188 protein-coding genes, 4 tRNA genes and 2 pseudogenes (1 of these 194 only partly in view) are annotated in these 214076 nt (G+C 74.0%); 78 read left to right on the top strand and 116 right to left on the bottom strand.

The window, feature by feature from the left end:
• The 5 genes from H505_RS0111950 to H505_RS0111970 all read right to left on the bottom strand — a co-directional run.
• Positions 1-793: the start of a sensor histidine kinase gene (locus H505_RS0111950; RefSeq protein WP_051300576.1), read on the bottom strand. Its footprint begins 1202 nt before the window's first position; 793 of the gene's 1995 nt are visible here — the first part of the coding sequence; its start codon is at positions 791-793; its stop codon lies beyond the left edge, outside the window.
• A 161-nt stretch (positions 794-954) separates the two neighbouring features.
• The gene (locus tag H505_RS0111955) at positions 955-2154 is read right to left on the bottom strand and encodes a C40 family peptidase (protein ID WP_026402178.1); all 1200 of its coding nucleotides are present in this window, start codon (positions 2152-2154) and stop codon (positions 955-957) included.
• A gap of 215 nt (positions 2155-2369) precedes the next feature.
• The gene (locus tag H505_RS0111960; RefSeq protein WP_026402179.1) at positions 2370-4355 is read right to left on the bottom strand and encodes a thioredoxin domain-containing protein; all 1986 of its coding nucleotides are present in this window, start codon (positions 4353-4355) and stop codon (positions 2370-2372) included.
• Positions 4356-4386: 31 nt separating this feature from the next.
• Positions 4387-5748, bottom strand: a complete 1362-nt coding sequence (locus tag H505_RS0111965; RefSeq protein WP_026402180.1) for a dihydrolipoyl dehydrogenase family protein — start codon at positions 5746-5748, stop codon at positions 4387-4389.
• 37 nt (positions 5749-5785) lie between these two features.
• Entirely contained in the window at positions 5786-6718 is a 933-nt protein-coding gene (locus tag H505_RS0111970; RefSeq protein ID WP_026402181.1) for a ribonuclease Z, read from the bottom strand.
• 88 nt (positions 6719-6806) lie between these two features.
• Here H505_RS0111970 and H505_RS0111975 point away from each other — a divergent pair, with 88 nt between their 5' ends.
• Positions 6807-7283 (top strand): pyridoxamine 5'-phosphate oxidase family protein, encoded by a 477-nt coding sequence (locus tag H505_RS0111975; protein ID WP_026402182.1) that lies wholly within the window; start codon positions 6807-6809, stop codon positions 7281-7283.
• A 26-nt stretch (positions 7284-7309) separates the two neighbouring features.
• Here the strand turns inward: H505_RS0111975 and H505_RS0111980 are convergent, their stop codons facing one another.
• From H505_RS0111980 to mca, 3 genes are read right to left on the bottom strand one after another with little or no spacing between them, the layout of a single operon-like run.
• The gene (locus H505_RS0111980) at positions 7310-8128 is read right to left on the bottom strand and encodes a tetratricopeptide repeat protein (RefSeq protein WP_026402183.1); all 819 of its coding nucleotides are present in this window, start codon (positions 8126-8128) and stop codon (positions 7310-7312) included.
• Positions 8129-8170: 42 nt separating this feature from the next.
• Positions 8171-8395 (bottom strand): hypothetical protein, encoded by a 225-nt coding sequence (locus H505_RS41380; protein ID WP_034517670.1) that lies wholly within the window; start codon positions 8393-8395, stop codon positions 8171-8173.
• Entirely contained in the window at positions 8395-9249 is an 855-nt protein-coding gene (gene mca, locus H505_RS0111990; RefSeq protein ID WP_026402184.1) for a mycothiol conjugate amidase Mca, read from the bottom strand. The genes H505_RS41380 and mca overlap by 1 nt, the downstream gene beginning before the upstream one ends.
• 187 nt (positions 9250-9436) lie before the next feature.
• Here mca and H505_RS48880 point away from each other — a divergent pair, with 187 nt between their 5' ends.
• Both H505_RS48880 and greA read left to right on the top strand, forming a co-directional pair.
• Positions 9437-9850, top strand: coding sequence for a DUF4307 domain-containing protein (locus H505_RS48880; RefSeq protein WP_051300577.1), 414 nt, complete (start codon positions 9437-9439; stop codon positions 9848-9850).
• A gap of 305 nt (positions 9851-10155) precedes the next feature.
• Positions 10156-10659, top strand: a complete 504-nt coding sequence (gene greA, locus H505_RS0112000; RefSeq protein ID WP_026402186.1) for a transcription elongation factor GreA — start codon at positions 10156-10158, stop codon at positions 10657-10659.
• A 116-nt stretch (positions 10660-10775) separates the two neighbouring features.
• Here the strand turns inward: greA and H505_RS41385 are convergent, their stop codons facing one another.
• Entirely contained in the window at positions 10776-11291 is a 516-nt protein-coding gene (locus H505_RS41385) for an Lrp/AsnC family transcriptional regulator (protein WP_051300578.1), read from the bottom strand.
• Between the two features lie 137 nt (positions 11292-11428).
• Here H505_RS41385 and hppD point away from each other — a divergent pair, with 137 nt between their 5' ends.
• The 5 genes from hppD to H505_RS0112030 all read left to right on the top strand — a co-directional run bounded on the left by hppD (position 11429) and on the right by H505_RS0112030 (position 17780).
• Complete coding sequence (gene hppD / locus H505_RS0112010; protein ID WP_051300579.1) at positions 11429-12520, top strand: 4-hydroxyphenylpyruvate dioxygenase; 1092 nt, start codon at positions 11429-11431, stop codon at positions 12518-12520.
• A 108-nt stretch (positions 12521-12628) separates the two neighbouring features.
• Positions 12629-13486 carry an RDD family protein gene (locus H505_RS0112015; protein WP_026402188.1) on the top strand — a complete coding sequence of 286 codons (858 nt, stop codon included), beginning with the start codon at positions 12629-12631 and terminating at the stop codon, positions 13484-13486.
• A gap of 103 nt (positions 13487-13589) precedes the next feature.
• Complete coding sequence (locus tag H505_RS47550; RefSeq protein ID WP_157432972.1) at positions 13590-14558, top strand: RDD family protein; 969 nt, start codon at positions 13590-13592, stop codon at positions 14556-14558.
• A gap of 67 nt (positions 14559-14625) precedes the next feature.
• Positions 14626-16206 carry a M1 family metallopeptidase gene (locus H505_RS0112025; RefSeq protein WP_051300607.1) on the top strand — a complete coding sequence of 527 codons (1581 nt, stop codon included), beginning with the start codon at positions 14626-14628 and terminating at the stop codon, positions 16204-16206.
• A gap of 152 nt (positions 16207-16358) precedes the next feature.
• The gene (locus H505_RS0112030) at positions 16359-17780 is read left to right on the top strand and encodes a M1 family metallopeptidase (RefSeq protein ID WP_026402190.1); all 1422 of its coding nucleotides are present in this window, start codon (positions 16359-16361) and stop codon (positions 17778-17780) included.
• A gap of 1 nt (position 17781) precedes the next feature.
• Here the strand turns inward: H505_RS0112030 and ilvA are convergent, their stop codons facing one another.
• From ilvA to H505_RS0112045, 3 genes are read right to left on the bottom strand one after another with little or no spacing between them, the layout of a single operon-like run.
• Positions 17782-18990, bottom strand: coding sequence for a threonine ammonia-lyase (gene ilvA, locus H505_RS0112035; RefSeq protein ID WP_026402191.1), 1209 nt, complete (start codon positions 18988-18990; stop codon positions 17782-17784).
• 30 nt (positions 18991-19020) lie between these two features.
• A complete protein-coding gene (locus H505_RS0112040; protein ID WP_026402192.1) occupies positions 19021-19986 on the bottom strand; it encodes an ROK family protein in 966 nt (321 codons plus the stop codon).
• Positions 19983-21146, bottom strand: a complete 1164-nt coding sequence (locus H505_RS0112045; RefSeq protein ID WP_026402193.1) for an FIST signal transduction protein — start codon at positions 21144-21146, stop codon at positions 19983-19985. The genes H505_RS0112040 and H505_RS0112045 overlap by 4 nt, the downstream gene beginning before the upstream one ends.
• Before the next feature lie 359 nt (positions 21147-21505).
• Between H505_RS0112045 and H505_RS0112050 the strand changes: the two genes are divergently transcribed.
• Genes H505_RS0112050 through H505_RS0112060 form a run of 3 tightly spaced genes read left to right on the top strand, consistent with a single transcriptional unit; the run spans position 21506 to position 25608 of the window.
• Entirely contained in the window at positions 21506-22915 is a 1410-nt protein-coding gene (locus H505_RS0112050; protein WP_026402194.1) for a sigma 54-interacting transcriptional regulator, read from the top strand.
• Between the two features lie 51 nt (positions 22916-22966).
• Positions 22967-25027 carry a vWA domain-containing protein gene (locus H505_RS0112055; RefSeq protein ID WP_026402195.1) on the top strand — a complete coding sequence of 687 codons (2061 nt, stop codon included), beginning with the start codon at positions 22967-22969 and terminating at the stop codon, positions 25025-25027.
• Between the two features lie 26 nt (positions 25028-25053).
• Positions 25054-25608, top strand: a complete 555-nt coding sequence (locus H505_RS0112060; protein WP_026402196.1) for a hypothetical protein — start codon at positions 25054-25056, stop codon at positions 25606-25608.
• Between the two features lie 25 nt (positions 25609-25633).
• Here the strand turns inward: H505_RS0112060 and H505_RS41395 are convergent, their stop codons facing one another.
• Positions 25634-26803 carry an alpha/beta hydrolase gene (locus tag H505_RS41395; RefSeq protein ID WP_245592490.1) on the bottom strand — a complete coding sequence of 390 codons (1170 nt, stop codon included), beginning with the start codon at positions 26801-26803 and terminating at the stop codon, positions 25634-25636.
• A gap of 73 nt (positions 26804-26876) precedes the next feature.
• Complete coding sequence (locus H505_RS0112070; protein ID WP_026402197.1) at positions 26877-28034, bottom strand: cystathionine gamma-synthase; 1158 nt, start codon at positions 28032-28034, stop codon at positions 26877-26879.
• A gap of 158 nt (positions 28035-28192) precedes the next feature.
• Here H505_RS0112070 and H505_RS0112075 point away from each other — a divergent pair, with 158 nt between their 5' ends.
• Positions 28193-30352 carry an MMPL family transporter gene (locus H505_RS0112075; protein WP_026402198.1) on the top strand — a complete coding sequence of 720 codons (2160 nt, stop codon included), beginning with the start codon at positions 28193-28195 and terminating at the stop codon, positions 30350-30352.
• 137 nt (positions 30353-30489) lie between these two features.
• Here H505_RS0112075 and H505_RS0112080 read toward each other — a convergent pair whose 3' ends face one another.
• Positions 30490-31896: a cystathionine beta-synthase gene (locus tag H505_RS0112080; RefSeq protein WP_026402199.1), complete on the bottom strand. Its 1407-nt coding sequence runs from the start codon at positions 31894-31896 to the stop codon at positions 30490-30492.
• Between the two features lie 185 nt (positions 31897-32081).
• Between H505_RS0112080 and H505_RS41400 the strand changes: the two genes are divergently transcribed.
• From H505_RS41400 to H505_RS0112095, 3 genes are all read left to right on the top strand, one after another.
• Positions 32082-33131, top strand: coding sequence for an SGNH/GDSL hydrolase family protein (locus tag H505_RS41400; RefSeq protein ID WP_034517673.1), 1050 nt, complete (start codon positions 32082-32084; stop codon positions 33129-33131).
• 205 nt (positions 33132-33336) lie between these two features.
• Positions 33337-34557: an acetyl-CoA C-acetyltransferase gene (locus H505_RS0112090; RefSeq protein ID WP_026402200.1), complete on the top strand. Its 1221-nt coding sequence runs from the start codon at positions 33337-33339 to the stop codon at positions 34555-34557.
• A 202-nt stretch (positions 34558-34759) separates the two neighbouring features.
• Positions 34760-34987, top strand: a complete 228-nt coding sequence (locus tag H505_RS0112095; protein WP_026402201.1) for a DUF4287 domain-containing protein — start codon at positions 34760-34762, stop codon at positions 34985-34987.
• Positions 34988-35169: 182 nt separating this feature from the next.
• On the opposite strand, the gene H505_RS0112100 is transcribed toward H505_RS0112095, so the two are convergent.
• The 4 genes from H505_RS0112100 to H505_RS0112115 all read right to left on the bottom strand — a co-directional run bounded on the left by H505_RS0112100 (position 35170) and on the right by H505_RS0112115 (position 38723).
• Positions 35170-36021 (bottom strand): Bax inhibitor-1/YccA family protein, encoded by an 852-nt coding sequence (locus tag H505_RS0112100; RefSeq protein ID WP_026402202.1) that lies wholly within the window; start codon positions 36019-36021, stop codon positions 35170-35172.
• 158 nt (positions 36022-36179) lie between these two features.
• Positions 36180-36252, bottom strand: a tRNA-Leu gene (locus H505_RS0112105).
• A gap of 143 nt (positions 36253-36395) precedes the next feature.
• Positions 36396-37769, bottom strand: coding sequence for an NAD(P)/FAD-dependent oxidoreductase (locus H505_RS0112110; RefSeq protein WP_034517675.1), 1374 nt, complete (start codon positions 37767-37769; stop codon positions 36396-36398).
• 132 nt (positions 37770-37901) lie between these two features.
• The gene (locus H505_RS0112115; protein WP_026402204.1) at positions 37902-38723 is read right to left on the bottom strand and encodes a uracil-DNA glycosylase; all 822 of its coding nucleotides are present in this window, start codon (positions 38721-38723) and stop codon (positions 37902-37904) included.
• 192 nt (positions 38724-38915) lie between these two features.
• Here H505_RS0112115 and H505_RS47555 point away from each other — a divergent pair, with 192 nt between their 5' ends.
• Positions 38916-39713, top strand: coding sequence for a DUF2510 domain-containing protein (locus H505_RS47555; protein WP_026402205.1), 798 nt, complete (start codon positions 38916-38918; stop codon positions 39711-39713).
• Positions 39714-39720: 7 nt separating this feature from the next.
• Here the strand turns inward: H505_RS47555 and H505_RS0112125 are convergent, their stop codons facing one another.
• From H505_RS0112125 to eno, 4 genes are read right to left on the bottom strand one after another with little or no spacing between them, the layout of a single operon-like run.
• Complete coding sequence (locus H505_RS0112125; protein ID WP_026402206.1) at positions 39721-40650, bottom strand: Ppx/GppA phosphatase family protein; 930 nt, start codon at positions 40648-40650, stop codon at positions 39721-39723.
• A complete protein-coding gene (locus H505_RS0112130; protein WP_034517678.1) occupies positions 40647-41243 on the bottom strand; it encodes a DUF501 domain-containing protein in 597 nt (198 codons plus the stop codon). The genes H505_RS0112125 and H505_RS0112130 overlap by 4 nt, the downstream gene beginning before the upstream one ends.
• 55 nt (positions 41244-41298) lie before the next feature.
• A complete protein-coding gene (locus tag H505_RS0112135) occupies positions 41299-41739 on the bottom strand; it encodes an FtsB family cell division protein (protein ID WP_084550158.1) in 441 nt (146 codons plus the stop codon).
• 11 nt (positions 41740-41750) lie between these two features.
• On the bottom strand, positions 41751-43034 hold the full coding sequence (eno, locus tag H505_RS0112140; RefSeq protein ID WP_026402209.1) for a phosphopyruvate hydratase: 1284 nt from the start codon (positions 43032-43034) through the stop codon (positions 41751-41753).
• Positions 43035-43231: 197 nt separating this feature from the next.
• Between eno and H505_RS0112145 the strand changes: the two genes are divergently transcribed.
• Complete coding sequence (locus H505_RS0112145) at positions 43232-44686, top strand: sensor histidine kinase (protein ID WP_245592491.1); 1455 nt, start codon at positions 43232-43234, stop codon at positions 44684-44686.
• 46 nt (positions 44687-44732) lie between these two features.
• On the opposite strand, the gene H505_RS0112150 is transcribed toward H505_RS0112145, so the two are convergent.
• From H505_RS0112150 to mfd, 6 genes are all read right to left on the bottom strand, one after another.
• Positions 44733-44930, bottom strand: coding sequence for a hypothetical protein (locus H505_RS0112150; RefSeq protein ID WP_026402211.1), 198 nt, complete (start codon positions 44928-44930; stop codon positions 44733-44735).
• A gap of 43 nt (positions 44931-44973) precedes the next feature.
• A complete protein-coding gene (locus H505_RS0112155; RefSeq protein ID WP_026402212.1) occupies positions 44974-45933 on the bottom strand; it encodes an NADP-dependent oxidoreductase in 960 nt (319 codons plus the stop codon).
• An 85-nt stretch (positions 45934-46018) separates the two neighbouring features.
• On the bottom strand, positions 46019-48457 hold the full coding sequence (locus H505_RS41410; RefSeq protein ID WP_245592492.1) for a penicillin-binding protein: 2439 nt from the start codon (positions 48455-48457) through the stop codon (positions 46019-46021).
• A gap of 133 nt (positions 48458-48590) precedes the next feature.
• Complete coding sequence (locus tag H505_RS0112165) at positions 48591-49586, bottom strand: nucleoside triphosphate pyrophosphohydrolase (protein WP_026402213.1); 996 nt, start codon at positions 49584-49586, stop codon at positions 48591-48593.
• Positions 49583-50281, bottom strand: a complete 699-nt coding sequence (locus H505_RS0112170) for a hypothetical protein (RefSeq protein ID WP_026402214.1) — start codon at positions 50279-50281, stop codon at positions 49583-49585. Before H505_RS0112170 ends, H505_RS0112165 begins: the two co-directional genes overlap by 4 nt.
• Before the next feature lie 41 nt (positions 50282-50322).
• The gene (gene mfd, locus H505_RS0112175) at positions 50323-53928 is read right to left on the bottom strand and encodes a transcription-repair coupling factor (RefSeq protein ID WP_026402215.1); all 3606 of its coding nucleotides are present in this window, start codon (positions 53926-53928) and stop codon (positions 50323-50325) included.
• Between the two features lie 213 nt (positions 53929-54141).
• Here mfd and H505_RS0112180 point away from each other — a divergent pair, with 213 nt between their 5' ends.
• The 6 genes from H505_RS0112180 (at position 54142) to H505_RS47560 (ending at position 61444) form a co-directional block, all read left to right on the top strand.
• On the top strand, positions 54142-54939 hold the full coding sequence (locus H505_RS0112180; RefSeq protein ID WP_026402216.1) for a class I SAM-dependent methyltransferase: 798 nt from the start codon (positions 54142-54144) through the stop codon (positions 54937-54939).
• A gap of 118 nt (positions 54940-55057) precedes the next feature.
• Positions 55058-56524: an adenylyl-sulfate kinase gene (cysC, locus tag H505_RS0112185; RefSeq protein ID WP_026402217.1), complete on the top strand. Its 1467-nt coding sequence runs from the start codon at positions 55058-55060 to the stop codon at positions 56522-56524.
• Between the two features lie 154 nt (positions 56525-56678).
• Positions 56679-57623, top strand: coding sequence for a sulfite exporter TauE/SafE family protein (locus H505_RS41415; protein ID WP_084550159.1), 945 nt, complete (start codon positions 56679-56681; stop codon positions 57621-57623).
• Positions 57592-58374 carry a WecB/TagA/CpsF family glycosyltransferase gene (locus H505_RS0112195; protein WP_026402218.1) on the top strand — a complete coding sequence of 261 codons (783 nt, stop codon included), beginning with the start codon at positions 57592-57594 and terminating at the stop codon, positions 58372-58374. Before H505_RS41415 ends, H505_RS0112195 begins: the two co-directional genes overlap by 32 nt.
• Before the next feature lie 93 nt (positions 58375-58467).
• Positions 58468-59730 (top strand): delta-60 repeat domain-containing protein, encoded by a 1263-nt coding sequence (locus tag H505_RS0112200; RefSeq protein WP_026402219.1) that lies wholly within the window; start codon positions 58468-58470, stop codon positions 59728-59730.
• A gap of 25 nt (positions 59731-59755) precedes the next feature.
• Complete coding sequence (locus tag H505_RS47560) at positions 59756-61444, top strand: CBM96 family carbohydrate-binding protein (RefSeq protein WP_051300582.1); 1689 nt, start codon at positions 59756-59758, stop codon at positions 61442-61444.
• Between the two features lie 199 nt (positions 61445-61643).
• Here H505_RS47560 and H505_RS41425 read toward each other — a convergent pair whose 3' ends face one another.
• Positions 61644-64421 carry a PKD domain-containing protein gene (locus H505_RS41425; RefSeq protein ID WP_034517680.1) on the bottom strand — a complete coding sequence of 926 codons (2778 nt, stop codon included), beginning with the start codon at positions 64419-64421 and terminating at the stop codon, positions 61644-61646.
• Between the two features lie 268 nt (positions 64422-64689).
• Between H505_RS41425 and H505_RS0112215 the strand changes: the two genes are divergently transcribed.
• From H505_RS0112215 to H505_RS52355, 8 genes are all read left to right on the top strand, one after another.
• Positions 64690-66129 (top strand): hypothetical protein, encoded by a 1440-nt coding sequence (locus H505_RS0112215; protein ID WP_233617397.1) that lies wholly within the window; start codon positions 64690-64692, stop codon positions 66127-66129.
• Positions 66126-67325, top strand: a complete 1200-nt coding sequence (locus tag H505_RS0112220; RefSeq protein WP_026402221.1) for a phosphotransferase — start codon at positions 66126-66128, stop codon at positions 67323-67325. The genes H505_RS0112215 and H505_RS0112220 overlap by 4 nt, the downstream gene beginning before the upstream one ends.
• Positions 67322-68200: a sulfotransferase gene (locus H505_RS0112225; RefSeq protein ID WP_026402222.1), complete on the top strand. Its 879-nt coding sequence runs from the start codon at positions 67322-67324 to the stop codon at positions 68198-68200. Before H505_RS0112220 ends, H505_RS0112225 begins: the two co-directional genes overlap by 4 nt.
• Positions 68197-69630, top strand: a complete 1434-nt coding sequence (locus H505_RS0112230) for a hypothetical protein (protein WP_157432973.1) — start codon at positions 68197-68199, stop codon at positions 69628-69630. The genes H505_RS0112225 and H505_RS0112230 overlap by 4 nt, the downstream gene beginning before the upstream one ends.
• Before the next feature lie 86 nt (positions 69631-69716).
• On the top strand, positions 69717-71861 hold the full coding sequence (locus tag H505_RS0112235; protein ID WP_026402224.1) for a Wzz/FepE/Etk N-terminal domain-containing protein: 2145 nt from the start codon (positions 69717-69719) through the stop codon (positions 71859-71861).
• Between the two features lie 6 nt (positions 71862-71867).
• Positions 71868-73562, top strand: a complete 1695-nt coding sequence (locus H505_RS41430; protein ID WP_064743605.1) for an oligosaccharide flippase family protein — start codon at positions 71868-71870, stop codon at positions 73560-73562.
• A complete protein-coding gene (locus H505_RS0112245) occupies positions 73559-74869 on the top strand; it encodes an RCC1-like domain-containing protein (RefSeq protein WP_026402225.1) in 1311 nt (436 codons plus the stop codon). The genes H505_RS41430 and H505_RS0112245 overlap by 4 nt, the downstream gene beginning before the upstream one ends.
• The gene (locus tag H505_RS52355) at positions 74866-76113 is read left to right on the top strand and encodes a glycosyl hydrolase (RefSeq protein ID WP_026402226.1); all 1248 of its coding nucleotides are present in this window, start codon (positions 74866-74868) and stop codon (positions 76111-76113) included. Before H505_RS0112245 ends, H505_RS52355 begins: the two co-directional genes overlap by 4 nt.
• A 799-nt stretch (positions 76114-76912) precedes the next feature.
• Here H505_RS52355 and H505_RS0112260 read toward each other — a convergent pair.
• The 13 genes from H505_RS0112260 to H505_RS41440 form a co-directional block, all read right to left on the bottom strand.
• Positions 76913-77878, bottom strand: a complete 966-nt coding sequence (locus H505_RS0112260) for a sulfotransferase (protein WP_211238461.1) — start codon at positions 77876-77878, stop codon at positions 76913-76915.
• Between the two features lie 147 nt (positions 77879-78025).
• The gene (locus tag H505_RS0112265; RefSeq protein WP_034517682.1) at positions 78026-78934 is read right to left on the bottom strand and encodes a glycosyltransferase family 2 protein; all 909 of its coding nucleotides are present in this window, start codon (positions 78932-78934) and stop codon (positions 78026-78028) included.
• 94 nt (positions 78935-79028) lie between these two features.
• Positions 79029-80291: a sulfate adenylyltransferase subunit 1 gene (locus H505_RS0112270; RefSeq protein ID WP_026402230.1), complete on the bottom strand. Its 1263-nt coding sequence runs from the start codon at positions 80289-80291 to the stop codon at positions 79029-79031.
• A gap of 77 nt (positions 80292-80368) precedes the next feature.
• The gene (gene cysD / locus H505_RS0112275) at positions 80369-81286 is read right to left on the bottom strand and encodes a sulfate adenylyltransferase subunit CysD (protein WP_026402231.1); all 918 of its coding nucleotides are present in this window, start codon (positions 81284-81286) and stop codon (positions 80369-80371) included.
• Positions 81287-81381: 95 nt separating this feature from the next.
• The gene (locus tag H505_RS0112280) at positions 81382-82350 is read right to left on the bottom strand and encodes an inositol monophosphatase family protein (protein WP_051300584.1); all 969 of its coding nucleotides are present in this window, start codon (positions 82348-82350) and stop codon (positions 81382-81384) included.
• Between the two features lie 80 nt (positions 82351-82430).
• Entirely contained in the window at positions 82431-83906 is a 1476-nt protein-coding gene (locus H505_RS0112285; protein ID WP_026402233.1) for a sugar transferase, read from the bottom strand.
• Between the two features lie 140 nt (positions 83907-84046).
• A complete protein-coding gene (gene pth, locus H505_RS0112290) occupies positions 84047-84658 on the bottom strand; it encodes an aminoacyl-tRNA hydrolase (protein ID WP_051300585.1) in 612 nt (203 codons plus the stop codon).
• Between the two features lie 117 nt (positions 84659-84775).
• Positions 84776-85402: a 50S ribosomal protein L25/general stress protein Ctc gene (locus H505_RS0112295; RefSeq protein ID WP_026402235.1), complete on the bottom strand. Its 627-nt coding sequence runs from the start codon at positions 85400-85402 to the stop codon at positions 84776-84778.
• 302 nt (positions 85403-85704) lie between these two features.
• Entirely contained in the window at positions 85705-86685 is a 981-nt protein-coding gene (locus H505_RS0112300; protein WP_026402236.1) for a ribose-phosphate diphosphokinase, read from the bottom strand.
• Positions 86686-86832: 147 nt separating this feature from the next.
• Positions 86833-88266, bottom strand: a complete 1434-nt coding sequence (gene glmU / locus H505_RS0112305; protein WP_026402237.1) for a bifunctional UDP-N-acetylglucosamine diphosphorylase/glucosamine-1-phosphate N-acetyltransferase GlmU — start codon at positions 88264-88266, stop codon at positions 86833-86835.
• Between the two features lie 159 nt (positions 88267-88425).
• Positions 88426-88497 (bottom strand) — tRNA-Gln (locus tag H505_RS0112310).
• 174 nt (positions 88498-88671) lie between these two features.
• Positions 88672-89433, bottom strand: a complete 762-nt coding sequence (locus tag H505_RS41435) for a helix-turn-helix domain-containing protein (RefSeq protein WP_051300586.1) — start codon at positions 89431-89433, stop codon at positions 88672-88674.
• A 56-nt stretch (positions 89434-89489) separates the two neighbouring features.
• A complete protein-coding gene (locus H505_RS41440) occupies positions 89490-90428 on the bottom strand; it encodes an ADP-ribosylglycohydrolase family protein (protein ID WP_034517686.1) in 939 nt (312 codons plus the stop codon).
• A gap of 157 nt (positions 90429-90585) precedes the next feature.
• Here H505_RS41440 and H505_RS0112325 point away from each other — a divergent pair, with 157 nt between their 5' ends.
• Positions 90586-91539, top strand: coding sequence for an acyl-CoA desaturase (locus tag H505_RS0112325; protein ID WP_026402238.1), 954 nt, complete (start codon positions 90586-90588; stop codon positions 91537-91539).
• A gap of 53 nt (positions 91540-91592) precedes the next feature.
• Entirely contained in the window at positions 91593-92312 is a 720-nt protein-coding gene (locus H505_RS41445) for a TetR/AcrR family transcriptional regulator (protein ID WP_051300587.1), read from the top strand.
• 192 nt (positions 92313-92504) lie between these two features.
• Here H505_RS41445 and H505_RS0112335 read toward each other — a convergent pair whose 3' ends face one another.
• A complete protein-coding gene (locus H505_RS0112335) occupies positions 92505-93290 on the bottom strand; it encodes a trans-aconitate 2-methyltransferase (RefSeq protein ID WP_034517688.1) in 786 nt (261 codons plus the stop codon).
• Positions 93291-93476: 186 nt separating this feature from the next.
• Between H505_RS0112335 and H505_RS0112340 the strand changes: the two genes are divergently transcribed.
• A complete protein-coding gene (locus H505_RS0112340) occupies positions 93477-93974 on the top strand; it encodes a MarR family winged helix-turn-helix transcriptional regulator (protein ID WP_026402240.1) in 498 nt (165 codons plus the stop codon).
• Here the strand turns inward: H505_RS0112340 and H505_RS0112345 are convergent.
• The 7 genes and pseudogenes from H505_RS0112345 to rsmA all read right to left on the bottom strand — a co-directional run.
• The gene (locus tag H505_RS0112345) at positions 93971-95092 is read right to left on the bottom strand and encodes an amidase (RefSeq protein WP_026402241.1); all 1122 of its coding nucleotides are present in this window, start codon (positions 95090-95092) and stop codon (positions 93971-93973) included. The two genes, H505_RS0112340 and H505_RS0112345, sit on opposite strands and share 4 nt — an antisense overlap.
• A gap of 16 nt (positions 95093-95108) precedes the next feature.
• Positions 95109-96896, bottom strand: a complete 1788-nt coding sequence (locus tag H505_RS0112350; protein ID WP_026402242.1) for an ABC-F family ATP-binding cassette domain-containing protein — start codon at positions 96894-96896, stop codon at positions 95109-95111.
• A gap of 51 nt (positions 96897-96947) precedes the next feature.
• Positions 96948-97337, bottom strand: a complete 390-nt coding sequence (locus tag H505_RS50575; protein WP_051300588.1) for a hypothetical protein — start codon at positions 97335-97337, stop codon at positions 96948-96950.
• Positions 97338-97388: 51 nt separating this feature from the next.
• A complete protein-coding gene (locus H505_RS49800) occupies positions 97389-97577 on the bottom strand; it encodes a hypothetical protein (RefSeq protein WP_157432975.1) in 189 nt (62 codons plus the stop codon).
• A 96-nt stretch (positions 97578-97673) separates the two neighbouring features.
• On the bottom strand, positions 97674-98594 hold the full coding sequence (locus H505_RS0112365; RefSeq protein ID WP_026402243.1) for a 4-(cytidine 5'-diphospho)-2-C-methyl-D-erythritol kinase: 921 nt from the start codon (positions 98592-98594) through the stop codon (positions 97674-97676).
• A gap of 61 nt (positions 98595-98655) precedes the next feature.
• Positions 98656-99729, bottom strand: a complete 1074-nt coding sequence (locus tag H505_RS0112370; protein ID WP_026402244.1) for a glycoside hydrolase family 26 protein — start codon at positions 99727-99729, stop codon at positions 98656-98658.
• Between the two features lie 121 nt (positions 99730-99850).
• Positions 99851-100699, bottom strand: a pseudogene (rsmA, locus tag H505_RS41455) (16S rRNA (adenine(1518)-N(6)/adenine(1519)-N(6))-dimethyltransferase RsmA); the annotation flags it as partial.
• Between the two features lie 91 nt (positions 100700-100790).
• On the opposite strand from rsmA, the gene H505_RS0112380 reads away from it, so the two are divergent.
• The 5 genes from H505_RS0112380 (at position 100791) to H505_RS0112405 (ending at position 105515) form a co-directional block, all read left to right on the top strand.
• Positions 100791-101297: a hypothetical protein gene (locus H505_RS0112380; protein ID WP_026402245.1), complete on the top strand. Its 507-nt coding sequence runs from the start codon at positions 100791-100793 to the stop codon at positions 101295-101297.
• Between the two features lie 214 nt (positions 101298-101511).
• Positions 101512-102474, top strand: a complete 963-nt coding sequence (locus H505_RS0112390) for a hypothetical protein (protein ID WP_026402246.1) — start codon at positions 101512-101514, stop codon at positions 102472-102474.
• 12 nt (positions 102475-102486) lie between these two features.
• Positions 102487-103485: a hypothetical protein gene (locus tag H505_RS0112395; protein ID WP_026402247.1), complete on the top strand. Its 999-nt coding sequence runs from the start codon at positions 102487-102489 to the stop codon at positions 103483-103485.
• Between the two features lies 1 nt (position 103486).
• The gene (locus H505_RS0112400; RefSeq protein ID WP_026402248.1) at positions 103487-104476 is read left to right on the top strand and encodes a hypothetical protein; all 990 of its coding nucleotides are present in this window, start codon (positions 103487-103489) and stop codon (positions 104474-104476) included.
• 49 nt (positions 104477-104525) lie between these two features.
• Positions 104526-105515, top strand: coding sequence for a hypothetical protein (locus H505_RS0112405; protein ID WP_026402249.1), 990 nt, complete (start codon positions 104526-104528; stop codon positions 105513-105515).
• Between the two features lie 6 nt (positions 105516-105521).
• Here the strand turns inward: H505_RS0112405 and H505_RS0112410 are convergent, their stop codons facing one another.
• Positions 105522-106340, bottom strand: a complete 819-nt coding sequence (locus H505_RS0112410) for a TatD family hydrolase (protein ID WP_026402250.1) — start codon at positions 106338-106340, stop codon at positions 105522-105524.
• Positions 106337-108130, bottom strand: coding sequence for a methionine--tRNA ligase (gene metG / locus H505_RS0112415; RefSeq protein WP_026402251.1), 1794 nt, complete (start codon positions 108128-108130; stop codon positions 106337-106339). Before metG ends, H505_RS0112410 begins: the two co-directional genes overlap by 4 nt.
• Before the next feature lie 121 nt (positions 108131-108251).
• On the opposite strand from metG, the gene H505_RS0112420 reads away from it, so the two are divergent.
• Positions 108252-109853 (top strand): glycosyltransferase family 39 protein, encoded by a 1602-nt coding sequence (locus H505_RS0112420; protein WP_026402252.1) that lies wholly within the window; start codon positions 108252-108254, stop codon positions 109851-109853.
• A gap of 36 nt (positions 109854-109889) precedes the next feature.
• Here H505_RS0112420 and H505_RS41460 read toward each other — a convergent pair whose 3' ends face one another.
• Positions 109890-111695, bottom strand: a complete 1806-nt coding sequence (locus H505_RS41460) for a hypothetical protein (RefSeq protein ID WP_051300589.1) — start codon at positions 111693-111695, stop codon at positions 109890-109892.
• A gap of 201 nt (positions 111696-111896) precedes the next feature.
• Positions 111897-113219, bottom strand: a complete 1323-nt coding sequence (locus tag H505_RS0112430) for a glycosyltransferase family 2 protein (protein WP_026402253.1) — start codon at positions 113217-113219, stop codon at positions 111897-111899.
• A gap of 311 nt (positions 113220-113530) precedes the next feature.
• Here H505_RS0112430 and H505_RS41465 point away from each other — a divergent pair, with 311 nt between their 5' ends.
• Positions 113531-115342, top strand: a complete 1812-nt coding sequence (locus H505_RS41465; RefSeq protein WP_245592493.1) for a hypothetical protein — start codon at positions 113531-113533, stop codon at positions 115340-115342.
• A 6-nt stretch (positions 115343-115348) separates the two neighbouring features.
• Here the strand turns inward: H505_RS41465 and H505_RS41470 are convergent, their stop codons facing one another.
• A complete protein-coding gene (locus tag H505_RS41470; protein WP_125614211.1) occupies positions 115349-115696 on the bottom strand; it encodes a hypothetical protein in 348 nt (115 codons plus the stop codon).
• Positions 115697-115773: 77 nt separating this feature from the next.
• Positions 115774-116622, bottom strand: a complete 849-nt coding sequence (rsmI, locus tag H505_RS0112445) for a 16S rRNA (cytidine(1402)-2'-O)-methyltransferase (protein WP_026402254.1) — start codon at positions 116620-116622, stop codon at positions 115774-115776.
• A gap of 74 nt (positions 116623-116696) precedes the next feature.
• Between rsmI and H505_RS0112450 the strand changes: the two genes are divergently transcribed.
• Positions 116697-118394 (top strand): dolichyl-phosphate-mannose--protein mannosyltransferase, encoded by a 1698-nt coding sequence (locus H505_RS0112450; RefSeq protein WP_026402255.1) that lies wholly within the window; start codon positions 116697-116699, stop codon positions 118392-118394.
• Here H505_RS0112450 and H505_RS41475 read toward each other — a convergent pair.
• A complete protein-coding gene (locus H505_RS41475) occupies positions 118391-119593 on the bottom strand; it encodes an MFS transporter (RefSeq protein WP_034517693.1) in 1203 nt (400 codons plus the stop codon). The genes H505_RS0112450 and H505_RS41475 overlap by 4 nt on opposite strands.
• A 141-nt stretch (positions 119594-119734) precedes the next feature.
• Between H505_RS41475 and H505_RS47570 the strand changes: the two genes are divergently transcribed.
• Positions 119735-120205, top strand: coding sequence for a hypothetical protein (locus tag H505_RS47570; RefSeq protein WP_051300591.1), 471 nt, complete (start codon positions 119735-119737; stop codon positions 120203-120205).
• Positions 120206-120210: 5 nt separating this feature from the next.
• Here the strand turns inward: H505_RS47570 and H505_RS0112465 are convergent, their stop codons facing one another.
• Complete coding sequence (locus H505_RS0112465; RefSeq protein ID WP_026402256.1) at positions 120211-120906, bottom strand: LppU/SCO3897 family protein; 696 nt, start codon at positions 120904-120906, stop codon at positions 120211-120213.
• A 298-nt stretch (positions 120907-121204) separates the two neighbouring features.
• On the opposite strand from H505_RS0112465, the gene H505_RS0112470 reads away from it, so the two are divergent.
• Both H505_RS0112470 and bla read left to right on the top strand, forming a co-directional pair.
• Complete coding sequence (locus H505_RS0112470; RefSeq protein ID WP_026402257.1) at positions 121205-122218, top strand: LacI family DNA-binding transcriptional regulator; 1014 nt, start codon at positions 121205-121207, stop codon at positions 122216-122218.
• A gap of 75 nt (positions 122219-122293) precedes the next feature.
• Entirely contained in the window at positions 122294-123271 is a 978-nt protein-coding gene (gene bla / locus H505_RS0112475) for a class A beta-lactamase (RefSeq protein WP_026402258.1), read from the top strand.
• Here the strand turns inward: bla and H505_RS0112480 are convergent.
• On the bottom strand, positions 123268-124935 hold the full coding sequence (locus tag H505_RS0112480; RefSeq protein WP_026402259.1) for a penicillin-binding transpeptidase domain-containing protein: 1668 nt from the start codon (positions 124933-124935) through the stop codon (positions 123268-123270). The two genes, bla and H505_RS0112480, sit on opposite strands and share 4 nt — an antisense overlap.
• Positions 124936-125071: 136 nt before the next feature.
• Here H505_RS0112480 and H505_RS0112485 point away from each other — a divergent pair, with 136 nt between their 5' ends.
• From H505_RS0112485 to H505_RS0112505, 5 genes are all read left to right on the top strand, one after another.
• The gene (locus tag H505_RS0112485) at positions 125072-126040 is read left to right on the top strand and encodes a LysR family transcriptional regulator (RefSeq protein WP_026402260.1); all 969 of its coding nucleotides are present in this window, start codon (positions 125072-125074) and stop codon (positions 126038-126040) included.
• A complete protein-coding gene (locus tag H505_RS0112490; protein WP_245592494.1) occupies positions 126037-126954 on the top strand; it encodes a serine hydrolase in 918 nt (305 codons plus the stop codon). The genes H505_RS0112485 and H505_RS0112490 overlap by 4 nt, the downstream gene beginning before the upstream one ends.
• Before the next feature lie 164 nt (positions 126955-127118).
• Complete coding sequence (locus H505_RS47575; protein WP_051300592.1) at positions 127119-129794, top strand: AAA family ATPase; 2676 nt, start codon at positions 127119-127121, stop codon at positions 129792-129794.
• A 578-nt stretch (positions 129795-130372) separates the two neighbouring features.
• Complete coding sequence (locus H505_RS0112500; RefSeq protein WP_026402262.1) at positions 130373-132718, top strand: phosphoketolase family protein; 2346 nt, start codon at positions 130373-130375, stop codon at positions 132716-132718.
• Positions 132700-133785, top strand: a complete 1086-nt coding sequence (locus H505_RS0112505) for an acetate/propionate family kinase (protein ID WP_245592495.1) — start codon at positions 132700-132702, stop codon at positions 133783-133785. The genes H505_RS0112500 and H505_RS0112505 overlap by 19 nt, the downstream gene beginning before the upstream one ends.
• On the opposite strand, the gene H505_RS0112510 is transcribed toward H505_RS0112505, so the two are convergent.
• The 6 genes from H505_RS0112510 to H505_RS0112535 all read right to left on the bottom strand — a co-directional run bounded on the left by H505_RS0112510 (position 133782) and on the right by H505_RS0112535 (position 138827).
• Complete coding sequence (locus H505_RS0112510) at positions 133782-134231, bottom strand: HIT family protein (RefSeq protein WP_026402264.1); 450 nt, start codon at positions 134229-134231, stop codon at positions 133782-133784. The genes H505_RS0112505 and H505_RS0112510 overlap by 4 nt on opposite strands.
• Positions 134232-134295: 64 nt before the next feature.
• Positions 134296-135096, bottom strand: coding sequence for a hypothetical protein (locus H505_RS0112515; RefSeq protein ID WP_125614232.1), 801 nt, complete (start codon positions 135094-135096; stop codon positions 134296-134298).
• A 34-nt stretch (positions 135097-135130) separates the two neighbouring features.
• Positions 135131-135895 carry a hypothetical protein gene (locus H505_RS47580; RefSeq protein ID WP_125614235.1) on the bottom strand — a complete coding sequence of 255 codons (765 nt, stop codon included), beginning with the start codon at positions 135893-135895 and terminating at the stop codon, positions 135131-135133.
• A 160-nt stretch (positions 135896-136055) separates the two neighbouring features.
• Positions 136056-136745 (bottom strand): hypothetical protein, encoded by a 690-nt coding sequence (locus tag H505_RS0112525; RefSeq protein ID WP_026402267.1) that lies wholly within the window; start codon positions 136743-136745, stop codon positions 136056-136058.
• A gap of 332 nt (positions 136746-137077) precedes the next feature.
• Entirely contained in the window at positions 137078-137743 is a 666-nt protein-coding gene (locus tag H505_RS0112530; protein ID WP_051300593.1) for a TetR/AcrR family transcriptional regulator, read from the bottom strand.
• A gap of 70 nt (positions 137744-137813) precedes the next feature.
• Positions 137814-138827: a sulfotransferase family protein gene (locus tag H505_RS0112535; protein WP_026402269.1), complete on the bottom strand. Its 1014-nt coding sequence runs from the start codon at positions 138825-138827 to the stop codon at positions 137814-137816.
• A gap of 405 nt (positions 138828-139232) precedes the next feature.
• Here H505_RS0112535 and H505_RS0112545 point away from each other — a divergent pair, with 405 nt between their 5' ends.
• From H505_RS0112545 to H505_RS41495, 3 genes are all read left to right on the top strand, one after another.
• Positions 139233-139889, top strand: coding sequence for a hypothetical protein (locus H505_RS0112545; RefSeq protein WP_026402270.1), 657 nt, complete (start codon positions 139233-139235; stop codon positions 139887-139889).
• A 46-nt stretch (positions 139890-139935) separates the two neighbouring features.
• Positions 139936-141957, top strand: a complete 2022-nt coding sequence (locus tag H505_RS0112550; RefSeq protein WP_026402271.1) for a flotillin family protein — start codon at positions 139936-139938, stop codon at positions 141955-141957.
• A gap of 86 nt (positions 141958-142043) precedes the next feature.
• Positions 142044-147053 carry a DNA repair ATPase gene (locus tag H505_RS41495; protein WP_064743606.1) on the top strand — a complete coding sequence of 1670 codons (5010 nt, stop codon included), beginning with the start codon at positions 142044-142046 and terminating at the stop codon, positions 147051-147053.
• Here the strand turns inward: H505_RS41495 and H505_RS48885 are convergent.
• The 3 genes and pseudogenes from H505_RS48885 to H505_RS0112570 form a co-directional block, all read right to left on the bottom strand.
• Positions 146990-147727, bottom strand: a pseudogene (locus H505_RS48885) (SAM-dependent methyltransferase); the annotation flags it as partial. The gene H505_RS41495 and the pseudogene H505_RS48885 overlap by 64 nt on opposite strands.
• Positions 147728-147776: 49 nt before the next feature.
• Complete coding sequence (locus tag H505_RS0112565; protein WP_026402272.1) at positions 147777-148535, bottom strand: MerR family transcriptional regulator; 759 nt, start codon at positions 148533-148535, stop codon at positions 147777-147779.
• A 12-nt stretch (positions 148536-148547) separates the two neighbouring features.
• Positions 148548-149015 (bottom strand): DUF6194 family protein, encoded by a 468-nt coding sequence (locus H505_RS0112570; RefSeq protein ID WP_026402273.1) that lies wholly within the window; start codon positions 149013-149015, stop codon positions 148548-148550.
• A 96-nt stretch (positions 149016-149111) separates the two neighbouring features.
• Here H505_RS0112570 and H505_RS0112575 point away from each other — a divergent pair, with 96 nt between their 5' ends.
• Entirely contained in the window at positions 149112-149777 is a 666-nt protein-coding gene (locus H505_RS0112575; RefSeq protein WP_245592496.1) for a MerR family transcriptional regulator, read from the top strand.
• Here H505_RS0112575 and H505_RS0112580 read toward each other — a convergent pair.
• The 3 genes from H505_RS0112580 to H505_RS0112590 form a co-directional block, all read right to left on the bottom strand.
• Positions 149767-150228 carry a glyoxalase gene (locus tag H505_RS0112580; RefSeq protein WP_026402275.1) on the bottom strand — a complete coding sequence of 154 codons (462 nt, stop codon included), beginning with the start codon at positions 150226-150228 and terminating at the stop codon, positions 149767-149769. The genes H505_RS0112575 and H505_RS0112580 overlap by 11 nt on opposite strands.
• A gap of 170 nt (positions 150229-150398) precedes the next feature.
• Positions 150399-150893 carry an SRPBCC family protein gene (locus H505_RS0112585; RefSeq protein WP_026402276.1) on the bottom strand — a complete coding sequence of 165 codons (495 nt, stop codon included), beginning with the start codon at positions 150891-150893 and terminating at the stop codon, positions 150399-150401.
• Positions 150890-151264: an ArsR/SmtB family transcription factor gene (locus tag H505_RS0112590; protein WP_026402277.1), complete on the bottom strand. Its 375-nt coding sequence runs from the start codon at positions 151262-151264 to the stop codon at positions 150890-150892. The genes H505_RS0112585 and H505_RS0112590 overlap by 4 nt, the downstream gene beginning before the upstream one ends.
• Positions 151265-151773: 509 nt before the next feature.
• Here H505_RS0112590 and H505_RS41500 point away from each other — a divergent pair.
• From H505_RS41500 to H505_RS0112615, 5 genes are read left to right on the top strand one after another with little or no spacing between them, the layout of a single operon-like run.
• Entirely contained in the window at positions 151774-152736 is a 963-nt protein-coding gene (locus H505_RS41500; RefSeq protein ID WP_051300594.1) for a sensor histidine kinase, read from the top strand.
• Entirely contained in the window at positions 152733-153173 is a 441-nt protein-coding gene (locus H505_RS0112600; protein ID WP_026402278.1) for a roadblock/LC7 domain-containing protein, read from the top strand. Before H505_RS41500 ends, H505_RS0112600 begins: the two co-directional genes overlap by 4 nt.
• A 43-nt stretch (positions 153174-153216) precedes the next feature.
• Positions 153217-153558, top strand: a complete 342-nt coding sequence (locus tag H505_RS0112605; protein WP_026402279.1) for a DUF742 domain-containing protein — start codon at positions 153217-153219, stop codon at positions 153556-153558.
• Positions 153536-154153 (top strand): GTP-binding protein, encoded by a 618-nt coding sequence (locus H505_RS0112610; protein WP_084550162.1) that lies wholly within the window; start codon positions 153536-153538, stop codon positions 154151-154153. The genes H505_RS0112605 and H505_RS0112610 overlap by 23 nt, the downstream gene beginning before the upstream one ends.
• A gap of 49 nt (positions 154154-154202) precedes the next feature.
• The gene (locus H505_RS0112615; RefSeq protein ID WP_026402281.1) at positions 154203-155429 is read left to right on the top strand and encodes a styrene monooxygenase/indole monooxygenase family protein; all 1227 of its coding nucleotides are present in this window, start codon (positions 154203-154205) and stop codon (positions 155427-155429) included.
• Here the strand turns inward: H505_RS0112615 and H505_RS0112620 are convergent, their stop codons facing one another.
• Positions 155430-156329 carry a LysR family transcriptional regulator gene (locus H505_RS0112620; RefSeq protein ID WP_026402282.1) on the bottom strand — a complete coding sequence of 300 codons (900 nt, stop codon included), beginning with the start codon at positions 156327-156329 and terminating at the stop codon, positions 155430-155432.
• A 61-nt stretch (positions 156330-156390) separates the two neighbouring features.
• Here H505_RS0112620 and H505_RS0112625 point away from each other — a divergent pair, with 61 nt between their 5' ends.
• Both H505_RS0112625 and H505_RS0112630 read left to right on the top strand, forming a co-directional pair.
• Positions 156391-156747: a DoxX family protein gene (locus tag H505_RS0112625; RefSeq protein WP_051300595.1), complete on the top strand. Its 357-nt coding sequence runs from the start codon at positions 156391-156393 to the stop codon at positions 156745-156747.
• A 68-nt stretch (positions 156748-156815) separates the two neighbouring features.
• Positions 156816-158030 (top strand): serpin family protein, encoded by a 1215-nt coding sequence (locus H505_RS0112630; RefSeq protein ID WP_026402284.1) that lies wholly within the window; start codon positions 156816-156818, stop codon positions 158028-158030.
• Between the two features lie 54 nt (positions 158031-158084).
• Here the strand turns inward: H505_RS0112630 and H505_RS0112635 are convergent, their stop codons facing one another.
• Positions 158085-158525 (bottom strand): MarR family winged helix-turn-helix transcriptional regulator, encoded by a 441-nt coding sequence (locus H505_RS0112635; RefSeq protein WP_026402285.1) that lies wholly within the window; start codon positions 158523-158525, stop codon positions 158085-158087.
• Positions 158526-158616: 91 nt separating this feature from the next.
• On the opposite strand from H505_RS0112635, the gene H505_RS0112640 reads away from it, so the two are divergent.
• Positions 158617-159087 carry an SgcJ/EcaC family oxidoreductase gene (locus H505_RS0112640; RefSeq protein WP_051300596.1) on the top strand — a complete coding sequence of 157 codons (471 nt, stop codon included), beginning with the start codon at positions 158617-158619 and terminating at the stop codon, positions 159085-159087.
• Between the two features lie 14 nt (positions 159088-159101).
• Here H505_RS0112640 and H505_RS0112645 read toward each other — a convergent pair whose 3' ends face one another.
• The 3 genes from H505_RS0112645 to H505_RS0112655 all read right to left on the bottom strand — a co-directional run bounded on the left by H505_RS0112645 (position 159102) and on the right by H505_RS0112655 (position 162428).
• Positions 159102-159635, bottom strand: a complete 534-nt coding sequence (locus H505_RS0112645) for a hypothetical protein (RefSeq protein WP_026402287.1) — start codon at positions 159633-159635, stop codon at positions 159102-159104.
• Positions 159636-159677: 42 nt separating this feature from the next.
• Complete coding sequence (locus tag H505_RS0112650; protein WP_026402288.1) at positions 159678-160169, bottom strand: DUF892 family protein; 492 nt, start codon at positions 160167-160169, stop codon at positions 159678-159680.
• Between the two features lie 111 nt (positions 160170-160280).
• Complete coding sequence (locus H505_RS0112655) at positions 160281-162428, bottom strand: acyl-CoA dehydrogenase family protein (RefSeq protein ID WP_026402289.1); 2148 nt, start codon at positions 162426-162428, stop codon at positions 160281-160283.
• Positions 162429-162586: 158 nt separating this feature from the next.
• Between H505_RS0112655 and H505_RS0112660 the strand changes: the two genes are divergently transcribed.
• Together H505_RS0112660 and H505_RS0112665 are read left to right on the top strand one after the other, a co-directional pair.
• Positions 162587-163231, top strand: coding sequence for a TetR/AcrR family transcriptional regulator (locus H505_RS0112660; RefSeq protein WP_034517697.1), 645 nt, complete (start codon positions 162587-162589; stop codon positions 163229-163231).
• A gap of 32 nt (positions 163232-163263) precedes the next feature.
• Positions 163264-164838: an MDR family MFS transporter gene (locus H505_RS0112665; RefSeq protein WP_026402291.1), complete on the top strand. Its 1575-nt coding sequence runs from the start codon at positions 163264-163266 to the stop codon at positions 164836-164838.
• A gap of 46 nt (positions 164839-164884) precedes the next feature.
• On the opposite strand, the gene H505_RS0112670 is transcribed toward H505_RS0112665, so the two are convergent.
• The 8 genes from H505_RS0112670 to galU form a co-directional block, all read right to left on the bottom strand.
• Positions 164885-165400 (bottom strand): SRPBCC domain-containing protein, encoded by a 516-nt coding sequence (locus H505_RS0112670; RefSeq protein ID WP_034517699.1) that lies wholly within the window; start codon positions 165398-165400, stop codon positions 164885-164887.
• Positions 165401-165751: 351 nt separating this feature from the next.
• Positions 165752-165828 (bottom strand) — tRNA-Ala (locus tag H505_RS0112675).
• 50 nt (positions 165829-165878) lie between these two features.
• Entirely contained in the window at positions 165879-166358 is a 480-nt protein-coding gene (gene sepX / locus H505_RS0112680) for a divisome protein SepX/GlpR (RefSeq protein WP_026402293.1), read from the bottom strand.
• A 201-nt stretch (positions 166359-166559) separates the two neighbouring features.
• Positions 166560-167177 (bottom strand): GNAT family N-acetyltransferase, encoded by a 618-nt coding sequence (locus H505_RS0112685; RefSeq protein WP_026402294.1) that lies wholly within the window; start codon positions 167175-167177, stop codon positions 166560-166562.
• Positions 167178-167219: 42 nt separating this feature from the next.
• The gene (locus H505_RS0112690) at positions 167220-167693 is read right to left on the bottom strand and encodes a MogA/MoaB family molybdenum cofactor biosynthesis protein (RefSeq protein WP_034517784.1); all 474 of its coding nucleotides are present in this window, start codon (positions 167691-167693) and stop codon (positions 167220-167222) included.
• The gene (gene moaC, locus H505_RS0112695; protein ID WP_034517702.1) at positions 167690-168157 is read right to left on the bottom strand and encodes a cyclic pyranopterin monophosphate synthase MoaC; all 468 of its coding nucleotides are present in this window, start codon (positions 168155-168157) and stop codon (positions 167690-167692) included. The genes H505_RS0112690 and moaC overlap by 4 nt, the downstream gene beginning before the upstream one ends.
• Positions 168154-169353: a molybdotransferase-like divisome protein Glp gene (gene glp, locus H505_RS0112700; RefSeq protein ID WP_026402296.1), complete on the bottom strand. Its 1200-nt coding sequence runs from the start codon at positions 169351-169353 to the stop codon at positions 168154-168156. Before glp ends, moaC begins: the two co-directional genes overlap by 4 nt.
• 21 nt (positions 169354-169374) lie before the next feature.
• Entirely contained in the window at positions 169375-170301 is a 927-nt protein-coding gene (gene galU, locus H505_RS0112705; protein ID WP_026402297.1) for a UTP--glucose-1-phosphate uridylyltransferase GalU, read from the bottom strand.
• A gap of 33 nt (positions 170302-170334) precedes the next feature.
• Here galU and H505_RS0112710 point away from each other — a divergent pair, with 33 nt between their 5' ends.
• The 8 genes from H505_RS0112710 to mscL all read left to right on the top strand — a co-directional run bounded on the left by H505_RS0112710 (position 170335) and on the right by mscL (position 179181).
• Positions 170335-170916: a 5-formyltetrahydrofolate cyclo-ligase gene (locus H505_RS0112710; RefSeq protein ID WP_026402298.1), complete on the top strand. Its 582-nt coding sequence runs from the start codon at positions 170335-170337 to the stop codon at positions 170914-170916.
• Positions 170917-171056: 140 nt separating this feature from the next.
• Entirely contained in the window at positions 171057-172046 is a 990-nt protein-coding gene (locus H505_RS0112715; protein ID WP_026402299.1) for an NAD(P)-dependent oxidoreductase, read from the top strand.
• 106 nt (positions 172047-172152) lie between these two features.
• Positions 172153-173637, top strand: coding sequence for a potassium/proton antiporter (locus H505_RS0112720; protein WP_026402300.1), 1485 nt, complete (start codon positions 172153-172155; stop codon positions 173635-173637).
• A gap of 139 nt (positions 173638-173776) precedes the next feature.
• On the top strand, positions 173777-174124 hold the full coding sequence (locus tag H505_RS48890; protein ID WP_034517704.1) for an FmdB family zinc ribbon protein: 348 nt from the start codon (positions 173777-173779) through the stop codon (positions 174122-174124).
• Positions 174125-174733: 609 nt separating this feature from the next.
• Positions 174734-176854, top strand: coding sequence for an MMPL family transporter (locus tag H505_RS0112730; RefSeq protein WP_026402301.1), 2121 nt, complete (start codon positions 174734-174736; stop codon positions 176852-176854).
• A gap of 92 nt (positions 176855-176946) precedes the next feature.
• Complete coding sequence (locus tag H505_RS0112735) at positions 176947-177753, top strand: S-methyl-5'-thioadenosine phosphorylase (RefSeq protein WP_026402302.1); 807 nt, start codon at positions 176947-176949, stop codon at positions 177751-177753.
• 92 nt (positions 177754-177845) lie between these two features.
• On the top strand, positions 177846-178538 hold the full coding sequence (locus H505_RS0112740) for an SAF domain-containing protein (protein WP_026402303.1): 693 nt from the start codon (positions 177846-177848) through the stop codon (positions 178536-178538).
• A gap of 232 nt (positions 178539-178770) precedes the next feature.
• Positions 178771-179181, top strand: coding sequence for a large conductance mechanosensitive channel protein MscL (gene mscL / locus H505_RS0112745; protein WP_026402304.1), 411 nt, complete (start codon positions 178771-178773; stop codon positions 179179-179181).
• 2 nt (positions 179182-179183) lie between these two features.
• On the opposite strand, the gene H505_RS41510 is transcribed toward mscL, so the two are convergent.
• On the bottom strand, positions 179184-180218 hold the full coding sequence (locus tag H505_RS41510) for a D-alanyl-D-alanine carboxypeptidase family protein (RefSeq protein WP_034517708.1): 1035 nt from the start codon (positions 180216-180218) through the stop codon (positions 179184-179186).
• A gap of 100 nt (positions 180219-180318) precedes the next feature.
• Positions 180319-180732, bottom strand: coding sequence for a hypothetical protein (locus H505_RS0112755; RefSeq protein WP_157432977.1), 414 nt, complete (start codon positions 180730-180732; stop codon positions 180319-180321).
• A 198-nt stretch (positions 180733-180930) separates the two neighbouring features.
• On the opposite strand from H505_RS0112755, the gene H505_RS0112760 reads away from it, so the two are divergent.
• Positions 180931-181006: transfer RNA gene (locus H505_RS0112760), tRNA-Arg, on the top strand.
• Positions 181007-181012: 6 nt separating this feature from the next.
• Here the strand turns inward: H505_RS0112760 and H505_RS0112765 are convergent.
• Positions 181013-181393: a winged helix-turn-helix transcriptional regulator gene (locus H505_RS0112765; protein WP_026402306.1), complete on the bottom strand. Its 381-nt coding sequence runs from the start codon at positions 181391-181393 to the stop codon at positions 181013-181015.
• 111 nt (positions 181394-181504) lie between these two features.
• Between H505_RS0112765 and H505_RS0112770 the strand changes: the two genes are divergently transcribed.
• Positions 181505-182371 (top strand): NAD(P)-dependent oxidoreductase, encoded by an 867-nt coding sequence (locus tag H505_RS0112770; RefSeq protein WP_026402307.1) that lies wholly within the window; start codon positions 181505-181507, stop codon positions 182369-182371.
• 48 nt (positions 182372-182419) lie between these two features.
• Here H505_RS0112770 and H505_RS0112775 read toward each other — a convergent pair whose 3' ends face one another.
• From H505_RS0112775 to H505_RS0112840, 14 genes are all read right to left on the bottom strand, one after another.
• Entirely contained in the window at positions 182420-183997 is a 1578-nt protein-coding gene (locus tag H505_RS0112775; protein ID WP_026402308.1) for a sialidase family protein, read from the bottom strand.
• Positions 183998-184099: 102 nt separating this feature from the next.
• Positions 184100-185203 carry an alanine racemase gene (locus tag H505_RS41515; RefSeq protein ID WP_051300599.1) on the bottom strand — a complete coding sequence of 368 codons (1104 nt, stop codon included), beginning with the start codon at positions 185201-185203 and terminating at the stop codon, positions 184100-184102.
• Positions 185200-186027 (bottom strand): amidohydrolase family protein, encoded by an 828-nt coding sequence (locus tag H505_RS50580; RefSeq protein ID WP_034517710.1) that lies wholly within the window; start codon positions 186025-186027, stop codon positions 185200-185202. Before H505_RS50580 ends, H505_RS41515 begins: the two co-directional genes overlap by 4 nt.
• Positions 186024-186896 (bottom strand): IclR family transcriptional regulator, encoded by an 873-nt coding sequence (locus tag H505_RS0112790; protein ID WP_084550164.1) that lies wholly within the window; start codon positions 186894-186896, stop codon positions 186024-186026. Before H505_RS0112790 ends, H505_RS50580 begins: the two co-directional genes overlap by 4 nt.
• A gap of 17 nt (positions 186897-186913) precedes the next feature.
• Positions 186914-188524 (bottom strand): N-acyl-D-amino-acid deacylase family protein, encoded by a 1611-nt coding sequence (locus H505_RS0112795; RefSeq protein WP_026402310.1) that lies wholly within the window; start codon positions 188522-188524, stop codon positions 186914-186916.
• Positions 188521-188985, bottom strand: coding sequence for a RidA family protein (locus H505_RS0112800; RefSeq protein ID WP_034517712.1), 465 nt, complete (start codon positions 188983-188985; stop codon positions 188521-188523). The genes H505_RS0112795 and H505_RS0112800 overlap by 4 nt, the downstream gene beginning before the upstream one ends.
• On the bottom strand, positions 188982-190007 hold the full coding sequence (locus H505_RS41525; protein WP_051300600.1) for an ABC transporter ATP-binding protein: 1026 nt from the start codon (positions 190005-190007) through the stop codon (positions 188982-188984). Before H505_RS41525 ends, H505_RS0112800 begins: the two co-directional genes overlap by 4 nt.
• Entirely contained in the window at positions 190000-190995 is a 996-nt protein-coding gene (locus H505_RS0112810) for an ABC transporter ATP-binding protein (protein WP_026402312.1), read from the bottom strand. The genes H505_RS41525 and H505_RS0112810 overlap by 8 nt, the downstream gene beginning before the upstream one ends.
• On the bottom strand, positions 190992-191897 hold the full coding sequence (locus tag H505_RS0112815; RefSeq protein WP_064743612.1) for an ABC transporter permease: 906 nt from the start codon (positions 191895-191897) through the stop codon (positions 190992-190994). Before H505_RS0112815 ends, H505_RS0112810 begins: the two co-directional genes overlap by 4 nt.
• Positions 191894-192853 carry an ABC transporter permease gene (locus H505_RS0112820; RefSeq protein WP_026402314.1) on the bottom strand — a complete coding sequence of 320 codons (960 nt, stop codon included), beginning with the start codon at positions 192851-192853 and terminating at the stop codon, positions 191894-191896. The genes H505_RS0112815 and H505_RS0112820 overlap by 4 nt, the downstream gene beginning before the upstream one ends.
• Positions 192854-192950: 97 nt before the next feature.
• A complete protein-coding gene (locus tag H505_RS0112825) occupies positions 192951-194561 on the bottom strand; it encodes an ABC transporter substrate-binding protein (protein ID WP_026402315.1) in 1611 nt (536 codons plus the stop codon).
• Positions 194562-194673: 112 nt separating this feature from the next.
• The gene (locus H505_RS0112830; protein WP_026402316.1) at positions 194674-195528 is read right to left on the bottom strand and encodes a fumarylacetoacetate hydrolase family protein; all 855 of its coding nucleotides are present in this window, start codon (positions 195526-195528) and stop codon (positions 194674-194676) included.
• Positions 195529-195531: 3 nt separating this feature from the next.
• Positions 195532-196455, bottom strand: a complete 924-nt coding sequence (locus H505_RS0112835; protein ID WP_157432980.1) for a Gfo/Idh/MocA family protein — start codon at positions 196453-196455, stop codon at positions 195532-195534.
• 26 nt (positions 196456-196481) lie between these two features.
• Entirely contained in the window at positions 196482-197504 is a 1023-nt protein-coding gene (locus H505_RS0112840; RefSeq protein WP_084550165.1) for a Gfo/Idh/MocA family protein, read from the bottom strand.
• Positions 197505-197685: 181 nt separating this feature from the next.
• On the opposite strand from H505_RS0112840, the gene H505_RS0112845 reads away from it, so the two are divergent.
• The gene (locus H505_RS0112845; RefSeq protein ID WP_051300601.1) at positions 197686-199020 is read left to right on the top strand and encodes an aspartate aminotransferase family protein; all 1335 of its coding nucleotides are present in this window, start codon (positions 197686-197688) and stop codon (positions 199018-199020) included.
• A 78-nt stretch (positions 199021-199098) separates the two neighbouring features.
• Here H505_RS0112845 and H505_RS0112850 read toward each other — a convergent pair whose 3' ends face one another.
• The 8 genes from H505_RS0112850 to H505_RS41535 all read right to left on the bottom strand — a co-directional run bounded on the left by H505_RS0112850 (position 199099) and on the right by H505_RS41535 (position 206893).
• Entirely contained in the window at positions 199099-200346 is a 1248-nt protein-coding gene (locus tag H505_RS0112850; RefSeq protein WP_026402320.1) for an endonuclease/exonuclease/phosphatase family protein, read from the bottom strand.
• A 47-nt stretch (positions 200347-200393) separates the two neighbouring features.
• Positions 200394-200657 carry an esterase-like activity of phytase family protein gene (locus H505_RS0112855; protein WP_026402321.1) on the bottom strand — a complete coding sequence of 88 codons (264 nt, stop codon included), beginning with the start codon at positions 200655-200657 and terminating at the stop codon, positions 200394-200396.
• A gap of 175 nt (positions 200658-200832) precedes the next feature.
• Positions 200833-201159, bottom strand: a complete 327-nt coding sequence (mnhG, locus tag H505_RS0112860) for a monovalent cation/H(+) antiporter subunit G (RefSeq protein ID WP_026402322.1) — start codon at positions 201157-201159, stop codon at positions 200833-200835.
• Positions 201156-201422, bottom strand: a complete 267-nt coding sequence (locus H505_RS0112865) for an MrpF/PhaF family protein (RefSeq protein WP_026402323.1) — start codon at positions 201420-201422, stop codon at positions 201156-201158. The genes mnhG and H505_RS0112865 overlap by 4 nt, the downstream gene beginning before the upstream one ends.
• Positions 201419-201943 (bottom strand): Na+/H+ antiporter subunit E, encoded by a 525-nt coding sequence (locus H505_RS0112870; protein WP_026402324.1) that lies wholly within the window; start codon positions 201941-201943, stop codon positions 201419-201421. Before H505_RS0112870 ends, H505_RS0112865 begins: the two co-directional genes overlap by 4 nt.
• Entirely contained in the window at positions 201940-203454 is a 1515-nt protein-coding gene (locus H505_RS0112875) for a Na+/H+ antiporter subunit D (RefSeq protein WP_026402325.1), read from the bottom strand. The genes H505_RS0112870 and H505_RS0112875 overlap by 4 nt, the downstream gene beginning before the upstream one ends.
• Positions 203451-203987, bottom strand: coding sequence for a Na(+)/H(+) antiporter subunit C (locus tag H505_RS41530; protein WP_084550167.1), 537 nt, complete (start codon positions 203985-203987; stop codon positions 203451-203453). The genes H505_RS0112875 and H505_RS41530 overlap by 4 nt, the downstream gene beginning before the upstream one ends.
• Positions 203984-206893, bottom strand: coding sequence for a Na+/H+ antiporter subunit A (locus tag H505_RS41535; protein ID WP_034517714.1), 2910 nt, complete (start codon positions 206891-206893; stop codon positions 203984-203986). Before H505_RS41535 ends, H505_RS41530 begins: the two co-directional genes overlap by 4 nt.
• 277 nt (positions 206894-207170) lie before the next feature.
• On the opposite strand from H505_RS41535, the gene H505_RS0112890 reads away from it, so the two are divergent.
• A complete protein-coding gene (locus H505_RS0112890) occupies positions 207171-207962 on the top strand; it encodes an SAM-dependent methyltransferase (protein ID WP_051300611.1) in 792 nt (263 codons plus the stop codon).
• Positions 207963-208102: 140 nt separating this feature from the next.
• Here H505_RS0112890 and H505_RS0112895 read toward each other — a convergent pair whose 3' ends face one another.
• Together H505_RS0112895 and H505_RS0112900 are read right to left on the bottom strand one after the other, a co-directional pair.
• On the bottom strand, positions 208103-209113 hold the full coding sequence (locus tag H505_RS0112895; protein WP_026402327.1) for a CU044_5270 family protein: 1011 nt from the start codon (positions 209111-209113) through the stop codon (positions 208103-208105).
• A gap of 1 nt (position 209114) precedes the next feature.
• The gene (locus H505_RS0112900) at positions 209115-209663 is read right to left on the bottom strand and encodes an RNA polymerase sigma factor (RefSeq protein ID WP_026402328.1); all 549 of its coding nucleotides are present in this window, start codon (positions 209661-209663) and stop codon (positions 209115-209117) included.
• Between the two features lie 107 nt (positions 209664-209770).
• On the opposite strand from H505_RS0112900, the gene H505_RS0112905 reads away from it, so the two are divergent.
• Positions 209771-210151, top strand: a complete 381-nt coding sequence (locus H505_RS0112905) for a YchJ family protein (protein WP_026402329.1) — start codon at positions 209771-209773, stop codon at positions 210149-210151.
• A 20-nt stretch (positions 210152-210171) separates the two neighbouring features.
• Here H505_RS0112905 and H505_RS0112910 read toward each other — a convergent pair whose 3' ends face one another.
• A complete protein-coding gene (locus tag H505_RS0112910; RefSeq protein ID WP_026402330.1) occupies positions 210172-210552 on the bottom strand; it encodes a winged helix-turn-helix transcriptional regulator in 381 nt (126 codons plus the stop codon).
• 81 nt (positions 210553-210633) lie between these two features.
• Between H505_RS0112910 and H505_RS0112915 the strand changes: the two genes are divergently transcribed.
• The gene (locus tag H505_RS0112915; RefSeq protein ID WP_026402331.1) at positions 210634-211044 is read left to right on the top strand and encodes a RidA family protein; all 411 of its coding nucleotides are present in this window, start codon (positions 210634-210636) and stop codon (positions 211042-211044) included.
• On the opposite strand, the gene H505_RS41540 is transcribed toward H505_RS0112915, so the two are convergent.
• The 3 genes from H505_RS41540 to H505_RS50585 all read right to left on the bottom strand — a co-directional run.
• Positions 210987-211778 (bottom strand): ABC transporter ATP-binding protein, encoded by a 792-nt coding sequence (locus H505_RS41540; protein WP_051300602.1) that lies wholly within the window; start codon positions 211776-211778, stop codon positions 210987-210989. The genes H505_RS0112915 and H505_RS41540 overlap by 58 nt on opposite strands.
• Positions 211771-212718: an ABC transporter ATP-binding protein gene (locus H505_RS0112925; RefSeq protein ID WP_026402332.1), complete on the bottom strand. Its 948-nt coding sequence runs from the start codon at positions 212716-212718 to the stop codon at positions 211771-211773. The genes H505_RS41540 and H505_RS0112925 overlap by 8 nt, the downstream gene beginning before the upstream one ends.
• Positions 212715-214076 (bottom strand): FtsX-like permease family protein (locus H505_RS50585; protein ID WP_026402333.1); only part of this gene is annotated, 1362 nt, incomplete at its 5' end. The genes H505_RS0112925 and H505_RS50585, both read right to left, overlap by 4 nt.

A 214076-nucleotide genomic window follows, 5' to 3' on the forward strand; every position in this document is an offset into this window, starting at 1 on the left:
TGACCGCCTCGCGCAGGACGAGCGCCAGCAGCGCCCCGGCGGGCCCGAGGGGCTCGCGGTGGCCGCTGCGCACGTCCGTCCGGACGCCCGCCGCCTCGAGCAGCGCGCGCGCCGCCGCCGCCTCGGGGGCGAGGGACATGCTCCGGAAGTCGGCCGCCGCCGCGCGCGCGTCGTTGAGCGCCCGCCGGGCGACCGGGAGGACGGCGTCGATCTCGGCGGGCCGGTCGAGCGCCCGGCGGCTGCCCTCGGTGACGGCCGCCAGCCCCTCCCCGAGGCCCCGGTTCAGTTCCGCCGCGATCCGCAGCCGCTCCCGCTCGATCGCCGCCATCGTGAGCGGCAGCCGCGCCGCCGCCGTGTCGTCCACGCGCTCCGCCAGCCGGACGAGGCCGTAGACGACGAGGCCCATCAGCCCGATGGTGATCGCGGCGTCGGCGGGCGCCCCGCCCCGGGCGGCCTCGATCGCCGCGCCGGTCGCCACGACCGGGACGGCGAGCGCGCGGCCGCGCGACAGCAGCAGGGTCCCGGTCGGGAAGCCGAGGAGGCCCGCGGACGCGCCGCACGCGACCGCCCCGTACGCGAGCGCCGCCTGGGCGGCGGCCGTCGCGGCCGTCCGGGGGCCGCGCGGCCGTGCGAGGCGGGCCAGCGCGGCGGCGAGCACGCCGAGGACCAGGACGGCCGCGGCCGCCGCCGCGACCGGTCCGCCGGTGCGCGACGGCGCCGCGAGGACGTGGACGCCGGCGAAGGCGGCCATGACGGCACCGGCGATGAGCCGTGCGCGCCCGCTCTCGGACACCGGTTTCCTCCCGAAACGCCCCTGCCGGAGCAGTCTCCCACCCCCGCCTCCTGACGGTCAGGTGGGGAAGGAGCGGAAGAACGCGCTCGGCGGATCGCCCTCCGTGTCCGCGGCTTCTTGCGCTCCCGCAGCGGCGTTCCTCGGCCGCCCGCCGTGGCCCGTCAGCCGATGCTGGCGGCGATCTGGTCCGCGACCTGCTTGGCGCGCTGCGGGTTCACCCGCACGGCGCCCTTCATGTTCTTCGTGTAGACGTTCTGCACCTGGACGACCGTGCCCCGCCGCGGCGCGGCGATCATCTTGCCCTCGCCGATGTACAGCGCGATGTGCGAGATGTAGCCCGGGGCGGTCGGGTCGTTCGCCCAGATGAGCATGTCGCCCGGCTCGGCCTTCTCGTAGGGGACGACCCAGCCGGCGCGGGCCTGGTCGGCGGCGACGCGCGGCAGCGTGATGCCCGCGCGGGCGAACGCGTACTGCATCAGCCCGGAGCAGTCGTAGCCGCCCTCGGCCTCGGACTCGCCGCCCCACACGTACGGCCAGCCGCGCCGGCTCGCCGCCGCCTCGATGACCGTCCGCACCTGCCCGGCCGTCATCACCCGGCCGTTGGACTCCGGCACCGACCCGGCGGACGGCGTCTCCAGCTCGGGCGTGACCGGGACGGCCTTGGCGCCCTTCGGCAGCCCCTTCTTCAGCTTCTTGATGAACGCCTTCGGGTCGGCCTTCGGCACGCTGATCAGCATCGCGTTGCCCGTCGGCACGCCGAGCCGCTCCGCGGCCTCGTGCGTGATGACCGCGTCGACGTCGGGGATGCCCATCGTCGCGTACGCGCCGACCCGCATCGTCTGCTGCACCTTCGCGCCGCCGACCGGGACCCGGCTCCCGAGCCGCACCCCGCCGTCGTTGCCCATCGTGAACGAGATCGCGACGTCGCCGCCCGCGATGTTGCGCCACAGGTCGTCCGACTTCGCCGTCGGCTCGGGCGTGTAGGCGCGGAACGTGGACGGGTTCACGCCGAGCACCCCGACGCGTTCGCCCGCGACCACGCCCTGGACGGCGTCGACGACCTCGACGCCCTGCACGCCCTTGGCGGCGCGCACCTTCTGCACCAGCGCCGGCGCCAGCGTGGCCGGCGCCGCCACCAGCACGTGCGGCTCGAGCCGCTTCCCGAGCGGCGCGACCGCCTCGGGGGACACGTCGTCGAAGCTGCCCGCGGCGGCGACGTAGTCCGCGCGGGCGGGCGCCGCGGGCGCCGGGCCGGCGGCGGGCCCGCCCCGCACCAGCAGCACCGTGACGTTCGCGCCCAGCGTCGCCGCGACCGAAACGCCGATGATCGTCGGTAGCACCCGGCGGTTCGGCTTTCGCACTGGCACGCTCCTCGTCGGTCGGGCTCCGGGCTCGGACCCGGACTGGGCCGTGCCCGCACGGGCGGAGGCCCGCACGGCGTCCGCCGTCCGGATACCCGGCCCCGCGCCGAGCACCCTCGTCCGTCTTCCCCCATCGGGTAAGCCCCCGATAGTGCTACCAATAGGTAACACCACGGCAGCAGGAGATCAACGCCACATTCCCACAAAGTGGACGGTTACTTCAATTGGCCACGGAGTTCGCGTTTCAGGGCGTCTGTGGACGTTACGGGGAGGCGGCAGACGAACCCGCGGCACACGTACGCGGCCGGTGCGCCGTCGACCGGGAGGCGGCCCTCCAGCAGCGGCACCCCGTCCTGGCCCGGCTCCCCCACGCTCACGACCGCGCCCGGCGCGACCGCCAGCAGCGCGGTGCGGTGCAGGGCGCGGGTGCGCGGGTCGTCCCGGCCGCCGATCACCGCGATCTCCACCGGGCCCGTGGCGAGGGCCTCGGCCACCGCCAGGCCCCAGCCCGCGAAGCGGGCGTGCCGCGCGGCGAGCGCCGCCGCCGGGGCCAGCGCCTGCTCCGCCGCCTCCCGGTGCCGGTCCGAGCCGGTCAGCGCGGCGAACGACAGCAGCGCGCCCGCCGCCGCGAACTGCCCGGACGGCGCCGCGTTGTCGGTCGGGTCCTGCGGGCGCCGGAACAGCCGCTCCGCATCGTCCGCGGTGTCGTAGAAGCCGCCCTCGCCGTCGGTGAACCGCTCCAGCACGGTGTGCAGCAGCTCCCCCGCCAGCCGCATCCGGCCGGGGTCGCCGGTGACGGCGTGCAGCGCGAGGAGGCCCTCGGCGACGTCGGCGTAGTCCTCCAGGACGCCCGCGTTCGCGCCCGCCGCACCGTCCCGGGACGTCCGCGCGAGGCGCCCGTCGCGCTCGTGCACCGCGACGAGGAGCGCGGCGATCTCCTCGGCGGACCTGACCAGATCCGGCCGGTCGAACATCGCCCCGCACTCGGCGAGCGCCGCGACCGCGAGGCCGTTCCACGCCGCGACGACCTTGTCGTCGCGCGCCGGGGGGACCCGCCGCGAGCGCGCCTCCAGCAGCGCCGTCCGGACGCGCCCGTACCGCTCGGGGTCGTCGGGGTCGGCGAGGAGCTGCAGGACGGACGTGCCGTGCTCGAACGTCCCCGTCACCTCGAACAGGCCCTCGGCGTACGCGCCGTCGTCGTCGCCGAGGACCTCGCGGAGCTGCGCGGGCGTCCACACGTAGTACTTGCCCTCGACGCCCTCGCTGTCGGCGTCCAGCGCGGACGCGAGGCCGCCCTCGGGGGTCCGCAGGTCGCGCAGCATCCAGTCGCACGTCTCCAGCGCGATCCGCCGCGCGAACGACGACCCCGTCAGCCGCCACCAGTGCGCGTACACCCGGGCGAGGAGGGCGTTGTCGTACAGCATCTTCTCGAAGTGCGGGACGACCCACGCCGCGTCCACCGAGTACCGCGCGAACCCGCCGCCGAGCTGGTCGTACATGCCGCCGCGGGCCATCGCCTCCAGGGTGTGCCCGGCCATCGCGAGGGCTTGCGCGTCGCCCGTCCGGGCGTGGTGGCGCAGCAGGAACTCCAGCGCCATCGACGGCGGGAACTTCGGCGCCCCGCCGAACCCGCCGCGGGCCGCGTCGTAGGACGACGCGAGCACCTGCACGGCGTGCGCGAGCCGCTCGCCGTCCGGGGCCTCGCCGCCGCCGAGCCCGGGACCGCCGGAGCTCAGCGCCTCCACGACCTTCTGCCCCTGCCCGGCGACCTCGTCGCGCTGCTCCGTCCACGCCTTGTGGACGGCCTGCAGCAGCGACCGGAACTGGGGGCGGGGGAAGTAGGTCCCGCAGTAGAACGGGTGGCCGTCCGGGGTCATGAACACCGTCATCGGCCAGCCGCCCTGGCCGGTCATGGCCTGCGTGGCCTCCATGTAGACGGCGTCGACGTCGGGCCGTTCCTCGCGGTCCACCTTTACGTTGACGAACAGCTCGTTCATCATCCGCGCCGTCTCTGCGTCCTCGAAGGACTGGTGGGCCATCACGTGGCACCAGTGGCACGCGGCGTAACCGACGGAGAGGAGAATCGGCACGTCGCGCTCTCGGGCCTCGGCGAAGGCGCCGTCGGACCACTCCCACCAGTCCACCGGGTTGTCGGCGTGCTGCAGCAGGTACGGGCTGGTCGCGTCCTTGAGCCGGTTCATGCCCCCGATCCTGCCCGATCCGGGCGCCGCCTCACCCTTCCCGGAGGGCCGCCACGGCGGACTCGATGGCGCGGTGGAAGGTCGGATAGGCGTAGATCATCTCCCGCAGGGCGGTGACCTTGGCCTCCGTGTGGACGGCGACGGCGAGGGCCCCGAGGATCTCCCCGCCGGCCGGGCCCGCGGCGGTGGCGCCGACGAGCACGCCCCACTCGGTGCTCTCCACCAGCTTGATGAAGCCGTCGTTGCCCGACTTGTGGATGAACCCCCGCGACGAGGCCGACAGCTCGACCGTCCCGGTGCGGACCGGCAGGTTCTGGTCCCGCGCCTGCGCCTCCGTCAGCCCCACCGCGCCGATCTCCGGCTCGGTGAACGTGACCCGCGGCACCGCCCGGTACGACGCCGGGGAGCCCTCCTCGCCGAGGATGTCGCGCACCGCGATCGCCGCCTGGTACATCGACACGTGCGTGAACTGGCCCTTGCCGGTGATGTCGCCGACCGCCCACACCCCGTCGGCCGCCCGCATGTTGCCGTCCACCGGCACGGCGCGGGCGTCCTCGTCCAGGCCGACGTGCTCCAGGCCGAGCCCCCGCAGGTTCGGGCGCCGGCCGGTCGCGACGAGCAGCCGGTCCGCGACGATGGCCCCGCCGTCCGCGTGCAGGGTGAACTCGTGCCCGTCATAGGCGACGCGGTCGGTGCGCAGCCCGGTGCGGACGCCGATGCCCTCCCGCTCGAACACCCGCCGGACGAGCTCGCTCGACTCGGGCTCCTCGCGGGCCAGCAGCCGGTCCTCGGCCTGCACCACCGTCACCCGCGTCCCGAACCGGGAGAACGCCTGCGCCAGCTCCACCCCGACGACCCCGCCGCCGAGGACGACCATCGACGCGGGCGCCTCCGTGGCCTGCACGGCCTCCCGGTTCGTCCAGTACGGGGTGCCGTCCAGCCCCTCGATCGACGGCGACGCGGGCGACGTGCCGGTGTTGAGCAGGATGCCGCGCCGCGCCCGGAACGTCCGCCCGTCGACCGCCACCTCCCGGGGCGCGGTGATCCGCCCGCGGCCCCGGACCAGCTCGACGCCCTTCCCGGTGAGCCGGTCGGCCGCGACCGTGTCGTCCCACGAGTCCGTCGCCTCGTCCCGGATCCTGGCCGCGACGGGCGTCCAGTCCGGCCGGACGGCCGCGTCGCCCGCCATCCCCGGGATCCGCTCGCCCTCCGCCACCAGGCCAGCGGCCCGCACCATCATCTTGGTCGGGATGCACGCGTAGTACGGGCATTCGCCGCCGACCAGCCGCGACTCCACCGCGACCACCGACAGGCCCGCCTCGGCGAGCCGCCCCGCCGCGTCCTCGCCGCCCGGCCCGAGCCCGATGACGACGACGTCCACTTCCTCGGTCATGATCGCCATCCTGCCCCGGATCCGGGGGTGTCACCCGTCAGGTGCGGCGCCGCGGCATCGCGATCCGGTCGAGATCGCGCACCAGCGCGATCTCCCCGTCGAACACGGCCGCCGCCTCGTCCCGGAACCGGTGCTCCTCGTCGGGCCGGTACCGCTCGGAGAAGTGCGTGAGCACCAGCAGGCGCACCCCCGCGTCCGCCGCGACCTTCCCGGCCTGCGCCGCCGTCAGGTGGCCGTATTCGGCCGCGAGCCCCGCGTCCGCGTCGAGGAACGTCGACTCGATGACGAGCATGTCCGCGCCGTCGGCCAGTTCGCCGACCCCGTCGCACATCCGGGTGTCCATCACGAACGCGAACTTCTGCCCGCGGCGCCGCACGCTGCACTCCTCGAGCGTCACCACGGACCCGTCGGCCCCGGTCACCCGCCCGTCCTCCTGCAACCGCCGCACGTCCGGGCCCCGGACGCCCCGCGCGGCCAGGCGCTCCGGGAGCATCGTCACCCCGTCGGGCTCCGCCAGCCGGTAGCCGTACGCCTCGACAGGGTGCGACAGCCGCCGCGCGACGAGCGTGAACGGCGCGTCCCCGACGTCGAGCGCCGTGCGGTCGCCCGACACCGGGCGCTCGACGACGACGTCGGTGTCCCGGAACACCGACGCGTGCCGCAGCCGCTCCCAGTACCGCGCGCCGCTCGCGGGGAACGCCGCGCGCACCGGGTGCTCGACGCCGTCCCGCGCGATCCGCTGCACGACCCCCGGCACCCCGAGGCAGTGGTCCCCGTGGAAGTGCGTCACGCAGATCCACGTGACGTCGTGCGCCGACAGGCCCGCGCGCGTCATCTGCCGCTGCGTGCCCTCCCCGGGGTCGAACAGCAGGCCGTGCCCGTCCCAGCGCAGCAGGTAGCCGTTGTGGTTGCGGGCCTTCGTCGGCACCGCGCTGGCGGAACCCAGCACGGTCAGGTCGCGTGCGGACATCTGTCCATGGTGCCGCCCCGATCCGCCGGTAAGCACCCGGTTATCCTGGCGGCCCGTCTTCAGCGCCGTCTACAGAGGGAGCCGTCACATGGCCGGTGGCAAGCGCGACAGGATCAGGATGACGCCGGACGAGGTCGCCTCGTACCTCGCCGAAAGCTTCAAGGTGCAGGTCGCCACGCTCAACAAGGACGGCAGCCCGCACCTGGTCACGATGTTCTACGCGCTCCTCGACGGCAAGATCGCCTTCACGACCTACAAGTCGTCGCAGAAGGTCGTGAACCTGCGCCGCAACCCGGCGATGACGTGCCTCGTCGAGGACGGCGTCGAGTACAGCGAGCTGCGCGGCGTCCAGCTGAACGGGCGGGGCCTCGTCATCGAGGACCGCGACGAGCTCCTCAAGGTCGGCCGCGTCGTCGGGTCCCGCATGGCGGGGCTGCCCGTCCCCGCCATCGGCGAGCCCATCGACCCCGCGATCGAGGCGGGCATCGAGCAGGCGATGTCGAAGCGCGTCCTCATCGTGATGGACCCCGAGGACGTCGTGAGCTGGGACCACCGCAAGGCGTGACCTCGCCGGGCCTCCGCCGGACGCCGTCAGCGCGGCGGGGGCCCGCCGGGGGTTCGCCCCTCCCGGGCCGCGCGCTCGGCGGCTTCGCGGGCGGCGGTTTCGGCGGTCCCGTCGCCGCGGCGGCGGGCCGCCTCGGCGAGGTGGGCGTACGCGTCGGCCTCCAGGTCGGGGGCGTCCAGCGTGCGCACGGCGTCGAGGGCCTGGCCGAAGAAGTTCACCGCCGCCACCGGGCGGCCGGCGTGCAGGTACGCCTCGCCGAGGCCGAGGAGGGCGCGGCCCCGGTCGTACTCGTCGGGGTCCGGCAGGGCCGCGAACTCCTCGGGCAGCGGGCCGAGCAGTTCGATGGCGCGGTCGACGGCGCCGGCGGCGGTCAGCGCGCGGCCCAGGTGGTGGCGGGCCAGCAGGACGGTGCGGCGGTCGCCGCCGTGCTCGGCGTCCCGCAGCGCCTCCTCCAGGGTCTCGACGGCCTCGGCGCGGCGCTCGCGGTCGAGCAGCGCGAGGCCGTGCTCCTCGAGGCCGGTGCCGGGCGCGGACGCGAGGTAGTGGTCGAGGACGCGGCGGAGCGCGGCGTCGCGCTCGCCGGGGTCGTCCTCGGCCGCGGCGTGCTCGGCGGCCCGGACCCGGACCGGGCCGGGCAGCGTGTAGCGGCCGCCGCCGGCGTCGACGGCCAGCCCGTGGTCGGCGAGCGCCCGGAGCTGGGCGAGCGTCTCGTCCTCGGGCCGGTCGGCCAGGACGGCCGCGGCCGGGAGCCCGATGCCGTCGGCGGGCTGCAGGGCGAGCAGCCGCAGCAGCCGGGCGGCCGCCGGCTCCAGCTCCCGGTAGGAGTCCTCGAAGTTCGCGCGCACGTCGAGGGTCCTCCCCGGACGCGCCGCACTCCAACCCGTCCGCTACTCGGCCGGCTTCGCGCCTCCGGCGGCGGCCTGGCGGCGCTCCCACGCCTCCTGCTTCAGGTCGGCCTCGCGGGGCGCGTTGATGTTGCGCAGCCGCTTGTTCATGGACCGGATGAGGAAGAACAGGGCGACAAAGAACGCGATGAAGAACGCGAAGCCGAGCACACCCGGGGAGACCGTGGTGTCGTTCAGGGGATAGTCATCGGCGAGGACTGGAAGCACTACAGACACACCCTCTCCCGGATGCCGGCGAACAGGTCGTCCTCCGGCAGCTCGGTGTCGACCAGGGACCTGGCCAAATGGTAGTCCTCGGTGGGCCATGCCTCGCGCTGGACGTCCAGCGGGACGACGAACCAGAACCCGTTCGGGTCGATCTGGGTGGCGTGCGCGAGCAGCGCCTTGTCGCGGGTCTCGAAGTGGTCGGCGCAGGGCACGCGGGTCGTGACGTCCCACAGCTGCGGGCGCTCGTCGAAGCGCTCCATCCAGTCGTGGTACGGCGATTCGAGCCCCCGCTCGAGCATCGCCGTATGCAGGGCGACGATCCGCTCCTTGTTGAACGTCATGTGGTAGTAGAGCTTGAGCGGCTGCCACGGGTCGCCCTCGCCCGGGTACCGGTCGGGGTCGCCCGCCGCGTCGAACGCCTCCGCCGAGATCTCGTAGGTCTTGACGTGGTCGGGGTGGGGGTAGCCGCCCTTCTCGTCGTAGGTCAGCAGCACGTGCGGCCGGAACTCCCGGACGGCCCGGACGAGCGGCGCCGCGGCCTTCTCCAGCGGTTCGAGCGCGAAGCAGCCCTCCGGCAGGGGCGGCGGCGGGTCGCCCTCGGGGAAGCCGGAGTCGACGAAGCCGAGCCAGCGCTGCCGGACGCCGAGGATCTCGCGGGCCCGCGCCATCTCCTCGTTGCGGACCCGGCCGATGTCGGCCTTGACCTCCGGCCGGTCCATCGCGGGGTTCAGGATGTCGCCGCGCTCGCCGCCGGTGCAGGTGACCACCAGCACCTCGACGCCCTCGGAGACGTAGCGCGCCATCGTCGCCGCCCCCTTGCTGGACTCGTCGTCGGGATGGGCGTGCACCGCCATCAGCCGCAGCGGCTCGTTCCCGCCGGACGGGCGGTCGAGCGTCGTACCGTCGATGACCTCGGACACCTGGGGATCTCCCTCTCAGCGAACACGGCGGGCCGTGAAAAGCGGCCCCGGTTCGGAGCACGCGCCACGACAGACGAGAATTGTCCCTGACAACGTCGCACCCCGCACGGAGATTCCCGCCATGACCACGAGCGTGTCCGACGCCGCAGCGCCCGCCGAGGAACCGACCGACCGGGCGAGGACCGTCCGGGGACGGATCGGCCTGGTGGTGATCGGCGTGCTGGTGGTGCTCGCCGCCGGCGGCTTCGGGATCATCGCGGGGTTCGCCGGTTCGACGACCCCGGGCGTCGCGTCGCAGACGGTCGCCTACGACATCACCGAGAACACCGTGAAGATCAGCTATTCGGTGGCGAAGCCGGAGGGCGACCCCGTGCGGTGCACGATCGACGCGTTCGACACCGACTTCAACATTCTCGCGGAGAAGACGATCCTGGTGCCCGCCGGAAAGTCCGGCGCGACGGGGACCGAGACGCTGCGGACGCCGCGGGAGGCGACCGGCGCGCGCATTCACCAGTGCGCCAAGACGACCGGATGAGCGCAGGCCGGGCGGACGTCCGTGGAACCGGCGGGCCCGGCGGGCGCTGAGGACCGGCGACCGGCCGGCGCATGGACGCGTCCGGCCGGGGCATGGGGATCGCGGCGGCGAAACGGCCCGGCGCACCCGTGCGAATACCGCGGCCGATGCCGAACCGTGATTGGCGGATTGCCGACGACGAGTTCAGGGAACCTTTACCCGCACACACCGGATAGGCTAGAGGTTTCACCCGGCCGCACTTCATGTCGATGACGCTCTCCCACCGGTGGGCGAGCGAGGATCGAACCATGTGATGAGGAGTACCCGTGACCGAGACCCGCGCTGACAAGGACGTCACCTGGCTGACCCAGGAGGCGTACGACCGGCTCAAGACGGAGCTGGACCACCTGTCGGGCCCGGGCCGCATCGAGATCGCTCAGAAGATCGAGGCGGCGCGGGAGGAAGGCGACCTGCGCGAGAACGGCGGCTACCACGCGGCCAAGGAGGAGCAAGGCAAGATCGAGGGCCGGATCCTCCAGCTCCAGGCCATTCTGGAGAACGCCCGCGTCGGCGAGGCGCCGCGCACCGAGGGCCTCGTCGGCCCCGGCATGACCGTCACGGTCACGTTCGAAGGCGACGACGAGGAGGTCACCTTCCTGCTGGCGTCCCGCGAGGAGGTCGGCGCCCCCATCGACGTGTACTCCCCCAACTCCCCGCTCGGCTCCGCGATCAACGGCAAGAAGGTCGGCGAGAAGGCCACCTACACGCTGCCGAACGGCCGGAACATGACCGTCGAGATCCTCGACGCCACCCCGTACGGCGCCGCCTGAGCGGCCACCCACCGCCGGGAGAACGCAGTTCGGCCCGTCGTCCCCGTTTCCGGGGCGGCGGGCCGCTCGCGTTCCCGGCCCTTCCCGGCCCTTCCCGGCGGAGCCGGACGGGCGCGTCAGCGGGGCGGCCGGGGCCGCGCCCCTCCCGCGCGCTCCGCCTGCGGGCGTCCGGACGCGGCGCGGACCAGCGGCAGCGTCCGGTACGGCACCTGGGTGACGAGCGAGATGACGGACGACGCCCGCTCGACGCCCGCGACCTCCACGATCGCGTCGATGACGCGCTGCAGGTCGGTGTTGCTGCGCGCGACGACGCGGCACAGCATGTCGCCCGGCCCGGTGATGGTGTGGGCCTCGATCACCTCGGGCACCTGGGCGAGGCGCGCGGCGACCGGGTCGTGGCCGCCGCCCTGCCGGAGCTGGAGGGTGACGAACGCCGTGACGCCGTACCCGAGCGCGGCCGCGTCGATCTCGGGGCCGAACCCGGCGATCACGCCGTCGCGGATGAGCCGGTCGAGCCGGGCCTGGACGGTCCCGCGCGCGACGCCGAGGCGGCGGGACGCCTCGAGCACCCCGATCCGCGGCTCGGCGGTGAACAGCTCGATCACCCGGCCGTCCAGGTCGTCGATCGGCACGGCGCCCTCCCGGGGTGGTTGTGGTCGTGGTCACATTGCACAGATAGTCCGACCGGTCTGCCGCATCACTCTACAGATTGCCCAGTGATCTGAGAGTCTCTTGCGCACCTTGTAGGCGACTATGGACATTGGGTGGCATGGATGAGTTTCCGGTCAAGGGCATGGACGCCGTCGTCTTCGCCGTCGGCAACGCCAAGCAGACGGCGCACTACTACTCGACCGCCTTCGGGATGCGCCGCGTGGCCTACCGGGGCCCGGAGAACGGCAGCCCGGACGAGGCGGTGCACGTGCTGGAGTCGGGCGGCGCCCGGTTCGTCTTCCGGGGGCCGGTGAAGGCCGGCACCGACATCGGCCGGCACGTCGCCGAGCACGGCGACGGCGTGGTCGACCTGGCGATCGAGGTCCCCGACGTCGAGGCGGCCTACCGGCACGCGCTCGCCCGGGGCGCGACCGGGATCGAGGAGCCGCACGTCCTGGAGGACGAGCACGGCAAGGTGACGATCGCCGCGATCCGCACCTACGGCGAGACCCGCCACTCGCTGGTCGACCGCTCGAACTACACCGGCCCCTACCTGCCGGGCTTCGCCGCCGCCGGTCCGATCGTCGAGCCGCCGGAGAAGCGGTACTTCCAGGCGATCGACCACTGCGTCGGCAACGTCGAGCGCATGGACGAGTGGGCCGAGTTCTACCACCGGGTCATGGGCTTCACCGACATGGCGGAGTTCATCGGCGACGACATCGCCACCGAGTACTCGGCGCTGATGTCGAAGGTCGTCGCGGACGGCACCCGCAAGGTGAAGTTCCCGCTGAACGAGCCCGCCGAGAGCAAGAAGAAGTCGCAGATCGACGAGTACCTGGAGTTCTACGGCGGGCCGGGCGTCCAGCACATCGCGCTCGCCACGAACGACATCCTGGCCGCCGTCGACCAGATGAGGGCGGCGGGCGTCGAGTTCCTCGACACCCCCGACTCCTACTACGAGGACGCCGAGCTGCGGGAGCGCATCGGCGAGGTGCGGGTCCCGGTCGAGGAGCTGCAGAAGCGGCGCATCCTGGTCGACCGCGACGAGGACGGCTACCTGCTGCAGATCTTCACCAAGCCGGTGCAGGACCGCCCCACGGTGTTCTTCGAGCTGATCGAGCGGCACGGCTCGCTCGGGTTCGGCAAGGGCAACTTCAAGGCGCTGTTCGAGGCGATCGAGCGCGAGCAGGAGCGCCGCGGCAACCTCTGACGGCGCTCGGCCCCGGACGCGCCGGACCGGGTCCGGTCGTGTCCGGGGCCGGACGGCCGCTCGCGCGGCGGTGCCCGGGACGTCCGGAAACGGGCACACTGTGTGCCCATGAGCGAACCGCCACAGAACCCCGGCCCCGGCGACGACGACCGGGCGGGCCCGGACGCCTCCGCGCCCGACCTCTCGAAGAACCCCGACGCCGCCGCGGCGCCCGCGCCCGAGGCTCCGGCCGACGACCGTCCGCCGCCCTACCAGGGGGTCTACGGCGCGGGCCCGGGTCAGCAGGGGTTCGCGGCGCCCGGCCCGCCCCCGCAGCACCCGGGGCAGCAGCCCTACGGCGTCCCGCCGCAGGGCCGGCCGGGCTACGGGCAGCCCGGCTACGGGCCTCCGGGATACGGGCCGCCGCCCGGCCACATGGCGCCCGAGGACATGCTGGCCGGGCGCTGGGCCCGGCTCGGCGCGGCCGTCCTCGACAGCCTGATCCTCGGTGTCCTCATGGTCCCGATCATGCTGGCGGCCATCCGCTGGGACCGGTTCACCGAGATCGTCGAGTCCGGCGAGCCGATCACGGACCCGATGGAGGTCTACAACATCCCGGTGCTGCTCACCGGATACGTGATCGTCTTCGTCGTCGGCTTCGCCTACTACACGATCACGCAGGCGAAATGGGGCCAGACGCTCGGCAAGCGGGCCTGCGGGATCCGGCTGGTGAGCGCCGCCGACCATTCCGCGGTGCGCTGGGGGCAGGTCGCGGGCCGCCAGGCGTTCGTGTACGGCATCTCGATCGTCACGGTCGTCCTGAACTTCACGGTGCCCGCCGCCGCTTTCCCCGTCAGCGTCCTCGCCACGCTGGACAACGCGTTCATCCTGTGGGACCGGCAGCGCCAGTCGCTCCACGACAAGGTCGCCGGAACGGTCGTCGTGAAGGTGACGCCGTGGACGGCCGACCCGTACAAGAAGTCATGACGCCGGGACCTTCCGGACAACCTTTGCTCAGCCGCCGGTAAACATTCCTGCGCCCCGGACGCGGCCACGTTTGGAGGGGGGCGCCTCGGCCCAGGTCAACGTCATGACGCATCGGCCGAACGACCCCGGCTCCGGGGGAGAACCGGAGGACTGGCCGCCGCCCGAGCAGCGGCCGCAGGGGCAGGGGCACGGACCCCCGCCCGAGCAGCCCGGCGAGCCCGGCCCCGACCGGCCCGACCGGCCCGACCAGCCGGGGCAGCCGGGGCAGGGGCAGCCCGGGTACGGGCAACCGGGGTACGGGCAACCCGGCTATGGGCAGGGACAGGGGCAGTACGGCCAACCCGGATACGGCCGACCCGGCTATGGGCAGCCGGGCTACGGGCAGGAGCAGTACGGCCAGGGCGGGTACGGGCAACCGGGGTACGGGGAGCAGGGGTACGGGGGGCAGGGGTACGGGGAGCAGGGGTACGGGGAGCAGGGGTACGGGGAGCAGCCTCCGCCGTACCCGGGGTCCTACGGCGGCGGCCCGTCCGGCGGTCAGCAGTACGGCGGGCTTCCCGGATACGGCGGCGGGCCGAACGAGTACATCGACCCGGCGGCCGGGCTGGCGAGCCGGTGGGCGCGGCTCGGGGCGGGCATCGTCGACCTCGTCGTCCTGTCGATCATCTCCGGGCTGATCTCGCTGCCGTTCGTCAACTGGGACACCGTCGTCGACCCCGAGCCCGGCGAGTACGCCTACAACGGCATGCAGGTGTGGACGAACCTGATCGCCATCATCGTGGGCTTCCTCTACTTCTGGCTCATGCACGCCAAGTGGGGGCAGACGCTCGGGAAGATGCTCCTGCGGATCCGGGTGGTGCGGGAGGAGGACGGCGGGCCGATCGCGACGAGCCAGGCGGCGGCGCGGTCGGCGTTCTACAGCGTGCTCGGGGGGATCTGCGGTTGCATCGGGTTCATCGACGTCCTGTGGATCCTGTGGGACCGGCGCAGGCAGGCGCTGCACGACAAGATCGCCCGGACGGTCGTGGTCAAGGCCGATCCGCGGGCGCCGAACCCCTACGCCATGCGCTGACGGCGGTTCCGCCGGGTATCCGAGTTGCCGGGCGCGTCCCCGTCCGGGCAGGCTTGACGGCGTGAACATGGCCGGACACGACCGCAGCCCCCGTCGTCCAGGCGCGCGCGCCGCACTCCGGGGCGTCGCGGGGGTGGCCGCCCTGGCCGCCGCCGGGACGCTGACCGCGTGCCAGCTCCCGGGCGGGGACGCCCCCGAGCGGGCGCCGGGCGCCGCCGCGACCGGCCCGGCGGGGCCCACCAGCGCCGGGGACCCGTACGTCCCGGGCGACGGGAACGGCGGGTACGACGTCCAGCACTACGGGCTGAAGCTGACGATCATGCCGGACGCCGCCGAGCAGCTGTCCGGGACCGCGACGATCACCGCGAAGGCGACCGCGCGGCTCGCCCGGTTCAACCTCGACCTCACCGACCTGAAGGTCGCGGAGGTCACGGTGAACGGCGCGCCCGCGCGGACGCAGCGGGCCCAGGGCGAGCTGGAAATCACGCCGGCCGAGCCGCTGGAGAAGGGCGCGGAGTTCACCGCGGTCGTCGCGTACTCGGGGACGCCGGAGCCGGTGAACGACCCGGTCCTCGGCACCTACGGGTGGATCCGCACGCCCGACGGCGTGTTCGTCGCGTGCCAGCCGAGCGGCGCGCAGACCTGGTTCCCGAGCAACGACCACCCGTCCGACAAGGCCCTGTTCGACTTCGAGATCACCGTGCCGGCGGGCCTGACGGCGGTCGCGAACGGGACCCCCGAGTCGCTGCCGGGCGGCGGGTCCCCCGGCGGCGGGACGCCCGGCGCGCCGCAGGAGCCGGACCCCGGGACCCCCGGGACCCCCGGCGGGACGCCCGGCGAGCCCGGCGGCGCGCCGGGACCGGCGGTCAGCCCGATCGGCGCGCGCGCCACCACGACCTCGAAGTGGCACGTCGCGAACCCGATGGCGACCTACCTGGCGACGGTGACGGTCGGCGAGTTCGCGTTCCGCAACGGCACCACCGCGTCGGGCGTCCCGGTGATCTCCGCCGCCGACCCGTCCTCGTCGACGAGCCTGGACGGCTTCCACCGCGAGAACATCCGGGTCACCGAGGAGTTCTCGAAGCTGTTCGGGCCGTACCCGTTCGCGTCGTCGGGCGGGATCGTCGACAACGCGGCCGTCGGGTTCGCGCTGGAGACGCAGACCCGGCCGGTGTACGGGTCGTACGGCGTGACGCCGACGCTCATCGCGCACGAGCTGGCGCACCAGTGGTTCGGCGACAGCGTCAGCGTCACGCGGTGGAAGGACATCTGGCTGAACGAGGGCTTCGCGTCCTACGCGGAGTGGATCTGGGGCGAGCGGTCCGGCGGCCCGGCGCCGCAGGAGCAGTTCGACCGGCTGTACGAGACCGGCGGGGACGAGCTGTGGGACGTCCCGCCCGGCGACCCCGGCCGCAAGGACATGTTCCACCGGTCCGTGTACGACCGGGGCGCGATGACGCTGCACGCGCTGCGCACCGAGGTCGGCGACGCGGCGTTCTTCGAGATCCTCAAGACGTGGACGAAGGAGAAAAAGAACACGAACGCCACGACGCCGCAGTTCGTCGAGACGGCGGAGCGGGTCTCCGGGAAGCGGCTCGACTCCCTCTTCCGGGCGTGGCTCTACGAGCGCGGCCGCCCGCCGCGCTGACCCGGCGGACGCCCTCCGGGCGCCCGCCCTTGACCCGACCTTGGCCTTTCCCGGCCGTGATGATCGCAAGATGAGATCGTCCCGCGCTTGATCCGGCGCCCCGGCGAGGAAATTCTTGATCGCGACAGAGGCGTCGAAGGAAGGCGAGGTCCATGAGCAGAGCGCACAGAGCCGTGACGGCGGTGGCGCTGGGCGCCGCGGCGGCGGTCCTGGTGACGGCGGCGCCCGCGGGCGCGGCCGCCCGGTTCACCCCCGGCGCGCCCGGCGCGGGCGACCCGTACTTCCCCGACATGGGCAACGGCGGCTACGACGTCCGGCACTACGACGTGCGGCTGGAGTACGACCCGAAGACCAAGGGGATCGAGGCGGTCGCCCGGATCCGGGCGAAGGCCACGCAGAACCTGTCCCGGTTCAACCTCGACTTCCTCGGCCCGCTGAAGATCTCCTCGCTGAAGGTGGACGGGCGGAAGGCGAGGTTCGCGCGGACCGGCGCGCAGGAACTCGAGATCACCCCGGACCGGGGCCTGCGGCGCAACCGGGCCTTCACGGTGACGGTCGCGTACGCGGGCGTCCCGCAGACGGTCGACGACCCGGCGCTCGGCACGTCCGGCTGGATCCCCACGACGGACGGCGCGGTGATGGTGAACCAGCCGTTCGGCGCCGCGACGGTCTACCCGGTGAACGACCACCCGACCGACAAGGCGACCTACACCTTCACGCTGACGGCGCCGAAGGGCCTCACGACCCTGTCGAACGGCGACCTGCGCGGCGTCTGGACGAGCCGCGGGAAGACCACGACCCGCTGGGACATGCGCGCGCCGATGGCGAGCGAGCTGTCGATGATCGCCATCGGGCGGTACGACGTGCTCAAGGGCCGCACGGACCGGGGCGTCCCGAACCTGACGGCGACCGACGAGCGGCAGGGCGTCTCGCCGGAGAACGCGAAGAAGTTCCACGAGCTGACCGGTGACGTCCTCGACTTCCAGTCGGCGATGTACGGGCGGTACCCGTTCCGGTCGACCGGCGGGATCGTCGTCAAGGGCGGCTTCGGGTACGCGCTGGAGACGCAGGGACGGCCCGTGTACGACCTCGGGCACCGTCCGGGCGCGATCCCGAGCGCCGGGCTCGTCGCGCACGAGCAGGCCCACCAGTGGTTCGGCGACTCGGTGACGCCGGAGCGCTGGGCCGACATCTGGATGAACGAGGGCCTCGCGACGTACTCCGAGTGGCTGTACGCGGAGAAGTTCGAGGGCAAGCCCGTCCAGGCGTCGTTCGACGAGGTGTACGCCGCCCCCGCCGACGACGGCCTGTGGACGCCGGTCGTGTCCGACCCGGGCCGCGACAACATCTTCCACGGCGCCGTGTACGACCGGGGCGCGATGGCCGTCCACATGCTGCGCGCGGAGATCGGCGACCGCGACTTCTTCCGGTTCCTGAAGGCGTGGCCGTCCGCCTACGAGGGCCGCAACGCCTCCACCGAGGACTTCGTCCGGTTCGCCGAGCGGGTCTCCGGCGAGGACCTCGGCGCGTGGGCGAAGACCTGGCTGTACTCGCCGGGCAAGCCCGCGCTGTAGGTCAGCTCAGCGTGAGGGTGTAGCCCTTCTCGCGGAGGCGGCCGATCACGTCCTCGGAATGGTCGGCGCCGCGCGTCTCCAGGTGCATGAGGACCTCGGCCTCCTCCACGTGGAGACGCGCGGCCATCCGCTCGTGCATCACGTCCAGCACGTTGACGCCCAGCTCCGCCAGCTCGCCCAGCAGCGTCACCAGGGCGCCGGGACGGTCCTTGAGGCGGCACCGCACGACCAGGTAGCGGCCCGCGCCGGCGAGGCCGTGCCGCAGCACCTTCGACAGCAGCAGCGGGTCGATGTTGCCGCCCGACAGCAGCACCACCACCGGCGTCCGGACGGCGTAGGAGTGTTCGAGCAGCGCCGCGACGCCCGCCGCCCCGGCGGGTTCCACGACCTGCTTCGCCCGCTCCAGGCACAGCAGCAGCGCCTGCGAGATCGACTCCTCCGACACGGTCACGACCGCGTCGACCAGCTCGGTGAACAGCTCGTAGGTGAGGTCGCCCGGACGGCCCACGGCGATGCCGTCCGCCATCGTCGCCTGCGTCTCGATCCGCATGGGGCGCCCGGCGGCCAGCGACGGCGGGAACGCCGCCGCGCGCTTCGCCTGCGCCCCCACCACCTTGACGTCCTTCTCGACGCCCTTGATGGCGGCGGCGACGCCCGCCATCAGCCCGCCGCCGCCGACCGGCCCGACGACCGTCCGGACGTCCGGGCACTGCTCCAGGATCTCCAGGCCGATCGTGGCCTGGCCGGCGACGACGTCCTGGTGGTCGAACGGGTGGATCAGGATCGCGCCCTGCTCCTTGGCGTAGGTGTCGGCCGCGACGAGGCAGTCGTCCACGGTCGGGCCCGGGAAGATCACCTCGGCGCCGTAGCCGCGGGTCGCCGCGACCTTCGGCAGCGGCGCCCCCGCCGGCATGAACACCGTCGCCCGGCAGCCGAGGATGGACGCCGCGAGCGCCACGCCCTGCGCGTGGTTGCCCGCGCTGGCCGCGACGACGCCGCGGGCCCGCTCGGCGTCGCTGAGCCGCGCGATCCGCACGAACGCCCCGCGGATCTTGAACGAGCCGGTGCGCTGCACGTTCTCGCACTTCAGCAGCACCGGGCCGCCGATCGCCTCGGACAGCGCCCGGGACCGGATCAGCGGCGTCGGGACGATCACGTCGGTGAGCAGATCCCGGGCGGCGCGGACGTCGTCGAGGGTCACGGGAGCCATGCGCCGATCTTCCCACGGCCCGGTAACGGCTCAGTCCGCGTTCCAGTAACGGCCGGGAGCGAAGATCAGCGCGGCGGCGCCGATGAGGCCCGCGGGCTGCCCGAGCGCCGCCGGGACGATCTCCAGGCGGCGCGCGAACTCCATCCGGGCGTGCGCGTCGAACGCCTCCCGCAGCGGGTCGAACAGCAGCGGCCCCGCCTGCGAGACCCCGCCGCCGATCGCCACGACCTCCAGGTCGCACAGGTGCGTCGCGGACGCGATCGCGATGCCGAGGGCCCGCCCGGCGCGCCGCATCGCCGCGACCGCGACCGGCTCGCCGTCCCGCGCGTCCGCGGCCAGCTCGACGCCGGTCCCGCCGGGCTCGTCCGCCCGCCAGCCGTGCTCGCGGGCCCACGCCACGAGGCCGGGGCCCCGCGCGACCGCCTCCAGGCACCCGCGGCCGCCGCAGCCGCACCGCGGCCCGTCCGGGTCGACGACCACGTGCCCGACGTGCCCGGCGTTGCCGCTGGCGCCGTCGACGAGCCGCCCGCCGAGGACGAGCCCGCCGCCGACGCCCGTGGACACCACCATGCCCAGCACGTTCGCGCGGCCGCGGCCCGCGCCGCGCCAGTGCTCCCCGATCGCGACGCAGATCGCGTCGTTGTGCACCCGGACGGGCAGGCCCGGGTGCCGCTCGCGGAGCCGCCCGCGCAGCGGGAACCCCCGCCACGCGGGGATGTTCAGCGGCGACACCTCCGCCGCGGGCCACGTCATCGGGCCGCCGCAGCCCACCCCGACGCCCGCGAGGTCGGGCGCGCCGCCCTCCGCGACGACCTTGTCGAGGAGCGCGTCGAGCGCCCGCCACAGGTCCTCGGCGTCGCGGTCCGGCGCGTTCGGCGTCGGGGCCCGGTCGTAGGCGACGATGCGCCCGCTCTCCTCGACGAGCGCCGCGGCGAGCTTCGTCCCGCCGATGTCGATCGCGAGGACCGGACGGGTCGCGGGAGCGGTGTCGGTCACGCGTGGTCCCCCGCGCGGCCGAACGCCAGGATCGACGCCGTGAACCCGTGCACGTGGTTGCGCCCCGACACCGGCCCGATCTCCCCGGCCGCGAAGAACCCGCCGACGCCCGCCGGCCCGAACGCGCGGTCCAGCACCTTCGCGTCGTGGTCGGAGTCGGCGAACATCGCCTTCCCGCGCCCGTTGCAGGAGAACAGCAGCGCGCCCTCGACCGGCGCCATGTCGAACCGCTCCAGCAGCGCCGCGAGGTCCTCCTCGGCGGCGCCCGCGTCCCGCACCTGGAACCGGACCGTGCGGCCCACGTCGACGACGTCCCCGATCGCGATCGCGCCGTTCTCGGTGTCGGCCCCGACGACGCCGCGCACGAGGAAGTCGCCGTGCTCGTGCTCGTCGGCGTACTCGTCCATCGCGACACCGATCAGCAGTCCGCGTCCCGCCATCTCCTGCTCGTCCTCGGGCAGCCCGATGACGATCTCCTCGAGCTTCTCCAGCGCCGGGGTGCCCGCCAGCTCGTAGAGGACGTTCTCCTCGGCGCGGGTCACGACCATGTCGGGCCCGATCGGCCGCGCCCCCTGGCTGACCAGCGTCGCCGCCGCCACCGACCCGCCGATCACCACGCCGACGGCCCCGTCGGAGTGGACCTCGCCGTCGACGAACAGCCGCACCGTCCCCGGCCCGGTGCCCTCCGCGAGCCCGCCGACCAGCGGCAGCCCCGGCAGGGCGTCGTCCGAACGCTCGACGAACGCGTCCACGGGGAAGCTGTAGGGGTCGGTGAGCAGCACGCCCACCACGTCGTCGTCCTGCCCCTCGGGCATCCCGACGACGATCAACCGGTCGTCGGACCGCAGCGTCTCGAGGCGGAACGGGTCGATCCGCGCGCCGGGCAGCACCGCCGCCCACGCGCTCACCGCGCCCGTCTCCTCCACCCCGCGCCCGGCGCCGATGACCCCGGCGCCGCTGCACCCGATCATCACCGCGGGCCCCGCGGCCAGCGCCGCCCCGTGCGCCGCCGCCTCGATCTCGTCCGGATCGTCCCCGCTGATGAACACGCAGACCAGGTCGGGCGCAGCGCTCAGCGGCGCGAGCGCCTCCTCCACCGCCGTCACGGCGGCACTGGACAGATCCGGGCCGACAGCCAGCCCGTCACCGAATCGAGCCATGGCGCCGCCTCCTCGTGTATCGGGCTCGGTTCACCCTTCCAGTCTCCCCCCGAACGGGGGTGTTAGCCCAGCGGGCCGACCCCCTGGAACCCCCGGCACGGGGACGACGATCCTCGCGTGCTGTCTCGAAGCCCCCCGGCGCTCCGCGCGACGCGTGGCCCGGTTCAGGGCCTCTCCCTCGGGGACGATCACGCAAGCCGCCGTAAACCGCCGCCTCGAGAAAACCGGGCGTCGCGACGTTGGACACCGATCCCACGGGGCCGCCGGACACGAGGGCCTGCACGGCACACCACGCGGCCCCTTGCACCCGGGAAAGTTTGGGGGGTCGCCCCCCCGATCCATGACGTAGTGTCGATCTCGTGCGTGCATCCACACCCCGCGAGACCACGGTGGGCGAGCTGCGCAACAGCGGTCACGTCCAGCGTTCGGTGAAGGCCGAGATCCGGCACAACCTGCTCGACCGCCTGAGATCGGGCGAGCCGCGGTTCCCCGGAATCCTCGGATTCGACGAGACCGTCCTCCCCCACCTGGAACGGGCGCTGCTCGCCGGGCACGACCTGGTGCTGCTGGGCGAGCGCGGGCAGGGCAAGACGCGGCTGATCCGCACCCTGGCCGGCCTGCTGGACGAGTGGACGCCGGTCGTCGCCGGGTGCGAGATCAACGACCATCCGTACGCGCCGGTGTGCGTGCGCTGCCGCAGGCTCGCCGAGGAGCTCGGGGACGGGCTGCCGGTGGCGTGGAAGCACCGGGACGAGCGGTACGGGGAGAAGCTCGCGACGCCCGACACCAGCGTCGGCGACCTCATCGGCGACGTCGACCCGATCAAGGTCGCCGAGGGCCGGACGCTCGGCGACCCCGAGACCGTGCACTTCGGGCTCGTCCCGCGGACGAACCGGGGTGTCTTCTCCATCAACGAGCTGCCCGACCTCGCCGAGCGGATCCAGGTCGCGCTGCTCAACGTGCTCGAGGAGCGCGACGTCCAGATCCGCGGCTACGCGCTGCGGCTGCCGCTGGACGTCCTGCTCGTCGCGAGCGCCAACCCCGAGGACTACACCAACCGCGGCCGGATCATCACGCCGCTGAAGGACCGGTTCGGCGCGGAGATCCGCACCCACTACCCGCTGGAGCTGGACGCCGAGCTGGAGCTCATCCGGCAGGAGTCCGACTTCGCCGACCTCGGCGGGGTGCCCGCCGAGGTGCCCGACCACCTGGTCGAGGTGATCGGCCGGTTCACCCGGCTGGTCCGCGAGTCGACGGCGGTCGACGCGCGGTCCGGCGTGTCGGCGCGGTTCGCGCTGGCGGGCGCCGAGACGGTCGCGGCGGGCGCGGTGCGGCGGGCGGCGCTGACCGGCGAGGAGCGCGCGGTCGCGCGGGTGTGCGACCTGCCCGCGGTCGTGCCCGCGCTGCTCGGCAAGGTGGAGTTCGAGGTCAGCGAGGAGGGCCGCGAGCAGGAGGTGCTGGAGCACCTGCTGCGGCGGGCCGTCGCCGAGACCTACCGGCGGACGCTCGGCGCCGCCGACCTGAGCGGGCTGTTGGACAAGTTCGACGCGGGCGACAGCGTGGAGTCGGGCGAGCTGGTGCCGGCGTCGGAGCTGCTGCGCCGCGTCGGGCAGATCCCGGGCCTGGCGCGGATGATGGAGCGGCTCGGCATGTCCGGGGACTCCCCCGGGCAGGCGGCGGCCGCGCTGGAGTTCGCCCTGGAGGGGCTGTTCCTCACCCGGCGGCTGTCGAAGGACGCCGCCGACGGGACGTCCACCTACCGCACCTGAGGCACCTGAGGCACCTACCGCACCTGAGGGCCACCGATTGGGGGCGCGACTGTGAGCCGATACCGGTACGGCGCGTACGAGGACGGGCCCGACCCGCTGGCCCCGCCCTACGACGTCCGCGGCGCCCTCGACGCCGTGGGCGACGCGGTCCTGGACGGGACGCGGGCGGGCGACGCACTGCGCGACCTGCTGCGCCGCGGGCTGCCGGGCCGCGACGGGCGCGGGCTGGACGACCTGCTCCGCGAGGTCCGGGAGCGGCGGCGCGCGCTGCGCGACCGGGGCCGGCTGGACGGCACCCTGGAGCAGGCGCGGGCGCTGCTCGACACCGCCGTCGGGCAGGAGCGCGCCGAGCTGTTCCCCGACCCGAGCGACGACGCGCGGCTGCGCGAGGCCGAGCTGGACACGCTGCCGGACGACACGTCGCAGGCCGTGCGGCGGCTGGCGAACTACGAGTGGGCGTCGGACGCGGCGCGGGCGACGTTCGAGAAGCTGAAGGACCTGCTGCGCAGCGAGGTGCTCGACGCGCAGTTCCAGGGGATGAAGCAGGCCCTGCAGAGCCAGGACCCCGCGCAGATGCAGCGCGTCAAGGACATGATGGCCGCGCTGAACGGGATGCTCGAGAAGGACGCCCGGGGCGAGCACACCCAGGAGGACTTCGACCGCTTCATGGACGAGTACGGGGAGTTCTTCCCCGACCGTCCGGAGAACCTCGAGGAGCTGGTGGACGCGCTGGCCCGGCGCGCCGCCGCGATGGACCGGCTGATGGCGTCGCTCAGCCCCGAGCAGCGGGCGGAGCTGGCCGGGCTGATGGACGAGGTCATGAAGGACGCGGGCCTCGCGATGGAGATGACGCGGCTGGGCGACGCGCTGCGCACCCGCCGCCCCGACCTCGGCTGGGGCGGCGCCGAGCCGATGACCGGCGACGACCCGCTGGGCATGGGCGACGCGACGTCCGCGCTGGCGGAACTCGCCGACCTCGCCGAGCTGGAGGCCGCGCTGGGGCAGGAGTACCCGGGCGCGCGGCTGGACGACATCGACGAGGACGCCGTGCGGCGCGCGCTGGGCCGCCGCGCCGTCGACGACCTGCAGGCGCTCCGGCGGATCGAGGCGGAGCTGGAGCGGCAGGGCTACCTGCGCCGCAACCGCGGCAAGCTCGAACTGACGCCGAAGGCGGTGCGGCGGCTCGGCGAGACGGCGCTGCGGCGGGTGTTCGCGCAGCTCGCGTCGGGCCGGTCCGGCGACCACGACCAGCGCGACGCCGGGCAGGCGGGCGAGCTGACCGGGTCGAGCCGCCCGTGGCGGTTCGGGGACGAGCAGCCCCTCGACGTCGTCCGGACGGTGAGCAACGCGGTGCGGCGCGGCGCGATGGCCGGGCCGGTCGCGCGGGTCGCCGAGCCCGCGCCCGCCGAGCCGTCCGCGAACGGTTCGCGCGCGGACGTCCTGCCCGGCGGCGGTGCGGGCGGCGGCGGGGTGCCGGGGCCGCGGCCCGTCCGGCTGGGCGTGGACGACTTCGAGGTCCACGAGACGGAACGGCGCACGGGCGCGGCCGTCTGCCTGCTGGTCGACCTGTCGTACTCGATGGTGCTGCGCGGGACGTGGGCGGCGGCGAAGCAGACGACGCTCGCCCTGCACACGCTCGTGACGAGCAAGTTCCCGCAGGACGCCATCCAGATCATCGGCTTCTCGAACTACGCGCGGACCCTGCACCCGACGGAGATGGCGGGGCTCGACTGGGACATGGTGCAGGGCACGAACCTGCACCACGCGCTGATGATCGCGGGCCGCCACCTGGACCGGCACCCCGACTTCGAGCCGATCGTGCTCGTGGTGACCGACGGGGAGCCGACCGCGCACCTGCGTCCGGACGGGCGCTCGCTGTTCGACTACCCGCCGTCCACCGAGACGCTGGTGCTGACGCTCGCGGAGGTCGACAAGATGACGCGGCGCGGTGCGGGGATGAACTTCTTCATGCTGGCCGACGACCGGCGGCTGGTGTCGTTCGTGGAGGAGGTCGCGCGCCGCAACGGCGGCCGCGTCTTCGCGCCGGACGCGCAGCGGCTCGGCGAGTACGTGGTGAGCGACTACCTGCGGGTGCGGCGAGGCCGCAGGTAGCGCCCGCGGGGGCTAGGGTCGGCGTCATGTCGACTTCCGACCACCTGCTGCTGATCCTGCACATCGGCTTCGCGATCTTCACGCTGGGGCCGCTGACCGCCGCGACGATGTCCACGCCGCGCTACATCCGCAAGGGCAACACGTCGGTCGTGCGGTACCTGAACCGGACCACGCAGATCTACGGCGTGGCGTGCCTGGGCATCTTCCTGTTCGGGATGCTCCTGGGATCCGGGCAGTTCGACCAGATGTGGCTGTCGGCGTCCATGACGCTGTTCATCGTCGCGCTGGTGCTGCTGCTGATCGTGGACCGCGACCAGCGGCGGGCGGTGCACCTGCTGGAGACGGCGGGCGCCGCGGCCGTCCCGGCCGGCCCGTCCGCGCCCGCCGCGGGTGAGACCGCCGGCGGCGCGGAGCGGCCGGAGGACGCGAAGGCCGACGACGCGAAGGCCGCGGACGCGAAGGCCGCCGCCGCGTCGGGGGCGGACGTCGCGCAGGTGGAGCGCGGCCGGATCGCGGCGCTGTCGGGGGTCATCGCGCTGATCTGGCTGGTGATCCTGGTGCTGATGGTGTGGAACGGCTGACCGGAGCGCGGCCCCGGCGGCGCGGTCAGTCGTCGGTGGCGCGCTGGGTCGGGAGGGCGCTGGGGAGATCGGCCGGGGAGTCGTGCTCGCCGCCCTCGTCGTCCTCCCGGCCGGTGCCGCCGCCGGGCGCCGCGGGGGCGAGGCGCTTCCCGAGCCACTCGGTGATCATCGGGTAGGTGTCGGGGTGGTTCAGCAGCGCCGCGGCGTGCGCGGACCCCTCGACCGTCTTGATGGTCGCCTCGATCCCGGCGGCGCGCAGCGCGGTCGCCAGGCCGCGGCTCTCGGTGACCGGCACGAACTCGGCCGTCCCGTGCATGAGCAGCATCGGGACGTCCTCGCCGCCGACGTGGCTCGCGGACTTGCTGTCCTCGAGCAGCTTCCAGCAGCGCGACCCGGCGGCGGCGTCGGCCGGGTCGCAGCCGAGCAGGTCGGTGACGGCGCGGCGCAGCTTGCGCTGCTGGTAGTTCGCGGTGGCCGCGCCGCCGTCGGTGTAGGCGAGCTCCGGGTCGTTCGGCGGCGACAGCGCGATCACGCCGCGGACCCGCTCGCCGCCGTCGCCGTACGTGCCGAGCTGGGTGGCGAGGTGCCCGCCGGAGGACGAGCCGATCACCACGACGCGCTCGGGGTCGGCGTTCCAGCGGGCGGCGTTGGTCTTGAGGAAGTTCAGCGCCGCGAGCGCGTCGGTCCGCTGCGCGGGCCACTGCGCGGCGGGCGCGAGCCGGTAGTTCGCCGACAGGACGACGTAGCCGTCGGCGACGAGGCGGCGCGCGAAGTACTCCCAGGCGCTCTTGTCGCCCTGCAGCCAGTAGCCGCCGTGGACGACCAGGACGGCCGGGCGCGGCGCGGCGCCGCGCTCGGCGGTCGTCCAGTAGGCGTCGACCTGCTGGAGGTCGTCGGGCCCGTAGGAGTACGTCTCGGTCCGCGGCAGCTCGGGCGTCACCATGACGGCGCTGGCGGTGACCGTGCCGTCGGCCGGGTCGGACGGGGTGCCCCGCGGCGTCGTCGGCGCGTCCGCCGGGGCGCTCGGCGGCGCGCCCGACGGGCCGTCCGTGCCGGTGCCCGGTGCGGAGGTGCCCGGTGCGGGGGTGCCCGGAGCCGTCGGTGCGGGCGACGCGGCCTGCGCCGCCACGGGGACGGCCACGGCCGACGCGCACGTCGCGGCGAGAGCCGCACTGAACACCACTGCCTTGCGCACCCGGGACCCCTTCGCACACGGAAACCTGGCGCGCTCATCATAAGAGGTTTTGATCAAGAACGCGCGGGAAGGGTCATTCGGTTCGGCCGAGCGCGTCCTCGAGGTCGTGGAGGAGGTCGGCGGCGTCCTCGATGCCGACCGACAGCCGCACCAGGTCGGCGGGCACTTCCAGCGGCGACCCGGCCGCGGACGCGTGCGTCATCCGGCCGGGGTGCTCGATGAGCGACTCGACGCCGCCGAGGGACTCGCCGAGCGTGAACAGCTTCGTCCGCTCGCAGACGCGGACGGCGGCCTCCTCCGACTCCATCCGGAAGGAGACCATGCCGCCGAACCCCTTCATCTGCTTGGCGGCGGTCTCGTGGCCCGGGTGGTCGGGCAGCCCCGGGTAGAGCACCTGCCGGACGGACGGGTGCCGCGTGAGCAGGTCGACGACCCGTTCGGCGTTCGCGCAGTGCCGGTCCATGCGGACGCCGAGGGTCTTGATGCCGCGCAGCGTCAGCCAGGCGTCGAAGGGGCCGGCGACGGCGCCCATCGAGTTCTGGTTGAACGCGAGCCGCTCGCCCAGCCCCGGGTCGGAGACGATCAGCGCGCCGCCGACGACGTCGGAGTGGCCGCCGATGTACTTGGTGGTGGAGTGCACGACGATGTCGGCGCCGAGCTCCAGCGGACGCTGCAGGTAGGGCGAGGCGAAGGTGTTGTCGACGACGAGGAGCGCGCCGGCGTCGCGGGCGACCGACGCGAGCACCGCGATGTCGGCCACCCCGAGCAGCGGGTTCGTCGGCGTCTCCACCCAGATGATCTTCGTTTCGGGGCGGACGGCGGCCCGCACGGCGGCGACGTCGCCGAGCGGCACCGGGTCGAACGCGACGCCCCACGGTTCGGCGACCTTCGCGAACAGCCGGTAGGTGCCGCCGTAGGCGTCGTTCGGGATGATCACGTGGTCGCCCGGGCGGCAGACGGTGCGCAGCAGCGCGTCCTCGGCGGCGAGGCCGGACGCGAACGCCAGGCCGCGGGCGCCGCCCTCGATCTCGGCGAGGCATACTTCCAGCGACGTACGCGTGGGATTGGCCGATCGGGAGTACTCGTAGCCTCCGCGCAACCCCCCGATGCCGTCCTGCTTATAGGTCGAGACCTGGTAGATCGGCGGGACCACCGCCCCGGTGACGGGGTCCGGCTCCTGGCCGGCGTGGATGGCCACCGTCTCGAAACCCAGGTGAACGTCGTTGTCCATGGGAACGAGGCTATCCGCCGCCTTGCCCTCCTGAAGGAGGAGAGGGTCCCCCCGAGGTATCAGCACCAAGTTCGGCGCACGGGGTGACCTCAACGGGGCGCCGGATCTCTACCGTTTGATAGGCATCCGCACCCCTCCTCTGAACCGAAGGAAGACGCATGTTCGCTGGGCTCGCACGCTTCGTCGTGAGACACCCGTGGTGGACGATCGTGGCCTGGCTGGCGGCGGCAGTCGTCATCATCGCCTTCTCCCCCAAACTGACAACCGAATCGGACCAGGGCGAGTTCCTGCCCTCCGGATACGAGTCCGTCCAGGCCGCCGAGCTCGCGTCCGACGCCTTCCCTCAGCAGGCGGAGGCCAGCTCGCTGATCGTGGTGCAGCGGACCGACGGCGGGAAGATCACGCCGCAGGACAGCGCCAAGATCGGTGAGGCCGCCAAAGCGCTGACGGCCGAGAAGTACCCGACGGTCCTCGGGTTCATGACCGGCCCGCAGACGGTCGCGCCGAACAAGAGCATCCAGTTGATCACCGTGCCGATGGAGCTGGCGACCGGGGCCGAGGCCCAGGACCAGAGCCAGGCCATCAAGGACCTCCGGGAGAAGCTGCCCGAGGTCCTGGGCAGCGGGCTGGAGGCCAAGGTCGGCGGCGACGTCGCGATGTTCGTCGACAACGAGGACTCCTTCACCCAGTCCTTCCTGCTGATCACGGTCGCCACCTTCGCCCTGATCATCGGACTGATCCTGCTGATCTTCCGGGCCCCGATCGCCGCGATCCTGCCGATCATCGTGATCATCGTCACCGAGCAGTTGTCGATGGGGCTGATCGGCGCCGCCTCGAAGGTGCTCGACTTCTCCGGTGACGACAGCCTGCAGATCATCCTGACGATCGTCCTGTTCGGCGTCGGCGCCGACTACTACCTGTTCGTCCTGTTCCGCTACCGCGAGCTGCTGCGGACCGGCGTGGAGCGCAAGGAGGCGCTGATCCAGGCGGTCACGCGGGTCGGCGAGGTCATCACCTCCGCGGCCGCCGCGATCGCCGCCACGTTCGTCGTGCTGATGCTGGCCTCGTTCGGGATCTTCGCCGCGTGGGGCCCGTCGCTCGCCATCGGCGTCCTCGTCATGGGCATCACGTCGCTGACGGTGTTCCCGGCGCTGCTGTCGATCCTCGGCACCGCGGTGTTCTGGCCGTCCAAGGCGTGGAAGAAGCAGCCGAAGGGCGCCGTGTCGGCCAGGCTCGGCGCGCTGGTCGGCAAGCGCCCGGCGATCGTCGCGCTGGCCGCGGCCGCCGTGATGATCGCGCTGGCGACCGGTGTGTTCGGCTTCAAGTCCAACTACGACTTCCAGTCCAGCTTCCCGCAGGACACCGAGTCCGCCCAGGCCATCAAGGACATGCAGAAGGGCTTCCCGGCCGGCCAGACCAGGCCGGTGGAGGTCATGGTGGAGTCCACCGACGGGCAGCCGCTCACCAAGGCCGAGCTGGACGCCTTCGGGCAGCAGGCCAAGTCGCTGCCCGGCGTCGGCGGCGTCGCGCCCGCCGAGCTCGGCCAGGACCCCAAGGTCGGCCGCGTCAACCTGCTGCTGAACGGCAACCCGGTCAGCAACGAGTCGATCAACCTGGTGAAGGACGACCTGAACCCGGCGGTGCACGACATGGCGCCCGAGGGCACCAAGGTGTACGTCGGCGGTGAGGCCGCGATCTACGCCGACATCAACAAGGTCGTCAACCGCGACCTGTCGGTGATCCTCCCGGTCGCCGGGGTGCTGATCGCGCTGATCCTGCTCCTGCTGCTGCGCTCGGTGGTGGCGCCGCTGTACCTGGTCCCGGCGGTGCTCCTGGGCTTCGCCGCCACGCTGGGCTCCGCGGTGTTCGTCTTCCAGGGCCTCCTGGGCGAACCGGGGGAGATCTTCCACCTGCCGATCATGCTGTACCTGTTCGTGCTGGCCATCGGGACCGACTACAACATCCTGATGACCGCGCGGCTCCGCGAGGAGGCCAAGGAGGGCCACGAGCCGCGCAAGGCCGCGGCGCTGGCCGTCCAGCACGGCGGCCCGACGGTCGCCGCGGCGGGCCTGATCCTCGCCGGGACGTTCTCGGTGATGCTGCTGGCGAGCGTCTCGATGCTCCAGCAGATGGGCTTCTCGATCGCGCTGGGCATCGCGCTCTCCGCCTTCGTGATGTCGATCTTCCTGGTGCCGGGGATCACCGCCCTGCTGGGCCAGCGCGCCTGGTGGCCGGGACGCGCGAAGCCGAAGGACCCGCCGTCCGGCCCGGTGGGCCCGGTCGAGGACCGGTACGCCCCCTCTGGAACCCGCTCCTAGCGGGATCCCGCAGACGCCGGGTTGCGGGGCGGTCGGAAACGCCGCCCACGGACCGCCCCGCAACCCGGCACCCTCGCGCAGAGGCCCCCGGCTCGTCGAGAGCCGGGGGCCTCTGCGTCTCCGGAGTGCGGGGCGGGTCAGGCGCCGGGGGCGAGGAAGGCCAGGATGTCCTGGCGGGTGACGATGCCCGAGGGCTTGCCGTCGACCAGGACCCCCACCGCGTCCCGCTTCTCGAGCACCGAGACCATCCGCGCCACCGGCTCGCCCGAGCCGACGACGGGCAGCGGCGGGCTCATGTGCTTCTCGAGCGGGTCGTCGGCGCCCGCGTGGTCGGCGTACAGGGCGTGCAGGAGGACCCGCTCCTCGACCGCGCCGATCACCTCGCCGGCCATCACGTCCGGGTGGCCCGCGCCGGGCGACACCACCGGCATCTGCGACACGCCGAACTCCCGGAGGACCTTCACCGCCTCCCCGACGGTCTCGGTCGGGTGCATGTGCACGAAGTTCGGGATGCCCTCCGACTCCGCGTCCGCCTTCTGCGCCAGGACGTCGCCCACCGTCGGCTCCGTGGTGCGGTCCTCGCTGAAGCCGTGCTGGTGCATCCACTCGTCGCTGAAGATCTTCGAGAGGTAGCCGCGGCCGCCGTCCGGGAGCAGGACGACGATCACCGCGTCGTCGTCGGCCTCGGCGGCGACGCGCAGCGCGGCGACGACCGCCATGCCGCAGGAGCCGCCGACGAGCAGGGCCTCCTCGCGGGCGAGCCGCCGGGTCATGACGAAGGAGTCCTTGTCGGACACGGCGATGACCCGGTCGCAGATCTCGCGGTCGTAGGTCTCGGGCCAGATGTCCTCGCCGACGCCCTCGGTCAGGTAGGGGCGGCCGCTGCCGCCGGAGTACACCGAGCCCTCCGGGTCGGCGCCGATGACCTGCACGCGCCCGCCGGAGACCTCCTTGAGGTACTTCCCGGCGCCGCTGATCGTGCCGCCGGTGCCGATGCCCGCGACGAAGTGCGTGATGCGGCCCTCGGTCTGCTCCCACAGCTCGGGCCCGGTCGTCGCGTAGTGGGACGCCGGGTTCTGCGGGTTCACGTACTGGTTCGGCTTCCAGGCGCCGGGGATCTCGGCGGCGAGGCGGTCCGACACCGAGTAGTACGAGTCGGGGTGGTCGGGGTTCACGGCCGTGGGGCACACCACGACCTCGGCGCCGTAGGCGCGCAGCACGTCGACCTTGTCCTTGGCGACCTTGTCGGGGCAGACGAAGACGCAGCGGTAGCCGCGCTCCTGCGCCACGATGGCGAGCCCGACGCCGGTGTTGCCGGACGTCGGCTCGACGATCGTCCCGCCGGGCTTCAGCTCCCCGGACGCCTCCGCAGCGTCGATCATGCGGACCGCGATGCGGTCCTTCACCGAGCCTCCGGGGTTGAAGTACTCCACCTTGGCGAGGACCTGCGGCCCCCCGGCCTCGGTGAAGCCCTCGGTCACCTTGCGCAGCCGAACGAGCGGGGTGTTGCCCATCAGCTCGACCAGCGAATCGTGTACGTGCACCGCGACATCCTTGTCGTTCCGCGTTCGGTCCGGGTGTTCAGCCTGCCGGATCGGACCGCGGTTCGCGCGGACGACCTGGTACGGCCCCGGTTAGATCTCCGTTTCCGACGTTAGCCGAGATCGGTCGGGGCGGGCATCAACACGGTGGGCGGCGGGTATGCAGCGGGCACGGAGGGTAGTGGGTCATGCTGAGAGCGTTCACGGCGCGTCGCATCGCGGCGGCGGCGGCCTACGGGGGCGGGGGCATCACGGCCCTCGGCGGCGCCACGTTCGCGCTGGTCATGGTGGAGGCGCGGCTCGCCCGGAAGATCATCCTGGCGACGCCGAACGGCGACCCGCCGGCCGCGGACGGCCTGTACGGCGAGGCGTACGGGCGGGCGGGGCGCGGGGCGGCGCCGCTGTCGCTGGTGGTGCTGGGCGACTCGACGGCCGCGGGGCTCGGGGTGCACACCCCGGCGGAGACGCCCGCGGCGGTGCTGGCGGGCGGGCTGGCGGAGCTGGCCGGACGGCCGGTGCGGCTGACGAACGTGGCCCGGCCGGGCGCGCGGTCGGCGGCGCTGGCCGGGCAGGTGGAGCGCGCGCTGGAGGTCCGCCCGGACCTCGCGGTGGTCATGGTGGGGGCGAACGACGTCACGTCCCGGGTGCCCGCGGCGGAGTCCGTCCGGCACCTGGCGGAGGCGGTGGCGCGGCTGCGGGAGGCGGGCGCGCAGGTGGTGGCGGGCACCTGCCCGGACCTCGGGTCGGTGAAGCCGCTGATGCAGCCGCTGCGGTGGATCGCGCGGCGGGCGAGCCGGCAGCTCGCGGCGGCGCAGACGATCGCGGTGGTGGAGCGGGGCGGCCGGTCGGTGTCGATCGGCGACCTGCTCGGGCGGGAGTTCGCGGCGGACCCGCACGCGATGTTCAGCGCGGACCGGTACCACCCGTCGGCGCGGGGCTACGCGGCCGCGGCGGCGGCGCTGCTGCCGTCGCTGGCGTCGGCGCTGTCCCTGGAGCCCGATCTGGAGGCGTGGCCGGTGGAGACGCGGATCGGCGACGGGGTGCTGCCGGTGTACCTGGCGGCGGCCGCGGCGGCGGAGCGGGCCGGCACGGAGGTGTCGGGCGCGTCGGTCGCGGGCCGCGAGCGGGGTCCGCGGGGGCGCTGGGCCCGGCTGCTGCGGCGGCGCTCCGCGGAGCCGGAGCCGCACGCGGGCCCGGAGGCGGCGGCCCGGACCGAACCGGGCGCCGCCACATCGTGAACGCGCACGTGAGGGGCACCGATTGCGCGTATCGGAGTAAGTCAGCACTTATTTGACTCATCGTCAACATACCCGGCCCCCCGCCGTGTACCGGGCGGAGGACGTGGGGCTAGATTGCGATGACCGGCGAGTAACACCGTCCGCCGCAACCGCCCGCAGGGGACGCCGGTTCGCCGACCGGCCGCTCGAGACAGGAGACCCGCACATGCCCGAGGCAGTCATCGTCGCGACCGCTCGCTCGCCGATCGGCCGCGCCTTCAAGGGGTCGCTGAAGGACATCCGTCCCGACGACCTCACCGCCCAGATGATCACCGCCGCGATGGCGAAGGTCCCGCAGCTGCAGCCGTCCCAGATCGACGACCTGCTGCTCGGCTGCGGCCTGCCCGGCGGCGAGCAGGGCTACAACATGGCCCGCGTGGTGTCGGTGCTGCTGGGCTGGGACGACGTCCCCGGCGCCACGATCACCCGCTACTGCTCGTCCTCGCTGCAGACCACCCGGATGGCGCTGCACGCGATCAAGGCGGGCGAGGCCGACGTCATCGTCTCGGCCGGCGTCGAGACCGTCAGCCGCTTCGCCAAGGGCAGCAGCGACGGGCTCCCCGACACCCAGAACCCGGTGTTCGCCGACGCGCAGGCCCGCGTCGCCAAGGCCGCCGAGGGCGGCGCCGGCGTCTGGCGCGACCCGCGCGAGGACGGCCGGATCCCGGACGTCTACATCGCGATGGGGCAGACCGCCGAGAACGTCGCGTCGCTGCGCGGCGTGACCCGCCAGGCGCAGGACGAGTTCGGCGTCCGCTCGCAGAACCTCGCCGAGAAGGCCATCGCCAACGGCTTCTGGGAGACGGACATCACCCCGGTGACGCTGCCGGACGGCACCGTCGTCTCCAAGGACGACGGCCCCCGCCCCGGCACCACCTACGAGAAGGTGTCGCAGCTCCAGCCGTCCTTCCGCCCGGACGGCACGGTCACCGCGGCCAACTGCTGCCCGCTGAACGACGGCGCCGCCGCGGTCGTCATCATGAGCGACACCAAGGCCGCCGAACTCGGCATCACCCCGCTCGCGCGGGTCGTGTCGACCGGCGTCACCGGCCTGTCCCCCGAGATCATGGGCCTCGGCCCGGTGGAGGCGTCCCGCAAGGCGCTCGCCAAGGCCGGCATGACCATCGGCGACATCGACCTCGTCGAGATCAACGAGGCGTTCGCCGCGCAGGTGCTGCCGTCCGCCGAGGACCTCGGCATCGACCTCGACCGGCTGAACGTCAACGGCGGCGCGATCGCGGTCGGCCACCCGTTCGGCATGACCGGCGCCCGCATCACCTCCACGCTCCTGAACGGCCTGAAGTTCCACGACAAGCAGTTCGGCCTGGAGACGATGTGCGTCGGCGGCGGCCAGGGCATGGCGATGGTGCTCGAGCGCCTCTCCTGACCCGTCCGCCACTCCCGGAACGGCCGAACGGCCCGTGCGGGGCGCCGCAGCGCCCGCCGCACGGGCCGTTCGCGCGTTCCGCCGCAGGTCATCGTCATGAATGATCTACGTTACGCAACGGATAGGTCCCCGTTAGGGTCTTGTCACATCCGGACGCGTGTTGCACAGTGCCAGGAAGAGCCCCGCGACCTGGAGGTGCCAATTGTCACTGAACCACTCGCCGGAGACGCACAGCAAGCTCATCGCCCGCATCCCGCACGTCACCGGACGTGACCTTCCCGAGTGGTTCACCGCGATCGAGAACGGACCGTCGTTCTCCCGCTGCGAGGAACGCAGCACCTGGCTGGCCGAGGAGCACAACCTCACCCACGGCTACGCCGCCGCGCTGGTGCGCGAGCACGAGCGCGCCCGCCGCGCCCGGCACTACTGAAGAGCCCGGCGCGTCCCGGAACCGCTGGGATCCCGCCACGGCACATCCCCGCAGGCGCGGCGCCCGAGCCGTCACGCCACCGGCGCCGAGATCCCACGCGAACCAGCCCCTCACCGGAGCCGGCGAGGGGCTGGTTCTTGCGCGGGAGCCCGCGGACGGACGTCCGGCGGGCGGCGTCCGCGTCAGTCGCGGGACGCGTAGAAGTACGACAGCAGCCGCAGGATCTCCAGGTAGATCCACACCAGGCTCAGCACGAGGCCGAACGCGCAGTACCAGGCGAACTTCTCCGGCGCGCCGGCCCGGACGCCGTCCTCGACGGCGTCGAAGTCGAGCAGCAGGAAGAAGCAGCCCACCAGGATCGCGACGACGCTGAACACGTACGCGAGCGGGTTGTCGGGGTCGCGGATGCCGATGCCGTCCTCCCCGCCGAAGAGGACCACCACGAGGTTGACCAGCATCAGCCCGACGAGCGCGGCCCCCGCCGCGACGACGAACCGCACGAACTTCGGCGTGACCCGGACGATGCGCAGCGCGTACACGGCGAGCGTCGCGGCGAACGCGAGCGCCGTCCCGATCACGGCCTGGAGCACCACGCCGTGGTACAGGTCGTTGTAGGCGTGGCTGATGATCCCGACGGCGACGCCGTAGAGCGCGGCGAACGCCAGCACCATCGGCGCGTTCGCCTTGCGCCCGAACGTGATGAACGCCCAGACGCCGATCATCGCGACGAGCGCGACGACCATCACGGGCACCGAGAGTTCGACGGGCACCAGCGCCCAGGCCAGGGCGCCGGTGGCGATGAGGGTGGCCAGCGTCATGAACCCGCGGACGACGACGTCGTCGAGGGTCATCGGGCGGGTGGCCGGCGGAGCCGCGGGCGGCGCCTGCACGCCGTACCCGGAGCCGCCGTGGCCGGGGGCGCCGTAGCCCTGCTCCATGCCCGGCGCGCCGTAGTGCCCGGGCGCGCCGTACGCGGCGCCGTCCGCGCGTTGCTGGAAGGAACGGCCCCGGAACGCCGGGTTCCTGCTCTCCATTCGGAGCCTCCACGTTGATCGAACCGGACTCCAGTCTAAACGCGGAGTACCCACCGAACGCAGTGCTGATCACGGAGTATCCGGCCGGCGGTCCGCCGGACGCGTGTTCTCGGACACGTCGGGCCGGCGCCCGAATCGGAACGCCGGCCCGCCGCCCATGCCCCTGGTCGGATTCGAACCGACACAAAAGCTCTTTTAGGGAGCCCGCCTCTGCCATTGGGCTACAGGGGCGGCGCAATCATACCGGGAGCACATGAGCCGCCCGGCGGAAAACAATCCGTACGGCGCGCCTTCACCCGCGCATTGCCGCTCCGGAACCGCTCCCGAGCCGCTCCGGAACCGCTCCCGAGCCGCTCCGGAGCCGCCCGGGCCGCTCAGCGCGCGGCCGGAACCCCCTGCGGGCGCCCGGCGGCCAGCTCGAACTCCTCGCGCGGCCGCTCCAGCTCGCCGAGCGAGACCATCTCGCGGCGGAAGAACATGGCGAGCGTCCAGTCCGCGGTGATCCGGAACTTGCGGTTCACGGTCGGCATCCGCGACAGGTGGTAGGTGCGGTGCATGAACCACGCGGGCCAGCCCCGCAGCTTGATCCCGTACACGTTCGCGACGCCCTTGTGCAGGCCGAGGCTGGCCACCGACCCCACGTAGGCGTGCCGGTAGGGCTTGCGGGGGCGGCCGCGCATGTCCGCGACGATGTTGTCGGCGAGCCGCTTGGCCTGCCGGACGGCGTGCTGCGCGTTCGGCGCCGTGAACTCGCCGGTCTCGGTCAGGTCCGGGACGGCCGCGTTGTCGCCGGCGGTGTAGGCGTGCTCGGCGCCGTCCACGGTCAGCTCGGCGGTGGCCTTAACCCGGCCGCGCTCGTCGAGCGGCAGGTCGCTCTGCCGCACCACCGGGTGCGGCTTCACGCCCGCCGTCCACACCAGCGTGCCGGCGTCGAACTCCTCGCCGTCGCTGAGCACGATGTGCCGTCCCCGCGCCGACTTCAGCAGCGTGTCCAGCTTCACCTCGATGCCCCGCGCGCGCAGCGCCTCCGCCGTCCAGCGGCCCATCTCCGGGCCGACCTCGGGCAGGATCCGGTCGGTGGCCTCCACCATCACCCAGCGCATCTCCTCGGGGTCGATGTGCGGGTACCAGCGGCAGGCGAGCCGGGCCATGTCCTCCAGCTCCGCCATCGCCTCCACCCCCGCGAACCCGGCGCCGACGAACACGAACGTCAGCGCGCGGCGCCGCACCTCCGCGTCGTCCGGGTTGGACTCGGCGATGTCGAGCTGGTGGATGACGTGGTTGCGCAGGAAGATGGCCTCCTCGATGGTCTTGAAGCCGATGCCGCACTCGGCCAGGCCGGGGATCGGCAGCGTCTTGGAGATCGACCCGAGGGCGAGGACGAGCCGGTCGTAGTGCACGTGGCGCTCCGGGACGCCCGCGGTGCTCGTCCCGGCGGGGCAGAGGGTCACGCGCCGTTTGGCGTGCTCGATCTTCGTCACGTACCCGTTGACGACCCGGCAGCCCGACAGGACCCGCCGCAGCGGCGCCACGACGTGCCGGGGCTCCAGGTTCCCCGCCGCCGCCTCGGGCAGGAACGGCTGGTAGGTCATGTACGACTGCGGGTCGATGACGGTGACGGCGACCTCGCCGCGGCGCAGTTCGCCCCGCAGCTTCCGCTGCAGGCGCAGCGCCGTGTACATGCCGACGTACCCGCCGCCGACGATCACGATGTGCTTCGCGGAATCCGCGGTGCGCTCGGAAGGCATACCGGGCCGGTACCCGCATTCGGCGCCGACTCACGTATCTTCCGCTATTGCCGCCTTTGCGACTACTTCGCCGATATCAGACTTTGTACCGACCGAAAAGCGCCATGCGCAGGAGAACGCACCAATACGGGGCTACTCGTAGTCGCGTGCCCGCACGAACACGGCGTCCAGCATCTCCTCCGTGACGCGTCCGGTGAACGTGTTCTGCTGGCTCGGGTGGTAGCACCCCAGCAGCAGCACCGGCTCGCGGCGCGGATGCCCCGGCGGCGGCGGCAGCTCGGCCTCCGCGCCGTGCCCGAACTTCGGGCGCGGCCGCGGCAGCCCGTAGCCCGCCTGCTTCAGCGCCGGCCACACCCCCTGCCAGGCGAACCCGCCGAGGCACACGATGCACCGGACGGACGCCGCCACGTCCTCGATCTCGCGCGCCAGCCACGGCAGGCACGCCGTGCGCTCCAGCGGCGTCGGCTTGTTGTCGGGCGGCGCGCAGCGGACCGTCGCCGCCATCCGCGCGCCGATCAGCCGCTGCCCGTCCCCCGCGCGCACGCTCGTCGGCAGCGCCGCCAGCCCCACCCGGTGCAGCGACGCGAACAGCCAGTCGCCCGACCGGTCCCCCGTGAAGATCCGCCCGGTGCGGTTCCCGCCGTGCGCGGCCGGCGCCAGCCCGACGATCATGATGCGCGGCTCCGGATCGCCCCACCCGGCCACCGGGCGCCCCCAGTACTCCTCGTCCGCGAACGCCCGGCGGCGCTTCACCGCGACCTGCTCGCGCCACTCCACCAGCCGCTCGCACGCCCGGCACACCGACTGCCGCGCGCACAGCTCGTCCAGGTCCGGGGCGCCCGCCGCCAGCTCGACCACCTCGCCGGCGCCGTGCGCGACGGGCGTGTCCGGGCGCGCGGGGTCCTCCGGCCAGCCGGAACCGGGCGGGACGAACGGGGCGTTGGCGGTGGACATGCCCCGATCCTCGCACGCGCGTCGCCCGCGCCGGTCCCGCCGGTGTCCCCTGGTGTTCCCGGTGGCCGGTTCCGACGTTTTCCCTGTGGCCGGTTCCGACCAACAGCCGCCGAACCGGGGGCCGCGTCGGTACGATGCGTTCGCCGATCGGGGAGAACGGACGCCTTGTCGTCCTTGCGAACGGAGTCTGCATTGTCGCAACCCGGCTGGTACCCGGACCCCTACGGGACCGGCAGCCTGCGCTGGTGGGACGGCCGGAACTGGAGCGACCGCCTCAATCCGGAACCCGCCGCGCCCGGTCGCGCCCCGCTCCCCCGGCGCCGCCCGTCCGACGCCGCGGTGCACGCCGACCCCCGCACCGCCCCGCAGGCCGCCCCGCACGCCGCCCCGCAGGCCGACCGCTCCTGGCAGGCGCCGCCGGCCGAGCAGGCGCTCGACGTCGTCGTCCACGGAGTGCGGCTGCGCGCCGACGACCACGGCGTCGCGTTCGGCGGCGAGTCCCTGATCTGGCAGTACGTCGAATGGGTCGCGTACTGGGCGGCGGACGGCGCGGACGGCTCCGGGCGCCCCGCGCAGTGGATCTTCCAGGTGGGGCGGCACCCGTTCCACGGCGGCCCCCGCGTCGAGGTGGTGCTGGACGAGGCGTCCGTCCCCCGGCACGCGCCCGGCGCGGTCGGCGGCCCGGAGGAGGTGTGGGGGCGGCTGATCCGGCTGTGCCAGGTGCGCGCCGAACCCCGCCTCGTCGCGCAGCTCGCCGAGCACGTCCGCGCGGGCGAGGCGGTCGACGTCGCGCACGGCCTGACCGTCCACCCCGGCGGGGTGCGGGGCGCGCGGGTGTCGCTGAGCTGGTCGGCGATCTCCGGCGCCGTCGTGGACGGCGGCCGCGTCTGGATCCGGCAGGCCACCGGCCCCGACGCCGTCCTCTACGTGCCGCAGCAGAACCCGAACGCCGTCCTCATCCCGGCGCTCCTCGACCGGCTGAAGGGGTGACCGGGCCTCAGACCAGCGACCAGGCGAGGCCGTCGAGGATGTCGTGCTCGCTGACCACGACCGCCCCGAACCCGTACTCGCGCATGATCCGGTCGAGGATGAGGGCGCCCGCGCCGATCACGTCGACCCGCCCCGGATGCATGACGCCGAACCGGGACCGCTCGTCCCGCGTCGCGTGCAGCAGCCGCCGCGTCACCTCGTGCACCTGCGCCGCCATGACGCGCGACAGGTGGATGCGGGACGGGTCGTACTCGGGCAGGTCGAGCGCGATGCCCGACACCGTCGTCACCGACCCGGCGAGGCCGACGAGCGTGCGCGCCTCGTCCACCGGCACGGTCTCCCGGACGGCCGCGAGCTGGGCGTCGATGTCGGCGACGGCCGCCGCGATCTGCTCCGGCGACGGCGGGTCGCCGTCCTTCAGGTGCCGCTCGGTCATCCGCACGCAGCCGATGTCGATCGACCGCGCCGCCTGCACCGACGTGCTGCCCAGCACGAACTCGGTGGAGCCGCCGCCGATGTCGACCACCAGGTAGGGGCGGGCCGGGCGCAGCTCCGCCAGCTCGCGGGTCGCGCCGACGAACGACAGCTCCGCCTCCTCGTCCCCGGTGATCACCTCGGGGACGACGCCGAAGATGTCCACGACGCCGCGGACGAACGCGTCCCGGTTCGCCGCGTCGCGGGTCGCGCTCGTCGCGACGACGCGGACCTTGTCGGCGGCTCCGTGCCGGTCGATCAGCTCCGCGTAGCCGCGCATCGCGGCGAACGTCCGCTCCAGCGCGGCGGGCGACAGCCGCCCGGTCTCGTCCACGCCCTCGCCGAGCCGGACGATCTCCATCCGGCGCTCGACGTCGGCGAGGGAGCCCGCCGCGGGGTCGATGTCGGCGATGAGCAGGCGGACGGAGTTGGTGCCGCAGTCGACGGCGGCGACGCGCGTCACCGGGCCTCCTCGGGGTCGTCGGTGTCCTCGGTGTCCTCGGTGGCGGCGGGGCCGCCGGGGGCCTCGGGATGGACGCACGGCCCGGACCGCCACCACTCCGGCAGCGCGTCCAGCGCCTCCCGGCCGAACGGGTTCGCGCCCGGGACGGCGAGCTCGTGCGCGATCAGGGCGTGCAGGCACTTCACCCGCTCGGGCATCCCGCCCGCGCTCTGCATGCCCGCGGGCAGCGGCTCCAGGCCGTCCTCGCGGGCGGCCAGGTCGCGGCGCCGCAGGTAGTCCTCGTGGGCCCGGACGTACGCGGCCTTCAGGTCCGGGTCGTCCGCGAGCCGCGCCTGCATCTCCCGCATCACGCCGCTCCCCTCGAGCGTCCCGATCGCCGAGGCGGCCTTCGGGCACGTCAGGTAGAACAGCGTCGGGAACGGGGTCCCGTCGGGCAGCCGCGGCGCCGTCTCGATCACGGCGGGATTCCCGCACGGGCAGCGGTGGGCCACCCGGCGGACGCCGCGCGGCACCCGGCCGAGCTGGGCCGCCACCGCCGCCTCGTCCCGCGGGGAGATGCCTTCGGCCGCCGGTTCGGCGCGTTCGTCGATCATGTCATGCGTCCCCACCCGCGCGTCCCGCCTTCCGTTCCGTCTCGGTTCCCGGCGGTCAGCGCGGCCTGTCGGCGGCCTCCACGGACCGCCAGAGCGTCTCGTACCACGGCGGCCTGCGCGGCTCGCCGTCCTTCGCGGCCCGCCGCTCCCCGTCGCCGCCGCCGTCCAGGACGATGTAGCACTTCGCGTCCGGGCGGCAGTAGTGGAGGCGCTGCGTGGCCTCCCGCTCAATGTACGACTCGTCGCCGAGCCGCCGCTTCTGCTCCTCGAGCCGCTCCACCTTCTGGCGGGCCAGCGCCTCCTGCTGCCGCAGCTCGGCGATCTCCTGGCGCTGCGCGATGTACTCCCGCACGGGGTACGCCAGGCTCAGCGCGATCGCGCACATCACGACCGCGAGGATCGCCGCGCGGCTGGTCAGCGCGTGTGCGCCGCGCCGGGCGCCTCCCGGGGCGTCGCCCCGGGAGGCGTCCTGCGGACGGTCGTGTTCGGCTGCCATCGGCCGCGCGGTCAGCCGCGCGGCGTGAACCGCGGGAACGCGGCCGCGCCGGCGTAGCGGGCGGCGTCGTCCAGCAGCTCTTCGATGCGCAGCAGCTGGTTGTACTTCGCGACGCGGTCGCTGCGCGCCGGGGCGCCCGTCTTGATCTGGCCGCAGTTCGTCGCGACGGCCAGGTCGGCGATCGTGGTGTCCTCGGTCTCGCCGGACCGGTGGCTCATCATGCAGCGGTAGCCGCTGGTCTGCGCGAGCGACACCGCGTCGAGGGTCTCGCTGAGCGTGCCGATCTGGTTGACCTTGACGAGCAGCGCGTTCGCCGCGCCGGACCCGATGCCGCGGGCGAGCCGCTCCGGGTTGGTGACGAACAGGTCGTCGCCGACGAGCTGCACCCGGTCGCCGACGGCCGCGGTGAGCCCCTCCCAGCCCGTCCAGTCCTCCTCGTCGAGGGGGTCCTCGATGGAGACGAGCGGGTACTCGGCGACCAGCTCGCCGTAGTAGGCGGCCATGTCGTCGGCCGAGCGCTTCACGCCCTCGAAGGTGTACATGCCGTCGGCGTGGAACTCGGTCGCGGCGACGTCGAGGGCGAGCGCGATGTCGCGGCCCGGCGTGAAGCCGGCCTGCCGGATCGCCTCCATGATCAGGTCGAGGGCGTCGCGGTTGCTGGGCAGGTCGGGCGCGAAGCCGCCCTCGTCGCCGAGCCCGGTGTTCAGCCCCTTGCCCTTCAGCACCTTCTTCAGCGCGTGGTACGTCTCGGCGCCCCACCGCACCGCCTCGGCGAACGTCGACGCCCCGATCGGCGCGATCATGAACTCCTGGACGTCCACGTTGGTGTCGGCGTGCGCGCCGCCGTTCAGGATGTTCATCATCGGCACCGGCAGCAGGTGCGCGTTCGCGCCGCCGACGTACCGGAACAGCGGCAGCCCCGCCGACTCGGCCGCGGCCTTCGCCACCGCCAGGCTCACCCCGAGGATCGCGTTCGCGCCGAGGGCCGACTTCGCGGGCGTCCCGTCCAGGTCGATCAGCCGCTGGTCGATCAGCCGCTGGTCGGCCGCGTCCCAGCCGACGAGCTTGTCGTCGATGGTGTCGTTGACGGCCTTGACCGCGTTCCGCACGCCCTTGCCGCCGTACCGCTCGCCGCCGTCCCGCAGCTCGACCGCCTCGAACTGGCCGGTGGACGCACCGCTCGGCACCGCGGCCTGCGCCTCGGTCCCATCATCGAGCAGTACCTCGACCTCCACGGTCGGGTTGCCGCGGGAGTCGAGGATCTCCCGGGCGAGTACGGCGTTGATGGACGACACGGGGAACCCCCTGCATAGGAATGATCTGGTGCGACTCACGAGCCTAGCCGGTCCGTCCGGGGAGGCGCCTCCCGGCGCGGGGCTTTGCGGGACCCGGCGGAAGCACGATCTTTTTACCCGGGGAGGTCGGTCCTGTTTGCCCGGTGAGGTAAGGAACATCGGGTACCGGCTCAACGTCCGAAGCGCCCCGGAACGGGGTGCGCAACCTCGGGGAGGTCGTCATCCGTGTCGGGCTCCGCGGCATCGTCGACGGCGTGACCCGCCGCTTCTGGCGGATCGTCCTGCACCACTCGCAGATCAGGGTGCGCGTGACCGCGTCGGCGGTCCTCGCGACGCTGGTCCTCGCCGCGGTGGCGTGCGCGCTGCTTCTGGTGGCGACCCGGCGGAACGTGGTCGGCGACGTGCAGGCGGAGCTGGGGCGCGAGGCCCGGCGCGTCGTCACCGTCGTCCGCTCCGGGGAGCTGAGGGACCGCAACCGGATCTTCGCGTCGGACGGCGACCTGCTGCAGGTCGTGGACGCACGGGGCCGGGTGGTGGGGTCGAGCCCCGCGATGGACGGGCGGCCGGCGGTGGCGTTCCCCCCGCCGCCTCCCGGTGACGACCGGCGGGAGGGGCACGGCTGCGACCTCGACGTACCGGGCGGCCGCTGCCACCTCGTCGTGGAGTACCGCGTGGACATGCCGTCGGGGCCGTTCTACGTGTTCGCGCTGGCGCCCGAGCCGGCGCTCCTGCCACGGCCCGTGGCGGCCGTCCTGGCGATCCTCGGCGTGCCGTTCCTCGGGGCGCTCGCCGGATACGGCACGTGGGTAGCGGTGGGGCGGACGCTGCGGCCGGTGGCCGCGATCCGGCGGGAGCTCGACGAGATCACGATGACGGACCTGGAGCGGCGGGTGCCGGTGCCGGGGAAGCGGGACGAGATCGCGCTGCTGGCGGAGAGCGTGAACGCGACGCTCGACCAGCTGGAGAAGGCGGTGGCGCGGCAGCGGGCGTTCGTGTCGGACGTGTCGCACGAACTGCGCAGCCCGCTGACGGGGCTGCGGATGGAGCTGGAGCTGGCGATGTCGGATCCGGAGGCGACGGATCTGACGGAGACGCTGCGGGCGCTGCTGGCCAACACCGACCGGGTCGCGGCGGTGGCGGACGACCTGCTGGCGCTGGCGCGGCTGGAGGCGGACGGGCAATTCCCGCGGGAGCCGGTCGACCTGGCGGAGCTGGCCGACCAGGAGGTCCTGCGCCGGCCGCGCCGCAGCCGGGTCACGGTGTTCTCGGAGGGGCCCGCCGCGGTGCACGGCGGGCGGTCCGAGCTGGCGCGTGCGCTGACGAACCTGCTGGACAACGCGGACCGGCACGCGACCGGGGAGGTGACGGTGGTGGTGCGGACCGAGGCGGAGGCGGCGGTCGTCGAGGTGATCGACGACGGGCCGGGGATCGCGCCGGCGGACCGGGAGCGGGTGTTCGAGCGGTTCACCCGGCTGGCCCAGGGCCGGCACCGCGACGCGGGCGGCACCGGCCTCGGCCTGGCGATCTCCCGGGACATCGCGGAGGCGCACGGCGGCACGCTGGTGCTGACGGACCGGACGGACGGGCGGCCCGGCGCGCGGTTCGTGCTGCGCCTGCCGGGCCCGCGGCCGGACGAGCGCTCGCCCCGCTGAGCGCTGCCCGCCGCACGCGCCGCACGCCCCGCGCGCCCGGCGGGGGTCAGGTGCCGCGCATCAGCCGTTCGCGTTCGGCTTCGAGCTCCTCGATCTGACCGGCGAGCTCCTCGCGGGCCGCGAGGTTCTGCCCGGCGTCCACCATGTCGTGGGGGCCGTCCACGGAGGGGTCGATGTCGCCGCGCATCCGCGCGAGGTCCTCGTCGATCTCCCGGATCCGGGCGCTGCGTTCCTCGTCGCTCATCCGTTGACTCATACGCCGTCCCATGCCCGCTTCGGGCGTGTTGTCACAAGATGCGCAGGACGGTCTTGCCGCGCGCGCCGCCCGCCCGGTTGCGGGCGAGGGCGTCCGGCGCGGCGTCCAGCGGCGCCTCGCGCTCGATGCGGACGCGCAGCTCCCCCGCGTCGAGGAGGCCGGCGATCCGGTCGAGGGCCCCGGCGGTGGGACGGTCGTCGTAGTTGACGCCCCGGAGGCCGTGCGCGGCCATCGTGTCCGGGTCGGCGGTCCACACGGTGCTGACGCAGGTGCCGCCGGGGTGCAGCAGGCGGGCCAGCTCGGCGGTCCGCGCGGTGTCCCCGGCGAGGACGATGAGGGCGTCGACGCCCGCGGAGTGGACGGCCAGCACCTGCTCGTTCAGGTCCCCGGCGGTGTGGTCGACGGTGTGCGCGGCGCCGAGGCGGCGCATCGTCCCGGCCGTGTCGGCGCGGGCGGTGGCGATGACCGTCGCGCCGGCGCGGGCGGCGAGCTGCACGGCGGCCTGCCCGACGCCGCCGGTCGCACCGGCGATCAGGACCGTCCGCCCCTCGCCCGCCCCCTCGCCGAGCCCGGCCCGCTCGACCACGTCCAGCGCCGTGGCGCACGCGGTCGGCACCGCCGCGGCCTCCGTGTAGATCATCGACGCGGGCATCCGGGCGACCGGGCCGTCCTCCCGGACGACGGCGTACTCGGCGTACGAGCCGCGGCCGCGCTCGACGTCGGTGAAGACCCCGTAGACCTGCTCGCCGTGCCGCAGCCGGGTGACGCCCTCGCCCGCGTCCTCGACGACCCCGGCGCCGTCGGCCCCGAGGACGAGCGGGAACACGGCGTCGGCGGTGTCCTTGAGCATCCCGTCGGCGATGCGCCAGTCGAGCGGGTTGAGCCCGGCGGCGACCAGCTTCACGAGGATCTCGCCGGGACCCGGCTCGGGTCGCGGCAGGTAGGTGAGCGCCGGTGTGGCGCCGTATTCGGACACGGCGATGGCTCGCATGACGATCGTCCCCCCGGATCGGTCGTGCGGGGCGGGATCACACCCCGCCAAATGATCTACCCGCGGTCCGGGACGTCACACGGCGTCAGTCGCCGGCGGGGCCGTTCGGGTCCGGCGGGCCGCCCGCGTCGGGCGGCAGGGAGGCGTCGGGCGGGATCGTCGGGGAGTCGCCGGGACCGCCGTCGCCCGGGTCCCCGTCGCCGGGCTCGTCCTCGTCCTCGGGCCCGTCGCTGACCCGGACGGTGATCGTGGAGCCGGGCTCGGCGGAGCCGGGGCCGGGCGTCATCTCGGCGACCGTCCCGCGCGGGTACCGGGAGGGCATGCGGTCGCCGAAGCTGACCCGGAACCCGGCGGACCGCAGCCGGTCGAGGGCGTCCCCGAGGTCCATGCCGCGGACGTCCGGGACGTCGACGCGGTCGAGGCCGCTGCCCTTGCTGAAGAAGTGCCCCGGCGGCCGGTGGAACGGGGACGCCTCGGTGCCCTGGAGGGCGCCGCGCATGCTCTGCTGCCAGATCGGCGCGGGGAGCGTCGCGCCGTAGACGGCGCCGTAGCAGCGGCCGTCGATGCAGACGCTCGTCATCGGGTGGTCGTAGCCGCCGCGCGGGTCGCCGACCCAGACGGCGGACGCCAGGTCGGGGGTGTAGCCGGCGAACCAGGCGGCGGAGAAGTTGTCGACGGTGCCGGTCTTCCCAGCGGCGGGGCGGCCGATGCCCCTCCCCGCGGCGGTGCCGTCGGTGAGCACGCCGCGCAGGACGTGGCTGACGCCGTCGGCGACGCCCTCGTCGATCACCTGCTCGCAGTTCGCGTCCGGGACGTCGAGCTTCTTGCCGGACGCGTCCGCGACCTTCGTGATCGCGATGGGCTCGCAGTACTCGCCGCGGGCGCCGAACGCGGCGTAGGCGGCGGCGAGGCGCAGCGGGGAGACGGGGTTGAAGCCGAGCGTGAACGACGGGTACTGCTCCAGCGGCTCGCCGTTCGCCTGCCGCATCCCGAGCTTCTCGGCCATCTCGACGGTGTCGCAGAGGCCGACCTCCTTCTGCAGCGCGAGGAAGAAGGTGTTGACCGAGTTCCGCGTGCCGGTCACGAGACTGAACCGGCGGCCGCCCTCGCCGTCGGCGGAGTTGCGCAGGCGTGCGTTCGGGTCGCCGACGCGCTCGCCGTCGCAGTTGCGGAAACCGGTGGGCGTGTACGCGCGGGGCGCCATCAGGCGGGTGCCGAGCGGCATGCCCTCGTCCAGCGCGGCCGCCAGCGTGAACGGCTTGAACGTCGATCCGGCCTGCATGCCGATGCTGGAGCCGTGGCTGGCGTCGGCGGCGAAGTTGATCCAGGTCTTGCCGCGCTCGGTGCCGTCGCCCATCTCGCGGCCGACGACCATGGCCTTGATGCGGCCGGTGCCGGGTTCGACCATCGCCTGGGCGGCGGCGAGGCGCGCGTCGTTCTTCGGCGGAACGAACCGTTCGACGGCGCGCTGCGCGGCCCGCTGCGCCTTCGGGTCGAGCGTCGTGTGGATCGTGAGGCCGCCGCGCTTGAGGAGCCGCTCGCGCTCCTTGGCCGTCTCGCCGAACGCCTTGTCGGTGAGGATCTCGCGCTGCACGTAGTCGCAGAAGAAGGGCGCGCCGCTGGACACGCAGCCGTTGTCGACCTCCTCCAGCTTCAGGTCGACCGGACGCTCCTTCACCCGGGCGGCCTCGGCGGGGTCGGCCCAGCCGAGGTCCACCATCCGGTCGAGGACGACGTCGCGGCGCTCGCGCGCCATGTCGGGGTGCTCGACGGGGTTGTAGGCGTGCGGGTAGCGGATGACGCCGGCGAGCAGCGCCGCCTCCCCGAGGTCCAGCTCGGACGCGTGCTTGGAGAAGTAGTGCCGGGACGCGGCCTCGATGCCGTAGGCGCCGTCGCCGAAGTAGGCGATGTTGAGGTAGCGGCGGAGGATCTCGTCCTTGGACAGCCGCTCCTCGATCGCCACCGCGTACCGCAGCTCGCGGATCTTGCGGGCGACGGTGACCTCCGTGGCGGCCGTCCGCTCGGCGTCCGACTCGGCCTGGACGAGCAGCAGGTTCTTCACGTACTGCTGCGTGATGCCCGACCCGCCCTGCTCGACGTCGCCGCTGGTCAGGTTGGTCGCGAGCGCCCGCAGCGTGCCCTCGGTGTCGAGCGCGCCGTGCTCGTAGAACCGGCTGTCCTCGATCGCGACGACCGCCTCGCGCATGATCGGCGCGATGTCGTCCAGGTCGACGTTCACGCGGTTCTGGTAGAAGAACGTGGCGATCTTCGAGCCGTCCGCGGCGAGGATCGTGGAGCGCTGCGGGACGCCGAGGCCCTCCAGCCCCTCGGGCGCGTTCTGGAACCAGCGGGCCGCGTCGCGCGCGCCGACGCCCGCGGTGCAGGCGGTGGGGATCAGCATGAGGGCGACGAGCACCCCGGCGACGCCGCTCAGCGACGCGAGGCCGCGGACGGCGCGCAGCTTCTCGGCGCGGGTGGTCCTCCCGGTCAGCCACCGGCGCCGCCGGCGGCCGGATCCGGACACGGGTACGAGCGTTCCGTTCCCGCCTCGGCGGTCACTCGCGTCGACTTCCGTCTCGGCCGGCACGCGCCCAGCGTAGACGCGCGCCCCCCGGCGGACCACCCCATCGCGGAGTATCCGGGCGAAGTCGCGCTTATCAGGCGTTCGGCCGCCGCCGTTCCCAAGCACGGACACGGTCTCGGAATACCCGCGAAACGGCGCGCAACTCCGCTTCGGGGTCCAGGCCGGCCTCGCGCGCCTCTGCGACGAGCGCGAACAGCCGCACCCCCAGGTCGCTCGCCCCGGCCTCCCCGGCCTCCCCGGCCTCTCCGGGCGCGGGCGCGAGGTCGGCGGGCGCCTTCATCCGCGCCGCGCGGCGCTGCAACTGCGCCGCCAGCGACAGCGCCGGCTGCGCCATCGGGACGCCGTCGAGCGCGGACGCGTCCGCGCCGTGCTTCGCCTCCCGCTCGGCCGCCTTGATCTGGTCCCAGTTCGCGTTGACCTCGTCGGCGCCGCTCACCGCGACGTCCGCGAACACGTGCGGGTGCCGCCGGACGAGCTTGTCGACGATGCCCGCCGCGACGTCGTCGATCGTGAACTCCGTGCCGTCCGTCCGCTCGGCGGCCACCACCGAGTGGAACGCGACCTGCATCAGCACGTCGCCCAGTTCCTCGCGCAGCGCGCCCAGGTCGCCCGACTCCACCGTGTCGAGGACCTCGTACGACTCCTCCAGCAGGTACGGGACGAGCGACGCGTGCGTCTGCTCCCGGTCCCACGGGCACTCGCGGCGCAGCGTGTCCATCACCGACACCAGGTCGAGCAGCCGCGCGCCCGGCAGGTCGTACGAGCCGTGCAGCACCTCGACGTCCAGCGGGTCGGCGACGACCAGGGCGCCGACCTCGCGGAGCAGCGCCTCGTCGCCCTCGGGCGCCGCCACCCACACGACGTCCGCGGCGCGGGCGGCGGCGACCAGCGCGGCCGGGTCGGGCGCGGGCGCCTCCTCGACGGCGACGTCCGCGTCCGCCAGGGACGGCAGCAGCGGGTGCCCGGCGGGCGCGAGGACGCGCGCGGCCGTCCGCAGCCGCTCCCACGCCCGCCAGGACAGCAGGCCGGGCGCGACGCGGTGGGTGGTGGCGAGCAGGGTCAGGCTCATGCCCGCGCGGATTCCGTCGCGGGGGTCGACAGCTCCTCGGACAGCGGCCCGATCGCGACCCGCTGCGGGTCGAACGACCCGTACCGGGGGTTGATCTCGACGTCCATCGCGCCGGCCGTCTCCACGAGCAGGGCCTGAAACCGCTGCGTCGCCTGCATGTTCGCGGGGCTCTGCGGGACGCCGTCCGCGCCGAAGTGCCGCATCAGCGCGTCCTGGACGGCCATGAACCGTGCGAAGTCGCGGGTGCGCTCGCGCGGCAGGCCGTTCGCCAGCGTGATGGTCTCGGCGCTCGCGCCGCCGCGGCCCAGCAGGTCGACGATCTCGGCGGTCCGGCCGCCCGACACCGTGACGCCCGCGCGTTCGGCGGCCTCGTCGGCGATGCGGAACGACACCAGGAGGTTGAGCGCGCCGCGCATGTCGGCCTCGCCCGGCTCGGCGGGCGCCGTGCCGGGCTCGCCGGCCTGCGCCGCCCCGTTGCCGGACCGCGCCCAGATCTGCCCGGCGGCCGGGTCGCGCCGGAGCTGCCCCCACCAGGTCTCGACGGTGTCGCCGAGCGTGCGGACGGTGATGCGGTCGCCGTCGACGAGGGCGGCGGTGCCCGCCTTCGGCGCGGCGTCGCAGCCGGCGAGCGCGCCCGCGGCCAGCACCGCGGCGAGCGCGGCGGCCGGGACGCGCCTCAGGGACTTACCGGGCACGGAACCCTCCACTCCTCGGTGATCAAGCGGTCGCGGGCAGCCTACCGAGCCGACCCGGCGGCGGGCGAGGACTCCAGGAACAGGGCGTCCACCAGGTCGCTCGCCCAGGCCAGCAGCTCCTGGTCGCGCAGCGGCCGGCCGCCGAGCGGCTTGGTCTTCGGCATCGGCACCAGCAGCGTCTCGTTCGCGGTCTTCAGGATGCTCTTCGGGTAGAGCCGGTTCAGCCGCACCTGCCGCGAGTCGGGCAGGTCGACGGGCGTGAACTTGACGAAGTTGCCCTGCAGGGTGACGTCGTTCAGCCCGGCCCGGCGCGCCTTCGCCCGGAACCGCGCCACCTCCAGCAGGTTCAGCACCGGGACGGGGAGCGGGCCGAAGCGGTCCTTCAGCTCGTCGTGCACGACGGCGATCTCGTCCTCCGACGTGATCGCGGCGATGCGGCGGTAGGCGTCCAGGCGGAGCCGCTCCCCCGGCACGTACTCGTGCGGCAGGTGCGCGTCCACCGGCAGCTCGACCTTCGTCTCGGCCTGCTCCGGCTCGCCGCCCTCCTTCAGCTCCCGGACCGCCTCCCCGACCATCCGGACGTACAGGTCGAACCCGACGCCCGCGACGTGCCCGGACTGCTCGGCGCCCAGGATGTTGCCCGCGCCGCGGATCTCCAGGTCCTTCATCGCGACGTACATGCCCGCGCCGACCTCGGTGTGCTGGGCCAGCGTCGCGAGCCGCTCGTGCGCCGTCTCCGTCAGCGGCGTCTCCGGCGGGTACAGGAAGTACGCGTACGCCCGCTCCCGGCCGCGCCCGACCCGGCCGCGGAGCTGGTGCAGCTGCGACAGCCCGTACATGTCGGCGCGGTCCACGATGAGGGTGTTGGCGTTGGGGACGTCCAGGCCCGACTCGACGATCGTCGTCGCGACCAGCACGTCGTAGTTCTTCTCCCAGAAGTCGACCATGACCCGTTCGAGCTGCTGCTCGTTCATCTGGCCGTGCGCGGTCGCGATCCGCGCCTCCGGCACGAGCCGCGCCAGGTTCGCCGCGACCTTGTCGATCGACCGCACCCGGTTGTGCACGAAGAACACCTGGCCCTCGCGCAGCAGCTCCCGGCGGATCGCCGCCGCGATCTGCTTCTCCTGGTACGGCCCGACGAACGTGAGGATCGGGTGCCGCTCCTCCGGCGGGGTCAGGATCGTCGACATCTCCCGGATGCCGGTGAGCCCCATCTCCAGCGTCCGCGGGATCGGCGTCGCCGACATCGCCAGCACGTCCACCTGCGTCCGCAGCCGCTTCAGCTCCTCCTTGTGCTCGACGCCGAACCGCTGCTCCTCGTCGATGATCACCAGGCCGAGCTTCTTGAACCGGGTCTGCGACGACAGGATCCGGTGCGTCCCGACGACCACGTCGACCGTGCCGGCCGCCAGGCCCTCCAGCGTCGCCTCGATCTCCTTGTCGGTCTGGAACCGGCTGACCGGCTTCACCTGGACCGGGAACGCCGCGAACCGCTCGCTGAACGTCGACAGGTGCTGCTGCACCAGCAGCGTCGTCGGCACCAGCACCGCGACCTGCATCCCGTCCTGGACGGCCTTGAACGCCGCCCGCACCGCGATCTCCGTCTTGCCGTAGCCGACGTCGCCGCAGATCAGCCGGTCCATCGGGACGGCCTTCTCCATGTCGGCCTTGACCTCGTCGATCGCGGCGAGCTGGTCGGGCGTCTCCACGTACGGGAACGCGTCCTCCAGCTCCCGCTGCCACGGCGTGTCCGTGCCGAACGCGTGCCCCGGGCTCGCCATCCGCGCCGAGTACAGCCGGATCAGCTCCCCGGCGATCTGCCGGACCGCCTTGCGCGCCCGCGACTTCGCCTTCTGCCAGTCGGCGCCGCCGAGCCGGTGCAGGCTCGGCGCCTCCCCGCCCACGTACCGGGTCAGCTCCTCGAGCTGGTCGGTCGGGACGAACAGCCGGTCGCTCTTGGCGTACTCCAGGATCAGGTACTCGCGGGTCGCGCCCTGCACGGTGCGGCTGACCATCTCCACGTACCGTCCGACGCCGTGCTGCTCGTGCACCACGTAGTCGCCGGGGCGCAGCTGCAGCGGGTCGATGCCGCCGCGCCGCCGCGACGGCATCCGCCGCGCGTCCTTCGTGGACGACCGCTGCCCCGACAGGTCGGTCTCGGTGAGCACCGCGAGCTTCACGTGCTCCCAGACGAACCCGTTCTCCAGCAGCCCGGTCGTCACGTTCACGACCGACGGGCCGGGCGTCCCGGCCACGTCCGTGAGCCGCGCGCCGAGCCCCTCGTCGCCGACGAGCTGGACGAGCCGCTCCGCGGGGCCGTGCCCGGCGGTGACGAGCACGACCCGCCAGCCGCCGTCGATCCAGCCCTTCAGGTCGGCGACGACCCGGCCGGTGTCGCCCCGGTACGCCTCGGCCGCGCGCGCCCCGAGGTCGAGCAGTTCGACGTCGTCCTCGAACAGCGCCTCGTCCGCGGCGGCCCCGCCGGTCTCGTCCGTCGCGCCGGGCGTCAGCGCGGTCACCGTCCAGCGCGGCAGCCCCAGCTCCCGGCTGTGCAGCCGCACCTCCTCCAGGGAGCGGAACGCGGCGGCGCCCAGGTCGATCGGCGCCGCCCCGCCCGCGGCCGCGTTGACCCAGCTCGCCTCCAGGAACTCCTGGCTGGTGCGGACGAGCTCGGCCGAGCGGGTCCGGATCCGCTCGGGCTCGCACACCAGCAGCGCGGAGCCGTCGGGGAGCAGGTCGGTCAGCAGCTCCATGCTGTCGGCGAGGACGGGCGAGAACGCCTCCATCCCCTCGACGGTGTCGCCGTCGGCGATCCGGCCGAGGATGTCCTCCAGCGCGGGATGCTCGGCGGCCAGCGCGCGCGCCCGCTCCCGCACCTGCGCGGTCAGCGGCAGCTCCCGGCACGGCGGCGCCCACAGCCCGTCCTGCGCGACCTCCAGGGACCGCTGGTCGGCGGCCTTGAAGTAGCGGACCTCCTCGACGGTGTCGCCCCAGAACTCCACCCGCAGCGGGTGCTCCTCGGTCGGCGGGAACACGTCCAGGATCCCGCCGCGCACCGCGATCTCGCCGCGCTTCTCCACCAGGTCGACCCGGTGGTACCCGGCGTCGACGAGCCGGCGGACCGCGTCGTCCATGTCGGCGTCCGCGCCGGACGCCAGCCGCACCGGCTCCAGGTCGGCCAGGCCGGACACGATCGGCTGCAGCACGGCCCGCACCGGCGTGACGACGACGTCCAGGCGCCCGCCCTTGCCGCCGGACGCCCCGTCCGGCGCGGGGTCGGCGCCGTCGGCGTCCGGGTGCACGAGGCGGCGCAGCACCGCGAGGCGCTGCCCGACGGTGTCGGACCGCGGCGACAGCTTCTCGTGCGGCAGCGTCTCCCACGCGGGGAAGTGCGCGACCCGGCCCGGGTCCAGCAGGCTCGACAGGGCGGCGGTCAGGTCCTCGGCCTCCCGGCCGGTCGCCGTCACCGCCAGCACCGTCCCGCCCGTCCCGCCCGGCCCGCCGGACACCCGGCGGCTCAGCGCCGCGGCCAGGACCGGCCACAGCGCGGGGGGCGCGACCACCTGGTGGTCGGTGCGCACCCGCTCCAGCGCGCGTGACAGCCCGGCATCGGTGCACGCCAGATCGACAAGTCCAGAAAGCGTCATGTTCGCCCGCTCAATCGCAAAGACCCCGAGGCAGGGCAGCCCGAAGACCCGGAATCCCGCGTGGACCCGGTACCGCTTACCAGGGTACGCGCCCCGCCGACCCGCCCGCGTTTCACCGCCGCGACCGGCGATGATTGCGGAGCGCGACACGGCCGTTACCAAGAATGCGCAAATAGCGGACAGAGCGCATCCGGACGGTTACGCTGCGGAACTGTGACCGATCTGCGTACGCCGCCGGTCGACGGCGGCGACCTCTTCTCCGAACGCGCCCGGCAGTACGCCCTCGAGAAGCCCCTGCAGCGGATCCACATCCTGGAGGCCGGATGCGGCTGGGGCACGGGGCTGAACCTCGGCGGCCGCGCCCACGTCGCCACCGGCGTCGACATGGACGTCCCGGAGCTGCGCGCGTACACCTGCGAGCGCACCGACCTGGACTCCTGGCACCTGGGCGACCTGCGCACCGTCCCGCTGCCGCCGCGCTCCTACGACGTGGTCCACGCCTCCTACCTCATCGAACGGGTCCCGCACGCCGAACTCGTCCTGGACCGGTTCGTCGCCGCGCTCAAGCCCGGCGGGCTGCTGCTGGTGCGGATGCGCGACCGCGACACCGCGTTCGGCTTCCTCGACCGCACGCTCCCGCACCGGCTCCGGCCCGTCCGGCGGCGGCGCCGGCCGCGGCCCGGACGGGCGCAGCGCGGGGCGCACGCGCGCGTCGCGCCCGGCGGCGGGCCGGCGCCCGCGCCGCGGCCGGCGGCCGGGCCGCCGGCCGCCGTCTACGAGCGGGTCGCGTCGCGGCGGGGCCTGCGCTGGTACTGCACGATGCGCGGGCTCGTCGTCGCCGAGGAGTACACCTCCCGCGCGTCCCTCGACGGACTCGGGGCCGGATCCGGCCCCGCCGACCTGCTGTGCCGGCTCGTCTCGCTCTGCACCCGCGGGCGGCTCACCGCCGCGCACAGCGACGTGACACTGGTCATCCGCAAACCCGAGAACCGTTTCGCGCGGGTCATCTGAGGCGGTCACGGGCGCGCCGGAGATGCGGGCACCTGAGCCGCCGCAGTATTTTCTGCAGCGCGAACACGTTCCCACCTGGATCAGCCCGGCACCGTCCCGGGCAAGATCGGAGACCGCGGTGACCGCCGAAGCCGGCCTTCCCGACACGCTGCGCGACCTGCCCGCCTGGACGCCGGAACCGGTGGAGCTCGCCGACCTGGAGCTGATCCTGGCCGGCGTCTACCGGCCGCTCACGGGCTTCCTCGGCTCGTTCGACGCGGCGATGGTCATCGCCGGCGGCCGGCTGGCCGACGGCACCCCCTGGCCCGTGCCCGTCACCCTCTCCGTCCCGAAGGAGCTGACCGAGCACGACCGGCTCGTCCTCCAGGACCCCGAGGGCGTCCCGCTCGCCGTCCTGACCGTCGAGGAGCGCTGGCAGGACCCGACGTCCGGCGACCAGCGCCTCGCGGGCCCGCTGGAGGCCCTCCGCGCCCCGGCGCACGGACCGTTCCACGCGATGCGCCGCCGCCCCGACGAGATGGAGCCGGCCGCCGGGCCCGTCCTGGCCGTCGCCACCCGCGACTTCCTGCACCGCCGCCAGCTCGGCCAGATCCGCCAGGTCGCCGAGCGCCTCGGCGCGGGCGTCCTGCTGATGCCGCTGCTCGGCGGCGGGCACGACGAGTCGCTCGTCCGCGCGCTGCTCGCCGTCCGCCGCGAACTGCCCGGCGCGCGGGTCGTCCCCGTGCCGCTGCCCGCCCGCGGCGACGGCGAGCGGGACGTCGTCCTGCGCGCCCACGTCGCCGCCGCGTACGGGGCGACGCACCTGCTCGCCGAGCTGGAGCCCGAGGACGTCCCGATCCCCGTCGCCGTCCCCGAGCCGTGGGCCTACGACGCCGACGTCGAGGTGTGGCGCCCGGTCGCCCGCATCGAGCCCGACCACGTCCAGGCCGAGCTGAGCCCCGAGCGGCTCGGCGAACTCCTCGACGCGGGCGAGCCCGTCCCCGACTGGTTCACCCCGCCCGCCGTCGCCGCCGAACTCGCCGTCGCCCGTCCGCCCAAGCGCTCGCGCGGCCTCACCGTCTTCTTCACGGGCCTGTCGGGCTCCGGCAAGTCGACCGTCGCGCGCGGCCTGTCCGACGCCCTCATCGAGCGCGGCGGCCGCACCGTCACGCTCCTGGACGGCGACGTCGTGCGCCGCATGCTCTCCGCGGGGCTCACCTTCTCGCGTCCCGACCGCGACCTGAACATCCGCCGCATCGGCTTCGTCGCGTCCGAGATCACCCGGCACGGCGGCGTCGCGATCTGCGCGCCGATCGCCCCGTACGCCGCCACGCGCGCCGAGGTCCGCCGCATGGTGGAGGCCCACGGCGACTTCATCCTCGTGCACGTGGCCACCCCGCTCGAGGAGTGCGAGCGCCGCGACCGCAAGGGCCTGTACGCCAAGGCCCGCGCCGGCCTCATCCCCGAGTTCACCGGCATCTCCGATCCCTACGAGGAGCCGGACGACGCCGACCTCGCGATCGACACCTCCCGGCTGACGCCCGAGGAGGCCGTCGACCGCGTCCTGGCCGTGCTCACCGAGGGCGGCTGGATCCGCCCCGCCTGACCTCGCCCCCGCCTGATCACCGCCCCGCCCCCGAGGGATTCGACGCGTCCCTCCGGGGGTGTCGTTTGGCCCGGCCCACCCGGGTTACGAAGCCGGGGTCGCGATCCTTTACCGTGATAGCCGGTATTCCCTACATGTCTGGTAGATCATGGCGATGGACTTCGATTGGCCGATGGCGCTGGGCTCGTTCCTGGTCGCCATCGTCGTCGGTCTCACCGGCATGGGCGGCGGTGCGCTGATGACGCCGATGCTCGTGACCTTCTTCGGGGTCAGCCCCCTCGCGGCGGTCTCCAGCGACCTCGCCGCGTCCGCCGTGATGAAACCCGTCGGCAGCGCCGTCCACTACCGGCGGGGCACCGTCGACCTGCGCCTGGTCGGGTGGCTGTGCGCGGGCTCGGTGCCCGCCGCGTTCTGCGGCGTGCTCATCCCGCGGGCCCTCGGCGACGGGGAGGCCGTGCACGACTTCATCGAGCTGGCGATGGGCATCGCGCTGCTCGTGGCCGCCGCGGGGATCCTGGTCCGCGGCCTGCTGGCGCGCCGCGCGCGGCCCGACGAGGACGACGGCCCCATCACCGTGCGTCCCGTCCCGACCGTGCTCGTCGGCGCGGTCGGCGGGCTCGTCGTGGGGATCACCTCGGTCGGGTCCGGCTCGCTGATCATCGTCGCGCTCCTGCTGCTGTACCCGGCGCTGAAGCCGAACCACCTGGTGGGGACGGACCTGCTGCAGGCCGTCCCGCTGGTGTTCGCCGCCGCGCTCGGCCACCTGCTCTTCGGCGAGTTCCGGCTGGAGGTCACCGCCGCGCTGCTCGTCGGGTCGATCCCCGGCGTCTACCTCGGCTCGCGGATCTCCTCCCGGGCCCCCGCCGGGCTCATCCGCCGCCTGCTCGTGCTCGTCCTCGTCGCCTCCGCGCTCAACATGTTCGGCGTCGGCGTGGTCCCGCTGGCGTGGACGATCGCCGCGATCGCCGCCGGGACCGCCGCGACCTGGCTCGTCGGCCGGAGGAAGCGGGATACAGTGCCCTCCGAGTCGCCGGACGAAGCCGGAGAAACAGGAAAGCGGAGCACGCGTGGACGATCGATGGCCGCACCAGACCGTTGACGTGCTGGGCGTGCGCGTCAGCCGCATCGACGCCGCCCGGCTGCGGGAGTTCGTCGCCGCCGCCGTCAAGGACCGGACGAAGCTGACGATCACGTTCGCGAACCCCGACTACGTCCGGAAGGCGCAGAAGGACCGCGCGCTGCGCGACCTCATGAACGGGTTCGACCTCAACCTGCCGGACGGCTGGGGCGTGGTGCTGGCCGCGAGAATCTTCGGCCGGCCGGTGCCGGGGCGGATGGCCAACGACGACCTGACCGACGACCTGTTCGGGCAGCCCGCGGAGGAGGGCTGGAGCGTCTTCCTGTTCGGCAACGCGCCCGGCGTCGCCGACGACGCCGCGCGGAACCTGCGGGAGTGGTTCCCCGGGCTCTCGATCGCCGGCACCCAGCACGGGCACTGGGCGCGGGACGGCGTCCTGCCCCCGGAGACCGCGGAACGGCTCGTCGCCGAGATCAACGCGGCGGCGCCCGACATCCTCCACGTGGGGCTGGGCACGCCGCTGCAGCAGCGGTTCGTCGCCGAGCACCGCGACGCGATCGAGGCGCCCGTCATCATCACGTGCGGCGCGTACTTCGAGCATCTCGCCGAGCGCCGCGAGTACTACCCGCCCTGGGTCCTGAAGCTGCGGATCGGGTTCCTGTACCGGCTCGCGCGCGAACCGCGGCGGCTGTGGCGCCGCTACACCGTCGAACTGGGCTCCTACCTGGGGCGCGTCCTCGTGCACCGGATCCGGCACGGCAAGCAGTCCTGATCCGGACGCGGGCGGCCGCCGCCGAAACCCGGACGCGGCGATCAATTGCGTGGTAGAACATGCCGGGTCAACGCCCTTCCCCCGGAGACCGACATGCGCAAGCGCTCTGCCGCCGCGGCGACACTCCTCGGCGCAGCCCTGCTGTTCCCGGCCGCGGCCTCGGCCGACATCGCCCACTCCTCGGTCGTCTCGGCCGACCCGGTGGACGCGACGCCGCACGTCCTGGACGGGACGGTCCGCGCCATCGCGGTCGTCGGCTCCACGGTCGTCGTCGGCGGCAACTTCGAGCAGGTGCGCAACGCGGGCCGGAACGCGAAGGCGGCGGCCCGCACGAACCTGTTCTCGTTCGACCTGGCCACCGGCAAGATCACCACGACGTTCGTCCCGCAGATCGACGGGACCGTCTACGCGCTGCAGCCCGGCCCCGACGGCACGGTGTACGTGGGCGGCCGGTTCAAGAACGTCGCGGGCGTCAAGACCGGCCCCCTCGCGCTGCTCCAGGTGTCGACGGGCAAGGTCGTGCCGTCGTTCAAGCCCGCCATCCCGTGGGGGCGCGTGTCGAGCATGGTGCGGCGCGACGCCCGGCTGTACGTCGGCGGAACGTTCACGCAGGTCGGCAAGACGGCCGTCACCGGGCTCGCGCGCCTCAACGCCGCCACCGGGGCCGTCGACCCGACGTTCGACATCACGCTGAGCGAGCCGCGCGCGGGCGAGCTGAAGGTCCAGAACCTCATCGTGAACCCGCAGGACACCCGGCTGGTCGTCAACGGCACCTTCACCCGGGCCGAGGGGCAGCGCCGCTACCAGCTCGCGATGATCGAGACGGCGAAGACGGCGAAGCTGTCCACCTGGGCGACCGACGCGTACACGTCGCCCTGCAACCGGACGGCGTTCGACACCTACATGCGCGGCATGGACTTCTCCCCGGACGGCTCGTACTTCGTCGTCACGACGACCGGCGGCCCGTACGGGCCCCGCCAGATGTGCGACACCGCCGCCCGCTTCGAGACGAACAAGACCGGTTCCGGCCAGAAGGCGACGTGGGTCAACCACACCGGCGGCGACACGCTGCTGTCCACGGCCGTCACCGGCGCCGCCGTCTACGTCGGCGGGCACCAGCGCTGGATGGACAACCCGTACGGCTCCGACTCCCCCGGTCCGGGCGCCGCCGCACGTCCCGGGATCGCGGCGCTGAACCCGAAGACCGGCAAGGCGCTGTCGTGGAACCCGACCCGCAGCCGCGGCCACGGCGTCGAGGCGCTCGTCGCGACCCCCAAGGGCCTGCTGGTGGGCAGTGACACCGACCAGCTCGGCCGCGAGTTCCATGGGCGGATCGGGATGTTCCCGCTACGGTAAGTCTGCACTGGCGAGAGGAGCGGGCATGACGGGGTGGGAACGGCGCGGTGAGACGCCGCCGAGCTTCGGACGTCCCGCCGGTCCGGACGGGCGTCCGCCGCGGAACCGCCGCGCCCGCCGGGCCGCCGCCGCGCGGGCCCGGTCCCGGTCCCGCACCCGGCGGCGGGCGCTGCGGGTGACCGCGCTCGGCGCCGTCCTCGCCGCCGCCGCGGGCGCCGGCGTGGTGCTCGCCCCCGGCGACCTGTACCGGACGGCCCCGGTCGACGGCAGCGAGCGCATCACGGTCGTGCCCGCGTCCGCCGACACCTACGTCAGCCGGGAGGAGCCCGACTCGGTCCGCGGCGCGCACGCCGTCGTGAGCGCCGCCGCGTGGCCCGACTGGCACACCGAGGGCTACCTGGCGTTCACCGTCCCGTCGACGGCGGCGCCGTTCCGGTCGGCGCGGCTGGAGCTGACCCTCGAGCGGTTCGACCACCTCCCCGCGGACGTGGAGCTGCGGGCGCTGCCCGGCGGCTGGTCGGAGCACGAGACGTCCTGGCGGAACCGGCCCCACGCGGGACGGCCGCTGGCCCGGGTGCCGCTGCCCCGCCCGGACGCCCCCGGCGGGCCGGACGAGCGGGTGACGGTCGACGTCAGCCGCTGGATCGACGGGCCCGGCGACTACGCGTTCGCCCTCGTGAACGCGCAGCGGCACACGTCCGCCCGGTTCCGGGCGGGCGAGACCGCGGCGGGGCCCCGGCTCGTCCTGTCCCCGGACGCGCCCGCCGCGGCGCCCGCGCCGACGGCGAGCGCGGCGCCGAGCCCGTCCCCGTCGGCGCCCGAAGCGTCGCCGCCGCAGGCCCGCGACGCGGCCCCGGCGCCCGCGCCGTCGTCCCGCAAGCCCGACGCGAGCGGCGGGGGCGGTGGCGGCGGCGGCTCCAGGACGGACGCCAGGACGCTGTGCGGCGTCTCGCTGGAGGTCGACCGGGGGCAGACCCACCTGGAGGCCCTCGCGGAGGCCGAGCGCCGCTACGGCCGCCTGGACATGGTCCGCCAGTTCTACCCGGGCACGCCCGGCGCGTGGCCCGGCCGGTTCGGCGACAAGCTCGGCAAGCGCCCGACCGTCGTCTCGTTCAAGATGAACCCGCGGGACGTCCTCGCCGGGAAGCACGACGCGAAGATGGCGCGGTGGTTCGCCGAGGCGCCCGACGACCGGGACGTCTACTGGGTGTACTACCACGAGCCCGAGGACAACATCGCGGACGGCCACTTCACGGCGGCCGACTACCGTGCCGCGTGGCGGCGCCTCGCCGGGCTCGCCGACCGCGCGGACAACCCGCGGCTGAAGGCCACGCTCGTCCTCATGAGCTGGAGCCTGGAGCCGGAGTCGCGGCGGAACTGGCGCGACTACTACCCGGGCCGGGACGTCATCGACGTCCTCGGCTGGGACACCTACAACCTCGCCAAGAGCCGGTACCAGACGCCCGACGAGATGTACGGGAAGGTGCTCGAGGTCAGCGCGCAGGAGGACCTGCCGTTCGGCGTCGCCGAGACGGGCGCCCACCTCATCCCGGGCGACGACGGCGCGAAGCGCGCCGCGTGGCTGCGGTCCATGACGCGGTACCTGGAGCAGAAGAACGCCCTGTGGGTCGCCTACTTCGACCTCGACTGGCCCACCGGCGACTTCCGCCTCCTCGACGCGCCCAGCATCAAGGCGTGGAACGACTTCTGCTGACCCGCGCCCACCGGCGCACCACCCGCCCACCACGGCGACGGCCCGCTCGGAGCACCGGCTCCGGGCGGATCGTCGCGTTCGGCCCCTGGGCCGCCCGTGAGGGGCGGGGCCCCGGCCGCGGTGACGCTCGTCCGGCGTCCGCGTTCGACGGCGAAGGCCCGCCCGGAACGGATCCGGGCGGGCCTCGCCGTGCGTCGGGTCAGGCGGCGGGACGCAGGACGACCGTCCACATCAGGCCGCGGCTCGACGCGTTCGTCGTCGCGGTGAGGGGGCCGTGGTTCCCGGTGGCGACGGCGCCGCCGCTGTCGACGAGCAGCGACGTGACGCGGCCGCCGCCGCTGCCGATGCTCACGGCGCGCTGCTCGCCGGACGACGGCGGCGTCCACGCCGCCGTGGTGGACGACTTGTCGGACCAGTAGGACACGACCCAGCTGCCGGGCTCGGTCACCGCGACCTGCGGCGCGCTGTGCTCGGCGGCGTTGTCGGTCGCCTTCGCCGACGCCGCGACGGGGGACGCCGCGGTGCCCGAGTAGGCGACGAGCCGCAGGGAGACCTTGGCGAAGTCGCCGAGGCCGACGGTGACGGCGGACCCGGCGTCGCCCGCCCCGGCGACCTTCCGCCACAGCGTGGACCGGGAGGCGCCGTTCGTCTGCGTGCCGACCTCGGTCCACCCGGCGGGCGGGGTGACGTCGGACGAGTCGGTGTTCATGGTCGCGAACAGCAGCATCGCGTCGCCGGCCTGGACGCCGGGCGGCACGGTGACGGCGGCGCTCGTCGTGTTCTCGTTGAAGCCGGCGGTGCCGCGGAACCCGACGGGCACCTGGTCCTCGGCGACCGTGACGGTCTGCTCGGCGGTGCCGGTGCCGCCCCGGTTGTCGGTGACGGTGAGCTTCACCGTGTACTCGCCGGGCTCGTCGTAGGTGTGCTGCGGCGTCACGCCGGTGCCGGTCCCGCCGTCGCCGAAGTCCCACGCGAGGGACTCGACGGTGCCGTCGGCGTCGGTGGACGCGGAGCCGTCGAACGAGCAGTCGAGGCCGGTGCAGGTGCGGGTGAAGGCGGCCGTGGGCTTGCCGTTGGGCTCGGCCGCGTGCAGGAACACCGTGCGGCCGCGCCAGTCGCCGCCGTCCACGAGCACGGACGTGCCGCCCGGGACGCCCGCGGCGAAGTTCACCGCGCGCAGGTTCCCGTTGGTGTTGTCGACGTAGTACAGCTTCCCGCCGGAGACGAACATGCCGCCGACGTTCCGCCAGTCGACCGAAGCGAGGTTGTTCGTGGCGGTGTACTCGATCGCGCCGACGACGCCGCTCTCCGGCGTGAAGTGCCGGTAGTGCAGGGCCGCGTCGCCGCGGGTGTAGTAGATCTTGCCGTCCGAGTAGAACATCCCCTGGACGGTGCTGACCTGCGAGTGCCAGGTCGTCATCGGGACGAGCTGGTCGGCGGTGTCGATCGGGGTCTGCGCGCCGAGCGAGGTGCCGTCGAACGTGCGGGAGTAGAAGCCGCCGTCGGAGCCGCCGTAGTAGAGGCGGCCGCTGAGCATGAACGCGCCGCGGGCGTAGCGCCAGTCGACGCCGGCGGTGGAGCCGGTCTGCTCGGGCCCGGCGGTGGAGCCGTCGAACGAGCGGTGCTTGAGGTAGTTCTGGGCGCCGGCGCCGATGCCGCCCGCGTAGTACACCTCGCCGGGCAGTTCGCCGGGCTCCAGCACCGGCAGCGCGGTGCCGCCGGCGGCGGGGAACATCGCGACCTTCTGGTGCGTCTCGCCGCCCGCGATGTCGGTGTCGCTGCCGATCCACACGCCCTGGCCGGTGGCGAGGATGTCGAAGACGCCGACGCCGCGGGTGCGGCCCGGGTTCCAGGTGAACGGGAGGCCGGTGAGCGGGTCGAGGGCGGCGATGCCCTCGCGGGCGACGGCGCCCTGGCCGGCCTTGTCGGCCGCGAACGGGTTGTTGGCCCAGCGGAAGTGGCCGCCGACGTAGACGGCGTCGTCGGTGACCTCGACGGCGTAGGAGGTGTCGCCGCCCGTCCAGTTCGTCCAGGTGGGCTGCTTGCCGGTGCCGTTGGCGGCGTTCTCCCAGCGGGCGTGCGTGTCGCACATCTGGGTGGAGCCGCGGTGGCCGCCGGTGGTGGTGACGACGAAGAACGAGCCGTCCGGGGCGAAGTCGACGTCGCGCATGTAGGTGTCGAACGACGGCGAGCACTGGTCGGCGTACCGGGCCGTGTGCCAGTTCGCGAGGGCCGCCTGGGAGCCCGTCAGGTCCAGCATGAAGATCTGCGGCCGGGACTGGCCGCCGACGGACGTGAAGTTGCCGACGCCGACGAGGCGGGAGCCGTCCGGGGTGACGTCCATCTTGATGACGGCGGTGTAGCCGCCGTTCTGGGTGCCGGCGACCTCCAGGTCGTAGAACGCGTCGCGGGCGCCGGTGGTCGGGTTCAGGGTGGCGAACGCGGGCTGCGCGACGCCGCTCACGTGGGTGAACTGCCCGGCGACGTAGAGCCGTCCGCCGGCCATCCGCAGGTCGCGGACCCGGCCGGTGAGGTCCGGCTGGAACCCGGCGATCGGCGCGCCGGTCGCGGCGTCGATCCGGGCGAGCTTGCGGTGCGTCTGCCCGTCGACGGCGTTGAAGCTGCCGCCGATGTAGAGGCTCTCGCCGTCGGGCGCGGGCAGGATGGCGCTGACCTCGCCCGCGTCGACGGCGGGGTCGAAGGCCGTGTCGAGCCGTCCGGTGGTGGCGTCGAAGGCCAGCAGCCGGGCGCGGTTCACCACCGGCTTGTTCGCGCCCGCTTCCTTGACCTGGGTGAACGAGCCGCCGAGGTAGATGGTGTCACCGACCTGGACGATCGCCTTGACCGAGCCGTCCTGGACGTGGGGGGTGAAGTCAACGGGGTTCTCGCTGACCAGGGAGCCGCCCGGGGCGGCGGCGGCCGTCCCGACTCCGGCGACGCCGAGCCCGGCGGCGGCCAGTGCCGTCGCCGTGGCCAAGGTGCACAGTCTTCTCCAGCGCACGCGTGTTCTCCTCAACCGTCCTGCCGATCGAACGACATCCCCCGATACGCCCTGCCTCACGGGCGTCAAGCCGGGTAACACTACCGCCTGCGGGCCCCACGACTCCGGGCGAACCCCCACATTTCACCCGGTTGCCCGAAGGTGGCCACGCGGGACGGCGCGGCTCGTGCATCATGCGGGACATCCGGCGCATCCCGGCGCGGCGGTTAGGATCCAGTACTTCGAACGGTAAAGGGAGGGGCACGTGGCCGGCACGGTGACGAGACGTTCCCCCGCCGGGCGGCGCGCGGGAGCGGGCGTCCCGGACGAGCCGGACCCCGGCCTCCCCCGGCTGCCCGCGCGGGCGGACCCGCCGCTCGTCCGGCTGCGGCCCGGCTGGCCGCTGACGGCGATCTTCCTGCTGTTCCCGCTGTGGTGGCTGCTCGGCCTCGGCGCGCTGATCTTCATGATCATGGCGGTCCCGATGGGGCTGTACCTGTGGCGCCGCCGCGACCGCATCGTCGTCCCGCGCGGCTTCGGCCCGTGGCTGCTGTTCCTGGTCTGGGTGCTGTTCGGCGCGGCGACCCTCTGGGCCGAGGTGCCCGGCACGCAGCAGAGCGGCGGCGCCGGACGGCTGCTGGTGTTCTTCTGGCGGTACGCCTGGTACCTCGCCTGCACGATCGTGCTGCTCTACATCGGCAACACCAAGGAGCGCGACCTGCCCACGGGCAAGATCGGCAACCTCCTCGGGGTCATGTTCATCGTGACGACCGTCGGCGGCATGATCGGCCTGCTGATGCCGAACCTGCAGCTCACGTCGCCGGTGGAGATGCTGCTGCCGAACTCGCTGGCGTCCAACGCGTTCATCGAGGACATCGTCCACCCGAAGACGGCCGAGGTGGAGTCCATCCTCGGGTACGAGCAGGCGCGGCCGATGGCGCCGTTCGCGTACGCCAACACCTGGGGCGCCGCGTACGCGCTGTTCCTCCCGTTCTTCCTGATCACGTGGGTGGCGCGGGCGCGCGGGACGAAGCGCGTCGCGGGGATCACGATCCTCGTCATGTCGCTGTGGCCGGTCGTGTACTCGCTGAACCGGGGCCTGTGGCTGGCGCTGGCGCTCATCGCCGGGTACGCCGCGCTGTCCATCGTCATCGCGGGCGGCTGGAAGATGGCGACGCGCGCGGCGGCGGTGCTCGCGGTCGGCGCGGTCGTCGTGGCGTTCTCCCCGCTGCCCGGCATGATCAGCGACCGGCTGAACAACCCGCACAGCAACAACCGCCGCGTCCAGCTCGCGGTGGAGACGGTGCAGGCCACGGTGACCGGGTCGCCGCTCGTCGGGTTCGGCTCCACCCGCGACGTCCAGGGCAACTTCAACTCGGTGGGCGGCGGGTCGCGGCCCGACTGCGACGCGTGCGCGGTGCCGCCGCTCGGCACCCAGGGCCACCTGTGGCTGCTGGTCTTCGCGCACGGACTCGGCGGCACCCTCGCCTTCCTGGCATTCTTCCTGAGGCGCTTCGGCCGCCACTGGCGCGACCACACGGCCTACTCGCTCGCCGGGTGCTGCGTGCTCGTCGCGTCCGGGCTCTTCCTCTTCGTCTACGACATCGTGGAGGTACCGCTGTACACGGTGATGATCGCGGTCGCGCTGATGTGGCGCGCCGAACGGGACGCGCGCGCGGCGAAGCGCGGCGAGGCGGCGTCATGAGCGACCTCGCCGGTCCCTGGGTGGAGACCGTGGCGGACCTGTGGCCGGGCGCGGAGGTCTCCTTCCCCGGCGACGCGTCCGGGCGGGCCGACCGCGAGCTGCGCTTCCTGCCGAACGCCGCGGCGCCCCGCCTGCTGCTGCCGGCCGGACGCGCGGGCGTCGCGGCGGCGGCGCTGCGCCGCTACAGCCACGACCTGACGGCCAAGCAGCGGCTCGCCCGCGCGGCGGGCGCCGCGGCCGCCCGCACCGGGCTGCCCGGCCGGACGCTCCGCGACCGGATCACCGTGCGCGGCGGCGGGCCGTCCGTCGAGGACCGGCTCGGCGAGATCCTCGGCCGGGACGTCGTCGTCGTCATCGGGCTCGGCCCGGCGGCCCGCGCGAACCGCAAGCCGATCCTGCACGCGCTGACGCCGAAGGGACGGGCCGCCGCGTTCGTCAAGGTCGGCGACAACGAGGCGACGCGGGCCCTCATCGCCGACGAGGCCGCCGCGCTCGAGCACCTCGCGGACCGCACGCCGCCCGGCGTCGAGGTCCCGCGCGTCCTGCACCACGGCGAGTGGAACGGGATGACGCTGCTCGTGCTGTCCCCGCTGCCGACCAGCGCCCGCGGCCGGCGGCCGCGGGAGGAGGCGCCCGTCGCGGCGATGCTCGCGCTGGCCGGCGTGGACGGCCTCGCCCGCGAGCGGCTCGCCGGCAGCGCGTTCTGGGAGGCCGTCCGCGGCACGCCCGCCGCGCTCGGCGACCCCGCCCGCGCCGCCCGCCTCGACGCGGTGATCACGGAGATCGGGGCCCGGCACGGCGCCCTCGACCTGGAGTTCGGCGCGTGGCACGGCGACTGGACGCCGTGGAACATGGCGTGGCACCGGGGCGTCCTGCGGCTGTGGGACTGGGAGCGGTTCGAGCCGCGCGTGCCGCTCGGCTTCGACCTCGTGCACTACCGTCTGCAGGAGCGGACGCGCCGCCCCGGCCCGTCCCCCTACGCGCTGCGCCCCGACGACGCCCCCGCCGTGCTCGCCCCGCTCGGGCTGTCCGCGGCGGCGGCCGAGGCGACCCTGGACCTCTACCTGCTGGCGCTGTGCTGCCGCTACCAGCGCGCCGGGACGGGCCCGCGCGGCGAGGCGGTCCGCGCCCAGGCCGACGGCCTTCTCCACATGCTCGCCGAGCACACCGCACAGCCCTCCGGAGGAACCCCGTGATCTCCCGCCGCGACGCACCCCAGTGGCTCAAGGAGGCCGGGCGCGGCGCGACCCGCACCGTCGGCCGGCTCACCGCCGACTCCCGCATGCTGCCCGGCCTGCTGATGGTCGGCACCCAGCGCGGCGGGACGACGTCGCTGTTCCGGGCGCTCGCCGAGCACCCGGCGCTCGTCCAGCCGAACTTCCACAAGGGCGTCCACTACTTCGACGTCGAGTACCACCGCGGCATGGCCTGGTACCAGGGGCACTTCCCGCGCCGCGCCGCCGCCCGCAAGCGGCTGGAGGCGGCCGGACTGGACGGCGTCGAGCCGATCGCGTTCGAGTCCGCGGGCTACTACATGCACCACCCGCTGGCGCCGCGGCGGATCGCGGCGGACCTGCCGGGCGTGAAGCTGCTCGCGACGCTGCGCGACCCGGTCGAGCGGGCGTACTCGGCGCACCGGCACGAGCTGATGCGCGGGTTCGAGACCGAGGAGTTCGAGCGGGCGCTGGAGCTGGAGCCGGAGCGGCTGGCGGGCGAACTCGAGAAGATCGCCGCCGACCCGGCGTACCTGAGCCACGCGCACCGGCACCAGGCGTACCTGGACCGGAGCCGGTACGTCGAGCAGATCGAGGTGCTGTTCGAGCTGTTCGGCCGCGACCGGGTCATGGTCATCTTCGCGGAGGACTTCTTCGCGACGCCCGAGCCCGTGTACGACCGGATCCTCGACCGGCTCGGGCTGCCGCGCGTCCACCCGGCCAAGTTCGAGCAGACCAACGCGCGGCCCCGCTCCCCCATGCCGGACGCGCTGCGCGCGCGGCTGGACGAGCACTTCCGGCCCTACGACGAGCGGCTGGCGGACCTGCTGGGCGAGGTGCCGCCCTGGCGGCGATGAGACGGCGCCGCGGGCGTCCCGGCCGCCCGGTGCCGCCGGGCCGCGGGCCCCGCGAACCGGTCGTCCGCGATCCGGACGCCGTCCCGCTGACCCGGTACGCGCGGTTCGCCCGGCGGCACCTCGTGCTGTTCTGCGTCCTGCCCGCCCTGTTCGGGGCGAGCGGGCTGCTCGTCGCGGTGCTGGCGCCGAAGAGCTACGTGTCGACGGTGAACGTGCTGGCGCCGCGGGTGCCGCTGCACATCGGGCAGCTGCTGGGGCCGGGCGACGACGCGGAGGACACCCGCCCGCCGAAGCCGTCCACGGTCGACACCGAGGCGCAGCTCGTCCGGTCCGACGAGGTCATCGAGCGGCTCGCGACGGTCCCGGGGTTCCGGGGGTCGCCGCGGGTGCTGCGGGAGCGGGTGACCATCACCGTGCCGTCGAACACGCGGGTGCTGGAGATCGGCGTGCGGGCGCCGACGCCGGAGCAGGCGCGGGACGGCGCCGCGATCGTCGGCGAGTCCTACCTGAACCTGCGGCACCAGATCCTCGGCGGCGTCCGGCAGCGCAACCGCGAGTCGCTGGCCCGGCGCGAGTCGGTGCTGGAGGAGCAGCTCAAGACGTTCCCCGACGAGAACGCGTCGCAGTCGCAGCTGACGGCGCGGACCCGGCGGCAGGCCGTGCAGAAGCAGCTCAAGGAGGTCCGCAACCAGCTCTCCGCGATCGACGGCGCCGACCTCGAGAGCGGCGAGATCATCCGGTACGCGAGCCTGCCGCAGCGCACGGAGAACCGGCGGCGGGACGTCGCGCTGTCCACCGGCGCGGCGGCGGGGCTGACGCTCGCGCTCGGCATCGCGCTGCTGCGGGACCGCCGGCCGCGCCGGGTGCGCGACGAGGAGTCGGTGGTGCTGCGCACCGACATCCCGGTGTTCGGCCGCACGGCGCCCGACGAGGCCGACCGGGACGGGACGTGCCGGCGGCTGCGGAACCTGGTGTTCGACGAGGAGGCGCGGTGCGTCCTGCTGGCCGGCGCGCCCGCCGGGGCGGCGCTGCCGGCGGCGCGGGAGCTGGCCCGGCTGTGCGCGAACGGCGGCTCGTCCACCATGCTGCTGGTGCTGCGCCAGGACGGCGCGGACGGGGACGTCCAGACGTCGCGGGCGTTCCCGGAGACGGCGAACTGCGTCCGGCGGACGGTGCGGATCACCGACGGCGACCGGAGCCTGCGGGAGGCCGTGGACCGGGCCCGCGCGGAGGCCGAGATCGTGATCGTGACCGGACCCGAACTGGCCAGCGTGGACACCTTGACGCTGGCGACGTTCTGCGATCTGACGGTCGTGGTGGCCGAGCGGGGGACGACCGTCGACGTCGAGGTCGCGCGCGGGATCGCGGTGCTGGCCGAGACGGCCGTGCCCGCGCGGGGGCTGATTCTGGCCGAGCCCGCCGGCCGTTGAGACGGACCAACGTAGGTGAACGGAAGATAAAGTCATGGCGTTGACGACCCGGCTCTGGACGAGCGAGTCGAGCGAAGGGAATCGATGTGGCGGTTGAGCACTCGGCGGAGGCACGCGGCCAGCTGGTCGCGATGCTCCGGCGCCGCATGCGCCTGCTCATCGCCCTCGTGGTCGCGGGCACGGTGGCCGGCGTCGGCGCGGGCGTCCTGCTCCCCGCCCAGTACTCGGCGACCGCGTCGGTGCTGGTGTCGCCGCTGGAGGGCAACCCCTACTCCCCCGAGGGCCGCGGCGACGACCTGATCAACCTGGAGACCGAGGCGCAGCTCGTGCAGACCGACGCGGTCGCCGAGCTCGTCCAGCAGAAGCTCAAGGGCGAGGACGTCTCCACGCTGCGGGCGAACGTGTCGACCGTCGTCCCGCCGAACACGCAGATCCTGAACATCGTCTACAACGCGAGCAGCGGCGACGGCGCCGAGAAGGGCGCGCGCGCGTTCGCCGAGGCGTACCTGAAGTACCGGCAGCAGCGCGCGCAGGCCGTCATCAACGGCAAGCTGAAGAAGCTGGAGGAGCAGGCCGCCAAGGTTCAGGAGAACATGACGCAGGCCAACCAGCAGCTCGCGACCGCGTCCAGCGCGCAGCGCACCCTGCTGGGGCAGCGCATCACCGCGTACGCCAACCAGCTCGGCGTGATCGACGAGCAGAAGAACGACGTCAGCAGCACCCCGGTGGAGCCCGGCCAGGTGATCAACCCGGCGGCGGCGAAGGGCGGCGCGGGCGTCGCGCGGATCGGGATCTTCGGCGCGGCCGGCCTCGTCGCGGGCGCCCTGCTCGGCCTGGCGCTGGTGCTGACCCGGGAGCGGCTCGACCGGCGGCTGCGCACCGGCGAGCAGGTCGAGGCGATGGGCCTGCGGGTGCTGAGCATCGTGCCGCCCGGCGCGGGCGGGGAGCTGGCGCTGGCGGACGGGGCGCGCACCCCGGCGGGCGAGGCGTACCGGCGGCTGCGGTCGGGGATCGTCGCGAACATCCAGGCGACGCCGATCACGATGCTGGTGGCGGGCGCGACGCCCGCGACGACCACCTCGACGACCGGGACGAACCTGGCGGTCGCGCTCGCCTACGCGGGGTCGGACACGATCCTGGTGGACGCGACGGCCGACGAGCCGGACCCGGCGGCGTCGTTCGGGCTGCCGCCCGGCAAGGGCCTGTCGGAGATCCTGCTCAAGGGGACCGACCCGGCGGCGCTGCTCATCCACGCCGACTCGCAGCTGCGGCTGCTGCCGCGCGGCACGAACCCGGCCGCCGCCTCGCACCGGTTCAGCGGCCCGCGGATGCGCGACGCCGTCGACACCCTCCGCGACCGCGCCGACTTCGTGCTGATCAACGCGCCCGACGTGCACGACGCCGACACGCAGGCGCTGTGCACGCTCGTCGACACCGTCGTCCTCGTCGTCCAGGACGGCGTCACCACCCGCGAGGACCTGCAGCAGGCGTACGCGGAGGTCGTCCACGCGGGCTCCACGGTGCTGGGCGTCGTCATCGAGTCGTCGTCGGGCGTCCCGCCGCGGCCCGTCCGGCACGCCACCGCGCCGCGCCCGGCGCCCGCGCAGCAGCAGCCCGGCGGGCGCGCCGCCGACCGGCGCCGCTCCGGCCCGCCCGGCGAGTGGGGCCGCACCGGCGACGCGGGCGACGGACGCGCCGAGGGGCGTGGCGAGGGGCGCGGCGAGGGCCGGGCGCGCGGCGAGTCCGACACCAACACCACGGTGCAGCTGCCCGCGCTGCCCGCCGGTCCCGGCAAGAGCGGCCCGCCGAAGAGCCCGCCGCCCAAGAGCCCGCCGCTGAAGGGCCCCCAGGGCGGCCCCGGCCAGGCGGGCCCGGCCCAGAGCGGCCCGCCGCAGGGCACGCCGACCGCGAGCGGCCTGGCGAAGTCGCCGCCGCCGGCCGGCCCCCCGTCGAGCCCCCCGGCGAGCCCTCCCTCGACTCCCCCGTCGAGTCCCCCGGCGAGCCCCCCGGCGAACGGGACGGCCGGGCGACGGCGCTCCGACAAGCCCGCCGAGCGGCGCCCGGCCTCGGGGCGCGGCACCGGACGGCACGGGACGCGCGGCGCGTCGCAGCACTTCGGGTCCGACCGGCTCGCGGGCCGCGACACCCCGGACCCGCAGGACAAGTCGGTCGCGGGCGGCGCCGACGAGGGCAGCCCGACCAACCGGACCCGGGACGACTTCCACCTCTGAGGGCAGATGACCACCGCGACATCCGGCGCCCCCGGTCCGCCGGGGGGCGCGAACGCCGATCTCGGCAAGCTCGCGCGCGGCGGCGCGCTGAACCTCGTCGGCGCGATGTGCGCCGGGCTCATGGGGTTCGTGCTGATCGTCGCGGTCGTGCGGACGTACGACGAGGCGCTGGCGGGCGCGTTCTTCGCCGCGACGTCGCTGTTCCTCATCCTGAACGCGGTGTCGGGGCTCGGCAGCGACGCGGGCCTGCTGCGCTGGGTCCCGCACCACCTGGCGCTGGGCGCGCGGGCGAACGCCCGCCGCACGGTGCCGATCGCGCTCGTCCCCGTCCTGGCGACCGCGTGCCTGGCCGGGCTGGCCATGGTGGCCACGGCGCCGTGGTTCGCGGCGCTGGTGCACGGCGACGCGCCCGGCGAGACGACGGCGATGCTGCGGGTCCTCGGCCTGTTCCTGCCCGCGGCGGCGGCGCAGGACGCGCTGCTGGCCGCGACGCGCGGGCACGGCTCGATGCGGCCCACCGTGCTGGTCGACAAGATCTTCCGGCAGGTGGCGCAGGTCGCCGGGGTGCTGGTCGCGTACGCCGTCGACGGCAACGCGGCCGTCCTGGCGCTGGCGTGGAGCCTGCCGTACGTGCCGGGCGTGCTCATCGCGGCCGTCCAGTACCGGGCGCTCGCGCGGCGCGCGGGGGGCGGCGGGGCGCCCGCGCCCGTCCGCGACCTCGCGGGGCCGTTCTGGCGGTTCACCGCGCCGCGCTCGCTGGCGCAGATCTGCCAGACCGCGCTGCAGCGCTCGGACATCGTGCTCATCGCCGCGCTCGCCTCCCCGCGGGAGGCCGCGATCTACACGGCCGCGACCCGGTTCATCGTGTTCGGGCAGCTCGCCGCGCAGTCGCTGCAGCAGGTGATGCAGCCGGCGGTGAGCCGGCACATGGCGACGGAGGACGTCGCGGGCGCCCAGCGGGTCATGGCGGTCGGGACGACGTGGACCGTCGCCGTCACGTGGCCGCTGTACCTGACGCTCGCCGCCGGGGCGCACGTGTTCCTCATGGTGTTCAGTCCCGAGTACGCCGACGAGGGGCGGAGCACCACGATCGTGCTGGCGCTGACGATGCTGCTGGCGACGGCGATCGGCCCGGCGGACGTCGTCCTGCTGATGGCGGGGCGCAGCGGGCTCAGCCTGGGCAACAACGCCGCCGCGCTGGCGGTGAACATGGTGCTGAACGTGGTGCTCATCCCGCTGTTCGGGGTGCCGGGCGCGGCCGCGGCGCGGGCCGCGGCGCTCGCCACGCGGAACGTGCTGCCGCTGCTGCAGATCCACCGGATTCTGGGCATCCTTCCCACCGGTGCCGGATTGTGGCGATCTATCGCTTATGCCGTCATCTGCTTCGGTATGCTCCCGGTGAGCGTCCAGGCGGCACTGGGCGCGACGGTCCCGGCGCTGGCGCTGGGCGTCGCCCTCGGGACCGCCGGATACGCGGTGCTGCTCTGGACCGGCCGGGAACGGCTGTCGCTCACCGCGTTCAAGGCCCTGCTGCGGCGCCGCGGCGCCGGCCGGGGCCCCGCCGCCGCGTCCACCCCCGCAGAACGGACCGTCCCGCCCATGGAAGAACGAATGCTCCCGCCGGACCGCACGGTCCCCGACGGCATGTGGCCGGGCGCCGGCCTGCCGCCGGACCGCACGATGCCCGACCGGCGTCCGTGAGGTCCCTGCGGACGGCCGCGGCGCCCGCCGCGGCCGGTGCCCTCTGCCTCGCCCTGACCGCCGCCTGCGGCGGCGCCGACGCCGAGGACACCCGCCCCACCGCGCCCGCCGCGACGGCCGGGGAGGTCTGGAGCGTCGGCCTCGACGACTTCGGCCAGCTCGGCCGCAAGGCCGACGGGTTCGACGTCGCGCTCGGGCCCGTCCGCGCCCCGACCGGGCGGGGCACGCTGACCGGCGTGAAGGCCCTCGCCGCCGGGAAGCGGCACTCGCTCGCGCTGCTCGAAGACGGGCGCGTCCTCGCCTGGGGCGCCAACAGCAACGGGCAGCTCGGCGACGGCACGAGCAAGCCCAGGTCCGTGCCCGTCCCGGTGCGCGCCCCGGACGGCGCCGAGGGCGAGCTGCGGGGCGTCAGCGGTATCGCCGCCTCCGGGAACCTGTCGCTCGCGCTGCTGGCGGACGGACGGGTCGTGACGTGGGGCGCGGGCGGCAGCGGCCAGCGCGGCATCGGCACCACCGAGGCCCCCGCCCTCCCGACGACCGTCCGCACCCCGGAGGGCGACGCGCCGCTCACCGGCGTCACGTCCATCGCGGCGGGCGACCAGGCGTGCCTCGTCACGCTGCGGGACGGGCGCGTCCTGTCCTGGGGCGGCAACCTCGCCGGGATCCTCGGCACCGGGGGCGTGCGGGCCCGCGCCCTGCCGGCGCCCGTCAGCGGCGCGGGCGGGCAGGGGCAGCTCACCGGGGTCGCCGAGCTCGCCGCGGGCAAGAAGCACGCCATCGCCCGGCTGCGGGACGGCACCGTGCTGGCCTGGGGCAAGAACGACCACGGCCAGCTCGGCGACGGCACCGTCCAGGGCCGCTGGGCGCCCGCCCCGGTCGCCGGCCCGTCCGGCGGCGCCCCGCTGGGGGACGTCACCGCGGTCGCCGCGGGCGGCAACCACAACTACGCGCTGCTGGAGGACGGGACGATCGTGGCGTGGGGCTCGAACGGCAACGGGCAGCTCGGCGACGGCGGCACGCGGCCGTCCGCCCGTCCCGTCCCGGTGAAGGGCTCCCACACGCCCCGGCTGCGCGGCGTCACCGGCGTCCGGGCCGGCGACGGGTTCGGGGTGGCGCTGCTCGCCGGCGGCAGCGCGCTGACCTGGGGCGCCGATGGCAAGGGGCAGCTCGGCGCGGGCAGCCGGCTGCCGCGCGCCCGGCCCGGCCCGATCATCCTCGCGCAGGGCGCCCGCGCGGGAACGTTCCTGTCCGCCGCCGCGGGCGGCAGCCACCTGCTGTTCCTGATGCAGCCGCGGGACAGCCGGTGACGCACCCGGCGCGGCCGCGGCGGAGCCGCGGCGCGGCGGCGCTGCTGGCGGGCGCCGCGCTCTGCGCCGCGACCGCCGCGCCGGCCGCCGGGGCCGGGCCCGCGCGGGCGGCGTCCCCCTCCCCCTCCCCCGCCGCCGCGCCCGCCACCGCGCCGGCCACCGGGTCCGCCGCGCCGGACGGCGGGCGCGCGCCGATGCTGCTCGGCGCCACCGCGCACGGCGACGCCGACCTCGCCGAGCGGGAGCGCGAGACCGGGCGCCCGCTCGGCGCCGTCCGGGTGTTCCGGCGGTGGGGCGAGCCGGTCGTGGACGACTTCGTCCGGTCGCGGGCCCGCTCGCACGTCTTCTTCATCTCGGTGAAGGCGCGCCGCCCGGACGGCTCGAAGCTGCGGTGGGCCGACATCGCCTCGGCGCCCCCCGGAAGCGCCATCGATGACGAGATCCGGCGGCAGGCGCGCGCGCTGAAGGAACTCCCCGGCACCGTGTGGTTCACCTTCAACCACGAGCCCGAGAACGGCGCGTCCACGGGCATGGGGCGGCCGCGCGAGTACACCGACGCGTGGCGCCGCGTCGTGGCGGCGTTCCGGGAGGAGGGCGCGCGCAACGTCCGGTACGTGTGGACGATGACGGACGCGGCGTTCGGCCGCGACGCGGCCCGCTACTACCCCGGCGACGACCACGTCGACGCGATCGGCGTGGACGCCTACAACTGGTTCACCTGCCGGGGCCGCGACGAGGGCTGGCGCCCGCTCGGCGAGCTGATCGAGCGGCACCGCCGGTTCGGCGAGAAGCACCCGGACGAGCAGCTGATGATCCTGGAGACCGGCACGGTCGAGGACCCGGCCGACCCCGGCCGCAAGGCACGCTGGCTCGCCGAGGCGACCGCGCTCCTCCAGCGGCCGGAGTACCGCCGGTACACGGCGCTGCTGCACTGGGACGCCCGGCACGCGCGGCCCGAGGGCCCGACCTGCGCCTGGGACTACCGCAGCTCGGAGCGGTCCCTGCGGGCGTGGCGGGCGATGGCCGCCGCGCCGGTGTTCGGCGCGCGCGTCCCCTGCCCGCCGAACTGCCGGGACGAGGAAGAGGACGCGCGCGGCGACGCGCTAGGGCCGGTGCTCGCCGCCGCCGGGGGCGCCGGGGTGCTGGCCGCCCTGGGGGCCTGCGGGTGGCTGCTCCTGCGGTCCCGCCGCCGGAGCGGCGCCGGGGGCGCCGGGGGCGCCGGCTCCGGGCCCTGGGGCGGCTGAACCGCCGGGGCCGGCCGCGCCGGCGGCGGCCGCGGCCGGCGCGGCGCTGCGGCGCTTCCACAGCAGGAACCCGCCGCCCGCGAGCAGCACCAGCACCACGCCGCCGCCCGCGACGGGCAGCACGGGGAACCCGCCGTCGTCCGCCGCCTCCTGCGCCGCCCGGTTCTGCACGGCCTCGGCGTGCTCGCTGGCCTGCGCCTTGTCCTCGCCGACCTTCGTCTCGGCGAGCGGCGGCTGCGCGGCCTTCTCCTCGATCTTCTTCGGGTCCTCGCGGGGCGGCAGCCCCTCCGCCTCCGGCAGCAGCTTCACGAAGCCGATCAGCGCCTTGTCGGGCCGGGACCCGTTCGCCGCGACCGCCTTGTCGTAGGCCGACTTCACCTGCGACTGCGGCAGCGCGGTCGACTTGACCCGCAGCTGCTGCCCGCTGATCACCGCGTAGGTGCCCTTGCGGCCCACGCCCTGGACGAGGCCGTTCAGGACGGTGTCGGGCGACTGGCCCTGCGGCAGCACGGCGACGAACACCGGGGAGTGCAGCGCCTTGTTGTCGCGCAGCAGGTCCAGCGCGCCGTCCGACTGGAAGTACTTGGCGCCGGAGTCCACGTAGTACCCGGCCTCCGCGACCGAGTCGACCACGAGCGTCATGTCGGGGTCGGCGTGGGCGGCGGTGGGCGGCGCCAGCAGCGCCGCCGCGGCGGCCGCGGGCAGGACGAGGGACAGGCGGCGGCCTGCGGGCGGTCGTACGCGCACGGAACGGCTCCTCGCAGCGGCTCGGGGGAAGGGATGAGGGGAAAGGGATCGGTCAGACATATCCGTAGTGCCGCAGCAGCGGCAGGGTCAGTGCGGTGACGGCCCGGCGCCGCGCCGGCGGCATCTTCTCGCGCCACGCGTCGTCGCGGCGCAGCTCGACCCGTCCCGTCGTGAACCGCATCGGGTTGCCCGACGCGGTGTGGTTCGCCGACAGCGTCGCGTGGTCGTCCTCGAGGAACGCCAGGTCGCCGTCCGACACCGGGAGCCCGGCGAACTCGGCGATGGCGCGCAGCGTCCCGCGCGGGTCGGCGAGGAACTCCTCGTACCGGACCGTCCGCACCGGGACGCCGCGGCGCCCCAGCAGCGCGAACGCCCCGTTGGCGGCGTTCCAGTGCATCGCGACCTTGTGCGGCGACCAGCGCGCCATGTACTGCTCGGGGCTCGCCTCGGTCGCCTCCGGGCGGCGGATCTCCTTGGACCAGGACTGCGCCACGCCCCGGCTGTCCCGCAGGACGTGCGCGACCCGCAGGTCGAGGCGTCCCCCGGCGGCCGCGGAGCGCAGGCAGAACGCGAGCGAGGCGTGCTTGCTGGAGTCGATGAGCAGCCGCGCGCCGCTCACCCGCCGGACCGCGTCGTACAGCCGCTCGTAGTACCGGACGTACGCGGCGAGCGGCCCGCGCAGGTCGTCGGGGACCGCGTCGGCGCCGCCGCCGCGCGACAGCGCCGGGATGTGGCGGGTGCGGTCGACCGGGTCCTTCGCCGCGCGGAACTCCGCGAGGTCGAAGGCGTCCCAGCCGCCGAACGCCAGCTCGCCGACCTCCCCCCAGAACGGGCATTCCGGGAACGGAACCCCGCATCCGCACTGCTCGCCCGCTCCGACGCCGCGCTCCCACAGGTGCACGACCTCGCCGAGCGACACGGTGCCCGGAAGCTCACCGAGGAGACGCTCGATCAGCGTGGTACCGCTGCGCCCGAGAGCCCCGATGAACAGCACCCGCACGGGGGCGTCCACTGCCATGCCACCTCACCGAAAAGCCTGCCGTGCCGCGGCACCCGCGGCGGCCCCGTAAGCCTGCTTCGCGTATGCCCGCGACGTGCCCATCACCGTACAGTTCGCCCGGACGTGCCCGGGCGGGAATCGCCCAGGCCGCGTGCCCGGGACCGGTCAGATCCCCCGCCCGCGCGCGTGCAGCGCCAGCAGCACCCGCTTGCCCGACACCGCACCGGACGCGACGGCGAGCGCGAACGGGACCCGCCGCTCCGCGGGGTTCGCCTTCAGCGCGCGCGCCGACCAGCGCAGCGCGTCCTTGCGGCGCCCCACGGTCGCGCACCCGAACGCCAGCTGCCCGTACACCCGCGCGGCCGCGCCCGGCACGTCGCCGATCTCCGGGTACCGCTCCAGGAACCACTCCAGCGCCGCGACCTTCGTCTCCCACGCCTGCGCGTAGTAGGACGTCAGCCCCCACAGCACCCGGACGTACGGCACGTCGACGTTCACGACCGGGGCGCGGCGCGCGGCGCGCAGCGCGAGGTCCCAGTCCTCGCCCTGGCTGCCCGGGATCGACTCGTCCACCATGCCGATCTCGACGAGCCGCTCGCGGCGCGCCACGTACGTCGACGAGTGCACGCTCATCATCCGGTCGCGGATGAGGGCGTCGTAGGTGACGCGGTCGGTCCCGGCGAGCCGGGGCAGCTCCCGGCCGTCGAAGTCGACGAGGATGCCCGAGCTGCACAGCACCGTGTCCGGCTCGTCCGCCACCGCCGCCTCCAGCGCCGCGACCTGCGCCGCGAGCTTGCCGGGCAGCCACTGGTCGTCGTCGTCGCAGAACGCGACGAGGTCGGTGCCCAGGTGCAGGATGCCGCTGTTGCGGGCGCCCGCCAGGCCCGGCTCGCGGGTGTTCGCGATCACCTCGACGCGGTCGCCCGCCAGGCTCGTGTCCGGCTCGGCGCGGTCGAACACGACGACGGCGCGCAGCTCCCCGTCGTAGTCCTGCGCGAGGACCGACTCCAGCGCGCGGCGCAGCAGCTCCGGCCGGTTGTGCGTGGGAAGCACCACTCCGACGGATGGGGGCATCGACGACCTGCCTTGGCTTGAGTTGTGGGGGGACGGCGACGGGCGCGGGACCGGACGGTCGCCGTCCGGTCCCGCGCGCCGACGCCCGCGAGGGTCAGCGGGTACCGATGATCATTCCGGCCCCGACGGTGTTGTTGGTGGCCTCGTCGACGAGGATGAACCCGCCGGTGAGCCGGTTGCGGCTGTAGTCGTCCACGAACAGCGGCTGCGTCACCCGCATGCTGATCCGGCCGATCTCGTTGAGCGCGAGCCCGTCGGCCTGCTCGTCGCGGTGCAGGGTGTTGACGTCCAGCCGGTAGTGCAGGTCCTTGACCATCGCCTTCGCGGTGCGGGTGGTGTGCTTGACGACCAGCTTGGACCGCGGGGTGAGGGTGCGGTCCGGGGTCATCCAGCAGATCATCGCCTCGATGTCCTGCGCGACCTCCGGCCGGTTGTTCGGCCGGGCGATCATGTCGCCGCGGGAGATGTCGATGTCGTCGGCCAGCCGCAGCGTCACCGACATCGGCGCGTACGCCTCCCCGACCGGGCCGCGCGGCCCGTCGATGTGCGTGATCGTCGTGGTCAGCCCGGACGGCAGGTGCACCACCTCGTCGCCCGGCTTCAGCACGCCGCCCGCGACCTGCCCCGCGTACCCCCGGTAGTCGTGCAGCTCCGGGTCGGTGGAGGCGTGCGGGCGGATCACGTACTGCACCGGGAACCGCACGTCGATCAGGTTGCGGTCCGACGCGATGTGCACGTGCTCCAAAGTGTGGAGCAGCGACGACCCCTCGTACCAGGGCATGTTGACGCTGCGCTCCACGACGTTGTCGCCGTGCAGAGCCGAAATGGGCACGAACGTCAGGTCGGTGACGTCCAGCTTGGAGGCGAACGCGGTGAACTCGTCCACGATCCGCTGGTAGGTGGCCCGGTCGTAGTCGACCAGGTCCATCTTGTTGACCGCCACCACCAGGTGCGGCACCTGCAGCAGCGTCGCGAGGAACGCGTGCCGCCGCGACTGCTCCAGGATGCCCTTGCGGGCGTCCACCAGGATGATCGCCAGGTCGGACGTCGACGCGCCCGTCACCATGTTCCGGGTGTACTGGATGTGCCCGGGGGTGTCGGCGATGATGAACTTGCGGCGCGGCGTCGCGAAGTACCGGTACGCCACGTCGATCGTGATGCCCTGCTCCCGCTCGGCCCGCAGGCCGTCGGTCAGCAGCGCCAGGTTCGTGTACTCCTCGCCGCGGTCCGCGCTGGTCCGCTCCACCGACTCCAGCTGGTCCTCGAAGATCGACTTGGAGTCGAACAGCAGCCGGCCGATCAGCGTCGACTTGCCGTCGTCGACGCTCCCCGCCGTGGCGAACCGCAGGATGTCCATCGGCTTCCCGGACGCCTGCGCCTGCTCCGGCGTCAGCGGCGCCTCCGGCGACCCGCTCTCGAATGACGCGGTGGCCATCAGAAGTAGCCCTCCTTCTTGCGGTCTTCCATGGCCGCCTCGCTCGTCCGGTCGTCGGCGCGGGTCTGCCCCCGCTCGGTGATCCGCGTCGCCGCGATCTCCTCGATCACCTCGTCCAGCGACTCGGCCGCCGACTTCACCGCGCCCGTGCAGGACGCGTCACCGACCGTCCGGTACCGGACCGTCGCCTCGAACGCCGGCTCGTCGTCGCCCCGGTTGGCGAACCCCGTCTGCGCGTCCAGCAGCAGCCCGTCCCGCTCGAACACCTGCCGGGAGTGCGCGAAGTAGATCGACGGGAGCTCCAGCCCCTCGCGGCGGACGTAGTCCCAGATGTCGAGCTCCGTCCAGTTCGACAGGGGGAACACCCGGACGTGCTCGCCGCGCGTGATCCGCGTGTTGAACAGGTTCCACAGCTCGGGACGCTGGTTCTTCGGGTCCCACTGGCCGAACTCGTCGCGGAACGACACCACCCGCTCCTTGGCGCGGGCCTTCTCCTCGTCGCGCCGGGCACCGCCGAACGCCGCGTCGAACCCGTGCTCCTCGATGGCGTCCAGCAGCGTCACCGTCTGCAACCGGTTCCGGGACGCGCGGCGCCCCTTCTCCTCCACGACCCGGCCCTTGTCGATCGACTCCTGCACCGACGCGACCACGAGCCGGACGCCCGTCTCGGCGACCCGCCGGTCACGGAACTCGATCACCTCGGGGAAGTTGTGCCCGGTGTCGACGTGCATCACCGGGAACGGGATCGGCGCAGGCCAGAACGCCTTCTCGGCCAGGCGCAGCATCACGATGCTGTCCTTGCCGCCGGAGAACAGCAGCACCGGCTTCTCGAACTCGGCCGCCACCTCCCGGAAGATGTGAATCGACTCCGACTCTAGGACGTCCAACTGGGACAGCAGATAATCGCCACGCTGCATGATCTGGGGCTTCTCTCCACGAACTGGCAGGTACTACCGGTGGCACGCGACGGGCGCACCCGTCCACCGGCTCGAACGACGGCCGCGAAGCGGGGTCACGTCGGCAGCGCGTCGCTCACGTCCCGGATGCCGGTCAGCAGCGTCGACGCCGACACGGGATGACACACCAGGATATCCGGCAACCTGGGGTCCTCACGGTTGTAGGCCAGCGCCGCCCCGTCGACCCGCGACGCGTGCGCGCCCGCGGCGAGCGCCACCGCCGCCGGAGCCGCCGAATCCCACTCGTACTGGCCGCCCGCGTGCACGTACGCGTCGACCTCCCCGAGCAGCACCGCGGAGATCTTCGCGCCCGCCGAGCCGATCGGCACCAGCTCCACGTCCGGCTCGACCGCGTCCGCCAGCCGCCGGACGAACTCCGGCGGCCGCGTCCGCGACACCGCGATCCGCAGCTTGCCCGCCTCCGGCGCCGGCACGTGCAGCGGCCCCTCCCGCGGCAGGCCCCGCCGGTCCACGACCGACCCCGCGCCCCCCGCACCGGCACCGCCCGTCACCGCGTCCGCGGCGCTCGGCTCCTCCCGGACGAGCGACGCACCGCCCGTCGCGTCCGTCCGCAGCGTCACGCCCTGCGCCGGCAGCGCCACCGCGCCCGCCGCGAGCCGCCCCGCCGGGGAACCGTCCCGCACCCACAGCGCCACGTGCACCGCCCAGTCGCGGCGGCCCTCCTCGGAGAACTCCCGGGTGCCGTCCAGCGGGTCGATGATCCACACCCGGTCGGCCGACAGCCGCGCCGCGGTCGCGGTGTTCGCCGTCGGCGCGGCGTCCACGCCCTCGGCCCGCTTGCCCGCCACCGACGCGCGGCCCTCCTCGGAGAGGATCGCGTCATCGGGACAGCGCTCCGCCAGCGCCCCCATCAGGTACTCGTGCGACCGCAGATCGCCCGTGTCCTTCAGGGCCCGCGCGTCGCCGAACCCCATCTCGTCCCGCACGCCCAGCAGCAGGCGCCCCGCCGCCGCGGCCAGCTCCGCCGCCAGCGCGTGATCGTCCGCCACCGCTTGATCCGTCATCCTCGACCACATTCCCGACTCGACTGGTCTGCCCGGTCTACAATCTCACGGCCGCCCGGACGGGCGACCCCTCGGGGCGGCTAGTACGCGCCCGACCCCCGCACCACCGCCGACCAGGTCTTCCAGATGATCTGCAGGTCCAGCGCGAGGGTCCAGTTGTCCACATACCGCAGGTCCAGCCGCACCGACTCCTCCCACGTCAGGTCGGAGCGCCCGCTCACCTGCCACAGCCCCGTCAGGCCCGGCTTCACCACCAGCCGCCGGTACACGTCCCCGCCGTACTGCGCCACCTCGTCCGGCAGCGGCGGCCGCGGACCCACCAGCGACATGTCGCCCCGCAACACGTTGATCAGCTGCGGCAGCTCGTCCAGCGAGTAGCGGCGCAGCCACCGCCCCACCCGGGTGATCCGCGGATCCGCCCGCATCTTGAACAGCACGCCGTCGCCCTCGTTGCTGGCCAGCAGCTCCGCCTTCCGGGCCTCCGCGTCCTGCACCATCGTCCGGAACTTCAGCACCGTGAACTCCCGGCCGCCGCGCCCCACCCGCGTCTGCCGGAACATCACCGGGCCCGGGCTCGTCGCCTTGATCAACACCGCGACCACCAGCAGCAGCGGACTCAGCGCCAGCAGCCCGGCCAGCGCCGCCGCCCGGTCGAACAGCCCCTTCAGCACCTTCCGGCCGCCGTCCAGCTCCGGATGCTCCACGTGCAGCAGCGGCAGCCCCGACACCGGCCGGATCGAGATCCGCGGCCCCGCCACGTCCATCAGCGCCGGCGCCACCACCAGCTCCACGTCGTTCCGCTCGATCTGCCACGCGAGCCGCCGCAGCGCCGTCCCGTCCAGCTCCGGGCACGCCAGCACCGCCACCGAGTCGGCGCCGACCCGCTCCGCGACCGCCGCCGTCTGCCCGAAGTCGCCCAGCACCGGGACGCCCTCCACCTCGGCCACCGCGTCGTCGCCGGTCACCAGCGCCGGCGGCAGGCACACCGCCGCGATGTCCATCCCGTGGTACCGCTTCTGCCGCAGCAGCCGGATCAGGTCCTCCACCGACGTGCGGTGCCCCACCGCGACCACCCGCCGCATGTACTGGCCGTGCCACCGCTTCCGGTGCAGCCACTTCCGCAACTGGTACCGCGCCAGCACCGCCAGGAACGTCCCCAGCGGCATCGCCATCACCACGTAGCCGCGCGCCACGTCCGTCTTCGACGCGTACGCGATGATCGCGATGCCCGCGGTGAAGATGAACCCCGCCCGCAGCACCCGGTGGAACTCCTCGTACCCCACCCCGATGTACCGCGGCTGGTACGCCCGGCACAGCATCAGCACCGGCACCCACATCAGCGGCAGCGCCACCGTCAGCACCATGTACGGCGTGTGCCACTCGCCCGGCACGCCCGGGAACCGCAGCACGAACGCGATCACACCCGCCGCCAGCATGCTGAGGAAGTCGAGGAACCCCGCGACCCTCCGGTACCGCGCGCTCCAGTCCTGGGTCTGCGAGTACCGCTTATGGTGGCGGATCGATGACTCGGTCGAAACCTTGTCAACGACGGCCATACGCCCTCACCAACCCTTGTAACGCCCGCCCCGAAAAGACCGATCCACCTCAGGGACGCCTGAGGGCCCTCCGGGGTTCACCTGAGTCTTGGAACTCCCAGGAAGAAACCCATAACCCCCGTTTGCGCCGGTGCCCGGGATCAACCCGAATGATAGGTGTTCTGCGCCGCCGCCAAGCCGTCTCCGAGCAACGCCTCCACCGCGTCCGCCGCCCGCTCCACCTCGACGCCCAGATCGCGCCGCTCCGCCGCCGAGAAGTCCTTCAGGACGAACGCCGCCGCGTCCATCCGCCCCGGCGGGCGACCCACCCCGAACCGCACCCGCAGGTACTCCCGGTCCCCCAGCGACCGCGTCACCGACCGCAGCCCGTTGTGGCCGTTGTCGCCGCCGCCCTTCTTCAACCGCACCGCCCCGAACGGGACGTCCAGCTCGTCGTGGACGACGACCACCCGCTCCAGCGGCACCTTGTAGAAGTCCCGCAGCCCCTTCACCGGACCGCCCGACTCGTTCATGAACGACCGCGGCTTCGCCAGCACGACCCGCTCCCCCGCCAGCCGCCCCTCCAGCACGTCCGACCGCGCCCCGAACAGCTTCGACCGGTGCGCCTTGAACGACCCCCCGACCCTCCCCGCGAGAACGTCCAGCACCACGAACCCCGCGTTGTGCCGGTTGCCCTCGTACTTCGGCCCCGGATTCCCCAAGCCCACGACCAGCCACATGCCCGCGCTCACCCGAACTCCCTCACCGCACATCCTCGAACGGACGACGGCCCCCGCCGGTGCGCACACCGGCGGAGGCCGTCACACGTCGCGGCGCGGCCCGCACGGCCGCAACCGGTCACCCGGGCGCCACCGGCACCCGGGGAAACGTCACTCGCTCGCTTCGGGGGTGTTGACGTCCGTCGCGGGCCCCTCGCCGGCCGGCGCCGCCTCGGTCCCCTCCGTCGCGCCCGCCGACGCCGTCGCGTCGGTGATCTGCACGATCAGCAGCTCCTCGTCCGCCGCCAGCGTCGTGCCCGCCGGCAGCTTCAGGTCCTTCGCCAGCACCTGCGAGTCGACCGCCAGGCCGCTGACGTCCAGCTCCACCGACTCCGGAATGCGCGTGGCCTCGGTCTCGACCTGGATCTCGACGACCGACTGCGACACGACGCCGCCCGCGACCACGTCGCCGACCACGTTCACCGGCAGGTCCACGACGACCTTCTCGCCGCGCTTCACGATCAGCAGGTCGACGTGCTCCAGGAAGCCCTTGATCGGGTCGCGCTGGACGTCCTTCGGCAGCGCCAGCTGCTTCCCGCCGTCGAGCCCCTCGATGGCCAGCAGCGCGTTCGGCGTCTTCAGCGCCATCATCAGCTCGTGGCCCGGCAGCGAGATGTGCGTCGGGTCGGTGCCGTGACCGTAGAGGACGGCGGGCACCTTGCCGGCCCGGCGGGTGCGCCGCGCGGCACCCTTACCGAACTCGGTGCGCGGCTCGGCGGCAATGCGTACCTCGGACACGGCGAAAACTCCTCGTTGTTGCGATCCACGGCCGTCCGCCATCGGACGTCCGCTACGGACAAAAGCGAATCAGGCGATGCTCGATGCGTCAGGCGCCTCGAAGATTCTTTGCGTTCCCCCCGGGGAGCACGGGACCGAACCGGCACCGCACTGAACGACCCAAGGGCATACGCGGGATTCAGCAAGTCTAGCCGATCCGTGTCACGCGCGATCCATCCGGGGGACACGCGGACGCCCGGAACACGCGCGCCCGGCCCACCGAACGGCGGACCGGGCACGCGCGGCGACGCGGAAACGGCGCCCTAGCTGTGGCCGCCGAACAGGCTCGTCACCGAACCGTCGCTGAACACCTCGTTGATCGCCCGCGCGATCAGCGGCGCGATCGACAGCACCGTCAGCTTGTCGAACTGCTTGTCCTCCGGGATGGGCAGCGTGTTCGTCAGCACCACCTCGGAGATCCGCGAGTTCTTCAACCGGTCCACCGCCGGACCCGACAGGACGCCGTGGGTCGCCGCCACGACCACCCGCGTCGCACCGTTCTCGAACAGCGCGTCCGCCGCCTTCACGATCGTCCCGCCCGTGTCGATCATGTCGTCCACCACGACGCAGGTCCGGCCCTCGACCTCGCCGACGACGTCGAAGACCTTGACCTCGTTCGCCACGTCCGGGTCGCGCTTCTTGTGGATGATCGCCATCGGGACGCCGCCCAGCCGGTCGCTCCACCGCTCCGTCACCCGCACGCGGCCCGCGTCCGGCGCCACCACGGTCACGTTCGACAGGTCCAGCCTGCTCTCGAAGTGCCGGGCCAGCAGGTCCAGCGCGAACAGGTGGTCCACCGGACAGTCGAAGAACCCCTGGATCTGCGCGGTGTGCAGATCCACCGTGATCACCCGGTCCGCGCCGGCCGTGCTGAACAGGTCCGCCATGAGCCGGGCCGAGATCGGCTCCCGCCCCCGGTGCTTCTTGTCCTGCCGCGCGTACCCGAAGAACGGCGCCACCACCGTGATCCGCTTGGCCGACGCGCGCTTCAGCGCGTCCACCATGATCAGCTGCTCCATGATCCACTGGTTGATGGGAGCGGTGTGGCTCTGGATCACGAAGGCGTCGGAGCCGCGCACCGACTCCAGGAACCGCACGAACGTCTCACCGTTCGCGAAGTCGTACGCAGAGGTCGGCGTCAACTCGACGTGGAGGTGGTCGGCAACTTCCTTGGCCAGGTCCGGGTGGGCTCGGCCGGAGAAGAGCATCAGCTTCTTCTGACCGCTCGCTTTGATCCCACTCACCTTTGAACGACTCCCCCTCAATGGAACTGTGCTTCACGTGGGTTGTTGTCCCCACTCCCCGCGCACGCATGAGTCCGCGCGCACGGGTTGTCTGTTGTTCGCGGGGGACGCCGCTGTCCGCCCTGCCTCGCGCCCCGGAGGGCGGCCCTACTCGGCCTCGTCCGAAGCCCGGCGCGCCGCCTCGGCCGAAGCCGTCCCGGCCCGCCGCCGCTCCACCCAGCCCTCCACGTTGCGCTGCCGCGCCCGCGCCACCGCGATCGCACCCGGCGGCACGTCCTGCACGATCACGGAACCGGCCGCCGTGTAGGCACCGTCCCCGACCGTCACCGGCGCGACGATCATGTTGTCGCTGCCGACCCGGACATGGGAGCCGATCACGCTGCGGTGCTTCTCGACACCGTCGTAGTTCACGAACACCGAACCGGCCCCGATGTTCGAGCCCGCCCCGATCTCCGCGTCGCCCACGTACGTCAGATGGGGCACCTTCGCGCCCTCGCCCACGTCCGCGTTCTTGGTCTCGACGTACGCCCCGACCTTCGCCTTCCGCGCGAGCCTGGTGCCCGGCCGCAGGTACGCGTACGGCCCCACGGCCGCCTCCGGCCCGATCTCCGCGCCGCTGGCCACCGCGTTCGCCACGACCGCCCCGGCCCCGACCCGCGTGTCCGTCAGCGTGCAGCCCGGACCGACCCTCGCGCCCGCCTCCAGGTGGGTCGTCCCGTGCAACTGCGTGCCCGGCAGGACCTCGGTGTCCGCCTCGGCCGTCACCTGCACGTCGATCCACGTGGACGCCGGGTCGACGATCGTCACCCCGGCCCGCATGTGCGCCTCCAGGATGCGGTCGTTCAGCTGCCGCCGCGCCTGCGCGAGCTGCACCCGGTCGTTGACGCCCTGCGTCTCGATCCAGTCCGCGACCAGGTGGGCGCCCGCGCGGTGCCCGTCGCCCCGCAGGATCGCCACCACGTCGGTGAGGTACTCCTCGCCGCCCGCGTTGTCGGTGGTCACCCGCTTGAGGGCGTCCTCCAGCAGCGACCCGTCGAACGCGTACATCCCGACGTTGATCTCTTTGACGGCCAGCTGGGCCTCCGACGCGTCCTTGTGCTCGACGATCGCCTCGACGCTCCCGTCGGCCGCACGGATCATCCGCCCGTACCCGGTGGCGTCCGGCATCTCGGTCGTCAGCACGGTGACCGCGTTGCCCTCGCCCTCGTGCGTCCGCACCAGCTCCGCGAGGGTCTCGGCGCGCAGCAGCGGGTGGTCGCCGTTCGTCACGACGACCGTCCCGTCCATGGCCCCGATCTCCTCGAGCGCCATCCGGACGGCGTGACCCGTCCCGTTCTGCTCCTCCTGCACGACGGCGCGCGCCTCCGGCACGTGCTCGTCCAGGTGCGCGACGACCTGCTCCCTGCGATGCCCGACGACGACGACGAGCCGTTCGGGTTCCAGGCCCCGCGCGGCGGTCAGCACATGCCCGAGCATGCTGCGCCCGCAGAGTTCGTGGAGCACCTTCGAGGTGCGGGACTTCATCCGGGTGCCCTCGCCCGCGGCGAGAACGATGACGGCGGCCGGACGGCTGGCGCTCACAAGGAGGCTCCTCGGCATCGCGGACGGGTTGACGTACGGGCCGACCTGCGACGACACGCGCCGCAGGGCACGTCGGCCCGACATCCCGAAGGATACCGCCCGACACGCAGGCGTCATCCCCCGCCCACCGCCCGATCACACATCAGACATACCGGACAGCTCCGGCGCCAGGACTTGAACCTGAACCAGGGGCACCAAAAACCCATGTGCTGCCGATTACACCACGCCGGACTATAAAAGCGGCAGATCGGACATCCGCCCGCCGACCGCGCTCCAACGATACCGACACCGACGGCGAGACCCCACATCAATTGCCGAGAGCGGCGACCCGCCCGGCCGACCACGACGTGCCGACCGGGATCCGCGGCGATGGAGCCCGAGCCGGTGCACCTTCGAACGTTCGACTCACTCGTCCGCGCGCTCGCGCCCCTTGCCGATGTTGGTGATCGCCGAGTCGGAGCGGGCGATGAGGCGTGCGCCGCCCATCTCTTTACCGAGCATGGCGCCGTAGGCCCAGCCCTCGATGCGCCGATACAGGTCCGCGCTGCGCCTGACTCTGATGAGCAGGCAACCTCGGTACCCGTCGACGAGGTTCTTCCTGTTCGTCTTCGGATTGTGCCGTTTGATCACCGGCTTCTTGAAGAGCTCGGCGGGGGCACCGACCAATCGCGCCCAGTACCCCGTCGCTTCGGCGAGGTCAGCGGTCTCATGGATGTGCAGCCGGTACCCGATGCGCTCGGGCTCCACTCCGGCCACGTCCAAGAACCTGCGAAAGAGGATGATCAACGCAGGATCGCTATTGATGAACGAGACGCACTCGCTCCGCTTGTAGCTCTTGTCCTTGGTCCCCTCGCACCAGTAGATGAGGGCGCCCGCCATCAACGTCTCACGCTCGCTGAGGTCGCCCATCTCATCGCAGGCGGCCAGCTTGACCTTCCGCCGCTCCTTCTCTCGAGCCACGTGTATGGGCTCCCACCGGGACTTCCACATGGCGGCTATCCGCTCCTGGGAGTAGCCGCGCCGCGGGGGGCCCGGTATGTCCCTTAACCAGAGCGAACATGTGCTGATGGATATGTCCAGCGAGCCCGCGATCTCGCGATAGGTCCAGCCTTGCTTGCGGAGTTCGATGGCCTTCGGCTTGAGCTTGTCTCGGATCTCGTCCGGCATCGGTCCACCCATGGGGTGGACTTTACCACCGACTTTAACATTCCGTTGCCTTATAGTTACTTACCATTATCGACGTTCTTGGACCGGTTCGCCCGGCTCGACGTGAGCCAGTCCGGGAGGGGCTCGCGGGCTTGGAGCCAGGGGGCGGGGACGGCGGCGGGGCCGCGGTGGGCGGCGATGATGCCGCCGGCCATGGCGGCGGTGGTGTCCATGTCGCCGCCGACCTGGACGCACGCGCGGACGGCCGACTCGTAGTCGTCCAGGCGGGTGGCGGCGGCCCAGAGGGCGAAGGGGACGGTGTCCTGCGCGGTGATCCGGTTGCCGTTGCCCAGTTCGCGGGCCGCTTCCCGCGGGGTCTCGGCGAGGAGTCGGAGGGAGCGGCGCAGGCCGCGGCGGACGTACTCGCCCATCGTCGTCCGGTCGAGCGCGGTCTCGATCAGCTCGCGGGGCTCGACGGGGGCGCCGGGACGGGACGCGGCGAGGGCCGCGGCGACGGCGATCGCGACGGCGCCCGCGACGCCCTCGGGGTGGGCGTGGGTGATCTCGGCGGACAGGACGGCCTGCTCGGCGGCGCGGTCGAGGTCGTCGCAGAAGTAGGCGCCGAGGGGGGCGACGCGCATGGCGGCGCCGTTGCCGTAGGAGCCGTTGCCGCCGAACGCCTCGCGGGAGGCGCGGCGCCAGTCGTCGCCGTCCCGGATGCGCTCGAGGAGTTCGAGGGCGCCGGCGCCGTAGCGGCGGCCGATGTCCATGCGTTCGGCGAAGGCCCGGGCGAGGTCGCCCTGGTTGATTTGCCCGGATTGGTTTAGGGCGTCGGTTATGGAGCACGCCATCTCCGTGTCGTCCGACCAGTTCCACGGCCCGGGCGGCACGCCGGTCTCCGTGGAGACGTCCCTGTTGACGAGGAGGAAGAACTGGTCGCCGAAGGCGTCGCCGACCGACAGGCCGACGAGCGAACCTTCGGCGTGCGCCGAGCGTTCGTCCAGGGTGAGGGCCATTGCGCGTCCTTCCGCGGGGGCACGGTCGAGAAGCGAGAGTTCTGTGACCCGAGGGACACATCCCGACTGATTTTACCGACCGGACCTGTCGTACCTACGGTTCCGTAGGTTACGTTGGCGTAGGTAAGACCTCCCGAGTTGCAGGAAGTGGTGACGCATGACGACAGCCACGACGGTGGATCCTCCGCGCCCGCAGCGGCGCCCCGAACTCGCACCCGAAGAGCAGGGCAACGCCGAACGACTCCTCGTCGCGGTGTTCACCGGCGTGCCCTTCCTGGCCCTGATCGCGGCGGTGCCGCTGGCGTGGGGCAGCTTCCTCGGCTGGACGGACGTCGCGCTCGCCGCGGTGTTCTACGTCCTGACCGCGGGCGGGATCACGGTGGGGTACCACCGGTACTTCACGCACGGGTCGTTCAAGGCGAAGCGGCCGCTGAAGATCTTTCTGGCGCTGGCCGGGAGCATGGCGATCCAGGGTCCGGTCATCACGTGGGTGGCCGATCACCGGCGCCACCACAAGCACTCGGACAAGGAGTTCGACCCGCACTCGCCGTGGCGCTTCGGCAACGACTGGAAGGCCCTGCTGAAGGGGCTGGTGTGGGCGCACTACGGGTGGCTGTTCGACGCGGAGCAGACGTCCAAGCCGCGGTTCGCCAAGGACCTGCTGAACGATCGCGACCTGACCCGGATCCACCGGCTGTTCCCGGCGATGGTGGCGGTGTCGTTCCTGCTGCCGGCGGTGCTCGGCGGGCTCATCACGATGTCGTGGACGGGCTTCCTGACGGCGCTGTTCTGGGCGGGCTTCGTGCGGATCACGCTCGTCCACCACGTGACGTGGTCGATCAACTCGATCTGCCACACGTTCGGCAAGGAGCACTTCGAGGTCCGTGACAAGTCGCGGAACGTGTGGTGGCTGGCGATCCCGTCGCTGGGCGAGTCCTGGCACAACCTGCACCACTCGGACCCGACGTGCGCGCGGCACGGCGTGCTGAAAGGTCAGATCGACATCAGCGCCCGGTTCATCCAGGGCTTCGAGAAGGCCGGCTGGGCGTACGACGTCCGGTGGCCGAACGACGAGCGGCTCGCCGCCCGGCGGACGAAGCAGCCCGCTTGAGCGTCACAATTGACCCTGTGACAGAACCCGCTCCAAGGACCCGCAGAAAGCGGATGACCGGCAAGGAACGCCGCGAGCAGCTGCTGACCATCGGACGCACGCTGTTCGCCGAGCGCGGCCTGGACGGCACGTCGGTGGAGGAGATCGCGTCCGCGGCGGGCGTCTCCAAGCCGGTCGTGTACGAGCACTTCGGCGGCAAGGAGGGCCTGTACGCGGTCGTGGTGGACCGGGAGTTCGAGGGCCTGCTGCGGCTCGTGACGGAGGCGCTGACGTCCGCGCGGCACTACCGGGGCAAGCTGGAGAAGGCCGCGCTGGGGCTCCTGGAGTACATCGAGAGCAACCCGGACGGGTTCCGCATCCTCGTCCGCGACTCGCACGGCGGCACCGGTACCGGGAGCTACGCGAGCCTGCTGAGCGAGATCGCCGGGGAGGTCGAGTACATCCTCGCTCAGGAGTTCGACCGGCACGGGTACGACGACAAGTTCGCTCCGCTGTACGCGCAGAGCCTGGTCGGGATGGTGGCGGTGACGGGCCAGTGGTGGCTGGACGTCCGCAAGCCCCGCCGCGAGGACGTCGCGGCGCACATCGTGAACCTGGCGTGGAACGGGCTGTCGGGGCTGGAGCAGCGTCCGTCGCTGGATCCGCGGCGGCGGCGCAAGGAGCTGGAGCGCGAGCGGAAGCGGGCGGAGAAGATCGCCGCCAAGGAGGAGAAGGCCGCGGCGCGCGCGCAGGGCAGGGTCCGCCGGGACGATGAGGCGGACGAGCCGGAGTAGGCGGCCCGTACATGCGTCGGCGGCCGTCCGGAGTTCGTCCGGGCGACCGCCGACCGGGGTCGCCGACGTCGGGTCGCGACGCCGGGGCTGTGCTGCGACCGTGTCGGTCGCCCGCCGCCGCCCGCCCGTCCGGGTCTCGCACACCGCAGGGGAACGATTCGCTGTCCCCGGACGGGCGGGCGGCGCCGTGGTCTAGGTGCGTCGGGCGATCACGAAGATCCTCCGGAACGGGTAGACGGTGCCGTGGGCCCGCGCGGGGTAGGCGTCCCGCAGGCGGTCGCGGTACTCGGCGACGAACGCGTCGGCGTCCGGGGCGTCGAGGGCGGTGAGGACGGGGCGCAGCGCGGTGCCCTTGACCCATTCGAGGACGGGGTCGTCGCCCGTCAGGGTCTGCATGTAGGTGGTCTCCCAGGCGTCGACGGCGCAGCCGTGGCCGGCGAGGAGGTCGAGGTACCCCTCGGCGCTGAGGACGGGCGCGTCCCGCACGGTGCGGGCGAGGCGCGCGGCCCACCGGTCGGAGGTGCAGAGTTCGCGGAGGATCGCGTGGCTGGGGGCGGCGAAGTTGCCGGGCACCTGGAAGGCGAGCCGTCCGCCGGGGGCGAGGGCGGCGGCCCAGCGGGGCAGCAGTTCGAGGTGTTCGGGGACCCACTGCAGGACGGCGTTGGACACGATGAGGTCGACGTCGTGCCCGTCCCAGGTGCGGAGGTCCTGCACGCGGAAGGCGAGCCGCCCGGGGATCTCGCGGGCGCGGGCGGCGTCGATCATCTCGGGCGACGAGTCGAGGGCCTCCACGACGGCGCCGGGCCAGCGGCCCGCCAGCGTCGCGGCCGGCTCCCCGCTCCCGCATCCGAGGTCGACGATGCGCCGGGGGTCGACGTCGCCGAGCCGTTCCACGAGTTCGCGGAACGGCCGGAAGCGTTCGTCTCCGTAGACCCCGTACTGCGCGGGGTCCCAAACGGCCTCGGCGTGTCTCGACATCAAGACACATGATGCCGCCCTCTTATCTTGATGTCAAGAATCACGGCATCCGGCCACCCGGCGGTCGAGGCGGCGCGGCCGGGTCCGGGGCCGTGGGGGTGATCTGTGGGCGGGAGATCGCGGGGGTTAGGGTCCCCTCACGCCCTCTCTGAGGTATCTCGATATCAAGACAGGTAGGCTTGCCGCATGGAGGATGAGGTCGACCGCCTGGTCGAGGCGTGGCGGACCGAGCGCCCGGACCTGGACGTGCGCCCCCTGCAGGTCCTCAGCCGCGTGTCGCGGCTGGCCCGTCACCTCGACCGGGCGCGGCGGGCCGTGTTCGTGGCCCACGACCTCGAGTCGTGGGAGTTCGACGTGCTCACGGCGCTGCGGCGGGCGGGCGCCCCGTACCAGCTGAGCCCCGGACGGCTGCTGCGCGCGACGCTCGTCACGTCGGGCACGATGACGAACCGGATCGACCGGCTGGCGGCGGCGGGGCTGGTGGAGCGGCACCCGGACCCGCAGGACAAGCGCGGCGTCCAGGTGCGGCTCACCGAGGCGGGACTGACCCGGGTGGACGCGGCGTTCGCCGACCTGCTGGCCCGCGAGGAGGCGATCCTCGCGGGGCTCAGTCCGGCGCAGCACGACGCCCTGGCGGGGCTGCTGCGCACGCTGCTGGTCCCCTTCGACACCGCGCGCGACTAGCCGTCCCGGCGGAGGGCGGCCTCGATCGCGGCGGCCAGGCCGCAGAGCCGCTCCTCGCCGCCCGCGGGCCCGATGAGCTGGACGGACGCCGGCAGGTGCGAGCCCGGCAGCGGGACCGGCAGCGCGAACGCGGGGAGCCCCGCGACGTTCACCGGGCCGGTGAGCCGGGTGAGGGGCAGGTCGCCCTGGAGGTCGTCGTCGGGTTCGGGCGCGACGGTCGGCAGGACCGGCAGCGCGATCGCGGCGTGGCGTTCGAGGATCGCGTCGAGTTCGGCGCGCAGCGCCCGCTGGACCTCCCGGGCCCACGGGTAGTACTTGCGGGCGATGCTCCTGAGCAGCGGCAGGCGGTGCCGCATGCGTTCGCTGACGAGGTCGGGCCGGTCGAGGTAGCGGCCGTCGGCCTCCCACGCCTCGTGCCCGACGATCGCCCCGTTGGCCATGCCGGCCTCGTCGAACTCCTCGCTCCGCACGTCGGCGAGGGCCGCGACGCGGCGGACGGCGTCGTCGACGGCCGCGTCGATCTCGGGGCGGACGCCCGGCGGCCGGAGCCGGGCGATCGGGCGGTCCGGCTCGTACGGGACGGGCGCGAAGCCGGGTTCGAGGAGCCGCATCCCGAGGACGACGGCGGCGACGTCGCGGCCCAGGGGCCCGACGGTGTCGAGGGACGGGGCGAGGGGGTGGACGCCGTCGAGGGGGACGCGGCGGTGGGTGGTCTTGAGGGCCGCGATGCCGCAGCAGGCGGCGGGGACGCGGACGGAGCCGCCGGTGTCGGTGCCGAACGCGACGTCGGCCTCGCCGGCGGCGACGGCGACGGCGGAGCCGCTGGAGGACCCGCCGGGGATGCGGGACGGGTCGAGGGGGTTGACGGGCGTGCCGGACCAGGGGTTGAGGCCGTCGGAGCCGAGGCAGAACTCGGTGAGGTTCGTCTTGCCGACGATGCGGGCGCCGGCCGCGCGGGCGGACGCGACGGCGGCGGCGTCGCGCTCGGCGGGCCGGGCGAGGGCCGCGACGGCGGCGCTGCCCGCGGTGGTGGGCAGCCCCGCGACGTCGATGGCGTCCTTCACGGCCAGCCGGGGGCCGTCGCCGGGGGCGTCCGTCCGGATCATCCAGGTCGTCATCGGGGCATGATGCCGGTCAGTCGATGTCCTCGGCCAGCATGAGCCATTCCTCCTCGATCTCGGCGGCCTGCGCCCGGACCTCCTTGAGGCGGCCGTCGAGCTCCTGGAGCTTGGCGTAGTCGGTGGCGTGCGCGGCGAGCTTCTCGTGCAGCTCGGCTTCCTGCGCGGCGAGCTTCTCCAGGCGGCGTTCGAGCCGGTCCAGCTCCTTGCGCGCCTTCCAGTCCTGCTGCCCCTTGGGCTTGGACGGCTGCTCGGGGGCCGCCGCGCCGGGCGTCCCGGACGTCCCGGACGGGCCGGGCGTCCCGGTGGAGGCGGCGCGGGCGGACGCGCGGCGCTCGAGGTACTCGTCGACGCCGCCGGGCAGCATCGACACGCGGCCGTCGCCGAGGAGGGCGGCGACGCGGTCGGTGACGCGTTCGAGGAAGTACCGGTCGTGGCTGACGACGACGAGGGTGCCGGGCCAGCCGTCGAGGAGGTCCTCGACCTCGGTGAGGGTCTCGATGTCGAGGTCGTTGGTGGGCTCGTCGAGGAGCAGGACGTTCGGCTCGCCCATGAGCAGCCGCAGCAGTTGCAGGCGGCGGCGCTCGCCGCCGGACAGGTCGCCGACGGGCGTCCACTGCCGGTCGCCGGGGAAGCCGAGCCGTTCGAGGAGCTGGCTCGCGGTCCAGTCGCGCTTGCCGACGGTGATGCGGCGGCGGATCTCCTCGACCGACTCCAGCACGCGGCGGGACGGGTCGAGTTCCTCCAGGTTCTGCGACAGGTGCGCGAGCTGGACGGTCTTGCCGCGCACCATCGCCCCGGCGGACGGGGCCACCGTGCCGTCGAGGAGGCGGAGCAGGGTGCTCTTGCCGCTGCCGTTGACGCCGACGAGGCCGACGCGCTCGCCGGGGCCGAGCCGCCAGGTGAGGCGCTCGAAGAGGGAGCGGTCGCCGAGGCGGACGGTGACGTCCTCGGCGTCGATGACGGTCTTGCCGAGCCGGGCGGTCGCGAACCGGGTCAGCTCGACCGAGTCGCGGGCCGGGGGCTCGTCGGCGATGAGGGCCTGCGCGGCGTCGACCCGGAACTTGGGCTTGGACGTGCGGGCCTGCGGGCCGCGCCGCAGCCACGCGAGTTCCTTGCGCAGCAGGTTCTGCCGCTTGGCCTCGGTCGCGGCGGCGATGCGGGCGCGTTCGGCCTTGGCGAGGACGTACGCGGAGTAGCCGCCCTCGTAGCGTTCGACGCGGCCGTCGACGACCTCCCAGGTGCGGTCGGTGACGGCGTCGAGGAACCAGCGGTCGTGGGTGACGACGAGGAGGGCGCCCTTGCGGGCCCGCAGGTGCCGGGCGAGCCAGTCGATCGCCTCGATGTCGAGGTGGTTGGTGGGCTCGTCCAGCAGGATCAGGTCCGACTCGGGGACGAGGAGGCGGGCGAGGGCGATCCGGCGCCGCTCGCCGCCCGACATGCCGGCGATGGGGGCGTCCAGGCCGAGGCCGGGCAGCAGCCCGGCGAGGACGTCGCGGACGCGCGTGTCGCCGGCCCACTCGTGCTCGGCGCGGTCGCCGAGCACGACGGACCGGACGGTCGCGCCCGCGGCGAACTCGTCGCGCTGCACGAGGTGCCCGAGCCGCAGCCCGCGCGCGTGCGTGACGCGTCCGGCGTCGGGTTCGGTCTCCTTCGCCAGGACGGAAACCAGGGTGCTCTTGCCGCCGCCGTTGCGGCCGACGACGCCGACCCGGTCCCCCTCGTCGAGGCCGAGGGAGACGGCGTCGAGCAGCGGCTTGGGCCCGTAGGACTTGGCGACGTTCTCAAGATTGATCAGATTCACGACGCTTCCAGCCTATTGCCCCCGGCGAACCGGTCGCGCGCCGAGCGGCGGTCAGTCGCCGCCTCCGCCGCCTCCGCCGGAGTCGCCGCCGGATCCGCCGCCGGAGTCGCCCCCGGACCCGCCGCCGGAGTCCCCGCCGTGTCCGCCGCCGGAGTGGCCGCCCGTCCAGTCGTCGAAGCCGGCGCCGCCGTCCCATCCGCCGTCGTGCCGCTGGTGGTGGTGCCCCTGGCCGTGGGGGCCGGGGGCGTAGCCGGGACCGGGGGCGTAGCCGGGTCCGGGGGCGTGGCCCGGGCCGTACCCCGGGGCGGGGCCGTAACCGGGCGGGCCGTACGCGCCGGGGCCCGGGGCGGGCCGCGACTTGCGCGACGCCAGGACGACCACGAGGACGACGACGCCGAGGATCACGACGGCCAGCACGGCGACGATCAGCAGGAGAAGCATGGAGACCAAGAGAAGTCCAAGGGTGGGGGGTGGGGGGTCGGGGCGCGGGCGCTAGGGCACGCGGGCGGGGGGACCCGCCGTGCCGCCGTCCCGGCGCCGGCGCGGCCCGGCCTCCCCGCGGGCGGCCACCGTCTCGGGGGCGTTCCGCCGGAGGGCGCGGTCCCGGCGCACGGCCAGCACGACGAGCGTCACCATCATCGCGACGGCGACGAGACCCAGCAACCCGGATAGGTACGTCATCGCTTCACCTCGTCCGCGGGATCGGTGTCACGGGACATGACGTCCGTCGCGGAGGCGAAGTTCGCTTGTGTGCGGTGCGCAGCTATGGCCGCGGCGCTAGATGATCGTGGCTCCGGGGACAGGTCCGTGCGCGGTGAGCGTCTGCGCGACGACCCCGGCGCGGCCGAGCGCGTCGGCCAGTGCGGCGGCGCCGGCGGCGTCCTCGGCGAGGAACGCGCAGGTCGGGCCGGATCCGGAGACGAGCGCGCCGATGGCGCCGAGGTCGCGGCCGGCGTCCAGGGCGGCGCGCAGGGACGGGCGCAGCGCGAGCGCGGCGGGCTCCAGGTCGTTGGTGAGCGCGGCGCCGAGCGCCTTCGCGTCCCCGGCGGCGAGCGCGGCCATGAGCGCGGCGGACTCCCGGGGCGGCGGGACGGCGCCGCCGCCCGCGGCGCGGATCCGGTCGCACTCGGCGTAGACGGCGGGGGTGGACAGGCCGCCGTCGGCGGTCGCGAACACCCAGTGGAAGGTGCCGCGGACGGTCGCGGCGGTGAGCCGCTCGCCGCGTCCGGTGCCGACGGCGGTGCCGCCGAACAGCGCGAACGGAACGTCGCTGCCGAGCCGGGCGCCCAGGTCGAGCAGGTCGGCGGGGGCGAGGGCGGGCGCGGCGGGGTCGTCCCAGAGGCGGGCGCAGGCGAGCAGCGCGGCGGCGGCGTCGGCGCTGCCGCCCGCCATCCCGCCCGCGACGGGGATCGCCTTGCGGATGCGCAGCGCGACGGCGGGCGCGGTGCCGAGGCGTTCGGCGACGAGCCGGGCCGCGCGGGCCGCGAGGTTGCCGTCGCCGGTGGGGACGCCGCCGATGGCGACGCGGGAGCCGGGCGCGGCCTCGACGGTGATCCGCAGCCCGTCCGCGGGTTCGGCGGTGACCTCGTCGAACAGCGACACGGCGTGGAAGACGTTGACGAGGTCGTGGTACCCGTCGTCGCGCAGCGGCCCGACGCCGAGCTGCAGGTTGACCTTGGCGGGGACGCGCACGCTCACCGGTTTCACGTCACCGAACCCTATTGGACGCGCGGGGCGGCCGCGCACTCCCCCGGGCGGGTCAGCCGCCGCTGGTGACGGGGAGGTCGCGGGGGTTGAAGTAGGGGGCGGTGGCGAGTTCGCGGAGCGCCGACACCGCGTGCTCGTCGCCCGTCACCGCGTACCGGTTGCGCTCGTCGCGGGGGCCGTCGGCGCGTTCGTCGGAGTTGAAGTAGACGACGGCCTTGACCTGCGGGTCCTGGAGGGTCTCGGCGGCGGCGCGGAGCCATTCGGCGCGGCGCTCGCCGTAGGAGCGCGGCACCCCGAACTCGGCGATCATGATGGGCTTGGAGCGGTCGCGGGCCCACTCCAGGAACGGCTTGAGGGATTCCGACAGGGCCTGGAAGTCGAAGTCGCCGCTGGGCCGGACGTCGGCGCAGATCCAGTCGACGTGCGCGTCGCCGGGGTAGTAGGCGCCGGCGTCGCGCGTCCCGAAGCCGCGGGCGGTGGGGCACCAGACCCAGGCGACGTTCTGCACCTTCTCCTCGGCGAACACCTTCCGCATGTGCTTCCAGGCGGCGATGAAGTCGGCCGGGGAGTGGACGCGCTCCTCCTCGGCGAGCTCGTCCATGTCGCGGGACCAGCGCAGGAAGACGGGCTTGCCGAGCTTCTTGATCGCGCGGGCCCGCTCGCGGACCATGTCGTCGAAGCGGCCCTGGATGATCTCGCGGGTGTCGCCGCCGTTCCAGGTCAGCAGCAGGCTGCGGTCGGATCGGGTGACCTCGGCGGCGAGGTCGCCGGGGAAGTCGGCCTTCCAGCCGTGGTAGGTCTGCACGATGTCGAGCCGGCGGCCGAGGTCGCCCTCGAACGCGGTGACGTCCGCGAGGTCCGGCCCGTCCGGCCCGTCGGGGCCGTCCGTGCCGCTCCCGGTGCCGGACGGCCGCGCGCTCGGGCTGTCGCCCTCGCCGCCGTCGCCCTCGCCGCCGGCGGCGGCGCCGGGCAGCCAGGCGCCGAAGTAGGCGCCCTCGTCCGGGGGGACGGGGGCGACGCCGGCCTGCGCCGTCGTCGTGATGTCGGGGGCCGCGCCCGCGCCGTCAGAGCATCCCGCGGCGACCGTCCCGGCGAGTCCCGCCACCGCGATCAGGGCCGTCGCCACGACCGGGATCCTCGCTCGCGCCGTCCGCGAACGCGCGTTCACCATCGTCCTCCGACTCATCCGGGGTTGCGTCCCCGGGGGCCGCCGCCGGGGGATCATGGGGGGCTCCGCCCCGCCCTGAAGGACCATACTCGGCAATCCGGGCGAAGGAGGCCACGTCGAGGGCTTCGCCCCGGGCCCGCGGGTCGACGCCCGCCGCCCGCAGCGCCTCCTCGGCCGCCGCCGCGGACCCCGCCCAGCCCGCGAGCGCCGCGCGCAGCGTCTTGCGCCGCTGCGCGAACGCGGCGTCCACCACGGCGAACACCTCGTCGCGGGACGCGGTGGTCGGCGGCGGCTCCCGCCGGGTGAACGCGACCAGGCCGGAATCGACGTTCGGGACGGGCCAGAACACCGCGCGCCCGACGGGCCCGGCCCGGCGGGCGCTCCCGTACCAGGCGAGCTTCACCGACGGCACCCCGTAGATCTTGCTCCCGGGCGCCGCGACCATCCGGTCGGCGACCTCGGCCTGCACCATGACCAGGGCCTTCTCCAGGGACGGCAGGACGGCCAGCAGGTGCAGCACGACCGGGACCGCCACGTTGTACGGAAGGTTCGCGACCAGCGCGGTGGGGGCCGGCCCGGGCACGTGTGTGATCTTCATCGCGTCGGCCCGCACGACCTCCAGCCGGCCGGCCAGGCCGGGCTCGCGCGCCGCCGCCGTCGCGGGCAGCTCGCCCGCGAGCACGGGGTCGATCTCCACCGCGACGACCCGCCGGGCCTCCGGCAGCAGCGCCAGCGTCAGCGATCCGAGACCGGGCCCGACCTCGATCACGACGTCGTCCGGGCCGAGGTCGGCGGCGCGCACGATGCGCCGCACGGTGTTGGCGTCGATCACGAAGTTCTGGCCGAGCGTCTTCGTCGGCCGCACGCCGAGCCGTCCCGCCAGCTCCCGGACGTCCGCCGGCCCGAGCAGTCCCCGCGTCTCCCCCATCCGTCGATTGTCTCAGCAGCCGCACCCTCCCCCGGCCGCCTGCGGCCACGGCGGGTGGAAACGGTGCCCCGCCGAAGCGCGTCGGACCACCATGCGCCTGCTGCTCTCCGCCCGCGTCACCATGGCGGTCTTCTGCGCCTGGGCCGTCTACCCCGCGATCCTCGCGTACACGTTCGCCACCGGGGAGAAGGCGACCGCGACCGTCGCCGAATGCGACGTCAAGGAATACAGGTCAGGGGAGAAGGACGAGTGCCGCGGCACCTGGCGCACCGAGGACGGTGACACCGGCCAGGGAGAGATCTACAACCTCGACGCGCGCAAGGCGGCGGGCGAGACCCGCACGGTGCGGATCGGCCCCTTGGGGCCCTACGCGCACGGGTGGGACCGCGCGTGGCCGGGCACCACCCTCACCGGCGCGTCCCTGGTGCTGCTGGTGGGCATTCCCGAGTTGATCTACCGCCGGTTCGGTCCCGGCGGGAAGCACTACAGCGATCCGTACGCCGCGCCGGATCCGCTCGCCTCTCCGGCCGAGGAGCCCACCGCTCCCCCGGCCTCCCCGGACGAACGCCCAGGGCCGGCGGAGGGGCGCGCGGAATGAAAGCCGCCTCGTCTCCTCCTCCTCGCCGACCGCCGGCGACCGGCCGGCGAGTGCGTGCTGCGGATCGAGCAGGACGCGCCCATGGAGCTCCGCAACGCCGCGCTCGTCCTCGCCCTCGCCCGGACCCGGCGCCGCTACTAGCGCGCCCCGGGCTCGTCGTCCGGCCGCACCCGGCCACGTTCGGTGGGAACGCTCCCCCGACGGGGCGCGTCGGATGACCATGCGCCGCCTCCGCCTCGTGCTCGTCGCCGTCCCCGTCGTGGCCGTCGCTCTGTGGGCCGCCCACACCGCCGTCCTCGCCTACACGTTCGCCGCCGGAACGAAGGCGACCGCGACCGTGGAGTCGTGCGACGGGGGCACGACGGTCGGCGGCAGGCAGGGGTTCCGGAGCTGCCGCGGCACCTGGCGCACCGAGGGCGGCGAGACCGGCGAGGGCGGGATCTACAACCTCGGCACCCGCGAAGGGTCCGGCGCGACCGTCCCGGTCCGGATCGGACCGCTGGGCCCCTACGCGAACGGGTGGGAGCGGGCGTGGATCGGGTCGGCCGTCTCGCTGGGCTACATCCTGGTCGCCCTGATCGCCTACATCGCGGTGCTCCGCTGGAGGAAGGTGTTCCACCGCGAGAAGCTCGCCGAGTCGATCGGCGGCGACGCCACCGCGCTGATCGTCGCCGAGAGCGAGGTGCGCCGCTCCGACGGTTCCCCGCACGTCCTCGTCCGGCGCCTGGACGGCCCGCCCGCCGGGTACCGGCGGCTCGACCTGCCGGGGCGGACCGAGCGCCGCGACGAACTCGCCGGGCCCGGACGCACCGTCTTCCAGTCCGTGCTCGGCGCGGACGAGCGCCCGCTGCTGTTCCTGGAGCACCGCTCGGACCGGAAGCTGAACCCCGAGACCGTCCTGATCGACCCGTCGGGCGCCCCCACGGTGCTCGTCCGCCGGGTCGGCGACCGGGAGTTCCGGCTGCTGGACCCCGCCGGCGCCGAACTGGGGTCCGCCCGGCCGCCCGGCCGCGCCCGCGTCCTCGCGCTGGAGGTGCGGGACGCCGGCGGGAAGCGGGTCGCGGCGGCCGTCGGGCGGCGCGGCATCTGGCTCCTGCGGACCGAGGCGGACGCGCCCGAGCCGCTGCGCGACGCCGCGCTCGTCCTCGCGCTCGTCCAGCACCGCGCCGCCTACTGAGAGGAACCCCCGATGCCTTCCTCGCCCGCTCCCGCCGGACCGTCCGCGCCCGCACCGCGCCGGACGTCGCGGGGCCGCCCCGTCCTCGCCGGGGTCGCCGTGGCCGCGTTCTGCGCCTGGGTGGTCTATCCGGCGATCCTCGCGTACACGTTCGCCGCCGGCGAGAAGGGGACCGCGACCGTCGCCGAGTGCGAGGCCGTGCGGCGCGGCCCGGACGTGTGCCGCGGCACCTGGCGCACCGGCGGGGGGCGGACCGGCGAGGGAGAGATCTACAACCTCGACGCCCGCGTCGAAGGCGGCCGGACCCTCCCGGTGCGGATCGGCCCCCTCGGCCCCTACGCGCACGGCTGGGACCGGGCCTGGACGACGCCCGTCCTGTCCGGGGTGCCGCTCGTGGTCCTCGGCTCCCTCTTCGCCCTGATCTACCGGGGCGCCTTCCGCCCCGCCCGCAAGCTCGCCGACGAACTGCTCGCCGCGCCCGGAGCGCTCGTCGTCTCCGACGGCGGGACGCGCCGCGCCGACGGCTCGCCGCACACGTTCGTCCGGTCCCTGCCGGAGGCGCCGCCCGGCCACCGGCGCCTCGACCTGCCCGGCCGGGCCGCCCGGCGCGGCAACCTCGACCTGCCGAAGGACGGCCGCACCTTCTTCGTCTCCCTGGTGGACGCCGGCGAGCGGCCCCTCATGGTCCTGGAGCACCGCTCGGAGAAGCGGTTCGAGCCCGAGACCGTGGTGCTCGACCCGTCCGGCGCCCCGCGGCTGCTCGTCCGCCGCACGGACGGCGTCCGGTTCCGGATCCTGGACCCCGCCGGCACCGAGCTCGGCACCGCCCGGCCCGCCGAGGAGGCCCGCGTCAACAGCCTGGAGGTCCGCGACGCCGACGGGCGGACGGTCGCCGAGGCCGCCGGGCGCGGGCTCATGAGGTGGGTGGTGCGGATCGAGGACGACGCGCCCGAGCCGCTGCGCGACGCCGCGCTCGTCCTCGCCCACATCCGGCTCCGCGCCGCCTACTGAGATGGGCCGCGCACGCCGCGTCCGGCTCACCGCGACCGCCGTGCTCGCCGCGCTCGTGGTCGTCCCGCTGATCTGGCCCGCCGTCCTGGCGTACACGCTGCACTTCGGCGAGCGGGGCACCGCGACCGTCGCGGAGTGCACGAGCTTCAAGGGGCGCAACTCGGCCACGACGTGCCGCGGCACCTGGCGCACCGAGGGCGGGCGGACCGGCCGGGGCGAGATCTACGGGCTCGGCCCCCGCACCCCGGCCGGGCGGACGGTCCCGGTGCGGATCGGCCCCGCCGGCCCCTACGCGAACGGCTGGTCGTCGCGGACGCTGCCGACCGCCCTGGCGCCGATCGCGTTCGTCACCGCGCCGGCCGTCCTCGCCGTGCCGCTGATCGTGCGGATGCGGCGGGCCGTCCACCGGCGGGGCCGGCGGCTCGCCGCCGAACTGCTCGCCGGGCCCGGCGCCCTCGTCGTCTCCCGCGACGCGGTCCGCCGCCCCGACGGGTCCCCGTACGCGACCCTGCGGCCCGTGCCCGCGCCCGTCCCCGGCCACCGCCGCCTCGACCTGCCCGGACGGCCCCGACGCCCGCACCCGCCGGCGCCGGGGACCGCGCCGGGCCGCCCCGCCGCCGAGTTCGCCTCCCTCGACGACCCCGCCGGACGGACGCTCCTGTACTGCGAGCACCGCACCGACGCCGAGTTCGAGCCCGAGATCGTCCTGCTCGACCCGTCGGGCGCGCCGCGGCTGCTCGTCCGCCGCGAGTCCCCGCACCCGCTCGCCTACCGGCTGCTGGACCCGTCCGGCGCCGACCTCGGCTCCGCCCGGACCGCCACCGGCATCGGCACGCTCGCCGTCCGCGACGCCGCCGGGACCCGCGTCGCCGCCGCGGGCCTCCGCGGCCGCGACTGGGTCCTGCGGGCCGACGCCACGGCGCCCGAGGCGCTGCGCGACGCCGCGCTCGTCCTCGTCCTCGCCCAGTTCCGCACCCACGACTTCACCTGACCGGAACCGGTCCCGCCCGCGTCCGCCGCCGCCCCTACGATTCCTGGTCATGCTGTGGCGGCGGCTCGTGATCTCGGTGGTGCTGGCGGCGGCGGTCGCTCTCGCGGTCTTCTGGCCGTCGGTGATGGTGTGGACGTACACCGCCGGGGAGAGGGCGGAAGGGACCGTCACGGTGTGCGACACCTACGCCACCGGTTCCAAGGGGGAGGGCCGGGAGGAGCGCTGCGAGGCCGCGTGGACGACCGAGAGCGGCGAGCCGGGCGAGGGCCACATCTACGGGCTCGACGTCGACACGCCCGACGGCACCCGCGTCGACCTGCGCATCGGCCCGATGGGGCCCTACGCGGGGCCCGTCACCGACCAGTACGCGTACTTCGGCCACGCCGTGATCCTTGTCGTGCTGGGCGGGCTGTGGTCGGCGCGGAGCGTGCGGCGGGTCGCGTCCGGCCGCGCCGCCGCCCGCGCGCTGCTGGACGCGCCGGACGGGACGAAGCTCGTCGTCACCCGCCGCAGGGCGACGGTCCCGGGCGGCGGCGTGCACGCGTCCCTGCACCGGGCCGAGGCCCCGGCCGGGTACGCCCATCCCCGGCCGCACCAGACCGAGATGGCGGAGATGAGGCTTTTCGTCGATGCCGCGTGGGTTCTCGGGAAGGTGTACGACCGGAAGGGATTCGCGGCCCTGCACGACGCCTCCGGACGGCCGCACCTCCTCGTCGCCCTCCCCGCCCACCCCCTGCTCAAGCCCGAGTACGTGCTGCTCGACACGTCCGGGAAGGCCCGCCTGATCATCGCGCGGACCGCCTGGAGCCCGCGCGCCTACACGCTGACCGGACCGGACGGCGTGCGGCTCGGCGCGGCCGGGGTCCCGGCGGGGCGCGGGCCCGGCGTGCTGGAGGTCACCGGCGCCGACGGCGCCCGCGCGGCGACGGCGGCGTGCCGCGGACGGTCGTGGGTGCTGCACACGGAGCCGTCCGCGGCGCCGCTCCTGCGGGACGCGGCCCTCGTGATCGCCTTCCTCCAGCACCGCCTCGGCGACTGACGCGGGTCACCAGGGCCCGAAGGCGCGCTCCCCGTTCGCGGCGATGGCCGCGCACAGCTCGTCCACCTCGACGCCCTTGACCTCGGCCATCGCGCGGACGGTGTGCGGGATCAGGTACGACGCGTTCGGCTTGCCCCGGTGCGGGATCGGGGTGAGGAACGGCGCGTCGGTCTCGACGAGGAGCAGGTCGAGGGGCGCGACGCGCAGCGCCTCGCGGAGCGGCTCGGCGTTCTTGAACGTGACGTTCCCGGCGAAGCTCATCAGGTAGCCGCGCTCCGCGCAGACCTCCGCCATCGCGGCGTCCCCGGAGAAGCAGTGGAAGACGACCGTGCCGGGCGCCCCCTCCTCCCGCAGGATCGCCAGGACGTCGTCGTGGGCCTCGCGGTCGTGGATCACGAGGGCCTTGCCGGTGCGCTTGGCGATGTCGATGTGCGCGCGGAACGAGCGGTGCTGGTCGGCCTTGGGCGCCCAGTCCCGGTAGTAGTCGAGGCCGGTCTCGCCGATGGCCCGCACCTTCGGGTGCGCGGCCATCGCCTCGATGTCGGCCAGGACGGCGTCGGAGATCCCCGTCGTCTCGTTCGGGTGGATCGCGACGCCCGCGTACACGTCGTCGAACTCGCCCGCGGCGTCCACCGCGAACCGGGACGACGGCAGGTCGCAGCCGATCGTGACGATGCGGGCGATGCCCGCCGCCTTCGCGGCGGCGAGCTGCTCGTCCACCGGCGTCTCGACGATGTCGAGGTGGCAGTGGCTGTCGAAGACGTCCACGGGGAGCCGGTCGGGCAGCGGCGGGTACGACCGCGCCGCGTGCCCGCCCGTGCTCACGCGCCCTCCAGCCGGGCGAGCTCCTCGTCCACGATCGACTCGTCCAGCTTCTTGAACAGCGGCGCCGGCTTCGCCAGCGGGACGCCCGGCCGGATCGGCCGCGACTCCCAGCGGGCCTCGACGTCGTAGTCGCCCGTCAGGACGCGGTAGTCGGGGCCGCCGTCCTCCGAGACGTCGCTCAGCTCCGGCATGCCGCTCCACACGCCCTCGCCGCCGAGCATCTCGTACACCTTCTGCGACGAGTTCGGCAGGAACGGCGTGAGCAGCGTCTTCGCGTCGTCCACGACCTGGAGCGCGGTGTGCAGGATCGACTGGACGCGCGCCGGGTCGTCCTTCAGCTTCCACGGGGCCTGGTCCGACAGGTACTTGTTCGCGTCGCGGACGACGTCGAGCGCCTCGGTGATCGCGTTCTTGAACCGGGACCGCCCGAGCTCGGCGCCGACGGCGGCGAACGCGTTCCGGCTGCGCTCCATCAGCGCCCGGTCGGCGTCGTTCAGGTCGCCCGGCTCGGGGACCGCGCCGTAGTTCTTCGCGGCCATGTTCACCGAGCGGTTGACCAGGTTGCCCCAGGCCGCGACGAGCTCGTCGTTGTTGCGGCGGCGGAACTCCGACCAGGTGAAGTCGGTGTCCTGGTTCTCGGGCCCCGCGACCGCGACGTAGTAGCGCAGGGCGTCCACGTCGTAGCGGTCGAGGAAGTCCCTCACGTAGATGACGACCTGGCGGGACGAGGAGAACTTCCGGCCCTCCATCGTCAGGTACTCGGACGACACCACCTCGGTCGGGACGTTCAGCGCGCCCAGCGACCCCGGCGTCCCGTTCTTGCCGCCCTGCCCGCTGTAGCCGAACAGCATCGCGGGCCAGATCTCGGAGTGGAAGACGATGTTGTCCTTGCCCATGAAGTAGTACGACAGGGCGTCCGGGTCCTGCCACCAGCCGCGCCACAGCTCCGGGTCGCCCTGCCGCCGCGCCCACTCCACCGACGCGGAGAAGTAGCCGACGACCGCGTCGAACCACACGTACAGCTTCTTGTTCGGGTTGTCGCGCCAGCCGTCCAGCGGGATCGGGACGCCCCAGTCGAGGTCGCGGCTGATCGCGCGCGGCTGCAGGTCGTCCAGGAGGTTGAGCGAGAACTTCAGCACGTTCGGCCGCCACTGCCCCTGCTTGCCGCGCAGGTAGTCGCCGAGGACGTCGGTGAACGCGGGCAGGTCGAGCATGAAGTGCTCGGTCTCGACGAACTCGGGCTTCTCGCCGTTGATCCGGCTCACCGGGTTGACCAGGTCGATCGGGTCGAGCTGGTTGCCGCAGTTGTCGCACTGGTCGCCGCGCGCGCCGTCGTACCCGCAGATCGGGCAGGTGCCCTCGATGTAGCGGTCGGGCAGGGTGCGCCCGGTCGACGGGGAGATCGCGCCCATCGTCTTCTTCGGGAAGATGTACCCGTTGTCGTACAGGCCCTTGAAAATCTCCTGGACGACCGCGTAGTGGTTCGCGGTCGAGGTCCGGGTGAACAGGTCGTACGACATGCCGATGCCGTGCAGGTCCTCCGCGATCACCGTGCTGTACCGGTCGGCGATCTCGCGGGGGGACACGCCCTCCTTGTCGGCCTGCACCTGGATCGGGGTGCCGTGCTCGTCGGTGCCGCTCACCATCAGGACCTTGTTGCCCGCCATCCGCTGGTAGCGGCTGAACATGTCGGCGGGCAGCGCGAAACCGGAGACGTGCCCGATGTGACGGGGCCCGTTGGCGTACGGCCAGGCGGGCGCGGTCAGGATGTGTCGGCTTGACGAGGACATGGAATCAAGGGTAGTCGCCGCGCGCCCTCGGAATCGCACGGTTATCCCCGGCGGCCCGCGGCAGTAGCCTGGTTCGGCGTTCCCGCCGCACGAACCGTACGACCCGAAGGCTGACAGCGACATGCCCCAGACGACGACAGGCGAGGCCGACCACCGGACCGCGGGCGACGCCGGGCCGTCCCGCCGTCCCGGCGCCCGGCTCGTCGCGCGCGTCCGCCGCACCCGGCGCGTCGTCTGGCTCGCCCTGCTCGTCTCCGCGGCCGCCGTCGGCGTCCAGTACGTCCTGATGACGCCGCCGCTGTACTTCGACCCGCACTACGTGTGGCTCGCGGCCCGCTCGTGGCCCGACATCCCGCTGACGCAGTGGCCGTTCGACGAGGTCCCGCACCAGGTCACCCGGATCGGCCTCGTGCTGCCCGCGCGGCTGGTCATGGTGCTCCTCGGGGACGGCCAGGCGGCGTACTTCGCCGTCGCGGCCCTGGGCGGCGCCGCGTTCTTCACCGGCACCTACCTGGTCGTCCGCGCCCTGTTCGGGGACGTCGCGGGCCTCGCGTCCGCCGCGGTCCTGCTGGTGCACCCGTTCTTCACGCTGACGAACCCGTACGGGCAGGAGATCACCTGGTCGACGGGCGTGGTGCTGCCCGACATGCCGGGCGCCGGGCTGTTCGCGCTGGGGATGGCGGCGCTGGTCGTCGCGAGCCGGCGGGCCGGGCGCGTCCAGACCCGGTGGCTGGTCGCCGCGGGGCTGCTCATGGCGTCGGCGTTCCTCGTCCGCGAGTTCCTGGCGTTCCTGTTCCTCGCGATCCCGGCCTACCTGGCGCTGCTGCGGATCCCGTGGCGGCGCAACATCACGGTCGGGCTCCCCATGCTGGGCGTGCTGGTGTTCAACCTCGTGCACAACCAGATCGTGTGGGGTTCGCCGCTCGCCGGGCTGACGTCGGCCGCGACGCACGGCGGCAAGTCCCGCGACTACGTGACGCGCGAGCTGGCGGCCCGCTCGTTCCTGCGCGCCATGCACGACTGGCACCCGCTCGGGACGGTGTTCGTCGCGGCGCTCGCGCTGACGATCGTCGGCTGGGCCGTCACCCGCGACCGGCGCCTCGCGCTCGTCCTCGTCTGGTTCGGCGTCCTCGCCGTCCCGCTCACGGTGTGCGCGGGCGTCCTGGACCCGAACGACATCAAGCTCCGCGCGTGGCTCGTCCGGTACTGGTTCGCCGTCATGCCGGCGCTGCTGGCGGGCGGCTTCGGCTCCCTGATCCTGCTGTACCGGACGGTCCCGCGGGCGTGGACCGCGCGGCTGCGGCTCCGGGCCGTGGCGGCCGTCGCCGCGGCCGGGCTCGGCGCCGCGTACGCGGTCGCGGCGGTCCAGGCCGTCCCGAGCCTGCCCCGCGACAAGGCGTGGAGCGAACTGCGCGGCCACCTCGCCGCCCACGACGCCGACATCGACCTGATCGTCACCGACCGGCGGCTCGCGCAGACCCTCGTCTTCTACACGAAGGACGTGTGGGGCCGTCGCACCTGGCACGGCGAGATCCGCGACTGGCCGCACTACTCGCCGCAGGTGCCGCGCACCGCCTACGAGGGCCCCCTGCTGTACACCCGGTGGCGCGGCATGGAGTCGCAGATCGGCTACGGCTGGGCGCCGTCCCCCGCCGAGGGCTGGACCCCGATGTGGAAGTCGTCGGACGGCGTCCTGGAGCTCTGGAACCCGCCCGCCGGGTAGCACCGCCGCTCGCGGGCGGGCCGCCCGCCCGGCGCGTCAGCCGCGCGCCCAGGCGACCCAGTTGCCCCGGGGGGTGCGCCGGCTGTCGACGATCTCCCAGCCGGACGGGGCGCCGCTGGGCCAGGAGTCCGCGGCGGGGACGCCGCCGGGCCAGTTGAGGACGATCATGTCGGCGTCCTGCGGCGGCGGCGTCCAGCGGGAGTCGAAGAGGGTGCCGTCGCTCCACCAGGCCCAGTAGTACTGCGAGAGCCGCGTCGTCCAGGGGACGTTCCAGTCGACGGCGATCGTGCCCCGGCCGCGCAGGTCGACGCTGCCGCGCAGGTCGGTCTCGGCGGTCTGCTCCGCGACGAGCGGGCGGGCGATGCGGTCGACGGCCGTGACCGTCGTCGCGAGCGCGACGGCGGCGAGCAGCGCGGCGAGGACGGGCGGGCCGTGCCGGGGCAGCAGGACGGCGGCGGTCCCGGCGGCCAGGATCCCGAGGCCCGCGAGGGTGGCGCGCCAGAGGTGGAAGGAGTCCCAGTCCCAGGTGAGGAACGACGTCTCCGGGAAGTCGTAGATCGTGAACGTGTAGTCGCTGAGCAGGTCGCCCGCGTACCACTGGACGACGCCCGCGGCGGCGACCGCCGTCACCGCGGCCGCGGCCGCCGCGGCCGCCAGGGTCCGGCGGGGGACGCGCAGCAGGACGGCGACGCCCGCCATGAACAGCACCGGCGTCACGCACGCCAGGTAGCGCCCGTACACGTAGTTGCCGACGCGGTACTCGACGGGCAGCGCGGCGGACGTCGCGAGCGCGATGCCCGCGACGGTCGCGAGGACGGCCAGGGCGAGCACCCGCACCGGCACCGCGACGTCCCGGCGCACGACCGCGTACGCGGCGGCGGCGAGGCCGACCGCGGCGACGCCGCCGGTCGCGACGGCCTGGTACCAGACCTGCCCGGTCGCGAGCGACGCCGTCCAGCCCCAGCCGTCCGCGGTGGTGAGCCGCTCGACGAGGTTGCCGCCCAGGTCGTTGTCGCCCGCCGGGTACAGGTGCGGGAGGACGACGAGGCGGTTCAGCAGCGCCCCGGCGAGGACCGCGGCGGCCGCGGCGGCCCCGGCGAGGATCGTCGCGCGCCACGAGCGGCGGCGCAGCAGCGCCCCCGCCAGCAGGACGACCCCGTGGACGACGAGCAGGACCGCGCCCCGGCTGTGCGAGGCGTACGCGAACCCGACGAGCAGCGACGCGCCCGTCCCGCACAGGGCGAGCCGGACGGCGGGGCCGCGGCCGCCGCCGTCCCGCGCCGGGTCCCGCGGGGCCGCGAGCCACGCGTGCGCGAGCAGCAGCCAGCCGACGACGACCACCGGCAGGATCGCGTCGGTGAGGACGAACAGCGAGTAGAACAGCACGCCCGGCAGCAGCGCGGCGGCGTGCGCGAACAGGTAGGCGGGCCGCGCGGCGACCGACAGCCGGCGCAGCAGCAGGAACGCCAGCGGCAGCATCGCGGCGCTGATCAGGGCGTTGATGACGAGCGCGCCCCGGTACACGGTGACCGGGTCGTCCGCCCAGAACGCCGGGAGCAGCAGCAGCGGGTACCCGGCACGGTAGACGGTCCCGTACGACATGTCCGCGTCGGGGCCGCCGGTGAGGACGCGCGCGGCGAACAGGTACCCGGACTCGTCGGGCGTCGCGACCGGGATCGTCTGCCCGGACGCCAGCCACACCCGCAGCCCGACCTGCGCGAGCCACCCGAGGACGAACGCGAGGGCCCAGCGGCGCCGCGCGCGGCGCGCCCCCTCGGCGTCCGGCGGGGCGGCCGCGCCGGACGAGCGGCGCGTGACGGTCAGCGCGCCCTCCGGCTTCATGGACGTCCCGCCTCCCGGCCGGTGCCGGGCGGGGGCGCTTCGGCCGGAGAACGGTTGCTCGGGTGAGGAAGGTCCATGGCCGTCCCAGCCTGTCACAGTACGGGCGGGGGCACGGCCCCGGTCCGGAAAACGCTCAGCCGGTTCACCGGGCGCGTTGAGCGGACGTTCAGGTTCCGCTGTCCGGCCGGGGCGGGGCCGGGGTCAGCCGGACGTCTCGGCGTCCGCGTCCTCGGCGCCGTCCTTCGCGGCGGCGGCGCCGGTCGCGGCGGGCTCGGGCTCGGCGGCGCGCTCGGCCTCCCGGCGGCGCTCCTCCTCGACCCGGTGCGCGGCGGCGTCGACGACGCCCGCGGCCTCCGCGGCGGCGTCCGTCATCGGCGGGTGCTGGCGGCGGCGGATGCCGAGGATGCTGATGAACGCGGTCCCGAACAGCGCCTGGAGGCTCATGACCAGCGCGGTCGCGGCGGGGACGACGATGCGCAGCGACTCGCGCGGGTCCAGCTCGCCGAAGTCGTTGACGCGCCAGTGCAGCAGGGACGCGACGAGGCCGGCGAGGCCGGCGACGGCGAGCAGCCCGGCGACCAGCAGGCCCCGTTCGAGGCTCCACCAGTTGATGAGGCGCTTCACCCGCCGGTCGTCCGGCAGGAAGCCCTCCTGCATCGCGTAGACCTTCGTGAGCACCGCGAACACCACGGCCTGGAAGCCGATCACCATGGCGGCGCCCGCGCCGACGAGGGTGTCGACGTCGAACGCGACCTCCCCGACGGTCACCGGACCGGTGGAGAGCGCGATCCCGGCGATCAGTCCGAGCGTCATAAAGACGAGACCGGGGATGAGGAAGAGCCAGCGGGGGCTGTAGAGCATGAGGAAGCGGAGATGACGCCAACCGTCGCGCCAGGTGTTGAGATGCGGGGCGCGGGTCCGCCCGTCCGGCGACAGGGTCGTCGGGACCTCGCGGATGTCGTAGCCCTGCAGGGTCGCCTTGACGACCATCTCGCTGGCGAACTCCATGCCGCCGGTCTGCAGGCCGAGCCGCATGATCGACTCCTTGTTGAAGGCGCGCAGCCCGCAGTGGAAGTCGCCGATCTTGGCGCGGAAGAACAGCCGCCCGATGAAGCTCAGCACCGGGTTGCCGAGGTAGCGGTGCAGCGGCGGCATGGCGCCGGGGGCGATGCCGCCCTTGAACCGGTTGCCCATGACGAGGTCGGCGCCGTCGCGCAGCTCGTCCAGGAACGGGCCGAGGGTGGTGAAGTCGTAGGAGTCGTCGGCGTCGCCCATCGCGACGTACCGGCCGCGCGCCGCGGCGATCCCGCCCATGAGCGCGTTGCCGTACCCCTTGTCGGCGACGGGGACGACGCGCGCCCCCGCGTCCCGGGCGAGCTGCTGGCTGCCGTCGGTGCTGCCGTTGTCGGCGATGACGACCTCGCCGTCGATGCCGTTCTCCTCGAGGAAGCCGACCGTCTTGCGGACGCAGGTCTCGATGGTCTCGGCTTCGTTCAGGCACGGCATCACTACGGAGAGTTCCACGTGATCTCCTTCGTTACCCCAGTGACCGTCTGCGGTGCGTTCGACTACCCTCTTGATTTCCCGCGCTCGGCCTTTTCGTTCCTGCATGATGCCTGCCGAGGGCGGGTCATGATGGCGGGTCTCAGGAAGACCACCCGTATCGTGTTGCGCGTTCGCAACCGAACAACCCCCTCCGCCACGGTCGTGGGCGGCAGGCTAGGTCGTCAAGCATACGGGCACGGCGGCAGGGAAAGGGTGTGTCGGCTGTGACGCGCACCGGAGACGGCCGTACGACCGGACCGGGTGCCCGACGGCTAAGGGGAGGTACGCCAGTGGCGGGTCGAGCGCCGCGCGACACCGGACGGGACGAGTCCGTCCGGGGCGACGAGCACGGCCTCGGAGCGGGCGCGGGCGAGTCCGTGACCGGCGGAAACGGCACCGGACGGACGAGCGGGCGGCGCGCCGCGCCGGGCGCCGCGCGCGGCGCCGCGGGGGCCGGCTCGGGCGGCGACACGCCGACGGGCGCGACGTCCGCCCCGGCTCCGGACGGAACGCGCGGCGGCGCGCCGGAGGCGGCGGCGGATCCGCCGGACAGCGGCGCCGACACGCCGGACGACGGCGATTCGGCCCGTCCGAAAACCGGTTTCGGGCTGTGGCCGCTGATCCGCAGGCACCCGACGTTCAGTGTGATCATTGTCATGGGGGCGCTGCTCCGGCTGACGGCGATGGCCGGTTTCCGCCCGGTCATGTTCTTCAACGACAGCTTCGACTACCTGCACGTCGCGATGGAGCCGTACCCGCATCCGCTGCGGCCCGACGGCTACGGGTTCCTGCTGATCCTGCTGAAGCCGTTCCACAGCTTCGCGCTGGTGGCGGGCGTCCAGCACCTGATGGGCCTGGCGATGGGCGTGATGATCTACGCCCTGCTGCACCGCCGGTTCCGGCTGCCCGGCTGGGGCGCGGCGCTCGCGGCGGCGCCCGTCCTGCTCGACGCGTACCAGATCCAGCTCGAGCACCTCCTGCTGTCCGACACGCTGTTCGCGTTCCTGGTGATGTCGGCGGTGACCCTGCTGCTGTGGCGGGACCGCCCGAGCTGGAAGATCGCGGCGGCGGTCGGGCTGATCGTCGGGTTCTCGTGGCTGACCCGGACGGTCGGCATGCCGGTCCTCATCGGCGTGCTGACGTACATGCTGATCCGGCGGAGCGGCTGGAAGATCATGGCGGTCACCGCGGTCGCCTGCATGCTGCCCGTCCTGTCGTACATGAGCTGGTACAAGGCCGAGACCGGCAAGTTCGCGATGACCGAGAGCACCGGGATCTTCCTGTACGCCCGGGTCTACAAGTTCGCCGACTGCCACGAGATCCCTGACCTGCCCGTCCGCCAGTACCCGCTGTGCACCGAGCCGGAGAACCGGCTGCCGAAGTCGCAGGACGGCATCTGGAACAGCGCGTCGCCGCTGAACCGCTACCCCGGCCAGCGGTTCAGCCCCGAGAACAACGAGCTGGCGAACGACTACGCGAAGCGGGCCATCACCAACCAGCCGGTCGACTACGCGAAGGTCGTCCTCGGCGACTTCTTCCGCGTGTTCCAGTGGGAGCGCACCGTCTTCCCCGATCCCGCGACCTACGGGCAGTACGAGTTCTGGTCCGACCGCGACGGCAACCCCCGCCCGCTGCCGAACTGGCGGATGGACGGCGATTCGGTCGCCGCCGCCGAGGCCAACGAGTACGAGGACGGCAACGCCGAGACCCGCACCGTGGAGCCGTTCGCCGGGGTGATCCGCGGCTACCAGGACGTCTTCTACCTGCGCGGCACGATGGTCGGCGGCATCCTGCTGATCGGCCTCGCCGGGCTGGTGCCGCTGTGGCGGCGCCTCGGCGGCCGCGCGTTCCTGCCGTGGACGCTCGCGACGGGTCTGCTGCTCGCCCCCGCCGCGACCGCCGAGTTCGACTACCGGTACGTCCTGCCCGCCGTGCCGCTCGCCGCGCTCGCCGCCGGGATGGCGTTCACCCCGGAGGTGCGCCAGGCCGTCCGCGGCGGCGGCCGCCGGCTGCGCCGCCTCGGCCCCGGCGGCACCGCCGCGCCCGTCCCGGCGTCCGGCGAGCGCGTCGAGGAGAAGGTCCCGGAGGTCGCCGCCCGCTGACGCCGGCTACCAGGCGTGGATGCGGCGCAGGTGGTAGACGAGCGCCACGTCCGGGTTGGCGCGGGCCTTCGGGATCTCGGCCACCCGGGGGCGGGGCGCGGAGAGCGCCTTGACGTTCTGGCTCTGGCACCCGGGGCAGGCCCGGTCGACGGCCCACGGTGTCGTGCACGGCTGCCCGTCGCGCTCGTAGATCACGAACTCGATGCCGTGCCCGTCGCCGAAGTGGCGGATGTCGATCTGCTCGTCCCAGGTCGCCGAGCAGCACAGGCACTCGAACGTCCACACCTCGCGGCTGGACCATGCGTCTCGCACGACCTTCACCCCCTCCGAGCGGCGCCGGTTCACCCTTTCCATGGTGACTCCCGCCCGACGCCCAACACAGGGTCTCGTGCCCGGAAAATCCGTTTATGGACCGTTCCCGTGGGTGATGATTACCTGTCGCCCGCGGCACGGGCGCGCACGACCGCGTCGTAGACGACGGCGCGCGGGACGCCGTTCTCCTTCGCGATCTCCGCGACGGCCCGGTTCCGGCGCGTCCCGGCGGCCTCGCGGGCGGCGACGGCGGCGGCCAGGTCGTCCGGGTCGGTGAGCCCGGCGGGCTCGGGGGCGCCCCCGACGACGACGGTGATCTCGCCGCGCACGCCGTCCCGCGCCCAGGCGGCGAGGTCGCCGAGGGGGCCGCGGCGGACCTCCTCGTAGGTCTTGGTCAGCTCCCGGCACACGGCGGCCGGACGGTCCGCGCCGAAGGCGGCGGCCATCGCGTCGAGGGCCGCCGCGATCCGGTGCGTGGACTCGAAGAACACCATCGTGCGCGGCTCGTCGGCGAGCGCGGCGAACCGGCGGGCCCGCTCGCCGTCCTTGCGCGGCGGGAAGCCCTCGAAGCAGAACCGGTCGGTGGGCAGGCCGGACAGGACGAGCGCGGTGGTGACGGCGGACGGGCCGGGCAGCACGGTGAGCGGGACGTCCGCGGCGACGGCCGCGCGGACCAGCCGGTAGCCGGGGTCGGACACCCCGGGCATCCCCGCGTCGGTGATGACCAGGACGTCCCGTCCGGCGAGGAGGTCGGCGAGCAGTTCGTCCGCGCGGGCCTTCTCGTTCTGGTCGAAGTACGACACGACGCGCCCGCCCACCTCGACGCCGAGGTCGCTCGCGAGGCGGCGCAGCCGCCGGGTGTCCTCGGCCGCGATCACGGGCGTGCCGGCGAGCGCCGCGCGGAGCCGGGACGAGGCGTCCTCGGGCCGTCCGATCGGCGCGGCGGCGAGCAGCAGGGTTCCCGTCACGCGCCCATTGTCCCACCGGCCCCGGCCCGTCCGGGTCGGCCGAGCCGATCACGACCGCCCGTACGATGGTCGCCATGGCGACGACGGAACTGCCGCCCGCCCCGGCCCGCGCGGTCCGGCGGCGGCCGCTCTCCCTGCGGGAGTGGCTCGCCCCGGGGATCCCGGGCAGCGCGCCGCTGAGCTGGGTCGGCCCGCTGCTGATCACCGCGTTCGCCGGGATCCTGCGCTTCTACCGGCTGGGCCAGCCCGACGCGATCGTCTTCGACGAGACGTACTACGCCAAGGACGCGCTCGCCCTGCTGGAGTTCGGCTGGGAGCACAACACCGTCGAGAACGCCGACAAGCTGCTCATCGCCGATCCGAACGCCGACATCTGGGCGAACGGCCCCGCGTTCGTCGCGCACCCGCCGTTCGGCAAGTGGATGATCGCGGTCGGCGAGTGGATGTTCGGCGCGACGCCGGTCGGCTGGCGGTTCATGCCCGCGCTGCTCGGCACGCTGTCGGTGCTGATCCTGTGCCGGGTGGCGCGCCGGATGACCGGGTCGACGCTGCTGGGCTGCGCGGCCGGGCTGCTGCTGGCGGTGGACGGCCTGCACTTCGTCACGAGCCGCGCCGCGCTGCTGGACGTCTTCGTGATGTTCTGGATCCTCGCCGGGTTCGCGTGCCTGGTGAACGACCGCGACCGGTCGCGGCGCCTGCTCGCGGAGAAGATGGAGCAGAGGTACACGTCTCCGTACGGCCCGTTCCTGCTGCACGGGTGGCGGTTCGGCGCGGGGATCTGCCTCGGCCTGGCGGTCGCGGTGAAGTGGACGGGCCTGTTCTACATCGCCGTGTTCGGGATCATGGTCGTGCTGTGGGACTACGGCGCCCGCCGCAAGGCCGGGGTCCGGCGGCCGATGGCGGGGGCGCTGCTGCTGGAGTCGGCGCCGGCGTTCGCGCAGCTCGTCCTGGTCGGGCTCGTCACCTACCTGGCGACGTGGTGGGGGTGGATCTTCCGGCCGGGCGGCTGGGGGCGCGGCGAGGTCGCGTCGATCGCGCTGCTGCGTCCCTTCGAGGCCCTGCCGGACCTGTGGCGCTACCACTCGGAGATCTTCAAGTTCCACACCGGGCTGGACGCCGAGCACCCCTACCAGTCGTGGCCGTGGGGCTGGCCGATCCTGAAGCGCCCGGTGGCGTTCTTCTACACCGAGCCGGAGAACGCGTGCGGGGCGGGCGAGCGCTGCTCCCGCGAGATCCTCGGGATCGGGACGCCCGCGCTGTGGTGGGGCGCGCTGGCCGCGCTGGCGGCGCTGGTGTTCGTGTGGCTCATCCTGCGCGACTGGCGGGCCGGGGCGATCATCGCCGGGTTCCTCGCCGGGTGGGTCTCGTGGTTCCCGTCGGCGTTCTCCGACCGGACGATGTTCCTGTTCTACGCGACGCCGCTGGTCCCGTTCATGGTGCTGGCGATCGTCCTGGTCCTGGGCTACCTGATCGGCCCCGCGAGACCCCCGGGCGTCCCCGCGGCGCCGCGCCCCGACGCCGAGACCTATCCCGACCACGCGTACGCGACAGAGGGGCAGGGTGTCGACCTGCGCAAGGGCGGCGCGCACGTGCCCGCCCCGGAGGGGCGCGTCCCGGTGGCGGGGGCGCGGCGGCTGGTCGGGGCGGCGGCCGCGGGCGCGTTCGTCCTCGTGGTGCTGGCGAACTTCGCGTACTTCTATCCGATCCTGTCCGCCGAGACCCTCCCGTACGACGACTGGCACGCCCGCATCTGGTTCGGCAGCTGGGTCTAGCCCGCGACGGGCTCCGGGACGGCGGGAACCTTCGCGGGGCGCAGCGCCCTGGCGCCCAGCAGGCAGATCGCGAGGGCGAGCACGCCGCCGATCCCGGCCCCGGCGAACGCGCCGGGGACGCCGGCGAGGTCCTGCCCGAAGCCGGACACCGCCGAGCCGAGCGCGCCGCCCGCGCCGACGGCGGCGACGACCCACGCGAACGCCTCGGTGACGGTGCCGGCCGGCGCGAGCCGGTCGACGAGCGAGAAGCTGCAGGCCAGCACGGGGGCGAGGAAGACGCCGCTGAGGAACGCGAGCACCGACATGGCGGCCGTCCCGGGTGCGAGGACGAGCGGCGCGTACCCGAGCGCGAGCGCGGCGAGCAGCCACGGCAGCCTGCGGTGCGGCTCGCCCGCCCAGTGCCGCGCGCCGTAGACGAGCCCGCCGAGCAGGGCGCCGCCCGCCATGCAGGCGAGCAGGATCCCGGACGCGGCGTCGCTGCCGTGCCGCTCGGCGTACGCGACGACGGCGACCGCGTAGACGCCCAGCGCGATCCCGGCGCAGGCGAGCGAGACGAGCAGGACGCGGAGGCCGGGCGAGCGCAGCGGGCCCGCCCAGTCGGCGGCGCGGGGCTCGCCGCGCCAGCGGCGCGAGGGGCCGGAGAGCGCGACGACGAGCGTCCCGGCGATGCCGAGCACGCCCGTCAGGACGAGCGCGGACTCGGTGTTGAGCGCGGCCGCCGCGACGACGAGCAGCGGCCCGACCGTGAACAGGATCTCCTGGGCCGCCGCGTCGAGCGCGTAGGCGGCGTCGACCTGCTCCGGGCCGTCCAGGACGTCCGGCCAGAGCGCGCGCAGCCCGGCCTCCAGCGGCGGGGTCGCGAACCCGGCGAGGACGACCGCGGCGATCGACACCGGCAGCGGGTCGGCGCCGGCGAGCGCGAGCAGCACGAACCCGGCGGCGGACGCGCAGGCGGCGGGCAGCAGCACCCGGCCCTGCCCGTACCGGTCCATGGCGCGCCCGAGGACGGGCTGGCCCGCGGCGGTCGAGAGCCCGAGGAGGGCCGACAGCGTTCCCGCGAGCGGGTAGCCCCCGTCGTCCGCCCGGACGTGCAGCACCACCGCCAGCATCCCCATGCCGTTCGGCAGCCGCCCCAGCAGCGTTCCCCCGAGCAGCCGCGCCGCGTGGCGCCGCCGCAGGAACTGGACATAGCCGCGCATCAGCGCCCCCGTCGTTCAGTCATACGTAGTACTAGCCGCAGTCATACGTACCATGTCGGCCCCCAATCGCTCTAGCGCGTCCCGCAGATGTGTCCCGGCGGCAAGCTCGCCATGGCGCGCGGGCCGCCCGATACTGATCACGTGGAGCCAGGTACTCCGGAATTCCGGAAGAAATGGGTCACCGGCTTCGGCATCGGGGTCCTCCACGCGCTCGCGCTCGCGAGCGCGCTCGGTTTCGAGGTGGTGCGCGGTTTCGTGGGCGCGATCGACCCGGCGTCGATCGCGCGGGGCGACGTCCCGCCGGAGGTGCGCGCCTTCTCCCGGCACATGGCGGGCCTGTCCGACGTCGGCCTGCACCGGTGGGCGGCCGAAACGCTGCCGGAGCTGTCCGGGCAGCAGCCGCGGGTGCTGCTGTGGGCCGCGGCGTTCGCGGTCGTCGTCGTCCGGCTCAACAAGCACGGCCCGCCGCGGGTCCAGGCCGCGCTGTCGGCGGCCGCCGCGGCGGTCGGCGCGCTGGGCGCCCCGGCCTACGTGCTCGCGGCCCTCGGCACCCCGGGCGCCCTGCTGCTCCTCCTCGGCCCGTTCATCGTTTGGGTCGTGCATTCCGACTGAGGAGCTCAGTCCGCGAACGCCGTGCAGACCAGGACCTCGTCGTCGCGCACCCGCCAGCCCCAGTAGTCGGTGGAGTCGTACGCCGCGCGCGAGCACTCCCCCGCGCGGCGGGCGCTCGGCGCCCGGTACACGCCGGTGATCTGGTGGATGCCGTCCATGCCGTCCGGGACGTACTCCGCGCGGCAGTCGATGGACGTGCGCAGGTCGATGCGCACGTGCGTCCCGCCCGTCCGCTCGACCGGCATGCACTGCCCGATCTGGAACTCGCGCGTCAGGCAGGCCGCGCCCCCGGACCGGTAAGGCAGCCAGGTGTCCTCGTAGTCGTCCGGGCAGTCCCCCGCGCCGTCGGCGTTCTCGGTGACGCGGTAGAACGCGCCCGTGCTGCCGCACCCGACCTGGCGGGCGGGCCGGTTGCTCCACTCGTCCTCCCCGTGGTCCACCGCCAGGCACGTCCCGGGGACGAGCGCGGGCGGCGTCCCGGGCGACGGCTCGGCGGCGCCGTCCGAGCCGGTATCCGGGCCCGTCCCCGCGGCGCCGTCGTCCGGTGTCCCCGGTGCCGGCGCGGCCGCCCCGGGGGACGGCACCGCCGCGGCGTCCAGTCCGCCGAGCGCCGCCTCCCGGGGGTTCTCCTCCCAGAGGCGGGGCAGGACGACCACGGCGAAGAACAGCGCGCAGGCGACCAGGTACCACGTCCCGCGCACGCGCCGCTTCCCGTCCCGATCGGGCGCCTCCTGATCAGGCGCCTCCTGATCGGGCGCCTCCTGATCGGGCGCCTCCTGATCGTTGGCCTCGCCCACCGGACGCCACCCGCCTTCCCGCATCGGCGATCTGGTCCGATGATCGCGTGCGCCTCTGCCGCTTTCCACGCAAAAATCACGTTCGGCGAGAAACCGGCAACGGGCGACGGCTCGTGGCGAGTCCGGCGAATCGCCGCCACGGCGAACGTCCTGCGGCCGTAGTCTGTTCTCTCGTTCCGGGTGCGGCGACGAGGAGGGTCCAGTGCCGGCGACCAGCCGTCCCACCAGCAAGGACGTGGCTCAGGAGGCCGGTGTCTCGCAGTCCACCGTCTCGCTCGTGATGGGCGGGAAGTGGACCGGCCGGGTCTCCCCCGCGACCGTGCGCAGCGTGCACGAGGCCGCCGAGCGCCTCGGGTACCGGCCCAATCCGGCCGCCCGGAACCTGCGGCTGGGGACGACCCGCACCGTTCTGCTGATGGTGCCGACGCTGACCGCGCCGTTCTTCGGCCCGGTCTACACGGGCGCGGCGCGGGTCGCGACGAGCCACGGGTTCGGGGTCGTGGTGTCGACGTGGCCGGACGAGCGGAACGCGCCGGACGGCCCGTTCGCCGCGCCGCACGAGATGATCGACGGGATCCTGGCGTCGTCGCTGGAGGCCGCCCGGTTCGGCGACGAGGCGCTCGCCGGGTTCGCGGGCACCCCGGCGGTGATGCTCGACAGCGGCCCGCAGGGCGACGTCCCGACGGTCGACTTCGGGGTCGCGGACGGCATGCGGGCCATCGCCCGGCACCTGGCGGCGCTCGGGCACCGCCGGTTCGGGCACGTGGCCGCGGGCGTCGACCAGTGGACGTTCCACGCGCGCGCGCAGGCCCTTGCGGATGTCGTCCGGGACGTGCCGGGGGGCGCGCTGCTGCGGGAGCGGTGCGAGATCGACGTCGCGTCGGCGAAGGAGGCGGCGGGGCGGCTGCTGGCGCGCCGGGACCGGCCGAGCGTGCTCGTGTGCGACGACGACCTCATCGCGGCGGGCGCGTACAAGGCGGCGCGGGCGCGGGGGCTGGCGGTCCCGGACGAGCTGTCGGTGACGGGGTTCGACGACGTGCTGCTCGCGACGGCGCTGGAGCCCGAGCTGACGACCGTCCGGCTGCCCGCGGAGGAGCTGGGCGCGCAGGGCATGGCGGCGCTGCTGGAGCTGCTGGCGGGGACGCGCCCGGAACCGCGCGTGCTTCCGGGCCGGCTGGTCGTCCGCGGCTCCACCGCACCTCCCCACCAGGGCTGATATCGCGACGCATATGGCTTTTCGTCCAATATCAATATTGGACATGGCCGCCCTGCCTTTGATCTTCTCTGCGTCATGCGACTTTCGACATTCCGATTCCGGAGGGCGACCGGTGCGGCCGCCCTGTCCCTCGCCGTTCTCGTCGCGGGCGCCGGCTGCGGCGGCGCGGACCCGGCCCCCCGCGCCGCGACGCCGCAGAGCGGCGTCTCCGCGGTCGCGCCGCCGCGGCCCGCACCGTCCCAGACCGAGGTCGGCAAGCGGCTCCACCGGCTCGAGGCGGAGCGGAACCTGCGCATCGGCGCCTACGCGATCGACCCCGCCACGGGCGCGTTCGTGTCCCACCGCGCCGACGAGCGGTTCCCGTACACGTCCACGTTCAAGGCGATCGCCTGCGGCGGCGTGCTGCAGAAGGCCCGGACGTCCGACCCCGGGCTGATGGAGCGCGTCATCCACTACACCGAGGACGACCTCGTCGAGTGGTCGCCCGTCACGAAGGACCACGTCGACACGGGCATGACCGTGTCGGCCCTGTGCGACGCGGCGATCACGCAGAGCGACAACACCGCCGGGAACCTGGTGATGAAGCAGCTCGGCGGCCCGGCCGGCCTCACCCGCTTCTTCCGCTCGCTCGGCGACGGCATCAGCCGCGCCGACCGCTGGGAGACCGCGCTGAACGACTGGAAGCCGGGCGAGCGGCGCGACACGACCGTCCCGAGCGTGTGGGCGGCGAACCTGCACAAGCTGACGGTCGGGGACGTGCTCGTCCCGGAGGACCGCGAGCAGCTCATCGCGTGGATGAAGGCCAACACGACCGGTGACAAGCGGATCCGCGCGGGCCTCCCCGACTCCTGGACGATCGGCGACAAGACCGGCAGCGGCGGCGTCTACGGCAACGCCAACGACATCGCGGTGGCGTGGCCCGAGCCGGGCCGCGACCCGCTGGTCATGGTGATCCTGACGACCGCCAAGAAGGTGGACGCCGAGGCCGACGACGCCGCGGTCGCCGAGACCGCGGCGATCCTCGCGCGCGGCCTCGGCCACCGGGTCGGCTAGAGCCCGTTCAGGAACTTCGCCGCGACGGGGGCGGCGGCCTGGGCGCCCTCGCCGCCGCCCTCCACCACCACCGCGAACGCGACGTCCTCGCGGTAGCCGATGAACCAGGCGTGGGCGGGCGGGTTCTCGCCGGAGCCGTACTCGGCGGTGCCCGTCTTGCCCGCCGTCCCGGACGGGAAGTCCACGCCGGACGCCGTGCCCTCGCTGACGACCGCGGGCATCAGCGTGTGCAGGGCCTTCTTCACCGCGGGCTCCAGCTCCTGCGGCGCCGCGGGTTTCTTGCCCCCGGCGTCCAGGGCCTGCGACGCCAGTTCGGCGGAGACCAGGCGGGGCGAGCGCCACGTGCCGTCGGCGGCCGCCGCGGCGACGCCCGCCATGTTGAGGGGGCTGGTCAGCACCTTGCCCTGCCCGAAGGACGCGGACGCGAACGCGGTCTCGTCCGCGTTCTTCGGGAAGGACGCGCGGACGGCCGGCAGCCCGGCGATGATCGGCGCGTTGAAGCCGAACTGCTCGGCGACCTCGGTGAGCCGCTCCTCCCCCAGCTCGTCGACCGCGAGCCGCGCGAACGTCGTGTTGCACGAGTGCGCGAACGCGTCGCGGAACGGGACCGTCCCGAAGTCCTCGTACTGGTAGTTGTGGAACTCGCGGCCGCCGACGTTGGTCGTGGCGGGGCAGGCGACGCGGGAGTCCGCCGACAGCCCGCCCGCGACGAGCGCGGCGGCGGTGACGACCTTGAACGTCGAGCCGGGCGGGTAGGCGCCCATCAGCGCGCGGTTGTAGCCGCCGGGCTTGTTCGCCACGGCGAGGATCTCCCCGGTGGACGGGCGCAGCGCGACCAGCGACGCGGGCTCGGTCACCCCGGACAGCGCCTCGCTCGCGGACGCCTGCATCGCCGGGTCGATCGTCGTCCGCAGCGGCTCGCCGTCCTCGCCGCCGAACCGCTGGAGCGTCTTGACGACCTTGGTTTCGGCGCCGTCCTGCTCTCCGCCCTCGACGATCTGGACGGCGAGCGCGGGCGATCCCGCGAGGCGCTTCTCGTACTGCTGCTGCAGGCCGCTCGTCCCGACGGAATCGCCCTCCTGGTAGGGGGCGCCCATCTTCTGCGCGCTTTCGGCGGACGCGGCGCCGACCGTCCCGGCGAGCTGCCGCGCCGACCCGGACTCCGAGGCGGTGAGGCTGCTGCCGTCGGCGGCCAGGACGTCGGCGCGCTGCGGGAACGCGCGGGCGGCGCGGAGGCGCTGCCCGTCCTTGAGCTCGGGGTGCAGGAGCCGCGGCGACCAGCGGACGAGCCACTCGCCGTCCTGCTCGGTGAGCGGCAGCGTCCCGGTGTAGGACCAGACGCGGCCGCCGGACAGCGTCAGCTCGGCCCGGTAGGACCCTCCGGCGCGGCCGTCCTTCGCGTCGCCGACGGACGCGACGGTGTAGCGCTGCTCCGTCACGCCCAGGTCGTCGTGCATCCGGGTGAGCCGTTCGGCGAAGTCGGCGGGCGGCCGGTGGGTGAGGGCCTGCATGGCGGCGTGGTCGCCGCCGCTCCAGGCGGCGAGGAACTCCTCCGCGGCGGCGTCGGGGTCGTCTCCGGACCGGAGCCACCACACCGCACCCGCCCCCGCGAGCACGACCGCGACCGCGACCGCGGCGGCCGTCACCACTCGGGTTCGGTGCATCCGTCACTCTCCTTCCCTGGCGACGAACATATGTCGTCGCCGCTCGTGAACGCCCCAAGAACAGCAGCCGACCAGCGGAAAGTCCAAGATTGATATCAATGTCACAGGCATATCGGAAGTGATATCGTTGCCGGTCGTGAACGTCGTGGGGCATTTGCACTGCTTCGTCATCGTCGCCGAGGAACTGCACTTCGGCCACGCGGCGGAGCGGCTCGGCATGGCGCAGCCGCCGCTGAGCCAGCGGATCCAGCGACTGGAGAAGGAACTCGGAGTGCGGCTGTTCGACCGGACGAGCCGGAAGGTGGAGCTCACGGCGGCGGGGCGGCTCCTGCTCGACGACGCCCGTGACATCCTCTCCCGCGTGGAACGCGTCTACGACCTCGCCGAACGGGCGCGGCGCGGCGAGATCGGCACCGTCCGGGCCGGGCTGCCGAGCGACCTCGGCGGCCCGCCGGTCGCCGCGCTGATCGCCGCGTTCCGGGAGCGCCGCCCCGACCTGCGCCTCGAACTGCGGGAGATCTCCACCGCCGAGCAGATCGGCGCGCTCGCCGACGGGACGCTCGACGCGGGCGTCGTCCGGCACCCCTGCGACGCCCGCGGCCTGGAGCTCGGCCCGCTGCTCGGCCAGCCCGTCGGGGTGCTGCTGCCCGCCGGCGCCGACCTCGCGGACGCCGCAGAGGTGCGGCTGCCCGACCTCGCCGGCCGCGACCTCGTGACGTTCCCCCGCGACGAGGCGCCCGGCGCCCACGACGACCTGCTCGCCGGCTGCCGCCGGCACGGGTACGCGCCGCCCGCCGTCCACGAGGCGCGGCACCCCCAGTTCGCGCTCGGGCTCGTCCTCGCCGGGACGGCCGTCGCGTTCGTCCCCCGCACCGCCGACCCCGGCGGCGGGGCGGTGTGGCGGCCCCTGCACGGCGAGCCGCTGACCTGGCGGACGTCCTGCGCGTGGCGGCGCGCCGCCGACCCCGAGCACGCGCGGGCGATCGCCGACTTCACCGCCGTCGCCACCGCGGTGCTGCGCCGGGAGGCCGGGATGGCGCCGCTGGACGCCGCGCCCGCCCCCGCCCGCCGCGTGCTGCGCCCGTCCTCGGGGTTCCTGGCGTGACCCGCGGGACGGCCGGGACGGCCGGGGTGACCGCGCGGATCGAGGCGGCGTTCCGCGACGCCGGGGTGACCGGGCACTGCCACGCCGTCGACGTCGACACCGGACGGGACGTCGGCGTCCGCGCGGGCGAGCCCGTGGTGCTCGCGTCGGTGTTCAAGGTGCCGCTGCTGGTCGCGTTCCACCGCCGCGTCGCGGCCGGGACCCTCGACCCGACCGAGCCCGCGACGCTGCCCGCCGCCGACCGCACGTCCGGCCCGACCGGCGTGTCCGCGCTGCTGGACGACGTCCGGATGTCGCTCCGCGACCTCGCCACCCTCATGATCACGGTGAGCGACAACGCGGCGGCCGACTACCTGCTCGACCGGGTCGGGCTGGCCGCGGTGAACGCGGCCGCCGCCGAGCTCGGGCTCCCCGGGACGCACGTGTCCGGCAGCGGCCGGGAGATGCTCGACCACCTGTACCGGGACACGGACGCGACCAGCCTCGGCGAGGTGTACGCGCGGCTGGAGGAGCCCGGGATGCCCGCGCGCGTCCGTCCGCTGGACCCGCTGCGCACGAGCCGCAGCACGCCCCGGGAGATGACCCGGCTGCTGTCGCTCATCTGGCGGGACGAGGCCGCGCCGCCCGCGGAATGCGCGGCCATGCGCCGGATGTTCGGACTCCAGGTGTGGCCGCACCGTCTGTCGTCCGGCTTCCCGTTCGAGGACGTCGTCGTCAGCGGCAAGACCGGGACGCTCCCGACCGTCCGCAACGAGGTGGGCGTCGTGGAGTACCCGGACGGCGGCCGGTACGCGGTCGCGGTGTTCACCCGGACGCCCGTCCCGCTGGCCGTCCACCCGGCGGGCGACGCCGTGATCGGCACGGCCGCCCGGATGGCGGTCGAGCACATCCGCGACCGGGCGGTCACCGCCTGACCGGCGGCCGCACCGGGACGGCGGACGCGCCGCACGCCCCCAAAATGGGCGAACTGACCGAACGTGGCCGTCCCTATACCGTTCAGCGGTTCGACCGCTAATCCAGCACTCGTTCACTGAACATAGGCTGTACCTCTGCTTTGATCACTCTTGGGGAGACTGTGTTGCGGCTGCCGGAGCATCTCGAGCTACTGCTCACCGACGAGCCGGTTCTCGACGTCTACGCGCACGGTCCGTGGCGGGTGCCCGACGGGCTGTTCGAGGAGATCGCCGGCCGGATCGACGCCCTCGCCGCCGACCCGCGCGCCGCGGAGCTGACCACCGACGAGCACAAGCTGCTGACGCTCCCCGCGTCGCTGGTCACCGCGGAGATCTTCGGGATCCTGGCGTTCCTGCCGGGCGGCGGCGCGATCAAGGCCGGGTCCCGCTCGCAGCTCCCGGAGCGGCTGCTGCACCGGCACCTGGTGAACCCCGGCCCGCTCAGCAACCGGATGGCCCGCTGGGACGCGCCCGGCGGCCGGTGGCGCCCCCCGGTGGACTGGCTGATCGAGGCGCCCGACCGCAAGCTCGCGATCGAGCTCGCGCGCGACTGCCTCGCCGTCCTGGAGGGCATCGAGCCGCTGGAGGAGCGCCGCAGGGCCCTCCTGCGCCTCTACGACGACCCGCCGCAGTGCGACGTGAACCTCCCGAAGATGGAGCTGCGGGAGCTGTGGCACCGGCACGCCGACGAGTCGATCCTGCGCGCGGTGCCCGAACTGCAGGGCCCCGTCGGCTACCTCGACTGGGTCTGCGCCGGGCTGCTCGCCGCGCACCGGGCGCTCCTCGCGGCGGCCCCGCGGGACGAGACGCCCGAGGTGCACCTCGTCCACCTGCTGCTCCAGGGCAGCATGGAGCACGTCCCCGCCGAACTGGCCGCCGCGCTCGGCGAGGACCGCTACCACGAGATCCTCGGCCGGTTCCCCGGCGAGCGCCGCGGGTTCAAGCCGGGCGCCTGGCAGGAGCGGACGCGCGCGTGGCTCGCGCAGGCGCTCGTCGCGGGCGCCGCGGACGCGTGCCGCGCCTGGCTCGACATGGCGATGCGGTTCATCGCGACCGTCCAGGGGCTCCCCGGCGACCCGTGGTTCCCGAAGGCGGAGTGGATCCCCGTCGGGCAGTTCCAGACGGACCTGCGGCGCCTGTTCGCGCCGCGCCGCCGCATCGTCAACCCGCTGACCGAGACGCTGAAGGAGCCCGAGCCGCAGGGCGAGGGCGCCCGCCCGCGCCGCCCCGACCTCGTCTCCGCGCTCGTCGAGCAGCCCGAGGTGACGGCCGCGCTGGAGGAGCTGTCGCGCGGCACCAAGGCCGTGCGGCTGCTGCTCGCCGGCCCCGACGGCACCGGCAAGCGGGACGCCGCGCAGGAGCTCGGCCGCGCGCTCGCGCTGGGCCGCGACCCGCTGTGGCTGACCGACAACCTGTTCGCCGGGCAGCGCCTCGCCGACGCGGTCGCGCGGCTGCACGCGGACGCCCGCGAGTGCGCCGCCGACCGGCTGCTGATCATCGAGGGCCTGGACGAGATCCTCACCGACCCCGGCAACGGCGAGGCGCTCTCCGCCGAGCTCCACCGGCTCCTGGCCGTCCACCCCGAACTGAACCTGGTCGCGCTGTGCGACGCGGGCGGCGACGACCGCATCCGGGAGATCAACCCGGCGCTCCCGCTGGGCTTCCGCATCGCGCACACCCGCCCGTTCACCGCCGCGGGCCACGCCGAGCTGTTCCGCCGCGCGCTCGTCCGGCACGGCGCCCGCGCGACCCGGCAGGCCGCCGACGCCGCGGGCGAGCTGCTCGCCGCGGCGCCGCCGATGCAGTCGCTGCGCAACGCGCGGCTGGCCCCGCACCTCGCCGCCGAGGTCGTCGCGGCCGTCCAGGCCCGCTCGGAGGACGGCGAACTCGTCGTCCGCAAGGGCGACATCCCGGCGAGCCTGGACGCGTCCCGCACCACCGGCGACCCGCTCGCCGAACTCCGCGACCTCACCGGCCTCGACACGGTCAAGCACGAGATCGCGCTGCTCGTCGCGGGCACCGAGGCGGCGCGGCTGCGCAGCGAGTCGGGGCTGCGGGTCACGCCCCCGACCCGGCACATGGTGTTCACCGGCAACCCCGGCACCGGCAAGACGATGGTCGCGCGGCTGCTCGGCCGCATCTACAAGCGGCTCGGCGTGCTGTCCTCCGGGCACCTGGTGGAGGCGTCCCGCGCCCACCTGGTCGGCGAGTACATCGGGCAGACGGCGCCGCGCACCCGCCGGCTCGTGGAGCGCGCGATCGGCGGCGTCCTGTTCATCGACGAGGCGTACACGCTGACGCAGTCGCCGCTCAAGGGCGACTACGGGCACGAGGCCATCGCCGAACTGGTGAAGCTGATGGAGGACCACCGCGACGACCTCGTCGTCGTCGTGGCCGGATACCAGCAGGAGATGGCCGAGTTCCTCGCCGCCAACCCCGGCCTCGACTCCCGCTTCCCCAAGCAGATCCACTTCCCCGACTACAGCGACGACGAGCTGATCGCCGTGTTCGGGCAGCTCGCCGACGCCGACGGCTTCCGGCTCGCCCCCGGCACCCGCGACGTGCTCCGCACGATGCTGCGGCGCGCGCCCCGCGGGCCGTCCTTCGGCAACGGGCGGCTCATGCGCAACCTCCTCGACGTCGCGGTCGCCCACCAGGCCGACCGGGTCGCCTCCGCCGCCCTCGGCGACGGCGACGCCCCCGCCGCCCCGCCCTCGCGGGACGAGCTGATCACCCTCACGTCCGACGACCTGCCGCCGCTGCTCGAACACCCGGAAGAGTTCTACGGCCTTTACCTGTAAGGCGTCGCCCTCGGCCGTCAGGCCGCTGGACGGCTCGGTTGTACCGGTTGTCGCTCTGGGGGTACCGCTTGTCGCGGGCGGCGATCCGGTGGACGTGTGTTCTTCGCCGCTCGTCGAACGGGGCGGGAATCGTGTGAACCTACTCGCCGGTAGGCGGCAGAGTTCAAGGCACGGCGCTCACCGGGCTTCTGGGGCATTCAGGCCCGTCCAGGGCTCACCGGTCCGCTGGGGTGGGGCGGAGGCGGCGGTCGCGCGATCGGCCGCCGCCTTCTTTTTTGCAAGGCCCTCGGCGTCAGGCCGCGGGGCGGCCTTCCTTCAACGGGCCTTGCGTGCGATTGCTGCATCGTTCCGACTCGCCCAGGGGCTCGCTGCGCGATCAAGTTCTCGCTTCGCTCGGACTTGGCTTCGCTCGCGATCGCAGTGGTTTCCGTCCGCTCTGGCTGGGGTGATGGCTGGGCAAGTGGGTCTGTCGCTTGTCGGCTCGGTTTCTCTCTGCGGGCGGTCTCGGGGCGGGGTTCGGGCTGGCGGGTGGGCGTGCGGGATTGAACGCGGGCTCACGGGGCACGTGCCGGGGCGATATGACACATCACGACGATCTCGGGCGGCTCGACGCGTACTGGCGGGCCGCGAACTACCTGTCGGTCGGGCAGATCTACCTGCTCGACAACCCCCTGTTGCGGGAACCGCTGCGGCGGCGGCACGTCAAGCCGCGCCTGCTCGGCCACTGGGGCACGACCCCCGGGCTGAACTTCTGCTACGCGCACCTCAACCGGGTGATCCGGGCCCGCGACCTCGACATGATGTACGTGATGGGCCCCGGGCACGGGGGGCCTGCGGCGGTCGCGAACGCCTGGCTGGAGGGCACCTACAGCCAGGTGTACCCGGACGTGTCGTACGACGAGCGCGGGATGCGGGCGCTGTTCCGGCAGTTCTCCTTCCCCGGGGGCGTGCCGAGCCACGTGGCGCCCGAGACGCCCGGGTCGATCCACGAGGGCGGGGAGCTCGGGTATTCGCTCGCGCACGCGTACGGCGCCACGTTCGACAACCCGGACCTGATCGTCGCCTGCATCGTGGGGGACGGCGAGGCGGAGACGGGGCCGCTGGCGGCGAGCTGGCACTCCAACAAGTTCGTCGACCCGGTGCGGGACGGGGCCGTGCTGCCGATCCTCCACCTGAACGGCTACAAGATCGCGAACCCGACGGTGCTGGCGCGGATCCCCGAGGAGGAGCTCGTCCAGCTCCTCGACGGCTACGGCTACCACCCGCTGCTGGTCGCCGGGGACGAGCCCGCGTCCATGCACCGGAAGATGGCCGCGGCGCTCGACCAGGCGCTCGACGAGATCGCCGACATCCGGCGCGCGGCGCGCGAGGGCGGCGCGACGGACCGGCGGCGGTGGCCGCTGATCGTCCTGCGGTCGCCCAAGGGGTGGACGGGCCCGGAGGAGGTCGACGGGAAGCCCGTCGAGGGCACGTGGCGCTCGCACCAGGTGCCGCTGGCGGGGGTGTGCGACGACCCCGCGCACCTGGAGCAGCTCGAACGGTGGCTGCGCTCGTACCGTCCGGAGGAGCTGTTCGACGAGGACGGCCGTCCGGTCGCGGCGCTCCGGGAGTCGGCGCCCGAGGGCGCGCGGCGGATGAGCGCGAACCCGCACGCGAACGGCGGCCTGCTGCTCAAGCCGCTCGTGCTGCCCGACTTCCGCGACTACGCGGTGCAGATCGGCAAGCCGGGCACGACGACCGCCGAGCCGACCCGCGTCCTCGGGACGTACCTGCGCGACGTGGTCCGCGCGAACCCGACGAACTTCCGGATCATGGGGCCGGACGAGACGGCGTCGAACCGGCTCGGGGACGTGTTCGAGGCGACCGACCGGGTGTTCGCGGCCGAGCGGCTCCCGACCGACGAGCACCAGGCGGCCCACGGCCGGGTGATGGAGGTGCTCAGCGAGCACCTGTGCCAGGGCTGGCTGGAGGGCTACCTCCTGACCGGGCGGCACGGCCTGTTCAACTCGTACGAGGCGTTCATCCACATCGTGGACGCGATGTTCAACCAGCACGCGAAATGGCTGAAGGTGACCCGGCACCTGCCGTGGCGGCGGCCGATCGCGTCGCTGAACTACCTGCTGTCGTCCCACGTGTGGCGGCAGGACCACAACGGCTTCACCCACCAGGACCCCGGTTTCCTCGACGTCGTCATGAACAAGAAGCCGGAGATCGTCCGGGTGTACCTGCCGCCGGACGCGAACACGCTGCTGTCGGTCGGGGACCACTGCCTGCGGTCCCGCGACTACGTCAACGTGGTCGTCGCCGGGAAGCAGCCCTCCCTGAACTGGCTGACGATGGACGAGGCCGTGGCGCACGCGACGCGCGGCATCGGCATCTGGGAGTGGGCGTCCAGCGACGGCGGCGCCGACCCGGACGTCGTCATGGCGTGCGCCGGGGACGTCCCGACGCTGGAGACGCTCGCGGCCGTGGACGAGCTGCGGCAGACGTTCCCCGAACTGCGGGTGCGGGTGGTGAACGTCGTGGACCTGATGCGGCTGCTGCCGCCGAGCGAGCACCCGCACGGGCTGCCGGACGCCGAGTTCGACGCGCTGTTCACCACCGACAAGCCGATCATCTTCGCGTTCCACGGCTACCCCTACCTGGTCCACCGGCTCGCCTACCGGCGGCACGGGCACGCGAACCTGCACGTCCGCGGCTACAAGGAGGAGGGCACCACCACGACGCCGTTCGACATGGTGATGCTCAACGACCTCGACCGGTTCCACCTGGTCATGGACGTCATCGACCGGGTGCCGTCGCTGGGCGGGCGGGTCGCGCACGTCCGGCAGCGGATGGCGGACAAGCGCCTGGCGCTGCGGGCGCACACCCGCGAGCACGGCGAGGACGCCGCCGAGATCCGCGAATGGACGTGGTCGTACTGATGCGCGTGCTGACCGTCAACCCCGGGTCGAGCAGCCTGAAGCTGAGCGTGCTCGACGACGATGACACCCTCGTCGCCGAGGAGTCCGGCCCCCGCGAGGAGCTGGCCGGGATCGTGTCCGACCTGCCGCGCCCGGACGCCGCGGGGATCCGGTTCGTCCACGGCGGCAGCGACTTCACCGCGCCCGTCCTGGTCAACGGGGCCGTGACCGAGCGGCTGCGGGAGCTGGCCGATCTCGCGCCGCTGCACCAGCCCGCGTCCCTGCACGCCCTCGCCGAGATCACCGGGACGCTGCCGGGCGTGCCGACCGTGGCGTCCTTCGACACCGCGTTCCACGCCGCGCTCCCCGCCGAGGCCGCCACCTACGCACTGCCCCGCCACTGGCGCGACCGGTTCGGGCTGCGCCGCTACGGCTTCCACGGCCTCTCGTTCGCGTACGCCGTCCGCCGCGCCGGGGAGCTGCTCGGCGGCGCACCGGCGCGCATGGTGGTGTGCCACCTCGGCGCCGGGGCGTCGCTGGCGGCCGTCGCCGACGGCCGCTCGGTCGACACCACGATGGGGTTCACGCCGCTCGAAGGGCTCGTCATGGCGTCCCGCGCGGGCAGCATCGACCCGGGCATCCCGCTGTGGCTGATGAAGCACGGCCTCACCCTGGACGAGGTCAACGACGGCCTCGAACGGGACTCTGGCCTGCGCGGCCTCGCCGGGACGGGCGACATGCGCGAGCTGCGGCGGCTCGCCGAGGACCGCGACGTCCCCGCCCTCGCCGCGCTCGACGTCTACCACCACCGGCTCCGCGCCTGCGCCGCCGCGATGGCCGCGCCGCTCGGCGGCCTGGACGTCCTGGTGTTCACCGGCGGCGTCGGCGAGCACGACCCGTCCGTCCGGTTCCGGCTGGCGTCCGACCTCGCGTTCCTCGGCGTCGCCGTCGACCCCGACCGCAACGCCGACGCCCGCGGGGACGCGGACGTCTCCGCCGACGGCGCGTCCGTCCGCACCCTGGTCGTCACCGCCCGGGAGGACCTCGAGATCGCCGCCGACGTCCGACGCGTCCTGACCACCGACTAGCGCGGCCGGGTCAGCTCGCGGCGGATCCGCAGGGCGAGCCCGTCCCGATGCGCCGGGGCGACGTCGTCCCCCTCCGAACGCCCGAGGCGCCCGAACACCCGCGGGCCGCGCACCTCGGCGGGGTGGTCGGGCATGCGCGGGATCACGTGGAAGTGGACGTGCGCGTACCCCTCGGCCTCCGCGAACTGGGCGACGTACGTCTTGGCGCAGCCGGTGACGGCGTGGAGGGCGCGCGACAGCCGGACCTGCCAGGTCCCGAGGAGGGCGGCCTCGGCGTCGGTGAGGTCGGCGATCGCGGTCACGTGGCGGAGCGGGACGAGGACGAGCCAGCCGGGGGTTCCGGTGCCGAACGCGTGCGCGACCCGCCAGTGGTCGTCGGAGGCGGCGTGCTCGCGCGGCGGGAGCGCGAAGCGGCGGGCGTTGTTGTCACATGAAAGGCAGTTCACCTGGTGAACCTAAACGGCCGGGCCGGGTCGCGCCCGGTCCCGGTCCCGGCCGTCCATGTCCGCCTCAGGCGTTCCCCAGCTGGGCGTAGCCCTTCGACGCCGAGTAGGTGGTGAAGATCGCCGTGTTGGTGCCGGCGGCGGCCGGGAGGCCCGACTGCCAGTCGACGATCCCGTTGAACCAGCCGAACGGGCCGCAGTTCGCCGACTTCGGCACCGCGAACGCGTTGTCGACGAAGGTGGTCTTGACGACCCACGGGTCGGTCGACACGTCGGTGGGCGGGCTGCCGGTGATCGGCTCGTTGGGCGCCGGCGGGTTCGTCGGCCCGAGTCCGAGGTTGAGGGTGATCGGGTCCTCGTCGGTGCCGATGGTGCAGGAGTCGCCCAGCAGCGGGTTCTGCACGCTGATCTTCATGCGCTGCCGCATCAGGACGCCGGGCTCGGGGCTGAGCTCCAGCTCGCCCGCGAGCTGCGGCTGCGCGTGGATCTGCATGATGGGCAGGAAGTCCGAGCCCGGGATGCCGAGGATGCCGCCCTCGACGCGGATCGGCTCGCTGTCCATCGACTCGACGAACACCGTCTCCTCGAAGGTGACCGGGTCGTACCCGTTCGCGTAGACGATGGTGATCGGCTGGTGGATCTCCTGGTCGATCCCGCCCAGCGTCAGCCGCCCGCTCGTGATCTTCGCGACGGTGCACAGCCACAGGTTGGGGTCCGCGCCCGCGGGCAGTTCCGGGCAGCCCTCGAAGCTGAACTCCGGGATCTCCTCCTCGGCCGCCGCGGGCGCCGCCTGCGCGGCGAGGCCGGCCATGCCGACCACGGTCCCCAGGACCGCCGCGGCGGCCCGGCGAGCTGTCGTGCGTCTCATCTATTCTCCATCTTCGGTCGGGCGGGGGGCGGGCTCACAGCTCGGTGTAGGACTTCGCCGCCACGTACTGCTCGAAGATCGCGGTGTTGTTGCCGGCGTCCGAGGGCAGGCCCGCGATGAGGTTCACCAGCCAGTTCGCGGAGTCGCTGATCCCGCAGTTGTCCGCGCCCGGCACGGAGAACGCGTTGTCGACCAGGGTCGTCTTGACGACCCACGGGTCGGTCGACACGTCCACCGGCGGGCTGCCGCTGATCGGCTGGTTGGGCGGCGGCGGGTTCGTCGTCCCGACGGTCAGGTTCAGCTGGATCGGGTTGCTGTTCGTGCCGATCGTGCAGTTCCACCCGAGGAACGGGTTGCCGAGCTTGACCTTCAGGTCGAGCTGGACGTTGCCGTTGACGAGATCGAGGTCGACGGCCTCGGGCTTGGCGTAGACCGCCGAGAGGAACCGGTCCCCGAAGATCCCTTCCTGCACCTGCATCCACTCGGACTCGAAGCTCGCGAGGACGGCCGTCTCCTCGAAGGTGTTCGCGTCGAACCCGTTCGCGTAGACGAGCCGCATCGGGGTCTCGATGTTCTGCTCGAAACTGCCGAACGAGAACTCGCCGCCGCTCACGACCACGGAGTTGCAGAGCCAGAAACCGGGCTCGGCGCCGGCGGGCAGTTCGGGGCAGTCCTCGTGGCTGAACTCGGGGATCTCCTCGGCGGCGGCGGGCGCGGCGAGGGCGGTGCCGGTCAGGACGGCGCCGAGGGCGACGGCGGCGGCAGCGGCCACGCGGCGCAGCCGGAAGGGTGATCTCACAGCGATCTCCAGGGGGTGGAGGGGGTCAGGGAGATTCGGCGCGGAGCGGGTCGCCGGATACGGGGGGTGCGGCCGGCCCGGGTCGGGGTGGGATCACACCGGGCCGGCCGCACCGTGAGGCTGTGCGCGGGTCACGCGGCCCGCGCGCTGCGGGACGGGATCAGGGGGCGATGGTGAGGTCCGCGCCGGACGAGGTGACGATCTGGAAGGTCGCCGAGACGGAGGCCGAGCTCGGGCAGCCGCTGGTGCCGGAGATGAGCTGGAACTGCTGGCCGGCCAGCCGGCCCTGCGAGTGCGTGTTGCCCGGAACCGGCTTGCTCGCGTTGTTGTGGTTGTACAGGTCGATCTGCAGCTGCTTGGCGCCCGTGAGGCCGAAGTTGCAGGTCTCCACCCGTCCGAGCGAGGTCAGGTTCAGGGTCGCTTGGATGTTGACGGACGCGTTGGGCGAGTTGATGTAGATGTACCCGTCGCGGTTGTTGGTGTGGGCCGAGTCGTAGGCGGCGCCGCCACCGGTGTAGGGCAGGTTGAGAGCCTCGATCTCGGTGGTGCCGCCCTTGTTGTTGGTGCAGTCCGGGTTGCCCGCGGTGGGCATGTCGGCGGCGTCGAGGGAGCCGTTGGTGCCGTCGGAGTCGACGGACGCCTGGAGCTCCGCGCTGGTGCACGTGGTCTGGATCAGCCCGAGGGAGCTGACGCCCGTCAGGGTGACGTTGGACAGGTTCGTGCCGACGACGGTGCCGCTGAAGGGGGCACCGCCCGACTCGATCGTGGTGGCGCCGGCGGCGGTGGCGCCGCCGAGGACGAGTGCGCCGGCGCCGAGGAGGGGCAGGGCGACTCTGCTGAGCTTCCGCATGATCCAGTCCTTTCGGTGGGGGTGGGGACGAATCCCTGCGGTGCTCGAACCGAAACATAAACTGCTCCGTTTCTCAAGAACGCCTCCGTACCCGGACGCCCGCTGGGCCGTTTTCGGAAACGCTCTAAGACCGGGGCGGCGGCGGCCGTTTAGGACCCCGTCCCGCCCTCGCTGAGCGATGAGCCAGTCACCGATGGCAAGAACATCCCGGTAGCTGTGACGCGGGTCACCGGCCGTGATGCACGGTGCGTGGCGGTTTGCGGACGCGGCGGGGTGTCCGCATGCGGTCACGAACCCGCGCGGCTCCGGCGCGTCCCGTGGTGACCGAGCGGTCAGTGGGACGTGCGCGGGAGCGCCGGGAGCGCGTACATGCGGAGCAGCCCGCGCCGCAGGGCGGGCAGCTCGTGCGCCTGGCCGCAGCTGATCCGGCTGTAGAGCACCTCGTGGACGCCGCCGACGATCACCTCGGCGGCCAGCTCCGGCTCAGGGAAGTCGGGGTACATGTCCAGCAGGTGCTCCACCACGATCGTGCTGAAGTGCTGCTTGATCCGGTCGCGGCGGGCCACCGCCTCCGGCCCGGCCGCCAGCACCTCGACCACGCCCATGCGGGCCGCCAGCGGCTCGGCGGCGAGGAGCTCCAGCAGCGCGCCGAGGCCCGCGCGCAGCCGGGCGTCCGGCTCCCGCCGTTCCGCCGCGGCGTCGTCGAACGCCGCCACCATCCGCTCCGCGATCGAGTCGAACGCCGCGAAGAACGCCTCTTCCTTGTTCCGGAAATGCTCGTAGAACGTCTTCTTGGAGATCGCGGACGCGCCGACGATCGCGTCGATCGTCAGCTGCGCGTAGCCCTTGCCCCCGACGATCTCGGTCACCGCGCGCAGGATGCGGGCGCGCTGGTTGCTGGCGACGTAGTCGCGCGACAGCCGATGCCGGCCCGACGGCAGCTTCGCCGCCTCGCCGGCCGCCCGCCGCGCCGGATCCCCCCGATCGCCGTGTCCCATGATCCGCCCATCGCGTCCGGTAACGCTCCTGACGGCCGATTCTACGGCGCACCCCCCCGAGGGGGCCTCGTCACGATGACACGGAGTCGACCGCGGGACCGGTCAGCAGCGACACGACCGGGTTCGGTTCGCGGGCGCGGAGCACGGCCTCCCTCGCGGCCGTCGTGCGGCGGGAGCGCCACCGGTACGCGGCCTGCCGGTGGAACCGCGCGATGTGCGCGGCGGCCGGGCGCGACCGGCCCGACAGCCCGTACCCGTGCCGCTGGAGCCGCGCCGCGAGGACGTGCTCGACCAGGTCGGCCTCCCAGTCCTCCAGCCGCCGCGCCCACGCGCCGACCACCGCGCGGTTCGGCGCCTCGTGCGTGCGCAGGTGCCACCGGCGCTCCTGCGGGACGGTCCGGCGCGCGTGGTGCTGCGGCTCGGCCATCGCCGGGTCGTACTCCTCGCCGAGGAACGCGCACAGCCGCTCCAACTCCCGCTCGGGGGCCTCGACGAGGTCCTCGTACCGGAACTCGTAGAAGGAGCCGGGGCCGAGCCGGGCGCCGAGCCGGCGGCCGATGTCGACCGCGTCCCGCCAGGTCAGCGTGGCGGAGAAGAGGTCGCCGTCGTACCACGGCATCCGGAGCAGCGAGCTGACGGCGTCCCGGCCGTCCCGGACGAGATGGACGAACTGCGCGTCGGGGAACATCCGCCGCAGGGCCCCGACCCGGCGGATGTAGCTCGGCCGCTTGTCGCCCCAGCGCGGCTTGCCGTGCTCGCGGGCGTACGCGCGGAACACGGTCGCGACCGCCGACCCGAGGGTGGGCGGCGCGGCGGCGATCTCCTCGACCGTCGCGTCGGGGTCGAGGCCAAGCGCCTTGAACTTCGTCGTGCTCCCCTTGGCGATCCACGCGCCGAGCGCGCGGCGGTTCTCCTCGCGCTCGAGGTCGCCGAAGTCGTGGCGGGCGTCGTAGGCGGTGTGGACGAACCGCGTCTCGGACGGCAGCGCGATCCGCCGGTGGCAGTGGAGCATCTGCTGCAGCAGGGTCGTGCCCGAGCGCGGGCATCCGACGATGAAGATCGGCCGGTGGGACGGGGTCGTCATACCCGGCCAAACTACGCCGCGGACCTGAGGACGAGGTCCAACGAACCTCAAAGTTGACTGAAAGTCTTGTCGACGGAACGCGAGCATCCCGACACACCGCGTGACGAAATTTATTGAAATATTGCCATTCGGTAAGTAGTGCGCTAACCTAACTATCGGTGTGCCGGGAAGTCTGGTCGGCGAGACGGAAGAGCTGTCTTGCGACCTGGAGAGGTATGACCCGGCACTTTCTCTTGTATGCCGCCATCACGCCGGCGGGTTCCTTCGGTCTGCGGGTCTCCGCGCTCGCGACCGCGTTCCCGGATAGCTGAGCCCGCTCACCCCGCATTCGTGTCCACCTGACCGGACGTCCATTCGGGCGCTCCGACGGTCCACCTATGTCCCGAGGCGGAAGCGTGCTTTCTCATGGGCGAATTCTTTGATGTCGCGCTCGGTTTCCCGACGGCTCTGTTCAGCTTCGCGCTGCTCGTCGTCGCCGGATACTGGGTGCTCGTGCTCGTCGGCGGCCCGGGCGTCGACCTCCTCGACGGCGGCGACGCCGACGGCGGCGCGGACGGCGCGGACGGCGCCGCCGGCGGGCTGCTCGCGGCGGCGGGCCTCGGCGGCGTCCCGGTCACCGTGGCGCTGTCCCTGCTGATCGCCTTCACCTGGTTCGCGAGCCTGGCCGGGGCGGCGGCGTCCGAGGCCGCGGCCCTGCGGGTGCTGCTGGTGCCCGCGGCGGCCGCGGTCGGCTGGGCCGCCGCGCGCGCGGCCGTCCTGCCGCTGCGCCGCGTGTTCCGCGACGCCCCCGGGACGTCGCTGCGCGAGTTCGTCGGCCTGCCGTGCGTCATCCGGACGGGACGCGTGGGCCCGGACTTCGGGCAGGCGGAGGTGACGGCGCCCGACGGGTCCACCGCGCTCGTCCAGGTGCGGCGGCCCGCGGCGGACGTGCCCGTGGCGGGGGCCGCCGAGGGCACCGCGCTCACCGCGGGGAGCACCGCGCTCATCTTCGACTACGACGCGGCCGGACACTTCTTCTGGGTCATGCCGCACGATTCCCTGCTCGATCCTCCCGCTCTTTGACCATCCCCCCGCACCCACTTTTCCCCCCACCCGAGAGGGATCACTGATGGATGCCATCACCGTCGGGGCGGGCGTGCTCATCGCGCTCGTCCTGCTCATCGCGCTCGCCATGCTGTTCCTGGTCACCCGGCTGTTCCGCAAGGTCGACCAGGGCCGGGCACTGATCATTTCCAAGCTGCGCAAGGTGGACGTCACGTTCACCGGCGCGGTCGTCCTGCCGGTCCTGCACAAAGCCGAACTCATGGACATCTCGGTGAAGACCATCGAGATCGAACGGACCGGGCGGGACGGCCTGATCTGCAAGGACAACATCCGCGCGGACATCCGCATCACGTTCTTCGTCCGCGTGAACAAGACGGTCGAGGACGTCATCAAGGTCGCGCAGGCGATCGGGACGGAGCGGGCGAGCAGCCAGGAGACGCTGCAGGAGCTGTTCGCGGCGAAGTTCTCCGAAGCGCTGAAGACCGTTGGCAAGCACCTCGACTTCGCCGACCTCTACGTCCGCCGCAACGAGTTCCGCGACCACATCATCCAGGTGATCGGCACCGACCTGAACGGCTACAGCCTCGAGGACGCCGCCATCGACTACCTGGAGCAGACGCCGCTGCTGTCGCTCGACAAGTCGAACATCCTGGACGCCCAGGGCATCCGCAAGATCACCGAGCTGACGGCGATCGAGCACGTCCGCACGAACGAGCACGCCCGCAACGAGGAGAAGGAGATCACGCGCCAGAACGTGGAGGCGCGCGAGGCGATCCTGGAGCTGGAGCGCCGCCGGACGGACGCCGAGCTGCGGCAGGAGCGCGAGATCGAGACGGTCCGGGCGCGCGAGCAGGCCGAGATCGAGCGGGTCAAGGCCGAGGAGCGGCTGCGGGCGCAGACCGCGCACATCCGGACGGACGAGCAGCTCGGCGTGCAGCACGAGAACCGGGACCGGGAGGTCGCGGTCGCCGCGAAGAACAAGGAGCGGGTGCTCGCGATCGAGAGCGAGCGGATCGAGAAGGACCGCCTGCTGGAGGTCATCGCCCGCGAGCGCGAGACCGAGCTGACCCGCATCGCCGCCGACAAGGAGGTCGAGGGCGAGAAGCGGGAGATCGCGAACGTGGTCCGGGAGCGGATCGCGGTGGAGCGGACCGTCGCCGAGCAGGAGGAGGAGATCAAGCGGCTGCGCGCGGTCGAGGAGGCCGAGCGGGCGCGGCAGGCGACCGTCATCCGGGCGGAGGCCGAGGCGCAGGAGAACCTGGTCAAGGACATCAAGGCGGCCGAGGCGGCGGAGGCGGCCGCGCAGCACCGGGCCCGCGAGGAGCTGGTGCTGGCCGAGACGCGGCAGCAGACCGCCGAGCTGGACGCGCGGGCGAAGATCCGGCTGGCCGAGGGGGTGCGCGCGGAGGCCGCGGCGGCGGGGCTCGCCGAGGTCGAGGTCCGCGACGCCGACGCGGACGTCATCGAGAAGGCCGGGCGCGCCGAGGCGGTCGTCGCCCGCGAGCGCGCGGCGGTCGAGGCGGAGCGGATCCGCGAGAGTCTCAAGGCGGAGGCGGAGGGCCTCACCGAGAAGGCCGGGGCGATGGCCGCACTGGACGACGTCACCCGCAAGCACGAGGAGTACCGGCTGCGGCTGGAGACGGAGAAGGAGATCCGGCTCGCGGGCCTCGACGTGCAGCGGCAGGTCGCCGAGGCGCAGGCCGCGGTGCTCGCGACCGGGCTGGAGGGCGCCGACATCAGCATCGTCGGCGGCGAGACCGCGTTCTTCGACCGGGTCGTCGGGTCGATCGCGCTGGGCAAGAGCGTGGACGGCTTCGTGGAGAACTCCGAGGTCGCGCGGTCGGTCGCGGGCCCGTGGCTCGACGGGACGGGCAGCCCGGTCGACGACCTCGCGCGGGTCCTCGGGTCGCTCGGCGCGGACGGCGTCCGCGACGTGACCCTGTCCGCGCTGCTCATGCGGCTGATCGCGGCGGGCGGCCCGCAGGCCGCCGGGCTGTCGGACCTGCTCGACGCCGCGCAGCGGCTCGGCGTCGCCGACGCGCCGCTGGCGAGCCCGAACGGGAGCGACCTGACGGTCGGCGCCTGACCGGTACGGCTTGACGGCGCGGCGGGCCCGCCCCGGCACAGGGGCCCGGGGCGGGCCCGCCGCACACGACGAGGGGAAGGGGACGCGTGAGCGAGGAAACCGGCGGGACCACCGGGACCGCTGCGGCCGGCACCGCGAACGACGCCGCGAACGACGGCACCGCGAACGACGGGACGGCGAACGACGCCGCGACCGGCGGCACGGCGATCGACCACGGGACGTACGAGGTGCTGCGCGCCCGGCTCGCCGAGCACGCGGGCGAGCTGGCGCGGCGCGCGGAGGCGCTGAACGCGCGGCGGCTGGAGGTGTTCGGCGGGGGCGGCCTGCGGCTCGCGGGCACCGAGCGGGTCCGCACGCCCGCCGCCCGGGTGCCGCGCGACGTCGTCGCGGTCGGCGGGACGCTGCTGCTCGGCGGCGCCCCCGCCCCCGGCGCGACGTCCGAGACCGCGCCCGAGGACGTCTTCTCCCTCCACACGCTCGTGCCGGGCGGCGACGGCGACGCCGGGCCGGCGTTCGCCGAGTCGGGGACCGTCCCGGGCCTGCTGGACGATCCGCGCTTCCGCCGCGACTTCGCCGACATGTACCGCTACTACCGGCAGGCGCGGCTGCTGCGGCTCCGCCTGCTGGACGGCCGCCTCCTCGCGGCGTTCCAGACCGGCCCGCGGCTGTCCGACCTGCGCGTCCTGCGCTGGCGGGTCGCGCCGGACGGCGCCGTCGCCTACGAGGACAACCACGGCGAGCGCGCCGACCGGTCCCCGCCCGCGCACGACCCGTCGAAGCCGGTCGAGTGGACGGAGGCGACCCGCGACGACCACGTGCCGGGGCGGCGCCCGCACATCGCGGTCCGGGACGCCCTGCACGTGTCGACGGTCGGCGGCTCCCTCACCGTCGCGACGCCCGACGGCACCGAGGTGTTCGCCGAGCCCGTGGACGAGCCGCTGCAGAGCCTCGCGGACGCGGACGTCCGGCACGCGCGGGTCGGCGCGCTGATCCTGCTGCGGGTCCGGCCGTACAACGAGACGGCGTGGCGGCACCTGGTGTTCAACACCCGCACGCACGACGCCGTCCGGCTGGACGGCCTGGCGGGCGCGTGCCGGCGGCTCCCCGGCGACGACGGCGTCGTGTTCCCGGGCGGCTTCCTCCTCGACACCGGCGCCGCCAAGACGTTCGACACCGACGTGACCGGCCTGGAGTACGAGCGGACGATCGCGTCCCCGAACGGCGAGGACGTCGTCTACGCGTTCTGCTCGCGCGCCGACGGGCGCACGCTGCTGCTCCCGTACAACGTGATCCGCAAGGAGGTGGCGACGCCGATCGACTGCCGCGGGTACGCGCTGTTCGACGACGGGACGCTGGTGGTGCTGCGGGCGTCGTCCGGCGACCCGGCGCGCGTCCACCCGGTGCAGGTGTGGCGGACGCCGCTGGTGTCGGACGACCACGCCGCGGCGCAGCCGGTCGGGACGGGCCCGCTGGAGCGCGTCGGGAACGCCGACCTGGTGCGGGGCGTCTCGGAGTGCCTGGCGGTGGTGCGGATGGTGGGCGAGATGTCGCCGTCCGCGGCGGTGTTCGAGGCGCTCATCGCGGCCTGCACCCGCACCGCCGACCTGCACCACTGGCTCGCCGACCCGGACCTGGGCGGGCTCGACGGGCCGCTCGCGGACGTCCGCGCGGCGGCCGTCCAGGTGCTGGACGAGTACGCGAACGTGCGGGCGCTGACCGCCGAGGCCGACGCCGCCGTCGCCGAGGCGGACGAGCGGGTGCGGGCGCTGCTGCGCCGCGTGGCGGCCGAGCCGCCCGCGACGGCGGACGGCTGGGTGGCGCGGCTGGCCGAGCTGCGCCGCGTGCAGGGCCGCCTGGAGTCGCTGCGCGAGCTGCGGTACGCCGACGCGGCGCGGATCGACGAGCTGGCGGACGCGGCGTCCGGCGGGCTGCGGGAGACCGGGCACGGCGCCGTCGCGTTCCTCCGGGACGCGGACGCGTTCACCGGCTACCACGCCGAGGTGGAGCGGATCGCGGAGGCCGCCGCGGGCATCGCGACCGCGGCCGAGGCCGAGCCCCTCGCCGACCTCCTCGCCGCGCAGCACGAGGGACTCGACGTCGTCACGGAGGTGGTCGGCGACCTCGACGCCGCCGACGCCACCGCTCGCACCGCGATCCTGGAGCGGGTCGGCGAGGTCCTCGGCGGGCTGAACCGGGCCCGCGCCGTCCTGGACGGCCGCCGCCGCGACCTGCTGGCCCGCGAGGGCCGCGCCGCGTTCGCCGCCGAGCTCGCGCTGCTCGACCAGACCGTCGCGGGCGCCCTGTCCGCCGCGACGACCCCCGAGGCGTGCGACGACCGGCTCGGCCGGCTGATCCTGCGGCTGGAGACGCTGCAGGCCCGGTTCGCCGACCTCGACGACTTCCTGGCCGAGCTGGAGGCGAAGCGGACCGAGATCGGCGAGGCGTTCTCGTCGCGGCGGCAGACGCTGCTGGACGAGCGCGCCCGCCGCACGGAGCGGCTCGTGGCGTCCGCCGACCGGATCCTCGCCGGGGTCCGCCGCCGCGCCGCCGCGCTGCCGTCGCCGGACGAGGTCAACGCGTACTTCGCCACCGACGCCATGGTCGCGCGCCTCCGCGCGATCGTGGACGAGTTGCGCAACCTGGACGACGCGGTCCGCGCGGAGGAGCTGGAGGGGCGCATCGCGTCGTCCCGGCAGGAGGCCGGGCGGGCCCTGCGCGACCGGCTCGACCTGTACGACGGCGACACGATCCGGCTGGGCCGCCACCGGTTCGCCGTCAACACGCGGCCCATCGAGCTGACGCTCGTCCCGCACGGCGGCGGCCTCGCGTTCGCGATCACCGGGACCGGGTACCGGCGCCCGGTGGACGACCCGCTGCTCGCCGACCCCGAGCTGCGGGGGCAGACGCTCGTCTCCGAAGCGCCCGACATGTACCGGGCGGAGTACCTGGCGACGTCCCTCCTCGCCGAGACCGGGGCCGCCGAGCTGCGGGCGGCCGCCGCGTCCGGGGGGTTGCTCGACCTCGTCCGGGCGGCCGCCGCCGACCGGTACGGCGAGGGCTACGAGCGCGGCGTCCACGACCACGATGCCGCCGCGATCCTCGGCGCGCTGCTGCGCCTGCACGACGGCGCGGGCCTGCTGCGCTACCCGTCCCGCGCCCGCGCGAACGCCCGCCTGTTCTGGGCGCACACCCCGGACGCGTCCGGCTGGGCGACCCGCGCCCGCTCGCTCGTCCGCGCGCGGGACGCGTTCGGGCACGACACCGTCTCCGGGCTCGTGGCGGAGCTGGCGCCGGCCGTCGCGGAGTTCACCGACCGGATCGGGCTGCCCGCCGACCCGCTCGCCGCCGAGTACCTGGTCGAGGAGCTGGCGACCGCACCGGACGGCTTCGTCACCGCCCCGGGCGCGCGCGAGCTGCTGGCGGGCCTCGGCCCGCACCGCGCCGGCCTCGACGCCGACCTGGCCGCCGTCGCCGACCTGCGCGCCCGCGTGCAGCTCGCCGCGACGTGGCTCGGCGCGTCGGTCCCCGGCGACGACCCCGACCTCCCGGAGGCCGTCGCGGCGCTGCTGTCCGACGTCCCCGGCTACGACTCCGCCGCCGCGCTCACCGCCACCGTCGAGGACCTCCTCGGCACCCATCCGCGGATCGCCGACCGCCGCCTCGACCTGCGCCTCGACGAGATCCTCGCCCGCGCGCACCGGTTCCGCGCCCACCGCGTCCCGGCGTTCCGCGAGCACCGCGAGCGGCGCGACGCGCTGCTCGCCGCCGAGGCGGACCGGCTCGGCGTCGCCGGGCTGCGGCCGCGCGCGATGAGCTCGTTCGTCCGCAACGGCCTCGTCGACGAGGTGTACCTGCCGCTCATCGGCGACAACCTCGCCAAGCAGCTCGGCGCCGCCGGGGACGCCGACCGCACCGACCGGATGGGCCTCCTCCTGCTGATCTCCCCGCCCGGCTACGGCAAGACGACCCTCATGGAGTACGTCGCCGACCGCCTCGGCCTCGCCCTCGTCAAGATCGACGGTCCGGCGCTGGGCCACCGCGTCACGTCCCTCGACCCGGACGCGGCGCCGGACGCCACCGCCCGCCGCGAGCTCGAGAAGATCCACTTCGCGCTCGGCATGGGCGACAACACGCTGCTCTACCTGGACGACGTCCAGCACACGTCGCCCGAGTTCCTGCAGAAGTTCATCCCGCTCTGCGACGCCCAGCGCCGCGTCGAGGGCCACGACCTGCGCGGGAAGCGGTTCGCGATCTGCATGGCCGGGAACCCGTACACCGAGTCGGGCACCCGGTTCCGCATCCCCGACATGCTGGCGAACCGCGCCGACGTCTGGAACCTCGGCGACGTCCTGTCCGGCAAGGACGAGCTGTTCGCGCTCAGCTACATCGAGAACGCGCTCACCTCGAACCCCGTCCTGGCGCCGCTCACCGCGCGGGACCGCGCCGACGTCGCCCTGCTGCTCCGCCTCGCGTCCGGCGACCCGTCGGTGCGCCCCGACCGGCTGTCGCACCCGTACCCGCAGGCCGAGCTCGACCGGATCCTCGCCGTCCTGCGGCTGCTGGCGGCCGCGCAGCGCGTCGTCCTGGCGGTGAACCGCGCGTACATCGCCTCCGCCGCGCAGGACGACGCGTCCCGCACCGAGCCCCCGTTCCGCCTCCAGGGCTCGTACCGCGACATGAACAAGCTCGCCGAACGCATCGTCCCGGTGATGAACGACGCCGAACTCGACGCGGTGATCGACGACCACTACCGCGGCGAGGCGCAGACCCTCACGTCCGGCGCGGAGGCGAACCTGCTGAAGCTCGCCGAGCTGCGCGGCACCCTGACACCCGCGGAGGCCGCGCGCTGGGCCGAGGTCAAGGAGGCGTACCGGCGGTCCCGCACCCTCGACGCCGAGGACCCGACCGTCGGCGCCCTCCTGCACCTCGCCGACCAGGTCAGGGCCCTGCGGCCGGACCGTCCGGACGGCTACGGCTTCCTCGCCACTCCCCCGGCGCAGGACACCGGCGGCGGCTCCGGCCACGGACCGGGCTCGGGACGCCACCGCGTCACCGGCACCACGCCCGGTTCCAGCAACTCCAGTCCCTCGAAGTAGCCCGCGATCCGCTCGGTGCTCCGCGGCGTGTAGGGGACGCCGCCGCTGCGGCCGTTGTGCCGCTCCAGCGACGCGACGTAGGCGGGGTCGGCGGTGCTGCCGTCGTAGGCGGCCAGGTAGCTGCCGGACGGCAGCGCCGCCGTCAGCCGCCGGACGATCGAGCGCGCCTCGCCGTAGTCCTCGATCAGTCCCAGGATGCCCATCAGCAGGAGGGCGACCGGCCGGTCGAAGTCGAGCGTCCGGGCGGCCTCGTCCAGGATGGCTCCGGGGTCGCGGACGTCCGCCTCGATGTAGTCGGTGGCGCCCTCCGGGCTGCTCTTCAGCAGCGCCTGCGCGTGGACGAGCACCAGCGGGTCGTTGTCGACGTAGACGATCCGGGACGCGGGCGCGAGCCGCTGCGCGACCTCGTGGGTGTTGTCCATGCAGGGCAGCCCGGTGCCGATGTCGAGGAACTGCCGTATCCCCGCCTCCCCGGCGAGGTGCCGCACCACCCGCGTCAGCATGTACCGCGAGTGCCGGGCCATGTCGACCATGCCGGGGAAGGTCGTGAAGATCCGGTCGCCCGCCTCCCGGTCGACGGGGTAGTTGTCCTTCCCGCCGAGGAGGTAGTTCCAGATCCGCGCCGAGTGCGGCACGGTGGTGTCGACTCCGGGGTGCGAGCCCATGGTCCGCATGCTCCTTCCCGCTCTTCGCGTGGCGGCGCCACCCGTGTGGAAACGTCGCTCACATGGAAGCACGGACGTACGCGTGGAGCGCGTCCCGGACGAACGCGGCGCCCTCCGCTCCCCCGTACGTCGCGGCGAACTCCGGGGTCTCGACGTAGGTGTCGCCGACGCAGCGCACCATCGCGGCGGCGCGCTCGCGGTCCCCGTCGGCCGTCGGCGTCCCGGGGATCGCGCGCAGCCAGTCGACGTGCCGGGCCGCGATCCGCTGCGCCCGCGCGGACGCCGGGTCCGCGCCGTCCCGCCACGCCTCGACCCACGCCGCGACCAGCGCGTCGGTGTCGCGCTTCCACGCGACCTGCTCTTGCAGCGTCTTCCCGTGCCACCACTCGTTGCTCTCCCGGAACGCCCGCTCGCCCCACCGCGCGACGACCTCGTCCCGGTACGGGTCGTTGAACCCGTCGAGCATCGTCTCCATCGACGGGTCGCGCCCGGCGGCCCGCGCGTCGAGGGTGTGCCGGACCGCCGCGATCCGCCGCTCCAGCCGGGCCCGCTCCCCTTCCAGCAGCCCGATGTGCTCGCGGAGCGCGGCCTCCTCGTCGGCCCGCCGGTCCAGCACGTCCGCGATCACCGGCAGGCCGAGGCCGAGGTCGCGCAGCAGCAGGACGGCCTGGAGCCGGACGAGCGCGTCCGCGTCGTAGTACCGGTAGCCGTTCTCCCCCACCCGCGACGGGCGCAGCAGCCCGATCTCGTCGTAGTGGCGCAGCGTCCGGCTGGTGACGCCGGCCTTGGCCGCGACCTGCTGAATCGTCCACTCCACGGTGCAACGATGTCACGTGGACGCGCGCCGCCGGTAACGCTCCCGCGCCAGCCCGTGGGCCGTGCCGAGCAGCTCCCGCACCGCGGCGTCCGTCCGCGCGCCGGGCTCGACCACGGCGAGCCAGCCGAGTTCGCCGTAGACGGGGTGCGCGAGCACGGCGTCCGCCGTGCCCGGGTCGGGGCCGCCGGTGCCCGGGTCGCGCGGCGCCCGGCCCGTCCACCGCACGAACGCGTCCCTCCCGGCGGCGATGTTCACCCGGAACGCGCCGGGACGGTTCAGCCGCGACGCCTCGTCCTCCGGGTAGTCCTTGGTCACGATCGTCGCGAACGGCTGCGCCGCCGCCGGGACGGCCCCCTCGGGCGAGTAGTAGAAGAACGCGTCGCCCCACGCGATCTCGGGCGTCCCGTCGCCCGGACCGGGCTTGACGGCCAGCACGCCCTCCATCCCTTCGAGGAATGCGATGATCTCGTCGATGCTCATGCCTTCCAGCGTTACATTCATGTGGTTGTGGAGACTTCGAGGCGTGAACACCCAGGTGGAGCGACGGAAAGTCGCAACTCGCTGCGTACGGCCGACGTGGCGCGGCGCGCCGGGTACTCCGTCCAGCAGGTGCGCAACCTGGAGCGGGACGGGGTGCTGCCGCCGGCCGCGCGCACCCCGTCGGGTTACCGGGTCTACGGCGAGGTCCACGTGCGCTCCGCGCTGGCCTACCGGGCGCTCGCGGCGGGCACCGGGCCCGTCGAGGCCAAGCGGATCATGCGCGCCGCGCACGCGTCCCCCGCGGACCTGCTCGCCCTGCTCGACGCCGCCCACGCCCGCCTCCACACCGAGCGCCTCCAGGTCGCCGAGGCCAGGGCGGCCGCCGAGGCGATCGTGGCCGAACCCGTCGCGGACGTCCGGCCGTCCGACGCGATGGGCGTCTCCGAACTCGCGGACGCGCTCGGCGTGCGCCCCTCGACGCTGCGGCACTGGGACGCCGAGGGGCTCGTCGTGCCCCGCCGGACGCCCGGCGCCGCCCGCCGGTACGCGCCCGGCGACGTCCGCGCCGCACGGATCGTCCACCAGCTCCGCTCGGCCGGGTACCGGATCGCCGCGCTGCGCGCGCTGATGCCGGAGCTGCGGCGGGCGCGGCGGTGGGACGAGGTGATGGCCGCGCTCGCCGACCGGGACGCGAGCATCGACGCCCGCTCGGCCGCCCTCCTCCGCGCCGCCGCCGCGCTCGCCGCGCTCCTCACTCCGTGACGATGTAGTCGCCCTCGAACTCCTTCGTCCATGCGAGGGCGGCTTCCCGCTCGGCCTCGCGCTGCGCGGTGAGGACGATCCGGTTCCCGTCGGGGTCGTCGATCGTCAGATCGGACGTGAACCACGGGGTGTCGGCGGGCCCCTCGACGCGCGCGCCGTCCGGCAGCGCCGCCCGCAGCGCGGCCGCGAGTTCCGCGAGGTCCTGCCCGCCCGCCTGGAAGCTGACGGTGGCGCTGCCCGGCCGCGGCTCGCCCGGCACGATCAGGATGTCCTGGTACTTCATCCGCCGCAGGTGGATCACCGCCGGACCGCCGTCCGGCCCGGGAACGGTCGCCAAGGAGACGAAGCCCGCCGCGTTGTAGAACGCCTCAGCGGCGGCCAGGTCCGCGACCTGGAACGTCGCGAACATCGGCATGGGGTAGATGGTGCGGTCGATCTCTGGAGTGCTCATGCCGCCGAACGCTAGAAGTTGACGTAGCGAGAAGGTCAAACGCGTTGCGGACCGCCCCGGCGCCCCCATGAGCCCGACCTTCGGCGGCGGCCGCACCATCGCCATGAAGCTGCCCAAGGCGCAGTTCGACCGCACCGTCGCCTCCTACCGCGACGCCCCTCTGACGCCCGTCAGGCGGTCAGGCCCTCGTAGTACGCGCGGTGGGCCGGGTAGTAGTCGTCGAAGGACGGCGCGGGCGTCCCGGCGACGGAGGCGGCCAGGAAGTCGAGGTAGTACTCCCAGCCGGGGCCGGTCGACGCCACCTCCGTGTCCGGGTCGAGATGGTGCAGGAACGTCAGCGTCGTCACCCCGCCGTCCTCGGCGAGCCGGGCCTCCAGGTGCCAGCGGCCGTACTCGTCGACGGCCTCGACCTCCAGCCGGTGCGGCGGCTCGCACGCGATGATCGTCAGGTCGCTCTCCGGGCCGCCCTCCTCGTGGACGAGCGTGATCCGGACGGTCGCGCCCGGACGGCCCTCGCCGCGCCAGTGCGCGAACCAGCGGGCCGTCCGGTCGGGCTCGGTGATGCTCGCCCAGACGTCCTCGATCGGCGCCTTGAACGTGCGGACCATCTCCAGGTCGGTGCCGGTCGCCGCGGCGACGAGGCGTCCGGTGGGCGTGGGACTCATCCTGTGCTCCTCTTCGGTTCCTCCGCGGGCGCTCCGCCCGCCGGCGGCCGGGCGCGGCGGTCGCGCCGCGCCCGGTGGACCTCGGTCTCCAGCGCGTCGAGCCGCCGCTCCCAGACCTGGCCGCGGACGGCGTCCAGCCACGCGTCGATCTCGCTCAGCGGGCCGTGCTCGGCGCGGTAGTGGCGCTCGCGGCCGACGAGCTCGGCCGTGATCAGGCCCGCCTCGCGCAGCACCCGCAGGTGGCGGCTCACCGCGGGGCGGCTGATGTCGGGGAACGCGGCGGCCAGCGCGCCCGCCGTCCGCGGCCCGTCGCCGAGCAGCACCACGATGCGCCGACGCACGGGGTCGGCCACCGCATCGAAGACGTCCATGGGTATACGTAACCATCGTGTTACGCGTTTGTCCAGTGCGGCGGAACCGCCGCGCCGCCGGCGGGCGGCCGGCCGCCGCCATGAAGACCGGGCAATTGCCACCAAATAGCGCATATCTCCCTTCTTGGTGCATTAGTTATCAACTCCCCGCTATGCATTGATCACCGCCGGTACCTGTGGAACCCTTACCGATGCCCTCTTAGCGGACGGCGACGTGGCGCGGCCCGGCGTGGCGCGCGGAACGGCCGCCGCATGTGCCTGTACCCCGATGCCCGACTGGAGAAGGCGACTGTGACGCGACGCCGGGTCCCCCGCTGCGCGACCGTGCCGGCGACGACCCCCGAAGCCCGCCGGTGAGGTGGTGGAGGCGCGGAGGAGCGGCGGCGCGGCCGCCCGCCCCTCCCCCTGCCCCCGCCGCTCCCCCGCCCGCACCGCGACCCGCGGCACCGCCCGCGGCGCCCGTCCCCGCCGAGGGTGCCGCGCCGGAGGCCCGCCGCGGCGACGCGGACGTGTGGGCCGAGCTGTGCGAGCGCTTCTGCATGCAGTTCCTCGTGCTCGCGGAGAAGATGCGTCCCGCGATGGACATGCTCGAAAGCCGGGAGGAGGACCCCGACCGGCTGGAGGCCCTGTACGAGATCGACCACGGCGTCACCCGGATGCGGCGGGTCGCCCGCGACCTGCGGGTGCTCGCGGACCGCGGCGACGCGGACGTCTCCGGCGCCGACACGTCCCTGCTGGACGTCGTGCGCATGGCCGCGTCGTCCATCGAGGGGTACCGGCAGGTGTCGGTCCGGCGCGTGGTGGACCTCGCGGTGCCCGCGCACGCCGTCGATGACGCGGCGTCCCTCATCGCGGCGCTCCTGGACAACGCGACGCGGTTCTCCCCCGCGCAGGTGACCGTGAGCGCGCACCTGCTGGACGACGGCGGCGTGATGCTCCGCATCGAGGACTCGGGCATCGGCATGCCGGCCGAGCAGCTCGACGGGCTGAACGCCGCGCTGGCGGGTCCGGTGCCGCCGATGACGCGGGAGACGGCGCGGCAGACCGGGTTCCCGGTGGTGCACCGGCTGGCCCGCAGGCACGGCGTCACCGTCCGGTTCGCGGCCCGCGCCGGCGGGACGATCGCCATGGTGACGGTCCCGCCGCAGCTGCTCTGCGAGATCCCCGCGGCCGAGCCCCGCGCGGGCGACGCGCCCCCGGCGGCCGGGACCCTGACCATGGCGCGCCGCGCCGAGCGCCCGGCGCGGCCCGCGCCCGCGCCCGCGCCCGCGCTGAACATCGCGAGCGACGCCGACCTCGGCGGGCTGCCGCGCCGGCAGCGCACCAGCCTGCGCCCCGTCGCCGAGCCCGCCGCCCCCGCCGAGCCCGCGGAACCCGCCGACACCGGCTCCGGGTCGTTCGCCGCGGACCTGGACGCCTTCACCGCGGGCGCGCGCCGCCCCGCCGACGAGCAGCAGGAAGGACGGCAATGAGCATCGCCTCCACCGGCCCGACCGGCCCGCAGGACTTCGGGTGGCTGCTCAGGCAGTTCGCGTCCGCGACACCGGGCGTGACGTTCGCGCTGATCGTGTCGTCGGACGGCCTCGCGCTCGTCGAGTCGGGCTCGCACCCGTCGGAGTTCGTCGACCCGATGGCCGCGCTGACCAGCGGGATGATCAGCCTCGGCAACAACATCGCGGGGCACGTCGGCGCGGGCGGCTGCGACCAGATCATGCTGAAGTTCGGCACCGGCCACCTGCTGTTCATGAGCATCGGGCGGCTCGCGGGGCTGGCCGTGCTGGTCGGCGAGGGCGCGAACCTCGGCGCCGTCGCCCACGAGATGACCAAGTTCGTGCACGGCGCCGGGCGCGTCCTCACCCCGCAGATGCGCGACGACCTGCGCCGCATGGCGGAGCAGGCGATGCCGTGACCGCGCCCGTGAGCGCCGCGACCGACCCGGCAGGAGGGACGACATGACGGCCAATCCGTGGGTCCGGCCGTACGTGCTGACCGGCGGACGGACCCGGGGCCGCCGGCATCTGCTGGTGCACACGCTCATCTCGGGCACCCGGTACGACGCGGCGTTCGCGGAGCGGCTGCTGCCCGAGGCGCGGGCCCTGTACCAGCGGGCGCACGCCGCGACCGAGTCGGTCGCCGAACTGTCCGCCCACTGCGGGGTGTCGCTCGGGGTGACCCGCGTCCTGCTCGCCGACCTCGCGGCGGGCGACCGGGTCGCGATCGCCGACGCCGACACCTCCCCGTACGACCCGCACGTCCTGGAGAGAGTGATCGATGGTCTACGCGAGCTCGCCTGACGCGGCGTCCCGGCGGCCGCCCGGACGGACGATCGCGCGCACGTCCGTCAAGATCGTCGTGGCGGGCGGGTTCGGCGTCGGCAAGACGACGCTGGTGGAGGCCATCTCGGAGATCCCGCCGGTGAACACCGAGGCGTGGATGACGCAGGCCGCGGCGAACATCGACCCGGTCCGCGCGGGCGACGGCAAGACCACCACCACCGTCGCGATGGACTTCGGCCGCGTCACGCTGGCGTCCGACCTGCTGCTGTACCTGTTCGGGACGCCCGGGCAACCGCGGTTCTGGCCCATGTGGGACGACCTGTGCCGCGGGGCGAGCGCGGCGGTCGTCCTCGTCGACACCCGGCGGCTGGACGTGTCGTTCCCCGCCGTCAACTACTTCGAGAACGACTCGGACGTCCCGTTCATCGTCGCCGTGAACCTGTTCGACGGCGTGCAGACGCACCGGATCCCGCAGATCCGGGCGGCGCTGCGGCTCGACGACGGCGTGCCGCTCGTGGCGTTCGACGCGCGCGACCGCGGCTCGGTCGTCCGGGTCCTCACCGAGGCGCTGGGCCACACCCTCCAGGCCACCGCGGGGCACGCCGCCAGGTGAACCCGCACGTCCACAACTGAAGACCGGCCCCCGGCAAAGGGAGGAAGCAATGCGAAGGATCCTGATCGTCGGCGCGGGACAGGCCGGTCTGCAGCTCGCCCTGTGCCTGCAAGCGGAAGGGTACGAGGTCACGGTCATGTCGGCGCGGACGCCGGAGGAGATCCGGGCCGGCCGCATCATGTCGACGCAGTGCGTCTTCTGGCCGCAGCTCCAGATCGAGCGGGACCACGGGCTGAACCTGTGGGAGGACCGGACGCCGCGGATCGTCGCGCAGCGCGTCACCGTCGCCGGCCCGCCCGGCGAGCGGGCGCTCCAGACGCTGGGCCGCTGGGACGACTTCGCCCAGTCGGTCGACCAGCGGGTCAAGATGGCGGGCTGGCTGGAGCTGTTCGAGCAGCGCGGCGGGAACGCCGTCTACCACAGCGTGATGACCTCCGACCTGGAGGGGCTCTCCGCCCTCTACGACCTGACGGTCGTCGCGGCGGGCAAGGGCGAGCTGGTGGAGCTGTTCGACCGGGACGCGAGCCGCTCGCCCTACGACCGTCCGCAGCGGAAGCTGTCGTGCATCTACCTGCACGGCATGACCCCGTGGCCCGGCCATCCCGAGCCGCACGTCCGGATCACCGCCACACCGGGCGTCGGGGAGCTGTTCTTCATGCCCGGCTACACCCACACCGGCGCCTGCGACATCCTGCTGTGGGAGGCGGTCCCCGGCGGCCCGTTCGACGTGTGGGACGACCGCCCCGGCCCGGCGGGGCACCTCGCCCGGACGCTCGACATGATGCGGCGGTTCGTGCCGTGGGAGTACGAGCGGACGGTCGACGCGCAGCCCACCGACGCCCGCTGCACCCTCTACGGGGGGTACGCGCCGGTCGTCCGGCACCCGGTCGGGACGCTGTCGCCGACCGCGCACGTCCTCGGCATGGCGGACGTCGTCGTCGCGAACGACCCGGTGACCGGGCAGGGCTCGAACAACGCGGTGCGGTGCGCCGAGATCTACTTCCGGTCGATCCTGGAGCGGGGCGACCGCCCGTTCGACCCCGCGTGGATGCAGCGGACGTTCGACGCCTACTGGGAGTACGCGAGGCACCCGACGGCCTACACGAACATGATGCTCGGGCCGCTCCCCGAGCACGTCCAGAAGGTCCTCGCGACGGCGTCGCGGAACGAGCGGGTCGCGTACCGGTTCGCGCACGGCTACGCGAACCCGGCGGACTTCTCGAACTGGCTGCTGGACCCGGTCAAGACCGAGGAGTTCCTCGCGTCGGTGACCTGATCAGTCCCCGTCCGGCAGTTCCGCCAGGCAGGACTCCACGAAGTCCCGCACCACGGGGTTCCCGTCGGCGGCCGGGGGCCACGCGACGGCGACGCGGCTGGGGGCGATGTCCGCGACGGGGCGGTAGACGATGCCCGGACGCGCGTAGAAGCGGGTGGCGGACGCGGGCGCGAGGCCGATGCCGAGGCCGTTCGCGATGGCGCTCAGCCAGTCGTCCGGCTGCTCGACGACGGTGCCGATGCGCGGCGGGCGGCCGTCGCGCTCGTCCGCGCCCGTCCAGTGGTCCCGCCAGGCGCCGGTCTCCGGCGCGGGCGCGACGAACGGCTCGTCCCGCACCTCCCGTAACGCGACGATCTCGCGGGCGGCGAGCGGGTGCGCGGCGGGCAGCACGACATGGCGCGGCTCGGTGATCAGGACCCGCACGTGGAAGCCGTCCTGCCCGGGGAACGGGAGCCGCACGAGGGCGACGTCCACGGTCCCCTCGTCGAGGCCCGCGGCGGGCGCCGACCAGGGCGACTGCCGCATCTCGACCCGCCAGCCGGGGCGGCGCCGGACGAACTCGGCGATGATGCGCGGGGTCGCCTCGTTGGCGGCGCTCGCCAGGTACCCGACGTACAGGACGCGGGCGGCGCGGCGGGACGCGGCCTTCGTCGCGCGCCAGGCGTCGTCCCAGCCGTCCAGCAGGGCCGGTGCGCGGTCGGCGAGGGCCCGGCCGGGATCGGTGAGCGCCATGCCCGCCCGGGACCGGGTGAACAGCCGGACGCCGAGCCGGGCCTCCAGCTGCCTGATCTGCTTGGTCAGCGCGGGCTGGGAGACGTACAGCCGTTCCGCCGCGCGGGTCAGGTTGCCCTCCTCGGCCACGGTGACGAAGTAGCGCAGCAGCCGGGTGTCGACGTCCATGCCGCCAGGTTATGGACAGGTGTATTGGACGCCCCTGACGGCCCCCCGCCAGCCTGGAACCATGCTGTTCATCTCCTATGTCGCCGTCACCGTCGCCACGATCGCGGCCAATGCCGGAATGGCCGCCGCGGACTTCGCCAAGGCCCGTTTCGTGATGGGGAACTCGGCCGAGGTGGGCCTCCCTGCGTCGTGGGTGCCCTGGCTGGGAGCGCTCAAGGCGGCCGGGGCCGCCGGACTGTTGCTCGGCCTCCTGGGCGTCCCATACATCGGGATCGCCGCCGCGACGGGCCTCGTTCTGTTCTTCGTGGGCGCCATCGTCGCGCACGTCCGCGCCCGGGTCTTCTACAACTTCGCGTTCCCCGGCGGGTACCTGGCGCTCGCCGTCGGGTCGCTGGCGCTGGCCGTCGCGCAGGCGTAGAACGCGTCGAGGACTCGGCGGGCGGCGCACTAGCATCGGCTTTTTCGCCGCGGACGGGAGACGAGCGCGTGGCCGACGGAGCCGTACGAGCCTCCAACGACCTGACGGCGAGATGGGCGCGGCACGCCTGCACCGGAGAGACGACCGCGCTGTCGGGGGCGGGGCTCTGGCCGCTGCTCGCGCTGCTGGCCGCCGCCGCCGACGGGCCGGCGCGCGCCGAACTGCAGGACGCCGTCGGCCGCGACGCCGCCGGCGCCGACCGCGACGCGCGCGACCTGCTGGAGATCCTCGCGCGCGGCAGCGCCGTCGACGGCGCGTTCGGCGTCTGGCACCGGGCGGGGCTGCCGCTGAACCCCTGGTGGCTCGACGCCGCGCCCGGCGGGGCGCGCGGCGAGCTCAGCGGCGACCCCGACGCCGACCGCCCCCGGCTGGACGCCTGGGTCGAGCGGCACACGCGCGGGCGGCTGCGGCGGATGCCCGTGGCGCTCGACCCCGACACCCTCCTGGTGCTGGCGACCGCGCTGAGCGTCGACACCCGCTGGCGCGCCCCCTTCCGGGACGTCCCGCTCCGGCCGCAGGGCGGCCCCTGGGCCGGGCGGCCGAACGGGCTCGCGGGCCTGTACCGCGGCGGCCCCGACCTCGACCCGCTCGCCCTCGCCGAGACGCCCGGCGGGCCGCTCACCGTCCTCACCGTGGCGGGCGTCGACGACGTCGACGTCCACCTGCTCCTCGGCGCGCCCGACCGCCCGGCGGGCGAGGTGGTCGCAGCCGGGGCGGCCGCCCTCGACGGCCGGCACCCGCTGCGGCGCGGCGCCGAGCTGCTCGCCGAACCCGTCGCCCGCACGGCACCGGGCGTGGAACTGGTGAGCGTCCCGTCCCACGACCCCACGCCGACCCTGCACACGACGACCGTCCGGTTCGATGTCGGCGCCCGGCACGACCTGCTGGACAGCCCCGGCCTGTTCGGGCTGGCGACGGTCTCCGGCGACGATCCGCACGGCCACCTCCCCGGGATCAGCCGGGCGCCGCTCAAGGTCGGGCAGGGCGCGCAGGACGTCCACGCGACCTTCACCGCGGAGGGGTTCACGGCCGCGGCCGTCACCGCCTTCGCGGCCGTGGCCGGGGCCGCGCCGCCGCAGAGCGAGGCCCCGGTGCTGTCCGCCGGTTTCGACCGCCCGTTCGGCTTCCTCGCGCGGCACCGCCCCACCGGCCTCGTCCTCGTCGCGGGCTGGGTCGCCGAACCGGAGGAGTGGCCCGACGACGCCTCGTCCGGACTCTGGTGACCGGAGGCCGCCGCGGCCGGGGGCCGGGCGGCCGGGGGCCGGGGCGGCCGGGGGTCAGTCCGTCCGGAGGTCGTCGGTCGCCCGGCGGTAGGCGTCGGCCGCGCGGGCGAAGTAGTCGAACAGGACGGCCCGCTGCTCGGGCGGGTATCCGGCGATGATCTCGCCGATGCCGCGCCGGGCCGGGGCGAGGACCTCGTCCAGCTCGGCGGGCTCCCCCACCGGCTCGACGATGACCTTGCGCCGGTCCCCGGGCGCGGGGACGCGCCGGACGTACCCGGCTTCTTCGAGGCGGTCGATCAGCCGGGTCGTCGGACCGGTGGTCAGTCCGGTGCGCGCGCCCAGCTCGCCCGGCGTCATCGCGCCCTCCAGGTCGAGGATGTTCAGCGCGTACAGGTCGCTGGCCCCGAGCCCGCAGGCGCGCGCGCCCGCGTGGGTGTGCAGGAGCACCGCGCTCAGGTACGTGCGGTAGACGCGACTCGGATCCGCCGTTGACATCGGGCCTGCCCCTCTTTAATCTCTTCCTTAACAAAGAGAAATCCTCTTCGAAGAAACTTCTTCCGAGAAGCTACCATGGAGGCGTCCCGTCATGACGACCGACACGACCGGCGCGGCCACCGGCGCCGACGACACCGACGACACCGCGATCCGCGCGCTGCTGGAGCGGGCGCGGGACGCCTGGAACCGCGGCGACGGCGCCGCCTACGGGGCCTGCTTCACCGCGGACGCCGTCGACGTGACCTTCGTCGGCACCGTCTACCGGGGCGGCCCCGAGATCGGCCGCGCCCACCAGGCCCTGTTCGACGGGTTCCTCAAAGGGACCCGGATGGCCCTGGAGATCGTGGACGTCCGCGTCCACGGGGACTCCGCCGTCGTCGTGACCCGCGGCGAGGTCGCCAAGCGCGCCCCCAAGCGGCTCGGCAAGGTCGCGACCTACACGCTGGTCAGGGACGGCGGGGACGGGGGCGGCTGGCGCATCGCCGCCGTGCAGAAGACGAAGCGCCGGCCGCTGATGGAGTCGGTGTCGTTCCGGTTCCAGCCCGCCACCAGGCCCGCCTGACCCGGGCGGCACGGCTACCGGCGGAAGACGCGGTGCCGGGCGGCGTAGCCGTACCCGGCGAGCCCGGCGACGCCCACCACGAGCAGGAGGACGGCGAACCCGGTCGCCTGGCCGTCGGACTCGACCCGGCCGCGCTCCGCGTCCCCGTTGAGGAAGGCCCCGTAGCCGGGGTCGAGGACGAGGACGACCCCCATGAACAGCAGCGTCGCGGGGAAGATCCACAGCAGCCGGTTCACGAGCCGGGTGAGCCACCCGTTCATCGCGAGGCCGCCGAGCACCAGCGACGCGGCCAGGCCGGAGACGAACACGCCCGAGCGCCAGTCGCCGCCCGCGCCGTCGGCCGCCACCCGGACGACCGCGGCGACCGCGCCCGCGAACAGCCCGAAGCCGAGGACGCGCGTGCCCGCCGTCGCCCCGCCCCTCGGCGCGGGAGACGGCGCGTCCGCCCCGGGCACGGGGTCGGGTTCGGGAACGAGAACCAGGTCGGCGTGGACCGGTTCGGACGGCGCGGGGGCCGGTTCGTCTGGTTCGTCCGCTCGGTCGCTCATCCCGCGGATCCTCCCACAGGACGCGCGCGGGCTCACACCGCGTCAGCGGTGCGCGCGCACGCCGTGGCGGCGGAGCGACAGCTCGACGGCGGCGTCCCAGTTGTCGGAGATCGCGGCGGCGACCGCGTGGGCGTCGTCGCACACCGCCGCCGCGACCTCCGCCGTCTCGCCGTCCCCGGCGCGGGCGGCGATGCGGCGGAGCATCTCGGCCTCGGCGATCTGCAGGTGGGCCGACACGTAGCCGTCCCGGACGTGCCGTCCGACGTGGTTGCGGTACCTCAGCACGTCGGCGATCGAGCCCCACAGCATCTCGGCGTCCCGGACGATCGACGGCGAGGCGCGGTGCGCGCGGAGCCGGTCCTCGATCGCGCGGGTGTGCACGCGGTTGCGGCGCGCGTACTCCCCCAGGCGGCGGCAGAGGTCCGGTTCGTCGGCCGCCGTGGTGAGCAGCTCGCTCAGGACGCCCTGCACGTGCTGCTGGAGCGCGTGCGCGTCCTTGAGGTAGTCGACCAGTTTCTTCTCGATCATCGTCATGGGGCGCCGTCCACTCGTTCGGCTCTCACAGGCCCCTTGCCCTGCGGAAACCGCCCGAAACCGGACGCGGCGCCGCGGCCCGCCGCCGGTGGGCGGCGGGCCGGCCGCCGGCTACTTGATCAGCGGGTCGCGGGGCAGCCCGAGGATGCGCTCGGCGATCTGGTTGCGGGTGATCTCCGAGGTGCCGCCGGCGATCGACATCGCCCGCGACCCCAGCCGCATCAGCCCCGCCATCGCCCCGGCGCCGTCGCCGAACGCCGTCTGCGGCCCGGCGAACTCGCCCAGCAGCGCGGCCGTGGCGTGCCCGTGCTCGGCCAGCACCAGCTTCGTGATGTTGCCCTCCGGCCCGGGCTCGCCGCCCGCGACGGCCCGCTCGGCGCTGCGCAGGTTCAGCAGCTTCAGCGCCCGCTCCTCCGCCGCGTGCGCGCCGACCCGGTCCGCCGGGACGGCGTCCGGGTCCTCGGCGTACAGCCCGACGACGTCCGAGCCGAGCGGCGCGCCGACGCCGCCGCCGATGCTGACCCGCTCGTTGCCCAGCGTCGCCCGCGCGACCTTCCAGCCCTCGTTCGGCGCGCCGATCACGTCCTCGTCCGGGACGAACACGTCGGAGAAGAACACCTCGTTGAACTCCGAGCCGCCCGTCGCCTGCCGCAGCGGCCGCACCTCCACGCCGGGCGCCTTCATGTCGATCACCATCATCGTGACGCCCGCGTGCTTGGCCGCGTCCGGGTCGGTCCGGACGGTCGCGAGGCCGCGGCGGCTGTAGTGCGCGCCGCTCGTCCACACCTTCTGCCCGTTGACCTTCCAGCCGCCCTCGACCTTCACCGCCCGCGTCTTCACGGCCGCCGCGTCCGATCCGGCCTCCGGCTCGCTGAACAGCTGGCACCACACCTCGTCGCCGAGCAGCGCGGCGCGCACCCACCGGTCGATCTGGTCCTGCGTGCCGTGCTGGACGAGCGTGAGGATGTTCCAGCTCGTGATCCCGTACGAGGGCCGCTTCACCTTCGCCGCGCGGAACTCCTCGTCGATCACGAGCTGCAGCCCGGCGGACGCCTCCAGCCCCCACGGGCGCGGCCAGTGCGGCTGCACGTACCCGGTGTCGATCAGCCGCACGCGCTGCTCGTCCTCCGGCAGCGCCGCGATCTCCCGCGCCAGCGCCCGCACCTCGGGCCGCTGGGCCTCCGCCTCCGGCGGCAGGTCGAGCTCCGTCGCCCGCACGACGCCCGCGACGCTCAGCCGGGTGACGTCCCGCGCCGCGTCCCGCGGGTCGACGACCGCCTCGATCGTCGCCGCGCGCCGCAGCAGCAGGTGCGCGTCGTGCTCCCAGGTGAACCCGATCCCGCCGTGCACCTGCGTGTTCAGCCCGGCGTTCCCGGTGAACGCGGGCGGGGCGAGCGTCCCGGCGACGGCCGCCGCGTACTCGAACTCCGCCGCGGGCGCGGACGCCGCACGCGCCGCGTCCCACACCGCCGCCGTGCCGAGCTCCGCCGCGACGAGCATGTCCGCGCAGTGGTGCTTGACCGCCTGGAACGTCCCGATCGTCCGCCCGAACTGCTCCCGGACCTTCGCGTACTCGACCGACCGCTCGACGCACTCCAGCGCCCCGCCGACGGCCTCCGCACCCGCGATCGTCCGCGCGATGGCCACGGCGTGCGCGCGCGCCGACGGCAGGACGTCCGCGACCTCCGCGCCGTCGAGCCTGACGCGGGCCGAACGGCGGGACGGGTCGAGGTTCGGCGGGACCTCGACCTCCACGCCCGGCGCGTCCGCCCGGACGACGATCATGTCGTCGCCCGCGGGGAGCACCAGCAGCGCGGCGAGGCCGCCGCCGAGGACGACCCCGGCGTCGCCGGTCGCCGTCCCGCCGTCCACCGCGACCGCGCCGCCGATGCCGAGCGCCGCGACCGTCCGGCCGGACGCCAGGTCGGGGAGCAGCCGGGCGCGCTGCTCGTCGGTGCCGCGCGCGGCGATCACCGCGGACGCCGCCATCGTCGGCACCATCGGCCCCGGCGCCAGGGCCCGGCCGAGCTCCTCGACGACCACGACCAGCTCCGGGAGCCCCGCCCCGCCGCCGCCGTGCTCCTCCGGCAGATGGACCCCGAGCAGACCGAGCCGGGCGAAGTCGTCCCAGAACGCCGGCAGCGTCTCCTCGTCCGCTTCCAGCAGCGCGCGGTTCGCTGCGCGCGCGCCCTGATCGTTCAGGAACGTCCTGGTCGTCCCGGCCAGTTCGCGGTGCTCCTCGCCGATGGCGATCGCCATGGGCCCCTCCCAACGCTCGACGGTCACCCCATGATCGCGCCGCCGTCCCGGAGAGTGAAGACCTTTCCCGAATCAGATTCGGTTATTTGCGGGCCCGCGAGGGGCGCACGGATTCACGCACGCCGTGCAATTTTGCACCCAGTGCAAGTTTGCATAGCATGCAGGACGTGCAGGGGGAGAAGACCGCCGTCGAGGGCGGCTTGCGGGAACGCAAGAAGCGGGCCACGCACGCGGCGCTCGTCGAGGCCGCGGTGCGGCTCGCGGCGGAGCACGGCGTGGAGAACGTCACCGTCGAGGCGATCAGCGAGGCGGCGGGCGTGTCCCCGCGCACGTTCTTCAACTACTTCGCCTCCCGGGACGACGTCTACGTCATGCTCGGCGCGGAGTCGAGCGCCCGCATCCGGGGCGCGGTGCTCGACGCGCCGTCCGCCCTCCCGCCGCTGGAGGCGCTGCGCACGGCCTTGGCGGCGGAGCTCGCCGAGGCCGAGCAGCAGCACGAACTGTGGGCCCTCCACGCCGAGGTGCTGCGCAACTCGCCGCACCTCCTCGTCCGCAGCATCGGCGTCCTCATGGCCGACGAGGTCGGCCTCGCCGACGTCCTCGCCGCGCGCTCGTCCACCGGCGGCGGGCCCGCGTGCCCGGACCTCTACGCGCGGCTGCTGGCCGCCGTCGGCGCCACGGCCGTCCGGGTCGCCGTCGAGCACTGGTGCGTCCGGCAGGACGAGCGCCCCTTCATGGACGTCTTCCACGAGGTGTTCGACCACCTCGCCGCCGGGCTGCCCGGGCCCCGCGACCCCGCCTGACGCACATCCGGAACCCTCCCGAAAGAGATGTCGTGAAAGCATCAGCGGCGCCCACCTCCATGACCCAGCGGCAGATACTCCAGGCCATGTCCGGGCTGATGGCGGGCATGTTCGTCGCCATCCTCGCCGGCACTGTAGTCGCCAACGCGCTCCCCCGGATCATCGCCGACCTGGGCGCCGGCCAGTCGTCCTACACCTGGGTCGTCACCGCCGAGCTGCTGGCCATGACCGCCACCGTGCCGCTGTGGGGCAAGCTCGCGGACCTCTACAACCAGAAGCTCCTGCTCCAGCTCTCCCTGGGCATGTTCGTCGTCGGCTCCCTGCTCGCGGGCTTCTCCCACGACGTCGGGCTGCTGATCTTCAGCCGGGTGGCGCAGGGCATCGGCGCGGGCGGCCTCACCGCCCTCGCCCAGGTCGTGATGGCCGCGATCATCCCGCCCCGCCGGCTCGGCAAGTACGCCGGCATCTTCGGCGCCGTCTTCGCCGTCGGCACCGTCGCCGGGCCGCTCATCGGCGGCGTCCTCGTGGACACCTCCTGGCTCGGCTGGCGCTGGTGCTTCTTCATCGGCGTGCCGTTCGCCCTCCTCGCGATCCTGCTCCTGCAGCGCACGCTGAAGCTGCCGACCGTCCGCCGCGACGTGAAGATCGACTTCCTCGGCGCGTTCCTCATCGTCGCGGGCGTCTGCACGCTGCTGATCTGGGTCTCGCTGGCCGGCACCGAGTTCGACTGGGCGTCCTGGCAGACCGCCGTCCTCACCGTCGGCGGCGCCGTGCTCCTCGCCGCCGCCGTGGTCGTCGAGTCCCGGGTGGCCGAGCCGGTCATCCCCCTCGACATCTTCCGCAACCGCACCGTCACCCTGACGACCGTCGCCAGCCTCCTGGTCGGCGTCGCCATGTTCGGCGGCACCGTCTTCCTCTCGCAGTACTTCCAGGTCTCCCTGGGCAAGTCCGCGACGGTCGCCGGCCTGATGAGCCTGCCGATGATCTTCGGCCTGCTGGTCTCCTCCACCGTCGCCGGGCAGCTCATCAGCGCCACCGGCAAGTGGAAGGTCTACCTCATCGCGGGCGCCGCCTTCATGACCGCGGGCCTCGGCCTGCTGTCCACCATCGGCTCCGACACCCACTTCGCCGTCCTCAGCGTCTACATGGCGCTCCTCGGCATCGGCGTCGGCATGCTGATGCAGAACCTCGTGCTGGCCGCGCAGAACGACGTCCCGGCCGCCGAACTCGGCGCCGCCACGTCCGTCCTGTCCTTCTTCCGCAGCATGGGCGGCACCATCGGCACCAGCGTGCTCGGCGCGATCCTCGCCAACCGCGTCACCGCCGAGATCACGAAGAGCCTCGAGGCGTCGGGCGCCCCCGCCGGCGGCCAGGCCGCCGGCCACCGCGTCCCCGACATGACGACGCTGCCCGCCCCCATGCGCGCCATCGTCGAGGACGCCTACGGCGTCGCGACCGCCGACCTCTTCCTCTTCGCGACGCCGTTCGCCCTGCTCGTCCTGCTGATCGTCCCGTTCATCAAGGAGAAGCCGCTGAAGACCACGAGCGGCATGGAGCGCCTCGCCGACGAGGCCGCCCCCGCCGCCACCGCCGCCCGAACCGACTGACCCCGGAGCGCCCCGGCCCGACGGCCGGGGCGCACGCGTTCCCCCGTCAGGCGGGCAGGTTCGCCGCCGCCCAGCGCCGCCCCGGCTCCGGGTCGACGCCGAAGCGCTGGGCGTACCGCTCGTGAATCTCCCTCCACGGCTCGTGCGCCTCCTCCTCGGAGAGGTGCCCGCCGGCCAGATGCGGCTCCAGCCGCGCGAGGTAGGTCTCCCATCCGGCCGCGGTCTGCGCGGCCGGCAGGCCGTCGATGACGTGCGTGAACACCAGCCGGCAGCCGCCTTCCTCCGCGGTCAGCCCGAAGCTCTGCGGCTGCCCCGCGAACGTCCATGCCAGCCGGTGCGGCGCATCGACCTCGGTCACGTCGAGGGTCGCCCCGCCGAGGTCGATGACCTCTCCCGCCTCCGGCGTCCAGTCCACGGCGCCGGGAAAGAACCGTCCGAGCTCCGCCGGCACGCTGACCGCCCGCCACACCCGCTCGACGGGGTACGCGAGCGACCGCTCGAACCGCAGCACCGGACGCCCGTCGACCGTCTCCAGAGTCCCGTAGGCGATGTCGTCCGCCATCGGCCTCCCCCTTCGCCTCCATGTAGTAGAAACACCCTGCTGAAAGCAACAATAGGCAAGCAGCGACTTGCCTGTCAAAGGTGTCACGGGCGCTCTGATCGCGGAGCGCTCGGACACCCCCGGTCGGCCGCGTGCCGCCCGGACCATCCGGCACAGGTAGGCGGCGGTCGGCGCCGAACCACCGTCCCCGCCGGGCCGAGGAAGTCGAACGGGCGCACTCGAACACCGCACGGAGAGTTTCGGCGAGGACATCGGGCGGCGATGAGCCCGCTCAGAAGCCGCATGAACCGATGAAAAGACCGGAGGCCCGGCCGGAGCATTCTCCGACCGGGCCTCTGACCTGGTGTTCCTTGGTGGAGCTGAGGGGATTTGAACCCCTGGCCCCCTCGATGCGAACGAGGTGCGCTACCGGACTGCGCCACAGCCCCAAGGACGTGTTTAGATTAGCAAACTCTGGAGGGTGTTCGCGCCATCCCGGTCACTCGCCGACGGCGCGTCGGTCGTCGGCGTACTGGTCGAAGACCTCTTCGGGCGTCGGGAGCTCGATGATCTCGGCGGGTTCGGCGGCCGGCTCGGGGACGGTCTGGGCGGCGCGGCGGGCGGCGGCGCGGGCGCGCGCGGCGGACTCGCGGCGGGCGGCGTCCATGCCGACGGCGACGCGGAGGAGCGCGAGGTGGCCGACCAGGAGGACGGCCGGGGGCGCGGCGACCCACCAGGGGGCGACGCCGAAGGCGGCGACGGTGGCGGCGGTGGCGAGCAGGGCGGTGAGGCCCGCGGTGCGGCGGCGGCGCCGGGCGATGACCCGGGCGCGGGACGGCGCGCGGGTGCGGCGCGGCTCCGGTTCGGTGTGCTCCTCCTCGAACTCGTCCTGCTTCTCGGTGTCGCGGCGGAGCCACATGGGGACGAGGACGATCGCCCAGACGGCGACGATGGCGAGGTAGAGGACGGCACTGCTCATCGGACCACCCCCAGGGCACGCCTGCGGCGCGGGCCGACTATCGGCCCGCGCACGTGCATTGGGAGCAGGGTCACGCCCCGCACGGTACGAGCCGGTGTCAGAGGTTGACGAGCATAAGGGGCGGTGTGTCGCGAGATCGATCGCGCCGTTACTCTCCGTTTGCCGACTCTTCGATCGCGCAGGATATTTACGAGTCGAAAGTCACTGCCGGGGAAATGCTCGGCGGCGGTCGGCGAGCCAGCGGGAGCGCAGGCCACCGGGCACGTCCTCGACGGTGAGGGCGTAGCAGATGTGGTCGCGCCAGGCGCCGTCGATGTGCAGGTGCCGGCGCCGAATTCCTTCTTCGCGGAATCCCAGTTTTTCGACGACGCGGCGGCTCGCGGCGTTCTCCGGGCGGATATTGGCCTCGAGGCGGTGGAGGCCGACGGTGAAGAAACAGTGGTCCACCGCGAGGGCGACGGCGGTGGGGATGACGCCGCGGCCGGCGACCTGGCGGTCGACCCAGTAGCCGATCTGGGCGGAGCGGGCCGAGCCCCAGACGATCGCGCCGATCGTGACCTGGCCGACGAAGTCGTCCTCGTGGGTGACGACCCACGGCAGCGCGAGGCCCTGGCGGGCCTCGCGGCGCATCGTGTGGACCATGCTGACGTAGGGGCCGAGGCCGCTGCGGAACAGCGGCGTCTCGGGGTTGGTGGGTTCCCAGGGGCGCAGCCAGTCGGCGTTGCGGACCCGCAGCTCGCGCCAGACGGACGCGTCGCGGTGCCGCAGCGGGCGCAGTCCGACGGGACCTTCGGTCAGGGTGACCGGCCATCCCCGCATTCGTTCCACGGTTCCATGATTCCCTGGTGCGGCGTATGAACGCTATTTTTTGTGGTCGCCGCCATGGATCTGGTCGACGGCGTGGGCGAGGACGCGCCCGAGGACGGCCATGCCGTCGCGCACGCCGCCGGTCGAACCCGGCAGGTTGACGATGAGGGTGCGGCCCGCGACGCCCGCGAGGCCGCGGGAGAGGATCGCGGTCGGGACGGCGTCGCGGTTCTCCGCCCGGACGGCCTCGGCGATCCCGGGGATCTCGCGGTCGAGGACGCGGCGGGTCATCTCGGGGGTCAGGTCGGTGGGGGTGAGGCCCGTGCCGCCGGTGGTGACGACGACGTCGTAGCCGTCGGCGACGGCGTCGCGGAGCACCTGCTCGACCGGTTCGCCGTCGGGGACGACGACGGGCCCGTCGACGCGGCAGCCGAGGTCGGCGAGCATCTCGACGAGGACGGGCCCCGACCGGTCGGGGTACACGCCGGCGGACGCGCGGTTGGAGACGGTGACGGCCATCGCCCTCATCGGCGCCACGTCCCGCGCTTGCCGCCGGTCTTCTCCTCGACGCGGACGTCGGTGATCACGGCGGCGGGGTCGATCGCCTTGACCATGTCGACGAGGCCGAGGGCGGCGGTGCTCACGGCGGTGAGCGCCTCCATCTCGACGCCGGTGCGGTCGGCGGTGCGGGTGACGGCGGTGATCGCCACGCCGGCGTCCTCGACCGCCAGGTCGACGGTGACGCCGTGCAGGGCGATCGGGTGGCAGAGGGGGACGAGGTCGGGGACGCGCTTGGCGCCCATGATCCCGGCGATGCGGGCCACGGAGAGGGCGTCGCCCTTGGGGACGTCCCCGGCGCGGAGGGCCGCGACGCACGCGGGCGAGAGGCGGACGAACCCGGTGGCGGTCGCGGTGCGGGCCGAGACGTCCTTGGCGGAGACGTCGACCATGCGGGCGGCGCCCTCGTCGTCGAGGTGGGAGAACCCGGTCATGCGGGCAATCTCATCACGTCGACCGTGCTGCCCGCGGGGAGGGTCTCGACGTCCTCGGGGACGGTGATCAGCGCGTCGGCGGACGCGAGGGACGCGAGCTGGTGCGAGCCCTGCACGTCGGCGGGGTCGACCGTGTAGCCGCCGTCGTAGGTGAGGCGCGCGCGCAGGAAGTGCCGCAGGCCCGCAGGGGACTTGATGTCGCCGGACAGGACGGCCTTCACCGTGGGCAAGGGCTCGGGCGAAAGCCCCTGCATGGCGCGTAGGGCGGGACGGACGAACACTTGGAACGACACGTAGGCGCTGACCGGGTTCCCGGGCAGGGTGAAGACGGGCGTGCCTTCCATGAGGCCGAATCCCTGCGGTTTGCCCGGACGCATGCCGACCTTGTGGAACTTCACGGTTCCGGTGAGCGCCTCCTTGACCACGTCCCGGGACCCCATGGAGACCCCGCCGGACGTGATGACGGCGTCGGCGCGGACGAGCTGGTCTTGCAGCATGTCCCTGACCGAGCCGGGTTCGTCGTCGACGGTGGAGTGCCGGTAGCCGACGCCGCCCGCTTCGGCGACGGCGGCGGTCAGCATGAAGCTGTTCGACTCCCAGATGTGCCCGTGCCCCAGGGTCGTGCCCGGTTCGCGTAGCTCGTCCCCGGTGGAGACGACGACGACGCGCGGCTTCGGCCGCACGGTCACGCGGGCCCGGCCGACCGCCGCGATCATGCCGAGCTGCGGCGCGCGGAGCCGGGTGCCCGCGGGCACGACGACCTGGCCTTCGCGGACGTCCTCGCCCGCGCGCCGGATGTAGTGCCCGGGCGGCGCGGACCGGACGATCCGGACGTGCGCCGTCCCGCCGTCGGTCCACTCGACCGGGATGACCGCGTCGGCCCCGGCGGGCATCGGCGCGCCCGTCATGATCCGGGCGGTCAGCCCGGGGCGCAGCGCCGACACCGCCGGGTCCCCCGCGACGACGTCGCCGACCACCGGCAGCGTCACCGGGTCGGCCTCGGTGGCCCCCGCGACGTCGGACGCGACGACGGCGTAGCCGTCCATCGCGGAGTTGTCGAACGGCGGCAGCGGGACGGGCGCGGAGACGGGCTCGGCGAGGACCGTTCCCCGCGCCTCCAGCAGCGCCAGGTCGAGCGGCGGCAGCACCGTGAGGCTGCCGAGGATGTCGTTCAGATGCTCGTCGACCGTTCTCATGCACTCAAGTGTGACGGGGCGTCACGCGTTCCCGTCGCCGCCCACGCCGTCCTGCGCCTGGACGAACTCGCGGAGCCACGGCAGGAACTCCGGCGACAGGTCGGGGCGTTCCGCCGCGAACTGGACGACGGTGCGCAGGTATTCGAGCTTGTTGCCGGTGTCGTAGCGGCGCCCGCGGAACTTGACCCCGTACACGCCGCCGCCTTCCTCGGCGGGCATGTCGGCGAGCGTCCGCAGCGCGTCGGTGAGCTGGATCTCGCCGCCGCGGCCGGGCGGGGTCTTCTCGAGGACGTCGAAGACGGCCGGGTCGCAGACGTAGCGGCCGATGATGATCCAGTTGCTGGGCGCCTCCTCGGCGGACGGCTTCTCGACCAGGTCGCTGATCCGGACGACGTCGTCCTCGCCGGTGGCCTCGATGGCGGCGCAGCCGTAGGCGGAGACCTGGTCGGCGGGCACCTCCATGAGGGCGACGACGCTGCCGCCGTACTCGCCGCGGACCTCGATCATGCGCCGCAGCAGCTTGTCCCGGCCGTCGATCATGTCGTCGCCGAGCAGGACGGCGAACGGCTCGTGCCCGACGTGCTGGCGGGCGCAGTGCACCGCGTGCCCGAGGCCGCGCGGCTCGCCCTGCCGCACGTAGTGCATGATCGCGAGCTCGCTGGACTCGCGGATGGCGGCGAGCCGCCCGTCGTCGCCCTTGGCGCGCAGGGCCTCCTCGAGCTCGTAGGCTCGGTCGAAGTGGTCCTCGATGGACCGCTTGCTGCGTCCGGTGATCATGAGGACGTCGCTGAGGCCGGCGTCCACCGCCTCTTCGACGACGTACTGGATCGCCGGTTTGTCGACGATGGGAAGCATTTCCTTGGGCGTCGCCTTCGTGGCGGGCAAGAATCGGGTACCGAGCCCGGCCGCAGGAACGACCGCCTTGGTCACGGGTGCGATATCAGTCATGTAGAGACCTTAGTAAGCCGCAAGGACGACAGCGTGCACGACATCGGAACGAAGACCGGACTCCGCACGAAACTGCTGGGTAACCGTGCCACAATGGCGCCCGCGAAGCGCGCGGAGGCGGGCCGGGTGCTGCGCGACGCGCTCCTGTCCGTGCCCGAGGTGGAGATGGCCGGGACGATCGCGGCGTACGTTTCGGTCGGACCGGAACCGGAGACCCGCGGCCTTCTCTTCGCCCTGTGGAAGCGCGGCGCGTACGTGCTCCTCCCCCGGCTGCTGCCGGACGGCGATCTCGACTGGGCGTCCTACGAGGGCCCCGACTCGCTCGCCCCCGGCCCCCGCGGCTGCCTGGAGCCGACCGAGCCGCCGCGCGGCCCCGGCGCCGTGTCCAGCGCGGACGTCGTCCTGGCCCCGGCGGTCGCGGTGGACGAGTCGGGCATGCGGCTCGGCCGCGGCGGCGGGTCCTACGACCGCGCGCTGGCCCGGGTCGGGCCCGCGATCCTGACGGTCGGGCTCGTGTACGACGGCGAGCTGGTCCCGGAGCTGCCCGCGGAGCCGCACGACCGGCGCGTCCGGGCCGCCGCCACGCCGTCCCGGGGGCTCGTCCGGTTCGGGTGAGCGGGCGCCGGCCCGTCGGATCCGGCACCTCCCGAACCGCCCTCGATGGCCGGAAGCGGACGCCCCAATAAGGTGACCGAGCGGGACGATCGCGACATCCCGGAACGCGATCGACGGTCGGCTTCACCTGGAGGTTCGAGATGACGGCGCCGTGGCGGATCCTGTCCCTGCCCCCGATCGACGAGGCGGTCGTGCGGGGCCTGCTCGCGCCGCTCGGCGACGCGGCCGAGGTCCGGTTCCCGGCCACCGCCGACCGCTCGGGCCTCCTCGCCGGCCTGGCCGACGCCGAGATCGTCGTCGCCGACTTCACCGGACGGCTCGCGCTCGACGCCGAGGCGGTCGCGGCCGCGCCGCACCTCGCGTTCGTCCAGATGCCCGCGGTGGGCACCGACAGCCTGGACGTCCCCGCGCTGACCTCCCGGGACGTGCCGGTCGCGAACGCCGCCGGGTTCAACCGGCGGGGCGTGGCCGAGTGGGCGGTCGGCGCCGCGTTCGCGCTCTGCCGACACCTCGCGTGGGGCGACCGGGCGGTGCGCGCGGGCGGCTGGCCGCAGATGGAGATCGCGGCGCGGCGGCCCCGGGAGCTGCACGCGCAGCGCGTCGGGGTCGTCGGCTTCGGGGCGATCGGCTCCGAGATCGCCCGCCTGTTCCAGGCGCTGGGCTGCGACGTCTCGTACTGGACGCGGCGCCCGCGCCCCGAGGCGTCCGCGACCTACCGCGACCTGGACGACCTCGTGGCGTCGTCCGACATCCTCGTGCTCGCCGTCCCGCTGGTGGACGGGACGCGCGGGCTGCTCGGCCCGGAGCGCCTCGCCCTCCTGCCGGACGGCGCCCTGCTGGTGAACGTGGCGCGCGGCGGCATCGCGCCCGACGACGCCGTCCTGGCCGCCCTCGAGTCGGGACGGCTGGCCGGTGCGGCCCTCGACGTGTTCGACGCCGAGCCGCTCCCGGACGGCCATCCGCTGCGCTCGCACGACCGGGTGCTGCTGTCGCCGCACGCGGCGGGCGCCTCCGACCTGTCGCAGCTGAACCTCGTGACGATGGTGCGCGACAACGTCGTCGCCGCGGTCCGCGGCGAGGACGTGCAGAACGTCGTCAACGGGGTAGATCCGCAGGTCAGGCGGCGTTAAGGCCGGGTCACGGGGATTCCGACACTCAACCCGAAATGCGCAAATGGGCGGCCAATCTGTAGGATCCCTAAACGATCAACTTTGACGACCCCGCGAAGGGTGGGATGTGCAGCTCGACATCTGGCTACTCCTCGGGGCCACGCTCGTACTCAGCGCCATCGTCGCCGTCCGGCTGTCGCACCGGGCCGGGCTCCCGACGCTGCTCGCGTACATGGGTCTCGGCCTCTTCATCGGCGAGTCCGGCCCCCTCCACATCGACTTCGACAACGTCGCCCTCGCCGAGACGCTGGGGCTCGCGGCGCTCGTCCTCATCCTCGCCGAGGGCGGTCTCACGACGAACTGGCGGCACGTCCGCTCGTCCGTCCCGGCCGCGATCAGCGTCGCGACGGTCGGGACGCTGCTCAGCATCGTCATCGTCGCCCTCCCCGCGATCTGGCTGATCGGCCTCGACTGGCGCGTGGCGTTCCTGCTCGCGGCCGCCCTCGCGCCGACCGACGCCGCCGCCGTCTTCTCCGTCCTGCGCAGGCTCCCCCTGCCCTCCCGCGTGACGGGCCTGCTGGAGGCCGAGTCCGGCTTCAACGACGCGCCCGTCGTGATCGTCGTGATCGCGCTCGCCACCGCCGAGGGCGTCCCGAACCTGCTCGAACTGTCGGCGATGCTCGTCTACGAGCTGGTCGTCGGCACCCTCATGGGCATCGCGATCGGATGGCTCGGCGCCCAGGCGCTGCGCCGCGTGGCCCTCCCCGCGTCCGGCCTCTACCCGATCGCCGTCCTGTCGATGTCGATCGGCGCGTACGGCGCGACGTCGCTCATGCACGCCAGCGGGTTCGCGGCCGTGTACGTCAGCGCGCTCGTCCTCGGCAACGCCCGCCTCCCGCACCGCCCCGCCACCCGCGGCTTCGCCGAGGGCGTCGGCTGGCTGGCGCAGATCGGGCTGTTCGTCATGCTCGGCCTGCTCGCCTCGCCCGGCGACCTCCCCGGCCAGATCATCCCGGCGCTCGTCATCGGGTCGCTCCTGCTGTTCGTCGCCCGCCCGCTGTCGCTGCTGATCTCCACGGTCGGCTTCCGGATCCCGCTGGGCGAGCGAATCTTCATGTCGTGGGCCGGGCTGCGCGGCGCCGTCCCGATCGTCCTCGCCACCATCCCGATGGTCGAGGAGATCCCCGACTCCGACCGCAGCTTCGCGATCATCTTCAACATCGTCGTCGTGTTCACCCTGCTGCAGGCGCCCACGCTGCCGCTGGCCGCGCGGCTGTGCCGGCTGGAGCGCGACGACGCGACCCGCGAGCTGGACGTGGAGGCCGCGCCCCTCGAGGAACTGCACGCCGACCTGCTGGAGGTCCGGATCCCGGACGACTCCCTGCTGAACGGCGTGGAGATCTTCGAGCTCCGGCTCCCCGCGGGCGCGTCCGTCACGCTGGTGGTGCGGGACGGGTCCAGTTTCGTGCCGGAGCCCACCACGCCGCTGCACTCGGGCGACACCCTGCTGGTCGTGACGACCGAGGAGGTGCGGGAGGTCGCCGAGCGCCGCCTGCGCGCCGTCAGCCGCCGCGGGAAGCTCGCCGGCTGGTTCGGCGAGACCGGTGCTTGACCGGCGCTTGGCCGCCGGCGGGCGGACCGGGGAACAGACCGGGGACGATTCCTGTTCAACTCACGGGTACCATTAGCAGTCGTTCAGAGTGAGTGCCAGTCCGGGGCCACCCGCCGGGCTGAGTCAGCTAGGAGGAACCGTGCCGACGTATCAGTACGTTTGCACCGAGTGCGGCGAGCCTCTGGAGGTCGTGCAGAAGTTCAGCGACGACGCGCTGACCGAATGCCCGGCGTGCGAGGGCAAGCTGCGCAAGGTCTTCTCCGCGGCGGGGATCATCTTCAAGGGGTCGGGCTTCTACCGCACCGACAGCCGCGGCTCCGGGAAGTCGACCGTGGGCTCCTCGTCCGGCTCGTCGAACGGCTCGTCGACCTCGTCGGGCGACTCCGCGAAGTCCGACTCGTCGGCTTCGTCGTCGTCCTCGTCGTCCTCGTCCTCGTCGAGCGGCGACTCCGGGTCGTCCTCGTCGTCGAAAGAAAAGGTCGCCTGACTTCGCCGAGCGGGCGGGGGCGCCGGCCGCACGGCCGCCGTCCCCGCCCTTCTCGCGCTTTCTGAGCCCGGACGGACGCCGCGCGCGTCCCGCGTGACGCCGGGCTCGCCCCGTCCCGTCCGCGGCGCCCCGCCCGGCGGTCGAGCCGTCGCTCCCGCCGCGCCCTCCGCCCCCCGCTCCCGTCGGACGTCATCCGAGAGGACCGGGCCGGGCCCCCGCGCCGTCCCTCCCCTGCCACCGCTCCCACTTGCGGTGACGCCGGCCCCCTCCTGCTTCCGGCGGAGCCGAGGGCGCCCCGCGCCGTCTCCCGGGCCCGCCGGGCCGCCCCTCTCCTACGCCTCCAGGCCGAACGCGGTCGCCGATCCTGCGCCCCTGGAGGTACCGCGAGTCGGTTCCCCCGCCCGACGCGCGAGCGGCCCCTCCGCGACGAGCATGGGTCCGAGGGGAACCGCGCGGACGGCGCAAGCCGCGGGCGCTCGTGAGACGACCGGCCACCATCGGCCGCGAGTCGAGATAGTACTTGACACCTCTCGGTGATCGAGGGACTGTGAGCGCCAACGCGATATATCGCGTTTTCGGCACCCCGCTCGACCAGCAGCGGAGAGGAACATGAGCGAACGCAGCCCGGCGCCCCCAGGCGCCCGCACCGACCGACTCGCCGGCTTGATCGCCGGCCGCCGCACCAAGTGGGCCGTCCTGGCCCTGTGGATCGTCCTGCTGGCCGCGCTCGGCCCGCTCGCCGGGAAGCTCGGCGACGTCGAGGAGAACGACGCGTCGTCCTGGCTGCCCGAAGGCGCCGAATCGACGCAGGTCGTCGAGTTGCAGGAGCGCTTCCGCTCCGAGGAGTCGATGCTCGCCGTCATCGTCTACGAACGGCCGTCCGGCATCACCGCGGCGGACCGCGCGGCGGTCGCCGAGGACGCGGCGGCGTTCCGCGCGCTGCCCGGCGCGGAGACCGTGCAGGGCCCGATCCCGTCCGAGGACGGGCGGGCGCTGCAGGTCCTCGTCCCCCTCACCGGCGAGGACACCCTCGTCGACGCGGTGGACGAGGCCCGCGACCTCGCCCAGCGCGGCCCGCCCGGCCTCGCGGCCCACGTCACCGGGCCCGCCGGCGCGGGCGCCGACCAGTTCGAGGTCTTCGAGAGCATCGACGGGTTCCTGCTGATGGCCGCGGGCGGCGTCGTCATCTTCCTGCTGCTGCTCATCTACCGCAGCCCGATCCTGTGGTTCGTCCCCGTCGTGAGCGCGCTGTTCGCCCTCGGGCTCGCCCAGTCGCTCATTTACCTACTGGCCAAGTACGCGGACCTGACGGTCAACGGGCAGAGCGCGGGCATCCTGACCGTCTTGGTCTTCGGCGTCGCCACCGACTACGCACTCCTCCTCGTGGCCCGGTACAGGGAAGAACTGCACCGGCACGAGGACAAGCACGAGGCCATGGCGTTCGCGCTGCGCCGCGCCGCGCCCGCCGTCATCGCGTCCGGCGCGACCGTCGCCGCCGGGCTGGTCTGCCTGCTGCTCGCCGCGATGAACTCGACCGCCGGAATGGGCCCGGTCGCCGCGGCCGGGGTGCTGACCGCGCTCGCCGCCATGCTCACGCTGCTCCCCGCGCTCCTGGTCGTCTGCGGGCGCTGGCTGTTCTGGCCGCTGATCCCCCGCTACGACGCCAAGTACCTGGAGCCCGAGGCGTACGAGGCGGAGCACGGCGTCTGGAGCCGGGTCGCCGCGCTCGTCGGCCGGCGCCCGCGCGCGCTCTGGGCCACCACCGCGGTCGCCCTGGCAGGTCTCACGCTCGGCCTGTTCTCCCTCAACGCCACCGGACTGTCGAACGAGGGGATGTTCACCGGACGTCCCGACTCCATCGCGGGCCAGAACGTCCTGACCGAGCACTACCCCGGCGGGTCCGGCTCCCCCGCCGTCGTCATCGCCCCGGGAGGCGCCTCGGACGACCTCGCGGCGGCCATCCGCGGCACCGAGGGCGTCGCGGAGGTCGGCGCGCCGCAGACCGCGGCGGGGCTCGTCCAGTACGAGGCGACGCTGCGGGCACCGGCCGACAGCGAAGCGGCGCAGCGGACCGTCGAGCGCCTCCGCGCCTCGCTGCCCGAGGACGCCAAGGTCGGCGGGACCACCGCCATCAGCGTGGACACCAACGAGGCGTCGTCCCGCGACAACCTCGTCATCATCCCGATCGTCCTGGTCGTCGTGTTCGGCATCCTCGTGCTGCTGCTGCGCGCGCTCGTGGCGCCGCTGCTGATGATGGCGACGGTGATCCTGTCCTTCCTGGCGTCCCTGGGCGCCTCCGCGCTCTTCTTCGAGCACGTCTTCGGCTTCGAAGGGGCCGACGCGTCGTTCCCCCTGCTGGCGTTCATCTTCCTGGTGGCGCTGGGCGTCGACTACAACATCTTCCTGATGCACCGCGTCCGGGAGGAGTCGCAGTCGCTCGGCACCCGGCGCGGCATCCTGCGCGGCCTGACCGTCACCGGCGGCGTCATCACCTCGGCGGGCCTCGTCCTGGCCGCCACGTTCGCGGCCCTGGTCACGCTGCCGCTGGTGTTCATGGTCGAGCTGGGCTTCGCGGTCGCCCTCGGCGTCCTGCTGGACACCCTGATCGTCCGCTCGCTCCTGCTGCCCGCCCTCGCGCACGACATCGGCCCGCGCATCTGGACGCCGAGCCGCCTCGCCCGCGAGGAACCGGCCGAAGAAAAGCCCGAAGTGCACCAGCTCGTCCACTGAATCTCCGGGCGGGGCACCGCGCCCCGCCCGGAGTTATCCACAATCCCGAACGCCCTGACGCCCCTCCTCCCCCGATGGCTAATGTCGGCCCCATGTCAACCACGGCTTCCCTCGGCGTCATCGGCGGCTCCGGCTTCTACTCCTTCCTCGACGACATCGAGGAGGTGCGCGTCGACACCCCGTACGGCCCGCCCAGCGACCCCGTCGCCGTCGGCGAACTCGCCGGACGCCGCGTCGCGTTCATCCCCCGCCACGGCCGCGACCACCGGTACCCGCCGCACCGCATCCCCTACCGCGCCAACCTGTGGGCCCTGCGCACCCTCGGGGTGAGGCAGGTCCTCGCCCCCAGCGCCGTCGGCTCCCTCACCCCCGACCTCGGCCCCGGCACCCTCGCGATCCCCGACCAGCTCGTCGACCGCACGTCCGGACGTCCGCAGACCTACTACGACGAGGGAGCCGCCGTCCACGTCTCCTTCGCCGACCCGTACTGCCCCCACGGCCGCCGCACCGCCCTCAAGGCCGCCCGCTCCGCCGGCTGGGACCTCGCCGACGACGGCACCCTCGTCGTCATCGAGGGCCCCCGCTTCTCCACCCGCGCCGAATCCCGCTGGTTCGCCGGTCAGGGCTGGACGCTGATCGGCATGACGGGCCACCCGGAAGCCGTCCTCGCCCGCGAGCTCGCGCTCTGCTACACGCCCCTGTGCCTCGTCACCGACCTCGACGCCGGCATCGAAGAAGGCGAGGGCGTCACGATGGACGAGGTCCTGCGGGTGTTCGGCGAGAACGTCGGCCGCCTCAGATCCCTCGCCGCCGACATCGTCACCGCGCTCCCCACCGAACGCGACTGCCCCTGCCCGAACGTCCTCGACGGCATCGACCTCCCCCTCCAACTCCCCTGACCCGCCGGATTCCCAGCCCGGCCGTCGAGTCGTCCCGCACCCGACGGCCGGGGCGAGCACACCCGAGCCCGCTCAACCCACCGGAGAAGCAGGTGACCCGCCCGACGCTCCCGCCCCGCCTGCGCCGACCGCTCGCGACACTGTTCGCCGCGGCCGCCGCGTGGCTCGCCCTGCTCACCCTGCGCCCCGGCCCGCCCCCGACCGTCCAGGTCCTCGCCGCCGCCCGCGACCTCCCCGCCGGAGCGACCCTGGCACCGTCCGACGTCCGTCCCGTCCCCTTCCCCGCCGGGGCCGCGCCGTCCGGCGCCCTCCGCTCGGGCGCCGCCGGACGCGTCCTCGCGGGCCCCATGCGCCGCGGCGAACCGCTCACCGACGTCCGCGTCATCGGCGACCGCCTGCTGCGCGGCCACGGCCCCGGCAAGGTCGCCGCCCCGGTCCGCATCGCCGACGCCGACACCGTCCGCCTCGTCCGCCCCGGCGACCGCATCGACGTCCTGGCCGCCCCGCCCGAAGGTCTCGCCGTCCCCGAACCACCCGGAGAAACCCCACCCGACCTCCCGCACCACACCCCGGCCGCCGCTCCCTCCGCCCGTCCGGCAGGCGACGCGTCACCGTGGGGCGGCGCGCGCGTGGTGGTGTCGTCCGTCCCGGTGATCGCAGTACCGGCCGCCGACGAGAAAGCGACCCGCGACGGCGCCCTCCTGGTCCTCGCCACCACCAGATCCCAAGCCTCCGCCCTGGCCGGAGCCCGAACGGACCTCTCCGTAACGATCGCCCCCACCTGAACCCCGGCCCCGAGGGCAGCCGACCGGCACGGAGGCGTCCGGCTTCACGATCACTCACCTGAGCGCGGGTGAAAGCGCTCAACCCGGCCGCGGGGGGATGGGTGCGACTTGGCGAAATGGGTGGGGAAACCATACGATCCGTGACCGTTCCGGTGCGTGCTGTTCGGGTTGTGCCGGGCGGTTCAGCGGCGCGTTCCTATGGGCGCGTCACCCCCGAGGAGTGGAGCGTTCAATGGGTGGTTTCAAGAAGTTCCTGCTGCGCGGCAACCTGGTCGACCTCGCGGTCGCGTTCGTGGTCGGCGCGGCGTTCGCGAGCCTCGTGAAGGACTTCGCCGACTCGTTCATCAACCCGCTGATCGCGCTGATCGGGGGCGAGCCCGACTACACCGGCCTCGCCGTGACCGTCAACGGGACGAAGTTCCCGTACGGGATCTTCCTCACCTCGGCGATCGCGTTCCTGATCACCGCGACGGTCGTGTACTTCTTCGTCGTGCTGCCGATGTCGAAGCTCATCGAGCGCATGGACCGCAACAAGGAAGTCACCGAGCGGGACTGCCCCGAGTGCCTCGGGAGCATCCCGGTCAAGGCGCGCCGCTGCCGGTTCTGCACCGCGGAGGTCACGCCCGTCCAGGCGTCCGTCTGAGGTCAGTGGGCGCTGTCGGTCCCGTACTCCCAGTGCCACGGTTCGAACGGATTGCTATAGGCCCACGCCGGGTGGAACCATCCGTACCGCTCGGCGTTGGCCTCCATCCACGCGAACTGGACGGACCCGGCGCTCTGGACGCCGCCGCACAGGTCCAGGGCCTGGCCCTTGCCGTGGTTGCTGGTTCCGGGGACGGCGGCGAAGCCGGGGCGGCGCGCGTAGACGCTGTGCTGCTCGGACAGGTTGCGGTAGGCGTCCGTCACGCACATCTCGCGGCCGAACCGCTCCTTGTAGGCGGTGTTCAGCTTGTAGAACCCCAGGGCGGCGTCCGCGCGGAGCTGGTGGCCCTTCTGCGGCAGGTCGCAGAGGTACTTGGACGGGATCAGCCCGTTCGGGAACCCCTTCGCCTCGGCCACCAGGCCCTCGTCGCACTCGAGCTGCACCCGCTTCGACCGGGGGAGGTCGCCGAGCAGGCCGTTGAGCTGCTCGGTGAGTTCGGCCGACCGCTTCTTGAGCGAGGCGATGTCCTGCTCGACGCGGGCCTGCTCGACCGCGTTGCTCGACTGCAGTTCCTGCGCGGTCGACGCGAGTTCGCGGTGGCGGCCCTGGAGGTCGTCGGCACGGTCCACAAGCGCCTGCTGCGTCTGCGCGAGCATCGTGACGTCCGCGGTGGAGCGCAGCACCTGCACCGGGCTGCCGCCGCCGAAGATCGCGAGGGAGCCGGTGGCGTCCGGATGCTGGTAGGACGTGTTCGCCAGCCGGGCCACCGGCTCGCGGATCCGGTTGAGCTCGGCCTCGGCCGCGGCCAGGTCCTTCAGCGTGGTGCGCAGCTTCTCCTGCGACTCCTTGAGGGCCTGCCGGCGGTCCTTCATCTCGCCCGTGGCCTTCTCCAGCTCCTCGCGGGCCTTCGCGGCCTCGCTGCGGAGCTTCTCGAAGGCATCGGCCGGGTTGTCGGCCGCTCTCGCGACGCCGTGCGCGGAGAATATCGCCATCACCAGGAAGACCGCGGTCAGCGCAGCCGACCGGGGGTTCGGCACGGTGGTTTTCCTCCTGATGCCCGAATGCGGATCAGCGCCAGAACGCTACCAGAACCGGGACGGGCACCCTGCGTCATCGCGGTGCCGATCCGGCGACGGTTCAGCGGTCGCCGCGGCCGCGCCAGCGGCACCACCGTTCGAGGAACGGGACGTCCTCCCACCTGCACTCGCGCCGCTCCCTGGACCGCTCGGCCCGCTTCGGCGCGGACGACCTGCGCGGCGTCGCGGCCGTCGGCGCGGGCGCCCGCGGCGGCGGCGGGGTGAGGGTGTCGGCCTGCGGCCCGGCCTCCGGCGCGACGTACTTCCCGTACGTCGGCTCCGCCGCCGGCGTCATCTGCTGGACGGGCGCCGCGGCGCGGGCCGAGCCGTCCCGGTCGCCCCCGAACGTGAACGCGCCGAGGGTCGCAAGGACCGGCACCACCACCAGCACGCCGATGACCGCCGCCCGTCTCCGCCGGGGCGTCCGCTCTTCGGCCGTGCCCGCCTCCGACTGCCCACGATGCCGACCCGTCACGGCACCGAAGCGTACCGAGGTCGTCGCACTCCGCCTAGCGCCATCCCCACAGATTCCGCGCACCGGATGTCAACTCATCCCACATCCGCCGCGATCGACGGGACAGGACGGGCGAAGGGGATAAGGACGCGCGTCATCGGCGCCCGTCCTCTACCCTGTAGGTGCCGTCCGCTACGCTCGTGCGGCGAGCGACGACCGGCCTCCGTAGCTCAGGGGATAGAGCACCGCTCTCCTAAAGCGGGTGTCGCAGGTTCGAATCCTGCCGGGGGCGCCACCACCGTCAGGGGCGGGGCATCGGGGGGACTTCGGGGTGGTCCACCAGGTCGGACGCCTCGCGGCGGATGCGGTCGCGGCCCCATGCGCCGAGCGGTTCGAGGGCCTTGTTGAGGGCGCGGCCGTGCTCGGTGAGGGAGTACTCCACGCGGGGCGGCACCTCGGCGTAGACCTTGCGGTGGATCAGGCCGTCCTCCTCCATCTCGCGCAGGTGCTGGGTCAGCATCTTCTCGCTGACGCCCGGGAGGCCGCGGCGGAGTTCGGCGAAGCGCCGGGTGCCGAGTTCGTCCAGTTCCCAGAGGATCAGGCCCTTCCACTTGCCGCTGACCACGTCGAGGGCGGCGTCGATTCCGCAGAAGTACGGTCCGCGCCTGGCCGGCTTCGTCATGCGCACCCACTAACTCGAAGGTAAGTACCCCAGAAGATAGTGGGTACTTCCGGGTTCGGCGGGACGGTTCCAGCATGGAGGCGACCGATCGACGATCAAGGAGTTGCTTCCATGGCGAAGACGCAGGCCCCCGTCGCGATGCTCGGGATGGGTGCGATGGGACGGGCGCTGGCCGGTGCGCTCGTGGACGCCGGGCGTCCGGTGGCGGTGTGGAACCGGACGCCGGGGAGGGCGGACGACCTGGTCCGGCGGGGTGCCGTCGAGGCCGGGCTGCGGGACGCGGTGGCCGCGGGCGGGCCGGTGGTGGTGTGCCTGTTCGACCACGCGTCGGTGCACGAGACGCTCGGCCCGGTGGCGGACGGGCTGTGGGGGCGCACGGTCGTGAACCTGACGACCACGACGCCGGGCGAGGCGCGGGAACTGGCCGTGTGGGCGGACGCGCACGGGATCGCGTACCTGGACGGGGCGATCATGGCGACGCCGCCGATGATCGGCGCTCCGGGCGGGCAGATCCTCTACAGCGGGTCCCGGGAGGTGTTCGAGGAGCACCGGGAGCTGTTCGGGCTGTGGGCGGACGCGGTGTACGACGGGGCGGACGCCGGGACGGCGTCGCTGTTCGACCTCGCGATGCTGGCGGGGATGTATCCGCTGTTCAGCGGGTTCCTGCACGGGGCGGCGATGGTGCGGGCGGCGGGGATCACGGCCGCGGAGTTCGCCGCGCGGGCCGCGCCGTTCCTCGCCGCGATGACCGGGGCCCTCCCGGAGATGGCGCGGGTCGTGGACGGCGGCGGCAGCGGCGACGCGGGGCAGAGCCTCGACTGGACGGCCGCGGCGCTGGACGCGATCGCCCGGGCGAGCCGCGAGCAGGGCGTCGAGCCGGTGCCGGTCGAGATGGTCGCGGGGCTCGTCCGGCGGCAGGTCGAGGACGGGCACGGCGCCGACGACTTCGAGCGGATCATCGAGAGCATGCGGGGGTGACGGGGAACGCGCCGGATCCCCGAGGGGACCGGCGCGTTCCGTGCGCGGTCAGTGCCGTCCGGGGGCGCGGACGGCGACCTCGGACAGGACGGCCCACCCGTCGGCCTGCGTGATCTCGACCGCGATCCGGTCGATCGGTGCGCCGGGGGCGGCGGGGAACCAGGTGAGGTCGTCGCCCCAGCGGACGCGGTGGTCGAGTTCGCCGACCGTCCGCCACGTGCCGTCGGCGGCGCGGACCCGGACCGTCGCCGCTTCGGCGTGGCCGGGCTTGAGGGAGACGCCGATCTGGGCGGCGCGGGTCGGCCGGTCGAAGGCGAGCGTGTACCGGGCCGGTCCCGACCGGGGCGCCCACGCGGCGTCGTTGTAGCCGACGACCCCGTCGATCGCGCCCGCGGGGCCCACGTCCGGCCGGTCGGCGGCCGTGTACGTCAGGTCGGTGTCGATGGTGAGGCGGCCGGCGGCGTGCAGGGCGGCCAGGTCGACGCGCCTCGGGTCGGGGCGGTCGGGACGGATGCCGTGGACGTCGACGAAGTCGCCGATCAGGCGGCCGGAGGTCGAGTCGTAGCCGAGCACGAGGACGCGGCCGGGCCGCACCTCGGCGACCGCGGGGTTGGCCTGGTCGCCGGTGCCGGAGTCGTAGACGAGGTCGCGCGGGGCTCCGGTCCACGAGCGTCCGGGGTCGCGCAGGACGGCGCCGACGGTGCCGCGGCGGCTCGTGAAGCGGCCGGAGAGGTCGCCGTAGGCGAGGAAGACGTCCCCGTTGCGCAGGACCTCGGTGTGCGCGGAGGACGTCACCATGTCGATCTCGGCGGGCGCGCTCCAGGTGCGGCCGCCGTCGCGGGACCAGGATTCGCGCGAGCGGACCGCGCCCATCGTGGAGGCCGCCGTCCCGATGCGGAGCAGGGCGTGGACCGTGCCGTCGGGCAGGACGGTGAGGACGGGCTCCTGGAAGTGGGTGCCCTCCTCGGCCCCGATCGTCGCCTCGGTGCCGGCGTCCCACGTCTCGCCGCCGTCCAGGCTGCGCACGACGGTGGCGCGCTGCCAGCGGTCGTCGGGGACGGTGCCGTAGAGGGGGATGACCAGTTCGCCGTCCGGCAGTTCCTTGACCTGCCCGTGGCTCGCCGCCCAGCCCAGCTCGTAGGTGTCGACGATGTCGGACTCGCCGCTCATCGCGGTGCCCACCGCGACGGGCTCGGACCAGGTGGCGCCGCCGTCGTCGCTGTGCCGGACGAACGTGCCCATCGGCTCGGCGGGCGAGACCGAGTAGTCGATCTGGAACCAGCTCAGGACGAGCCGGCCGGACGACAGCTGGGCGATCATCGGGTCGCGGTCGTCGTACGGGGAGTCGTGGGCGACCGCCGGGGAGGTCCAGGTCCGGCCGCCGTCGCGGCTCGTCAGCATGAGGAGCCGGCCGTCCTGTCCGGTGTGCCCGGCCCCTTCGCGGACGACCGTGAAGAGGGATCCGTCGTGGAGGCGCTCCATGTTGGGGAAGTGGAGCTTCTTCCCCGGGGCCGCCTGTCCCACGATCACGTCGGGCCGGTCCGGGGTCGAGGCGTCGGGCGGGGCCGCGTGCGCCACGGCGCCGGACAGGGCCGGCAGGAGCGCCGCGCCCAGGGCGATGGACATCGCTCGTTTGAACAACATAAGCCCGGATAAAACACGGAATATCATTCCATGTCAATGGATCCGGGCTCATGCGTTTTCAGTTTTGCGACCGTGGCACAGGATTCAGTGGCGGGCCTCGATCGGGTGCCGTTCTACGGCCGAACCGGCGTCCACGAAATGTACGGCGCTCCACATATTGGTCGTGCCGCAGGCATGGTTGGGAATGATGCGCAGCAGGTCCCCCACGCGAAGCCTGGACGTGCCGGGGCCGGTGAGGTAACCGTGCTCCTCGTTGGCGTTGCCGAAACGGATTCCTTCCATGGGCACGCCGTCGACGTCGCAAACGATGCCGAGAATTCCGGCCGTGGCGATGGTGTCGGAACTCATCGCTTTGATTCCCGCGTCGATGATGACCGTTCCGGGGCGCTGGGCGCTGGTGACGCGGGCGAGCACCGTCTGCGCGCACTGCTCGACCCGCGCGCTGCCGAGCCCGACCTGGTTGGAGTCGTAGTAGACGTACGTACCGGGACGGGCCTCGGTGACGCCCTCGGCGAACGGCGCGGACGTCGCGCCCGGCGTGGAGCCCACCGAGACCAGCGGGCACGCGTGGCCGTCGGCGCGCAGCGCCTCGGCGACCTGGACGAGCGTGCGCCCCGCCAGGTCGCCCGCGGCCTCCAGCCCGGCGCGGTCGGAGCCGTGCGCGGCGAGATGGCCCTCGTGGGTGAGGACGCCCCGCAGCTCCAGCGCGGGCAGCGCGGCGATCGCGGCGGCGGCCGCCACGGCCCGGTCGGGATCGACGCCCGCCCGGTGCAGGCCGGTGTCGACCTCCAGGACGAACGGCACGGCGACGCCCGCGGCCGCGGCCGCCCGGGACAGCGGCCCGGCGGCCTCCGCCGAGTCCAGCGCGACGGTCAGCCCGCCCCGCCCGGCGGCCCGGACCGCGAAGTCGACCTTCGCGGGCCCGACGGGCTGGTGCGCCCACAGCAGATCCGCGACCCCCGCGTCCTGCAGCAGGGCGACCTCGGCGGGCGTCGCGCAGGTGAACCCGACCGCGCCGTGGGCGAGCTGGCGGCGGGCCACCGCCACGCACTTGGACGTCTTGAAGTGCGGGCGCAGCGCGACGCCGGCGCGGCCGACGGACGCCGCCATCGCGGCCAGGTTCGCCTCCATGCGGGCCCGGTCGACGAGCAGGGCGGGGGTCGCCATCTCCGCCAGCGGCACGTTCACGCGAGCCCCATCGCCGGACGCGGGTCGCCGTCGAGCAGCCACTCGACGGTCTCCGGCCTGATCTCGGGGAAGCCGGACGGGCGCCGCCCGACCATCTCGCGCAGCCCGGCCACGGCCTCGGCGGGCGTCCAGAGCGGGTAGTCGGAGCCGAAGACGAGCCGGTCGACCACGTCCCACTCCTGGGCGCGGGCCAGCGCCAGGTAGCCGTCCATCGGGCGGGCCCAGCTCGCCGACACGTCGGAGTACACGCGCCGGTTCTTGCGCAGCGTCACGATCGTCTCGCGCTGCCACGGATGGCCGAGGTGCGCGATGATCTGGACGAGGCCGGGGTGCCGCCGCGCGACGTCGTCCACCACCAGGGGGTTGCTGACCGACAGGTCCCCGGCCGGGCTCGGGGTGGCGCCCATGTGCCACAGGACGACCAGTCCCGCCTCGGTCGCGGCCCGGTAGAAGGGGTCGTACGCGGTGTCGGTCGGGTCGAACAGCGCCAGCACCGGGTACAGCTTGATGCCGCGCAGCCCGCGCCGGACGCCGTCGGCGAGCTGGTCGAGGACGTCGGGGTCGGTCGGGTCGAGCGCCATGAACCCGATCGTGTCCGTGCGGGTCTCCGCGCAGAAGCGCTCGGTGTGGTCGTTGGGGGTGAGGACCCCGGCGGCGGTGGCGCGGATGCCGAAGACGCACGCGGCGGTCACGTCCGCCATCGCCCGGTCGTAGTCGGCCGGGCCGAACTCGTGGGCGCCCCGGCCGTACACGGGTTCCCAGTGGTCGTCCCACTCGTGGCCCCAGTGCTCGGGGCGCTGGCAGTGGGTGTGGAAGTCGATCAATTGTCCTCCGGTGTGCCGGGTGCGCCGGAGCGCAGCGACGAGTGCAGGTGTTCCAGGGCCGCGACGACGTCGGCGTCGGCCGCGAGGGCCGCTGCGGCCGCGCGGAGCCGGTCCAGGTGGGCGGCGATCCGGTCGTCGCCGAACTCGGCGGACGGCCCGGACACGCTGACCGCCGACACGCAGACGCCGTTCACCTCGACCGGGACCGCGACGCAGCGCAGCCCGACGCTGCCCTCGTTGTCGTCGAGGGCGTACCCCCGCTCGGCGGTGGCCGCCAGGTCGCGGGCGAGGGCGGCGGACGTGGTCAGCGTCATGTCGGTGCGGCGCGGAAACGGCTCGGGCGGCAGGTGCGGCGCCCGGCCGGCGGCGGGGACGCGGGAGAGGAGCATCTTGCCGAGGCCCGTGCAGTAGGCGGCGTCGCGGGTGCCGGGCAGGATGTGGAACCGGATCGGACGGTCGGGTTCCCGGACGCACACGTGCAGGACCTCGGGCCCGTCCAGCACCCCGAGGTTGGCGGTCTGCCCGGTGTCCGCGGCGACCCCGGCGAGGTGGGCGCCGGCGATCTGGGACAGGTCGAGACCGGACAGGTAGGCCGTCGACAGCGCCAGCGTCTTGTGCCCGAGCCGGTACGCGGGGCGCTCGTCGGCGCGCACCACGTACTCCATCTCCTCCAGGACCGCGAGCAGCCGCACCAGGGTGCTCTTCGGCAGGCCGGTGTCGGCGGCGAAGTCGTTCAGCGTCAGCGTCGCGCCCTGCGCGGCGAGCCTTTCCAGCAGGGCCAGCCCGCGGGCCAGCGCGTTGGCGTGGTAGTTGGCCGACGCCGGGCGGTCGTCGTCCACGTCGCGGCGGCGTGCCGTGGTTCGTGCCATGGGTGCCTCGCCTTCGTTCAGGGGATGCGGAGGATCTCGCCGGGACGCGCGCCGCCGTGCACGCCGTCCTCGACCACGGGACGGCCGCCGACGACGACCGCGCGGATCCCGTCCGGAAACCGCTGGGGTGAAGCGAACGTAGCCCGATCGGCGATCCGTTCGGTGTCGAACACGGCGACATCGGCGACCGCGCCCTCGCGGAGGACGCCGCGGTCCGCGAGCCCGGCCCGCTCGGCGGGCGCGGAGGTGCACTTGCGCACCGCCTCGGCCAGCGGGAGCCCTCCGGGGCGGCGCGCGTACTCCGCGAACAGCCTCGGGAAGCAGCCGTAGGAGCGCGGGTGGGGGGCGCCGCCGCCGGTGGGGCCGTCCGGGTCGAGCGCCTGCCCGTCCGACCCGATCACGGCGGCCGGGTGGGCGAGGGCGTCCAGCAGGTCCCGTTCGCCGCGGCCCGCGGCGATCATCTGGACGCCGTTGCCGTGCGCGGCCGCGAGGTCGAGCGCGACGCGCGACGGGTCGGTGCCGGCCGCGGCGGCGATCTCGGCGATCGTCCGGCCGACGATCGCGCCGCCGGCCTCGTCGGCGCCGTCGCCCGAGTCGGCCGGTCCGTCCGGGGCGCGGCTGACCGTGATGTCGTCCCAGGTGAGCGGCATGTCGCGCCACTCGTCCGCGACGCGCGCGCGGACGTCCGGGTCGGCGAGGCGGCCGCGCATGAGGTTATCGCCGCCTTCCTGCGCCCAGTCCGGCAGCAGCTGGGACAGCGGCGCGTTCCCGGCCAGGTAGGGGTAGACGTCGAAGGCGACGTCCGCGCCGCCGGCGCGGGCGTCGTCGATGAGGTCCAGGGCGCGGGCGACCGAGCCGTGGTTGCGCCGCCCCACCGCGACCAGGTGGGAGATCTGCGTGCGGCAGCCGGTGGCGGACGCGACCGCGAGCGCCTGGCGGACGGAGTCGAGCAGCCCGTCGGCGTAGTCGCGGACGTGCCAGGCGAACAGGCGCCCGTGCTCGGCCGCGGTGCGTCCGAGCGCCAGCAGTTCGTCGTCGCGGGCGTAGCAGGCCGGCGCGTACACCAGGCCGGTGGAGACGCCGGCGGCCCCGGCGGCGAGCGCGTCGCCGAGCAGGCCGCGCATCCGGTCGAGTTCGGCCGCGCCGGCCGGGCGGTCCGCGAACCCGACCGCGGCGGCCCGCAGCGGGATGTGCGCGACGAGCGCGGCGACGTTGACCGAGGGGCGGGCGGCGTCGAGCGCCGCGAGGTATCCGGGCAGGTCCGACCAGGTCCAGCGGACGGCCGGGTCCAGGTCGAGGTAGCCGGCCGCGGCGCGCAGCGCGGCCGGGTCGGCGGCGACCGGCGCCACGCCGAGGCCGCAGTTCCCGACGACGACCGAGGTGACGCCCTGCCGGACGGCGCTGTGCGCCTCCGGCCCCGACAGCAGGGTGAGGTCGGAGTGGGTGTGGACGTCGACGAACCCCGGCGTCACCGCGTGCCCGGACGCGTCGAGGGTCCGCGCGGCGGGGCGTCCCGCCAGGTCCCCGATCGCCTCGACGCGGCCGCCCGTGACGGCGACGTCGGCGCGGACGGGGGCGGCGCCCGTCCCGTCGACGACCGTCCCGCCCGTGATGAGCAGGTCCGTCATGAGCGCAGCAGGAAGGTCGCCTGGACCTCGACGGGGCTGCCGGTCGGCAGCGCGGCGACGCCCAGCGCGGCCCGCGCGTGCCGTCCCGCCGTCTCGCCGAGGACCTCCAGGAGCAGTTCGGTCGCGGCGTCGGCCACCAGGTGCTGGTCGGTGAAGCCGGGCGCGCTCGCCACCCAGATCGTCACGGCCTCGACCTGTTCGATCTCGTCCAGCCCGCCCAGCTCGTCCCGGACGGCGGTGAGGACGTTGCGGGCGCACTGCCGCGCGCACGCGCGGGCCTCGTCGAACGCGACGCCGTCGCCGACGCGTCCCTCGGCCAGCAGCCGCCCGTCCCGGACGGCGACCTGCCCGGAGGCGATCAGCCGCGTCCCGGCGCGCCGGACGGCGGCGACCGCGGGGCGCTCCCCCGCCGGTGCGGGGTCGGCGGGGGCGGCGGCCAGGCGGGTGTCGGCGTCGTTCACTGGGTCTCCTTCGTCGTGGTGGTGCCGGTGCGGGGTTCGGCCGGTCCGGGGAAGTGGCAGGCGACCGGGTGGCCGCTCCCCTCCCGGACGACCAGCGGCGGCTCCTCCGCCGCGCAGACGTCCCGGGCCTTCCAGCAGCGGGTGCGGAACCGGCAGCCGGACGGCGGGTCGACGGGGCTCGGCACGTCCCCGGTGAGGGTGATGCGGTCGCGGCGCCCGGCGCCGCCCGGTTCGGGGCGCGGGACGGCCGACAGCAGCGCCTGCGTGTACGGGTGGGCGGCGCGCCGGAAGATGTCCTCCCGGGTCCCGCGCTCCACGACCTTCCCGAGGTACATCACGGCGATCTCGTGGGAGACGTGCCGCACCACCGAGAGGTCGTGCGAGATGAACAGGTACGCCACGCCCAGGTCGCGCTGGAGTTCGCGCAGCGTGTTGACGACCTGCGCCTGGATCGACACGTCGAGGGCGCTGACGGGCTCGTCCAGGACGAGCACCTTCGGGTCGAGCGCGAGGGCGCGGGCGATGCCGATGCGCTGCCGCTGCCCGCCGGAGAACTCGTGGGCGTAGCGCCGGGCGTGCGCGGGCGCGAGCCGCACCATGTCGAGCAGCTCCGCCACCCGCTTCGCCCCGCCGTCGTCGTACCGTCCCTGGACGCGCAGCGGCTCGGCGATGATGTCGTGCACGGTCATGCGCGGCGACAGCGACGCGTACGGGTCCTGGAACACCAGCTGCAGGTCGCGGCGGAGCGCGCGCAGGTCGGCGCCGCGGGCGCGGGTGACGTCCCGGCCCGCCACGACGATCTTCCCGGCGGTCGGCTCCAGCAGCCGGACCGCCATCCGTCCCGTCGTGGTCTTGCCGCAGCCGGACTCGCCCACCAGGCCCAGGGTCCGGCCGGCCCGGAGGGCGAGATCCACGCCGTCCACGGCGTGCACCCTGCCGGTCCGGCGGCGCAGCGGGCCCGACCGCACCGGGTAGTGCTTGGCCAGCCCGGTGACGCGCAGGACCTCCTCGGTGTCATCCATCGGTGTCCTCCCCGGCCAGTTCGGCGTGGAAGTGGCAGGCGCTGGTCCGTCCGGGCCCGGTCGGGGCGAATTCGGGACGCTCCGTCCGGCACCTGTCGCGGACCATCGCGCAGCGCGGCGCGAACGGGCAGCCGGCCGTGACCTCGCCCGGCGCGGGCGGCGCCCCCGGGATCGGGGTCAGCTCGTCGGCGTCCTCGTCCATCCGCGGCAGGCTGTCCAGCAGCCCCCGGGTGTACGGGTGCCGCGGCGCCCGGAAGATCTCGGCGACCGGGCCGTGCTCGACGACGCGGCCCGCGTACATCACCACGACCCTGTCGGCCATCTCGGCGACCACGCCCAGGTCATGCGTGATCAGGACGGTGGCGGCGCCGGTCTCCCGGCGGGCCTCCCGCAGCAGGTCGAGCACCTGGGCCTGGACGGTGACGTCCAGCGCGGTGGTCGGCTCGTCGGCGATCAGCAGGTCGGGTTCGTTGGCGATCGCCATCGCGATCATCGCGCGCTGCCGCATCCCGCCGGAGAACTCGTGCGGGTACTGCTTGAGCCGCTTCGCGGCGCCCGGCACCCCGACGAGCGCGAGCAGGTCGGCGGCGCGCCGCCGCGCCGCGGCCCGGGACATGCGCGCGTCGTGCAGCCGGAGCGCCTCGGTGAGCTGCCCCCCGATCGTCATGACCGGGTTCAGCGCGGTCATCGGATCCTGGAAGATCATCGCGATCCGGCCGCCGCGCAGCCGCCGCAGCTCGCGCGGCGGCAGCCCGCGCAGGTCGACGCCGTCGAACACGATCCGTCCGGACGCCACCCGGCCGGGCGGCTTGATCAGCCCGAGCGCCGACATCGCGGTGACGCTCTTGCCCGACCCCGACTCGCCGACCACGCCGAGGGTCTCCCCCGGCAGGACGGTGTATCCGGCGCCGTCCACCGCGCGGACGGTGCCCTCGTCGGTGTCGAACTCGACGACGAGGTCCTCGATCTCCAGCAGTGGAGCGTTCACTTGTCACCACCCCGTCCGGCCGGGGTGACGGCGTCCCGCAGCCCGTCCCCGACGAAGTTGACGGCGAGCACCGTCACCGCGATCGCGATGCCGGGCGGGATCCACAGCCACGGCATGGTCTGGACGAGCGTCAGGTTCTGCGCGTCGTTCAGCATGTTCCCCCAGCTCGCCTGCGGCGGGCGGACGCCGAGGCCGAGGAAGGACGCGGTGGTCTCCAGCATGATCGCCTGCGCGACGGCCAGCGTGCCGGTCACGGTGACCGGGGGCAGCGCCGCCGGGACGATGTGCTTGCGGATCAGCCACCGGGAGTTCGCGCCCGCCGCGCGGGACGCCTGGATGTACTCGCGGTCGCGCAGCGCCAGCGTCACGCCGCGCACCACCCGTCCCGCGACCGGCCACTGGGTGAACCCGATGGCGGCGATCAGCACGGGCACGCTCGGGCCGATGATGCCGGCCAGCACCAGGATCACCACCACGGTCGGGAACGACATCACGATGTCCGCGCACCGCATGATCACGTTGTCGGCCCAGCCGCCGAACAGGCCGGCCACCGCGCCGAGCAGCGTGCCGAGGAGCACGGCGGCGAGCGCCGCCGTGAGCCCGACCAGCAGCGACACCCGTCCCGCGTACAGCGTCCGGGCGAACACGTCGCGGCCGGAGGTGTCGGTGCCGAACCAGTGCCGCGCGGACGGGCCCTCCCGGACGGCGTCCAGGCTCACCGCGTTCGGCGGGTGCCCCGCGAGCAGCGGGGCCAGCAGCGCGGCCAGCGCGATCACCGCGAGCACCACCGCCCCGGCCACGGCCAGCCGGTTGCGGCGGAACCGGCGCAGGGCCCGGGCCCGCGGTGACGCCGACGCGGCCTTGCCGGTCTTCTCACCGGTGGGAAGGATCGACGCGGTCACCGGAGGCTCACTCTCGGGTCGACGGCCGCGTACAGCAGGTCCGCGACCAGGTTGCAGATCAGCACCAGCACCGCCACGTACAGCGCGAACCCGACGATCACCGGGTAGTCGTGCTGCCCGATCGAGCTGACCGCCAGCTGCCCCATGCCGGGCCAGGCGAAGACCTGCTCGATCACCACCGCGCCCGCCAGCATCTGCGGGATCTGGTACATCACCACGGTGATCAGCGGGATCAGCGAGTTGCGCAGCGCGTGCCGCAGGACCACCCGGACCGGGCCCGCGCCCTTGGCCTCGGCCGTCCGGACGTAGTCGGCGCCGAGCTCGTCCACCAGCCCGCCGCGCACGTACCGGGTGAACGGCCCGGCCGTGACGAACGCCAGGATCAGCCCCGGCAGGACCAGGTGGCGGAGCTGGTCGAGCGGCCCGCCGTCGCCGGGCGTCGTCATCCCGGCGGACGGCAGCCAGCCGAGCTTCAGCGAGAACACGTAGATGCCGACGATGCCCAGGAAGAACGGCGGGACCGACACCGCGGCCAGGCCGATCACGGTGGCGCCGTAGTCGACCGCCGAGTTGCGGCGTACCGCGGCGGCCACGCCCAGCGCGACCGCCACCACCAGGGCGACCGCCAGCGCGGCCCCCATGAGCTGCAGCGTCGGCCCGACGCGTTCGCCGAGCACCGCGGACACCGGCCGGTGGCCGACGTAGGAGTACCCGAGGTCGCCCCGCACCGCGTCCGCCAGCCAGTTCCAGTACTGGACGAAGACCGGCCGGTCCAGTCCCAGCTCGTGCCGCTTGGCCTCGATGAACGCCGCGCCCCCGCTCTGCATCTGCTCGGGGTTGACCATCATGCGCACCGGGTCGCCGGGGGCGAGCCGCACCAGGCTGAAGATCCCGACGCTGATCAGGACGAACACCAGCAGGTTGACCAGCAGGCGCCGGATGACGTAGAGCGCCACGCGTTCACCTCCTCTCGTTGATCGCCCGAGCCCGGGCCGGGACGGGACGCGCCCGCGGCGGGGCGCGTCCCGGTGCCCGGCGGTCCGGGAGGCCGGGTCAGCTCAGCTTCCAGTTCGCGAAGTTCCAGAACCCGAGCTCGTTGGTCGGCATGCCGGACGGCTCGAAGCCCGCCAGGTTCGTCCGGTACGCCCAGATGGTGTCCGGGTTGTACAGCCACAGGTACGGGACCCCGGCCTGCTCGATCTCGGCCGCCCGCCGGAACAGGCCCTTCCGCTCGGCCGGGTCGGCGACGGCGTCGGCGCGCTCCAGCAGCCCGTCCAGTTCCTCGTCGCAGAAGTGGCCGATGTTGCCGCCGTCCGGGTAGCCGGCGTCGCAGCCGTCGATGGTCCCCACGGTGGACGGCTCGGTGGCGTAGTTGCCGCCGCCGAACAGCGCCAAGTCGAAGCTCCGGTCCTCGTAGGACGACAGCAGCGCGTCCGCCTGCACCTGCTCGAGTTCGACCTTCACGCCGACGGCCCCGAGCTGGCTCTGGATCACGGTGGCGGCGGTGTCGCGGTCGCGCTGGCCCGGCACCCACGACAGGGTGACCGGTTCGGACGGGTCCCAGCCCGCCTCGGCGAGCAGGCTCTTGGCCTTGGCCGGGTCGAAGGGGTACCGCTCGCCCGCCGGGGCGAGCTCGCCGTAGAAGCTGGAGTCGACGACGGTGCCGGCGCCGCCGAGCACCTTGTCCACCAGGCCCTTGCGGTCGATGGCGTGCAGCATCGCCTGCCGCACCTTGGCGTCCTTGAAGCGGTCCTGGCTCTGGTTGACCGCGATCCGGTTGAACCCCGGGCTCTTGGCCGTCGCGACCTTGACGCCGTCCATCGCCTCGACCGTCGGCAGGTCGGTCGGCGCCACCTGGACGAGGTCCATCTCCCCGGTGCCCAGCTGCGCGGTGGCCACGTCCGAGGTCACCGGCTTGAGGTACACCTTCTTGATCGAGACGGGCTCGCGGTGGTTCGGGTTCGCGGCCAGCTCGACGTACTGGTCGGTCTTGTACTGGACGAACGTGAACGCGCCGGACGAGACGGTCGGCCGGGTGAAGAACGCGTGGCCGCCCAGGTCCTTGTCGGGGACGGCGCCCAGCACGTGCTCGGGGAGGATCGGCGTGTTGCCGATCAGCCCGGCCAGGCCCGCCGCCGGACGGGTCGTGGTGATCTTCACGGTGGTGTCGTCGACCGCGGTGACGCCGTCGAGCGTGTCGGCGTCGCCGTCCGCGAGCTCCTTCGCGCCCTCGACGGCGGCGAACTTGCCCGACTGGGCGCTGCCGGTCTCCGGGTCGGCGAGGGCGGTGTAGGTGAACACCACGTCCTTCGCCGTCAGCGGCTTCCCGTCGCTCCACTTCAGACCCGGCTTGAGTTTGATGGTGATGGTCTTCGCGTCGCCGGACACCTCGGGCGCCGCCTCGGCGAGCCGCGGGGTCAGCTCGTAAGAGGCGTCCGCGCCGTACAGCGAGTCGAAGATGAACGACATGACGAGCTGGTCCGGCCCGTTGTTGGGCGCGAGCGGGCTGAACGTCTTGGGCTTCTGGTAGAGGTACATGTTCAGAACGCCGGTGTCGCCCGCCCCCTGCTGGGTGGGGTCGGAGCTGCACGCGGCGAGGGCGCCCGCCGCGAGCACGGCGCCGAGGGCCGCCGCCCCGCCGCGCCCGCCGATGCGCCCGCGCATGCCGGTTCGACGCGTGCCGGTCGGACGCATGCCGGTTGGACGCATGCCGGTTGGAATGGTCATGACTGCCTCTTCTCGGTAGCCGGGCTCCCGCCCGGCCACGGCGGTCCGCTCAGCGGACCCGGTTCACCAGGCTGCCGAGACCGGTCACGCGGACCGTCATCTCGTCGCCCGCGGACAGGAACTCCCCCGATGCCAAACCGACTCCGGCGGGCGTGCCGGTGTACAGCACGTCGCCGGGTTCCAGCGTCATCAGCCGGGACGCGAACGCCACCAGCTCCGCGACGCTGAAGATCATTTGACCGGTGTCGCCCTGCTGCCGCACCCGCCCGTTGACCTCCATGGTCACGTCGAGCTTCTGCGGGTCGGGCACCTCGTCGGCCGTGGTCAGGTACGGGCCCATGGCGGCGAAGCCGTCCGGCCACTTGCCGTTGAGCCAGTCGAAGAACCCGACCATCGGGTCACCGGTGTCGCGCTCGTGCCCGTAGTCCATCTTCCGGCCGGACACGTCGTTGCCGATCGTGTAGCCGCCGACGTGCTCCAGGGCGCTGTCGAGCGGGATGTCCTTGCCGCCGCGGCCGATCACCGCGACCAGCTCGGCCTCCCAGTCCACCTGCGGGCTCACCGACGGGATCGCGATCTCCTCGCCGGGGCCGCTGACCGCGGTGGCGGGCTTGAGGAACAGCCGCGGCGAGATCCGCGACTTGTCCAGCCGGTCGCCGCCGGTCTCCTCCACGTGCTCCTGGTAGTTGGCGGCGACCGCGAGCACCTTGCCCGGCCGGAGCAGCGGCGCGAGCAGCGCCACCTCGGCCAGCGGGTGCTCGCCGGACGGCTCCGGCAGCGCGTCCGGCGCGCCGAGCACGGCGCTCAGGTCGCCGGGGCCGAGGTCGGTGACGGTCGCGGCGTCGGTGATCCGGCCGTGGCGGACCCCGCCGTCGCCGGGCAGGCGGTAGGTGGCGAGCTTCATGCGTCAGTCCTCCGAGGGGTCGAGCGGCACGGGGGTGCCGAGGGCGAGGGAGCGGGCCGCGGCGTCGGTGACGCGCAGGGCCGCGACGGCGTCCGCGGGGCCGGCCTCGGGCGGGCGCCCCGAGACGATCGCGGTGTGCAGGGCGGTGAGCATCCGGCCGACCGTGCCGTCCGCGTGCCAGGCCGCGCGGGTGCCGAGCACCGTCCGGACGGCCGCCGCGGGACGGGTCGCGTCGACGTCCATGACGCCGCCGGACCCGCTGATCCGGTACCTGTGCAGTGCCACGCTCCCGTACGGGGCCGTGGTTCCCGGCAGCCGGCCGACCGTGATGGTGCTGGTCAGTCCGTGGTCGTGGTCGAGGAGGAGCACGGTGGAGCGGCGGGGGTCGCGGCCCGGCAGGGCGTGCACCCGGCGGACGGCCCGGCCGGTCAGGGCGAGCACCACGTCGACCGGGTAGAGCCCGAAGTTCACCAGCTCGCCCTGCGGGCACGGGTCCCCGCCGTCCACGAGGAAATCGGCCTGGACGTTCCAGGGCAGGCCGATGCGTCCCGCCGCCAGGGCGGCTCCGGCCGAGCGGACGGCCGCGCCGAAGCGGTGGTGGTGCGCGGGCATGCAGACCAGGCCCGTCTCCCGGGCCGCGTCCTCGACGCGCCGCGCGTCCGCGGCGTCCAGCGCCATCGGCTTGTCGGCCAGCACGTGGCAGCCGGCGCGCAGCGCCTCGACGATCCGGTCCGCGCGCTCGCCGGGCGGGGCGCACACGGAGACGACCTGGGCGCCGGTCTCGGCGATCGCCGCGGTGAGGTCGTCCGCGGCCGCCTCGACGAGGGTGAAGCCGGGGTGCGCGCGGAAGGCGGGCACGTACATGTCGCTCTGGTGGTCCTGCGTGCCGAGGCCGCTCGTTCCCCAGGGCAGCGTCCGCAGTGCCACGGTTCGCGGTGTCGCGGTGCGCGGTGTCACGCGGCCTCCTTCACGACGTCGTCGACCCGTACGGGCAGGCCGGTGGCGATGGAACGTTCCGCCGCGACGCCCATGCCGACGGCCAGCAGGCCGTCGGCACCGGACACGGCGGCCGGGGCGCCGGTGACGGCGTCCGCCCAGGCGGCCATCTGGGTGGCGAACCCGTCGGTGCCGCCGGGCGGCAGCAGCGCCGTGCCCGACTCGTCGGTGACGGTTCCGGACTCGGCGTCCCAGGGCAGCGACAGCAGCCCGCCGGTGCCGGTGACCAGCACGTCCCGGCGCGCGTAGGAGGCGGGCCGGTGCCCGCGGCTCATCTCGCACACCGCGACCGCGCCGCCGGCGAACCGGACCGTCATCTCGAGGTAGTCGTAGATGTCCAGCTCGGCGGCGGTCTGGCGGCGCCCGCGGGCGTACACCGTCTCCGGGACGTCGCCCGTCCACCAGGTGACCAGGTCCAGCAGGTGGACGCCGTTGTGCAGGGCGTGGCCGCCGGAGCGGGACGGGTCGAGCATCCAGCCGCGCCAGTCGGGCCAGATCCAGCCGCCCAGGATCGACAGCCGGACCAGGTCGACGTCGCCGAGTTCGCCGGAGCGGATCACGTCCCGGACCGTCAGCGCGTAGTCGTAGTGGCGGTGGCTGTGCGCGGGCATCAGCACCCGCCCCGCCCGCGCGAACGCCTCGACGGCCCGCCGGGCGCCCGCGACGTCCGTGGCGAGCGGCTTCTCGATCAGCAGGTGCGCGCCCGCCGCGGCGACCCGCTCGGCGATCCCCGCGTGCGTGTCGTTGGGGGTGCACACCACGCAGCCGTCCGCGCCGGTCTCGGCCAGCGCGGCGCCGAGGTCGGTGTACCACGGGACGCCGCCGTTGGCGCGGGAGGCGGCGGCGGCCGCGCTGATCTCGACGTCCACGACGCCGGCGAGCTCCAGGCGCGGCTCGGCATGGATCGCGGCCGCGTGCTGCGCGGCGATGAAGCCGGTGCCGACGACCAGCACCCGCACTGTCGCGGAAAGGGATTCCATGCCGGTGAATACTGAGCGGTGAGCGATTCAAACGTCAAGAGGTCGGTGGATTTTTCTTTACCCCCTCCCTGCTCAGTGGCCTTCCTTCCCCACAGAACCGTTGACATGGAACGCCTTTTCATGCAACATCCACGCCGAAACGAGACCGTTACAGTCTGCTCATTCACTTGGGGGGAACCCGATGACGACCGCCGACCTGGCCCGGCCATCCTCCGGCGGGGACCCGCTGGCCGCCGCACGGGAGGTGATCCCCGGCGGCGTCAACTCCGCCACCCGCCTGGTCGGCCCGCCGCACGCGCTCGCCGCCGCGTCCGGCGCGTACGTCACGGACACCGACGGCCGCCGCTACCTCGACTACCACGCCGCGTTCGGCGCGATCCTGCTCGGCCACGCCGCGCCCGAGGTGGACGACGCGGTGCGGGCGGCCATCGGCGGGCTGGACCTGGTCGGCTGGGGCGTCACCGCGCCCGAGATCGAGCTGGCGCGGCTGGTCACCGAGGCGATCCCGTCCGCGGAGCAGATGATCTCGGCGATGTCGGGCAGCGAGGCCACGGCGCAGGCGGTGCGGCTGTCCCGCGCGGTCACCGGCCGCCCGCTGATCGTCAAGTTCCAGGGCGGCTTCCACGGCTGGCACGACGCGGTCGCCCGGAACGTGATCTCCCCGCCGGAACGCGCCTACGGCAGCGACCCGCTCTCCGGCGGCATCCTTCCCGAGGCGCTCGGCTCGACGCTGATCGCCGAGTTCAACGACCTGGACTCGGTCCGCTCCCTGTACGAGGCGCACCCGGACCGCATCGCCGCCGTGATCATGGAGCCGATCCCGCACAACGTCGGCGCGCTCGTCCCGACCCGGGAGTTCGCCGAGGGCCTGCGCGCCCTGACCGCGGAGCAGGGCTCGCTGCTGATCTTCGACGAGGTCATCACCGGGTTCCGGCACGCGCTGGGCGGCTACCAGGAGATCTGCGGCGTCACGCCCGACCTCACCACGTTCGGGAAGGCGATGGGCAACGGCTACCCGATCGCCGGGCTGGCCGGACCCCGGCGGCTGATGGAGCACTTCAGCTCCGCGGGCGGGGACGTCCTGCTGGCGGGGACCTTCAACGGCAACCCCGTCTCGTCCGCGGCCGCCATCGCCACCATCACCTACCTGCGCGACAACCCGGACTTCTACCGGCGCACCCGCGCCCTCGGCGACCGGATGCGGGCCGGACTCGACGGCATCTGCGCCGAACTGGGCATCGCGGCCACCGCCGCGGGGTTCGGCGGCGTCTTCGCCCTCTACTTCACCGGCGCGCCGATCCGCGGCTACCGCGACCTCATGCGCAACAACGACGCCGCGTACGTGGCCTTCCACCGGCGCATGACCGATCGCGGTTTCCTGATGCTCCCGCTCTCCCTCAAGCGCAACCACATCTCCGCCGCGCACACCGCCGAGGACGTCGACCGCACCCTGGAGGCCGCCAGGGACGTGCTGCGGACGATCCGCGACGACGGGACGCTGGCCGCCGCCGAGTGAGCCCGCCCGCCCCGGCGGCTCCGCCCGGTCCGCCGGGGCGGGCGCCGTCCTTCGCCGCCGGGGAGCGCGGCGCCGCGCCTAGCGGCGGACGTCCAGCCAGACCAGGCGGTGGTCGGAGGACGGGAACGGGTAGGTGCCGGTCAGCCGGGACAGCAGGTCGGACGACACGGGCCAGAACACGCCGCTTCGGACGGTGCGCGTCCCCCGCGACGGGAGGACGTAGTCGACCCGCAGGTTGCCCGGGGACGTGTCGGCGAAGTCGGCGGTGTCGTGGCGCGGGTCGCCCTCGTGGCCGCGGTTCGCACCGCCCTGGACCTCGGCGGCCTCGGCGGCGCCGCGGCTGGACGGCACGGACGACGCGTCGACGCGGGGGTTGCGGAGGAGCTGCCGGATCGCTCCGTTGAAGCTGTCGCCGTCGTTCGGGTCGGCGTTCTGATCCCCGGCGATGACGAACCGGGCACCCGGCGGCAGGCCGCCGCGCCGCCCGCGGTCGTCGTAGATGTAGCGGCCCCGCCACGGCCGGACGTAGTCCGCCCAGAAGCGGATCTCGTCGTGGTTGCGGCGCCCGTTGCGGTCCTCGGCGCCGTCGAAGGACGGCGGCGTCGGGTGGCTGACGAGGAAGTGCACGGTGCGGCGGCCCACGCGGACCGGCACGTCCCAGTGGCTCTTGGACGACAGCCGGACCTTCGCCAGCTCCTCGTCGCTGTACCAGTCGGACGGGGTGTGGGTGGTGGTGTCGTCCGGGAGGGCGGCGCCCGGCATGTCCTTCCACAGGAACTTCTGGAAGGTGCGGACCTGCCGGCGGTCGATCGGGTAGCGGGAGTAGACGACCATGCCGTACTGGCCGGGGAACACGCCGTAGCCGTAGGCGTCCTGCCCGTAGGGGTCGGAGCCGGGCTCGGTGACCGCCTCGCCGTCGTTGTTCAGGTCGAGGCCGGACGGGACGCCGGTGTTGCTCGGCGCCGTGTAGCGGTAGCGGTAGCGGATGGGGTCCGCGCCGCCCTGCCCGACCGACAGGTAGTTGTCCTGGAACAGCCGGGCGGCCTCGCCGCGCCGGTCGTAGTCGAACTCGTTGACGAGCAGGACGTCCGGGCGGGCGCGCTGGATGATCTCGGCGACCGTCCGGGCCTGCTCGTCGGTGCGGCCGGACAGGTCCGCGACGAGTTCGCCCTCGGCCGCCCGGTTCAGCGACGCGTTGAAGGTGGCGAACCGGACGTCGGGCGCGGGTCGTCCGGCGTGGGCGGACGCGGCGGGCGCGGGCAGGGCCACGGCCGCCGCCGCGGTCGCCGCGGCGGCGAGCGCCGCGGGGGCACCGGCACGGATCATGGGTTCTCCTTCGGCCGGCCCGGGCGGTGCCCGGGCGTTCGGGGCGGTCAGGCGCGGACGCGTACGGCGAGCGCGTACACGCGGGTGGTCTGCGCGGCGCTGCCGTTGTCGTCCGACACGAGGTACAGGACGCGGCGCCCGTGCGGCGCGCGGCCGCCGAGCGCCATGCCCTCGACGTTGTCGAGGAGCGGGTCGGGCTGCGGCTGCTTCGCGGTCGCGCCGGACGGCGGGCAGTCCGCGAGGTCGACCAGCGGTTCCTTGCGGAGCACGGCCGGGGAGTCCGCGGGGACGAGGAACCTACGCGACCGCATGTCGGCCTCCGGGGGAACGCATGACCCGTGAGCGTACGGCGGGCGGGCCCGCCGTATCCCGAGCATGATCGAAGCACCCGCCGAACATCAGGTGAACGCCCGCCCCGGCCCGGACTCTCCGGCGGGCGGCCCGGTCGCCGGGGGTCCGCACGCCGGGTCCCGGCGGCCGTCCGGATCACCCTTCCTCGGACTCGTCGACGACGAGGCGGTCGCGGTCGATGCCGCCGGTGCGGTAGGCGGCGCCGCCGATCGTCTGGGCGGCGACCGGGGCGGTGATGAGCTGGAAGACGGCGACGAGCAGCAGCGGCGCGGCGGCGCTGAGGGTGTCGGCCTGCGGCGCGACGCCCGCGAGGACCAGCACCAGGCCGATCGTCTGCGGCTTCGTCGCGGCGTGCAGGCGGCTGAGCAGGTCGGGGAAGCGCAGCGCGCCGAGCGCGCCGAGGAACGAGAAGGTCGCGCCGGCGGGCAGCAGGACCGCGGTGACGAGGTCGGCGGGGCTCATCCGCGCTCCCCCCGCTCCCCCGCGAGCCGGGCCGCGGTGACCGAGCCGACGAACCCGAGAACGGCGATGACGACGAGGAGCGTGGAGTTCGCGGGCTCGTCCTGCGCGGCGACGTGCACGGCGATGCCGCTGATGAGCAGCACCGCCAGGACGTCCAGGGCCATGATGCGGTCGAACGCGGTGGGGCCGCGCAGCAGCCGGAGCGTCGTGAGGGCGAACGCGGCGCCGAGGAGGCTCAGGGTCAGGGCGTAGACGGCGGTCATGCGGGCTCCTCCGGTTCGGGCGCGCCGAGGGCGCGCAGCAGGCGGCGTTCGGTGGCGAGCAGGCCGCGCCGGACGGCCTCGGCGTCGGCGGGGTCGTCGACGGGCATGCCGTGGATGAGGAAGAGGGAGTTCTCCCAGTCGATGTCGAGGACGAGCGTGCCCGGGCGCAGCGACGTGCTCGTGGTCACCGCGAGGAGGACGACGTCCGACTGCGAGCGCGCGCGCACGCGGACGAGGGCTCCCTGGACGCGGCTCGGCCGCCACAGCGCGTGCTTGCCGATGACGACGCTCGACGCGAAGAGGTCCCACCCGAACTCGAGCAGGGCCTCGGTGAGCCGGACGGGACGGAGCCGCTTGATGAACGGGACGGTCGGCAGCCGCGTGACGGCGTACGCGGCGTAGGCGACGGCGATGCCGGACAGGACGGTCGCGCCGTCGACACGTCCCCACAGCAGCAGCCACACGCCGAGCAGCCACAGGGCCATGCCGGTGCGGGCGGCGATGCGGCTCAGGACGTTCACCGTTCCCCCAGGACGGCCCGGACGTACGGGACGGGGTCGAGCAGTTCGGTGGCGGCGCGGTGGCTCCAGTCGGTGAGGGGGCCGGCGAACGCGGGGATGAGGAGGCCGACGCAGACCATCGCGGCGGTGACGGTCCGCATGACGCGGACGCCGCCCCGCGCGGCCGCGTCGTGGGGGCGTTCGGGCAGTTCGGCGGCGGGGGTGCGCCAGAACGCGAGGGCCCACACGCGGCTCATCGCCATGAGGGTGAGGAGGCTGGCGAGGACGGCGACGCCCGTGACGGCGTACGCGGCGGTGCTCCCGGACCCGACGCCGGCCTGGAAGATCGCGAGCTTGGCGATGAACCCGGAGGTCGGGGGGACGCCGCTGACGCTCAGCGCGGGGATGAAGAACAGCACGGAGACGAACGGGGAGACGATCGCGAGGCCGCGCAGCCGGGTGAGGGTGATCTCCCCGGTGAGTCCCTGCATGAGGTCGCTGACCAGGAACAGCGTCGCCTGGACGATGATGTGGTGGACGAGGTAGAGGATCGCGCCGGTGAGTCCCGCGACGGTGAACAGGCTGAGCCCGAACAGCATGTAGCCGATGTGCCCGACGAGGGTGAGCGACAGGACGCGGTGCAGGTCGTCGTGGGTGAGGGCGCCGAGCGTCCCGACGAGCAGGGTGAGCGCGGCGAGGCCGAGCATCGGCCAGGAGAGCGATTCGCGGGGGAACAGGAGGGTCTCGACGCGGATCAGCGAGTAGATGGCGGCCTTGGTGAGCAGCGCCGCGAACACGGCGGTGATCTGGGTGATCGCGACCGGGTAGCTGTCGGGCAGCCACAGGTGCATCGGGACGATCGCGCTCTTGATGCCGAACACGACGAGGAACAGCATGGCGAGCCCGGTGCGGGTCCCGGTCGGCAGCTCGGCGGTGCGGGTGGCCAGCTCGGCGAGGTTGACGGTGCCGGTCGCGGCGTAGGTGAGCCCGATGGCGGTGAGGAAGAGGATGGACGAGGTCAGGCTGACGGCCGTGTACGTCATGCCGGCCTGGACGCGTTCGCGGCTGGGCGACAGCGTCAGCAGGACGTAGCTGGACGCGAGCATCACCTCGAACGCGACGAACAGGTTGAACAGGTCGCCGGCGAGGAACGTCAGGCAGACCCCGGCGGTGAGGGTGAGGTACGCGGGGTAGAAGACGCCGGGTTCGTGCTCGCCGCCGAGGCCGCCCGCGCCCTCCCCCACGCCGTGGATCATGATGGCGAGCAGCACGACGGCGGACACCGTCACCAGCAGCGCGGAGAGCCGGTCGGCGACGAGCGTGATGCCGAGCGGGGCGGCCCAGCCGCCGAGCTGGACGGCGGTGACGCCGTCCCGGGCGACGGCGGCGACGAGCGTCCCGGCCGCGGCGACGACCCCGGTGACGACGAGCGGCGCGACGATCCGCAGCAGGGTGTCGCGGCGCCGGACGATCAGCGCGAAGGCCGCGCCGAGCAGCGGCAGGACGAACGGGAGCGGGACGAGGACGTTCATCCGCCGCCTCCGGGCGGGCGCTCGTCCGGCGGCGCCCCCTCACCGGACGGGCCCCCCTCACCGGGCGGGCGCTCGCCGGGCCCGGCTCCGCCGGACGCGGGCTCGGGCCCGTCCCGGGGGGCGGGCTCCGTGCCGCCCTCGACCGGGTCGCCCGTCCAGGTGTCGGGGTCGGCGCGCTCCGCCGCCGAGATGCGGCGGTCCTCGACGTCGTCCTGCACCTCGTCCTCGCCGGTGAGGAGGCGGCTGCGGTAGGCGAGGGCGAGCAGGAACGCGGTGACGCCGAAGGTGATGACGATCGCGGTGAGGGCCATCGCCTGCGGCAGCGGGTCGGCCATCTCCCGGTCGTCCTTCCCGCCGAGCAGCGGCGGCGCCCCGGACGGCCCGCCCGCGAGCAGCAGCGCGAGGTTGCCGCCGTGGCCGAGCAGCATGAAGCCGACGACGATGCGGACGAGCGAGCGCTGCAGCATGAGGTGGAAGCCGGTCGCGAACAGGACGGCGACGGCGACCATCAGCGTGACGGTGGGTCCGGTCATCGGGGCTCCTCTCCGGCGACGTCGCGGGCCGCCTCCTCCGCGCCGCCGTCCCGGCCCTCGTCCGGCCTCCGCTCCAGGCTCGCGCCGAGGGTGGTGAGGATCGTCAGGACGAGCCCGAGCACCAGCAGGTACACGCCGATGTCGAAGAACAGGCTGGTGGGGACGTGGATGTCGCCCACGAGGGGGGCGTGCGCGTGGTACGTCGTCTGGTACAGGAACGCGCCGTCGATGAGCCAGCCGGCGGCGCCGGACGCGAGCGCGACCAGCAGCCCGCCGCCGAGCAGCACGGCGGGCCGGACGGGGATGGCGAGGGCCAGCTCGCGCTTCCCGCCCGGCAGGTAGCGCAGGACGAACGCCATCCCGGCGACGAGCCCGCCGACGAACCCGCCGCCGGGGCGGCCGTGCCCGGCGACGAGCAGGTACACCGACACCACCAGGAGGGTGGGCCCGAGGAGGCGGGCGGTGGCCTCCAGCACGACGGACGAGCCGCCGAGCGGCGGCCGTCCGGGTGCGGCGAGCCAGCGCGTCCGCCCCTCCCGCGGCGCGGGCGGGGGCCGCGACGGCTCGCCCCGCATCCCGTGGGTGGGGCCGGGCCGGACGGTGCGGCGCTCGCGGAGCGGCGGGGCGCCGGGCCCGGTGAGGACGAGCCCGGCGACGCCCATCGCGGCGACGGCGAGCACGACGATCTCGCCGAGCGTGTCGAGCGCGCGCAGGTCCACGATGATCGCGTTGACGACGTTCTTCGCCTCCTCCTCCCTCGCGGGGCCGGCGTAGGCGGGGCCGACGGGGGCGGCGGTGCGGCTGAGCGCGGCGACGGCGAGGAACAGCGCGACGAACCCGCCGAGGCAGGCGCTGAGGAGGGCGGTGCCGACGCGGGCGGGCGTCGTCCGGCGGCGCGGCGGGAACCGGTCGGGGAGCCGCCGCAGCGCCAGCACCAGCATGATCAGGGAGAGGGTCTCGACGACGAGCAGGGTGAGCGCCACGTCGGGGCCGCCGTGCACGACGAACAGGCCGCCGACGGCGTAGCCGACGCCCGCGAGCAGCAGCGCGGCCGACAGCCGGCGGCGGACGCGGACCGCCGCGAGCGCGCACACGACGACGATCCCGACGAGCAGCGGCTGCCCCGGTTCGTCCCAGCCGCTCAGCCGCTCGGCGGACGGCGCGGGCGCGGTGCCGCGGAGGAGCCCGGAGACGAGCCCGACGCCCGGCAGCAGCAGCACCATCGTCCCGATCACGGCGAGGTACGCGGGCAGGGAGCCGGTCTGGACGCGGCGGGTGACGCCCCGCGCGGCGGCGAGCGTCGCGGCGACGGTGCCGTCGTAGGCGTCCTGCGCGTCGGGGGCGCGCCACCGGACGGGCGGCGCGGGGAACGTCCGCCCGAACGCCCGGTACAGGGCGAAACCGGCGGCGAACGCGACGAGGGTGAGGACGACCGGCAGCCCGAGCCCGTGCCAGAGCGCGAGCTCGTAGCCGGGGTGCGGGGCGGGGAGCGTGTCGGCGTACCCGGCGAGGAGGGTGTCGAGGGGACCGGTCAGCAGGCCCCCGGCGAACCCGGCGGCGGCGAGGGCGACGACCGGTCCGACGAGCCCCCACGGGGTGCGCGGCCGTCCCTCCTCGTCCGCGGAGCCGCCGAACGCGCCGTGCATGAACCGGAGGCCGTAGGCGACGGTCAGCGCGGAGCCCGCGACGATCCCGGCGAGGACGGCGGCGTCGGCGCCGCCGTGCGCGAACGCCTTGAGGGCCGTCTCCTTCGCGACGAACCCGAGGAGCGGCGGCACGCCCATCATGGACGCGACCGCGAGGGCGGCCGCGACGGTGAGGACGGGGCGCCGCCGCCCCGACAGCTCGTAGGCGCGGCGCGTCCCCTCCTCGTGCTCGATGACGCCGACCGCGAGGAACAGCGGCGCCTTGAACAGGCCGTGCGCGAGCAGCAGCGCGACGCCGGCGAGCGCGGCCGTCCGGGTCCCGGCGCCGAGCAGCACCATGAGGAAGCCGAGCTGGCTGACGGTGCCGTAGGCGAGCAGCCGCTTCAGGTCGTCCTGGCGGAGCGCGATGACGCCGCCGACGAGCAGGCTGACGAGGCCGACGGAGACGATGAGCGGGCTCCAGAGGCCGGTCTCGGCGAACGCGGGCGACAGCCGCGCCACCAGGTAGACGCCGGCCTTCACCATCGCGGCGGCGTGCAGGTAGCCGCTGACGGGCGTCGGCGCGACCATCGCGGCGGGCAGCCACGCGTGCAGCGGCATCTGCGCGGACTTCGCGAACGCGCCGAGCAGGACCAGCACCATCGCGGTGCGGGCGGCGGCGCCGCCGGGCGGGTCCGCGACGATCTCGGAGATCCGGTATGTCCCGGCGGTCTCCCCGAGGACGACGAACCCGGCGAGCATGACGAGGCCGAACGCGGTGGTGGTCAGCAGCGCCTGGAGGGCGGCGCGCCGGTCCTCGGTCCGCTCGGGGTGCCCGGCGCCGATGAGGATGAACGAGCTGACGGTGGTCAGCTCCCAGAACACGTAGAGGACGAGCAGGTTGTCGGCGAGGACGAGCCCCGTCATCGCGCCCGCGAACGCGACGAGCGTCCCGACGGTGAGCCGCTCGGTGCGGGGGCCGGACGGGAAGTACCGGGCGGCGTAGCACAGGACGACCGCGCCGACGCCGCCGACGAGCAGCAGCATCACGACGGCGAGGGCGTCCAGCCGGAAGTCGATCGTGAGGCCGAGGCCGGGCGCCCAGGACAGCCGCGCGGTGTCGTCGTGCCCGCCCGCGACGTCCCCGGCGCGGGCGACCGCCCACGCTGCGGTGGCGGCGGGGACGAGCGCGGCGGCGTACCCGAGCGCGCGGCCGTCCCGGCCGGCCGCCCAGGGGACGAGGACGGCCGCCGCGGCGTACAGCAGGATCAGCGTGAACATGAGGACGCCGCGGCACCCCCTCCCTGCTGATCACCGGTGCTGACGTCGATCTACCCGACATGCGGCACCGAAACGGAGGCGGCGGAACGGTGTTCGGCGGAGTGCGCGGCGGGACGGGCGGCGGCGGGGACGCCGCGCGGCGGCCCGCGCGAACCGGTTGTCGGGCGGGCCCGCATTTGGTTCGCTGCTCGTGACACGCCCGAGGACCCCCGGCCTTATGGAGGCGACCGTGAGCGGCGACGAGGCATTCTCCTGGCACGAGGCCGAGAAGGACTTGATGGCCGGGATCGACACGTCGATCCCGCATTCGGCGCGGATCTGGAACTACTGGCTGGGCGGCAAGGACAACTACGCCGTCGACCAGGAGGCCGGCGCCCATTTCGCCGAAATCTATCCGAGCATCGCCGACATGGCCCGCTCGTCCCGGTACTTCATCATGCGGGTGGTGCGGTACCTGGCGGGCGAGGCGGGGGTGCGGCAGTTCCTCGACATCGGCACCGGCCTGCCCAGCCACGACAACACCCACGAGGTGGCGCAGCGCGTCGCGCCCGGCACCCGCACCGTGTACGTCGACAACGACCCGCTCGTCCTCGCGCACGCGCACGCCATGCTCACCGGCAAGGGCACCGGCGGCACCGACTACATCGACGCCGACCTGAACGACCCCGGGGCGATCCTGGACGTCGCCCGCACGAAGCTCGACTTCGGGCGGCCCGTCGCGCTGATGCTCATGGGCGTGCTCGGGCACGTCCCGGTGTCCGGGGACGACGACGCCCGCGCCCGCGGGATCGTCGGGACGCTGAAGGAGGCGCTGCCGTCCGGGAGCTACCTCGCCCTCTACGACGGGACGGACACCGACCCGTCGTTCGTGGCGGCGGTCGGCGACTACAACGCGGGCGGGTCCGACCCGTACGTCCTGCGGAGCCCCGAGCAGCTCGGGCGGTTCCTGGACGGCTTCGAGCCCGTCGACCCGGGCCTGGTGGAGATCGGGCGGTGGCGCCCGGACCCGAACCCGTTCGACGACGCCCGCGGCCACGACGCCTGGGGCGGTGTCGCCCGCAAACCCTAGGCGCCCGCAAACCCTAGGCGCCCGCAAACCCTAGGCGCCCGCAAACCCTGGGCGCCCGCGAACCCTGGGCGCCGCGGCCGGTGGCGGGCCCCTGGCAGCGCCCCCGGGGACGCCCGTCGGGACGTCCCCGGGGAGGTCGGTCAGGGGCGTTCGCCGGGCTCGTCGACGATCGCGGCGGCCGTCCTGACCTGCTCGTACTGCAGGGTGCCGCTCTTGACGACGAGGTCGCCGCCGTCATCGCCTTCGAGGGTCCGGTCGCCGACCGTGACGGAGCGCTCGCCCAGGTAGCGGTAGGTCTCCGGGTCCAGCAGGACCTCCTGCCGCACCCAGCCCTCCCGCGCGGTCAGCCCGAGGGTGACCGCCGGGCGCCCGGCGGCGTCCACGGTGCCCTCGGTGGCGGTGACACCGGGGATCCGCCGCATCGCCCCGAAGATCGCCGCCTCGACCTGCGGCGGGTGCAGGTTCTCGGCGAGGATCGTGATGAGGGTGCCGAACGCGAGTTCGTCCGGCTGGCCGGGCATCGCGCCGATCTTGCGGAGCAGCGCGTCCGGGTCGGTCGGCAGCGGGTCGAACCGGGACGCGCGCGGCTTCCCCTCCGAGGCGGGCGGCTCGGTGAGCTTCCCGTCCCGGTACGCGGCGTACTGGTGCTTCCCGTCGACCCGCCGCCACAGTTCCCAGGACTTCGTCTCGTACGGCCCGCCGGTGACGGCGCCGGACGCTTCGGCCGCGCCCTTCATCCGGACCTTGGTGTAGAGCCACTGCTCGGGGCCGGGCGCGGTGTACGGGCGGGCGGCGGCGGCCGCGACGGCGCCGTCGAGGATCTCGGAGGCGTGCGCGACCGAGCCGACGGCCGGGACGGGGGCGGGGGGCCGCCCGTCGTCGGTGGAGACGACCACCACTCCGGCGGTCGCGGCGGCGGCCAGGGCGCCGGCCGCCGCGAGGCGGACGGCGAGGCGCGGGAACCGGCGCGCGGACCGGCGGGCCCGCGCGGGCGCGTCGGCGGGCGACGCAGCGGTGATGTCGGCGAGCAGGGCCCGCGCGGCGGGCCGGTCCGCGTACCCGGCGAGGTCGCCGTCGCGCACCCGGGCCAGGGTGCGCACCAGCTCGTCGGCGGGGTCGTGTGCGGGACGGTCGGTGGGACGGGACGTCATGTCAGCGGCCTCCGTTGGCGGTGAGGGGCGCGGTGTCGAACCCGGCGGAGTGCAGGCGGCGGGACAGCCGCTTGCGGGCCCGGTGCAGCCGGACGCGGGCGGTCCCGGCGGAGCAGCCGAGGACGGCGGCGACCTCGGCGTGGCCGAGGCCCTCCCAGGCGACCAGGCGGAGCAGTTCGCGGTCGCTCTCGGACAGGCCCGCGAACGCCTGCGCGACGGCGGACGTGTCGACGAACTCGTCCGCCGCGGCGGCGAGCTCGTCGCGGAGTTCCGGGTGCAGGGGCGCGGTGCGCTTCCGGCGCCGCGCCTCCTTCTCCCAGTGCCGGGCGAGCACGCGGCGCGCGACGCCGTACAGCCACAGCCGCGCGGCGTCGCCCTCCGGGACGTCGTCCAGCCGCCGCCACGCGACGGTGAAGATCTCCGCGACGACGTCGGCGGCGTCGTCCGGGGAAGTGCAGCGCCGCAGGACGTAGCCGAGGATCGGCTCGTACAGCGCGGTGTAGACGGCCTCGAACCGGGCTTTCCGCCCGGCCGTCCTCGGGTCATCCATCGGCGGCCCGGTGGTGCTCGTGACGCATGCGGCTCTCCTCGAGTCGGTTCGCCCCATACGTGCGGGGAGGGGTGCCGGCGTTACACCCGGCGCGGTTGAATGGGTGCGTGGCGAAGGCGTGCGCGTGCGGAAGCGGGATCGGGTACCGGCGGTGCTGCGGGCGGTTCCACCGGGGCGAGGCGGCCGCGGCGACGGCCGAGGAGCTGATGCGGTCGCGGTACAGCGCGTTCGCCGAGCACGACGCGGACTACCTGCTGCGGACGTGGCATCCGGCGACGCGCCCCGGGCGGATCGACTTCGATCCGGGGACGCGCTGGACGGGCCTGGAGATCGTCCGGACCGAGGCGGGCGGGCCGGCGGACGCGCGGGGCGTCGTCGAGTTCCGCGCCCGGTACGCGTCCGGCGGGGAGGCCGGGGAGATGCACGAGGTCAGCCGGTTCGTCCGCGACGGCGACGCGTGGGTCTACGTGCGCGGGAAGGCCGGCTGAGCGGCCCACCGCTCCCCGCGTCACCCTCCCGTCTCGGTGTCGAACCGCTCGCGTGCGGCCTCCACGGCGGGCATGGTGGCGGTGCTCCAGCCGAGGAGCGCGTCGATCAGGTCCTGGAGCGTCTTCCCCAGCGGAGAGATGCGGTACTCGACGGCGAGCGGCCGGGTGCCGACGACGACCCGTTCGACCATCCCGTTGCGTTCGAGGCGCCGCAGCGACGCGGTGAGCGACTTCTGCGTGACGACCGGGATGGCGCGGCGCAGCTCGTTGAAGCGCAGGGACCGCTCGCACAGTTCGTCGAGCACCTGCAGCGACCACTTGTCGAGCACCTGGTCGAGCAGTTCGCGGTGCTGCGCGGTGATCTGGGGGCGGTCTGCCCCGGGCCGGGCGGTTTCCTTCATGACACCTGGTCTCGTTGAAGTTCCCTTCGGACACCAAGTACACCTTGGATACCGCTAATCGGCAACCGGAAGGGATCTCCCATGAGCGTGCGGCTGCTCACCCCCGAGGGCATGTTCCAGCCCGTCCCCTACCACCACGTCTCGGTCTCCACGGGCACCCGCCAGGTGCACGTGGCCGGGCAGATCGCGCGCGACGCGGAGGGGCGGCCCGTCGCGACCGGCGACCTCGCCGGGCAGGTCGTCCAGGCCATGCGCAACACCGCGCGCGGCCTCGCCGGCGCCGGGGCCGGTTTCACCGACGTCGTCCGCCTCCGGTTCTTCGTCGCGGGCTACCGCCCGGAGATGATGGACGCCTTCATGGCGGGCATCGAGCGCGTCGCCGCGGAGGTGGGGCTGCCGCGGCCGTGGCCGCCCGTGTCGGTCATCGGGGTGGACTACCTGTTCGAGCCCGACGTGCTGGTCGAGGTCGAGGCGTTCGCCGTCCTCGACTGACCGGCGGAGACCTCGGTGATCGCGCCGTCCGCCAGCCGCAGCACGCGGTCGGCCTCGCCCAGCAGCGCCGGGTCGTGGGTCGCGACGATGACGGTCACGCCCTCGCTCGCGACGATCGCGCGCAGCAGCGGCATGAGGGCGGCGGCGGTCTCGGAGTCGAGCTGCCCGGTGGGCTCGTCGGCCAGCAGCAGCCGCGGCCGGTTCGCGAGGGCGCGGGCGACCGCGACGCGCTGCCGCTGCCCGCCGGACAGCTCGTGCGGGCGCTGCTCCGCGTGGTCGGCCAGCCCCACCAGCCCGAGCAGGACGCGGACGCGCTCGTCCCGTTCGGCGGGCGGGGTGCGGGTGAGCCGGAGCGGCACCTCGATGTTCTCGGCGGCCGACAGCACGGGCAGCAGGCCGTGCGACTGGAACACGAACCCGATGACGTCGCGGCGGAGGGTCAGCAGGGCGTCCTCGGGGAGCGCGCCGACGTCGCGGCCGGCGACGCGGACGGTGCCGCCGTCGGGCGCGTCGAGGCCGCCGATCAGGTTGAGCAGCGTGGTCTTGCCGGACCCGGACCGCCCGGTGACCGCGACGAACTCGGCGGGCGCGACGGTGAGGGACGCGCCGCGCAGCGCCGGGACCTCGACGCGCCCGGTGCGGTAGGTCCGGACGAGGCCGCGGGCCTCGACCATCGGCCCGCCCGCCGGTTCGGCCGCCGGGTCGGCCGTCGGTTCGCTGGCCGGTTCACTCATCGGCTCCCCCGTTCGCGGTCTCGGCGCCGTCCGGCCAGACGCCGACGTGGTCGGTCTCCAGCGCGAGCCGGACGCGGTCGCGCATGCCCAGCGCCGCCGTGAAGCCCTTCGGGAGCTGCACGCGCCCGGCCCGGTCGAGCAGCGCGTACTCCTCGTCGGTCCGGACGCCGTCGGCGCCGGTGCGGCGCCGGACCTCGCTGCTCGTCCGCCCGTCCCGGATCCCGACCGTGCGGTCGACGCGCTCGGACACCTGGGCGTCGTGGGTGACGACGACGGTCGTGGTGCCGAACTCGGCGTTGACGCGGCGGAGCGCGTCGAACACCTCGCCCGCGGTGCCGGTGTCGAGCTCCCCGGTGGGCTCGTCGGCGAGCACGACGTGCGGCTCGTTCGCGACGGCGACGGCGATCGCGACCCGCTGCCGCTGGCCGCCGGACAGCTCGGCGGGCCGCCGCTCGGCGCAGTCGCCGACGCCGAGCATGCCGAGCAGCTCCGCGGCGCGGGTCGTCCGGTCGCGGCGGCGCCGCCCGGCGAACCGCATCGGCAGCTCGACGTTCTGCGCGGCGGTCAGGTACGGGAGGAGGTTGCGGCCGGTCTGCTGCCACACGAACCCGACCTGCCCGCGGCGGAAGCGGAGCCGCTCTTTGGACGTCATGGTGAGCAGGTCGGCCCCGGCGACGCGGGCGACCCCGGCGGTCGGGACGTCCAGCCCGGACAGGATGTTCAGCAGCGTCGACTTCCCGGACCCGGACGCCCCGACGATCGCGATCAGCTCGCCCGGGTCGACGAGCAGGTCGAGGCCCTGCAGCGCGACGACCTCGATGCCGTCGGTCTTGTAGATGCGGACGAGGCCGTCGCAGACGATGTGGGCGCCGGCGCCGAACTCCGGGCCCCGGTCGACGGCCCGGCGTTCGAGTTCGGCCAGATCGGGTGCGTCGGTCATGTCGGTCGGTCCCCCGTTCTCGGGACGGCGCCGGTCCGCGCGTCGAAGGCGCGGTCGACGAGGACGGCCGCCGCGGCGGCGGCCAGCAGGGCGGCGAGCAGCCCGAGCACGGCGGCGGCGCTCGGGAGGCCGGCGGTGGCGGCGATCCCGCTCGTGTAGGGGCGCAGGTCGACGACGGGCCCGGTGATGCCGGGCAGCAGCAGCCCGAGCGCCCACCCGGCGCCGACCGCGCACAGCAGCACCGGGGCGATCTCGACGAGCGCGAGGGCGCGGCCCTGCCGCCGGCTCAGCCCGAGGACGCGCAGCCGGGCGACGGTCTCGGCCCGGGCGCGGGCGCCGACGACGAGGACGAGCAGCACGGTGAGCAGCCCGAACGCGGCGGCGATGAGCGCGCCGCCCGCGAAGGTGCGGTGGACGACGGTGACCAGCGGCGCGTCCGTCATGACGTGCAGGACGTCGCGGCGCAGTTCGACGCCGGTGCCGTCCGCGGCGGCGCGGAGGGCGGCGGCGTCGAGGCCGGTCCCGGCGACGAAGTAGTCGGCGGCGGCCCCGCCGGCGGTGACGGCGTCGAACGGGACGATCGCGAACGCGCTCCCGGCCGTCTGCCCGGGGAAGCGCTCGATGCGCCCGGCGGCGGTGACGCGGACGGGGTCGAGGCCGTACCGGCCGAGCGTCACGGGTCCGGGGCCGGCGATGTCCGCGGCGGCCGGGGACAGCAGCGCCCGGGACGTCCCGGGCGCCGCGGGCACGCCGGGCACGGCGGGCGCGAGGTCGCGGTAGGCGTCGAGGTCGACGGCGATCAGCGTGATGGGGGCGGGGTCGTCGGGGGTGGTGACGTCCGGGACGATCCGGGCGGGCACGACGCCGGTGACGCCGTCGACGCGGCGGAGCCTTTCCGCGGCGTCGGAGCGGAACCGGTCGGCGGACACCCGCGCGTCCGCGCCGACCCGGGACCAGGCGGCGCGGTCCTGGGCGCGCTGCAGCCCGGCGTCGACGGTCGCGGTGAACCCGGCCGTCGCGGCGGCGAGCAGCAGCACGGCGAGCGGCAGCGCGCCGATCGCGCCCTGCCGGGCGGCGCGGGCGACGCCGAGGAACGCGACCGCGCCGGACCGGCGGCGCAGCAGCGGCCCGGCGGCGCGCAGCAGGTACGGGTAGCCGCGCAGGACGAGCGCGCCGAGCGCGGCGCCGAGCAGCACGGGCACGGCGGCGACCAGCGGGTCGGCGCCCGCCGCCGCGCCCGCGTCCGCGCCGCGCCGCCGCAGCAGCACGACGCCGATGGCGGCGAGCGCGACGAGCAGGCCGTCCAGGACGAGCCGCCGCCGGGACGGGCGGACCGCCGCCAGGTCGGCGCGGCCGCC

The organism is Actinomadura rifamycini DSM 43936, from assembly GCF_000425065.1.
Lineage (GTDB): Bacteria > Actinomycetota > Actinomycetes > Streptosporangiales > Streptosporangiaceae > Spirillospora > Spirillospora rifamycini.

Bases quoted from the DNA above. Each gene is read 5' to 3' on its own strand.
- H505_RS0111960 (WP_026402179.1), bottom strand. From the start codon at position 4,355: ATGAACCGGCTCAAGGACGCGACCAGCCCGTACCTGCTGCAGCACGCC.
- H505_RS0111965 (WP_026402180.1), bottom strand. From the start codon at position 5,748: ATGACCGAGGAAGTGGACGTCGTCGTCATCGGGCTCGGGCCGGGCGGC.
- H505_RS0111970 (WP_026402181.1), bottom strand. From the start codon at position 6,718: ATGTCCGCACGCGACCTGACCGTGCTGGGTTCCGCCAGCGCGGTGCCG.
- H505_RS0111975 (WP_026402182.1), top strand. From the start codon at position 6,807: ATGGCCGGTGGCAAGCGCGACAGGATCAGGATGACGCCGGACGAGGTC.
- mca (WP_026402184.1), bottom strand. From the start codon at position 9,249: ATGGCGGTGCACGCCCATCCCGACGACGAGTCCAGCAAGGGGGCGGCG.
- H505_RS48880 (WP_051300577.1), top strand. From the start codon at position 9,437: ATGACCACGAGCGTGTCCGACGCCGCAGCGCCCGCCGAGGAACCGACC.
- hppD (WP_051300579.1), top strand. From the start codon at position 11,429: ATGGATGAGTTTCCGGTCAAGGGCATGGACGCCGTCGTCTTCGCCGTC.
- H505_RS0112015 (WP_026402188.1), top strand. From the start codon at position 12,629: ATGAGCGAACCGCCACAGAACCCCGGCCCCGGCGACGACGACCGGGCG.
- H505_RS47550 (WP_157432972.1), top strand. From the start codon at position 13,590: ATGACGCATCGGCCGAACGACCCCGGCTCCGGGGGAGAACCGGAGGAC.
- H505_RS0112025 (WP_051300607.1), top strand. From the start codon at position 14,626: ATGGCCGGACACGACCGCAGCCCCCGTCGTCCAGGCGCGCGCGCCGCA.
- H505_RS0112030 (WP_026402190.1), top strand. From the start codon at position 16,359: ATGAGCAGAGCGCACAGAGCCGTGACGGCGGTGGCGCTGGGCGCCGCG.
- ilvA (WP_026402191.1), bottom strand. From the start codon at position 18,990: ATGGCTCCCGTGACCCTCGACGACGTCCGCGCCGCCCGGGATCTGCTC.
- H505_RS0112045 (WP_026402193.1), bottom strand. From the start codon at position 21,146: ATGGCTCGATTCGGTGACGGGCTGGCTGTCGGCCCGGATCTGTCCAGT.
- H505_RS0112060 (WP_026402196.1), top strand. From the start codon at position 25,054: ATGTCGACTTCCGACCACCTGCTGCTGATCCTGCACATCGGCTTCGCG.
- H505_RS0112070 (WP_026402197.1), bottom strand. From the start codon at position 28,034: ATGGACAACGACGTTCACCTGGGTTTCGAGACGGTGGCCATCCACGCC.
- H505_RS0112075 (WP_026402198.1), top strand. From the start codon at position 28,193: ATGTTCGCTGGGCTCGCACGCTTCGTCGTGAGACACCCGTGGTGGACG.
- H505_RS41400 (WP_034517673.1), top strand. From the start codon at position 32,082: ATGCTGAGAGCGTTCACGGCGCGTCGCATCGCGGCGGCGGCGGCCTAC.
- H505_RS0112090 (WP_026402200.1), top strand. From the start codon at position 33,337: ATGCCCGAGGCAGTCATCGTCGCGACCGCTCGCTCGCCGATCGGCCGC.
- H505_RS0112100 (WP_026402202.1), bottom strand. From the start codon at position 36,021: ATGGAGAGCAGGAACCCGGCGTTCCGGGGCCGTTCCTTCCAGCAACGC.
- H505_RS0112110 (WP_034517675.1), bottom strand. From the start codon at position 37,769: ATGCCTTCCGAGCGCACCGCGGATTCCGCGAAGCACATCGTGATCGTC.
- H505_RS0112115 (WP_026402204.1), bottom strand. From the start codon at position 38,723: ATGTCCACCGCCAACGCCCCGTTCGTCCCGCCCGGTTCCGGCTGGCCG.
- H505_RS0112130 (WP_034517678.1), bottom strand. From the start codon at position 41,243: ATGATCGACGAACGCGCCGAACCGGCGGCCGAAGGCATCTCCCCGCGG.
- H505_RS0112135 (WP_084550158.1), bottom strand. From the start codon at position 41,739: ATGGCAGCCGAACACGACCGTCCGCAGGACGCCTCCCGGGGCGACGCC.
- H505_RS0112150 (WP_026402211.1), bottom strand. From the start codon at position 44,930: ATGAGCGACGAGGAACGCAGCGCCCGGATCCGGGAGATCGACGAGGAC.
- H505_RS0112155 (WP_026402212.1), bottom strand. From the start codon at position 45,933: ATGCGAGCCATCGCCGTGTCCGAATACGGCGCCACACCGGCGCTCACC.
- H505_RS0112165 (WP_026402213.1), bottom strand. From the start codon at position 49,586: ATGAGCCTGACCCTGCTCGCCACCACCCACCGCGTCGCGCCCGGCCTG.
- mfd (WP_026402215.1), bottom strand. From the start codon at position 53,928: ATGACGCTTTCTGGACTTGTCGATCTGGCGTGCACCGATGCCGGGCTG.
- H505_RS41415 (WP_084550159.1), top strand. From the start codon at position 56,679: ATGGACTTCGATTGGCCGATGGCGCTGGGCTCGTTCCTGGTCGCCATC.
- H505_RS0112200 (WP_026402219.1), top strand. From the start codon at position 58,468: ATGCGCAAGCGCTCTGCCGCCGCGGCGACACTCCTCGGCGCAGCCCTG.
- H505_RS47560 (WP_051300582.1), top strand. From the start codon at position 59,756: ATGACGGGGTGGGAACGGCGCGGTGAGACGCCGCCGAGCTTCGGACGT.
- H505_RS0112220 (WP_026402221.1), top strand. From the start codon at position 66,126: ATGAGCGACCTCGCCGGTCCCTGGGTGGAGACCGTGGCGGACCTGTGG.
- H505_RS0112230 (WP_157432973.1), top strand. From the start codon at position 68,197: ATGAGACGGCGCCGCGGGCGTCCCGGCCGCCCGGTGCCGCCGGGCCGC.
- H505_RS41430 (WP_064743605.1), top strand. From the start codon at position 71,868: ATGACCACCGCGACATCCGGCGCCCCCGGTCCGCCGGGGGGCGCGAAC.
- H505_RS0112260 (WP_211238461.1), bottom strand. From the start codon at position 77,878: ATGGCAGTGGACGCCCCCGTGCGGGTGCTGTTCATCGGGGCTCTCGGG.
- H505_RS0112265 (WP_034517682.1), bottom strand. From the start codon at position 78,934: ATGCCCCCATCCGTCGGAGTGGTGCTTCCCACGCACAACCGGCCGGAG.
- H505_RS0112270 (WP_026402230.1), bottom strand. From the start codon at position 80,291: ATGGACATCCTGCGGTTCGCCACGGCGGGGAGCGTCGACGACGGCAAG.
- cysD (WP_026402231.1), bottom strand. From the start codon at position 81,286: ATGCAGCGTGGCGATTATCTGCTGTCCCAGTTGGACGTCCTAGAGTCG.
- H505_RS0112280 (WP_051300584.1), bottom strand. From the start codon at position 82,350: ATGACGGATCAAGCGGTGGCGGACGATCACGCGCTGGCGGCGGAGCTG.
- H505_RS0112285 (WP_026402233.1), bottom strand. From the start codon at position 83,906: ATGGCCGTCGTTGACAAGGTTTCGACCGAGTCATCGATCCGCCACCAT.
- pth (WP_051300585.1), bottom strand. From the start codon at position 84,658: ATGTGCGGTGAGGGAGTTCGGGTGAGCGCGGGCATGTGGCTGGTCGTG.
- H505_RS41435 (WP_051300586.1), bottom strand. From the start codon at position 89,433: ATGCCGGACGAGATCCGAGACAAGCTCAAGCCGAAGGCCATCGAACTC.
- H505_RS41440 (WP_034517686.1), bottom strand. From the start codon at position 90,428: ATGGCCCTCACCCTGGACGAACGCTCGGCGCACGCCGAAGGTTCGCTC.
- H505_RS0112325 (WP_026402238.1), top strand. From the start codon at position 90,586: ATGACGACAGCCACGACGGTGGATCCTCCGCGCCCGCAGCGGCGCCCC.
- H505_RS41445 (WP_051300587.1), top strand. From the start codon at position 91,593: ATGACCGGCAAGGAACGCCGCGAGCAGCTGCTGACCATCGGACGCACG.
- H505_RS0112335 (WP_034517688.1), bottom strand. From the start codon at position 93,290: ATGTCGAGACACGCCGAGGCCGTTTGGGACCCCGCGCAGTACGGGGTC.
- H505_RS0112340 (WP_026402240.1), top strand. From the start codon at position 93,477: ATGGAGGATGAGGTCGACCGCCTGGTCGAGGCGTGGCGGACCGAGCGC.
- H505_RS0112345 (WP_026402241.1), bottom strand. From the start codon at position 95,092: ATGACGACCTGGATGATCCGGACGGACGCCCCCGGCGACGGCCCCCGG.
- H505_RS50575 (WP_051300588.1), bottom strand. From the start codon at position 97,337: ATGCTTCTCCTGCTGATCGTCGCCGTGCTGGCCGTCGTGATCCTCGGC.
- H505_RS49800 (WP_157432975.1), bottom strand. From the start codon at position 97,577: ATGACGTACCTATCCGGGTTGCTGGGTCTCGTCGCCGTCGCGATGATG.
- H505_RS0112380 (WP_026402245.1), top strand. From the start codon at position 100,791: ATGCGCCTGCTGCTCTCCGCCCGCGTCACCATGGCGGTCTTCTGCGCC.
- H505_RS0112390 (WP_026402246.1), top strand. From the start codon at position 101,512: ATGACCATGCGCCGCCTCCGCCTCGTGCTCGTCGCCGTCCCCGTCGTG.
- H505_RS0112395 (WP_026402247.1), top strand. From the start codon at position 102,487: ATGCCTTCCTCGCCCGCTCCCGCCGGACCGTCCGCGCCCGCACCGCGC.
- H505_RS0112400 (WP_026402248.1), top strand. From the start codon at position 103,487: ATGGGCCGCGCACGCCGCGTCCGGCTCACCGCGACCGCCGTGCTCGCC.
- H505_RS0112405 (WP_026402249.1), top strand. From the start codon at position 104,526: ATGCTGTGGCGGCGGCTCGTGATCTCGGTGGTGCTGGCGGCGGCGGTC.
- metG (WP_026402251.1), bottom strand. From the start codon at position 108,130: ATGTCCTCGTCAAGCCGACACATCCTGACCGCGCCCGCCTGGCCGTAC.
- H505_RS0112420 (WP_026402252.1), top strand. From the start codon at position 108,252: ATGCCCCAGACGACGACAGGCGAGGCCGACCACCGGACCGCGGGCGAC.
- H505_RS41460 (WP_051300589.1), bottom strand. From the start codon at position 111,695: ATGAAGCCGGAGGGCGCGCTGACCGTCACGCGCCGCTCGTCCGGCGCG.
- H505_RS41470 (WP_125614211.1), bottom strand. From the start codon at position 115,696: ATGGAAAGGGTGAACCGGCGCCGCTCGGAGGGGGTGAAGGTCGTGCGA.
- H505_RS0112450 (WP_026402255.1), top strand. From the start codon at position 116,697: ATGGCGACGACGGAACTGCCGCCCGCCCCGGCCCGCGCGGTCCGGCGG.
- H505_RS41475 (WP_034517693.1), bottom strand. From the start codon at position 119,593: ATGCGCGGCTATGTCCAGTTCCTGCGGCGGCGCCACGCGGCGCGGCTG.
- bla (WP_026402258.1), top strand. From the start codon at position 122,294: ATGCGACTTTCGACATTCCGATTCCGGAGGGCGACCGGTGCGGCCGCC.
- H505_RS0112480 (WP_026402259.1), bottom strand. From the start codon at position 124,935: ATGCACCGAACCCGAGTGGTGACGGCCGCCGCGGTCGCGGTCGCGGTC.
- H505_RS0112500 (WP_026402262.1), top strand. From the start codon at position 130,373: ATGACACATCACGACGATCTCGGGCGGCTCGACGCGTACTGGCGGGCC.
- H505_RS0112505 (WP_245592495.1), top strand. From the start codon at position 132,700: ATGGACGTGGTCGTACTGATGCGCGTGCTGACCGTCAACCCCGGGTCG.
- H505_RS0112515 (WP_125614232.1), bottom strand. From the start codon at position 135,096: ATGAGACGCACGACAGCTCGCCGGGCCGCCGCGGCGGTCCTGGGGACC.
- H505_RS0112525 (WP_026402267.1), bottom strand. From the start codon at position 136,745: ATGCGGAAGCTCAGCAGAGTCGCCCTGCCCCTCCTCGGCGCCGGCGCA.
- H505_RS0112530 (WP_051300593.1), bottom strand. From the start codon at position 137,743: ATGGGACACGGCGATCGGGGGGATCCGGCGCGGCGGGCGGCCGGCGAG.
- H505_RS0112535 (WP_026402269.1), bottom strand. From the start codon at position 138,827: ATGACGACCCCGTCCCACCGGCCGATCTTCATCGTCGGATGCCCGCGC.
- H505_RS0112545 (WP_026402270.1), top strand. From the start codon at position 139,233: ATGGGCGAATTCTTTGATGTCGCGCTCGGTTTCCCGACGGCTCTGTTC.
- H505_RS0112550 (WP_026402271.1), top strand. From the start codon at position 139,936: ATGGATGCCATCACCGTCGGGGCGGGCGTGCTCATCGCGCTCGTCCTG.
- H505_RS0112570 (WP_026402273.1), bottom strand. From the start codon at position 149,015: ATGAGCATCGACGAGATCATCGCATTCCTCGAAGGGATGGAGGGCGTG.
- H505_RS0112580 (WP_026402275.1), bottom strand. From the start codon at position 150,228: ATGAGCACTCCAGAGATCGACCGCACCATCTACCCCATGCCGATGTTC.
- H505_RS0112585 (WP_026402276.1), bottom strand. From the start codon at position 150,893: ATGAGTCCCACGCCCACCGGACGCCTCGTCGCCGCGGCGACCGGCACC.
- H505_RS0112590 (WP_026402277.1), bottom strand. From the start codon at position 151,264: ATGGACGTCTTCGATGCGGTGGCCGACCCCGTGCGTCGGCGCATCGTG.
- H505_RS0112600 (WP_026402278.1), top strand. From the start codon at position 152,733: ATGAGCATCGCCTCCACCGGCCCGACCGGCCCGCAGGACTTCGGGTGG.
- H505_RS0112605 (WP_026402279.1), top strand. From the start codon at position 153,217: ATGACGGCCAATCCGTGGGTCCGGCCGTACGTGCTGACCGGCGGACGG.
- H505_RS0112610 (WP_084550162.1), top strand. From the start codon at position 153,536: ATGGTCTACGCGAGCTCGCCTGACGCGGCGTCCCGGCGGCCGCCCGGA.
- H505_RS0112615 (WP_026402281.1), top strand. From the start codon at position 154,203: ATGCGAAGGATCCTGATCGTCGGCGCGGGACAGGCCGGTCTGCAGCTC.
- H505_RS0112620 (WP_026402282.1), bottom strand. From the start codon at position 156,329: ATGGACGTCGACACCCGGCTGCTGCGCTACTTCGTCACCGTGGCCGAG.
- H505_RS0112625 (WP_051300595.1), top strand. From the start codon at position 156,391: ATGCTGTTCATCTCCTATGTCGCCGTCACCGTCGCCACGATCGCGGCC.
- H505_RS0112635 (WP_026402285.1), bottom strand. From the start codon at position 158,525: ATGTCAACGGCGGATCCGAGTCGCGTCTACCGCACGTACCTGAGCGCG.
- H505_RS0112640 (WP_051300596.1), top strand. From the start codon at position 158,617: ATGACGACCGACACGACCGGCGCGGCCACCGGCGCCGACGACACCGAC.
- H505_RS0112645 (WP_026402287.1), bottom strand. From the start codon at position 159,635: ATGAGCGACCGAGCGGACGAACCAGACGAACCGGCCCCCGCGCCGTCC.
- H505_RS0112650 (WP_026402288.1), bottom strand. From the start codon at position 160,169: ATGACGATGATCGAGAAGAAACTGGTCGACTACCTCAAGGACGCGCAC.
- H505_RS0112655 (WP_026402289.1), bottom strand. From the start codon at position 162,428: ATGGCGATCGCCATCGGCGAGGAGCACCGCGAACTGGCCGGGACGACC.
- H505_RS0112660 (WP_034517697.1), top strand. From the start codon at position 162,587: ATGCAGGACGTGCAGGGGGAGAAGACCGCCGTCGAGGGCGGCTTGCGG.
- H505_RS0112670 (WP_034517699.1), bottom strand. From the start codon at position 165,400: ATGGCGGACGACATCGCCTACGGGACTCTGGAGACGGTCGACGGGCGT.
- sepX (WP_026402293.1), bottom strand. From the start codon at position 166,358: ATGAGCAGTGCCGTCCTCTACCTCGCCATCGTCGCCGTCTGGGCGATC.
- H505_RS0112685 (WP_026402294.1), bottom strand. From the start codon at position 167,177: ATGCGGGGATGGCCGGTCACCCTGACCGAAGGTCCCGTCGGACTGCGC.
- H505_RS0112690 (WP_034517784.1), bottom strand. From the start codon at position 167,693: ATGAGGGCGATGGCCGTCACCGTCTCCAACCGCGCGTCCGCCGGCGTG.
- moaC (WP_034517702.1), bottom strand. From the start codon at position 168,157: ATGACCGGGTTCTCCCACCTCGACGACGAGGGCGCCGCCCGCATGGTC.
- glp (WP_026402296.1), bottom strand. From the start codon at position 169,353: ATGAGAACGGTCGACGAGCATCTGAACGACATCCTCGGCAGCCTCACG.
- galU (WP_026402297.1), bottom strand. From the start codon at position 170,301: ATGACTGATATCGCACCCGTGACCAAGGCGGTCGTTCCTGCGGCCGGG.
- H505_RS0112715 (WP_026402299.1), top strand. From the start codon at position 171,057: ATGACGGCGCCGTGGCGGATCCTGTCCCTGCCCCCGATCGACGAGGCG.
- H505_RS0112730 (WP_026402301.1), top strand. From the start codon at position 174,734: ATGAGCGAACGCAGCCCGGCGCCCCCAGGCGCCCGCACCGACCGACTC.
- H505_RS0112735 (WP_026402302.1), top strand. From the start codon at position 176,947: ATGTCAACCACGGCTTCCCTCGGCGTCATCGGCGGCTCCGGCTTCTAC.
- mscL (WP_026402304.1), top strand. From the start codon at position 178,771: ATGGGTGGTTTCAAGAAGTTCCTGCTGCGCGGCAACCTGGTCGACCTC.
- H505_RS0112765 (WP_026402306.1), bottom strand. From the start codon at position 181,393: ATGACGAAGCCGGCCAGGCGCGGACCGTACTTCTGCGGAATCGACGCC.
- H505_RS0112770 (WP_026402307.1), top strand. From the start codon at position 181,505: ATGGCGAAGACGCAGGCCCCCGTCGCGATGCTCGGGATGGGTGCGATG.
- H505_RS0112775 (WP_026402308.1), bottom strand. From the start codon at position 183,997: ATGTCCATCGCCCTGGGCGCGGCGCTCCTGCCGGCCCTGTCCGGCGCC.
- H505_RS0112790 (WP_084550164.1), bottom strand. From the start codon at position 186,896: ATGGCACGAACCACGGCACGCCGCCGCGACGTGGACGACGACCGCCCG.
- H505_RS0112795 (WP_026402310.1), bottom strand. From the start codon at position 188,524: ATGACGGACCTGCTCATCACGGGCGGGACGGTCGTCGACGGGACGGGC.
- H505_RS41525 (WP_051300600.1), bottom strand. From the start codon at position 190,007: ATGGATGACACCGAGGAGGTCCTGCGCGTCACCGGGCTGGCCAAGCAC.
- H505_RS0112825 (WP_026402315.1), bottom strand. From the start codon at position 194,561: ATGCGCGGGCGCATCGGCGGGCGCGGCGGGGCGGCGGCCCTCGGCGCC.
- H505_RS0112830 (WP_026402316.1), bottom strand. From the start codon at position 195,528: ATGAAGCTCGCCACCTACCGCCTGCCCGGCGACGGCGGGGTCCGCCAC.
- H505_RS0112840 (WP_084550165.1), bottom strand. From the start codon at position 197,504: ATGGAATCCCTTTCCGCGACAGTGCGGGTGCTGGTCGTCGGCACCGGC.
- H505_RS0112845 (WP_051300601.1), top strand. From the start codon at position 197,686: ATGACGACCGCCGACCTGGCCCGGCCATCCTCCGGCGGGGACCCGCTG.
- H505_RS0112850 (WP_026402320.1), bottom strand. From the start codon at position 200,346: ATGATCCGTGCCGGTGCCCCCGCGGCGCTCGCCGCCGCGGCGACCGCG.
- H505_RS0112855 (WP_026402321.1), bottom strand. From the start codon at position 200,657: ATGCGGTCGCGTAGGTTCCTCGTCCCCGCGGACTCCCCGGCCGTGCTC.
- mnhG (WP_026402322.1), bottom strand. From the start codon at position 201,159: ATGAGCCCCGCCGACCTCGTCACCGCGGTCCTGCTGCCCGCCGGCGCG.
- H505_RS0112865 (WP_026402323.1), bottom strand. From the start codon at position 201,422: ATGACCGCCGTCTACGCCCTGACCCTGAGCCTCCTCGGCGCCGCGTTC.
- H505_RS0112875 (WP_026402325.1), bottom strand. From the start codon at position 203,454: ATGAACGTCCTCGTCCCGCTCCCGTTCGTCCTGCCGCTGCTCGGCGCG.
- H505_RS41530 (WP_084550167.1), bottom strand. From the start codon at position 203,987: ATGACCGGACCCACCGTCACGCTGATGGTCGCCGTCGCCGTCCTGTTC.
- H505_RS41535 (WP_034517714.1), bottom strand. From the start codon at position 206,893: ATGTTCACGCTGATCCTGCTGTACGCCGCGGCGGCCGTCCTCGTCCCC.
- H505_RS0112890 (WP_051300611.1), top strand. From the start codon at position 207,171: ATGGCCGGGATCGACACGTCGATCCCGCATTCGGCGCGGATCTGGAAC.
- H505_RS0112895 (WP_026402327.1), bottom strand. From the start codon at position 209,113: ATGACGTCCCGTCCCACCGACCGTCCCGCACACGACCCCGCCGACGAG.
- H505_RS0112900 (WP_026402328.1), bottom strand. From the start codon at position 209,663: ATGGATGACCCGAGGACGGCCGGGCGGAAAGCCCGGTTCGAGGCCGTC.
- H505_RS0112910 (WP_026402330.1), bottom strand. From the start codon at position 210,552: ATGAAGGAAACCGCCCGGCCCGGGGCAGACCGCCCCCAGATCACCGCG.
- H505_RS0112915 (WP_026402331.1), top strand. From the start codon at position 210,634: ATGAGCGTGCGGCTGCTCACCCCCGAGGGCATGTTCCAGCCCGTCCCC.
- H505_RS41540 (WP_051300602.1), bottom strand. From the start codon at position 211,778: ATGAGTGAACCGGCCAGCGAACCGACGGCCGACCCGGCGGCCGAACCG.
- H505_RS0112925 (WP_026402332.1), bottom strand. From the start codon at position 212,718: ATGACCGACGCACCCGATCTGGCCGAACTCGAACGCCGGGCCGTCGAC.